The 230,686-nt window shown below is 69.6% G+C and carries 191 protein-coding genes, 18 pseudogenes and 2 riboswitches (2 of these 211 cut by a window edge); of the genes and pseudogenes, 112 read left to right on the forward strand and 97 right to left on the reverse strand.

Annotated elements, in window-relative coordinates; genetic code table 11:
* Positions 1-27: the final stretch of an alpha-L-fucosidase gene (locus tag OG496_RS02115; protein WP_405969295.1), read on the forward strand. 2,316 nt of this gene lie to the left of the window's left edge; only the last 27 of its 2,343 coding nucleotides appear in the window; its start codon lies beyond the left edge, outside the window; it ends in the stop codon at positions 25-27.
* A gap of 22 nt (positions 28-49) precedes the next feature.
* Here OG496_RS02115 and OG496_RS02120 read toward each other — a convergent pair.
* Positions 50-277 (reverse strand): annotated as a pseudogene (locus tag OG496_RS02120) (IS5/IS1182 family transposase); the annotation flags it as partial.
* On the opposite strand from OG496_RS02120, the pseudogene OG496_RS02125 reads away from it, so the two are divergent.
* Positions 265-531 (forward strand): annotated as a pseudogene (locus OG496_RS02125) (IS5/IS1182 family transposase); the annotation flags it as partial. The pseudogenes OG496_RS02120 and OG496_RS02125 overlap by 13 nt on opposite strands.
* A 244-nt stretch (positions 532-775) precedes the next feature.
* On the opposite strand, the gene OG496_RS02130 reads toward OG496_RS02125, so the two are convergent.
* Together OG496_RS02130 and OG496_RS02135 are read right to left on the reverse strand one after the other, a co-directional pair.
* Positions 776-1,081 (reverse strand): helix-turn-helix domain-containing protein, encoded by a 306-nt coding sequence (locus tag OG496_RS02130; RefSeq protein WP_405969296.1) that lies wholly within the window; start codon positions 1,079-1,081, stop codon positions 776-778.
* A 15-nt stretch (positions 1,082-1,096) separates the two neighbouring features.
* Positions 1,097-1,516: an NUDIX domain-containing protein gene (locus tag OG496_RS02135; protein ID WP_405969297.1), complete on the reverse strand. Its 420-nt coding sequence runs from the start codon at positions 1,514-1,516 to the stop codon at positions 1,097-1,099.
* Positions 1,517-1,684: 168 nt separating this feature from the next.
* Here OG496_RS02135 and OG496_RS02140 point away from each other — a divergent pair, with 168 nt between their 5' ends.
* The gene (locus tag OG496_RS02140; RefSeq protein WP_405969298.1) at positions 1,685-1,897 is read left to right on the forward strand and encodes a hypothetical protein; all 213 of its coding nucleotides are present in this window, start codon (positions 1,685-1,687) and stop codon (positions 1,895-1,897) included.
* Between the two features lie 56 nt (positions 1,898-1,953).
* Here OG496_RS02140 and OG496_RS02145 read toward each other — a convergent pair whose 3' ends face one another.
* Positions 1,954-2,886 (reverse strand): alpha/beta hydrolase family protein, encoded by a 933-nt coding sequence (locus OG496_RS02145; RefSeq protein WP_405969299.1) that lies wholly within the window; start codon positions 2,884-2,886, stop codon positions 1,954-1,956.
* A gap of 132 nt (positions 2,887-3,018) precedes the next feature.
* On the opposite strand from OG496_RS02145, the gene OG496_RS02150 reads away from it, so the two are divergent.
* Complete coding sequence (locus tag OG496_RS02150) at positions 3,019-3,630, forward strand: TetR/AcrR family transcriptional regulator (protein WP_405969300.1); 612 nt, start codon at positions 3,019-3,021, stop codon at positions 3,628-3,630.
* Positions 3,631-3,653: 23 nt separating this feature from the next.
* Here OG496_RS02150 and OG496_RS02155 read toward each other — a convergent pair.
* Positions 3,654-3,708: pseudogene (locus OG496_RS02155) on the reverse strand (hypothetical protein); the annotation flags it as partial.
* Positions 3,709-3,732: 24 nt separating this feature from the next.
* A pseudogene (locus OG496_RS02160) lies at positions 3,733-3,909 on the reverse strand (Tn3 family transposase); the annotation flags it as partial.
* Between the two features lie 26 nt (positions 3,910-3,935).
* Between OG496_RS02160 and OG496_RS02165 the strand changes: the two are divergent.
* Positions 3,936-4,052, forward strand: a pseudogene (locus OG496_RS02165) (AAA family ATPase); the annotation flags it as partial.
* Between the two features lie 4 nt (positions 4,053-4,056).
* Here the strand turns inward: OG496_RS02165 and OG496_RS02170 are convergent.
* The 5 genes and pseudogenes from OG496_RS02170 to OG496_RS02190 form a co-directional block, all read right to left on the reverse strand.
* Complete coding sequence (locus OG496_RS02170; RefSeq protein ID WP_405969301.1) at positions 4,057-4,284, reverse strand: hypothetical protein; 228 nt, start codon at positions 4,282-4,284, stop codon at positions 4,057-4,059.
* A 166-nt stretch (positions 4,285-4,450) separates the two neighbouring features.
* Positions 4,451-4,714, reverse strand: coding sequence for a methyltransferase domain-containing protein (locus tag OG496_RS02175; protein WP_405976545.1), 264 nt, complete (start codon positions 4,712-4,714; stop codon positions 4,451-4,453).
* Between the two features lie 355 nt (positions 4,715-5,069).
* Positions 5,070-5,345, reverse strand: a complete 276-nt coding sequence (locus tag OG496_RS02180; RefSeq protein WP_405976546.1) for a hypothetical protein — start codon at positions 5,343-5,345, stop codon at positions 5,070-5,072.
* Positions 5,346-5,347: 2 nt separating this feature from the next.
* Complete coding sequence (locus OG496_RS02185) at positions 5,348-6,160, reverse strand: phytanoyl-CoA dioxygenase family protein (RefSeq protein ID WP_405969302.1); 813 nt, start codon at positions 6,158-6,160, stop codon at positions 5,348-5,350.
* A gap of 235 nt (positions 6,161-6,395) precedes the next feature.
* Positions 6,396-6,956 (reverse strand): annotated as a pseudogene (locus OG496_RS02190) (RNA-guided endonuclease TnpB family protein); the annotation flags it as partial.
* Here OG496_RS02190 and OG496_RS02195 point away from each other — a divergent pair.
* Positions 6,943-7,860 (forward strand): annotated as a pseudogene (locus tag OG496_RS02195) (IS256 family transposase); the annotation flags it as partial. The pseudogenes OG496_RS02190 and OG496_RS02195 overlap by 14 nt on opposite strands.
* A gap of 10 nt (positions 7,861-7,870) precedes the next feature.
* Here the strand turns inward: OG496_RS02195 and OG496_RS02200 are convergent.
* On the reverse strand, positions 7,871-8,491 hold the full coding sequence (locus OG496_RS02200) for a TetR/AcrR family transcriptional regulator (RefSeq protein WP_405969303.1): 621 nt from the start codon (positions 8,489-8,491) through the stop codon (positions 7,871-7,873).
* A 36-nt stretch (positions 8,492-8,527) separates the two neighbouring features.
* Here OG496_RS02200 and OG496_RS02205 point away from each other — a divergent pair, with 36 nt between their 5' ends.
* The 3 genes and pseudogenes from OG496_RS02205 to OG496_RS02215 form a co-directional block, all read left to right on the forward strand.
* Entirely contained in the window at positions 8,528-9,325 is a 798-nt protein-coding gene (locus tag OG496_RS02205; protein WP_405969304.1) for an alpha/beta fold hydrolase, read from the forward strand.
* A 241-nt stretch (positions 9,326-9,566) separates the two neighbouring features.
* Complete coding sequence (locus OG496_RS02210; RefSeq protein ID WP_405969305.1) at positions 9,567-10,427, forward strand: FkbM family methyltransferase; 861 nt, start codon at positions 9,567-9,569, stop codon at positions 10,425-10,427.
* A 75-nt stretch (positions 10,428-10,502) separates the two neighbouring features.
* Positions 10,503-10,936 (forward strand): annotated as a pseudogene (locus tag OG496_RS02215) (transposase); the annotation flags it as partial.
* An 80-nt stretch (positions 10,937-11,016) separates the two neighbouring features.
* Here OG496_RS02215 and OG496_RS02220 read toward each other — a convergent pair.
* Positions 11,017-11,625 (reverse strand): TetR/AcrR family transcriptional regulator, encoded by a 609-nt coding sequence (locus OG496_RS02220; RefSeq protein WP_405969306.1) that lies wholly within the window; start codon positions 11,623-11,625, stop codon positions 11,017-11,019.
* A 57-nt stretch (positions 11,626-11,682) separates the two neighbouring features.
* Here OG496_RS02220 and OG496_RS02225 point away from each other — a divergent pair, with 57 nt between their 5' ends.
* A complete protein-coding gene (locus OG496_RS02225) occupies positions 11,683-12,582 on the forward strand; it encodes an alpha/beta fold hydrolase (RefSeq protein WP_405969307.1) in 900 nt (299 codons plus the stop codon).
* 378 nt (positions 12,583-12,960) lie between these two features.
* On the opposite strand, the gene OG496_RS02230 is transcribed toward OG496_RS02225, so the two are convergent.
* Positions 12,961-13,533, reverse strand: coding sequence for an SRPBCC domain-containing protein (locus tag OG496_RS02230; protein ID WP_405969308.1), 573 nt, complete (start codon positions 13,531-13,533; stop codon positions 12,961-12,963).
* A gap of 77 nt (positions 13,534-13,610) precedes the next feature.
* Entirely contained in the window at positions 13,611-14,294 is a 684-nt protein-coding gene (locus tag OG496_RS02235) for an alpha/beta fold hydrolase (protein WP_405969309.1), read from the reverse strand.
* A 354-nt stretch (positions 14,295-14,648) separates the two neighbouring features.
* On the opposite strand from OG496_RS02235, the gene OG496_RS02240 reads away from it, so the two are divergent.
* The 4 genes and pseudogenes from OG496_RS02240 to OG496_RS02255 all read left to right on the forward strand — a co-directional run.
* The gene (locus tag OG496_RS02240; protein WP_405969310.1) at positions 14,649-15,038 is read left to right on the forward strand and encodes a hypothetical protein; all 390 of its coding nucleotides are present in this window, start codon (positions 14,649-14,651) and stop codon (positions 15,036-15,038) included.
* 215 nt (positions 15,039-15,253) lie between these two features.
* Positions 15,254-16,894 carry an IS1634 family transposase gene (locus OG496_RS02245; protein ID WP_405969311.1) on the forward strand — a complete coding sequence of 547 codons (1,641 nt, stop codon included), beginning with the start codon at positions 15,254-15,256 and terminating at the stop codon, positions 16,892-16,894.
* 31 nt (positions 16,895-16,925) lie between these two features.
* Positions 16,926-18,029 (forward strand): Gfo/Idh/MocA family protein, encoded by a 1,104-nt coding sequence (locus tag OG496_RS02250; RefSeq protein WP_405969312.1) that lies wholly within the window; start codon positions 16,926-16,928, stop codon positions 18,027-18,029.
* A gap of 77 nt (positions 18,030-18,106) precedes the next feature.
* Positions 18,107-18,372, forward strand: a pseudogene (locus OG496_RS02255) (sugar phosphate isomerase/epimerase); the annotation flags it as partial.
* A 403-nt stretch (positions 18,373-18,775) separates the two neighbouring features.
* Here the strand turns inward: OG496_RS02255 and OG496_RS02260 are convergent.
* Positions 18,776-19,600, reverse strand: coding sequence for an SDR family oxidoreductase (locus tag OG496_RS02260; protein WP_318022217.1), 825 nt, complete (start codon positions 19,598-19,600; stop codon positions 18,776-18,778).
* A gap of 441 nt (positions 19,601-20,041) precedes the next feature.
* On the opposite strand from OG496_RS02260, the pseudogene OG496_RS02265 reads away from it, so the two are divergent.
* Positions 20,042-20,599, forward strand: a pseudogene (locus tag OG496_RS02265) (CatB-related O-acetyltransferase); the annotation flags it as partial.
* A gap of 96 nt (positions 20,600-20,695) precedes the next feature.
* Positions 20,696-20,824 (forward strand): annotated as a pseudogene (locus tag OG496_RS02270) (glycosyl transferase); the annotation flags it as partial.
* A 74-nt stretch (positions 20,825-20,898) separates the two neighbouring features.
* On the opposite strand, the gene OG496_RS02275 reads toward OG496_RS02270, so the two are convergent.
* The 4 genes from OG496_RS02275 to OG496_RS02290 form a co-directional block, all read right to left on the reverse strand.
* Entirely contained in the window at positions 20,899-21,693 is a 795-nt protein-coding gene (locus tag OG496_RS02275; RefSeq protein ID WP_405969313.1) for a transglutaminase domain-containing protein, read from the reverse strand.
* A gap of 147 nt (positions 21,694-21,840) precedes the next feature.
* Complete coding sequence (locus tag OG496_RS02280; protein ID WP_405969314.1) at positions 21,841-22,467, reverse strand: phosphatase PAP2 family protein; 627 nt, start codon at positions 22,465-22,467, stop codon at positions 21,841-21,843.
* A complete protein-coding gene (locus OG496_RS02285; protein ID WP_405969315.1) occupies positions 22,460-23,869 on the reverse strand; it encodes a diacylglycerol/lipid kinase family protein in 1,410 nt (469 codons plus the stop codon). The genes OG496_RS02280 and OG496_RS02285 overlap by 8 nt, the downstream gene beginning before the upstream one ends.
* A 1,086-nt stretch (positions 23,870-24,955) precedes the next feature.
* Positions 24,956-25,297 carry a hypothetical protein gene (locus OG496_RS02290; protein WP_405969316.1) on the reverse strand — a complete coding sequence of 114 codons (342 nt, stop codon included), beginning with the start codon at positions 25,295-25,297 and terminating at the stop codon, positions 24,956-24,958.
* 765 nt (positions 25,298-26,062) lie between these two features.
* On the opposite strand from OG496_RS02290, the gene OG496_RS02295 reads away from it, so the two are divergent.
* The 5 genes from OG496_RS02295 (at position 26,063) to OG496_RS02315 (ending at position 30,742) form a co-directional block, all read left to right on the forward strand.
* Positions 26,063-26,884 carry a helix-turn-helix transcriptional regulator gene (locus OG496_RS02295; protein ID WP_405969317.1) on the forward strand — a complete coding sequence of 274 codons (822 nt, stop codon included), beginning with the start codon at positions 26,063-26,065 and terminating at the stop codon, positions 26,882-26,884.
* A gap of 114 nt (positions 26,885-26,998) precedes the next feature.
* Complete coding sequence (locus OG496_RS02300; RefSeq protein ID WP_405969318.1) at positions 26,999-27,940, forward strand: NADP-dependent oxidoreductase; 942 nt, start codon at positions 26,999-27,001, stop codon at positions 27,938-27,940.
* Positions 27,941-28,141: 201 nt separating this feature from the next.
* The gene (locus OG496_RS02305; protein ID WP_405969319.1) at positions 28,142-29,092 is read left to right on the forward strand and encodes an alpha/beta hydrolase; all 951 of its coding nucleotides are present in this window, start codon (positions 28,142-28,144) and stop codon (positions 29,090-29,092) included.
* Positions 29,093-29,140: 48 nt separating this feature from the next.
* Complete coding sequence (locus OG496_RS02310) at positions 29,141-30,208, forward strand: alkene reductase (RefSeq protein WP_405969320.1); 1,068 nt, start codon at positions 29,141-29,143, stop codon at positions 30,206-30,208.
* A 3-nt stretch (positions 30,209-30,211) separates the two neighbouring features.
* Complete coding sequence (locus tag OG496_RS02315; protein WP_405969321.1) at positions 30,212-30,742, forward strand: SRPBCC family protein; 531 nt, start codon at positions 30,212-30,214, stop codon at positions 30,740-30,742.
* 310 nt (positions 30,743-31,052) lie between these two features.
* Here the strand turns inward: OG496_RS02315 and OG496_RS02320 are convergent, their stop codons facing one another.
* The 5 genes and pseudogenes from OG496_RS02320 to OG496_RS02340 form a co-directional block, all read right to left on the reverse strand.
* A complete protein-coding gene (locus OG496_RS02320) occupies positions 31,053-31,226 on the reverse strand; it encodes a hypothetical protein (protein WP_405969322.1) in 174 nt (57 codons plus the stop codon).
* 112 nt (positions 31,227-31,338) lie between these two features.
* A complete protein-coding gene (locus OG496_RS02325) occupies positions 31,339-31,563 on the reverse strand; it encodes a hypothetical protein (RefSeq protein ID WP_405969323.1) in 225 nt (74 codons plus the stop codon).
* Positions 31,564-31,619: 56 nt separating this feature from the next.
* Positions 31,620-32,432: pseudogene (locus OG496_RS02330) on the reverse strand (IS5 family transposase).
* 56 nt (positions 32,433-32,488) lie between these two features.
* Positions 32,489-33,298 (reverse strand): IS5 family transposase, encoded by an 810-nt coding sequence (locus tag OG496_RS02335; protein ID WP_405969324.1) that lies wholly within the window; start codon positions 33,296-33,298, stop codon positions 32,489-32,491.
* Between the two features lie 26 nt (positions 33,299-33,324).
* Complete coding sequence (locus OG496_RS02340; protein ID WP_405969325.1) at positions 33,325-34,446, reverse strand: hypothetical protein; 1,122 nt, start codon at positions 34,444-34,446, stop codon at positions 33,325-33,327.
* A 351-nt stretch (positions 34,447-34,797) separates the two neighbouring features.
* On the opposite strand from OG496_RS02340, the gene OG496_RS02345 reads away from it, so the two are divergent.
* Together OG496_RS02345 and OG496_RS02350 are read left to right on the forward strand one after the other, a co-directional pair.
* Positions 34,798-35,100 (forward strand): hypothetical protein, encoded by a 303-nt coding sequence (locus OG496_RS02345; protein WP_405969326.1) that lies wholly within the window; start codon positions 34,798-34,800, stop codon positions 35,098-35,100.
* Positions 35,101-35,386: 286 nt separating this feature from the next.
* Entirely contained in the window at positions 35,387-36,967 is a 1,581-nt protein-coding gene (locus OG496_RS02350; RefSeq protein WP_405969327.1) for a hypothetical protein, read from the forward strand.
* Positions 36,968-37,088: 121 nt separating this feature from the next.
* Here the strand turns inward: OG496_RS02350 and OG496_RS02355 are convergent, their stop codons facing one another.
* The gene (locus OG496_RS02355) at positions 37,089-37,988 is read right to left on the reverse strand and encodes a virginiamycin B lyase (protein WP_405969328.1); all 900 of its coding nucleotides are present in this window, start codon (positions 37,986-37,988) and stop codon (positions 37,089-37,091) included.
* 679 nt (positions 37,989-38,667) lie between these two features.
* Here OG496_RS02355 and OG496_RS02360 point away from each other — a divergent pair.
* The gene (locus tag OG496_RS02360) at positions 38,668-39,105 is read left to right on the forward strand and encodes a hypothetical protein (protein ID WP_405976547.1); all 438 of its coding nucleotides are present in this window, start codon (positions 38,668-38,670) and stop codon (positions 39,103-39,105) included.
* On the opposite strand, the gene OG496_RS02365 is transcribed toward OG496_RS02360, so the two are convergent.
* The 3 genes from OG496_RS02365 to OG496_RS02375 form a co-directional block, all read right to left on the reverse strand.
* On the reverse strand, positions 39,018-39,386 hold the full coding sequence (locus OG496_RS02365; protein WP_399387722.1) for a hypothetical protein: 369 nt from the start codon (positions 39,384-39,386) through the stop codon (positions 39,018-39,020). The two genes, OG496_RS02360 and OG496_RS02365, sit on opposite strands and share 88 nt — an antisense overlap.
* Positions 39,387-39,526: 140 nt before the next feature.
* Positions 39,527-40,870, reverse strand: coding sequence for an IS630 family transposase (locus OG496_RS02370; RefSeq protein ID WP_405969209.1), 1,344 nt, complete (start codon positions 40,868-40,870; stop codon positions 39,527-39,529).
* 45 nt (positions 40,871-40,915) lie between these two features.
* The gene (locus tag OG496_RS02375) at positions 40,916-42,022 is read right to left on the reverse strand and encodes a hypothetical protein (protein ID WP_405969329.1); all 1,107 of its coding nucleotides are present in this window, start codon (positions 42,020-42,022) and stop codon (positions 40,916-40,918) included.
* Between the two features lie 411 nt (positions 42,023-42,433).
* On the opposite strand from OG496_RS02375, the gene OG496_RS02380 reads away from it, so the two are divergent.
* The 3 genes from OG496_RS02380 (at position 42,434) to OG496_RS02390 (ending at position 57,178) form a co-directional block, all read left to right on the forward strand.
* Positions 42,434-43,351: an NADP-dependent oxidoreductase gene (locus tag OG496_RS02380; protein WP_405976548.1), complete on the forward strand. Its 918-nt coding sequence runs from the start codon at positions 42,434-42,436 to the stop codon at positions 43,349-43,351.
* Positions 43,352-44,431: 1,080 nt separating this feature from the next.
* Positions 44,432-51,757, forward strand: a complete 7,326-nt coding sequence (locus OG496_RS02385) for a SpvB/TcaC N-terminal domain-containing protein (RefSeq protein ID WP_405969330.1) — start codon at positions 44,432-44,434, stop codon at positions 51,755-51,757.
* A gap of 48 nt (positions 51,758-51,805) precedes the next feature.
* On the forward strand, positions 51,806-57,178 hold the full coding sequence (locus OG496_RS02390; protein ID WP_405969331.1) for a neuraminidase-like domain-containing protein: 5,373 nt from the start codon (positions 51,806-51,808) through the stop codon (positions 57,176-57,178).
* 420 nt (positions 57,179-57,598) lie between these two features.
* Here the strand turns inward: OG496_RS02390 and OG496_RS02395 are convergent, their stop codons facing one another.
* Positions 57,599-58,243 carry a TetR/AcrR family transcriptional regulator gene (locus OG496_RS02395; RefSeq protein ID WP_405969332.1) on the reverse strand — a complete coding sequence of 215 codons (645 nt, stop codon included), beginning with the start codon at positions 58,241-58,243 and terminating at the stop codon, positions 57,599-57,601.
* Positions 58,244-58,360: 117 nt separating this feature from the next.
* Here OG496_RS02395 and OG496_RS02400 point away from each other — a divergent pair, with 117 nt between their 5' ends.
* Positions 58,361-59,323, forward strand: coding sequence for a zinc-binding dehydrogenase (locus OG496_RS02400; RefSeq protein ID WP_405969333.1), 963 nt, complete (start codon positions 58,361-58,363; stop codon positions 59,321-59,323).
* A gap of 27 nt (positions 59,324-59,350) precedes the next feature.
* On the opposite strand, the gene OG496_RS02405 is transcribed toward OG496_RS02400, so the two are convergent.
* The gene (locus OG496_RS02405) at positions 59,351-60,586 is read right to left on the reverse strand and encodes an MFS transporter (protein ID WP_405969334.1); all 1,236 of its coding nucleotides are present in this window, start codon (positions 60,584-60,586) and stop codon (positions 59,351-59,353) included.
* Between the two features lie 243 nt (positions 60,587-60,829).
* A complete protein-coding gene (locus OG496_RS02410; RefSeq protein WP_405969335.1) occupies positions 60,830-61,711 on the reverse strand; it encodes a GyrI-like domain-containing protein in 882 nt (293 codons plus the stop codon).
* A gap of 224 nt (positions 61,712-61,935) precedes the next feature.
* On the opposite strand from OG496_RS02410, the gene OG496_RS02415 reads away from it, so the two are divergent.
* Positions 61,936-63,051, forward strand: a complete 1,116-nt coding sequence (locus OG496_RS02415) for a serine hydrolase domain-containing protein (RefSeq protein WP_405969336.1) — start codon at positions 61,936-61,938, stop codon at positions 63,049-63,051.
* A gap of 72 nt (positions 63,052-63,123) precedes the next feature.
* Here the strand turns inward: OG496_RS02415 and OG496_RS02420 are convergent, their stop codons facing one another.
* Complete coding sequence (locus OG496_RS02420; protein ID WP_405969337.1) at positions 63,124-64,011, reverse strand: TetR family transcriptional regulator C-terminal domain-containing protein; 888 nt, start codon at positions 64,009-64,011, stop codon at positions 63,124-63,126.
* A 29-nt stretch (positions 64,012-64,040) separates the two neighbouring features.
* Entirely contained in the window at positions 64,041-65,465 is a 1,425-nt protein-coding gene (locus OG496_RS02425) for a flavin monoamine oxidase family protein (protein WP_405969338.1), read from the reverse strand.
* A 128-nt stretch (positions 65,466-65,593) separates the two neighbouring features.
* Here OG496_RS02425 and OG496_RS02430 point away from each other — a divergent pair, with 128 nt between their 5' ends.
* The 4 genes from OG496_RS02430 to OG496_RS02445 all read left to right on the forward strand — a co-directional run bounded on the left by OG496_RS02430 (position 65,594) and on the right by OG496_RS02445 (position 71,536).
* Complete coding sequence (locus OG496_RS02430) at positions 65,594-67,132, forward strand: APC family permease (RefSeq protein WP_405969339.1); 1,539 nt, start codon at positions 65,594-65,596, stop codon at positions 67,130-67,132.
* A gap of 77 nt (positions 67,133-67,209) precedes the next feature.
* Positions 67,210-69,333 carry an acetate--CoA ligase family protein gene (locus OG496_RS02435; protein ID WP_405969340.1) on the forward strand — a complete coding sequence of 708 codons (2,124 nt, stop codon included), beginning with the start codon at positions 67,210-67,212 and terminating at the stop codon, positions 69,331-69,333.
* The gene (locus tag OG496_RS02440) at positions 69,317-70,471 is read left to right on the forward strand and encodes an acyl-CoA dehydrogenase family protein (RefSeq protein ID WP_405969341.1); all 1,155 of its coding nucleotides are present in this window, start codon (positions 69,317-69,319) and stop codon (positions 70,469-70,471) included. Before OG496_RS02435 ends, OG496_RS02440 begins: the two co-directional genes overlap by 17 nt.
* 51 nt (positions 70,472-70,522) lie before the next feature.
* Positions 70,523-71,536, forward strand: a complete 1,014-nt coding sequence (locus OG496_RS02445; RefSeq protein ID WP_405969342.1) for an NAD(P)H-dependent flavin oxidoreductase — start codon at positions 70,523-70,525, stop codon at positions 71,534-71,536.
* Between the two features lie 236 nt (positions 71,537-71,772).
* Here the strand turns inward: OG496_RS02445 and OG496_RS02450 are convergent, their stop codons facing one another.
* Positions 71,773-72,867: a ricin-type beta-trefoil lectin domain protein gene (locus tag OG496_RS02450; RefSeq protein WP_405969343.1), complete on the reverse strand. Its 1,095-nt coding sequence runs from the start codon at positions 72,865-72,867 to the stop codon at positions 71,773-71,775.
* Here OG496_RS02450 and OG496_RS02455 point away from each other — a divergent pair.
* From OG496_RS02455 to OG496_RS02465, 3 genes and pseudogenes are all read left to right on the forward strand, one after another.
* On the forward strand, positions 72,866-73,033 hold the full coding sequence (locus OG496_RS02455; protein ID WP_360078849.1) for a hypothetical protein: 168 nt from the start codon (positions 72,866-72,868) through the stop codon (positions 73,031-73,033). The genes OG496_RS02450 and OG496_RS02455 overlap by 2 nt on opposite strands.
* A 432-nt stretch (positions 73,034-73,465) precedes the next feature.
* On the forward strand, positions 73,466-75,088 hold the full coding sequence (locus tag OG496_RS02460) for a cellulose binding domain-containing protein (protein ID WP_405969344.1): 1,623 nt from the start codon (positions 73,466-73,468) through the stop codon (positions 75,086-75,088).
* Between the two features lie 99 nt (positions 75,089-75,187).
* Positions 75,188-75,435: pseudogene (locus tag OG496_RS02465) on the forward strand (hypothetical protein).
* Positions 75,436-75,493: 58 nt separating this feature from the next.
* On the opposite strand, the gene OG496_RS02470 reads toward OG496_RS02465, so the two are convergent.
* Positions 75,494-76,417 (reverse strand): LysR family transcriptional regulator, encoded by a 924-nt coding sequence (locus OG496_RS02470; protein WP_405969345.1) that lies wholly within the window; start codon positions 76,415-76,417, stop codon positions 75,494-75,496.
* Positions 76,418-76,551: 134 nt separating this feature from the next.
* Here OG496_RS02470 and OG496_RS02475 point away from each other — a divergent pair, with 134 nt between their 5' ends.
* Together OG496_RS02475 and OG496_RS02480 are read left to right on the forward strand one after the other, a co-directional pair.
* Positions 76,552-77,391, forward strand: coding sequence for an inositol monophosphatase family protein (locus OG496_RS02475; protein WP_405969346.1), 840 nt, complete (start codon positions 76,552-76,554; stop codon positions 77,389-77,391).
* A 76-nt stretch (positions 77,392-77,467) separates the two neighbouring features.
* Positions 77,468-78,064, forward strand: a complete 597-nt coding sequence (locus OG496_RS02480; protein WP_405969347.1) for an NADPH-dependent F420 reductase — start codon at positions 77,468-77,470, stop codon at positions 78,062-78,064.
* Positions 78,065-78,090: 26 nt separating this feature from the next.
* On the opposite strand, the gene OG496_RS02485 is transcribed toward OG496_RS02480, so the two are convergent.
* Positions 78,091-78,324 (reverse strand): hypothetical protein, encoded by a 234-nt coding sequence (locus OG496_RS02485; RefSeq protein ID WP_405969348.1) that lies wholly within the window; start codon positions 78,322-78,324, stop codon positions 78,091-78,093.
* A gap of 151 nt (positions 78,325-78,475) precedes the next feature.
* Between OG496_RS02485 and OG496_RS02490 the strand changes: the two genes are divergently transcribed.
* From OG496_RS02490 to OG496_RS02555, 14 genes and pseudogenes are all read left to right on the forward strand, one after another.
* Entirely contained in the window at positions 78,476-80,281 is a 1,806-nt protein-coding gene (locus tag OG496_RS02490; protein ID WP_405969349.1) for a RecQ family ATP-dependent DNA helicase, read from the forward strand.
* A gap of 69 nt (positions 80,282-80,350) precedes the next feature.
* The gene (locus tag OG496_RS02495) at positions 80,351-81,106 is read left to right on the forward strand and encodes a sugar phosphate isomerase/epimerase family protein (protein ID WP_405969350.1); all 756 of its coding nucleotides are present in this window, start codon (positions 80,351-80,353) and stop codon (positions 81,104-81,106) included.
* Positions 81,103-82,740 carry a ribulokinase gene (gene araB, locus OG496_RS02500; RefSeq protein ID WP_405969351.1) on the forward strand — a complete coding sequence of 546 codons (1,638 nt, stop codon included), beginning with the start codon at positions 81,103-81,105 and terminating at the stop codon, positions 82,738-82,740. Before OG496_RS02495 ends, araB begins: the two co-directional genes overlap by 4 nt.
* A pseudogene (locus OG496_RS02505) lies at positions 82,740-83,402 on the forward strand (L-ribulose-5-phosphate 4-epimerase). Before araB ends, OG496_RS02505 begins: the two are co-directional and overlap by 1 nt.
* Before the next feature lie 274 nt (positions 83,403-83,676).
* Positions 83,677-84,702: a LacI family DNA-binding transcriptional regulator gene (locus tag OG496_RS02510; RefSeq protein WP_405969352.1), complete on the forward strand. Its 1,026-nt coding sequence runs from the start codon at positions 83,677-83,679 to the stop codon at positions 84,700-84,702.
* A 106-nt stretch (positions 84,703-84,808) separates the two neighbouring features.
* Positions 84,809-86,038 carry an extracellular solute-binding protein gene (locus OG496_RS02515; RefSeq protein ID WP_405969353.1) on the forward strand — a complete coding sequence of 410 codons (1,230 nt, stop codon included), beginning with the start codon at positions 84,809-84,811 and terminating at the stop codon, positions 86,036-86,038.
* On the forward strand, positions 86,031-87,002 hold the full coding sequence (locus tag OG496_RS02520) for a carbohydrate ABC transporter permease (protein ID WP_405969354.1): 972 nt from the start codon (positions 86,031-86,033) through the stop codon (positions 87,000-87,002). The genes OG496_RS02515 and OG496_RS02520 overlap by 8 nt, the downstream gene beginning before the upstream one ends.
* Positions 87,003-87,009: 7 nt before the next feature.
* Positions 87,010-87,879 (forward strand): carbohydrate ABC transporter permease, encoded by an 870-nt coding sequence (locus OG496_RS02525; protein WP_405969355.1) that lies wholly within the window; start codon positions 87,010-87,012, stop codon positions 87,877-87,879.
* Positions 87,876-88,709: a ThuA domain-containing protein gene (locus tag OG496_RS02530; RefSeq protein ID WP_405969356.1), complete on the forward strand. Its 834-nt coding sequence runs from the start codon at positions 87,876-87,878 to the stop codon at positions 88,707-88,709. Before OG496_RS02525 ends, OG496_RS02530 begins: the two co-directional genes overlap by 4 nt.
* On the forward strand, positions 88,706-89,848 hold the full coding sequence (locus OG496_RS02535; RefSeq protein WP_405969357.1) for a Gfo/Idh/MocA family protein: 1,143 nt from the start codon (positions 88,706-88,708) through the stop codon (positions 89,846-89,848). Before OG496_RS02530 ends, OG496_RS02535 begins: the two co-directional genes overlap by 4 nt.
* A 257-nt stretch (positions 89,849-90,105) precedes the next feature.
* Positions 90,106-91,296, forward strand: coding sequence for an RNA-guided endonuclease InsQ/TnpB family protein (locus OG496_RS02540; protein ID WP_405969358.1), 1,191 nt, complete (start codon positions 90,106-90,108; stop codon positions 91,294-91,296).
* Positions 91,280-91,591, forward strand: a pseudogene (locus OG496_RS02545) (gfo/Idh/MocA family oxidoreductase); the annotation flags it as partial. The gene OG496_RS02540 and the pseudogene OG496_RS02545, both read left to right, overlap by 17 nt.
* 371 nt (positions 91,592-91,962) lie before the next feature.
* Positions 91,963-92,397, forward strand: a complete 435-nt coding sequence (locus tag OG496_RS02550; RefSeq protein ID WP_366492909.1) for a DUF485 domain-containing protein — start codon at positions 91,963-91,965, stop codon at positions 92,395-92,397.
* A complete protein-coding gene (locus tag OG496_RS02555; protein WP_366492907.1) occupies positions 92,394-94,001 on the forward strand; it encodes a cation acetate symporter in 1,608 nt (535 codons plus the stop codon). Before OG496_RS02550 ends, OG496_RS02555 begins: the two co-directional genes overlap by 4 nt.
* A 78-nt stretch (positions 94,002-94,079) precedes the next feature.
* Here OG496_RS02555 and OG496_RS02560 read toward each other — a convergent pair whose 3' ends face one another.
* Positions 94,080-94,547 carry a hypothetical protein gene (locus OG496_RS02560; RefSeq protein WP_405969359.1) on the reverse strand — a complete coding sequence of 156 codons (468 nt, stop codon included), beginning with the start codon at positions 94,545-94,547 and terminating at the stop codon, positions 94,080-94,082.
* 416 nt (positions 94,548-94,963) lie between these two features.
* On the opposite strand from OG496_RS02560, the gene OG496_RS02565 reads away from it, so the two are divergent.
* From OG496_RS02565 to OG496_RS02585, 5 genes are all read left to right on the forward strand, one after another.
* Complete coding sequence (locus tag OG496_RS02565) at positions 94,964-95,422, forward strand: cupin domain-containing protein (RefSeq protein WP_405969360.1); 459 nt, start codon at positions 94,964-94,966, stop codon at positions 95,420-95,422.
* A gap of 67 nt (positions 95,423-95,489) precedes the next feature.
* Entirely contained in the window at positions 95,490-96,308 is an 819-nt protein-coding gene (locus OG496_RS02570; RefSeq protein WP_405969361.1) for an alpha/beta fold hydrolase, read from the forward strand.
* A 90-nt stretch (positions 96,309-96,398) separates the two neighbouring features.
* Positions 96,399-96,686, forward strand: coding sequence for a putative quinol monooxygenase (locus OG496_RS02575; RefSeq protein ID WP_405969362.1), 288 nt, complete (start codon positions 96,399-96,401; stop codon positions 96,684-96,686).
* A 293-nt stretch (positions 96,687-96,979) separates the two neighbouring features.
* A complete protein-coding gene (locus OG496_RS02580; protein ID WP_405969363.1) occupies positions 96,980-98,467 on the forward strand; it encodes an MFS transporter in 1,488 nt (495 codons plus the stop codon).
* 375 nt (positions 98,468-98,842) lie between these two features.
* Positions 98,843-102,052 carry a TIM-barrel domain-containing protein gene (locus OG496_RS02585; protein ID WP_405976549.1) on the forward strand — a complete coding sequence of 1,070 codons (3,210 nt, stop codon included), beginning with the start codon at positions 98,843-98,845 and terminating at the stop codon, positions 102,050-102,052.
* A 6-nt stretch (positions 102,053-102,058) separates the two neighbouring features.
* On the opposite strand, the gene OG496_RS02590 is transcribed toward OG496_RS02585, so the two are convergent.
* From OG496_RS02590 to OG496_RS02600, 3 genes are all read right to left on the reverse strand, one after another.
* Positions 102,059-103,654 carry a flavin-containing monooxygenase gene (locus OG496_RS02590; protein WP_405969364.1) on the reverse strand — a complete coding sequence of 532 codons (1,596 nt, stop codon included), beginning with the start codon at positions 103,652-103,654 and terminating at the stop codon, positions 102,059-102,061.
* A 2-nt stretch (positions 103,655-103,656) separates the two neighbouring features.
* A complete protein-coding gene (locus OG496_RS02595) occupies positions 103,657-104,121 on the reverse strand; it encodes a cupin domain-containing protein (RefSeq protein ID WP_327406873.1) in 465 nt (154 codons plus the stop codon).
* A 116-nt stretch (positions 104,122-104,237) separates the two neighbouring features.
* Positions 104,238-105,002: an IclR family transcriptional regulator gene (locus OG496_RS02600; protein ID WP_405969365.1), complete on the reverse strand. Its 765-nt coding sequence runs from the start codon at positions 105,000-105,002 to the stop codon at positions 104,238-104,240.
* 119 nt (positions 105,003-105,121) lie between these two features.
* On the opposite strand from OG496_RS02600, the gene OG496_RS02605 reads away from it, so the two are divergent.
* Genes OG496_RS02605 through OG496_RS02620 form a run of 4 tightly spaced genes read left to right on the forward strand, consistent with a single transcriptional unit; the run spans position 105,122 to position 108,214 of the window.
* The gene (locus OG496_RS02605) at positions 105,122-105,904 is read left to right on the forward strand and encodes an SDR family oxidoreductase (protein WP_405969366.1); all 783 of its coding nucleotides are present in this window, start codon (positions 105,122-105,124) and stop codon (positions 105,902-105,904) included.
* Positions 105,904-106,407, forward strand: a complete 504-nt coding sequence (locus tag OG496_RS02610; protein ID WP_405969367.1) for a cupin domain-containing protein — start codon at positions 105,904-105,906, stop codon at positions 106,405-106,407. Before OG496_RS02605 ends, OG496_RS02610 begins: the two co-directional genes overlap by 1 nt.
* Positions 106,404-107,282, forward strand: a complete 879-nt coding sequence (locus OG496_RS02615; protein ID WP_405969368.1) for an alpha/beta fold hydrolase — start codon at positions 106,404-106,406, stop codon at positions 107,280-107,282. Before OG496_RS02610 ends, OG496_RS02615 begins: the two co-directional genes overlap by 4 nt.
* Complete coding sequence (locus OG496_RS02620) at positions 107,279-108,214, forward strand: 2,3-dihydroxyphenylpropionate 1,2-dioxygenase (RefSeq protein ID WP_405969369.1); 936 nt, start codon at positions 107,279-107,281, stop codon at positions 108,212-108,214. Before OG496_RS02615 ends, OG496_RS02620 begins: the two co-directional genes overlap by 4 nt.
* Before the next feature lie 153 nt (positions 108,215-108,367).
* Here the strand turns inward: OG496_RS02620 and OG496_RS02625 are convergent.
* The 3 genes and pseudogenes from OG496_RS02625 to OG496_RS02635 all read right to left on the reverse strand — a co-directional run bounded on the left by OG496_RS02625 (position 108,368) and on the right by OG496_RS02635 (position 110,275).
* Positions 108,368-109,303: pseudogene (locus OG496_RS02625) on the reverse strand (transposase family protein).
* A 79-nt stretch (positions 109,304-109,382) separates the two neighbouring features.
* Positions 109,383-109,844, reverse strand: a complete 462-nt coding sequence (locus OG496_RS02630) for a hypothetical protein (protein ID WP_405969370.1) — start codon at positions 109,842-109,844, stop codon at positions 109,383-109,385.
* Complete coding sequence (locus OG496_RS02635) at positions 109,841-110,275, reverse strand: MarR family winged helix-turn-helix transcriptional regulator (protein WP_405969371.1); 435 nt, start codon at positions 110,273-110,275, stop codon at positions 109,841-109,843. Before OG496_RS02635 ends, OG496_RS02630 begins: the two co-directional genes overlap by 4 nt.
* 408 nt (positions 110,276-110,683) lie before the next feature.
* On the opposite strand from OG496_RS02635, the gene OG496_RS02640 reads away from it, so the two are divergent.
* Entirely contained in the window at positions 110,684-112,711 is a 2,028-nt protein-coding gene (locus tag OG496_RS02640; RefSeq protein ID WP_405969372.1) for an ATP-binding protein, read from the forward strand.
* 20 nt (positions 112,712-112,731) lie between these two features.
* Here OG496_RS02640 and OG496_RS02645 read toward each other — a convergent pair whose 3' ends face one another.
* Together OG496_RS02645 and OG496_RS02650 are read right to left on the reverse strand one after the other, a co-directional pair.
* On the reverse strand, positions 112,732-113,049 hold the full coding sequence (locus OG496_RS02645; protein ID WP_405969373.1) for a hypothetical protein: 318 nt from the start codon (positions 113,047-113,049) through the stop codon (positions 112,732-112,734).
* A gap of 231 nt (positions 113,050-113,280) precedes the next feature.
* The gene (locus tag OG496_RS02650; protein ID WP_405969374.1) at positions 113,281-114,600 is read right to left on the reverse strand and encodes an RNA-guided endonuclease InsQ/TnpB family protein; all 1,320 of its coding nucleotides are present in this window, start codon (positions 114,598-114,600) and stop codon (positions 113,281-113,283) included.
* A gap of 26 nt (positions 114,601-114,626) precedes the next feature.
* Between OG496_RS02650 and tnpA (OG496_RS02655) the strand changes: the two genes are divergently transcribed.
* Positions 114,627-115,058 carry an IS200/IS605 family transposase gene (gene tnpA, locus OG496_RS02655; RefSeq protein ID WP_405969375.1) on the forward strand — a complete coding sequence of 144 codons (432 nt, stop codon included), beginning with the start codon at positions 114,627-114,629 and terminating at the stop codon, positions 115,056-115,058.
* 93 nt (positions 115,059-115,151) lie between these two features.
* Here the strand turns inward: tnpA (OG496_RS02655) and OG496_RS02660 are convergent, their stop codons facing one another.
* From OG496_RS02660 to OG496_RS02695, 8 genes are all read right to left on the reverse strand, one after another.
* Positions 115,152-115,424, reverse strand: a complete 273-nt coding sequence (locus OG496_RS02660) for a hypothetical protein (RefSeq protein ID WP_405969376.1) — start codon at positions 115,422-115,424, stop codon at positions 115,152-115,154.
* 36 nt (positions 115,425-115,460) lie between these two features.
* Positions 115,461-115,583, reverse strand: a complete 123-nt coding sequence (locus OG496_RS02665; protein ID WP_327406864.1) for a hypothetical protein — start codon at positions 115,581-115,583, stop codon at positions 115,461-115,463.
* The gene (locus OG496_RS02670) at positions 115,580-116,212 is read right to left on the reverse strand and encodes a LysE family translocator (RefSeq protein ID WP_405969377.1); all 633 of its coding nucleotides are present in this window, start codon (positions 116,210-116,212) and stop codon (positions 115,580-115,582) included. The genes OG496_RS02665 and OG496_RS02670 overlap by 4 nt, the downstream gene beginning before the upstream one ends.
* The gene (locus OG496_RS02675) at positions 116,209-117,966 is read right to left on the reverse strand and encodes an FAD-binding protein (protein WP_405969378.1); all 1,758 of its coding nucleotides are present in this window, start codon (positions 117,964-117,966) and stop codon (positions 116,209-116,211) included. Before OG496_RS02675 ends, OG496_RS02670 begins: the two co-directional genes overlap by 4 nt.
* Positions 117,967-118,015: 49 nt before the next feature.
* Positions 118,016-119,692, reverse strand: coding sequence for a B12-binding domain-containing radical SAM protein (locus OG496_RS02680; protein WP_405969379.1), 1,677 nt, complete (start codon positions 119,690-119,692; stop codon positions 118,016-118,018).
* 247 nt (positions 119,693-119,939) lie between these two features.
* Positions 119,940-120,470, reverse strand: coding sequence for a hypothetical protein (locus OG496_RS02685; RefSeq protein WP_405969380.1), 531 nt, complete (start codon positions 120,468-120,470; stop codon positions 119,940-119,942).
* 26 nt (positions 120,471-120,496) lie between these two features.
* Positions 120,497-121,177: a response regulator gene (locus OG496_RS02690; RefSeq protein ID WP_405969381.1), complete on the reverse strand. Its 681-nt coding sequence runs from the start codon at positions 121,175-121,177 to the stop codon at positions 120,497-120,499.
* On the reverse strand, positions 121,174-122,364 hold the full coding sequence (locus OG496_RS02695; RefSeq protein ID WP_405969382.1) for a sensor histidine kinase: 1,191 nt from the start codon (positions 122,362-122,364) through the stop codon (positions 121,174-121,176). Before OG496_RS02695 ends, OG496_RS02690 begins: the two co-directional genes overlap by 4 nt.
* 147 nt (positions 122,365-122,511) lie before the next feature.
* Between OG496_RS02695 and OG496_RS02700 the strand changes: the two genes are divergently transcribed.
* The 3 genes from OG496_RS02700 to OG496_RS02710 are packed head-to-tail and all read left to right on the forward strand — an operon-like array spanning position 122,512 to position 126,345.
* Complete coding sequence (locus OG496_RS02700) at positions 122,512-124,116, forward strand: multicopper oxidase family protein (RefSeq protein WP_405969383.1); 1,605 nt, start codon at positions 122,512-122,514, stop codon at positions 124,114-124,116.
* 46 nt (positions 124,117-124,162) lie between these two features.
* Positions 124,163-125,392, forward strand: a complete 1,230-nt coding sequence (locus OG496_RS02705; RefSeq protein ID WP_405969384.1) for an MMPL family transporter — start codon at positions 124,163-124,165, stop codon at positions 125,390-125,392.
* A complete protein-coding gene (locus OG496_RS02710) occupies positions 125,320-126,345 on the forward strand; it encodes an MMPL family transporter (RefSeq protein WP_405969385.1) in 1,026 nt (341 codons plus the stop codon). The genes OG496_RS02705 and OG496_RS02710 overlap by 73 nt, the downstream gene beginning before the upstream one ends.
* Positions 126,346-126,381: 36 nt before the next feature.
* Here the strand turns inward: OG496_RS02710 and OG496_RS02715 are convergent, their stop codons facing one another.
* The 3 genes from OG496_RS02715 to rutA are packed head-to-tail and all read right to left on the reverse strand — an operon-like array spanning position 126,382 to position 129,630.
* Positions 126,382-127,017 carry an isochorismatase family protein gene (locus OG496_RS02715; protein WP_405969386.1) on the reverse strand — a complete coding sequence of 212 codons (636 nt, stop codon included), beginning with the start codon at positions 127,015-127,017 and terminating at the stop codon, positions 126,382-126,384.
* Positions 127,014-128,525 carry an MFS transporter gene (locus OG496_RS02720; protein ID WP_405969387.1) on the reverse strand — a complete coding sequence of 504 codons (1,512 nt, stop codon included), beginning with the start codon at positions 128,523-128,525 and terminating at the stop codon, positions 127,014-127,016. Before OG496_RS02720 ends, OG496_RS02715 begins: the two co-directional genes overlap by 4 nt.
* A 31-nt stretch (positions 128,526-128,556) precedes the next feature.
* On the reverse strand, positions 128,557-129,630 hold the full coding sequence (rutA, locus tag OG496_RS02725) for a pyrimidine utilization protein A (RefSeq protein ID WP_405969388.1): 1,074 nt from the start codon (positions 129,628-129,630) through the stop codon (positions 128,557-128,559).
* Between the two features lie 262 nt (positions 129,631-129,892).
* Here rutA and OG496_RS02730 point away from each other — a divergent pair, with 262 nt between their 5' ends.
* Entirely contained in the window at positions 129,893-132,829 is a 2,937-nt protein-coding gene (locus OG496_RS02730; protein ID WP_405969389.1) for a SpoIIE family protein phosphatase, read from the forward strand.
* Positions 132,830-133,357: 528 nt separating this feature from the next.
* Here the strand turns inward: OG496_RS02730 and OG496_RS02735 are convergent.
* On the reverse strand, positions 133,358-134,548 hold the full coding sequence (locus tag OG496_RS02735; RefSeq protein ID WP_405969390.1) for an RNA-guided endonuclease InsQ/TnpB family protein: 1,191 nt from the start codon (positions 134,546-134,548) through the stop codon (positions 133,358-133,360).
* 161 nt (positions 134,549-134,709) lie between these two features.
* On the opposite strand from OG496_RS02735, the gene OG496_RS02740 reads away from it, so the two are divergent.
* The 3 genes from OG496_RS02740 (at position 134,710) to OG496_RS02750 (ending at position 139,542) form a co-directional block, all read left to right on the forward strand.
* The gene (locus tag OG496_RS02740; RefSeq protein ID WP_405969391.1) at positions 134,710-135,657 is read left to right on the forward strand and encodes an expansin EXLX1 family cellulose-binding protein; all 948 of its coding nucleotides are present in this window, start codon (positions 134,710-134,712) and stop codon (positions 135,655-135,657) included.
* 535 nt (positions 135,658-136,192) lie between these two features.
* Entirely contained in the window at positions 136,193-137,707 is a 1,515-nt protein-coding gene (locus tag OG496_RS02745) for a glycoside hydrolase family 43 protein (protein ID WP_405969392.1), read from the forward strand.
* A gap of 74 nt (positions 137,708-137,781) precedes the next feature.
* Positions 137,782-139,542 carry a cellulase family glycosylhydrolase gene (locus OG496_RS02750; protein ID WP_405969393.1) on the forward strand — a complete coding sequence of 587 codons (1,761 nt, stop codon included), beginning with the start codon at positions 137,782-137,784 and terminating at the stop codon, positions 139,540-139,542.
* 68 nt (positions 139,543-139,610) lie between these two features.
* On the opposite strand, the pseudogene OG496_RS02755 reads toward OG496_RS02750, so the two are convergent.
* The 6 genes and pseudogenes from OG496_RS02755 to OG496_RS02780 all read right to left on the reverse strand — a co-directional run bounded on the left by OG496_RS02755 (position 139,611) and on the right by OG496_RS02780 (position 157,091).
* Positions 139,611-140,610, reverse strand: a pseudogene (locus tag OG496_RS02755) (LacI family DNA-binding transcriptional regulator).
* Between the two features lie 51 nt (positions 140,611-140,661).
* Positions 140,662-141,540, reverse strand: a complete 879-nt coding sequence (locus OG496_RS02760) for a TauD/TfdA dioxygenase family protein (protein WP_405976550.1) — start codon at positions 141,538-141,540, stop codon at positions 140,662-140,664.
* 199 nt (positions 141,541-141,739) lie between these two features.
* Entirely contained in the window at positions 141,740-150,796 is a 9,057-nt protein-coding gene (locus tag OG496_RS02765; RefSeq protein ID WP_405969394.1) for an amino acid adenylation domain-containing protein, read from the reverse strand.
* Positions 150,796-154,773 (reverse strand): non-ribosomal peptide synthetase, encoded by a 3,978-nt coding sequence (locus OG496_RS02770; RefSeq protein ID WP_405969395.1) that lies wholly within the window; start codon positions 154,771-154,773, stop codon positions 150,796-150,798. The genes OG496_RS02765 and OG496_RS02770 overlap by 1 nt, the downstream gene beginning before the upstream one ends.
* A 604-nt stretch (positions 154,774-155,377) precedes the next feature.
* On the reverse strand, positions 155,378-155,764 hold the full coding sequence (locus OG496_RS02775; protein WP_365304532.1) for a signal peptidase I: 387 nt from the start codon (positions 155,762-155,764) through the stop codon (positions 155,378-155,380).
* 121 nt (positions 155,765-155,885) lie between these two features.
* Entirely contained in the window at positions 155,886-157,091 is a 1,206-nt protein-coding gene (locus OG496_RS02780; protein ID WP_405969396.1) for a glycosyltransferase, read from the reverse strand.
* A gap of 605 nt (positions 157,092-157,696) precedes the next feature.
* Here OG496_RS02780 and OG496_RS02785 point away from each other — a divergent pair.
* Entirely contained in the window at positions 157,697-158,386 is a 690-nt protein-coding gene (locus tag OG496_RS02785) for a hypothetical protein (protein ID WP_405969397.1), read from the forward strand.
* A 903-nt stretch (positions 158,387-159,289) separates the two neighbouring features.
* Here the strand turns inward: OG496_RS02785 and OG496_RS02790 are convergent.
* Positions 159,290-159,715 (reverse strand): RidA family protein, encoded by a 426-nt coding sequence (locus tag OG496_RS02790; RefSeq protein WP_405969398.1) that lies wholly within the window; start codon positions 159,713-159,715, stop codon positions 159,290-159,292.
* Positions 159,716-159,891: 176 nt separating this feature from the next.
* Here OG496_RS02790 and OG496_RS02795 point away from each other — a divergent pair, with 176 nt between their 5' ends.
* From OG496_RS02795 to OG496_RS02810, 4 genes are all read left to right on the forward strand, one after another.
* Positions 159,892-160,731 carry a fumarylacetoacetate hydrolase family protein gene (locus OG496_RS02795; RefSeq protein WP_405969399.1) on the forward strand — a complete coding sequence of 280 codons (840 nt, stop codon included), beginning with the start codon at positions 159,892-159,894 and terminating at the stop codon, positions 160,729-160,731.
* Between the two features lie 2 nt (positions 160,732-160,733).
* Positions 160,734-161,219 (forward strand): cupin domain-containing protein, encoded by a 486-nt coding sequence (locus OG496_RS02800; protein WP_366492849.1) that lies wholly within the window; start codon positions 160,734-160,736, stop codon positions 161,217-161,219.
* Positions 161,216-162,181 (forward strand): acyl-CoA thioesterase, encoded by a 966-nt coding sequence (locus tag OG496_RS02805; protein WP_405969400.1) that lies wholly within the window; start codon positions 161,216-161,218, stop codon positions 162,179-162,181. The genes OG496_RS02800 and OG496_RS02805 overlap by 4 nt, the downstream gene beginning before the upstream one ends.
* Positions 162,182-162,242: 61 nt before the next feature.
* Entirely contained in the window at positions 162,243-163,901 is a 1,659-nt protein-coding gene (locus OG496_RS02810; protein ID WP_405969401.1) for an AMP-binding protein, read from the forward strand.
* 31 nt (positions 163,902-163,932) lie between these two features.
* Here the strand turns inward: OG496_RS02810 and OG496_RS02815 are convergent, their stop codons facing one another.
* Complete coding sequence (locus OG496_RS02815; RefSeq protein WP_405969402.1) at positions 163,933-165,123, reverse strand: RNA-guided endonuclease InsQ/TnpB family protein; 1,191 nt, start codon at positions 165,121-165,123, stop codon at positions 163,933-163,935.
* A gap of 161 nt (positions 165,124-165,284) precedes the next feature.
* On the opposite strand from OG496_RS02815, the gene OG496_RS02820 reads away from it, so the two are divergent.
* The 3 genes from OG496_RS02820 to OG496_RS02830 are packed head-to-tail and all read left to right on the forward strand — an operon-like array spanning position 165,285 to position 168,955.
* Positions 165,285-167,654 carry a bifunctional salicylyl-CoA 5-hydroxylase/oxidoreductase gene (locus OG496_RS02820; protein WP_405969403.1) on the forward strand — a complete coding sequence of 790 codons (2,370 nt, stop codon included), beginning with the start codon at positions 165,285-165,287 and terminating at the stop codon, positions 167,652-167,654.
* 29 nt (positions 167,655-167,683) lie between these two features.
* The gene (locus OG496_RS02825) at positions 167,684-168,088 is read left to right on the forward strand and encodes an acyl-CoA thioesterase (protein ID WP_405969404.1); all 405 of its coding nucleotides are present in this window, start codon (positions 167,684-167,686) and stop codon (positions 168,086-168,088) included.
* A gap of 12 nt (positions 168,089-168,100) precedes the next feature.
* Positions 168,101-168,955, forward strand: a complete 855-nt coding sequence (locus tag OG496_RS02830; RefSeq protein ID WP_366492844.1) for a PaaX family transcriptional regulator C-terminal domain-containing protein — start codon at positions 168,101-168,103, stop codon at positions 168,953-168,955.
* A gap of 10 nt (positions 168,956-168,965) precedes the next feature.
* Here the strand turns inward: OG496_RS02830 and OG496_RS02835 are convergent, their stop codons facing one another.
* Complete coding sequence (locus OG496_RS02835; protein ID WP_405969405.1) at positions 168,966-169,586, reverse strand: hypothetical protein; 621 nt, start codon at positions 169,584-169,586, stop codon at positions 168,966-168,968.
* Positions 169,583-170,152 (reverse strand): RNA polymerase sigma factor, encoded by a 570-nt coding sequence (locus tag OG496_RS02840; protein WP_405969406.1) that lies wholly within the window; start codon positions 170,150-170,152, stop codon positions 169,583-169,585. The genes OG496_RS02835 and OG496_RS02840 overlap by 4 nt, the downstream gene beginning before the upstream one ends.
* Before the next feature lie 110 nt (positions 170,153-170,262).
* On the opposite strand from OG496_RS02840, the gene OG496_RS02845 reads away from it, so the two are divergent.
* From OG496_RS02845 to OG496_RS02910, 14 genes are all read left to right on the forward strand, one after another.
* A complete protein-coding gene (locus OG496_RS02845; RefSeq protein WP_366492841.1) occupies positions 170,263-170,721 on the forward strand; it encodes a MarR family transcriptional regulator in 459 nt (152 codons plus the stop codon).
* A gap of 44 nt (positions 170,722-170,765) precedes the next feature.
* Positions 170,766-172,487 carry an MFS transporter gene (locus OG496_RS02850; protein ID WP_405969407.1) on the forward strand — a complete coding sequence of 574 codons (1,722 nt, stop codon included), beginning with the start codon at positions 170,766-170,768 and terminating at the stop codon, positions 172,485-172,487.
* 445 nt (positions 172,488-172,932) lie between these two features.
* Positions 172,933-173,964 (forward strand): hypothetical protein, encoded by a 1,032-nt coding sequence (locus tag OG496_RS02855; protein WP_405969408.1) that lies wholly within the window; start codon positions 172,933-172,935, stop codon positions 173,962-173,964.
* 55 nt (positions 173,965-174,019) lie between these two features.
* Positions 174,020-175,288, forward strand: coding sequence for an FAD-dependent oxidoreductase (locus tag OG496_RS02860; RefSeq protein WP_405969409.1), 1,269 nt, complete (start codon positions 174,020-174,022; stop codon positions 175,286-175,288).
* 134 nt (positions 175,289-175,422) lie between these two features.
* The gene (locus OG496_RS02865; protein WP_405969410.1) at positions 175,423-176,820 is read left to right on the forward strand and encodes an MFS transporter; all 1,398 of its coding nucleotides are present in this window, start codon (positions 175,423-175,425) and stop codon (positions 176,818-176,820) included.
* A gap of 41 nt (positions 176,821-176,861) precedes the next feature.
* Complete coding sequence (locus OG496_RS02870; RefSeq protein WP_405969411.1) at positions 176,862-177,710, forward strand: FAD binding domain-containing protein; 849 nt, start codon at positions 176,862-176,864, stop codon at positions 177,708-177,710.
* Positions 177,707-180,085, forward strand: coding sequence for a xanthine dehydrogenase family protein molybdopterin-binding subunit (locus tag OG496_RS02875; RefSeq protein ID WP_405969412.1), 2,379 nt, complete (start codon positions 177,707-177,709; stop codon positions 180,083-180,085). Before OG496_RS02870 ends, OG496_RS02875 begins: the two co-directional genes overlap by 4 nt.
* Positions 180,082-180,630, forward strand: a complete 549-nt coding sequence (locus OG496_RS02880) for a (2Fe-2S)-binding protein (RefSeq protein WP_405969413.1) — start codon at positions 180,082-180,084, stop codon at positions 180,628-180,630. The genes OG496_RS02875 and OG496_RS02880 overlap by 4 nt, the downstream gene beginning before the upstream one ends.
* A gap of 3 nt (positions 180,631-180,633) precedes the next feature.
* Positions 180,634-181,326, forward strand: coding sequence for an SRPBCC family protein (locus OG496_RS02885; RefSeq protein ID WP_405969414.1), 693 nt, complete (start codon positions 180,634-180,636; stop codon positions 181,324-181,326).
* Positions 181,323-181,985 carry an isochorismatase family protein gene (locus OG496_RS02890; RefSeq protein ID WP_405969415.1) on the forward strand — a complete coding sequence of 221 codons (663 nt, stop codon included), beginning with the start codon at positions 181,323-181,325 and terminating at the stop codon, positions 181,983-181,985. The genes OG496_RS02885 and OG496_RS02890 overlap by 4 nt, the downstream gene beginning before the upstream one ends.
* A gap of 34 nt (positions 181,986-182,019) precedes the next feature.
* On the forward strand, positions 182,020-182,868 hold the full coding sequence (locus OG496_RS02895) for an alpha/beta fold hydrolase (RefSeq protein ID WP_405969416.1): 849 nt from the start codon (positions 182,020-182,022) through the stop codon (positions 182,866-182,868).
* Positions 182,869-182,942: 74 nt separating this feature from the next.
* On the forward strand, positions 182,943-183,425 hold the full coding sequence (locus OG496_RS02900; RefSeq protein WP_405969417.1) for a MarR family winged helix-turn-helix transcriptional regulator: 483 nt from the start codon (positions 182,943-182,945) through the stop codon (positions 183,423-183,425).
* Positions 183,426-183,503: 78 nt separating this feature from the next.
* Positions 183,504-184,262 (forward strand): aspartate/glutamate racemase family protein, encoded by a 759-nt coding sequence (locus OG496_RS02905; protein WP_405969418.1) that lies wholly within the window; start codon positions 183,504-183,506, stop codon positions 184,260-184,262.
* A gap of 684 nt (positions 184,263-184,946) precedes the next feature.
* Positions 184,947-185,888: a hypothetical protein gene (locus tag OG496_RS02910; RefSeq protein WP_405969419.1), complete on the forward strand. Its 942-nt coding sequence runs from the start codon at positions 184,947-184,949 to the stop codon at positions 185,886-185,888.
* An 843-nt stretch (positions 185,889-186,731) separates the two neighbouring features.
* Here OG496_RS02910 and OG496_RS02915 read toward each other — a convergent pair.
* The 3 genes and pseudogenes from OG496_RS02915 to OG496_RS02925 all read right to left on the reverse strand — a co-directional run.
* Positions 186,732-187,097, reverse strand: a pseudogene (locus OG496_RS02915) (transposase); the annotation flags it as partial.
* A 124-nt stretch (positions 187,098-187,221) separates the two neighbouring features.
* Positions 187,222-187,779, reverse strand: coding sequence for a hypothetical protein (locus tag OG496_RS02920; protein ID WP_405969420.1), 558 nt, complete (start codon positions 187,777-187,779; stop codon positions 187,222-187,224).
* Between the two features lie 203 nt (positions 187,780-187,982).
* Entirely contained in the window at positions 187,983-188,543 is a 561-nt protein-coding gene (locus OG496_RS02925) for a hypothetical protein (protein ID WP_405969421.1), read from the reverse strand.
* Between the two features lie 148 nt (positions 188,544-188,691).
* Here OG496_RS02925 and OG496_RS02930 point away from each other — a divergent pair, with 148 nt between their 5' ends.
* The gene (locus OG496_RS02930; protein WP_405969422.1) at positions 188,692-189,945 is read left to right on the forward strand and encodes an acyltransferase family protein; all 1,254 of its coding nucleotides are present in this window, start codon (positions 188,692-188,694) and stop codon (positions 189,943-189,945) included.
* A gap of 46 nt (positions 189,946-189,991) precedes the next feature.
* Here OG496_RS02930 and OG496_RS02935 read toward each other — a convergent pair whose 3' ends face one another.
* Both OG496_RS02935 and OG496_RS02940 read right to left on the reverse strand, forming a co-directional pair.
* On the reverse strand, positions 189,992-190,852 hold the full coding sequence (locus tag OG496_RS02935; protein WP_405976551.1) for an MFS transporter: 861 nt from the start codon (positions 190,850-190,852) through the stop codon (positions 189,992-189,994).
* A 43-nt stretch (positions 190,853-190,895) separates the two neighbouring features.
* Positions 190,896-192,110, reverse strand: coding sequence for an RNA-guided endonuclease InsQ/TnpB family protein (locus OG496_RS02940; protein ID WP_405976552.1), 1,215 nt, complete (start codon positions 192,108-192,110; stop codon positions 190,896-190,898).
* A 50-nt stretch (positions 192,111-192,160) separates the two neighbouring features.
* Between OG496_RS02940 and tnpA (OG496_RS02945) the strand changes: the two genes are divergently transcribed.
* The gene (gene tnpA, locus OG496_RS02945; RefSeq protein WP_405969423.1) at positions 192,161-192,577 is read left to right on the forward strand and encodes an IS200/IS605 family transposase; all 417 of its coding nucleotides are present in this window, start codon (positions 192,161-192,163) and stop codon (positions 192,575-192,577) included.
* On the opposite strand, the gene OG496_RS02950 is transcribed toward tnpA (OG496_RS02945), so the two are convergent.
* Both OG496_RS02950 and OG496_RS02955 read right to left on the reverse strand, forming a co-directional pair.
* Entirely contained in the window at positions 192,552-192,809 is a 258-nt protein-coding gene (locus OG496_RS02950; RefSeq protein WP_405969424.1) for a hypothetical protein, read from the reverse strand. The genes tnpA (OG496_RS02945) and OG496_RS02950 overlap by 26 nt on opposite strands.
* Positions 192,810-193,015: 206 nt before the next feature.
* On the reverse strand, positions 193,016-195,652 hold the full coding sequence (locus OG496_RS02955; protein WP_405969425.1) for an alpha-L-rhamnosidase C-terminal domain-containing protein: 2,637 nt from the start codon (positions 195,650-195,652) through the stop codon (positions 193,016-193,018).
* 212 nt (positions 195,653-195,864) lie between these two features.
* On the opposite strand from OG496_RS02955, the gene OG496_RS02960 reads away from it, so the two are divergent.
* From OG496_RS02960 to OG496_RS02970, 3 genes are all read left to right on the forward strand, one after another.
* Positions 195,865-196,410, forward strand: coding sequence for a hypothetical protein (locus OG496_RS02960; protein WP_405969426.1), 546 nt, complete (start codon positions 195,865-195,867; stop codon positions 196,408-196,410).
* A gap of 128 nt (positions 196,411-196,538) precedes the next feature.
* Positions 196,539-198,284, forward strand: a complete 1,746-nt coding sequence (locus OG496_RS02965) for a sensor histidine kinase (RefSeq protein WP_405976553.1) — start codon at positions 196,539-196,541, stop codon at positions 198,282-198,284.
* A 45-nt stretch (positions 198,285-198,329) separates the two neighbouring features.
* Positions 198,330-198,986, forward strand: coding sequence for a response regulator (locus OG496_RS02970; protein WP_405969427.1), 657 nt, complete (start codon positions 198,330-198,332; stop codon positions 198,984-198,986).
* Positions 198,987-199,136: 150 nt separating this feature from the next.
* Here the strand turns inward: OG496_RS02970 and OG496_RS02975 are convergent, their stop codons facing one another.
* The 3 genes from OG496_RS02975 to OG496_RS02985 are packed head-to-tail and all read right to left on the reverse strand — an operon-like array spanning position 199,137 to position 200,669.
* The gene (locus OG496_RS02975) at positions 199,137-199,802 is read right to left on the reverse strand and encodes a dihydrofolate reductase family protein (protein ID WP_405969428.1); all 666 of its coding nucleotides are present in this window, start codon (positions 199,800-199,802) and stop codon (positions 199,137-199,139) included.
* Positions 199,802-200,323: an SRPBCC family protein gene (locus tag OG496_RS02980; protein WP_366492960.1), complete on the reverse strand. Its 522-nt coding sequence runs from the start codon at positions 200,321-200,323 to the stop codon at positions 199,802-199,804. Before OG496_RS02980 ends, OG496_RS02975 begins: the two co-directional genes overlap by 1 nt.
* A complete protein-coding gene (locus tag OG496_RS02985; protein ID WP_405969429.1) occupies positions 200,307-200,669 on the reverse strand; it encodes an ArsR/SmtB family transcription factor in 363 nt (120 codons plus the stop codon). The genes OG496_RS02980 and OG496_RS02985 overlap by 17 nt, the downstream gene beginning before the upstream one ends.
* 11 nt (positions 200,670-200,680) lie before the next feature.
* On the opposite strand from OG496_RS02985, the gene OG496_RS02990 reads away from it, so the two are divergent.
* From OG496_RS02990 to OG496_RS03005, 4 genes are all read left to right on the forward strand, one after another.
* Entirely contained in the window at positions 200,681-201,286 is a 606-nt protein-coding gene (locus tag OG496_RS02990; protein ID WP_405969430.1) for a TetR/AcrR family transcriptional regulator, read from the forward strand.
* A complete protein-coding gene (locus OG496_RS02995) occupies positions 201,283-202,905 on the forward strand; it encodes a CocE/NonD family hydrolase (RefSeq protein WP_405969431.1) in 1,623 nt (540 codons plus the stop codon). Before OG496_RS02990 ends, OG496_RS02995 begins: the two co-directional genes overlap by 4 nt.
* A 123-nt stretch (positions 202,906-203,028) precedes the next feature.
* On the forward strand, positions 203,029-203,292 hold the full coding sequence (locus tag OG496_RS03000) for a hypothetical protein (protein WP_405969432.1): 264 nt from the start codon (positions 203,029-203,031) through the stop codon (positions 203,290-203,292).
* Between the two features lie 25 nt (positions 203,293-203,317).
* Positions 203,318-203,809 (forward strand): GNAT family N-acetyltransferase, encoded by a 492-nt coding sequence (locus OG496_RS03005; protein ID WP_405969433.1) that lies wholly within the window; start codon positions 203,318-203,320, stop codon positions 203,807-203,809.
* Positions 203,810-203,832: 23 nt separating this feature from the next.
* Here the strand turns inward: OG496_RS03005 and OG496_RS03010 are convergent, their stop codons facing one another.
* The 6 genes from OG496_RS03010 to OG496_RS03035 all read right to left on the reverse strand — a co-directional run bounded on the left by OG496_RS03010 (position 203,833) and on the right by OG496_RS03035 (position 208,228).
* A complete protein-coding gene (locus tag OG496_RS03010; protein WP_405969434.1) occupies positions 203,833-204,894 on the reverse strand; it encodes a P1 family peptidase in 1,062 nt (353 codons plus the stop codon).
* A gap of 62 nt (positions 204,895-204,956) precedes the next feature.
* The gene (gap, locus tag OG496_RS03015; RefSeq protein ID WP_327406799.1) at positions 204,957-205,955 is read right to left on the reverse strand and encodes a type I glyceraldehyde-3-phosphate dehydrogenase; all 999 of its coding nucleotides are present in this window, start codon (positions 205,953-205,955) and stop codon (positions 204,957-204,959) included.
* A gap of 109 nt (positions 205,956-206,064) precedes the next feature.
* Complete coding sequence (locus OG496_RS03020) at positions 206,065-207,021, reverse strand: helix-turn-helix domain-containing protein (RefSeq protein WP_366492811.1); 957 nt, start codon at positions 207,019-207,021, stop codon at positions 206,065-206,067.
* Positions 207,022-207,082: 61 nt separating this feature from the next.
* On the reverse strand, positions 207,083-207,460 hold the full coding sequence (locus OG496_RS03025; protein WP_366492810.1) for a toxin Doc: 378 nt from the start codon (positions 207,458-207,460) through the stop codon (positions 207,083-207,085).
* On the reverse strand, positions 207,460-207,696 hold the full coding sequence (locus tag OG496_RS03030) for a hypothetical protein (protein ID WP_366492809.1): 237 nt from the start codon (positions 207,694-207,696) through the stop codon (positions 207,460-207,462). Before OG496_RS03030 ends, OG496_RS03025 begins: the two co-directional genes overlap by 1 nt.
* A gap of 13 nt (positions 207,697-207,709) precedes the next feature.
* The gene (locus OG496_RS03035) at positions 207,710-208,228 is read right to left on the reverse strand and encodes a winged helix-turn-helix transcriptional regulator (protein WP_405969435.1); all 519 of its coding nucleotides are present in this window, start codon (positions 208,226-208,228) and stop codon (positions 207,710-207,712) included.
* A gap of 101 nt (positions 208,229-208,329) precedes the next feature.
* Between OG496_RS03035 and OG496_RS03040 the strand changes: the two genes are divergently transcribed.
* Entirely contained in the window at positions 208,330-208,689 is a 360-nt protein-coding gene (locus OG496_RS03040; protein ID WP_405969436.1) for a nuclear transport factor 2 family protein, read from the forward strand.
* Positions 208,690-208,744: 55 nt separating this feature from the next.
* On the forward strand, positions 208,745-209,524 hold the full coding sequence (locus OG496_RS03045) for an SDR family NAD(P)-dependent oxidoreductase (protein ID WP_405969437.1): 780 nt from the start codon (positions 208,745-208,747) through the stop codon (positions 209,522-209,524).
* 44 nt (positions 209,525-209,568) lie between these two features.
* On the opposite strand, the gene OG496_RS03050 is transcribed toward OG496_RS03045, so the two are convergent.
* The 3 genes from OG496_RS03050 to OG496_RS03060 are packed head-to-tail and all read right to left on the reverse strand — an operon-like array spanning position 209,569 to position 212,431.
* Positions 209,569-210,363, reverse strand: a complete 795-nt coding sequence (locus tag OG496_RS03050) for an ABC transporter ATP-binding protein (protein WP_405969438.1) — start codon at positions 210,361-210,363, stop codon at positions 209,569-209,571.
* Positions 210,360-211,373, reverse strand: a complete 1,014-nt coding sequence (locus tag OG496_RS03055) for a FecCD family ABC transporter permease (protein WP_405969439.1) — start codon at positions 211,371-211,373, stop codon at positions 210,360-210,362. Before OG496_RS03055 ends, OG496_RS03050 begins: the two co-directional genes overlap by 4 nt.
* The gene (locus tag OG496_RS03060) at positions 211,370-212,431 is read right to left on the reverse strand and encodes an ABC transporter substrate-binding protein (RefSeq protein ID WP_405969440.1); all 1,062 of its coding nucleotides are present in this window, start codon (positions 212,429-212,431) and stop codon (positions 211,370-211,372) included. Before OG496_RS03060 ends, OG496_RS03055 begins: the two co-directional genes overlap by 4 nt.
* A 53-nt stretch (positions 212,432-212,484) precedes the next feature.
* Positions 212,485-212,698, reverse strand: a riboswitch (cobalamin riboswitch).
* Between the two features lie 163 nt (positions 212,699-212,861).
* Between OG496_RS03060 and OG496_RS03065 the strand changes: the two genes are divergently transcribed.
* Positions 212,862-213,710, forward strand: a complete 849-nt coding sequence (locus tag OG496_RS03065; RefSeq protein WP_405969441.1) for a universal stress protein — start codon at positions 212,862-212,864, stop codon at positions 213,708-213,710.
* Between the two features lie 141 nt (positions 213,711-213,851).
* On the opposite strand, the gene OG496_RS03070 is transcribed toward OG496_RS03065, so the two are convergent.
* From OG496_RS03070 to OG496_RS03080, 3 genes are all read right to left on the reverse strand, one after another.
* The gene (locus tag OG496_RS03070) at positions 213,852-214,718 is read right to left on the reverse strand and encodes a CbtA family protein (RefSeq protein ID WP_405969442.1); all 867 of its coding nucleotides are present in this window, start codon (positions 214,716-214,718) and stop codon (positions 213,852-213,854) included.
* 36 nt (positions 214,719-214,754) lie between these two features.
* Positions 214,755-214,973, reverse strand: a complete 219-nt coding sequence (locus OG496_RS03075) for a CbtB domain-containing protein (RefSeq protein WP_234444438.1) — start codon at positions 214,971-214,973, stop codon at positions 214,755-214,757.
* 57 nt (positions 214,974-215,030) lie between these two features.
* Positions 215,031-215,104, reverse strand: a riboswitch (cobalamin riboswitch).
* Between the two features lie 124 nt (positions 215,105-215,228).
* Positions 215,229-215,573, reverse strand: a complete 345-nt coding sequence (locus tag OG496_RS03080) for a hypothetical protein (protein WP_366492800.1) — start codon at positions 215,571-215,573, stop codon at positions 215,229-215,231.
* Positions 215,574-216,012: 439 nt separating this feature from the next.
* Between OG496_RS03080 and OG496_RS03085 the strand changes: the two genes are divergently transcribed.
* The gene (locus OG496_RS03085; protein ID WP_405969443.1) at positions 216,013-217,173 is read left to right on the forward strand and encodes a hypothetical protein; all 1,161 of its coding nucleotides are present in this window, start codon (positions 216,013-216,015) and stop codon (positions 217,171-217,173) included.
* Between the two features lie 12 nt (positions 217,174-217,185).
* Here the strand turns inward: OG496_RS03085 and OG496_RS03090 are convergent, their stop codons facing one another.
* Both OG496_RS03090 and OG496_RS03095 read right to left on the reverse strand, forming a co-directional pair.
* Positions 217,186-218,013 carry a hypothetical protein gene (locus tag OG496_RS03090; RefSeq protein WP_405969444.1) on the reverse strand — a complete coding sequence of 276 codons (828 nt, stop codon included), beginning with the start codon at positions 218,011-218,013 and terminating at the stop codon, positions 217,186-217,188.
* Between the two features lie 135 nt (positions 218,014-218,148).
* Positions 218,149-218,973, reverse strand: a complete 825-nt coding sequence (locus tag OG496_RS03095; protein WP_405969445.1) for a DUF427 domain-containing protein — start codon at positions 218,971-218,973, stop codon at positions 218,149-218,151.
* A gap of 241 nt (positions 218,974-219,214) precedes the next feature.
* Here OG496_RS03095 and OG496_RS03100 point away from each other — a divergent pair, with 241 nt between their 5' ends.
* The 3 genes from OG496_RS03100 to OG496_RS03110 all read left to right on the forward strand — a co-directional run bounded on the left by OG496_RS03100 (position 219,215) and on the right by OG496_RS03110 (position 221,551).
* Positions 219,215-219,703 (forward strand): beta-class carbonic anhydrase, encoded by a 489-nt coding sequence (locus OG496_RS03100; protein WP_405969446.1) that lies wholly within the window; start codon positions 219,215-219,217, stop codon positions 219,701-219,703.
* A gap of 416 nt (positions 219,704-220,119) precedes the next feature.
* Positions 220,120-220,557, forward strand: coding sequence for a hypothetical protein (locus OG496_RS03105; protein WP_405969447.1), 438 nt, complete (start codon positions 220,120-220,122; stop codon positions 220,555-220,557).
* 154 nt (positions 220,558-220,711) lie between these two features.
* Complete coding sequence (locus OG496_RS03110; protein WP_405969448.1) at positions 220,712-221,551, forward strand: SAM-dependent methyltransferase; 840 nt, start codon at positions 220,712-220,714, stop codon at positions 221,549-221,551.
* A 69-nt stretch (positions 221,552-221,620) separates the two neighbouring features.
* Here OG496_RS03110 and OG496_RS03115 read toward each other — a convergent pair whose 3' ends face one another.
* Complete coding sequence (locus tag OG496_RS03115; RefSeq protein WP_405969449.1) at positions 221,621-222,592, reverse strand: helix-turn-helix domain-containing protein; 972 nt, start codon at positions 222,590-222,592, stop codon at positions 221,621-221,623.
* A gap of 94 nt (positions 222,593-222,686) precedes the next feature.
* Here OG496_RS03115 and OG496_RS03120 point away from each other — a divergent pair, with 94 nt between their 5' ends.
* Complete coding sequence (locus OG496_RS03120; RefSeq protein WP_405969450.1) at positions 222,687-223,829, forward strand: IS630 family transposase; 1,143 nt, start codon at positions 222,687-222,689, stop codon at positions 223,827-223,829.
* 21 nt (positions 223,830-223,850) lie between these two features.
* On the opposite strand, the gene OG496_RS03125 is transcribed toward OG496_RS03120, so the two are convergent.
* Positions 223,851-224,198 carry a DUF397 domain-containing protein gene (locus OG496_RS03125; RefSeq protein ID WP_405969451.1) on the reverse strand — a complete coding sequence of 116 codons (348 nt, stop codon included), beginning with the start codon at positions 224,196-224,198 and terminating at the stop codon, positions 223,851-223,853.
* A 237-nt stretch (positions 224,199-224,435) separates the two neighbouring features.
* On the opposite strand from OG496_RS03125, the gene OG496_RS03130 reads away from it, so the two are divergent.
* Together OG496_RS03130 and OG496_RS03135 are read left to right on the forward strand one after the other, a co-directional pair.
* Positions 224,436-225,263: a DUF1684 domain-containing protein gene (locus OG496_RS03130; RefSeq protein WP_405969452.1), complete on the forward strand. Its 828-nt coding sequence runs from the start codon at positions 224,436-224,438 to the stop codon at positions 225,261-225,263.
* Between the two features lie 206 nt (positions 225,264-225,469).
* Positions 225,470-226,450: an ArsR/SmtB family transcription factor gene (locus tag OG496_RS03135; protein WP_405969453.1), complete on the forward strand. Its 981-nt coding sequence runs from the start codon at positions 225,470-225,472 to the stop codon at positions 226,448-226,450.
* A gap of 183 nt (positions 226,451-226,633) precedes the next feature.
* On the opposite strand, the gene OG496_RS03140 is transcribed toward OG496_RS03135, so the two are convergent.
* Both OG496_RS03140 and OG496_RS03145 read right to left on the reverse strand, forming a co-directional pair.
* Positions 226,634-228,019 (reverse strand): NtaA/DmoA family FMN-dependent monooxygenase, encoded by a 1,386-nt coding sequence (locus OG496_RS03140; protein ID WP_405969454.1) that lies wholly within the window; start codon positions 228,017-228,019, stop codon positions 226,634-226,636.
* On the reverse strand, positions 228,016-229,116 hold the full coding sequence (locus tag OG496_RS03145) for an LLM class flavin-dependent oxidoreductase (protein ID WP_405969455.1): 1,101 nt from the start codon (positions 229,114-229,116) through the stop codon (positions 228,016-228,018). The genes OG496_RS03140 and OG496_RS03145 overlap by 4 nt, the downstream gene beginning before the upstream one ends.
* Positions 229,117-229,573: 457 nt before the next feature.
* On the opposite strand from OG496_RS03145, the gene OG496_RS03150 reads away from it, so the two are divergent.
* Positions 229,574-230,353, forward strand: coding sequence for an alpha/beta hydrolase (locus OG496_RS03150; RefSeq protein WP_405969456.1), 780 nt, complete (start codon positions 229,574-229,576; stop codon positions 230,351-230,353).
* Between the two features lie 4 nt (positions 230,354-230,357).
* Here OG496_RS03150 and OG496_RS03155 read toward each other — a convergent pair whose 3' ends face one another.
* Positions 230,358-230,686: the 3' portion of a 4-hydroxybenzoate 3-monooxygenase gene (locus OG496_RS03155; RefSeq protein WP_405969457.1), read on the reverse strand. Its footprint extends 907 nt past the window's final position; the window shows 329 of its 1,236 coding nt (coding positions 908-1,236); its start codon lies off the right edge, out of view; it ends in the stop codon at positions 230,358-230,360.

Genomic DNA, 230,686 nt, shown 5'->3' on the forward strand with positions numbered 1-230,686 from the left:
GTGTTCAAAGTGCATTGGCGTGCCTGAGAGGTCGTTTTCTCCTTTTGTTTCATCCGCATATGCGGCTTTGGTGTGCTGGCGCCGGGTCTCGCCAGGAGATGGTGTTCTCTCCGGTGAGGCCGCGGGCCTTCAGGTCGGTCATGGCCCGTTGGATCATGGCTTCGGAGCGGTCCGGGTGGGTTTCGTAGTCGCGGGCCAGGCGGCATTGCGGCATCAGCCAGCCGTAGGTCCGCTCCACCGCCCACCGTTTCGGGGTCGGGGTGAATCCCCTGGATCCAGAGGGAGTATCTGCCGCCGGAGTTGGTCTTCGGCTCGGGTACGGCGTGCTGGCGCCGGTTGCGAAACGGGAACGAGGTCCGCGTGTGGCAGTGGTTGCACGAGATCCTGCTGGCCGAGCTGAACGCGGCCTCGCGCCCGGACTGGTCGCGGTGCGTGGTCGGCTCTTCCCACGTTCAGGCGTTAAAAAGGGAGCAGCACACGGGGCCGTCGCCGGTCGACCGGCGACGGCCCGGCTCGCAACACCATCTACTGGTGACTCACGGGGTCGGTGAAGCCTGAAGCACCACCGGGTCTGGAACCCTCTGATCAGACGGGTTCACCAGCCCCGCCCTTGCGGTGATGACGCCAGTGATCACGCGATCCAGCCGATGATGTTCGTGGTCCCAGCCCCTCGCGGAAAACACCTCTCAGCTCACCGTGAGCTTCCGAGCCCTTGTAAAGACCGAGGACCTTACGGGCAGCTGGGGTCACGAACGGCTGATCGGATGATGGGCCATCAGAGCCCTTGCGCGGTGTCGGTGTCGGCTGGATCGGTGACGCCGACGACGTGCGGGGGCAGACACAGTGTCTCCGCGACGTGTCGGCGGGAGCCGATGTCTTCAAGGCTCCGTCTGCCGAGTTCGAGGAGCGAGACGTACGTCTTGTCGTAGCCGAGGAGCCGCCCGAGTTCGGTCTGGTTCATGCCGTGCACGGCACGGTGAAAGCGCAGGATCGCCCCGATACCGCGGGAGGCGAGAACTGCCTCGGCCTGCGGGGTTGCCCAGTGCCACAAGGTGTGTTGAGGGCGTCGTGCCGTCATCATGCCGTCCACCGCCGGTCACATCCGTGCGTACCAGGCGGCGATGGACTGCTTGTATCCGTCCGGCATGGTCAGGCTGGGCACTTCGTCAGCGGTGAACATGCCGAGCTGCTTGTGCTCGTGACTCATCACGGGGGTCTTGTCCGGGGCGAGGACCGTGCAGCCGTAGGTGACGATCACGACTCGTCGGTCCGGCATGGCCACGGGCAGAGGCTGATAGATCCACACGTCCAGCAGAGGACCGGCCTTGACCGCCCAGCCGGTCTCCTCCTGGATCTCCCTCTCCACTGCCAACTCAGGCGTGCCATCGGAGGGTTCGAGTCGCCCGCCGGGCAGCTCCCACTCCTCGCGTTCGTTCTTCAGCAGCAGTACGCGTCGGTGGCTATCAACAGCGACGCCCTTGACGGAGACGGGCCAGGTGGGGGGCGTGTACGCCATCGCTCTCCTCAGATTGCGCGTACGGCCGGGGGTGGTCGGAACGTAGCACGCAGCGCGTGGCCCGAGTTGGGCGTGGGCGAATTGCCCGAATCGACAATCTGTCGCTTTACCCCCGGTCCAGCGGCGCCGAACAGTAGGACCAATCCACCGCAGCCAAGGAGATCCGTGATGCGCCGAGTTCAGCAGCTGTACACCGATGCCTTCGTGCGCAACCGTGTCGACCTGGCTGTGCCGGGAGCCGGGGAGAAGATCGCGGGACGGCTGCGGGACACGGGCCTGGTCACGGTCGACGGTCTTGTTTCGCGTACTGCCGTGCTCGCATGCGCGACTCAAGAACGGAACGGCATCCTCGTCGAACGCCCCGAGGCTCACGCAGCCTGAACAACCTCAACCGACCCACAGGTATTGACAGTTACCCGGCCGGTGCGAGAGGGGGGTCACTTCGAGTCGATCCTTCCCAGCGGGTCGCTGGTCACGGTCATGGTTCGACGGGCGGCAGGCCACGCGTCGTTGTCGAGGCCCAGCGCGGTACGCAGATACGCGAGGGTGGCGTGCTGGATGACCGCGACGCGCTCGGGGCTTTCGTCGGTGGTGCGCGTGTCGTTGGAGCCCTGAATGCCTCCGAGTCCGTGTTCCGAGCCGAACAGGGTCAGCAGATCGGTGGCACCGGAGCTGAGGTGATAGCCGTCGGTGAACCAGTCCGGACCGCGCACCGTCAGCGGGGACCGGTCGTGGTCGCCGGCGACTATGAGGCTCGGCGTCTTCAGTTCGTTGAAATCAGGGCTCATGAACGGGAAGTACTGGGCGGCAAGCGGGCTGAGGTCGGCGCCGCCGGTTCCGGGCAGGCAGAGCAGTACCGCCGCCGTCACGCGCGAGTCGCTCATGCTCTCACCGGGAGTGCCGTCGGCGTCGACGACCCGTGCGCCTGCGAGGGTGCTGGCGGTCTGTGCGCCCCACGAGTGTCCGGCGACCGCGATGCGGTCGTGGTCGATGCGGCCGGCCAGCCCGGGCACGCCGGCTTCGATGGTGTCGAGCTGGTCGAGGACCCTGGTCAGGTCGCCAGTGCGGATGCGCCAGATGAGCGGGGTGCGCGGGTCGTCAGGGAGGAGGCCCAGCGAGTCGAGATGAGTGGGCTGGATGACAACGAAGCCGCGGGCTGCCCAGAAGTCGACCAGCGGTGCGTAGTCGTCCATGGTCAGGGTCATGCCGTGCGAGAAGACAACGACGGGCAGGTTGTGGCCGGTCGTCGGCGCTGTGACCCGTACCTGCAGGTCCTGGCCGCGGTCCGGGGCGGCCAGTGCGACCGGCCTGACAGAGATGACCGGGGTGATGGAGTCGTTGCCGCCGTCGACGGACGTGGTGTCGCTCATGAGGTGAACGCCTTTCCCGGAGGGGCCCGCTGGCCCGTGCTGCGCGGCGTCTGACATCATTGGAATATGGAGCACCGCTCCGCATTACGATACGGAGCACTGCTCCGCTTTGCAAGATGGGAGGTGCTCACGATGTCCACGCCCAACACGCCGCCACCCCCTGCCAGCCGCAAGCGATCCGACGTCCGCCGAAACGAGCAGAGACTGCTGGACGCCGCGGCGGCCGTGTTCGTCCGTGCGGGAGTCGACGCTCCCGTGCGGGAGATCGCCGCCGAATCGGGCCTCGGCATGGGCACCATCTACCGCCACTTCCCCACCCGGGCGGAACTGGTGGTCGCCGTCTTCAGACACCAGGTCGACGCGCTCTCCGCTACCGCGCACACGGCTCCCGCCGCCGATACGCCGTACGACGCCTTGCGGCTGTGGGTTCACCAATTCGCCGATTTCCTGGTCACCAAGCACGGCCTCGCCGAGGCACTGCACTCGGACCAAGCCGGATTCGAGAGCCTGCACAACGAGTTCGTCGAACGCCTGCTGCCTGTGCTCGACCAGCTGCTGAAGGCGTCCGCCGCCGCCGGCTCCACACACCCGGACATCCGCGCCTACGACTTCATGCTCGCCATCGGCAACCTGTGCATCGGAGTCGAAACCTTCCCCGACTACCAGGCCCGCCGCATGATCGACCTGCTCCTCGCCGGCCTGGCACAGACCGCTCCCGCACCCGCAGACAGCGAACCGAAATAGCACCAGCGCTCTCGCCGACGCAGTGGCGCGTCGGAGAGGTAACGCAGCAGCTGCACGGTACGGATCACGCAGCCGACCTCGCGGAAGGCGGCGTGCGTGCGCGTTGACCAGGTCGCAGATCGCCTTGTTCAGCAGCACGATCGAGAAGTGCCGGTTCGCGACGTACGACAGCTCGTGCCCGCTCACGCCGGGAATGTGCCGGGTACCTTCGTAGGGGCCCATGTTGGTGCCCTTGACGAACATGACGATCACGTACCGGCCAAGGGGTCGGTGAGCTTGGGCTCGTTTCCGGAGGGCGGGCCGGCCCCCGGCTCTGCGCGGCCATCGCGGACCGTCTCACCTTCGGCAGCAACATCATCGAAACCGGAACCGATCCCTACCGCCTCGCCCAGACCCGCGTGCAGCAGGGCGCGACCAGCTGACAGCTCAACTCCGCAGACCGCTGATGAGCAGGAACGGCGGCAGCCCGGCCCGCAGCGACTGCTCGGCGATCACCCGCGCGTCGGGAGCCGGCTCCGCGAGCCTGTCGATGACGAACCCGTGCTCAACCAGGCTGGTCACATAGGTGGAGACCATGCGGTGCTGGTTGCCTGCCCGACGGGCGCCGTCGGGGTTGGCCGAGCGCCAGAAGCCCTCCGCAAGGTAGTTCCCCACCACACGGCCGGCGGCTCGTCTGCGCCACCGTTCCACCGCGCATGCAGCGCTTCGAAGCACGGGTGCGGAACGGTGGAGACCAGATGCCCTCCGGGCACCAGGACCCGCCGCACGGCACTGACCGCAGCAGTCAGGTCAGGCACGTTGTTCAAGGACAGCCCAGCGGTCACCCACTCCACACTGCCCGTCGCGACAGTGGCCAGCGAGCCCCGACGTCCACGGAATAGCGAGCGCCACTCGGGGTGGCCTCCTCGGCGGCACGGGCATGGCCGATCATGTGAGGGGACGGGTCGATGCCGACAACGGACCCGCCTCGTATGGCCAGGGCGCGTGTGATGAGCCCTTCCCCACACCCGAGATCCAGGATGCGTTGACCACGAAGGTCAGCAGGAAGCCCGTCGAGGAGAGTGTCGCGGGCGAATTCGTGCATCGCCGGGCCGGTCCGCACCCGCTCGGCATGCCACTCAGCGATCGTGTCCCAGGTCTCCGTCGTCAAGACCTTCACGCTGCTGACCAATCACCCCACGAACCACCGGATTGAAGAAGAGCCACCGAACTGCTCCGGGCGGGGCCGATCCACTCGGTCAGATCATGGTCTGGTGATCGCCGAATGGGGTCACCCCACTCGGTCAACTGAGGCCGCTGCACTCAGGCGAAGCCACTCGGGGCAAGGCACCGACAGCGACCCCTGCGTGACGACCGGTTCCCGTGCTCTTGGCCGGGCCGACAGCTACGGCCAGAGGCCGCCCCATCGGCAACCGGCCGGCCGGGACAGATCCTGGACGTCAGGAGACGCCTGTGTCCGCCAGTTTTTCGAAGAAGAACTCATGCTTGAGGAACGACACGTCGTACTCGTGCCCCGGATACGGAGGAATCAGCTGAGCTGCCTGGAACAGTCGCCAGCCGTCCTCCAAGGCATGGACGCCCGAGGTGTACGGGGGCTTGTCACTGTCACCCGCCGTCGGTGTCGTGAGGCCCGTGCCGTCGTAAAGAGACCAGCCCACCACATCCGCGTCCAGTGCGGAGGTGGCCAGGTAGAGCACCAGGACCTGCTGACGCATGCTCATACAGCCTGCCTCTCGGGACGGTTGGAGACACGGGACACCCAGTGGTCCAGGTCGAAGGAGTCGTCACCCGTGAGCGACCGCCACAGCAGGACGCGGTTGTAGATCTCCAGACGTCCGGTGGCCTGCTCGTACCACGGGAACGTCGTCGACAGCTCCGCGGCGACGCGAGGATCTCCCAGGTCCGACGTGTCCCACAACCGGAGTTGACGCACAGTGGGATTGAAGCGGATCTTGAACATGTACCGGACGGCATCGCTGTCGTTGCGCCGACCTCCGTGCCACAGACCATGGTGCAGAAACACCACGGTGCCTGCGGGACAGACAAGCCGACTCTGCCCTCTCAGGTTCTGGTAGCGACCGGTGTCCGACTCGTTCGTACGCCGCAGATGGCTGCCCGGCACGCTGAGGGTGCCGCCCATGTCGAGCGTCACATCCTGCGGGTAATACATCAGCTGTACATCGAACGCGTCGGTGCGCACGTCGATGATCGCGTCCCCGTGCAGCGGCTGCGCCTGCCCCTCACGGGGCTCCCGGATGTGGACGGCATGGTGGTCGACGCTGGGTTCGGGCCCGACGAGGCTGCGCAACGCCCCTGCCACTTCAGGGATTTCGAGCAGGAGACGGGAGAAGGACCCCTCAGGGTAGGCGTCCGGCACACTGCTGCCGTAGGGAACGCCCGGGACTCCCTCGCGCAGTGTCTCGATCCCCACGACGTTCAGCTCGGGCGGCACCACGGCGTCCAGCCGCAGTGAGCCGCGTGACACGAAGTGCGCCATCTGCACCGAACTCAGGAGCTTGGTGTTGGTCATGCGCTCCAACGTAGGACCAGCGTCGCAGCCGGGGCGTTGGCTCCGCTCACCACTGCTGGTCATTTTTCACCGTGCGTGAAACACAGATCCACCTCGGCGAACCACCCGTCGTGGTGAACATCGGAGTCGGTGTGCACGAAGTCGCCAACCGGACAGATGCCTTCAGGCTCCCTGAGTTGTGGCAACTTCACCTCTACAGATTTGACTTCCTCCCCCTTCTGAAGGAGGGGGATTCCTACGGCTCGCGCCGTAGGGGTTCCTGTTTCAACGCCGACTGCCCGCCGGGAGTGCTCCCTTGAGGTCTGACACCAGCTCCACAGGCCGAGACGGCCAGCCCGGCCGCCTTGATGTTGCGGGCCGCGTTGATGTCGCGGTCATGTACGGCGCCGCAGTCGCACGTCCACTCCCGGACGTTCAGCGGCATCCTCGCCGCGACCGTGCCGCAGGCCCCGCACAGCTTGCTGCTGGGGAACCAGCGGTCGATCACGACGAGTTCCCGCCCGTACCAGGCGCACTTGTACTCCAGCATCGAGCGCAGTTCCGCCCACGACGCGTCCGAGATGGCGCGCGCCAACGTGCCGTTCTTCAGCAGGTTACGGACGGTGAGGTCCTCGATCACGACCGTTTGGTTCTCACGGACGAGACGAGTCGACAGCTTGTGCAGGAAGTCGCGGCGCCGGTCGGCGATCCGCGCATGCACGCGGGCGACCCTGCGGCGGGCCTTCTCCCGGTTCGCGGAGCCCTTGGCCTTGCGGGACAGTTCCCGCTGCGCCTTCGCGAGACGAGTGCTGCCTCTGCTCTATCTGCACGGCCTGTCGTCGGGCGATTTCGTGCCCGCGCTCGAGCAGTTCCTCGGCTCCTCGGCCGGTCTGTCCCCGGCGACGGTGACCCGGCTGACTACCCAATGGCAGGCCGACCACAAGGCGTTCTGCGAACGCGCCCTGTCGGCCACGGACTACGTCTATGTCTGGGCCGACGGCATCCACCTGCGCATACGTCTGGAGGAGGCGAAAGTCGCGGTCCTGGTCGTTATGGGGGTGCGCGCGGACGGCACCAAGGAGCTGATCGCGATGGCGGACGGCTACCGTGAATCGTCCCAGTCCTGGGCGAGCCTGCTGCGGGACTGCCAGCGGCGCGGCATGCACGCTCCCGTCCTCGCTGTTGGCGAAGGCGCACTCGGCTTCTGGAACGCGATCAACGAGGTCTTCCCCGAGACCCGTCATCAAAGGTGCTGGGTTCACAAAACGGCCAACTGCCTCGACAGCCTCCCGAAGTCGGCCCAGCCCGCGGCGAAGAGTGCCATCCAGGACATCTACAACACCGAGGACCGCGAGCACGCGGCCAAGGCCGTCGCCGCGTTCGCCAAGCAGTACAGCGCGAAGTTCCCCAAAGCGGTCAAGAAGATCGTCGATGACGAGGCCGAGCTGCTGGCGTTTTACGACTTCCCGGCCGAACACTGGATCCATCTGCGGACCACGAACCCGATTGAGTCGACCTTCGCGACCGTGCGGCTGCGGACGAAGGTGACCACGGGAGCGGGCAGCCGGGCCGCCGCTCTCGCAATGGTCTTCAAGCTCGTGGAGTCCGCCCAGGCTCGCTGGCGGGCCGTGAACGCGCCCCATCTCGTCGCCCTCGTCCGTGCCGGAGCCCGCTTCGAACGCGGCGAGCTCGTCGAACGTCCCGAAGCCCACGCCGCCTAGCTGTTGCGGGTCAGGACGTTGGTGACGTGGTTTGTCGGCAGATGAGTTGGTGAGCAAGTTGTGCCGTCGCGAGCAGGTCCTCGCGAGCCGTGTCGACGTTGGACCGCACTGACAACCCGTGCCAGACGGATTGGATGAGCCCGGTCAGGACCGCTGCGTTGGTGCCCGCAGCTAGTTCCTCGTCCTGGATCGCTCGTTCGATGCGCACGAGCAGTGCCTGCTCGTTCGAGCTGTGCAGTTCGGCGACATAGGCGCTGGTATCGAGCGTGCTCGTGCTGTCGGTCATCACGGCGCTGCTGATGAGGCATCCGGGATGCGTGTCGCTTGGCTGGGTGAACTCGTGGACCGAGTCAGTGAGGATGCGCTCGATGACCGTCTGGATGTTCTTCTCGGCGACACCCTGCTGGTAGATCTCGCGGTAACGCTCGGCGTAGGTCCGCACCGCTTCCTCGAAGAGTCCGGCCTTGCTGCCGAAGGCGGCGTAGAGGCTGGAGGTGGAGAGCCCGAGGACCGCGGTCAGGGTGCGGGTCGAGGTGCCGGAGTAGCCGCGTCGCCAGAAGAGGCGAGCGGCTTCGAGGACCGCACGGTCGCGGTCGAAGGCTCGGGGGCGTCCACGGTTGTGTTCGGTCACGCTTGCATTGTAGATCGTTCGCTCCATAATAGATTTATGGAGCGAACGATTCAGAAGAAGCTTGCAGTCGACGGGGACAGCTGGGTCACGGTCGATGTGTACGGGGAGCCGGACGCTCCGGGCCTCGTCGTCGTCCCGGGCGTGATGAGCGATGCGCATACGTGGCGCCGTGTTGCGGGCGCCATCGATGCCTGGCCCTCAGTGGTAGTCGTAAACCGTCGGGGACGTGCTTCCTCGGGGCCGTTGACCAACTCTTACTCACTACGGACAGAGGTTGAGGACCTCGGTGTGGTCCTTGACGAGTTCGACAGCACGAGGGCCGTCTTCGGCTGGAGCTACGGCGGCTTGATCACCTTGCTGGCCGCCAACGAACACCCGATTCCCCAGGTGATCGCCTACGAGCCGGTGATACAGCCGTTCGGACACCATGCACTGCCGGACCTGAAGAGCGCCACGGAGTCAGCGGACTGGGATCGCTGCGTCGAGATCGTCAATCGGCAGATCTCCGGCTTCTCCGCTGCGCACGTCGAGGATCTTCGGGCCGATCATTCCGCTTGGGCAATCTTGCGCCGCTTGAGCGGACCGCTATACGCCGAACTCGGCGCGCTCAACGCAGCGCCGCCTCCGGATGTGAGGGCGCGACAGGCAGGTCATGTCGACCTGATCATCGGCCAGTGCAACCGCGGAACAGCCCCCTACGGAACGTCGTTCGAAAACGTGCGGCAGCACATCGCTCACGCCGGAGTCCACGAACTCGCCGGGCAGGGCCATCTGGCCCACATTCAGGCGCCGGCAGAGCTTGGCCACCTGCTCAACAACCTCGCCGCCATCTGATGGGCACCCACGCCAACGCACCGCTCTCCATTGAGGGCCGCAGGCGACTCGCCGAGCGATCCACAGGTCTTGACAATGACTCCATCCACACGTCGCCATCCGTGATCCACGGCCGAGTCCTCACACTCTCCCGATCGGCCGAATCGTCACATCGGTCACCCCCCGGCCAGAACACCTCAGCAAGATCGCGTCACAAGCTCTTGTGAGAATGGGCCCCTGTCGCACCGTATGGATCTGGGACGTGACCGAAGCGGAGGGTGCGGGCTGGATTGTTGGCTCCAACCCTGCTAATCACCTTGTCATGACCATGAGTGCGATGGAACTGCACAGCATCAATCGTTGGGAGGCGTCCTTCCTCCGCGAGGAGGTGGGCGGCTACTTCGCCCACGGCATCGAGTGCACGCCGGGCGCGACGGTACTCGACGTGGGCGCCAACATCGGTGTGTTCTCGGCCGCCGTCTATGAACGGCTGGACGGAGACGTGCGGATCTACGCCTTCGAGCCGATGCCGCCACTCCACGCGACACTCGAACGCAATGCTCGCGAGTTCTTCAACGGACGCCTGACCGCGCTCCCCTACGGCTTGGCGTCCCGCGACGACGAGCTCGACTTCAGCTACATTCCGGCCGCCACGATCTTCTCGTCCTCCTCGCGAAATCAGGGGAACATCGAGGATGAGCGGCGCCGGGTCACCGCCAGCGTTGTCGAAATGATCCGCCAGGGCGGCCTCGGACCGGTCCTGCGCCGCATACCCACCCCCATCCTCACTCTTCTCATCAGCCGCAAGCTGCGAGTGCTGCGGCAGCTTGAGACACACCGAGTGAAGGTCAGGCCCCTGTCATCGGTGCTCGACGAGCAAGGCATCGACCACATCGACCTGCTCAAGGTCGATGTGGAAGGCGCCGAACTTGAGGTACTCAGAGGCATCGAGGAACGGCATTGGCCGCTGGTCCGCCAGGCCGTCGTCGAGGTGGAGCGCTGGCAGCACAACCGCGACACGGTCTGCGAGGTCCTCCTCACACACGGCTTCACAGTCAGCACCGAGCAGGACTCGGTGCAGCGGGCCGGCGACATCGGCATGGTGTTCGCGGTCAGGCCCTGACCACGCGCAGCACCCGGCGCTCAGGGCGGCATCAACGGCTGACACAAAGAGGGTGATCGGTCCTGATGCCCCTGTCTGGGGCGGGAGTTGGACGTTCGGCCCGATGCGGGAACGTCGCCGTGGATCGTGTCGGATGAGCTGTGGGACCGTCTGGAGCCGTTGCTGCCGCGGCGTGATTGCAGGTTTCGGTATCCGGGTCGCAAGGCGTTGCCGGACCGCGGGGTTCTGTGCGGGATCCTGTACGTGCTGCACACCGGGATCCAGCGGGAGTACCCGCCGCAGGAGTTGGGCTTCGGCACGGGTACGACGTGCTGGCGCCGGTTGCGGGACGGGAACGAGGCCGGTGACTGGCAGCGGCTGCACGAGTTCCTGCTGCCGAGTTGAGCGCGGCCTCACGCCTGAACTGGTCTCGCTGCGCGGTCGGCTCTTCCCACGCTCGGGCGTTAAAGAGGGGGCGGCACACGGGACCGTCGCCGGTCGGCCGGGGCCGGCCCAGCTCGAAACATCACTGAACCCGGAGCCCTTTGATCAGACGGGTTCACCAGCGTCGTGTCGCGGCGGCGGCACGGACGCGAACGAGCCTTCCCGCCTACCGCGACTCCGACGGTTCGGCCGGTCGATTCGGCAGAGCCTTGGCATTCTTGGCGGCGACTGCCGCGACGGTTGCCAGGTCTTCGCCCGAGAAGCCGGCGCGGCTCAGCACTGCCAGAGACTTGTTCGTCGCCAGCGTGCACAACGCCAGCTCTGCTGCCTCCTGATCATCGACACCCGCCGCCAGCAAGGCTTGCTCCAGCCTCGCCCGCAAACCGTCGATCATGGCGCGGACCATCGCCTGGCCTTCCGCGTCAAGCGTCGGGAACTGCGTTGCCGACACCGTGAGCAGGCAACCATCCGGGACCGTCGGGTCGGCGATGCGGTTCAGGGCGACCTGCAGGTAGGCGGCCACAACGGCGCTCGGGCTCGGGTGGGGGCCGGACAGTGCCTGCTCGTACAGCGGGTGGTAGGTCTGCGCGTACCGTTGGAGGCTTTTGCGGAAGAGTGCGCTCTTGTCGCCGAAGGTGCCGTAGAGCGAGCCCCGGCCCAGCCCCGTGCCCTCGGTCAGGCGGTCGATCGAGGCCTCCGAATAACCCCAGCGCCAGAAGACGTGCATCGCACGTCGTAGCGCCTCGTCCACGTCGAATTGCTTGCGGCCTGCCATGGTTCGCCAGTCTACACATCTTGTAACGATCGTTCAAAGATGGGTATGGTCGTCGTCATGACAAGCCTGCGTTCGCTGCGACTGCCCGACGGATTCCTCGACGTCTTCACCAGCCGGCTCGTGGAGGTGAACGGACTGCGGCTGCACGCGGTCACCGGCGGGGACGGCCCGGCACTGCTGCTGATCGGTGGATGGCCCCAGACCTGGTACGCCTGGCGGGAGGTGATGCCCGCGCTCGCCCGCCGGCACACCGTCGTCGCCGTCGACTCGCGCGGTGCGGGGCTCTCCGACAAGCCCGACGACGGGTACGACGCCGGCACGCTGGCCGCCGATCTGGTCGCGTTGATGACCGCGCTCGGGCACGACCGGTTCGACGTGGTCGGCCATGACATCGGTACGTGGACCGCGTACGCCCTCGCCGCCGATCACCCCGAGCGGGTGGGCCGGCTCGCCATCCTCGAAGCAGTGATCCCCGGCCTCACGCCGTCCCCGCCGTTCTTCGGCCCGGCCGCGGCCAACCTGAAGCTCTGGCAGTTCGGCTTCAACCGGCTCACCGACCTCAACGAGGACCTGGTCCGGGGACGGGAACGGCTCTTCTTCGGCTGGCAGTTCGCCACCAAGGCCGCCACGCCGACCGCGATCCCCGCGTACGCCGTCGACGTCTACGTCGACGCGATCGCCGCGGATCCTCGCGCACTGCGGGCGAGCTTCGCCTACTACCGGGCGCTGGACGAGACGATCGCCCAGAACGAGCAGCGCAGCAAGACCCGGTTGACGCTGCCGGTGCTCGCCCTCGGCGGCGCGCTGTGGAGCGGCGCGAGTGCCGCCCAGACGATGCAACTGGCGGCCGACGACGTCACGGGGGTCGTCCTCGACGACTGCGGCCATTACCCGGCCGAGGAGCAGCCGGCGCGGTTCGTCGAGATCCTGGAGGACTTCCTCGGGGCCAAACGGTAGCCGGCACGCCACACGGCTGAACTTCGCGAACGACAGGCGGAGCTTCACACACTCCGCTACACCGTCGAGCAGGCCCCCGCCCTCCCCCACCAGCTCAAACGCCTCCCCGTCCGATGGAAACGACGTCTGGCTCCTCCGGTTGAACTGCGCGTTCACCAGGGAGATTTACGTGATGGCCTGCCGGGACTCTGCCCAGCTACACCACTCCGCGGGACGTGATCTCCTCCTGCCGACCACGGTTCGCACTTCACTTCGGCGGCCCAAGGTCTCGTCCCGGCCGTGCCCTTCACGGCACCACTGCCAGAACGCGGAGACCGACGAGTCGGCCGAGACCGCTTAACGGCTTCGCCCCCGGGATGGGCTGATGCGCCCGCCCGGTCAGTTCTCGGGGTCGCGGAGGCCGGCAGGGGCCCACTGGCGTGTTTCCTCGGCCGCCCGCCTCAGGCCGTTGAGGAGCAGTCGGGTGCCGCCTCGGAGGTGGGCGAAGTCCTGCTCGCCGTCCGGGCCGGTCAACACGAGGTAGGTGTACTGCTCGATCCAGTCCAGACGGGTTCCGCCGTCCTGCGCGGCCAGCCGAACGGTCACCAGGGACACCCAGCGGCGCACGTCGTTCACGAATGCCTCGTAGACGTACACGAGGTGCTCCGCCGGCTCCAGGTCGACGAACCGCGAGCGGTATTCGATGCGCTCGTCCATGTCCTCGGACTGGACGCGGTTGCGCGCCCGTTCGCCGCCGCCGACACGGAAGTCCAGCTCGTGTTCGGCGGTACGGGACGGGCCGGGCAGTTTGAACCAGCGAGCGCGCAGCTCGGGCTCGGCGAAGGCCGCGAACACCCGCTCCGGCGGGGCTTCGATGTGCACCCGCAGCTCGAACGAACCGTGCCTGACCGGTGTGTTCTCGTCGGCCGGGGAGGTGTCCGCTGTGCCGTGATCGATGTTGCCCGCACTCATGTCGGCGACCTTAACACGCCCTCCGTGCGGTGCCCGGCAGCCGAACACCGCACGCATGAAAGGAAGTTGACGGAGTGTCAGATCCAACCGTCGAGTGACGCGAGGAAGCCCTCCAGGTCGTCGCGGTGGATGCAGTGGCCGGTGTCCGCCACGTAGCGGACCTCGAAGCCGACCGCCCGCAGCTGCCCGGCGAGGTCGTCCGGTACGAGGTGGTGGTCGCCGGCGCCCTGCACCAGTGAGGGGACGAGGGGCCGCTCGGGCACGTACTGGACGGCGCTGTCCAGCCAGTCCATGGCGCGGATGTCCCAGCGCGCGTACCCGGCGAGTTCTGCCTCGACGTCCTCGGGCAGCCAGCGTGGGAACATCTGCTGGATCATCTCGGCCGTGGTCGCCTTGGTGAACTGCGCGAACTCCTTGATCTCGGCCACCGATTTGTCGGTGAACCGCCACGCCGGGTCGCTGTAGACCACCCGGGAGGGGCCCAGGTCAGCCACCGCCAGGGAGAGTACCGACGCGCCGAAGGAGTGGCCGATCGCGAGATCGGCGCCGGCCGGCAGCGACTGCACCAGGTCGGCGGCGAAGAGCTCGGGCGTGTACTGCTCGGCGTGCGGACTGTCGCCATGACCGCGCAGGTCCGGCATGATCACCCGGTAGCCGCGCTCGGCGAGCCGTGGCGCCACCCGGCTCCAGGTGTCCGCCAGGCCATCGCGACCGGCCTCGACGCCGACGACACCGCGAAACTGCTGTACCGGGGCTGGCACCGCATCGAGCACACGGCCGGCAACCGTCAGGGATTGCACACAGCCACGGCCAGCGGGGAACCGCCCACCAGGCACACCGGGACGGAATGAAAGCATCAACTAGATGATCTCGTCGAGGGGTTCAGTGAACCGTAGGCGGTCAGTGAACACAGGACGGGCTGTCGGTTGTGGTCGTTGTACCGGATCGCGGAGGTCAGCGTGAGGATGCGTTGCATGACGCGGGCGATGACACCTTCGGGTGTGTGCCCTCGGTGCCGTTCGAGGTCAAGCTGCCCTTGAGGGGCTCGTTGATCTCGGACATCCTCGTTCTCGTCTCCGCAGGCTCCCCTTGGACCACACCACCAGGAGGAGCCAGTGTCATCCCCGCAACTGCTCGCCCCCGAGGAGAAGCTCGCCGCCGCGAAGAAGCTGTTGGGCCTCCCGCGAATCGTCGTGATCTGCGGCTCCACCCGCTTCATGACCAAGATGAAAGAGGCCGATCTGCGGGAGACCAAAGCCGGAAGGATTGTCGTCAAACCGGGCTGTGACATGAAGTCGCCGCACGAACTGTGGTCCGATCCTGTCGAGGCCGAGGCGCTGAAGGTTCGACTCGACGATCTGCACCGGGCGAAGATCCGGCTCACTGATGAGGTGCTCGTAGTCGGCGACTACATCGGAGACAGCACCCGAGCCGAAATCGCCTACGCCCGGTCGCTGGGCAGGCCCGTGCGGTTCACACACCCCGAAGTCGACCCCGACGCCTGACCGCCCGCCGCCTGACCGTCTCGCGGTGTCTTCGGCCGCCGCCCACCCCACCACCTCCGCAGGCACCCCTTGGAATTGACCATCTAGACCCGGATTTCGCACGTGCCTCGTTCGGTTGGAACGGGGCGTGTGCGGTGTCGGGTGGGTGGTGTGGTCGTTGATGTGATGTGTCGATGATTTCGCGTGCCAAGCGGCCACGGGTGCAGCGTCCACGGATGAACGTGGAGATCGCGCCTGTGGTGGAGAGGCGTCTGGGTGCTCTGCCCGCCTCTGCCGAGTTTCTGCGCCGGCTGGACGTGGCCGGGATCATCGACGGGCTGTGTCCGGTCCGGGAGGTCGCGCATCTCACTCATGGGCAGGTCATCGAGGTACTGGTCGCCAACCGGCTTTCCGCGCCCGCGCCGCTGGTGCGGGTCGGTGACTGGGCCCGCGAGTGGGCTGTTGAGGAAGTCTTCGGGATCGAGGCGGACCTGCTCAACGACGACCGTATCGGCCGTGCCCTGGACGCCATCGCGCCCGAGCTGGAGGCCATCGTCGGCAGTGTCGGGGCGAGCGCGATCGCCGGGTTCGGGATCGATGTCTCGCGCCTGCACTGGGACATGACCAGCATGTCCCTGCATGGCGCCCACGAGAGGCCGGAAGAGGGGTTCCCGCAGGTCAAGTACGGTCATCCCAAGGACCGCCGGGCGGATTTGAAGCAGATCCAGGCCGGGATCGCGATCTCCGCGGACGGCGGCATCCCCGTTTTCCATCGTGCTTACGACGGCGGGGCCGGCGAGGTCTCCCAGGTCGTCGGGGCGATGACGGCCCTGCGTGAACTGGCCGCGCCCCGCGACTTCCTGATGGTCGGCGACTCGAAGCTGATCTCCTACGGCAACCTGCTGGCCCTTCAGGAAGCCCAGGTGAAGTTCATCGCCCCGGCGCCCGCGGCCAAGATTCCCGATGGCCTGTTCGCCGGCCTCGACGCGGGCCGGGCCCGCCTGGTCGACTACACCGCCGGGCGGGACGCGGGCAAGCCACCCGCGCAGCGTGGCCGCTACCGCGTGCTGGAAGACACCCAGACGCTGGCCGGTCCACGCAAGCGGGACCCGCAGGTCACCGTGCGCCGGATCCTGGTCCACTCCAGCGCCAACGCCGCTGCCCAGCAGGCAGCCCGCACCCGGCGCCTGGACAAGGCCCGTGAGGAACTGGACAAACTCCAGTCCGCCTGCGGCGGCCGGCACTACGCCACCGCCCAGAAGGTCACCGCACGGATCGGTGTGATCACCAGCAAACGCCGTATCGGCTCCTGCCTGGTCACTTCCATCAGCACCGACGAGACCGGCCGACCCGCCCTGACCTGGCACTACGACCAGGAAGTCCTGGCCGCCCAAGCCGCCACGGACGGCTGGTACGCGCTGCTGACCACCCTCGATCCCGCAGTGGCCGACGCCGCCGAGGTCCTCATCCGCTACAAGGGCCAGCCGATGGTCGAGCGCCGCTACAGCGACTTCAAGGGCCCGCTCGCCGTGGCCCCGGTCTTCTTGCACCACAACCGGCGCATCGCCGCCCTGATCACCGTGATCTGCCTGGCCCTGCTCGTGTTCTGCCTCATCGAACGCCAGGTCCGCCAGGCCCTGGGCGACGACCAGAGCATGCGCGGCCTCTACCCCGACAACCGTGCCCTCCGGCCGACCGGACGCATGATCCTCTACCACCTCGCCGACCTCCGGATCCGTGTCGGAACAGCCACCGACCCACCAACCATTCTGATCACCCGCGCCGTTCAAGCCCACCTCCTCGAACTCCTCGGCATCGACGAAACCCGCCCCCGCTGGCTGGAGACCTCAAACCCCACGTGCGAAATCCGGGTCTAGACTTGCCGCCCTGATGCGGGAGGAGCGGGCAGTGAGCGCAGCACCCATACTGTTCGGCATCGTGGGAAGCGGCTGGCGGGCCGAGTTCTTCGTACGGCTGGCACGAGCGCTGCCCGAGCGACTCGCGGTCGCCGGCGTGGTGACCCGTTCCGCCGACCGAGCCGCCCGCGTGGCGGCGGAATGGGGCGTGCCGGCCTTCCGTACGGTCGACGAACTATGCGGCGCCGCACCGGAGTTCGTGATCCCCTCGGTGCCGTGGGAGGTCACGCCGCACATCGTGCAGGAACTCGTCGAGCACGGGACACCGGTGCTCGCCGAGACCCCGCCCGCACCCGACATACGGGGACTCGGCCGGCTGTGGGACGCCGTGGGCGCCGCGAAGCGCCCAGGGGGCGGCGCCCTCGTCCAGGTCGCGGAGCAGTACACCCTCATGCCGGGCCACGCCGCCCGGCTCGCCCTCGTACGGCGAGGAGTGATCGGCGAGGTCAGCTCCGTACAGGTGTCCTCGACGCACATGTACCACGCGATGTCGCTGATCCGGCACACGCTGGGCGTCGGTTTCGGACCCGCCACCGTCACCGCGCGGGCCTTCACCGCCCCTCTGGCCGACCCGCTGACGCCGGCCGGCTGGACGGACGACCTGACTCCGAAGGACGCCGTCACCACCCTCGCCCTGCTGGACTTCGGCGCGGCCCGTACGGCGCTCTACGACTTTACGGACAACCAGTGGTGGAACCCGCTGCGGGCCCGCCGGATCGTGGTGCGGGGGTCGCTCGGCGAGATCGTCGACGACGCGGTGGTGCGGATGGCCGACCCGCGTACTCCAGTGGAGTCCGCGCTGACGCGCCGCCGTACCGGCACCGACCTCAACCTGGAGGGGTCCGAGGTCCACCACATCTCCTTCGACGGCGACGTGGTGTGGCGCAACGAGTACGTGGGCGCGAGCCTGTCCGAGGACGACCTCGCCGTCGTGGATCTGCTGTGCCGGACGGGCGCGTGGGTACGGGACGCCGGGCCGGAACCGTACCCGCTGGCCGACGGCTGCCAGGATCACCTGCTGGCGCTGGCCTGCGAGGAATCGGCCCGCACCGGGACGCCCGTGACGACCACGGTGCAGCCGTGGGCGGGCAGTTGACCCCTGGAACGCAGGCCGGACTCTGCCGCCCGTCCGGCCGGGCCCGTTCCACCAGCATCGCGACCATCACCATCCGCCCGAACGAGACAGAGCGACAGTCGGCGGTCCGCTACGGGAAGCGGATGATCGAGAACACCACCGACCTCGAATGCCCCCTGATGAACTCGGAGTTCAACGGCCGCCCCGAGCGCGCCGCCGAGAGCGAGGCGGCGTTCTGGCGATCCTTGGAGGAACTCCGAGGAGAACACTCCCGCCGTCGACCTCCTCCGGGCTGCGCTACATCCTCAACCCGCCCGGCACCCCCGCCCGTATCCACCAGCACCTCGACATAGGGCAGGGCGAGCATGCTCGACCGGATCACCAAGGAACTGGCCAGGTGACCGAGTCGGTGACACCGGCCGACATTTCCGGTGCGTCGAAGCAGATCGGGAAGTACGCACAGTGGCTTACCTCAGCGCCTGACACGGCATGCCCTTGAACGACGTGGGAAGGGTCATCCGCGCAGGTCAGCATCCCCAGGTAGACAACTTCAAGAAGATCCCCTCGGCGACTGACGTACAGCACCGCGAGGTCGCCGACCTGTCACGAGCAGGTGTGCGACCGCGACCAGAGGCACCTCTCCTGATCACACAGTGCCATCCCGGAAGGGGGGTCGACCGGATTCACTCCAGTCGACCCCTTCATCGCGCGCTCACTCGCCTACGCGCACGGCTGTCCCTTCCGTTCGCCGGGTCGCCCTGGCCGGCTCAGCCCTGCGCCAGTTCTGCCACGGGCTGCCACTTCTCCCACACCGCGAGACGCTGCTCGTAGTCGGCCTTGGCGATGCCCAGCGGAGCCGAGCCGAAGAAGCAGCGCAGCGGCGGCTCGTCGGCGTCCACGATCTCCAGCACGGCAGCGGCGGACGCGGTCGGATCGCCCGGCGTGCCGACGCGCTTGCGGCGCTGCTCCTGCACTTCCTTGTGGAAGTCGGCGTACGCGGGCAACGGCTCGGAGGTGCTCGACGAGGAGCCCGCCCAGTCGGTGGCGAACCCACCGGGCTCGATCAGTGTGACCTTGATGCCGAACGGCGCCACTTCCTGGGCCAACGCCTGGCTCATGCCTTCGAGCGCCCACTTCGACGCGTGGTAGATCCCGACCAGCGGGAAGGCGCTGATGCCTCCGATGGATGAGACCTGGAGGATGTGTCCGCTGCCCTGCTCGCGCAGGAACGGCAGCGCCGCCTGCGTGATCCACAGGGCACCGAACAGGTTGGTCTCCAGTTGCGCACGCGCTTCGGACTCGGTGAGTTCCTCGACCATGCCGAAGTGGCCGTAACCAGCATTGTTGACCACCACATCGAGGCGCCCGAACCGCTCGTGCGCCTGCCGTACGGCGGCGAAGTCGGCGTCACGGTCCGTCACGTCGAGGCGCAAGGGCAGCAGCCGTTCTCCGTGCTCCGCGCGAAGGTCCTCCAGGGTGGAAAGGTCGCGCGCGGTCGCGGCAACCGAATCGCCGCGTTCGAGGGCGGCGACGGCCCACTCCCTGCCGAAGCCGCGTGAGGCACCGGTGATGAACCAGATCTTCTGCGTCATGGTGTGCTCCTCAAGGAAACTCGTCAGCCGTACCGTCAGTACATCGCGGTGTTCCATCCACCAGACAACACTCAGCCCGCAACGCACGCCACACCAACCGGGGGCGAATCAACTACGCCGCTCCCGGCAACCTCCAGAGTCAGCGGGCATCCGGCGCTACCACGCGGACTGCGCCGCAGCTCGCGGTGTTCGCGGGCCTTCTCGAAAGCATGAGACAACTCCAGCTCACGCCGCTTGAGACGCTCGGCGCCCATCTGGGTCAGCAGCGCGGCACGCAGGACACGGGCGCTGGTGGGCAGCCTCCGTTCAACGGCGGTTGGCCACCCTTCTCAAGGAAAGGTGGCCACAGCCGTTCCGGCGCCGAACGTCCTATCGTGTTCCACCGCCGCGATCACCTTGTTGGGAGTTACCGCCCTGAGAAGGTCGATCGGACCCAGCGCACGGGAGTTGGCGAAGTCGCCGCTGATCGAGATCGGCGACCTCTCCTCCTACGACGATCCGCACGACCCGACCGCGTTCGAGACGCGCAACGTTCTCTACGACTACGACTACGACTACGACCACGGCCCCGAGCGCCTCGTCAGCGCCAAGTACTGCGCGCTGGGGACGGGCACCCGGTTCCTCACGAACGGCGCCAACCACCGCATGGACGGCCCTTCCACCCTCCCCACCATGGGCGGCTCCTGGGCGGAGCACTTCGCCCTGATCACCGACCTGTCCGGCCGGGGCGACACAGTCGTCGGCAACGACGGGTGGCTCGGCCACAGCGTCACGGTCATGCCCGGAGTACGCATCGGCCGCGGCGCGATCATCGCCGTAGGCGCCGTGGTCACCGGAGATGTCCCCGACCACGGACTCGTCGGCGGCGCCCCCGCCCGGCTCATCCGCACCCGCTACGACGCGGCCGACATCGCCCGCCTCCTCGCCGTGGCGTGGTGAGACTGGCCGGTGCAGCACATCACCGAGCACGTACGGACGATCATGTCGGGGACCGTCGCGACCTGGAAGAGGCCACCGCACAGCTCGACCAGCCCTGACGGCGCCTCCTCGCCACACCCCCGCACGCGTCCCGCGCAAGACAACGAGAGATCGCCCATGTCCCGTCGCCGCGCCCGCATCGCGATGGTCGGCGTCCCCATCGTCAGCCATGTCCTGCCCAGCCTCGCGCTCATCCGTGAACTGGTGGCCCGCGGGCGCCGGGTCACCTACGCCAACGCCCCGAGCAGGATCACGCCGCCCACCTCGACCAGTACGGCCTCCTGGCGGCGAGCACCGCCGTGTTGATTCGCCGCGAGCCCTCAGGCGCCTGCCGAACGGCGGCTCATGATGGGTTCGGCCAGCAGTCTCGCCGTTCCGCAGAGGCTCTGGCCGTGCTGGGCGAAGAGTGCGTCACGTGAGTCGAAATGGCCCAGGTCTGTCAGGACGTGGGCCGAGAGGTCGCACGAGGGACCGGTGGCCGGGCAGACCGTCGTGCCGTCCCAGTCGATCGCCGTCCGGGACAGTGCCTCGAAGAGTGTCTCCGGGCCGGTGTTGGTGAAGCCGCCGCCGCTGGATTCGTTCAACTCGTCGAGGTCTCCGAAGAGTTCCGAGACCGTCAGCCACGGTGCGGTGGGACGGCCGTTCTGCGGCGGACCTTCGATGCGGAACTCCGGCCATGCGAGCACGACTTGGTGCGGGACCAGCCGATGGACCCGGGGGAAGCGCGGGTACCAGAAGCTGCCGTCGACCAACAGGCCGCGCACGCGCGTGGCCACTCCGGTTGCCCGCGCGACCGCCTCCAGCACCGCCAGCCGCTGACTGCACGAGCCTCGTCCGCGGCGCAGCACCTCCGAGGCGGGTCGCTCGTCCTGCACCGAGTACACCGGCCGCACGGCCGTGGCGATCCATCGGTGGGCCTGCCGCAGGGCCGCCGTTCGGCAGGCGTCCGAGGCGTCTTCCGTGTCCGTCGGCAGGTCGAGACGGCGCACCAGGGACGAGACGTTCGGATGCCGCCAGTCGAGAATCCGCGTCGGAGCCGCGCTGCCCGCCGCTCCTCCCATGTCGGCGCCACGTGTGCGGACACGGCCTCGCGGCATGAGAAGTGAGCTCGTCATGACGGTGATCCTCTCCCCCAGCATCCTCTGCGGATGGCGAGACCCATCATGGCAGTATTTTTGAACGCGTTCAACTAAGGGGTGAGGTGATCCGGGTATCGGGAGCTGCCTGCCGTCCGGATACCCGAGCGCCCGGACAACGGGCGATCACCGGGCAGAAGACCCACAGGTGAGGCGCACAGCTCTGCCGCCGACCGAGCCGTCCCGGTGTGCGGCCACCGCCAGGACGGCCGCGGCCGCGCCCGTTCCGAGGACGGCGCCGGCGACCACGTCGCCCGGGTAGTGCACCCCGGTGTGGACGCGCGAGTAGCCCACGGCACAGGCCAGCAGTCCGAGGGGGACCGTGACGGCCGGGAACGCGGGCCCGACCGCCGCGGCGAAGGCGACGGCGGACGCCGTGTGACCGGAGGGGAACGACGCGGACGCCGGCATGGGGACGTGCCGACCCGGGAACGGCGAGTCCTCGGCACGGTGCGGGCGTGGCCGCCGTACAAGACGCTTGCCCAGGAGGTTGGCCGTGGTGGACGCGACGCCGATCGCTGCCACGCCGAGCACCGCGGCGCGGCGGGAGCGGCCGGGGCGCAGGGCCAGGGTGGCGGCGATCAGAAGGGAGATCTTGGAGTGATCAGCCGCCGCGGACAGTCGGCGCAGTGCCGAGTCCAGTGCGGGTGTGCTGGTGACCGTCACGGCCTCGTAGAGGGCCTGGTCGAGGCTGGCGAGGTCGCGCAGCAAACCCTGGGGTACTCGTTGGTGGCGAGTCCGACGGTCAATCATCGCTCTGCTCCTGGTTCTTGTCGCGTGAGGGGGCTGCTCGGTCGTGGCTCTCGCGTGCGTGGGGCGACAGGTCGAAGGCGAGGCGTATCACGCGGTACCAGTCGACGGTCGGTGCGACGTACGGTGCCCCGGGACGTTCCCGTGGCACGCGGACCCGCAGCACGCCGGGCCGTATGGAGCACACGACGGGCGGAGGCAGGACGAGTGCCTCGCCGTCCACGGCCACCGGGATCGCCTCCTCGTCGGACTCCACGACGACGCTGCGGGACGTCAGAACCGTGATGCCGCTGGCCCGCTCCCCCAACAGCGCCAGTTCGGCGGCCTGTACGGCGCCCCCGACCTGGACCGCGATCACGCCGAGCTCGCCCGTGTCGAGCCGTTCCCGGCGGCCACCGGTCAGGGGGTCGGCCCGTGCGTAGGGGTTGTTGCTGACCAACACCGCCTGCGGGGCCTCCAACCGCTCCTCGTCGGTCCGGGCACTGAGTGCGGCGCCCGCCTCGCCCGCCAGCAGGTCCGGCAACTGGTCGAGCGCGGTGACCGCTTTGGCGTCGCGGTAGTCGGGGTTCTGCACGATGTGCGCGTACGTACCGAACGAGGCGGTGTTGACGAAAGGCCGGCCGGCGATGTCTCCGAGGTCGACGCGGAGTTCCGCACCGTCCGAGAGCGCGTCCAGGCTGCTCACCGGATCGTCCCGGTCCAGGCCGAGGTCCATGGCGAAGTGGTTGCGGGTGCCGGCCGTCACGACCATGAACGGCAGACCGTGTTCGGCGGCGACTCCCGCCACCAGGGCCTGGGTGCCGTCGCCGCCGGCCACACCGAGCAGGTCGGCTCCTTCGGCTACGGCCTGCCGGGCCAGTGCCACCGGATCCGGATCCGTGTCGAGGTCGAGAAGGATCACTCGCGCGCCCAGTGCCTCGGCCCGCTCCACGAGTCCGTACTGCACGACCTTCCCGCCGCCCGACTTCGGATTCATGATCAGCACGGCCCGGCGGGGCGGGCGCACCGTGCGGGTGTGCATGCCGTGCGGCTTACGCAGCCGGCGCAGGGCACTCCGCGCGCAGCCGAGCGCGGCCGTCCACGCCGCGAGGGCGACCACCGCGACCACCCACAGGCCCGACACGGCGTACACCACCAGGACGCCGACGGGTGCGGTGATCGCCAAAAGGGCACCGAGGAGCCGGGCGAATCCACGGTGCGCCAACGCCCACCACAAGCCCGCGCCGGTCAATCCGAGACCCGCCAGGCCCAGCAGCAGGATGAACCAATGGTTCGTGCCGGCCACCACTGCGGCCACTGCGCCCGCGATGCACAGCAGGGCGAGACGGGCCAGGGCTCGCGCCGAGCCGAGACCCTTGTCGGGTCCGTGGCGTTCCGTCGCACGCGTCGTTCTGGTCTCGTTCAATGTCGATTCCCCGTCATGGATGAGGCGGACGGCCGCGATCGCGCGGCGGGTGCTTCGTCTGTCCGTCACGCCGGCGATTCATGTCGGTGTCCATGAAACCTACGCGGTGTGCCCCGCCTCGTCCTCGACCGGACGCGATCGGCGGCTCGTGCGCAAACCGCTAAGCGGATCGCGGGGGCGTGCTGGCCCGCGACGGTCGGGCTGCCGATGTCCACGACGCGGCTCCCGCGCGACGCATCCGGAGTGCGGTCCTCGCCCTCTCAACGACGAGCCCTTCGAACTGCGGCCTCGTGTCCCTCGATACCGCGAGTCCGGCGTCTCCCGACCTCGTTGTCCCTGTCCGCCACCCCGTCTCCTCCCGCCCGTCGGTGATCAACCGAGCCTCGACGACATCCCAGGCAAAGTGGATCAAGAATACAGGCCAGGTCGCGCCGACCGTGTCAGACACCGGATCCGCCGACCCGCCCTGCCGCATGGAGCGGATTCGAGTTCTCCGTGCCCGACGACGCCATGAAGCCCGGGTTCAGCAACCCCACCGTCGTCTCCGGCTCCTGCACGTGCCGAACCCTGATCCGGCGGTTTCTGCTCTCGCCAAACGGTCCGGGTGTGGTCAGGCGAGGGAGAGAAGGATCTTGCCTCGGCCCGTGCCGGTCTCCAGCGGGTGGTGTGCCTTAGACGTCATCTCATGTGGCGAGTCTGCGGTAGCAAATGAGGGTGCAGGCGATGCTGGTGAAGGCCAGGAAGTGCACCGGCTGGCCCGCTGAGCCTCCTGTTCCCGCCTCATCGGCCGGGCCACGGGACGTTTGCGACACCAGATGGGATTCCAGCGACATGCTCATCGGCGTGGAGGACGATGAGCCGCAGACCGTGTGTCCCTGGACCGAGCGACAAGGTGGGCACATTCACCGCCGACGCCGACACCACCGGAACCGGCCGCAGAACGTGGGAGCCGCTAACCGACACCTGGAACGACCGCGTGGGAGACCTGTACTGCCAGAATTCACCGCTTCTACGGTCGACGGCTTCCAGGGAACCATGCGCTCGGTAAACCTGCAGGACACGGTCGTCAACGAACTCTGGGGCTCCTCATCCGTAAGCACCCAGGCGGTCGGTACGCACGAGCACGACCACATCAGGCTGTACATCGGGCTGTACGTCGGGCTGTACGTCGGGCTGTACGTCGGGCTGTACGTCGGGCTGCGAGGTGCGATGCCCATGCGGGACCCGCACGACCAGGGCGGTGACGCCCACATCTCGGCCGGCACCTACTTCATGCACCACGTCGTGATGGAGAACCACCTCCACACCGCCCCCGAGATCGGCAACCGCCTCTTCATCTTCCCCGGCGACGCCCTGCGGTCCCTGGTCGCCGGGAAACCACGCGCCGGTCGGGCCACCTCGCCCGCGGCGCAGGTCCTCCTGGCACACACCACCATGGTCCAGCGGACCGTGAGCGACCTCGGCCCAGGGGGCCGCCTACGCGTTCCGCAACGCCCTGCTCGAACCGGCCAAGGGACTGCTTCTCGACCACGTCGACGACCGCGAACCCACCTTCACCCCGGCGCTGGCCCAAGCGGCCAAGAACCTGGCCGACACCCGCCTCGCCGACGTCGACCTGTCGCCCGCCACCATCGCCGCGCACCTGTACGTCCGCAGCGGGCCTTCGCGAGTCTGGGCGAGTCGTTCAGCAACTACAGACGCCGGCGACAGCTGGAGGAAGCCGCCACGGCACTCACTGCCTCGAATCACGTCTCACCGTGTCCGAGGTTGCCGTGTGCCGGCACTTCACCGACAGCAGCCACTTCATCCGCGCCTTCAAGAAGCAACACCGAGCAATTCGCACGCCGGCCGACCTGACGACTCAGCCTGCTGTCCTCGTTACGGTGCACCGGCGACTGTCGCCGCCGGCCCGGCTTACCGCGTCCTGCTCCACCGTTGGAAAGGCACTGCGTCCGCAGACGACGCTTGTGCCCTTCTTGGTCGGTCAACCTGCGCACGCGGAGCAGTCTCAGCCACCACACCCCCAGCGGTCGGATCGGACTTCACCGGACGTGCAACCGCCGTGGCCGCCGCCTCGGCGAACCTATGTGGTGACAGCACTAGCCAGGGACAACTTGTCCGCGGTTAAAGCCGCCCTTCATCCGCTTCCGGGTTCGCGTCAAGATTGTCCTGTCGAACAGAGGAGGTCGGACGATGGACCGGGCGTTGCTGGCGGATTTTCTCCGAGCGCGTCGTGAGGCGTTGCAGCCGGAGGATGTCGGGCTTCCCCGCGGGCAGCGGCGCCGCACCGGCGGGCTGCGGCGCGAGGAGGTGGCGGCGCTGGCCGGGATGTCGGCCGACTACTACAGCCGAATCGAGCAGCAGCGAGGTCCGGCGCCGTCGGAGCGGATGCTCGTCGCGCTCGCCCGGGCGCTGCGTCTCAACGAGAGCGAGCGTGACCACGTCTTCATCCTGGGTGGGATCCCGGCGCCGCAGCGGGTTCTTCGGGACGATTACATCGGTCCCACGATGCTGCGGATCGTCGCCGGTCTCTCGGACGTGCCCGCGATCGTGCTGTCACGGCTCGGCGAGGCATTGCTGCAGACGCGCCCGGCGGTCGCTCTGCTCGGTGACTACACCCAGTACTCGGGCTTGTCCCGTTATCTGGTCTACCGCTGGTTCACCGGTGATCGGCGGGTCCGTGGCCTGTACCCCGTCGAGGACCATCCGATACGGGGCAGGGTCTTCGCCGCGGAGATCCGGGACGCGTACACGGCGGATCCCACCGGGAGGGCCGGCGAGATCGTCGCGGCGCTGCTGGAGGCCAGCTCCGAGTTCGCGAACATCTGGCGGTTGCACGAGGTGGGAGTGACTCATCATCACGACCTCAAGCGCTACCTGCACCCCGAGTTGGGGGAGCTGGAGCTGTACGCCGAGATGCTGTTGGATCCGGAGCAGCATCAGACGCTCCTGGTGTTCACCGCCGTGCCCGGTTCTCCGAGCCACGGCAAGCTTCAGCTCCTGAGAGCCGCATAGCGGCTGTCTTCCCTCACCCACCTGAAGGCACTGTCTCGATAGCCCAGGCGTGCCCAGGTTTCACAATGCTTCAAATTCGAAGCACACTCTCTGTCACGAAAGGTGGCATTTGTCATGAAAGCAGTGCGTTTCTATGAGTACGGTTCTCCGGACGTCTTGCGTTACGAGGACGTGGAAGAGCCGGTCCCCGCAGCCGGGGAGGTCCGGATCCGGGTGGCCGCGACATCGTTCAACCCGGTCGACGGCAACATCCGCGCGGGCTTCATGCGGGGCCCCATCCCGGTGGCCCTGCCGCACACCCCCGGCATCGACGTCGCGGGCACGGTCGACGCGCTGGGCGAGGGCGCGGACAGGGTCAGGGTGGGTGACCAGGTTGTCGGCTTCCTGCCGATGACCGGTGCCGGCGCTGCGGCGGAGTACGTGCTCGCCCCGGCCGGCCTGCTGACGGCGGCGCCCGCGAGCATCCCGCTGGCCGATGCGGGCGGACTGCCACTGGTCGGGCTCACCGCCTGGCAGGCCCTCTTCGACCACGCCAAGCTGACTGCCGGCCAGCGGGTGCTGATCAACGGTGCGGGCGGCGCGGTCGGCGGCTACGCCGTCCAGCTGGCCAAGCACGCCGGCGCACACGTGATCGCCACGGCCGGGCCGCGCAGCAGTGATCGCGTCAGGACGGCGGGTGCCGATGAGGTGTTCGGCCACGGGGTCCCCGAGCTGTCCGCGCTTGTCGACGTCGTGCTCAACCTCGCGCCGGTCGATCCGATGCAATTGGCCGCGCTGACCTCCGTGGTCCGCGACAGCGGCATCGTGGTCAACACGACGGTGTGGATGCCCGCGCCTTCCGACGAGGAACGCGGCGTGCGCGGCGTCAACCTCTTCGTCAACAGCGACGCCGCGCAGCTGGCGAGGCTGGTGACGCTGGTCGACTCCGGAGCGCTGCACGTCGACATCGCTCGACGGGTGCCGCTGGCCGAGCTGCCGGCGCTGCACGCGGAGGCCGCAGAAGGCGCGCTCTCCGGCAAGGTCCTCGTCGTTCCCTCCGCCGCCTCTCTCACCTAGGCGACCTTCTCCGGCACGGCGATCGCGTCGCGTCTCCCTACAAGCCGTCGAGCCATCGCCGAGGACTGCGCTCTGCCAGACCTGGCAGAGCGCAGCTCCAGCACATTCATGCCGGCCGCAGCCGAATCCTGGCCTGGGACTCCACCGCTCCTCCACATCACACCAGCTCAGACCCATGAGCCAACAAAAGATAGGACAGCCATGTCACTCGGTTTCGACCCCGAGTTCGCCCAGGTTTACGCCCCCATGGCCGAGGCCATGGCGCACGCCACACCCCCGGCGGTAGGCGACGTGCCCGCACGCCGCGCCATATGGGAGCCGATCATCGGTGCCGCCTCGGCGGCCCAGCCGATCCCGACCGACGTCACGACCGCCGAGCACCACGCAACCGCCGACGACGGCACACAGATCACCATGCGCTGGTACGCCAAGACCGGCGCCGCAGCGGGCCCGGCGGTGCTGTTCTTCCACGGCGGCGGCTACATCTTCGGCCACATCGACCTGTTCGACGGACCGGTCTCGCGCTACGTCTCCGCCAGCGGGGTGCCGATGCTGTCGGTCGAATACCGCCGGGCCCCCGAGCATCCGTTCCCCACGCCGGTCGAGGACGCCTACGCCGCCCTGCGCTGGCTGCACGAACACGCCGACGAACTAGGCGTCGACCGGGGCCGGATCGCAGTGATGGGCGACAGCGCCGGGGGCGGACTGGCCGCGGCTCTGTCGATCCTCACCCGGGAGCGCGGCGGTCCGGCAATCGCCCGGCAGATCCTGCTCATGCCGATGCTCGACGACCGCACCACCACGCCCGACCCGTACATCGAGCCGTACCTGCTGTGGTCCTACAACGACAGCCGCACCGCGTGGCCGGCGCTGCTCGGCGAGGCGGCGGGCAGGCCGGACGTGCCCGCCACGGCAGCTCCCGCCCGGCTCGAGGACGCGACCGGCCTGCCCCCGGCCTACATCGAGGTCGGCCAGCTCGATGCCTTCCGCGACGAGGACCTCTCCTACGCGACCAAGCTCAGCCGGGCCGGCGTCCCTGTGGAGTTCCACCTGCACCCCGGTGTCCCGCACGAATTCGACTCCATCGCCTTCACCACCGACGTTGCTCGCCGCGCCATCGCCGACCGCGTCCGCGTCCTCGCCTCCCTCTGACCCCTTACCGCTCCTCTGACAGCTCTGAACAGCAGAAAGCGACATCCCGTGACGCTTTGGACCCCCTTCACCATCGGGGCCATGGAACTGCCGCACCGGCTGGCCATGGCACCCATGACCCGCGACCGCTCCCTGACGGACGGTGCACCCAGCGAGCTCAACGTCGAGTACTACCGGCAGCGGGCCTCGATGGCCCTGATCATCACCGAAGGCACCCAGCCCTCCGACGACGGCCAGGGCTACCTGCTGACCCCGGGCATCTACACCGACGCACACATCGCCGGCTGGCGCAAGGTCACCGACGCCGTGCACGCCGAAGGCGGCCGCATCGTGGTCCAGCTCATGCACACCGGCCGTATCTCCCACCCGGACAACACTCCGCACCAGCGCACGCCCGTCGCCCCTTCGGCCATACAGCCCAAGGGCGTCATGTTCACCACCGGCGGCCCCCAGGAGATGCCCGTCCCGCGGGCCCTCACCGCCGACGAGATCACCGGTGTCGTCGACGAGTTCCGCTACGCGGCGGCGGCGGCCGTCGCCGCCGGGTTCGACGGCGTCGAGATCCACGGCGCCAACGGCTACCTCCTCCACCAGTTCCTCTCAGCCAATGCCAACCACCGCACCGACCAGTTCGGCGGCTCCGTCACCAACCGCATCCGCTTCACCGCCGAGGTGACATCTGCGGTCGCCTCCGAGATCGGCGCCAACCGGACCGGCCTGCGCATCTCCCCCGGCAACCCCTACAACGACATCACCGAGCACGACACCCACGACGTCTACCCGGCACTGCTCGACACCGTCGACCCGCTCGGCCTCGCCTACCTGCACGTCATCCAAGGGCCTGACGAAGAACTCCTCCAGCGGATGCGCCAGCAGTGGTCCACCGCACTGATCGTCAACCGCGCCGGCACCCCGCTCGACACTCGCTTCGCCGATCTCGACTCCGGTCTGGCCGACGTCGTCACGGTCGGCGCCACAGCACTGGCCAACCCCGACCTGCCCCACCGCATCCGCACGGGTGCGCCCCTCAACGAGCCCGACCCGGTCACCTTCTACGGCGGCGACCACCGCGGCTACACCGACTACCCGGCCCTCACCACCACCGCTGCGAGCTGAACCATGACCACTCTCCTCATCAAGCCCGACGACAAGACCGTCACCATCACCGTCCAGCAGCGAACTCTCACGGCGCCCCAGGACGCCTTCCGCATCCTGACCCCCATCGACCTTCCCGCCGTCTTCCGCCCGGTCTTCCCGTTTCCCGGGATCAGCGGTGTGAAGAACCAGACCGAGGCCTGGGACCACGCGGGCGCCCGAAGGAATCCGCAGTTCGACGACGGCTCCCAGGCCCATGAAGAACTCACCGAGTACACGCCCGGATCCAGCTTCGCCTACCAGCTGACCAACTTCACCAACATCCTCTCCCGCCTCGCGGCCGGAGCCCGGGGCGAGTTCAACGTCAACCCCGACGGCGACGGCACACTCATCCGCTGGACCTACGAGTTCAAGCCGCTGCCCGGCCGACGCTGGATCCTCGCCGGCCCCTTCACCCCGCTCTGGCGCCGCTACATGGCCGCCGCCCTCAACCGGTGCGTCCACGTCATCGAAACGGAGAAGAACAGCGAGCCGGTGCCGCCCCGGGCCGGCTGACGGCCCCGAAGCAGCACGACATCAGCATCCCGACCGGGTCGTGCGAACCGAGCTGAGCCCGTGCTGCAACCCGTAGGAGGCAGGTGTCCGGAAGCGGGTGGTGGAGGCCTTGACCTGGCGCCCGTGGGCTTGCTTGGAGTGGCTGAACTTCTCGGCCTGCTCGGCTGATAGTCATGGCGGTGACGCCGAAGAACTGGCCCAAGAAGGCCAGGATGGCGAGTTTGTGCAGGTGAGGCACGGTACCAGGATCCTTTCCGCCAGGGTGAGCTTGGACTTGACGCCGGTGCCGGCGCCCCCCGGGCGCTCGCGCTCACCAGCCTCTGCCGCCGACCGCTTGCCATAGGAATATCGATGATGCCGTGGCGCGAGCGGCGGCGGCTTTGTCGAGTCCTGCCTGTACTTGGGCGCTGTCCACGGTCAGGAGGTCTTCGGCCGGGTCGTCCGGGTCGGCGACCGCACGCAGGTCGAGTCCGACGTTGAGCACGTAAGCGTGTTCAGTAGTAATTCCTTGTCCGAGTTGGGTGGCATCAGCCCGGGATTACACCAGGCGACGTGGTGCTCATGCGGCGCGGTCTGGCCGGCGTCCGGTACCCAAGTCAGTCCCGGGGTTGGAGGCATTCCGCGGGCGGGTTGCGGGTGTTGGCGATCACGGTGTCGAGCCGGTCGCGCGCCGCTTGCAAGTCGGTGATGCGCTCGCTGATCCGCGCGCGCTCGGCCTCCGGGTGGTTCAAGAGCCCGGGCGCCACCGTGCCGGAGTACACACACGGCAGCACCTCGCGCACGGACCTGCTCGGCAGGCCCGCGGCGAAGAGCTGCTGCAACGCTTTTCCGCTGCGCTGTTTGCGGCGTCCACCTCGCCTACGCCGACGCCTCGTAGCTAGGAGGCGCCTGCTTGGGCAAGCCGGCGGTAGCAGATGAGGGTGCAGGCGATGCTGGTGAAGGCCAGGAAGTGGCTGGCCTTGCGTTCGTAGCGACGGTGGAGGCGTCGGCATCCGGCGAGCCAGGCCATGGTGCGTTCGACGGTCCAGCGGTGTCGGCCCAGCCGTTCGCTGGAGTCTTTTCCCTTGCGTGCGATCCGGGGTGTGATTCCGCGGCTGCGTAACCATCGCCGCAGGTGGTTGTAGTCGTAGCCCTTGTCGCCATGGAGCTTGCCGGGCCAGCGTCGCCGTCGGCCGCACCGGGACCTGATCGGCGGTATTCCCTGGACCAGCGGGATGAGGGCTTGGCTGTCGTGCGTGTTCGCGCCGGAGATGCCGACGGACAGGGGCAGACCGGTCCGCTCGGTGATCAAGTGGATCTTTGAGCCGTACTTGCCTCGGTCCACAGGATTCGGGCCTGTCAGGTCCCCCCTTTTCAGGGCTCGCATGTTCACGGAGTCGATTGCGCAGCGGGACCAGTCGAGCTCGCCGCAGGAGCCGAGCTCGTCGAGGACCAGGCGGTGGAGCTTCGCCCATACCCTGGCCCCCGACCACTCCGTGAAGCACCGGTGAGCCGTGGCTCCCGACGGCCCGAACGAGGCGGACGGCAACTGCTTCTAGGTGCAGCCTGACGTGGCTACGAACACGATCGCAGCCAGCACCTCCCGGTCACCATGCCGACGGCGACCTCCGCCCTGCGGTCGGGTCGGCGCCTCCGACACCACCCGCTGGAACAACTCCCCCAGCGCATCCGGCACCAGCCGCTCAATGATCCCCACCGCAGCAACCTAACGGGCATGCCAAATGAGACTGCCTGTTACTGATCGTTTCAGAATGCCTTCCGGAGTCGGCGAAGGCAGATGATTCCGCAGGCCAGCTCTAGCAGCCCCTGGTGGAGATCGGCACGGCGCTCGTAGCGGATCCGCAGCCGTTTGAACTGATGGAGCCAGGCGAATGTGCGCTCGACTACCCACCTGGTGCGCCCAAGGCCCGAGCCGTGTGCGACCCCGCGTCTGGCGATGACGGGCTTGATCCCGCGCGCCCACAACAGGCGGCGGTACTTGTCGAAGTCGTAGCCGCGGTCGGCGTACAGCCGTTTGGGCCGATTGCGGGGGCGACCGCGCAATCCCCGGATACGTGGGATCGCTTCCAGTAACGGGATCAGCTGCGTGACGTCGTACCGATTTCCCCCGGTCACGGAGACGGCCAGTGGAGTGCCGTGCTGGTCGACGATCACATGGTGCTTGGAGCCAGGACGCGCACGATCGACAGGTGAGGGACCGACATGGTCTCCCTCCTTCAGAGCGCGGACGTGAGAGCCGTCAATCGCGGTGTCGTCCATCGCGAGCAGTCCCCATGCTCTCAATTCACCGAGGAGAGCGTTGTGGAGGCGGGGCCAGACACCGGCCTCGGTCCAGTCCCGAAGCCGACGCCAACTTGTCACCCCTGAGCAGCCGACGACCTGAGCAGGAACATCCCGCCACGCGACGCCCTTCCGCAGCACGTAGACGATGCCGGCCAGAGCAACTCGGTCCGGTACCGGCAACCGCCCAGGATTGCGGTACCGCCGAGAACGCCGCGGCGGGAGCAACGGAACTATCCGCTCCCACAGGTCATCAGGAACAAGATCGGCAGACATTCGGCAGATCCTGCCCCGACGTACCTTCAGCCGGAAGTCGTCACATCGGCCGGTGCCTGAAACGACCGACTCTCCCCTCGGTTCCCGAAAGCCGGATACCCCGGCAGCGGGGCCACCTCCCAGCCTCCGGCGACCTCACGCAACAACAACCGCATCGTCTCCGCGAACGCCGGGAACTCCTCCAGCGTGCTCGCCACCTCCCAGCGATGCCTCAGCACCTGACGCCTCGTCGGGACCGGACGCCGAGTCCGGTGCAGCGGCTCGTCCTCCACGGCGCGAGGAAGCATCCTCACCGTCGCGTCCATCGTCCAGACCGCTATGGCCTGCCGCATGCCGGCCTGCCACACCTCGTCCTCGGCCAGCGCCGGGTACACACCGACGACCTCCGCGCGATACGCCTGCTCGATCTCCGCGGCGATCCCGGCCGGCAGGGTGAAGACGCACCAGCAGCTGGAGAACGGCATCCGGCAGTACGCGGCCGTCAGGAACACCGACTGGTAGCAGGCCGCCTCGAAGTCGATCAGCCGCAGCCCCTGTGAGGTGAGCAGGTTGTTGTCGGGACACGTGTCACCCGGGGTGAAGGCCGGATACTCCTCCCCACCCGCTGTCCCGATCCGGGCCAACTCCCCGGCAAGGCCCGGAGGAACTGCGATTCCGGCGCCGTCGAGCAGCGCGAGCAGATCGGTGGCCCTCTGCGCGATCCACGGCTCGTCCCCCCAGGACCGCATGCCCTTGTCGTACCGGGACCACAGCCGCGCGAGATCGGCACGCCGGTGCACCGACGCGGCGGCCAGTTGCCCAAGCCCGCGGGCCCAGGCCAGCAACCCGCTCTCCGCGACCGTCGGATCGCTCCCGAGCAGAACGTCCGCCAGGGTAGGCGCGTTCCCGAGATCCGCCATGACCAGCAGGGGAACCTCGGGGTCCACACCCAGCACCTCGGGACCGGCGATCCCGAGAGACAGCCCAGCGGCCTCAGCCGTGAAGCCACGCAGGGACTCCGGCTCGTTGCCGAACGCCTTGACGATCACACTGCCGCCACCGGCCGTTTCACAACGCAACACGGTGCTACGCGAGCTGCCACCCAGGTCGACCGGGCCGGACAACTCGACATCCAACAGTTCGCCGGCGGCGCGCAAGATCGACTCCACCCCGGCATTCTGCCACCACCACCTCGGACGCCGTAGGCCGCTATGTGAACACCAACCATTTTGAAACGATCAGTTAGACGCCTCGGCCAGCGGGAGGGTCTGTGTCACACCGGGCTGGATCCGCCCCGCCGCGAGCATCCGCAGAGCTTCGGCGAGATACTCACCAATCCACTCGGGAGCCCGCCGAGACCGGACCATGACGGTTCGCCCAGGCCAGCGATCGAACAAGCCCTAAATGCCCGTAGCTTCCCGAGCTGCTGGCCTAAAGATGTGAGTAAAGACCGCGTTGCCCACGGTCCCGCCTCGCTCACATCATTGACCGGTCGATCGCTCTGCCTCACGATGATCGGCGTGCTGTCCATCGCGGATCTTGCCGGCTCGGCTCCGGCAAGCGCTTCTCCCAGCACGGCCGGCGCCGTCTTCTTCAACTTGGTGGGGGTCGGCCTGCTGTGCGCAGGGACTGTCATCGCCACCGACTACAAAAGGGCGGCGTCCCGCTTCTACGCGAAGGCGATGAGTACGCAGCGGAACAGGTCACCCCATATCTACGGCAGTCCTCCGGCGGGGCCGCTGCTCCTCAGAGTGACAGGGCTCTTCCAGTTCCTCGGCGGCACTGGCGTGGCCGCCGTCGGCGTCTACTTCCTCAGCCGATAGTCCCTACGTGTCGCCCGTATGGCTTTTCGGCTTGGCCATCCCTGAACCCTCAGAAACCGCTCGGCAGGGGCCACGTCGGCGTGGGGCTACCGACGGAATTCGGTGACTTGCGGAAACGCGACCTCTGGCCCGTTGGGATCCCACGCTGGTCTGTGCAGACCCGGTGAACTTCTGGCCGTCGGCTGCCGCTGGTCCGGGTGCTCTGGAGGTTCCCAGGGCAGAACCCCTCCGTCAGCTGACGGACACCCGGGCGCAACCTTCCGGTGTTCTGGCGTGTCCACGTTGTGTGCTGACGATACGTAGAACATGGCGGACAGCGGCGGCCGCCGCTTTCGCGACCGCCGTTGTGGCGGTCGCGACCCCGGCCGCGCACGCCGCCCCAACGACGCTCGTCCTGGACGCCCAGGAGAACTACTACCTCCCCGCCGAGGGCGAGGGCCCGAACCTGAACCTCGGCATCACCGCCTCAGGCGGCGACGCCCATGACGTCTCGGTCGCGATCGACGCGTCGTCCCTCGCCGGGAAGGCGACGATGGTGGTCACGGGCGACTGCGTGAGCACCGGCACCCTGAAGGTGAGGTGCGACGTGGGCCCGCTGTCGGGCAAGGAGTCGATCGACCCGTTCTTCCTGAAGCCCACCACGGCCGCCAAGGCGGGGGACACCGGTGCCATCACCTACACCGCCACCGCCTCCGACGCGGCCACCGTGACAGGGAAGACGGACGTCCTGGTCGGCGGGCCCAAGCTCGTCCCCCGGCCCTACCCGGCGCTGAAGGGCATCGCGCCCGGCGCCGTCTTCGAGCGCACCCCGGCCTTCGCCGACACCGGCACAGCCCCCGCCGACAAGGGCGTCATGCTGCTGGTGCAGGACTCAGACGGCGTCTCTCTCGCCCGTGACCACTCCAACTGCCACTACTCGGATCAGTCCGACGTCGGCGCCTGGTGCCGGTTCGACACCCCGGTCGCACCCGGCGCGGCCTACGAGACGGACGCGCCGCTGCGCTACACCGCCGCCAAGGACACGATGTACGGCTACGACACCTACGTCGTGTGGCCGGTCGGCGGCACCGCGCCCGACTCCTTCGACCCGTCCGACTTCCCCGAGACCGGCACCGGCGCGCCGCTCGGCCTGAAGTCCGTCGCCTCCGGCTCCGGATTCACCGGCTCCGGGTACGGCACCTTCGCCACCACCCAGCACGCCGACTACCAGGCACTCGGTGACACGGTCGAGGGCAAGGTCGGCAAGACGGTCAGCATCACCGTGGGCGTGCAGAACAACGGCCCGGGCCGGATGGACTTCCGGTGGATGGACGCCGACAACTCCGGCACGTTCGTGGTGACCCCGCCCGCCGGCACCACCATCACCGGCGCCCCCGGCCCCGGCGAGCAGGGCGACCCCGGGCCGCTGTGGAACTGCACACCGGGCAAGGCCGGCGCGAAGAGCTACACCTGCGACATCGCCAGCACGGACTTCCGGCCGGGCGACTCCGTGACCCAGGAGTTCACGGTGCGGATCGACAAGGTCGTCCCGGGCGCGCAGGGCAGCGTACGGGCGGTGGAGAACCCCAAGTACCCCAATCGTGACGACGACGCGGCGAACGACACCGCGGCGATCGCGGTGAAGGCCACCGGCTCGGCGACATCCAGCCCCTCGCCCAGCGCCTCCGCGTCCCCCTCGGCCACGGCCACCGCGAGCCCGTCCGGCTCCGGGGCGGGAACCAGCAGCGGGACGACGACCGGCGGCGGGCTCGCCGCCACGGGCACGGACGGAGTCCTGCTGCGGGCGGGCACCGCCGTCCTGCTGGTGGCTGGCGGCGCGCTGGTGTTCCTGGCGGCGCGGAGGTCGCGGCTGTCCCGCGGCCGATGACTGTCCTTTGCCACTCAAGTTGGTCCGGAAGAAAGGTTCCGAGGTGGGCGGACTGGGTTGGGTGGCAAGGCGGCCGTCCTGATGGAGGTGTGGAGGTCGCTCCGGCCCGGGAGGTTGGGACTCAGCGTGGTGTGAGCCGGGCGACCGTTCCGATCTCCAGGGCCGTCCAGATGGTGCCGGCCGGTCCCAATGTGATGCCGTGTGGTTCGGAGGATGGGCTGGGGAGATCGTGTTCGTCGATTCGGCCGTCAGCCGTGATCCGGCCGATGCGGTTGGCTCCCCATTCGGTGAACCAGCAGTTTCCGTCGGCGTCGGCTGTGATGGCGTGCGGGCGTGACGCGGGGTCGGGCAGTGCGAATTCGTCGATCTTTCCGTCCGGCGCGATCCGTCCGATCTGACCGGCGCCGATCTCGACGAACCACATGGCGCCGTCGGGGCCGGCGGTGATGCCGACCGGGGCGCTGTCCGGTACGGAAAGCGGGTAGACGGTGACGTGACCGTCGAGTCCGATGGCACCGATCGCGTTCGCCTGGTTCATCGTGAACCACAGTCGGCCGTCCGGGCCGGTGGCGATGCCCGACGGGAAGGCTCCCGAGAGCGGGAGAGGGAACTCGGTGACGTCACCGTCGGGTGTGATGCGGCCGATGCGGTCGGCGCTTGCTTCGGTGAACCACAGTGCCTCGTCGGGGCCGGCAGTGATGCCGAACGGCCCGGCATCCGGCGTCGGCAGCGGGAACGAGGTGATGTCTCCGGTCGTAGTGACGCGTCCGATCCGGTGACTGCGGAATTCGGTGAACCACAGTGCGTCGTCGGGTCCTGTGGTGATGGTCGACGGTCCGCTGGAGGCGGGTTCGAGTTGGTAGGAGGTGACGTCGCCGTCGGTGGTGATCCGGCCGATCCGTCCGTGGTGGACCATGGTGAACCACAGTGCGCTGTCGGGGCCGCAGGTGATTCCGTAGGGGCCGGCGTCGCTGCCGGACACGGGGAATTCTGCGATCGGAGCGGTCGGAGGGCGCAGCATGGGGCGGGTTCCTTCGTCGGTGGGTGGTGGAGTTCAGCGACTGCGGATGCTATCCAGAGGGCTCCGTGACCGCCTCTGGTTAATGCTGCTGGGCGATGCGGTCTCGCCTCAGACAACAGGGGCCTCGGCCTGCGCTCGACCTGGGTGGACTTGATGGATAATCAGCTGGTTCTCTCAGGAACTGTCGGTCCTTGCCATGCTGGCGATCTTCGTAGGGCGCTCAGCGCCAATAGGCCGAACACCAGTGAGGAGGGCGTCCTCGGCAGGTGGGGATCAATCGTGTCCCGCAGCGTTCGCATCGCCAGCGGCGGTTCCGCGCGCCGCGTCTACAGGCAGCTGAACACCAGCGGATGGGGCGGTCGCACGTGACGCTATCGCCGTATTCCTCGCAGGCTCACCTACGCGGCCCCCGCCGTGCCACGCCCGGCGCACACCACCGCGTTGCGCCGACGCCGACGCCTGCAGACCCTGTCCGGCCGGCTGCAGTTTCCCCCGGTACTGATCCGGCCCGGGCCGGACGCCGGCGGCCCGCGTCGAGCTGCGCCGCCAGGCCCGCCCCCTGGGGCGGCGGTCGTGAACCCGCGCCCGGAGCACCTCACGGAGCGGGAGAAGCAGGTCCTGCGGTCGGTGCATACGGCGGTGGATCGCCGAGCATGGGAAGGGCCTGTCGGTCAGGCAGATCGCCGACGCCATCGGGCTCAGCAGCACATCGTCGGTCGCCCACCACCTCGGCAACCTCGAAACGCAGCGCGGCGCCCTGGTCCGCGACGGGCCACGGCTGGCGCACCTGTCGCCTGGTGCGGTGACGCCTGGGGTGCCCCTGCGAGGACATGCCCCCCTACAGGCGAGCAGACCAACATACGAAGCCCAGAACACCCACAGGCAGAGAGAGTTGCAGCACACGCAGGGCGTGAAAGAAGCACGGCCGAACGCAAGGAACGCACCCGCATCCGCATCCGCAGCGAGAAGGGCATCCGCTGGGGCGGACGGCCCGCAGCCACGGCCGCATGAGGATCTGGTCGCCGCGGCTCAGCCCTGGCTGCAGTGGGCAATGAGCTGTGCACCCTCCGCGGTGAGCAACTGTGGCATGAGCCGGCGCAGCGCAGCGGCATGCTGATGGACTCGCTTAAGCATGGCTCGCCGGGTCGGGGCCGAGCCGGGAACGTCTTGAGCGGGACCGCGTCTGCTCAGGACATACAACTCGTCCAGCCATACGCCCCTGGCCCTCACGCCGTCCGATGTGACCGGGGCGACGAGCGTCGTCACAACGGGCTCGTGCATGTTCAGGAACCAGACCTCCACGTCCAGGCCGGAGCTGTGGAAGAGAAGTCCGTTGTCGGTTTGCTCCGGGCCCGAAAAGCCGACGTCCTCGACCAGGAACGCGAACTCAACGCCCACCTCCGTCCGGAATGCCTCGGCCAGATCCCCCCGACTCCCCATTCTTCGATACTCCGAGATCGTCAGCGCCGGCGGAAGACCCAGACCCGGTGGACCTTGGCGGTCAGAGCACTAGTGTGCTGCGCCAGAAATCCTGATGGTTAGTTCTGCTCGATTTTCTGGCTGACGGTTCCGACCTTGGTGAGGTAGTCGGCGAGGGAGTTGAGGATCTCGTCGGCGGTCTTGGTCCAGGTGAAGGGCCGTGGGTTCTCGTTCCAGGTGTCGATCCATGCGGTGATGTCGTTCTCCAGGGCCTTCACGGAGGTGTGGACGCCGCGGCGGATGAGCTTGTCGGTCAGCAGGCCGAACCACCGCTCGACCTGGTTCATCCAGGAGGAGCCGGTGGGGGTGAAGTGGATGTGGAAGCGCGGGTGTCTGCTCAGCCACGTCTTGATCTCGGCAGTGTTGTGGGTGGCGTAGTTGTCGCAGACGATGTGGACGTCGAGTCCGGTGGGCACCGCCTTGTCGATCCGGACCAGGAACTTCTTGAACTCAATCGCACGATGACCTCGGTGGAGTTGGGATATGACGGTGCCGTCAGTGATGTTGAAGGCGGCGAACAGGCTGGTGATGCCGTGCCGCAGATAGTCGTGGGTCCGGCGTTCGGGCATGCCCGGCATCATCGGCAGGACCGGCTGCGAGCGGTCCAGTGCCTGGATCTGGGACTTCTCGTCCACACAGAGCACCACCGCCTTCTCTGGCGGGTGGTGGTACAGGCCCACGACGTCGACGACCTTGGCGACGAACCGCGGATCGGTGGACAGCTTGAAGGAGTCCTGCAGGTGGGGCTTGAGGTCGAACCGCTTCCAGATCCGGCCGATGGTCGACTTCGACAGGCCGGTGCGCTGCGCCATCGAGGCCCGTGACCAGTGCGTGTCCCTGCCCGGAGTGGACTCCAGGGTGGCCACGATGACTTCCTCGACCCGGTCGAGGAGGACCGAGGGCGGCCGGCCCGAGCGGGGCTCGTCGTGCAGACCGTCGAGGCGTTCGGCAACGAACCGGGCCCGCCAGCGGTCCACGGTCGACCTGTCGATGCCGAGGTCGGCCGCGGCCTGCTGGTTCGTCCCGCCCTCCGCGCAGCGCAGCACGATCTTGGCCCGCAGCGCGAGGAACTGGGCGGTCTTCGCCTGCCGCGCCCACTGCGTCAGCTGCCTGCGCTCAGCCTCGTCCAGGACCAGGTCGGCCTTCGGCCGGCCGATCCAGCCGGCGTCCTCAAGCCCGGCCATCCGCTCCGCGGCGAAAGCCCGCCGCCACTTGCCCACCGTCTTGGCCTGGACACCGACGACCCGCGCCACCCCCGCGTTTGACATGCCGTCAGCGCACGCCAGGATGATGCGGGCCTTCTCGGCCGAGCGCCGGTGCGGCAATTCCGTCCGGCGCACCAACTCGGCACGCTCGGCCTCGGACAGCGTGATCTCCACAGCAGAAGGCCCGGGATGCGACATGCCAACAGGGTAGTAACTAACCATCAGGATTTCTGGCGCAGCACACTAGAAGAGGTGCGCCGAGGTGCCCTGAATGAGGTTCTCGAGAATCGTGCGCAGCCACGGGCTGCGCACGGCCGGTAGCCGGACCAAGGTGTGCTGGAACGTTCCCCCGTCGGCCCGGAACAGGCAGTTGGGGAGCAGCGGGAGCGGGTCGTCGCGGAGGACGTCTTGGGGTATACGGCCCGAGGCGGGAACCGGCAAGTAGGGCTGGGGAGAGACCAGCCACAGCCACACTCCCAGCGGTAGGGGTACCAGGTATGCCGGCGCAGTCGGGTTGGCTGGGGTCCAGGCCTGCCCCGTCTGGGGATGGACCGGTACGAGGAGGATGTCGGCGCCCTCGTCCGGGGAGGGCTGTCCCGGTCCAGCCAGGACGGCGCGCCGCTTCGGGAGGCCTGGGGGCAACAGGGCGTCGAGCGCGCGTTGGAAGACGCCCGCGCTCAGACCGCCAGGGACCTTCACCGGCTGTCCTTGGGAGGCGACCAACAGGTGGGCGAGCGCTTGGCCGGCTGCCGCCTCCCACTGCGGACTCCACGACCAGTAATGGTTCCGCCCCAGCCGTCCTCCCCACGTGGCGATCGGCTCGAACGGGGGCGTCGTCTCCCCCTTCTCTGCCAACTCCGCCCAAGAGAGGGGCGCAGCGTGGATACCGTCAACAGGGACGCGGTGCACGGCGTCCGAGCTGAGCCGCACTGCCTGCCAGAGCGAGCAGTCGTCGACTCTGGTCGCCACCGGGAGGCCACATGCTGCGCAGGCCATGTTGGGCCCGTCGGCTCCGTCGAGACCGCAGCAGGCACCGCCGCGCTTCTCAGGAATCAGCCGGGTTCCACGGATATCACCGGGCGCAATGACACTCGCCCCGGTCATGCTGTCGGACAGGGCGTGGACCGGCGCGTAGATGCCGCGCGCCTCCGCCTCACCCGGATCGATCTCGTCCCACATCCGCCACGGCCCTCCCCAAGGGTCCGGGTCCACGGCAAACGTCCCTGACTGCATGAGCACCGGAAGCTGAGCACCGTTCCCGTACTTCTGACGGGCGTGGACCGGCAGCGAGACCTCGGACAGCGGGGTGGTCAACTCGGCACCGCATCCCGCACACACGAAAACGAACAAATATCCTCCGCCTGAGAAACAGACGCATCTTCGCAGCCCGCCGGCACCCGGCCAACATGTTTTCTCATCCGCTGCGGGAACGGCACCTGCCACCGGGCTCTACGAAAAAAGGTAATGCCGAAGCGACCTTCGGGTTCCAGTGGCGCAACGCCGACGACGATCCCCCAGTGAGTGCAGGGAACGAAGGGCTGAACTCCAGAGTGGCCCAAGGATCTGCCTTGGAAATGGACCACACTTCTGGGCTACTTCGCTCCTAGGGTCGGAGACATGACGACGAGCGCATAGCAGTCCGGCCGACACCGTCCAGATCGCCGGCCGCTTCCTGTCGGCCTCGCCGAGGTGATGTCGGACGGGCTTTCCATCCCTGCAGGATTTCCACCGAAGAGACAGATGATCGAGGAAGTGATTCCCATGAAAGCGATCGTGGTGACGGACCAGGCCGCGGGAACGGCCGGGATGACTCTGGTGGAGCGACCCGAGCCGCAGTCAGCGATCAACGATGTCGTCGTTCAGATTCACGCGTCGGGATTCGTCCCGACCGAGATGGAGTGGCCATCGACCTGGACCGATCGCGCCGGCCGTGACAGGACACCGTCGATCCCCGGCCACGAGCTGGCCGGAGTGGTCACCGCCCTCGGCTACGGCACGACGGGACTGTCGGTCGGGCAGCGGGTGTTCGGCCTCGCCGACTGGCACCGTGACGGCACCCTGGCGGAGTATGTGGCCATCGAAGCACGCAACCTCGCACCACTTCCCGGCGACGTCGACTTCACGGTAGGCGCGTCCCTGCCGATCTCAGGCCTGACCGCGTGGCAGGGGCTGTTCCAGCACGGCCGCCTTCAGGCCGGCCAGACCGTCCTCGCCCATGGCGCGGCCGGGGCAGTCGGGACGATGGTGACCCAGCTCGCACGTGAGGCCGGCGCCCATGTCATCGGCACCGGACGCGCCGCGGACCGTGAGAAGGCACTCGGCTTCGGCGCGCATGAGTTCGTCGACCTCGATCACGACGCGCTGGAAGACGTCGGCGGCGTCGATCTGGTCTTCGACGTCATCGGCGGCGACGTTCAGAAGCGGTCCGCCGACCTGATCAAGGCTGGAGGAACGCTGGTGTCGATCGTCGGCCCGGTCGAGGCGCGGCCCACTGCCGGCCTGGCGGTGGACTTCGTCGTCGAGGCCGATCGTGCCGAACTGGGTGAGATCGTGCAGCGGGTGCGGGACGGACGACTACGGACGAACATCGACAACGTCTCCACCCTCGACGATGCCGTCAGCGCCCTCAATCCGACCGAGCGACGCAAGGGAAAGACGATCATCCGCGTTCGACCGTGAGGGACGGCGAAGGGCCGACGGCCGACGACTGCCTCGAAGAACACGCATCCAAGTGAGTACAGGCCGAAGCAGTGGCCGACGGTGCCGGACAGCCCATTCGACGGGCGACTGATAAGTTCCGTCACTGAACCGACGCAGACAAGAACGGCTGCAACACCCGCATGGAGGTCCTCAAAGCCGAGCCGGCCACCGCCCCGACCCAGGGCCCCAACTGCGTCCTGAACAGCGGCAGTTGATACTCGCCGTACGACGACCAATACCTCGACAGCGCGACGAAGACGGAGTTCGGCGGACCGGGCCGCGTGGAAAACCCAGCAGTCGCCGTTCGTGATCGGTGCGCGGAGTTGGAGGACGACTTCGGCACCGTCAAGGCCCCAGCGGGCGCCGGTGATAGCGAGGCGGTCGGTGATCAGGTGTCGGCAGGCGCCTGCGACCGCAGGTGTGATGTCGGGCCGTTCCGAACGGGGTGGCGTGGGGCGTGCGAGGCGGCGGAGGCGGAGCCTTCGGTCGCCGCCTCCGATGTCGCGCCGGTGGGGGCGTTGTCTGCCGAAATGACGCTCGTGGCTCACTTCCTGATGAGTCGTCAGATGTGTCCTGGGGTCGGTTGTGCCGGCGAGGACTCTCCCCGGGGACGGCCTTCCCCGAGTTCAGGGAGAGGCTTTGCCTACGGTTGATCCTGGTGCGGGCGCTGCTGACGATCGGCGTGGGGCCGATGGGGAGGCAGGCCCTCCGGTCCGCTGAGTGGCACAGGGCGTGACAGGCGCCTCCTGGGAGCACCACGGTGGCCGCGGACAGCCCGACAGGACAGTCCCGACGCCAGGCGGGGGGCGGAGGGGAAGCGTGCCAGCCAACTGATGCTCACGGCCAAGCCCCGGCACGAGGAGCCGGAGCACGTCCGGAGGTACATCACGGCATGGACAGCAGACGTAGCGGTACCGGCTTCCTTCCGGCTGAGGCGATGTCCGCCACGGCCCCTGCCGCGGCCGGACTTCCCGCTCATGCGGCAGGAAGTCACGACTGGACGCATCACGGGGCTGATCGCTCGTGGGGTTCGGCCCTGATGGAGCGGGGGGTCGGCGGATGAGTGGGGGAACGGAGTCCGCTGCGGAGGGCGCGGTGATCTCGCTGCCGAAGGGTGGCGGCGCGGTCAGCGGCGTGGGAGAGAAGTTCGCTGCCGACCTTTTCACCGGTACGGGTAATTTCACGGTGCCGATCGCGGTTCCGGCCGGTCGGTCGGGGCTGGCACCCCAGTTGGCGTTGGGCTACAGCACCGGCAACGGGAACGGGCCGTTCGGGCTGGGCTGGCAGCTGAGTCTCCCGGGGGTGTCCCGCCGCACGTCCCGGGGGATTCCGCGGTATGCCGATGCCGTCGGGCCGGGGGCCGACCGGGCCGATGTGTTCGTCCTGTCAGGGGCGGAGGACCTGGTGCCGGTCCAGGGCGGTTACCCCGGGCGCGTGCGCTACCGGCCCCGTACCGAGGGCCTGTTCGCCCGGATCGAGCATGTCAAGGACGGCTCCGGGAACTACTGGGAGGTCCGCGGCAAGGACGGTCTGCTCACCCGTTACGGCACGCCCCGCCCGGCCGGTGCGGACGCCGGCTGGCGCGATCCGGCGGTGACGGCCGATCCGGCCGACCCGGGCCGGGTGTTCGGCTGGCGGGTCACCCTGACCCAGGACGCCCTGGGCAACCTGATCCGGTACGAGTACCTGCCCGACCGGGGCCAGGAGCTCGGCCACCGGTGGGACCATCCGCTGATCGCCCGGATCTCCTACGGCGACTACGGCGACCGCGCCGACCCTTCCTTCCTGATCGAGGTGGACTTCGGCTACGAGCCGAGGCCCGACCCCTTCTCCGACCACCGGGCCGGGTTCGAGCTGCGGACGTCGCTGCGCTGCCGGACCGTACGGGTCACCACGCACGCCGCCGACGGTATCGCCCGGGTGGCGAGGGAACAGCAATTCACGTACCGGCAGGCCGAGTTCAACGGGGTCTCACTGCTGACCCAGGTGGACGTGACCGGGGTCGACGACCAGGATCCGGCGTCCGGACAGGCCCCAGCGACGGAGGCTCTGCCACCGCTGACCTTCGGGTACTCGGGCTTCGACCCGGCCGGCCGCCGGTTCCGGGAGGTGACCGGGCCCGGTCTGCCGGCGGTCGCGCTCAGCGACCCGACGCTGGCCCTGGTCGACCTGCACGGCACCGGACTGCCCGATGTGGTCGAACTCGGCACCGCACGGCGGGTCTGGCGCAACATGGGCGAGGGCCGGTTCGAGCTTCCCCGCCGGATGACCGAGGCACCGCCGCTGTCCCTCGCCGACCCCGGTGTGCGGTTCATGGACGCCGACGGCGACGGCCGCCCCGACCTCGTCGTCTCCGCCACGGTCCCCGGCTCGAAGGCCTCGGGCGCGGTGACCGGCTACTACCCGATGACCTTCGCGTCGGGCTGGAGCCACCGCTCGTTCCAGGCCTACCGGCAGTCACCGGCGGTCGCTCTGGCCGATCCGAGCGTCAAGCTGGTCGACCTGGACGGTGACGGTCTCACCGACGTACTCCGTTCCGGCACCCGCCTGGAGTGCTGGTTCAACGATCCTGACCCGCGCAAGGCCTGGCAGCGCACCGCGGTCGTCGACGGCACCGGACCGCAGGTCGATCTGGCCGACCCGCGGGTACGGCTGGCGGACATGACCGGCGACGGCCTCCAGGACATCGTGCTGCTCCGCAACGGCAACATCGCCTACTGGCCGAACCTGGGCCACGGCCGATGGGGCGCCCGCGTCACCATGAGCCATGCGCCCCGGCTGCCCGACGGGTACGACCCGCGCCGGGTGCTGCTCGGTGACGTCGACGGCGACGGTGCGGCCGACCTGCTCTACGTCGACCGCGGTCGGGTACAGCTCTGGGGAAACCGGTCCGGCAACGCCTGGACCGAGCAGCCGGTCACCATCACCGGTACCCCGGCCGTGACCGACCGGGACTCCGTACAGCTCTCCGACCTGTACGGCACCGGAATGGCCGGGCTGCTGTTCAGCAGGGCCGCGGACGCGTCCGGGAGACCGCGGCTGCGGTTCCTCGACCTCACCGGCGGCGTCAAGCCGCACCTCCTCCACGAGATGGACAACCACCTCGGCGCCGTCACCCGGGTCACCTACACGACGTCCACCCAGGAGTACCTGCGCGACCAGCGCGATCCGGCGACCCGCTGGCGAACCACCCTGCCGTTCCCGGTCCAGGTCGTCTCGCACGTCGAGGTGACCGACGCGATCTCGGGCGGGCGGCTCAGCACCGGGCACCGCTACCACCACGGCTACTGGGACGGTGTGGAACGGGAGTTCCGCGGCTTCGCGATGGTCGAGACGCTCGACACCGAGACCTTCCAGGCGACCCCCACCACGGGGCCCGGCGCCGTCCCCGACGGGCACTACTCACCCCCGACGCTGACGAAGAGCTGGTTCCATCCGGGGCCGGTCGCCGCCGACGAGCCAGGCGACTGGACCGAACTCGACCTGCGGCACGAGTACTCCCCCGCCGACACCCCGATGCTGCCCCGCCCACCGGCCCAGAACATCTTCCTGGCGGCCCTGCCCGCCGGCGCCCGCCGGGCCGCCCTGCGGACCCTGCGCGGACAACTGCTCCGCACCGAGCTGTACGCCCTGGACGGCGCCGCCCGCGAGTACCTCCCCTACACGGTCACCGAGTCCGTGTCCGGAGTCCGCGAGGAGTCACCCCCTGCCACAGACCGGCCGGTGGACACCCGGGAACGGATCTTCTTCCCGTTCTCCCTCGGCAGCCGCACCACCCAGTACGAACGCGGCAACCAGCCGATGACCCAGTTCGCCTTCCCCGCCGGCTACGACGCGTACGGCCTGCCCACCGGACACCTGGCCGTCGCCGTCCCGCGAGGCCGCGACCCGATGACCACCACCGCCACCGCGCCGCCCCAGCCGTATCTGGCCACCTACGCCACCACCGAATACGCCGTCCGCGACGACCTCGACCGCTATCTGGCCGGCCGGGTCGTCCGGGCCACCAGCTACGAGGTGGTCAACGACGGCCGCCCGTCCGTGGCGGACCTCTGCGACGGACTCCTCGCGGGCCTGCCTGCCGCGGGCGTGTCGCTGCGCGTGATCGGGCACGTCCGCACCCACTACGACGGGGACGCCTTCGCCGGGCTGCCGCTCGGCACCCTCGGCGACCACGGGCTGCCGGTACGCACGGAGTCCCTGGCCTTCACCGACGGCTTCCTCGACGAACTCCACCCCGCCGGTGACCCCCTCGCGGTCGGCCCACGGCCCGTGTACCTCGCCCCCGGCGGGGTCACGGCCTGGCCCGCCGAGTATCCGCCCGAGTTCCGCGCCGCCCTCCCGGCCCTGGGCGGATACCTGCATTACACGGACACCGACGTGCCCGGATCGCCCGGCGGGTACTACGTGGCCACCGCGCGCCGACGCTACGACGTGCACGATCCCGCCCGGGTGGGGCGCGGGCTGCAGATCGCGTCGCTCGACCCGCTGGGCGCGGAGAGCCGTATCGACTACGACCGGCACGACCTGCTGCCGGTGCTGTCGGTCGATCCCGCCGGGCTGGAGACCGCCGCGGTGCACGACTACCGCGTGCTGCAGCCCCGCGAGACGACCGACGCCAACGGCAACACCAACCGCGTGACGTTCTCCCCGACCGGGCTCGTCACCGCCCACTACGTGAGCGGCAAGAACGGTGAGGGCGACCACGACGCGCCGAGTACGCGCCTGACCTACGACCTGCTGGCATTCGCTGAACGCGGCCGGCCCGCGTCCGTACGCACCGTCCGGCGGAAGCACCATGACACGGACACGGACGTCCCGGCCGCCCAGCGGGACGACGTGATCGTGTCGGTGCAGTATTCCGACGGGTTCGGCCGACTGCTGCAGACCCGATCGCAGGCGGAGGACACCCTGTTCGGCGATCCGACGTTCGGCGGTGGCGTCATCCCGGCCGAGGACCTCGCCCCGGTCGGTGACACCACCGGGCGCACCCGTGCCCCGTCGGACCCGGACAACGTGATCGTCTCCGGCTGGCAGATCTACGACAACAAGGGGCGGGTGGTGGAGAAGTACGAGCCGTTCTTCTCCACCGGATTCGACTACGCGCAGCCTCTCGACGCCCAGTCGGGACAGAGGACGACGATGTTCTACGACCCCCGGGGGCAGACGGTACGGACCCTGAACGCCGACGGCGGCGAACACCGCGTCGTCTTCGGAATCCCGGCGGACCTGAGCGTGCCCGAGGTGTTCACGCCGACACCGTGGGAGTCGTACGCGTACGACTCGAACGACAACGCGGGCCGCACCCACGGTGACGCGGCGGCACGGTACCGCAGCCACTGGAACACCCCGGCCAGCGTGGAGATCGACGCGCTGGGCCGCACGGTGCGGGCGGTCGCCCGCAACGGCGCGACGAGCGCCGACTGGTTCACCACGAGATCCGTCTACGACATCCAGGGGAACCTCGTCTCGATCACAGATCCGCTGGCCCGGGTGGCGTTCACCCACCGCTACGACCTGGGCAAGCGGCGCTGGCGGCTGGACAGCATCGACGCCGGGCGGCACGACATGGTGCCGGACGCTCTCGGCAACCCGATCGAGAGCCGTGACAGCAAGGGCGCCCTCAGGCTCGGGGCGTTCGACGTGCTGCACAGACCGATGAAGGTGTGGGCCCGGGACGACGTCAGTGGCACCGTGACGCTGCATCAGGTCGACGAGTACGGCGATGGCGGCACCGCCGGCCAGCCCGCGGCGGACCGGGCAGCCGCCCGTGCGCTGAACCTGCTCGGCATGCCGGTACGCAGACGCGACGAGGCCGGGCTGGTGACGGTCGCCGCGGTCGACTTCAAGGGAGGCGTCCTGGAGTCCACTCGCCGGGTGATCGCCGACGCCCCTGTCCTCGCCACCTACGCGGCGGCGAGGGCCAAGGGCTGGCAGGTGGTGCCGTTCCAGGTCGAGTGGACACCCGGAGCCGGACAGACCCAGGCGGCACGCGACGCGACACTGCTCGAACCCGCCGGCTATGTCACGACGACGAGCTACGACGCGCTCAACCGCATCGTCCGGCACCTCTTGCCGACCGACGTGACAGGTCATCGCGGCGAGCTGCGCCCGGTGTACAACAGGGCGGGCGCCCTTGAGGCGGTTGCGCTCGACGGCACGGTCCATGTGCGGCGGATCGCGTACGACGCCAAGGGCCAGCGGGTGCTCATCGCCTACGGCAACGGCGTGATGACCAGGTACGCGTACGACGTGCACACGTTCCGGCTCGCCAGGCTGCGGACCGAGCACTACACGTCGGCGGACGGTCCGGCCTACCGGCCGACCGGAGGCGCCCCGGTGCAGGATCTCGGCTACGACTACGACCTGGTCGGGAACGTCCTCGCCATCCGCGACCGCACGCCGGGCAGCGGCATCCTCAACAACCCCGACGCGCTGGCCGCCACGGACCCGCTGCTGCGCAAACTCCTCGGCAGCGGTGACGCCCTCGACCGGCGATTCGTCCACGACCCGTCCTACCGGCTGCTGTCCGCGACCGGACGGGAGTACCAGTCACCGCCCATCGGTGACCCGTGGATCGACCTGCCACGCGGCACCGACGCGACGAAGGCTCAGCCGTATGCCGAGTCGTACGCCTATGACGCGGTGGGGAACATGTTGGGCCTCCTCCACCGCGGCACCGGCGGATTCACCCGCGCGTTCACCGTCACGGCGGGCAGCAACCGACCGCAGCGCATGGACATCGGGAAGACGCCTTATTCCTATGCGTTCGACCCCAACGGCAACTTGGTCTCCGAGACGACGTCCCGGCATTACTCGTGGAATCACGCCGACCGGCTGAAGGCGTTCGCCACGCAGGTCACGGGCGCCGAGCCCTCGGTGCACGCCCAGTACCTGTACGACGCGGCCGGACGGCGCGTCAAGAAACTGGTCCGCCGCCAGGGCGGAGCCGTCGAGGTGACCCACTACCTCGACGAGATCTTCGAACACCACCGCTGGGCCGCCGCGGCGACCACCGAGGGGTCGGCCGCCGCGGCCGTCCCGGCGACGGAGAACAACCACATCCACGTGATGGACGACCGGCGCCGTGTGGCCCTGGTCCGCTCCGGCCCCGCCCACCCCGAAGACCGCGGCCCCGCCGTCGCCTTCCCGCTCACCGACCACCTCGGAAGCAGCACCGCCGTGCTGGACGGCGCCGGAACCCTCACGAACAGCGAGGAGTACACCCCCTACGGAGAGACCAGCTTCGGGAGCTACACCCGCAAGCGCTACCGCTTCACCGGGAAGGAACGTGACGAGGAGAGCGGGCTGACCTACCACGTCGCCCGGTACTGCTGCCCCTGGCTGGCCCGATGGATCAGCTGTGACCCGCTCGGCTCGGAGGCGGGACTCAATCTGTACCAGTACGTCCGCAGCTCCCCGCTGGGCGCCGTCGACCCCTCCGGTGAGCAGCCTCAGCAGCCCTCCAACCCCGACAACCTCGGCAACATAGCGCCCTACGACAAACAGCCGAAAGCCGGCCGGGACGCCTCGGGTGCCAGAACGACCGAAAGCGAGCACGTGGTCCACAGGGCCGGTTCGAAGGCGGTCACTCACGATGCGAATACCGGTACTTCGGACTACACGGACAGTCATTACCGCAAGGACACCACGGTGAGAATCGGCCGGGACACCGCGCTGGACAAGACCCACGCGAGTCGTGGCGGGGCCAATGCGGACAATGCCCGGGCCGCCGGCCTCAAAGCGAAAATCCAAGCGGGGCAACCGATCAACTACCGCGAGGATGTCTTCCTGCCGTCAGTCGACAACGCGCACAGGGCTGCGGCCGCCACGAATTCACCCGTGCCGGCTCATAAGATCAACGAGGCCGCTCTCGCCCAGGACGGAAACCTGTTCGCGATCCACACCGCGGAACAAGCGGGGCGCACCGTCGCGAGCCGTGGCTACGGAATCGCCGATCATCCCGACACGCTGGAGTTCGATCTCAACTCCGGGCCGTCGACTCCGGCACGACCGACCGCGGTTCCTCCGGCCGGGCCCGAGCTCACGGCCTTCCGGAAGTTCGTCTCACCCGAGAGCCTGGCCAAGGGGCTGGAGATCGGCGGCTACGCCGCGTTCTCCTACGAACTGGCCACCGCGAAGACGCCGACCCAGGTCATGAAAGCCACCACGAACTTCATGGGCGCGACGGTGGGCGGTTCTGTCGGCGCAGGCGTCGCGGGAGGCGTGGGCCTGGCCCTGTGCGGGCCGTGCGAGCCGGTGTTCCAGGCGGGAGGAGCGGCAGTCGGTACATATGTCGGCGGACACGCGACCGAAATCGCCGATGAAATCGACTGGAAAGAGACCGCATTCGTCGGCCTCATGGTACTTGCCTGTTTTCTGTGAGCCGTTTGCTGCGCAGATTCATTTCTTCAACTCGGGATGGGATTTCTCGTGACGACCAGAAAATCGCCGGCGCTCAACAACGGGCCGATCATGTCGATCTTCCAGCCGCCGGACGGCCCGCCACCGGAGGACCAACAGCCGTGGGTGAGCATCAGCGCGCCCACCGGACGGGTGGTGGCGGGCGTCGCCGCCTCGATGTCGATCAATGCCTTTCCCGGCGCGCGCTACAGCTGGGACGCGATCCACGGCTTCTACGCCTCGACGCCTCTCGTCACGTTCTCCCAGACTGCGGCCGGCGTCGACGGCGTGGAGAAGATCAGGGCGAACCAGAGTGGCGGACCACTGTCCCTGACGTTCCCGACCCCCGGTGCCCACACCTTCTACGCCGAGGCGAAGACCACCACCGGGCTGGTCTACCGGTCCGGCAACGTCGGGCTCGCGGTGGCGGCGGCCGTCCCGCCCGCCTTCACGGTGACGGCACCGGCCGAGAACGCGCAGGTCGACCTGGGTGTCAGCGGGGCGTCGGTCAACGTACAGGTCAACATCCCGGCCGACCAGTACTTCCCGGTCAAGATCACGCTGGCCTGGGACGGTCAGAGCGTCTCCACCGACAACGTCTCCAGCACCACCTTCCAGCAGCTCATCACCCTCGGATCCATGCCGCTGGGGTCGAGGCCGATCTCCGTAACCGTCGCCGACCGCGACCACTTCGCATCGACGAAGATCCGTACGGTCGTCGGCCGGGACGTCGGACTGCCGATCCTGACGGTCGATCAGCCGACCAACGCCATCGGCGACTCGGCCGGACGGGCGACGGCCCAAGTGACCGGAACCGTGCAGGACGCCCAGAGCGGAATGGTCGGCGGGAGCGCCGGCGTGGCCTGGGCCCTGAGCAAGGACGGGGTCAGGACACCGGCACAGCCGCTGTCGGGCAACGACTTCGGCAGCTGGCACGCCGGCGTGCCGCTGACCGGGTTCGGCGCCCACACGATCTACGTATGGGCGACGGACAAGGCGGGCAACACGACTCCGGACCCGCAGCAACGCGCGGTCACCGTCGTCAGCGACTACGTACCGAAGACGCTGGAGGAACGGCTCGACGAACGTGAGTACCTGACCGCACTGCTCTCCTTCGCCCAGGAACAGATAACGGTTCCCCTGCCGGGCGGAATGGAGACTCCACCGGACACCGACAGTGTGGCCGCGGTTCCCGCAGTGGTGCCGGGCACCCCGCTGGACACGGCCACCCTGGTCGGTGTTCTGGGCCAGCCCGTCGACCGGCTGAGCCAGGCGCAGTCTGCGGAGGCCAACCGCGGGACCGTCGAGATCAACCAGCTGCGGGTGCCCATCGAACTGCTCCGGGCACGCATCGCGGCCCGGCACGCACCGACCGGCCCCGGCGCGGCGGCGGAAGCCGTCTATCGCACAGCGGCGTACAACTCGCTCCTCGCGGCCGTGGGCACCTCCTACGCGGAGCTTCGGCTGGCCCGGGGCGCGGACCCCGAGGCCCGCCGGGCGCTGGCGGCCCGGCTCGGCATCCGGCTGTCGTCGACCGCTCCCGACGAGCTGGACCAGCTCACTCTCGACGACACACGGCTCAGCGAGACGGCGCTGGAGACGGTCTTCGGTCTCACCTCCACCACCGCCACCGACCCCTTGCGGACGCTGACCACCCCTCTCCTGCTCACCTGGCAACTGGCCGGTCTGGCGCTGTCCTGGGCCGACCAGGACCAGCACCCGATCACACCGAGGACATACGGAGCGCTCGCCGACCCGGACGTGATCGGCGCCGGCGACGTCATCGGCGGACCGAACGGCGACCCCATCCGCCTGCTGATCACCCAGCGGGCCAAAACGCTCGCCGACTACGGCCAACTCCTCAACGGCCTTCGTCCCCCCGCCGGCGGCACCGCCGCCCAGTGGCTCGCCGCCATGCTGGCCCAGGCACTGCCCGGCGCCGACCTCGCCGACTGGGAGAACCAGGAGAGCCACGGCACCGACATCGGCGGACTGCTCACCGCCGCCGGACTGACCCGGCCCGGATTCCTCGCCCTGCGCAACCTCAGCCGGCTCGCCGCCGCCGGAGCTCTCACGACGGCCGAGTGGAACGACGCCATCGCGGTTCTCACCGGCGCCCACAAACGATCGTCGCTGCTCCCGGCCTGGAAGGCCCAGGAGACCACCTTCGTCCTCTCTCCCGACTACTTCGTGCTGTCCGCCGACGGCCCGCAGGTCAACCCCTACCGGGTCGACGACGGCGCCCGTGACGACTGGCAGTCGGTGCTGCGCAGCCGGACCACCCAGCGCCAGGACCTGGTCGACGGAAACGCGCAGGCCGTCGCCACGGCCGAGCAGACCGCCCTGCCGATCCTGCGCGACGCTCTGCTCACCGACCTGGCACCCACACCCACCACCGACATCAGCGTCGTCGGCGAGGAGATGACGGCGCTGTTCTTCGTCGACGTCCTCGCCGGCGGAACCCTGCGCACCACCCGCATCAGGCAGGCGATCGAGAGCATCCAGACGCTCATGTCAGCCAAGCGGTCCGGCGAGATGCCGTCGACCCATCCCGCCGCAGGCTGGCAGCTCAACAGCCCCGACGCCTTCACCCGGGCATGGGTCTGGATGGGCGAGCTGGGCAGCTGGCAGGCAGCGACCACGGCCTTCCTGTTCCCCGAACGCAACCTCGACCCGACCCTGCTGGTGGCGGGCGGTTCGGCTCAACTGAGTGCCTTCTTCGACGCCATCCGCGGTTCGGGCACCTTCGGCGCGGACCGGGCCGAGACGGAAGCGGCCGCATACGTGAAATCGATTGGGAGAGGCTTCACCTATCTCGACCCCGCCAGGTCGGCGGCCCACCAGACCGAACTCGCGGCACTGCAGCAGGACAAGCCGCTGGATCCGTCGTACCGGGAGACCTTCTGGGCCGTGCCACTGCTGCTCGCCCAGCGCCTGCAGAGTGCGGGCGACTACCGCGCCGCACTGGACTGGTACTGGCTCGTGTACCCGTACGACGTCGCTCACCCCGTCTCCGCCTACAGCCGGATCACCGCCGAGATCGGCGGGACACCGGCACAGCCCGACCTCACTTTCCCGCCGCGGTGGACCGAGAAGCTGGATCCCTTCGGACTCGTGGAGACCGGACGGCCGACTCCCTTCACCCGCTACACGCTGCTGTCGGTGATCCGCTGTCACCTCGACTACGCGGACGCCGAATTCAGCCGCGAGACCGACGAGTCGGTCGCGAACGCCCGGAGCCTCTACCTGACCGCACGCCGGCTGCTCGGCACCGCCGCACTCAGCCCGATCGCACCGAAGAACCACGACGAACCCACGCTGCCGATCCCGGACCTGGAATCCCTCGCGGCCCGGGCGAACGTACAGCTCGACAAGCTCAGGCAGGGCCGGAACATCGCCGGAATGGCCCGTACCCAGAATGCCTTCGGCGCGATCACGGTCAGCCAGCCCACGCCTTTCCGCTTCAAGACGCTGCTGGAACGGGCCCGTCAACTCGTCGCCCAGGCCGTCCAGATGGAGGCGGGCTACCTCGCCGCGCTGGAGAAGTACGACCAGCGCAACCTCCAGGTCTTCGATGCCCTCAAGGGCATCGAACTGAGCAACGCCCAGATCACCCTCGCCGCGGACCGGGTGACGGAGGCGAACGACGCGGTCAAGGCCGCCGTGGCACAGCGCACCAAGGCCGACAACATGACCAGGACCTACGACCGGCAGATCAACCAGCAGCCGAACCAGTACGAGCGGGACCTCCTCGACCAGTACGGCGAGATGAGAAACGTCAGAAATGAGATCAACGCCGTGGACACGGCGGTGGGCATCCTGCAGCAGGCCTACAACGCGGCCGACCTCACCAGCGCGGTCTTCTCCGGAGGCGCCAGGCAGGGCATAGCGATGTCCATCATGGCTGGAATAGCCGGAAGAGGGATCCTCCAGGCGAACGAGAACACCCTCCAGGCACGGATGGACGCCAACCAGCTCAAGGCCGGTATCGAACAGCGCAAGGACGAGTGGCGGCTGGCGAAGGCCGCCTCCGAGCAGGACTCGCTGGTCGCCGCCGCCGAGGTGGTCACCGCCAACGACCAGGTGTCCATCGCGGGCCAGGAGGAGGCCATCGCCACCCTCCAGCGCGACCAGGCGACGGCGACGCTGAAGTTCCTCAACGACCAGTTCACCAACGCCGACCTGTATCTATGGATGAGCAACACGCTCGGCGGCGTCTACCGGTACTTCCTGCAGCAGGCGACCGCCACCGCACGGCTGGCGCAGGCGCAACTGGCCTTCGAACGGGCGGAGTCGGCGCAGACCCTGATCGCCGGCGACTACTGGCAGACGCCCGCCGAGCTGACCGCGGGCGCCGCCCAGGCCAACCGCCGGGGGCTGACCGGTGCGGAGCAGCTCAGCCAGGACCTGAGCGGGCTTGAGGAGTACGCCCTCCGGTCGGAGCGCAGGCGTCTCAACCTGTCCCAGACGTTCTCCCTCGCCCAGCTCATGCCGGTGGAGTTCCTGGAGTTCCGCCGCACCGGAAACCTGGCCTTCGCCACACCAATGGCCCTCTTCGACGTCGACTTCCCCGGCCACTACCTCCGCATGATCCGTCAGGTGCGCACCAGCATCGTCGCTCTCGTGCCTCCGGACCGGGGGATCCGCGCCACGCTGTCCTCCAACGGCATCTCCCGGGTGACCACCCGGCAGGACGCGGGCTTCAAGGACATCGTGGTACGTCACGACCCCGGCATGGTCGCGCTGACCTCACCGGTCAACGCCAGCGGCGTCTTCGAACTCGACGCCCAGTCGGACATGCTGCTGCCGTTCGAATCCAGCGGTGTGGACACCACTTGGGAACTCCGGCTGCCGCCCGCGGCGAATCCGCTGGACTTCTCCGCCATCGCCGATGTACTGCTCACGGTCGACTACACGGCCCTGCAGGACGACACCTACCGCAGCCAGCTGACGACCGTCCTCAACAGCAACCGGGAGCGCGGCTCCGACCGCGTCTTCAGCCTCGCGGCCGACTTTCCCGACCAGTGGTACGACCTCAACAACCCCGCCGACCCCACGGCCCGTTCGATCACCCTCAACCTGCGCGACGCCGACTTCCCGGTCGGCGTCACCGATCTCGTCACCTCCGCGCTCGCCGTCCGGCTCGACAGCGGTGAACCCGTGCCCAACACCGTGGTGTCGCTGACGCGCGGAACGGCCGGCGGCGAGGCCACCGCCACCGGCGGCACGGCCAGCACCCGGCGGGGCAACGCCGCGAGCTGGACCTCGCTGTACGGCACGAGCCCCGGCGGGGACTGGCAACTCGGCTTCGGCGAGGACGCGGCCGATCTGTTCGAGTCCGGCCGGTTGGACGACATCCAGCTCATCGTCAGCTGGACCGGAAAGGCCCCCCTGTGGACGTAAGTCGGATCCGCGGCTCTCGCAACGACCGACCGCGGCCATGACGATCACGAAAGCCCACACCAGACACGTCAAGTGATCGAAGAACAGGTCGAGTTGAGGTGAGGACCGCGGTCGGATCCTGAACGAAACACTGAGGCGGTGCTCGGCATCACCCTGGCCATCGGCCTCCCACTGCCCCGACGTCGACGAACTGCCGGACACTCGGCTTCAGTTGTTGACGTCGGGCAGGGGCAGGGCCGCAACCCAGACTTCCGCCGCGTATCCGGCACACTCGGCAGACCTTCGCCCAGTGTCGTAGCTCCCGCACGGCTCTCGGTCTGGTCGTCTTACTGACAGTCGGGTTCTTCGCCGCCCTGAGCCCCTCGCCCACCCGCGCCGACGACCCAACCCGCGGAACCTGCCGCTGGCAGGGTGCCGGATTCAGGGCACGTCGGGCGTGTGCGCGAGCTGGAGGCGTGGTGCCGGTGGCAGTGGCGTGAGCGCTCCCCTGTCCGGCGTAGCACGGAACGCCTCCATCACGTAGGCGGCATAGCGGCGGGAGGCTGCCAGCCGGGCGGCACGGGGTACGTGCTGGATCCCCTGGTGGGCCATGAGCATGAGGACCAGGTCGTCGACGACGAAGTCGGAGCGGAGCCGGCCGCTCTCCTGCGTGCGGCGGGCCAATTCGGCAACCGCGCGCAAGGTCCGCTCTCGGTCGGCGGCGAAGTCCATGGCCTCGGGAAAGGCCGCCATGAAGGCGTCCGCGAATCCCCGGCTGTGCGCGTGGAGTTCACAGATGCGCTCGACCAGGCCACGAAATCCGTGCCACGGATCCGGGTCCGCGAGGGCGTCGCGGACGGCGGCCCGGCAGCCCCGCCGCTGTTCGGCGAAGGTCTCCACGATCAGTGCGCGCTTGGTCGGGAAGTGGCGGTACAACGTCGCGGGGCCGACATCCGCCTGCCGGGCGACTTCACGCATGGGCGCGCTCAGGCCCTCCTCTGCGAACACGGCGCGGGCGGCGTCCAGGATGCGGGCCCGGTTGTCGCGGGCGTCGGAGCGCACAGGGTGAGGCAAACGGTCCGTCATGGTCTCTCACTTTAGCCAAGCGGACGGGGGCGTCCGTTACGTTCCCGATGTCGGTGGCACCGGCCCCGTCCCGGCACCGGCTACGACCCCCATGTCGACCGAACTTGAGGAGCACAGATGAAAGCCGTTGTGGTCAGGCAGTTCGGAAACCCTGACGGTCTGGAGGTCGTCGACCTGCCCGTGCCCGTACCCGGCCCAGGACAGGTACGGATCACCACGGAGGCGATCGGGGTCGGCGGGGTGGACGCCGTCGTCCGCAGGGGAACGCTCGCCGCGTACGGCTTCCGGGAAGGCCATCTCCTGGGCAGTGAGGTGGCGGGCAGCGTCAACGCGGTGGGAGAGGGCGTGGACGCCTCGTGGACGGGGCGCCGGGTGTGGGCGTTCACCGGTCTGGCCGGCGGGTACGCCGAGCAGGCCGTCGCCTCGGTCGACGACGTCCTTCCGCTGCCGGAGGGTCTGACCGGCGCGGACGCGGTGACGGTCGGCGGCTCCGGTGTGGTCGCCCACTTCGCCTTGGAACGCGCCCGTTTCGCGCCCGGCGAGACGGTGCTCGTACGCGGGGCGGCGGGCAGTATCGGGATCACGGCGGTCCAGCTCGCGGCCAGGAACGGTGCGGGCGCGGTGGCGGTCACCACCTCGTCCGCGCAACGTGGCGCGCGCCTACGGGACCTGGGCGCGACCCATGTCCTGGACCGCTCCGGAGTGGCCGACGCGGATGTGCCATCCGGCTTCGACGTGGTGATCGATGTCGTGGGCGGTTCCCAAGTCCCCGTCTTTCTCGACAGGTTGAACGACAACGGGCGGTACGTAGTTGTCGGCGTGGTCGGTGGACAGCCACCGGCGGACTTCGGCATGCGGCTGATGGGCGCCTTCCGCAGGTCTCTGTCGTTCGCCACCTTCAGCTCAGACACCGTGCCCGGCGCCGAGCGGCGGGCCGTGCGATCGTCCCAGTTCGACGACGCCGCGAAGGGAGAACTCCGCACGGTCGTTCACGAGGTGCTGCCGTTGCGTCAGGCGGCCCTGGCCCACCACGCGATGGACGCGGGCACGGTGTTCGGCAGGATCGTCCTGACACCATGAACCGGCAGGAACGGTGTTCGAGGCCCTTTACGCGTCGCTACCGGTCCGCGCTTGAGATGTCGTCGACAAAGGTTCCGACGAGGTCTGGGCCGGTGAGGAAGTGATCAGTGCGGAGCTGCCGGTATCGCGGTCCGTGAAGCCTGCGAGGAGGGCCAGGCCGAGGCCGGCTGCGGCGAGCGTCGCGCCGACCAGGGCCGGTGAGGCCCAGCCCCAGCCGGCGGAGATGGCCAGGCCGCCGAGCCAGGCGCCGCCGGCGTTGGCCAGGTTGAAGGCGGAGTGGTTGGAGGCCGCGGCCATCGTCGGGGCGTTCTTCGCCTTGGCCATGAGCAGCATCTGCACGGGGGTGGTGACCAGGGCGCCCATCGCGCCCATGAAGGCGAGGGTCACCAGGGCGGGGACGGTGCTGTGGACGGTGAAGTAGAACGCCACGAGCGTCGCGCCGAGCAGGAAGAGGCCGCCGTACAGCGTCGGGCGCAGGGCCCGGTCGGTGAGCGGGCCCGCGATCAGTGTGCCCAGGGTCATTCCGATGCCGTAGAGCGCGAGGACCCAGGTCGTGGAGGAGTCGGAGAGGCCGGTCAGGTGGGTCAGGATCGGCACCAGGTAGCTGTAGACGGCGAAGAAGCCGCCGAATCCCACGACGGCGGTGGCCAGGCCCAGGGCGACCTGCCGGTTGGCCATCGCCCGTAGTTCGTGCCGGATGCCGGCCTGGTCGCTGCGGGGCTGGTGGGGGACGAAGGCGGCCAGCGCGGCCAGCGCGACGAGGCCGATGACGGCGACGGCGCAGTAGGCGTACCGCCAGCCGAGATGCTGCCCGAGGGCGGTGCCGGCCGGGACGCCGACGATGTTGGCGACGGTGAGTCCGAGGAACATCCTCGACACGGCGCGCCCGGCTCGTTCGGGGGCGACCAGCCGGGAGGCCACTACGGCGCCCACGCCGAACAGTGCTCCGTGGGGCAGGCCCGCCAGGAACCGTGCGGCGAACAGCAGGCCGAAGTTCGGGGCGAGAGCGGAGGCGACGTTGCCGACCACGAACAGTGCGGACAGCAGGAGCAGGAGCCGTTTGTGGGCGATGCGCGCGCCGATGCCGGTCAGGACGGGCGCTCCGACGACGACACCGAGCGCGTAGGCGGAGACGAGGTTGCCGGCGTGCGGCACGGACACGCCGACGCCGTGGGCTATCTGGGGCAGCAGTCCCATGGTGGCGAACTCGGTCGTACCGATTCCGAACGCGACGAGGGCAAGGGCCAGCAGGGCCAGTGGCATGGAGCGCAAGTACCTTTCACGGGCGGCGGTTTGGGTGCGGATGCGGGGGAAGGGGGCAGGACCGTGATGCGTCCCGTTCGCCCTGTTTCTGTAGCCTGTCGCGCCGACCACCGTTGCCCGATGCGCCCCTCAGGGCAGAGAAAGTCTACGAGCGCTTCAGCCGCGGCACGCCCTCACGCATTCCACGATCGGACGACGAGAATCATGGCCTGCGTCACAGTCGGCCGGTCGGCGGACCGGTGTTCACGCGGCGGCGTTCCCGCTGTTCCGCTCGATCGGGATCCACAGCTGGGAGTGGGTCTCCTCGCCGGTCTCCACCAGGTGCGTCCGCAGGAGTTCCGGACCTGGCCGGCTCGTGTACGGGTTCGAGGGGAACCACTGGGTGAACACGTCCCGCCACAGTTCCTGGAGCGCGCTCGGATAGGGCCCGTCGTTGTCGAAGACCGCCCAGGTCCCGGCCGGCACGTCGAGGGCGTCGAGTTCCTCGACGGTCGTCTCCGGGCCGGTGGCCACACCGATCCAGTAGTCCGCCTCGGCGCCCTCCTCGCGGCTGTCGGTCAGGTACACCGCTGCCGACAGGATCCCCTCCGGTTCCCGGCCGGCCAGCTCCTTCATCCGTACGATCGCCCGCTCGTCCAGGTTTTCCACGTGCGCCGCGGCGGCCGCGTTGACCCCCTCGTGCACCAGCGGGACCCGGGCCTTCCTGCCGACGATCCTGAACGCCTCCTTATCCACGATCCGGTACCGCATCGTCGTACTGCCTTCGACGACGACGCGGAAGGACATGCGGGGCTGTGCCGTGAGCAGCGCACCCGTGCGCCGGGCCTCGCCCGGGCCGATGCCGTGCACCGACCGGAACGCCCTGGCGAAGGCCTCGCCCGAGCCGTAGCCGTAGCGCACCGCGACATCGAGCAGTGTGCGTTCACCGGCCAGCACCTCGGCCGCGGCGAGCGTCATCCTCCGGCGCCGCACGTAGACCGGGAGCGGCATCCCGGCGAGGGCGGAGAACAGCCGCCGGAAGTGGTACTCCGACACCGCGGCGATCCGGGCCGCCCCGGCCACGTCGACTTCCCGGTCGAGGCAGCCCTCCAGGTGGTCCAGCGCCTGGTTCAGCCGGTCCAGCACGTGTGTCCGTCCCTCTTCCTTGAGTCTCCCCCGCAGGAATGCGCACCCGGATGCGGCAGCTCCTGCGGCCGGGGGCCGTGTCGTGACAAACATGCCGGTCGAGTCGGCGGGCCGTCTTCAGGTGGGGAGGTGATTGTCGAGGTGATTCCTTCGCGCCCTGCCCGACAGAAGCCGTGCGGGAATTGTCGGGCGGGTGGCCTCGGCGTTGCCTGAGGCTTGCGCACATGACTGATATTAAGGGGCTGTGCGAGCCGCGGTTCGCCGCCGTCGAGGAGGCCCTCGCGGCTTCGCTCGGCAAGGACGACGTGGGTGCCTCGGTCGCCGTCCACCTCGACGGCGAGCCGGTGGTCGACATCTGGGGCGGGTACGCCGACGCGGACCGCACGGTCGACTGGGAGCGCGACACCCTCACGGGCGTGAACTCGACGACCAAGAACATGACCGCCCTGTGCGCGCTCGTCCTGGCCGACCGGGGCCTGCTCGATCTGTCCGCGCCGGTCGCCGCCTACTGGCCCGAGTTCGCCGCGGCGGGCAAGGAGCGTCTGCTGGTACGCCATGTGCTGTCCCATACCGCGGGGCTGCCGGACCTGTCCGGGCCGACGGCGGTCGAGGACCTCTACGGCTGGCAGAGCGTGACGGCGGGGCTGGCCGCGCAGGCCCCCGAATGGGAACCGGGCACGGCCGCCGGGTACCACGCGCTCACCTTCGGGTTCCTGATCGGTGAGATCGTCCGCCGCATCACCGGCTGCGGCCTCGGCGATTTCTTCGCCGAGGAAGTGGCCAAGCCACTGGGCGCGGACTTCCACATCGGGCTCTCCCCCGACGACGACCACCGCGTCGCACCGCTCATCCCGCCGCCGTCACTGACCGACGAGTTCGCCGCCGGCGCACCGCTCGGACCGGACGGCACACGTCGGGAGCACACCGGTGTCGCGGTCCGGGTCAGGGATGCCAACTCCGTGGCCTGGCGCCGTGCGCAGATCCCCGCGGTGAACGGCTTCGGCAACGCCCGGTCCGTCGCCCTCGTCCAGTCGGTCCTGGCGAACCGGGGTTCGGCCGGTGGCGTGCGGCTGCTGTCTCCCCAGGGCTGCGAGCCCGCGTGGCAGGAGGTGTTCCGCGGCGAGGACCGGGTGCTGCGGACGCCGATGTCCTGGACCGTGGGCTTCGGGAAGTTCGGCAACACCTTCGGTTGGGGCGGATGGGGCGGCTCGCTGGTCGTGAGCGACCCTGACGCACGGATGACGGTGGCCTACGTGATGAACCAGATGATCGACCGGGAGCGGCAGGAGGACAACCGCGGCATGGAGATCGTCATGGCCGCCTACAGCGGACTGCGGTGACAACCCGTGGGAGGGGTACGTCCGTGTGCGCTCACGCTCACGGAGCGACGGCCGCGAGCCCCCTCCCGCCCTTCAGCCGGGCGCGCCCGGGTGGTCGGTCAGGTCGAGGTGGGGTTCGAAGGCCCGCAGCAGGAGCGAACGCATGCGGTCCGGCCGCATGTCGGTCGAGCTGGCGAGGATCTGGATCGCCAGGCCGTCGACCATCGCGGTGAACCGGTCGGCGAGGGCTTCGATGTCCGCCTCCGGTGCGAGGCCCTCGGACCGGCACTCGTGCAGCACGTCCACCACGACCCGGTACCAGCCCGAGTAGATCCGCCGCTGCGCGGGCCGCAGGCGGGGTTCGAGCATCGCCTGGTTCCAGAACTGGATCCACACCGACCATTCGTCGATGTCCTCGGCGGTGAGCGGGAGTTGCACCTCGATGAGGCGGCGCAGTTTGTCACGGGCGGAGGTCGCCCGGCCGAACTCCTCGTCGAGCCGGGTGCGGAACCGCTGGGCGTAGTACTCAAGAGCGGCGTGCAGAGTGGCTTCCTTGCTGGGGAAGTGGTAGTGCACCGTCGCCGTGCTGGTCCCGCAGTAGCGGGCGATGTCCGAGACACGCACGTTGTGGTAGCCGCGGCGGGCGATGAGGACGGTCGCGGCCTCCAGGATCTGGTCCCGGCGTTCCTGTGCCGTCACCGGCTGCGCCCGGTCCCGTCCGGTCTCGGGCGGGAGCACAGGCTCGGGACCCGTTCCCTCGACCAGATAGGCCGTGGACACCCCGCAGGCCTTCGCGAGGGCGGCGATCTCCTCGTCGCGCAGCCGCCGGGTCCCGCGCAGTGCCTTGGACAGAGCGGTCGGGTCCATCCCGATCCGGTGGGCGACCTCGCGTTGGGAGACGGCGGCCGCCCGGATCGCCGTCCGGACGCGTTCCGGCAGAGTGTCGGCGGTCTCGGCCGGCCGCTCTTCGATGCTGGTCATAACCCGGTCAGTATGTCAGGCAAGGCGGTTCACCCCAGGTGCCCGACGGCCGCCAGGGCGCTGATCACCTCGGCCGCGGCACGCTCGCCCGACGAGATCGCCCCGTCGATGTAGCCGTTCCACACCGAGGCGGTCTCGGTCCCCGCCCAGTGGACGAGCCCGGACGGCTCGCGCCAGCCGTCCCTGCCGTGCCGGGTCCAGCCGCCCGGCGTCACGAAGCACTCGTAGCCTCCGACGGTCCAGCCGGTCCGCGGCCAGATCTTCTCGACGTAGTCGATGGGCTGTCCGGCCCGGGGTCCGGCGACCGCGGTCAGTGCGGCCAGCAGTCCGTGGCGGCGCTCGGTGTCGGTGCCGGCGGACCAGCGGTCGAGCCGGTCGCCGTAGACGAAGGCGACGAGTACGCCGTGCGAGGCGTCCTCGGGTGAGTTGTCGAAGACGACGCCGGCCAGGCTGTCGCCGTAGAGCGTGGCGATCCCGGAGCGTCCCGCCGCGCGCCAGAAGGGTTCCTCGTACACGGCGTGCACCTTGGCGACGCGTCCCATCGGGGAGCGGCGCACCCAGCCGCGCCGCGCGACGGGCAGCGCCGGTTCGAACGCGATGCGTTCGATCACCGCCGGGGGTACGGCGACCACGGCCCGCCGGGCGCGGACGACGGTGCGGCCGGTGTGCGCCTCCACCCCGTGTGCGGTCTGCCGCAGGGAGTGCACCGGCTCGCCCAGCCGGACCTTGTCGCCCAGCGACCTGGCGAGCGCGTGGGCCACCGCGTCGGCCCCGTCGGCGAACCGGGCGTCCTGGGCGCAGCCGCGGGTTTCCATCAGTTGCTCATAGCCGCCGGCCGAGGCCAGGTAGAACAGCACGTGGAAGAAGGAGATCTCGCGCGGTTCGGCGCACCAGACGCCCTGGATGGCGAGCGCCAGCCGTGCCAGAGCGTCCTCGTCGTCGGTCTGCGCGCGGAAGAAGTCCTCGGCCGACAGGGCGTCGAACTCGGCGAACCGCGGGGTGGACCACGGCTGTTCGAGGTCGACGCCGCGGGCGAGATCGTCCAGCAGGGCGGTGACGCGTTCGTACTCCTCAATGCCCGGTCCGGCGTCCGGTGCGCCGCCCGCGTAGTCCACGCGGGTGCCGTCGGCGCGGATCTCGATGTGCCGCCCGGTCTCCCAGGTCGGGAACGTCCGGCAGCCGAACCGGGCCGCCAGCGCGTGGAACCGTCGCTGGCTCGGCCCGATCCACTGTCCTCCGTGGTCGACGCGCACCCCGGACGGGATCACCTGGCTGAACACACGGCCGCCCACGCGGTCGGCGGCCTCCAGCACGACAACGGCGACGCCGGCGTCGGCCAGCCGCCACGCGGTGGTCAGTCCCGCGTATCCGGCGCCCACGACCACGACGTCGGTGTCCACGGCAGAAGTTTCGAGTGGTGTCACGCCGGTTACCGTGCCGCAACATTGACTCACCAGTCAAGAAGCTCTACAAAATTGCGATCGAAGTCTTGACAGCACCTCCAGCCCCAGCCAGTCTGACTCGCCAATCAGTCATTGCGTTTGCTTGTCGGTACCCGTAGACCACTAGATCGGGAGTGGCAATGACCTCAGATTCGCAACTCCAAGTGCGCGAGGCCCAGGCGGACAAGGGCCTGCGCTCCGGCGCGCTCTCCATGGCCACCAGCCTGATCCTCGCCGTGGCGTCCGCGGCGCCCGCCTACAGCCTCACCGCGACACTGGCCTTCGTCGTCGGATACGTCGGCTTCCAGGCCCCGGCCGTGGTGGTACTCGCCTTCGTCCCGATCCTGTTCGTCTCCTTCGGCTACGCCGCTCTCAACAAGCGTGATCCGGACTGCGGCACGATCTTCACCTGGGCCACCCGCGCACTGAACCCGAACCTCGGCTTCCTCGGCGGCTGGGCGATCATCGCCTCGTTCGTCCTCGTGATCGGCAGCCTCGCGCAGGTCGCCGGGCAGTACGTGTTCCTGCTGGCGGGCGCGGAGAACATCGGTTCCGATCCGGCCAACTGGCGGGTGCTCCTCGCCGGCCTCGGCTGGCTCGCGCTGATGACCCTCGTCTGCTACCGCGGTATCGAGATCGCGGCCGCGGTCCAACGCGCCCTGCTCTTCCTGGAGTTCGGCATGCTCGTGGCCCTGTCCGTCGTCGCACTCGTCAAGGCCTACGGCGACTCCGCGCCGACCGGGGCCCGGCGGCCGAGCCTGTCCTGGCTCAACCCGTTCGAGGGCGCGTCCCTGAGCGCGTTCGTCAGCGCGCTGGTGCTGATGCTGTTCATCTACTGGGGATGGGAGACGGCGCTCACCGTCAACGAGGAGACCACCGACCGGCACCGCGTCCCCGGCCGGGCCGCGACCTGGTCCACGGTGCTGCTGGTGGCGCTGTACCTCCTCGCCACGTTCGCCGCGATCTCCTTCGCCGGCATCGGCGACACGGGGATCGGCCTGAACAACCCGGACAACTCCGGGGACGTCCTGTACGGCTTCGGCACCGCGGTGTTCGGGTCGGGCGGTTTCGGTTCGGTGCTGTGGCACCTGCTGATCCTCATGGTCCTCACCTCGGCCGCCGCCTCGACGGAGACGACCGTGCTGACCCTGAGCCGCACGATGCTGTCGATGGGCGACCAGGGCGCGCTCCCCCGCGCACTGGCCCGGGTGCACCCGCGCTTCCGCATCCCGCACGTGGGCACGATCGCGGTCGGCGTCGTCGGCGCGGTGGTGTACGTCGCGCTGAACTTCCTCGGCCACGGTCTCGTCCTCGGCGACGCGGTGTCCGCCTGCGGGGTGCTGATCGCGTTCTACTACGGGCTCACCGGACTCACCTCCGCCTGGGTGCACCGCACCGGGCCGCGCGCCAGGGCGGCGGACCTCTGGCTGACCGTGGTCCTGCCCGCGATCGGCGGGGTCGTCCTGCTCGGCGCGGGCGGCTGGAGCCTGGTACAGGCGTGGGATCCCGTCAACAGCGGTACGAGCTGGACCCTCCCGTTCTCCTCGGGATCCCGCGTCGGCGGCACGTTCGTGATCGGCACCGGGACGGTCCTGCTCGGGCTGCTCGCCCTCCTGGTCTGCCGGCGCCTGTACCCCGCGTTCTTCGCCCGTCGACCGACCGTCGCGGCCCGCACCTGAGTCCGGGCCCGCTGCCCGAACTTCCGCCGTCCGCCCGGGATTTCCTCACCCGCGCCCCCGCATCCGGGAAATCGTCCGTGTCCTTTCCCCAGGCCTTCGTCGACCCCTCGTCCGTCGCCGTCGTCGGTGCCACCGAGGACCGCACCAAATGGGGCTACTGGCTCGCCACCGGCGCCCTCGCGGGTGCCGGCCGGCGACAGGTGTGGCTGGTCAACCACCGTGCCGCACAGGTCCTCGGCCAGTCCTGCCGTCCGACGGTGGACGACCTGCCGGAGCCCCCAGCACTCGTAGCCCTGTGCGTGCCGCCGCACCACGTCCTGCCCATCGTCCGGGACGCGCTCGCCAAGGGGTGCCGCGCATTCCTCTCGATCACCGCGGGACTCGGCGCCGACGAGGCCGAACTCGCCGCGCTGCTGCGCGAGTCGGGCGCGCGGTTGATTGGGCCGAACAGCCTCGGGTTGTTCAACGCCGCCGCGGAACTCCGGCTCGCCTGGGGGAACTTCACTCCCGGCAGGCTGGCGATCGTCTCGCAGAGCGGTCAGCTCGGTTCCGAGATCGCCGCTCTAGGCGCGCGGGCCGGGCTGGGTGTGTCGCGCTTCTACTCGGTCGGCAACCAGCTCGACGTGGGAGCCGTCGACGTACTCGAATCGCTCGTCTCCGACGAACACACCAGCACCGTGGCGCTCTATCTGGAGAGCTTCGCCGACGGAGCACGGATCGTCACCGCCCTCGAAGCCCTCCACCGCGCCGGCAAACACGCGCTGGTGCTCACCACCGGCGCCAGCGAGGGCAGCCGTCTCCTCGCACGGTCCCACACGGGTTCGATGACCTCGGCTCTCGACGTCGTCGACGCCGCGTGCCGCGCAGCCGGAGCCCTCCGGGTGGCGACGCCGCGCGAACTCGTCGACGCCGCACGGGTGTTGGACGCGACCGCTCCCCCGGGCGGACGCCGGGTCGCCATCATCAGCGACAGCGGCGGACAGGGCGGGATCGCCGCCGACCTCGCCGCCGACCGAGGTCTGCGCGCGCCGGTGTTCACCGACCGACTGCAGGCCGGCCTGCGTGATCTGCTCCCGGGCGCCGCGGCGGTGTCCAATCCGGTGGACCTCGCGGGCGCGGGAGAGGCGGACCTGCAGGTGTACGCGCGGGTCACCGAACTGGTGGCCGCCTCCGGCGAGGTCGACTCGATCGTGCTGTCGGGATATCTCGGCTGCTACGGCGAGGACTCGCCGAGCCTCGTGGACGCCGAGTCCGCGGTGATCGACCGCCTCGGCCGGTATCGGCGGACGGACGCGGCGCGCGTGCCCCTGATCGTGCACAGCATGAGCGCCGCCTCGCCCGCCGTCGCCCGGCTGCGGGAGCACCGCGTCCCGGTCTTCGACACCATCGACGCGGCCCTGGGCGCGCTCGGCCACGTGACCCGGCCTGGCGGGCGGCCCCGGCCCGCTCCGGCGGCCGAGCGGATCGAGGCGGCCGTTCCGGCGCCCGGCTACTGGGCGGCCCGGACGTTCCTCACGAACCTCGGCATCGCGATGCCCGAGGCGAGGCGGGTCACCGACGCGGCCGGGTTCGCGGAGGCCTGCGCGTCCCTGCGACCGCCGCTGGTCCTCAAGGCCGGCTGGATCGAGCACAAGAGCGAACACCGGGCCGTCAGCACCGGCCTGGGCCCGGACACCGCCGGCACGGTGTTCCACGAGATGTACGAACGGCTCGGCCCCGGCGAGTACGTCGTCGAGGAGCAGGACACCCGGCCGGGCGTCGTCGAGCTGCTGATCGGCGCCCGCCGGGACCGCGACTTCGGTCCGACCGTGACCGTGGGGCACGGCGGAGTCCTCACCGAACTCTGGCACGACGTGTCCGTGGAACTGGCACCGGTCGACCGGCGCACGGCGGCCGCGATGCTCGACCGCCTGCGCTCGCGCCGGCTGCTGGACGGCTGGCGGGGACAGCCCGCGGTCGACCGCGACGCGCTGATCGACGCCGTCGTCACCGTGTCCGAGGCGATCGCGGCCACCACCGGCGTGGCGGAGATCGAGGTCAACCCGATCCGGGTCGGGCCCGAGGGCGCCCTGGCCGTGGACGCGCTCGTCGTCCCGGGTGCCGAGGACGTCGTAGCGAAAGCCGCATGTGAAGCAACCGGGGTGCACCGCCACCGGGAAACCACCGAGGAGCAGGAGACATCACGTGAGCACGTCCACTGAACCCTGGCCGCTGACCGATGAGCAGCGGGCGATCGTCGAACTGTGCCGGGAGTTCGCCGCGAACGAGATCCGGCCGCGCGGGCGCGAGGTCGACGAGCGTGACATCGAGTCGCCGCTGGACATCTTCCGGGCGGCGGCCAAGGTCGGCATCACCGACTTCATGCTGCCCGAGGAGTACGGCGGGGGCGGGTTCACCGATGTCGTAACCCAGTGCCTGGTCCAGGAGCAGATGTGCTGGGGCGACCCGGGTATCGGCAACTTCGTCTGCTCCAACGGGTTCTTCGCCGACCCGCTGCTCGCGCTCGGCACCGCCGAGCAGAAGGCCGAGTGGCTGCGTCCGCTCGCCGGTCCGAACCCCCTCTACACCGCGCTGGCGACGACCGAACCGGAGGCGGGTTCCGACGCCGCGTCCATCGCCACCACCGCCGTCCGGGTCGAGGGCGGCTACGCGATCAGCGGGCAGAAGGTGTGGATCTCCAACGCGGGCCTCGCCGACCAGTACGTGGTCTTCGCCAAGACCGACCCCACCCGGGGTTCCTCGGGAGTCACGGCGTTCCTGCTGCGCAAGGGTGCCGAGGGGATGACGTTCGGCGAGCCCATGCGGAAGATGGGCCAGCGCGCGATCGTCTGCCGCGAGATCTTCTTCGACGAGGTCTTCGTGCCCGGGTCCAACCGTCTCGGGGACGAGGGGCAGGGCTTCCGCGGGCTGATGAGGACCTTCGACATCTCCCGGATCGTGCTGGCCGCCGCAGCGACCGGAGCGGCCCGCGCGGCCTACGAGTACGCGCTCACGTACGCCCGCGAGCGCAAGCAGTTCGGCAAGCCGATCGTCGAGCACCAGGCCGTCGCGTTCCGGCTGGCCGACATGGCGACCCGGATCGAGTCCGCGTGGCTGCTCACCCTGCACGCGGCACGCCGGATGGACGCCGGAGCGGATGCCACCAAGCTCGCCGCCATGGCCAAGCTCCAGGCCTCGGAGACCGCGATGGCGGTGACCTGGGGCGCCGTTCAGACGCTCGGCGGTTGGGGTTATTCGCGCGAGTTCCCGGTCGAGCAGTGGATGCGCGACGCCAAGCTGGAGGAGATCGAGGAGGGCACCTCGGACATCATGCGGCTGATCATCTCGCGGCGCCTGTGACGGCTCCGCTCCCCGTGACGTCTTCGACCGTGGCCCGGCAACAGGAGTGACATGACCTTTCGGAACGAGTTCACGGAGATGTTCGGGGTGGAACATCCCATCGTGTGCGGCGGAATGCTCGCGGTGGGTACCGCCGAGCTGATCTCGGCCGTCGCGAACGCCGGCGCGCTGGGGTTCCTCAGCGCGCTGACCCAGCCCACCCCGGAGGCGCTCGCACGGGAGATAGCGCGCTGCCGCGAACTGACCGACAGGCCGTTCGGCGTCAACCTCACCATCCTGCCCACCATCGAGCCGGTGCCGTACGACGACTATCGCGCCGTCATCATCGACTCGGGTGTGAAGGTCGTGGAGACGGCGGGCAGCAACCCCGCGCCGCACCTGCCGGCGTTCAAGGAGGCCGGGGTGAAGGTCGTGCACAAGGCCGTCGCCGTCCGGCACGCGCTCAAGGCGGAGGCGCTGGGCGTCGACGCCGTCAGCATCGATGGCTTCGAGTGTGCCGGGCACCCCGGTCAGGACGACGTCCCCGGCCTCGTCCTGATCCCGGCCGCCGCCCGCAGGCTGCGTATCCCGATCATCGCGTCCGGAGGCTTCGCCACCGGTGCCGGACTCGTCGCGGCCCTGGCGCTCGGGGCGTGCGCGATCAACATGGGGACCCGGTTCGAGGCGACCGAGGAAGCACCGATCCACCCGAACGTGAAAGCCCGGATCGTCGCGAACGACGAGCGCGACACCCAGATCGTCTTCCGGGAGTTCGGCAACACCGCCCGGGTGGCGCGCAATTCGGTCTCGCAGGACATCGCCCGCATCGGCGCGCGCCCCGGGGCCACCTTCTCCGACGTCGCCGAACTCGCCTCCGGGAAACGCGGCAGACAGCGGGTGCTGGGTGAGGGCGACGTCGAGGGCGGCATGTGGTGGGCCGGTCAGGCGCAGGGCCTCATCCACAGCGTGGAGAGCTGCGAGACGGTGGTCAGCACCATCGTGGCGGACGCCGAGAACATCATCCGCGACCGCTTCCGGCGGCAGCTCGTACCGTCGGCCGACATGACTCCGACGGTGGCGGGCTGACCGGTTCATACGGCACTGACACCGTCCGGTGCCGTCGCGGGTGGGCAACCCAGCGCACCTTCGGTGCACTGCCGGGAACGACCTGCCTCCTGGAGCTGATCCGAAGGGCCATCAGACAGGACCCGGGCCTGATCGAAGACCAGGTCGATGCCACCGCGACGGCTCCGCAGCCGGCCCCGTGTCGTCAAGCGCAAGATGTCCGGCCACCTGCTCAAATGCCCTCGGTCAGCGTTCCGTCAGCCGGTGCTCCATTTCTGGTTGTCCCCTCCGGTACAGCTCCACAGTTGCAGCTCCGCGCCGTTGCCGGTCCCCGCATCGGTGACGTCCACGCATTTGTCGGCCTGGACGTTGACCAGATCGTGCGCGGCATTGAGCCGGAACCGCTGGGCCCCGGTGCCGTTGCAGGCGACAAGCTTGATCCACGCGCCGTCCGTCCGCGAACCGCCGTCGACGTCCATGCATTTACCCAGGGCTCGCACTGTTCCGTCCGACGCGAACTGCCATTTCTGCCGGGCGGCGCTCGTGCAGTCCCAGATCCGCAGGCGGGTGTTGTCCGCCGAGCTGCCCCCGGTGACGTCGACACAGCGGCCGGAGCCATGACCCCGGATCAGTACGCCCTTGGCGGTGTCGTTGGAACCGGCGGCCGACGAGGAACTCCCGGACGGCGCCCCGCTGTTCTTCGCACCGCCCTTCGCGGTAGTTGTGGCCCCACCAGATGTCGGTAAACCGGCCTTCGGGGTCGGCTGCCTGCTGGGCTGCCGGGTGGAGTCGGCTTCGAGTGCGGAGGATTCACCCGACGGCGAGGCGGAATCGGACGAGTCGGTCACGTCCCCGGTCCGTCCGCTGCCCCGGACGGTGTCCGATCCGGCACCGGACGCCGAACGTCCCCTGCCGTCGTCGCCGTCCATGAGGAACAGGGAGCCGGTCAGCAGAACGCCGGCGGTAGCGGCGGCGGCGATCAGTATCCTGCGGCGCCGTGCGGGTCGGGGCGCGGACCGGCTCGGAACGGCCGTGATGTCGGCGCGATGGTCGGTCACGTCCCCAGCGCGGGCATCGGTACGCCCGCCCGATGTCCCGGTGTCCGGCGCACGCTCGGTGAGTGCCGCGAACTCGGCCGCCACCGCGGACATGGGCGGCGGGAGCACGGGCCCGGGGTCGGGTACAGCTTCGGACTCGGAGGCGGCAGCGGGCCCCAGCGCGGCGGCGGCCTCGGCGATCGACGAGGGCCCTTTCGGCCGGCGTGGCAGGGGCAGGGGCAGCGACGCGGCGGCGGGCTGGTCGGTCCGGGCCGTGGCGGCCTCCGTCGTCGGATCCTCGGAGGAGGCCGTCATGTCGTCCTTCCGGTACTGGGGTGGTGGATTCCTGCGCGGCCGGTACGGCGTCGAAGTGCCGAAGACATCGTGGTGGCCTGCGGTGGTCCGCGATGGCGTTGAGCGGGCGCCGACGATCACCGTCCTCGTGCCCGAGGGCGATTCTGTCGTGCCCACGACCACCTAGGCAAAGGGCGACACGCGGTGGCCGTCCAGCGCCGGGAGCACACGGCGTCGGCGTGACGCGAAGGGCATCAACGAACGTTTGGGCCACGGCTGTTCCGACCGCCGACACCTCCGGCTACATCGTCCGCGACCGCCTCCGGCGCCAACTCGCGCCCACGGAACCGAAATTGGTCTAGACGAATCTTTCCCGGATCCCTTGACGCCGGCCGACGCGGCCAGCCACGCTTCGCTACGCAGGCAGATGTAAGGAAAGTTTCCGATTAACTTCACGACTCGCCGTTCGACGGTTTCCCCCTGCCTCACCCCGCCCTGATCACGTCGCACGGCTCCTCCCCACCCGCACCTCTCCACCGTGCGACGGGCGTGCAGGGCACCGCAATCCGCGTACCGGCGCGACGCCGTGCGCGGCCTCGCCCCACGGAGGAGCATCCGCATGAGACATGCGTCGCTGCGCGCCGCACTGACCGCCGCACTGATGGTCGGCGGCATGGCCACGACCGCCGCCCCGGCCGCCCACGCGGCCGACAACACCGGTCTGATCGCCTCCTTCGGCATCACCTCCACCTGGGGTGCCGGCTTCGAGGGCGGCTACACGGTCACCAACAAGTCCACCCACACGGTCACTTCATGGACCATCACCTTCACCCTGCCCGCCACCGAGGCCGTCACCAGTTCGTGGAACGGCACGCTCACCCACAGCGGGACGCAGTACACCATCACCTCCCCCACCTGGGAGGCCCCGCTCGCCCCCGGTGACTCCGCGCCCGTCGTCGGCATGGACTTCAGCTACACCGGCTCGGTCGTCGCGCCGAGCGCCTGTCTGATCAACAACGGCCCCTGCGCCGGCGTCCCCGCCGACACCGTCGCGCCCTCGACCCCCTCCGGCCTCGCCGTCCGGGCCACCGGCCCCGGCAGCGCCACGCTGGGCTGGAACGCCTCGACCGACAACGTCGGCGTGGTCGGCTACCGGGTCTACGAGGGCAGCAACGTCGTCGCCACCACCTCCGGCACCGGCACCACCTTCACGGTGAGCGGCCTGCTCGCCGGCAGCAGTCACAGCTTCTCGGTGACCGCGCTCGACGACTCCAACAACGAGTCGGCGCACTCCGCGACGCTCACCGCGACCGCGGGCAGCGGCACAACTCCCGGCGTGGCGGCCCCCTTTGTCGACCTCGGTGCCTATCCGACGCCGAACCTCACGCAGATCGCCACGAACACGGGGTTGCGGCAGTTCTCGCTCGGCTTCATCACCGCCGGGTCGACCGGCTGCAGCGCGAGCTGGTTCAACTCCTTCGACCCGGGCGCGGCCTGGGACCGGGCGGACTTCGACTCGCTGCGCGCGATGGGCGGTGACGTCCGGCCGTCCTTCGGTGGCGCGTCGGGCACCGAACTGGCCCTCGCCTGCACCAGCACGACCGCACTCCAGGCTCAGTACCAGAAGGTCGTGGACGCCTACGCCCTGGACCGCGTGGACTTCGACATCGAGGGCGCCGCGGCGGTCGACCACGCCTCGATCGACCGGCGCTCGACGGCCGTCGCCGCCGTCCAGGCCGCGCAGCGCGCCAAGGGCCGCGACCTCAAGGTCACACTCACCCTCCCGGTCCTGCCCAGCGGCCTCACCGCGGACGGCGTCTACATCCTCAACTCCGCCAAGTCGCACAACCTGAACGTCGACACCGTCAACCTGATGGCCATGGACTACGGCGACGGCGCCGCGCCCAACCCGTCCGGAAAGATGGGCAGTTACGCCATCCAGGCCGCGACCTCGACCCGCGCCCAGATCGCCTCGGTGTGGCCGAACCTCACCACCGCCCAGACCTGGGCCATGGTCGGCCTCACCCCGATGCTCGGCCAGAACGACACCGCCAGCGAGGTGTTCACCGCCGCCGACGCACAGCAGGTGCTCACCTTCGCCCAGCAGAACCACCTGGGCGAACTGGGCTTCTGGGACGTCACCCGCGACGGGAACGCCTGCACCGGCGCCCTGAGCAAGTGCACGAACATCCCGCAGACCCCGTACCAGTTCTCCAAACTGTTCGCGACCTACACGGGCTGAGCCCACGAGGCCACCTGCGCCCCCGCAGAGCAGTTTGTGCGGGCCGAGACCCACCTCGGCCCGCACAAACTGGGGACACGTTCAGGGTGGATGGGAATCATGCGCATCGCGTACTGGATCGTCGCCGGACTGCGCGCCCTCTTCTGCCTCTACGCAGATGCGATGAAGGTCTTCCGCAGTCGCGATCGACTCCGCCCGATGATGGCCTGGGTCGATCGCATTCCCTTGCCCGCCGTCAGGGCGACATACTCGGCGCGGCCAGGCTGGTTCCGCCGCCCATGGCCGGCGAGGACCGGCGGATCGCACTCGACGTCGGGCTCATCTCGACTACGGCCGTAAGCATCTGAACGGCCACCATCCGGCTGTGGTCGAGGGCAGTTCCCGATCGGTGAAGATGCAGGGGTGTCACCGTGCCGCCTGCCCCTCTCCGCTCATCGCACCGGTCAGCGCGGTCCGTGCCAGATCTCGTAGCCAGATGTGCGCGGGGTCGGTGTCGTAGCGCTGATGCCACGACAGGTACACCGGGGCCGGTGGAAGGTCGAGCGGGAGCGGGAGCAGGACCATGCCGAGATCCGCGGCAGCCGAACGCGCTGTGGACTCGGGGGCGGTGACGACGAGGTCGGAGCTCCGCGCGAACTCGAACGCGGCGCTTTCCGTGGGCGCGGTGGCCACCACAGGTCGCGTGAGATCGAGGCGCGCCAGAGCGTCGTCGAGGATGTTTCCGAGCCTGCCGCGCCGCGAGACACTGATGTGCTCCGCCGCGGCGTACCGCGCGGCGGTGACGGTCCTGACGCGGGTGAGAGGGTGCCCCCGCCGTACGACGACGACCTGCTGGGTCTCGGCCACCCGGTCGGCGTGGATCTCGGGTGCGGTCGGGCGGTCGGCGTTCGCGGCGAGGTCGACCTCGCCGCGCCGCAACTCCGGTGTGTCGATGCTCGATTCCGCGATGAAGCGCAGCCGCACGCCGGGTGCCTGCTCGCGCACGGCGGCCAGCAGCGCGGGCCCGCTGAGGGCGACAAGCGCGTCGTGCCAGCGGAGCGTGAAGGTGCGTTCGAGTGTCGCGAGGTCGAGTTCACGGCTCGGCGCCAGCACACCCCGGACCTGCTGGAGCAGGTCGTGCACCTGTTCCCGCACGGCGATCGCGTACGGCGTCGGGGTCATCGTGCGTCCGGTGCGCACCAGGATCTGATCCCCCGTCGTACGCCGGATCCGGCCGAGGCTGCGGCTCATCGCGGGGGCAGTGACGTGCAGGCGGTCGGCGGCACCGGCGACGCTGCCTTCCTCCAGGAGAGCGTCGAGCGCGGCGAGCAGATTCAGATCCAGTTGCATGGGAGTCATGCTAGCCGTGCTTTACATGCACTTGATGTTAACGATGGCCTCTCCTACCTTCGAACTGAGGGCGCGAACGAACCAGGTTCCCGCCCGCTCGACCTCAATCCCCCTGCTCGGATGGGAGTACCGCCATGCCCGAATCGATGCGGAACACCAGTGCCTCCACAGCCGCCGGCCCCGCCGTCATCTCCGACGCCGACCTGCTCGCGCAGACCGAGATCGCCGTACACACGGCGGGTGCGGCTCTGCGGGACCGTTTCGGGGACGTGGTCCCCTACCGGACCTTCGAAGAGCTGATGCGCGCGCTCGCCGCCAACGACGACACGGTCCTCGACATCCTGCGCCCCCGCCTCACCGCCCTGCGCCCGGACGCCCGCTGGGTGGAGGAGGAGTTGGCGGGCGGCGCCCTCCCGGCCGGCGAATGGTGGGTGGTGGACCCGGCCGAAGGCAACGTCAACCACCTGCACGGCCTGCCGGAGTGGGCGGTGACCGCGACCCTCGTACGCGACAACCAGCCGGTGCTCACCGTGGTCCACCTGCCGATGACCGGCGAGACATACACCGCGCTCGTGGGCGCCGGCGCTCACCTCGACGGCCGGGCACTGCACGTGTCCCGGACCCCCGACCTCGGTCTGAGCATCGTGGCCACGAGCCAGGCCAGGCCGGACGAGGACGAAAAGGTCGTGCGGCGCGTCGGGGCCTCGATCACCGAGATGCTCGTCGACGCCCTCGTAGTGCGGACATCCGTGCCCGCCACCCTGCACCTGGTGAACGTGGCCGCCGGCCGGATCGAGGCCTTCTGGCAGTTCGCCGGAGCCCGCGCGGACCTGCTTCCCGGGGCCCTGCTCGTCACCGAGGCCGGCGGACGGATCTCCGACGTCGAGGGCCGCCCCTGGACTCCGGAGAGCGAGAGTTTCCTGGCCGCCGCACCCGACGTGCACGCCGACGCGGTCGCCACGCTCTCCCGCTGACCACTTGGCGCTGAGCACTTAGCCCTGAGCACTGAACGCTTTCGAGAAACAGCATGACCAGGAGGACCAGTTCAGCATGAGTGACATCACCGTTCTTGGCGGCGGCCGCGTCGGCGGCAGCCTGGCCACCGCCCTCACCCGGGCCGGACACCAGGTGACCGTGGCGACCCGCTCGCCGGACGCCACCGCGGACGCCGTACGAACAGCGCGCATCGTCATCAACGCCACACCGGGCGCCGGCTCGCTGGAGAGACTCACCGCACTACGCGCCGAGCTCCGGGGCAAGATCCTCGTGGACGTCTCCAACGCCACCGTCGACGGACCGGACGGACTGCCCGCCGACCTGCTGTACCCCGGATCGAGTCTCGCGGAGCAGCTCCAGGAGGCGCTGCCCGGGACGCTCGTCGTCAAGACGCTCAACACGATGCTCCACTCGGTGATGACCGCGCCCACCACGCTCGCTCAGACGCCCACCGCTTTTCTCTCCGGCACGGACCCGGAGGCCAAGCAGATCGTGCGCGGGCTTCTCCTGGACCTCGGCTGGCAGCAGGAGTGGATCACGGACCTCGGCGGGATCGAGACCGCCCGGGCTGTCGAGGCCGCGATCCTCTTCGTACCGCACGTGATCCGGTCCAGCGGATTCGCGCCCTTCGCGATCTCGATCGCCCGCTGATCCGCGCGGGGTGCCGCCCGCGATGTTCAGGCGTGCTCGCACTCGGCCCGCTGATCGGGCGTCATCTCGTAGGAGCCGTTCATCCGCAGGTACTTCTCCGGGACGCCGTCCACGGCATCCGGCTCCGCCCGACCGCCGATCAGCAGGATCCTGGGCGCATGCACCTCGGTGTCGATCGTCAGCGGGACCGTCGGGTTCTCCCGCAGAACCGGAAGCTTCGGGGCGTTCTTCGTCGTACACATGACGGAGTCGGGAGACACGGCCCCAGCGCAGAAACGGTCGGATACCGGGCGCTGCGAGCGTGCCGTGGGGATCTCGACAGGGGCGGCCGAATCGTGCGAGGCGATATCCCGGCGAACCGGGGTAGCCGCCAGACACACGGCGGTTGGACGCCCCCTTTCAAGGAGCAGCATGTTCGCACTCACGTCCCGACGTCTGCGCGGCACCGCCCGTCGGGTCTTCGGCTGGCAGCAGTTGCGTCCGGCCCAACTGAGCGCGATGAAGGCCGTGATGAAGGGGCGTGACGTACTCGCCGTCATGCCCACCGGCGCGGGCAAGTCCGCCGTGTACCAGGTGCCCGCGGTCCTGCTCGGCGGTCCGGTCGTGGTGGTCTCGCCGCTGATCGCGCTTCAGCGGGACCAGATGCAGAGTCTGCTCGGATCCGGCGCGCTGCGCACCGCCGCCATCAACTCCGCGCAGCGCCGAAGCGACAACGAGACGGCATGGGCCCGCATCAGCGCCTCCTCGGTCGACGTGGTCTTCCTCGCTCCTGAGCAGCTCGCCAAGCCGGACGTCACGGACCGGCTCGCCGCCGTCCGTCCCCGGCTGCTGGTGGTGGACGAGGCGCACTGCGTGTCGTCCTGGGGGCACGACTTCCGGCCGGACTATCTACGGCTGCGCCACGCGCGCGAACGGCTCGGCAACCCGCCGGTGCTCGCCCTGACCGCGAACGCGGCGGCCCCGGTACGGAGGGACATCGCCGAACGTCTCGGCATGAACGATCCGGTGGAGATAGTGGCCGGCTTCGACCGTCCCAACATCCACCTGGACGTGCCGGCCTTCCAGGACGCGGCCGCCAAAGAGCGGTTCGTCCTGGAGCGGACGGCCGTCGAGGAGAAGCCGGGAATCCTGTACGCGGGGACACGGAAGGCAGCGGACAGCTACGCCGAGCAGTTGAGCGACCTCGGACTGGCCGCCGCGAGCTACCACGCGGGCCTCTCCGCCGCCGAACGCCGCCAGGCCCAGGACCGGTTCAGCTCCGGTGAACTCGACGTGGTCGTGGCCACCTCGGCGTTCGGGATGGGCATCGACAAGGCCAACGTACGGTTCGTGCTGCACGCGTCCGTCCCCGGCTCGCTCGACGCCTACTACCAGGAGATCGGCCGGGCCGGCCGCGACGGCGCACCGGCCAGAGCGATCCTCGCCTACCGCCCGCAGGATCTGGGCCTGCAACGCTTCTTCGCCACCGGCGCTCCCGACGCCGACGCACTGCGCCGCGTCGCCGAACTCCTGCGCGGCGAGGCGTCCGCCGTGAGCGCGACCCGGCTCCGGGCCGAGTGCGAACTCGGCGCGACTGCACTGTCCGCCGTGCTGAACCTGCTGGAGGAGACCCGGGCCGTCCGTACCGGACGGGACGGCAGCCGTTTCGTCGGCGCGGTCGGCGCCGACGGCACCTCCGCGGACGACGAAGTCGACGCCGTGGTGCGGAGCGCCCTCGCCGTCCACGCCACACACCTCAAGCTCGAACAGTCCCGGGTCGACATGATGCGCGGGTACGCCGAGACGACCGACTGCCGGCGGCGCTTCCTCCTCGGATACTTCGGCGACTCCGTCCCCGTCCCGTGCGGGGCGTGCGACAACTGCACGGGTCCGGTGACCAAGCCAGAGAGCGGGCTGAGGCGCGAGCGGTCCGGGGACGCGGGACGGCCCGACAAGGCAACCGCACGGCAACGTTGGTGGACGCGGGCCGGTGCCCGCTCGGACACCACAGCGGGTGCCGTCCGGGCGGCGGAGACCGTTGCACGCCCCGCGACGGACGACCACGCCTACCTGCCGGGCGTCCGCGTCAGCCACGACCAGTGGGGCCGGGGCGAGGTCATGAGCGAGGGCGACGGCAAGATCACCATCCTGTTCGAGTCGGTCGGCTACCGCACCCTGTCCCTGGCCGTCGTGACGGACAAGCAGTTGCTCGTCGCCTTGCCCGATACACCGCGCTGACGCTGGATCCGCAAGTCCCGGGCGCTGGCCACCACCCTGCCCAGGATCGCCGGCTGGGGCTTCGACGCCGTGGAGCTGCCGCTGGAGAACGCCGGCGACTGGGACCCCTCCCGGACATCGGCGCTGCTGTCGGAACTGGGGCTGCGCTGTGTGGTTGGCGCGGTGTTCGGGCCCGGCCGCGAACTGGCGGCGGCCGACCCGGCGACGGTCGAGGCCACCAGGCGCTATGTCCGCGCCGCGGTGGACGCGGCGGCGGGGGTCGGCGCGGCGATGGTCATCGGTCCGATGTACACGTCGGTGGGCCGCACGTGGCGCATGTCCCCGCAGGAGCGTGCGGCGACCCTGGGGGAACTGCGCGACAGCCTCAGCGAATGCGCCGAGTACGCGGGGCGGCACGGCATCGCGCTGGCCGTGGAACCGCTCAACCGCTACGAGACGAGCCTGCTCAACACGGCCGCGCAGGTACGTGAGTTGATCGAGGACCTGCCCGGCAACGTCGGGCTCAACCTGGACACTTACCACATGAACATCGAGGAACGGGACCTGCGCGCGGCGTTCCGCGCGGCCGGCGACCAGTTGCTGCACCTACAGGTGTGCGGGAACGACCGGGGTGCGCCGGGCCATGATCTGCAGGACTGGCCGCTGATCCGGGACTGCCTCACCGAGATCGGCTACCGGGGCATGCTCGGCATCGAGTCGTTCACCGCGGACAACGCGTCGATCGCCACCGCCGCCTCGATCTGGCGCCCGCTGGCGGAATCCCAGGACGCGCTCGCCGTGGAGGGCCTGCGGTTCCTGCGCGAGTGGCGGGAGGGCCGGCCATGACCGCACATGTCCTGGGGATCGACTTCGGCACCCTGTCCGCCCGGGTGCTTGTGGTGCGCGCGGCCGACGGCGCCGAACTGGCCTGTGCGGAGCATCCGTACCGGCACGGGGTGATCGACCGCGCCCTGCCCGGCACGCGGTCCGAGCTGCCACCGCTGTGGGCGTTGCAGGATCCGCGCGACTGGCTGTCGGTCCTGCGCGAGGCCGTGCCTGCGGCGGTCGCGCGGGCCGGGATCGATCCGGCGAGCGTGGCCGGGGTGGGTACCGACTTCACCGCCAGCACACCGCTGCCCGTGCTCGCCGACGGAACACCTCTGTGCGTCCTGGACGGGTTCGCCGAACGCCCGCACGCCTGGCCGAAGTTGTGGAAGCACCACGCGGCCCAGGCACAGGCCGAGCGGATCACCGGCCTCGCGCACGCGTCGGGACAGCCGTGGCTCGCCCGGTACGGCGGCAGGATCTCCGCCGAGTGGCAGCTCGCGAAGGCGCTGCAGATCCTCGAAGAGGATCCCGAGGTGTGGGCGGCCACCGCGCGGTGGATCGAGGCGGCGGACTGGATCGTATGGCAGCTGACCGGCCGGGAGACCCGGAATCCGTGCACCGCCGGATACAAGGGCCTGTACCAGGACGGGAGTTACCCCGACGAGGACTACCTCGCCGCGCTGCACCCGCGGTTCGCCGACGTGTACCGCACGCGTGTCGCCCATCCGCTCACCGCGCTCGGCAGCAGCGCGGGCGGACTGAGTGCGAGGGCCGCCGCGTGGACCGGGCTGCCCGAGGGCACGCCGGTCGCGGTGGGCAACGTGGACGCACACGTCACCGCGGCGGCGGCCCAGACCTACGGGAACGGACAGCTGCTGGCCATCATGGGCACGTCCACCTGCCACATGATGAACGCCGACGTGCTGCGCGAGGTCCCCGGCGCCTGCGGGGTGGTCGACGGCGGCATCGTCGCCGGATCCTTCGGCTACGAGGCCGGGCGGAGCGGGGTCGGCGACATCTTCGCGTGGTGGGTCGACAACGCGGTCCCCGAGCGCTACCGCGAACCCGGCCGTGGCGTGCACGAGGTGCTGAGCGACCTCGCCGCGCGACAGCGGGTGGGCGAGCACGGGCTGCTCGCCCTGGACTGGATGGGCGGCAACCGGTCGGTGCTGGTCGACCACGAACTGTCCGGAGCACTGCTCGGCATGACGTTGTCGACCACGGCGGTGGACGTCTACCGGGCACTGCTGGAGTCCACCGCGTTCGGCACCCGCGTGATCGTGGACGCCTTTGGCGCCGCGGGCCTGCCCGTGACGGAGTTCGTCGCCGCCGGAGGCCTGGTCAAGAACCCGCTGCTGATGCAGATCTACGCGGACGTGACCGGGCTGCCGATCAGTGTGGTGGACTCCGCACAGGCGCCCGCGCTCGGTTCGGCCATCCACGCCGCGGTCGCCGCCGGGATCCATCCCGAGGTGCGGACCGCGTCCGCCGCCATGGGCCGCCGTAGCCGTGCCGCCTACCTGCCGATCCCGGAGCATCAGCAGGTCTATCAGCAGCTGTACCAGGAGTATGTACGGCTGCACGACCACTTCGGCCGCGGGGGCAACGACGTCCTGCACCGCCTGCACGCACTCAAGACGAGGACACGCTGATGCCCGACGCCATCGCCGAAGCGCGCGAGGAACTGCACGCCCTGCATCGGTCCCTTGTCGACAACGGGCTGGTCGCCTGGACATCCGGCAACATCTCGGCCCGGATCGCGCCGGACCTGATGCTCATCAAGCCGAGCGGCGTCCCCTACGACGAGTTTCGACCGGAGGACCTGGTGCTGTGCGACCTGTCCGGCGTCGCCGTGACGGGCACGCTACGTCCTTCCAGCGACGCCGCCTCGCACGGCTACGTCTACCGCGCCCTGCCCGAGGTCCGCGGAGTCGTCCACACCCACTCCACCTACGCGACCGCGTAGGCGGCCCGCGGTGAACCCGTCCCCTGCGTGCTCACCGCCATGGCCGACGAGTTCGGCGGCGAGATCCCCGTCGGCCCGCTGGCCCCGATCGGCGACGACGCCATCGGCCGCGGCATCGTGGAAACCCTGCGCGGTCACCGATCGCCCGCCGTCCTGATGCGCAGTCACGGGGTCTTCACCATCGGCGACAGCCCGCGTGCCGCGGTGAAGGCCGCCGTCATGTGCGAGGACGTGGCACGCACCGTCCATCTGGCCCGCCAACTCGGGGAGTCCGCGACCCTGATGGCACAGACGGTGGATGCCTTGCACGCCCGCTACCAGAACCAGTACGGCCAGGAGGACGCCTGACCGCCAGGTCGAGGCCCTGATCCTCTTGTCGCCGGCACGGGTGTCCGAGGCCGTCGACGGTGGTCTGAATTCCTCTGTGCCCAGAGGTACCGGACGGGTGAGGCGTGTACAAGCCCCCGGGCGGGCCTCGTCGCGTTCGGGTCCTGGCCTCTCGGAACTTTTTCCTGCACGACCCTTGCCGCCCTTCGAGGACCCTCCCTACAGTCTCGTCCCAGTCAGTCGATACGTATCGACACCGCGTATCGACAGCAAGGGAACCGAGGGAGGTGCTCGCATGGTGACAAGCCGGGACGTGGCCCGGTTGGCGGGCGTCTCCCAGAGCACCGTCTCCTATGTCATGAGCGGGCGCCGCTCGATATCCCCCGAGACCCGGCGTCGGGTCGAGGAGGCGATCGAGACGTTGGGGTTCCAACCCAACGCCGGCGCGCGGGCGTTGGCGAGTCAGCGCAGCCAAGTCATCGGCCTGGTCGTGCCGTTCGCGCCGGGGGCCGACATGACGGGGGTGCTGCCCTTCATCGAGACGATCACCAAGTGCGCCCGGGAAGAGGACCACAACGTCATCCTGGCCACCGAGGACGAGGGCGCCGAGGGCCTCACCCGGCTCAGCGACCAGTCCCTGTGCGACGCGATCGTGCTGATGGAGGTCGGGTCCAAGGACCCGCGCATCCCCGTGGCGGCCGGGCTCAGCGTGCCCGTCATCCTGATCGGCGTGCCGGACGACCCCGAGGGCCTGTACTGCGTCGACCTGGACTACACCCTGGCCGGGCGGATGGCGGTGGACGAGTTGGCCGCCTCCGCGCACGACCGCGTCGTCCTGCTCGGCTACCCCCGTGACGTGATGGCCCGCGACGTCAACTTCGTCCGACGCTTCCTGCGAGGAGCCGAGGACGCTGCCGCCGCGCACGGCATCGCCTACGCCGAGGTGAGCCCGCCGGACACCAGCCGAGCCGGGGCCGAGGCCGCCCTGGACGAGGCGCTTGCCGAACGAGGGCCCGGCGGCGGCAGGTTGGGGCTCGTCGTCCCCGATCCCCAGTTGATCCAGCCGACGTTGCAGAGCCTGCTGGACCGCGGGCTGGTTCCGGGCCGCGACCTGTCCGTCATCGGACTGTGCACGGACCGCACCGCCGAGACCTCCACGCCCCCCGTCAGCAACCTCTCGCTGGAACCCAGGGACGTCTCGCGCCGCGCGATGAGAATCCTGTTCCGGCTGCTCAACCGCGAGAGCGTGCCCACCACTTCGACCGTCGAACTGGTCACCCCACGTCTGACTCTGCGTCAGACCAGCCTGCCCGCCCGCTGATCCCCACTGTTCGCGCCAAGGAGGGGATGACGCGTCATTGCTGTCGATACGCATCGACACCCCGCGCGGTCCACCCGAGACGGCGCCGATCGAGGAGAGAACGAACATGGCTCAACGACGAGCGATCCTCAGCAGAACGACACCGACAGTGGCCCTCGCGCTCCTGGCAGCGATCTCCCTGAGCGCCTGTGGCTCGAACAGCGGATCGTCCGGCGGCGCCGACACCCTGCGCGTGATGGACTACTACGCCGATCAGCCCGACAAGGGGATCTACGCGAAGGTCCTGGACGCGTGCGGGCAGCAGAACGGCGTGAAGATCAAGCGGGAGGCCGTGGCCGGACCGTCCCTGATACCCAAGGTGCTGCAACAGGCCTCGTCGCGGACCCTGCCCGACGTCCTGATGCTCGACAACCCCGACCTGCAACAGATCGCCGCCAGCGGCGCCCTCGCCCCGCTCAGCGACTTCGGCCTGAAGGCGGACGGATACGCCAAGGGTGTAGTGGACGCCTCGACCTACCAGGGCAAGCTCTACGGCCTGCAACCGGTGACCAACACGCTCGGCCTGTTCTACAACAAGGACATGCTCGACAAGGCGGGGGTCAAGCCGCCCACCACCTGGGCCGAGCTCAAGTCGGCCGCCAAGAAGCTCACTTCGGGCAAGCGGTACGGCATCGCGTTCGCCGCACCGGCCACCTACGAGGGGACCTGGCAGTTCCTGCCCTTCATGTGGTCCAACGGCGGCGACGAGAAGGACATAGCAACTCCCCAGACCGCCCAGGCACTTCAGCTCTGGGTGGACCTGGTCAAGGACGGCTCGGCCTCGAAGTCCGTGGTCAGCTGGGCTCAGGCCGACGCCAACGACCAGTTCGCGGCGGGCAACGCGGCCATGATGATCAACGGCCCCTGGCAGTTCCCGATCCTCGACAAGAAGACGAGCCTGCACTACGACGTCGTACAGATCCCCGTGCCCAAGGCCGGCGGAACTCCCGTCGTCCCGCTGGGTGGTGAGACCTGGACCGTCCCGCAGACCGGCAACGCGCAGCGCCAGGCCAAGGCCGCCAAGGTCGTCGCGTGCCTCAACTCCGACAAGAACCAACTGTCGTTGGCCCAGCAGCGCCAGACCGTGCCGACGAAGACCGCGCTGATGGACAGGTTCGCCGCGCAGCAGCCCAGGATGAAGGCGTTCACCGACCAGGTGCGCAACGCCCGCGCCCGCACAGGTGAGTTGGGCAAGGACTGGCCGAAGGCGGCCACCAAGATCTACACCGCGATGCAGACCGCACTCACCCAGGGGACGACTCCGGCGAAGGCACTGAAGCAGGCCCAGGATGGCTGACGTACTGCGCCGCGCGGTGCGGGCCAAAGGGCGTGCGGTGCGGGCCACGGACAGCGCCCCGGCGGGCCGGAGGCTCGGGAAGCCCAGCCGGCGACGCCAGTCCCACGTGCTGTTCCTGCTGCCCGCCCTGGCCTACATGGTCGCCTTCTTCGGCTACCCGGTCGTGAAGAACGTCGTCATGGGGTTCCAGCACTACACGACGACCACCTTCTACACCGGCCAGGCGCCCTGGGTCGGCTTCGCCAACTACCGGGCCGTCATCTCGTCCTCCGTCTTCGACAAGGCACTCCTCAACACGGTGCTGTTCACGGTGGGTTCGATCGCGGGGCAGTTCCTCACCGGTCTGGCGATCGCCCTGTTCTTCCGTCGCCGGTTCCCGCTGAACGGCGTCATGCGCTCGCTGCTGCTGTTGCCGTGGCTGGTGCCGCTGATCGTCTCCAGCGCGGTGTGGCGCTGGATCCTCGACCAGGACAACGGCGTGCTCAACCGGTTCCTCGGCGCCCTGCACCTCGTACAGGACCGTCCCGGCTGGCTGACCAGCACCTCGCTGGCGCTGTTCGCGGTGATCGTGGTCAACATCTGGATCGGGATCCCATTCAACGTCGCGATCCTCTACGGCGGACTCCAGGACATCCCCGAGGAGTTGTACGAGGCTGCGGCCCTGGACGGTGCGACGGGCTGGCGGGCGTTCCGGCACGTGACCTGGCCCCTGCTGCGGCCCGTGGTCAGCGTGGTGCTCGTCCTCGGCGTCGTCTACACGGTGAAAGTGCTGGACGTCATCCTCGGGCTCACCAACGGCGGCCCGGCGAACGCGACACAGACCATCGCCAGTCAGTCCTACCAACTCTCCTTCCAGCAGTTCGACTTCGGACAGGGTGCCGCGCTCGGCAACATCCTCATCGTCATCTCGCTGGTCTTCGCCGTCCTCTACCTGCGCGCGAACCGCCGCGCCGTCGAGCAGTGAGGCCGTCATGGCAACCGTCACGCACACATCCGTCCAACCGGCCACGCACACACCCGTCCACCGCCGGCGCTCCCGGCGGCGGCCCTGGGGATACACCGCCATCGGCGCACTGATCCTGGCCGTGATGCTGTTCCCGGTCTACTGGATGGTCAACGTCTCCCTCCAGCCGGCCAACACCGCTGTCAGCACGCCCTGGTTCCCGACCCACCTGAACTTCGACGGCTACGCCACCGCGCTGAACCAGCAGGGGCCAAATCTCCTGACCAGCCTGATCGTTGCCGTGGGGAGCGTGGTGTTCAGCCTGATCATCGCGAGCCCGGCCGCGTACGCGCTCGCTCACGCCAACGCGCGCTGGGTCGGCCCGGTGCTGTTCGGGATCCTGATCAGCCAGATGGTCCCGGGCATCGTCGTGGCCAACGCCCTCTACAGCGCGTACAACGACGTCGGGCTGCTCAACTCGATCCCCGGCCTGATCCTGGCCGACTCCACCGCCGGCATCCCGTTCGCGATCCTGATCCTGCGGGCCTTCATGGGCAACATCCCGTCCTCGGTAATCGAGGCGGCCCGGGTGGACGGGGCGGGCAGGGTGCGGGCGTTCGTCTCGATCGTCCTGCCGATGAGCAGGAACGCCCTTATTACGGCAGGGCTGTTCACGTTCCTGTTCACCTGGAGCGACTTCCTCTTCGCGCTGACCCTGACGACGACCGAGGACGTCCGCCCCGTCACCCTCGGCCTCTACCAGTATCTCGGCGCCCACGTCAGCGACTGGAACGCGGTGATGGCCACCGCGACCCTCGCCTCGGTACCGGCTCTCGTACTGCTCCTGGTGGCACAGCGCTACATCGCCACCGGCGTGACCGGCGGAGCCGTCAAATGACCCGCCCCCAGAGCGACTTCGAAGAAAGGCAGAACACCCCTGTGACCACGTCTTCCGCACCGCCCCCGGCCCCGATCCACGTGACCGTGTGGGGCGAGAACCGCCACGAGAAGATCGAGGAGCACGTGGCCAAGATCTACCCGCAGGGCATGCACACCACGATCGCCGAGGGCATCAAGGAGAACCTCGGCGACAGCTGCACCGTACGCACCGCCACGCTGGACGACCCCGAACACGGCCTGACCGAGGAGGTGTTGGCCTCAACCGACGTCCTCACCTGGTGGGGCCACGCCGCCCACGCCGAGGTGTCCGACGAGGTCGTCGAACGCGTGCACCGGCACGTGCTGTCCGGCATGGGCCTCGTGGTCCTGCACTCCGGCCACTGGTCGAAGATCTTCGTCAAGCTCATGGGCACCAGCTGCACCCTGCGCTGGCGCAACGAACACGACCGCGAACTCGTGTGGACGGTCAACCCAACACACCCCATCGCCAAGGGAGTTCCGCATCCGCTCGTCGTCGAGGAGGACGAGATGTACGGGGAGTTCTTCGACATCCCCGTCCCGGACGAGCTGGTCTTCGTCAGCTCGTTCACGGGCGGCGAGGTGATCCGCAGCGGCTGCACGTTCCGCCGCGGCCACGGCCGGATCTTCTACTTCAGCCCCGGCGACCAAGACTACCCCGTCTACCACAACAAGGACATCCGCCGAGTGATCGCCAACGGCGTCCAATGGGCGCGCACGGACCGGCCCGAGCGCAGCCACCCGGTGCTGCTGCGCTACGACACCGACGACTTCTTCAACGGCGTCGACTACTCGGGGCCGCTCCGATGACCCACCGGACCATCCCCTGCGGGCCCGACAACCCCCTGCGCGTGATCGTGGTCGGCGCCGGCTCCATGGGACAGCAGTGGCTGACCACCGTAACCGCCGCACCCGAGACAGAACTTGCCGGCATCGTCGACCTCGACCTGGACACGGCCCGGCGGTCCGCGGCAGACCTGGGCCGACCGAACCTCCCGGTCGGCCCCGACGCGGTCGCCCTCGCGGCCGACACCGGCGCCCAAGCGATCATCAACGTGACGGTTCCGGTGGCCCACCACCCCGTCACCACCGCCGCGTTGTTCGCCGGGCTGCCCGTCCTCGGCGAGAAGCCGATCGCCGACACCCTGGCCCACGCCCTGTCCCTCGCCGCCGCGTCCGAGGTCAGCGGCGAGCTGTTCATGGTGAGCCAGTCACGGCGCTGGAACCCCCAACTCTTCGCCCTACGTGGGATGTTGGCGGAACTCGGCGCGATCGGCACACTGACGACCGAGTTCTTCAAGGCTCCGCACATGGGCGGTTTCCGCGAGGAGATGGCGTACCCGCTGCTGATCGACATGGCGATCCACGCCTTCGACTCGGCCCGCTTCCTGCTCGGCGCGGACCCGGTCTCCGCCTACTGCCAGGCGTACAACCCGCCGTGGAGCTGGTACGACGGCGACGCCGCCGCGAGCGCCGTCTTCGAGATGGAAAGCGGTGCGCGCTACGCGTACAACGGCAGTTGGTGCAGTCCGGGCGCCGAGACGTCCTGGAACGGAACATGGCGGGCGAGCGGCGAGAAGGGCTCGGCGCAGTGGGACGGCGACACCGAGCCCGTGCTCGTCGCCGACGTACAACCCGCCGAGCGGCCCCGCTCGCCGTACTCCGACATCGCCGGAGCGCTGCGGGTCTTCGTCGAGTCGCTGCGGACCGGCAGCACGCCCATGGGCGAGGTGCACGAGAACACCCTGAGCCTGGCGATGGTCGAGGCCGCGGTGGAGTCGGCCCGGACCGGACAGCGCGTACTCGTCGACGACGTCCTCGACCAGGCGTACGCGGCGGCCCTGCGCGACGAGAAACGCCCCGACGTACGTGCCGCCCTCGCCGGCTGGCCGTCGGTCCGCGGCGCCCTCGCCCCGCACCGGACACCGCCCGCCGCCGCTTCCGCCTGACGCCCGACCCATACGGAGACCCCGTGCCTCGCCCTTCGCCCGACCCCGTCTCCGGCCGCCCCCGCCTCGGGGGGCGATGATCGGCTACTCGTTCATCGGGGTTCTCCTTCGTGGATACTCCCGGCTTCAGCCGGGGGAGGAAACGAAGCTCCTGCGGAGCAGGGCGGGGAAAGCCGGTTCGCCGTCAGGGCGGACCGGTCTGCGCCCTCCACCGACCGATACCCGCCGCTCACACGGGGGTTGATACGGTGTGAGGTATGGCGCGGCAGGTCAAGCGGGCGTTCAAGTACCGCTTTTACCCCACGGGCGAGCAGGCGGCCGAGTTGTCGCGTACGTTCGGCTGTGTCCGTCTCGTCTACAACAAGGCGCTGGAGGAGCGCACCCGGGCCTGGTACGGAGAGCAGCGCCGCGTCTCCTACGTCCAGTCGTCGGCCGCGCTGACGGAGTGGAAGAAGACCGAGGAACTCGCCTTCCTGGCGGAGGTGTCCTCGGTCCCGCTCCAGCAGGCGTTGCGGCATCTTCAGACGGCGTTCGGGAACTTCTTCGCCCAGCGGGCGAAGTACCCGCGTTTCAAGTCCCGGAAGAAGTCGCGGGCGTCGGCCGAGTACACGCGGAGCGCCTTCACGTGGCGCGGGGGCCGTCTGACTCTGGCGAAGGTGGCCGGTTTTCTGGATATCCGCTGGTCGCGTCCGCTCCCGGAGGGCAGCGAGCCGACGACGGTGACTGTGTCCCGTGACAGTGCGGGCCGCTGGTTCGTGTCGCTGCTGTGCGACGACCGCATTACCCCGGCTCCCGCCACGACGAATGCGGTCGGCATCGATGCGGGCATCACGTCGCTCGTGACCCTGTCCACCGGGGAGAAGGTCACCAATCCCCGGCACGAGCGCCGTGACCGCGCCCGTCTTGCGAAGGCGCAGCGGGAACTGTCCCGCAAGGCCAAGGGCTCCGCGAACCGGGAGAAGGCCCGCCGCAGGGTCGCCCGCGTGCATGCGCGGATCGCCGACCGGCGCCGCGACTTCCTGCACAAGCTGTCGACTCGTCTCGTCCGTGAGAACCAAACGGTCGTGATCGAGGACCTCACCGTCCGCAACCTGCTGAAGAACCACACGCTCGCACGCGCCATCAGTGACGCGTCGTGGACGCAACTCCGGTCGATGCTGGAGTACAAGTGCGCCTGGTACGGGCGCGAACTCGTCGTGATCGACCGCTGGTTCCCCAGCAGCAAGCTGTGCGGAACCTGCGGCACGGTCGCGGCGAAGATGCCGCTCAACGTCCGCGCGTGGACGTGCGACTGCGGCGCCGTACATGACCGCGACATCAACGCGGCCCGCAACATCAAGGCGGCCGGGCTGGCCGTCTCGGCCTGTGGAGCTGGTGTCAGACCTCAAGGGAGTCCTCCTGGCGGGCAGTCGGCGTTGAAACAGGAACCCCTACAGCGCGAGCCGTAGGAATCCCCCTCCTTCAGAAGGGGGAGGAAGTCAAGGGAGCCGTGCACTCCCCCCGGAGACCGAGGCGGGATTCCGTCGGATCCTGGTCACCGAGCCCGGACACCCCTACCTGGGCGTCTGGTGGCCGCCCGGTCACGGTCTGGGCTACGAGCACGCGTTCGTCCACCAGGTCCACGACTTCCTGACCGCGGTGGCGGAGGACGGGAGCGACCCGCGGCCGTCGTTCGCCGATGGCCTCCAGGTCCAGCACGTCCTGCGGGCCGTCGAACGTAGCGCCGCGGACTCCTCTCGCTGAACGAGCATCGGCTGACCCCACGTCACCTCTCGGCGCCTTCACGGGCCTTGTCCGTATCCGCCGTTGAGGCAGCCGGAGCAGCCGCCGGGGACCGTTGACCTCATCGTCACCGGCGAGGCAACCATCACCACCACGCGCCCGCCCGCCGATTCGACGCGTCCAGGGCCCACAGGGCACTCCTATGGTGCTCCGTCACACGCTTCACACTCACAACATCCGAGGTCAGAGCGTCGTAGTGCTCCTCACCAGGGAGTTCGCCGGAAGTGCTGCGCGCGGTCCGCCACCCGCATAGCGTGCGATGACCCGGACCATTCCCCGCCTTCTCGCGGTCCGCACCTCTTGGGGCCCACGACCCACTAGGAGATCTTGGAATGTCTTCCGACAGCTCCGAGTTACGCCCGCTCCAGTACCGGCCCGGACGGCACGCCTCCTCCACCACGCCCACGTGGGCCTCGGCCCCGCAGGACGGCCGCCGGCCGACGGCCCTGCCCCGTTCGGCGACCGGACCGCACCGCGATCTGCGTCTCCTGCGCCGGGCCTGCCGCTGGCAGCGGCGTGTCGCCGCGTTAGCGGCGCTCGGCTACTTCGCCGTCTTCCTCACTCTCACCGTCGAATTCCCCTCGGTGATGGCCCGCCCCGCCCCGGGCGGCTTGCCCACCGGACTGTTCCTGGCCCTGGTGCAACTCCCTGTCACCTGGCTGGCCGTGCTCTTCTACGAGGGAATCGCGCGTCGGTACGTCGACCCCCTCGCCCGCCGGGTGCGCCGTCAGACCCGTCACGCCCGCGACGGGGAGGTACGGCCGTGACGGACTTCAAGGGCGCCGCGCAGTCCTGGTCGCTCGTGGCGTTCTTCAGTGTCGTGACCCTCACGCTGCTGCTGTGCGTGGTCACCGGTCCCGACCGTGACGACCTGGACGAGTTCTACACCGGCTACCGGTTGCTGTCGCCCCTGCGCAACGGCCTGGCCATCGCCGGTGACTACATCTCCGCGGCCACCGTCCTCACGGTCGGCGGCATCATCGCGTTATGCGGCTACGACGGTGTCGTGCTGGCCCTGAGCACCCTGCTCTCGCTGCTGCTCCTGATGTTCGTACTGGCGGAACCGCTCCACCACACCGGCCGCTTCACCATGGGCGACGTGCTGGCCCGTCGCATGCCCGGCCGTGCGGTTCGTATCACCGCGTGCGCGGTCACCCTCGCGGCGCTGGTCCCCATGATGGTCGTGCAACTCGCCGGTGTGGGGCAGTTGCTGGCATTCGTCCTCGGCTTCTCCGACAGCACGATGCGCACCGGCTGCGTCGTCGGGGCCGGAGCGCTGATGATCACGTACGCCGCCATCGGGGGCATGCGCGGCACCGCCCTGATCCAGATCCTCAAGACGGTGATCCTCCTCGGCTCCGGGCTCGTCGTCGCCGCGCTCATCCTGCACACCTTCGGCTGGAGCCCGCAGACCCTGTTCCAGTCCGCCGCACAGAACAGCGGCGCCGGTCCGAACTACCTGCGCTACGGCCTGCAGTTCGCGGGCGGAAAACACCCCGCCCTGGACATGGTGAGCACCCAGTGCGCCATCGTGCTGGGCGGCGCCTGCCTGCCGCACGTCACCATGCGCATGTACACCGCCGGCAGTACCCGTCAGGTGCGACGCGCGATGTCCTGGGCGGTCTCGGCGGTCGCCCTGTTCATCGCGGTGATCACCGTCGTCGCCGTCGGCGCAACCGCCCTCATCGGCGGCAAGACGATCGCCGCCGCGGACCCACACGGCAGCACCGCCTATCTGCTCGGCGCGCGCGCCGCGTTCGGACCGAACCTCTCCCGCGCGGAGAGCCTGCTGTTCACCACCGTCACCACGGCCATCTTCCTGACCCTGCTTGCTTCCGTGGCCAGCATGACGCTGGCCTGCGCCAACTCCCTGGCCCACGACGTCCTCGCCCGCACGAACACACCACCCCTGCGCGAGATGGCACTGGCCCGCTTTGCCGCCCTGGCCGTGGGCATCCCGGTGATCGCACTGGCCGTACTCGCCCAGCACCGCAGCCTCCAACCGCTGGCCATCGTCTCCTTCTGCCTGGGCGCCTCGGCCATCGCCCCCGCGCTCGTCCTCGGCCTCTTCTGGCGGCGCTACACCCGTGCCGGCCTCCTGTGCACCCTCATCGGCGGCACCCTAAGCGTCCTCGTCCTTATGACCGGCACCAACCTCGTCTCCGGCTCCCCTCAATCGGCCTTCCCCGAGGCCGACTTCAACTGGTTCCCCTTCACGACCACTGCTCTGGTCTCGGTCCCGGCGGGTTTCCTGTGCGGCCTGCTCGGCACTGTCCTGTCGGGCCGAAGGGCCACCGCACGCGAACGCCACCGCTACGAGGGAATCGAACCCGTGCTGCTGGCCGGGCCGTCGCATCCCAGAAGCGGATGACCGTGCGCCGCCGACCGGGCCTGGGCCCGCAGACCACACCGGAGGTTGCCGCTGACCTTGCCGGAATCGCGAGCGGTGTCAGCCGGCCTCGTAGCCCTCGGGAGCGAAGTGGCCGAGAAGCGCTGACGGCAGGCGCGCTGTGCGTGTCAGTTCCGCGCCGCAGTGGTCGAGCGGGCGTAGTCGGTCGGCGTCCGGCCGTGCGGCGAACCCCAGTTGCAGGCTGCGTAGGAAGACATTGAGTTCGCGGGCCAGCATCGTGCCGGAGAGTTCGGGGTCGGTCAGGTGGTTGTCCGCGAGGTCCTTCGCGGCCTGGGCCAGCGCCAGGGCCAGTTGGGGTTCCGCGTTGTCGACGCGGCGCCTGGCGACGGCCTTGGCCAGGTCGATGAGTGTGCTGTGCGCGGCCTGCACTTCGGCCGGCCCTAGGTTGGCGGCCGTTTCGTAGATCATGTCCGAGTGGGCCACCAGTAGGCGCACCTCGACGGAGTCCACCGGCCCGCTGACGCTCTGCCGCTCGCCGAGCAGTGGCCTGAGCGTGGCGGCGGACATCGTCTCGAAGTGCAGTGCAGGGGCCGTCCCATGCGGCGGATGAGCAACTGCCCTGCCGGCACGGTCCGTTCCGATGGCCGAATCGCCGTGGAGATCGGTGACAGCCACACGCCTGATCCGGCCTGACCGACCACCCAAGCCACGCCAACCGCGAGATCGCCAACTCGCCCTCCCCATAGCCGTCTTGTCGAACCTGCGACAGGGCCCGGCCGCAGGCAGCGGTCCAGCACCGCCGCGCTCCGCTCCGCATGGCGGCAAAGCCGAAGGCAACGACTCTCCCCTCACGCCGGGGCAGTACCCGAACCCAAACTCTCGTTATGAGAGTTAACTTGCACGAACGGATCGACTCGCCTACATTGGTGAGAGTAAACCCCAACGAACACAGTTCACTCTCTTATTCATCCTTGGAGGCTCAGATGTCAGACGTCTCAGTGGTCGGTCCGGACAACGGTGAGTCGATCCAGCTCGGCCCCACCCGGATGCGGATCCTGGAGGACGGCACCACGACCGATCACCGCCTCGGCATCGGGGAGATCACGCTCGCGCCGCACACCGACGGTCCGCCGCAGCACCGGCACGCCCGGCACGACGAGGGCTTCTACGTCGTGTCCGGCGCGGCCCGGTTCACCGTCGGCGAGACCGTGCACGACGCGCCCGCCGGAACGCTGGTCATGATCCCGCCCGGCGCCCCGCACACCTTCGCCAACCCGACCGACGGCACAACGGTCCTGCTCAACACGTTCACCCCGGACCTGTACGTCGACTACTTCCGGGAACTGCGCGACATGATCGCCGCCGGCCGGCCCCTGACACCCGAGGCGACGATCGATGCGATGAGCCGCTACGCCACCGAGCCGTCCACCGACTTCGCCTGAGCACCCGCACCCATAACCCGTTGGCCCGTCACCCCACCCAGCACCCGAACCAATCAAGGAGAAGTCCATGGGAACGACCACTCAATACACCGTCAGCCTCGACGGAGTCGGCCCGGTCGAGGTGTCCGTGGCCGGATACGGGGACGGTGACGGTGACGGACAGCCGTTCCTGCTACTGCACGGCGGAGCCGGCCCGCAGTCGGTGACGGGATTCGCCGAGAAGTTCGCCGCCGCTCACGACGTGCGCGTGCTGGTCCCGACCCACCCGGGCTTCGGCGGCACGGATCGCCCCGAGGCACTGACCACCGTCTCCGGCCTGGCCACGCTCTACAGCGCGCTCCTGGCCCAGCTGGCGCTCACCGACGTCACCGTCATCGGCAACTCGATCGGTGGCTGGATCACCGCCGAGATCGCGCTGCTGAAGTCGCCGCGCGTCAGCGGCATCATCCTGATCGACGCGGTCGGCATCGAGGTGCCCGGCCATCCGGTGGCCGACTTCTTCTCCCTGACCATGGATCAGGTCTTCGGGCTCACCTTCCACAACCCTGAGCCGTTCCGCATCGACCCCACGACCCTGCCCCCGGCGGCACAGGCGATCGCCGCGGGCAACCGGACCGCGATCGCCGTCTACGCGGGCTCCGCCATGGCCGACCCCACCCTCGTCGGGCGTCTCGGGTCCCTGGAGATCCCCACCCTCGTGCTCTGGGGCGAGAGCGACGGGATCGTCGACGTCGACTACGGACGCGCCTACGCCGCCGCGATCCCCCTGGCCCAGTTCCAACTGCTCCCCGAGACCGGCCACTCCCCCCAGCTGGAGACCCCCGACCAGGTCGTCCACGCGATATGGGACAGCGCCGACACGGACTTCACCGCCTTCGCCCACTGAACCCCGGCCACCCGCCCCACGCTCACCACTCCACGGAGCCCCGGCCATGCCCAAGACCGCGGTCACCCGCACGACCCGGACCCGCGCCCCATGATCGCCGTCCTGGACGCCAGGCCCGGCCAGGAAGACGCCTTCCGCGCGAGGATCATCGAACTCGTCCGCGAGGTACGCCGCGAGCCCGGCTGCGTCACCTTCACCGCCTACGAGGCGCGCGACGTTCCCGGCCGCTTCTACCTCTACGAGGTCTACACCGACGCCGCCGCGTTCGCCGCCCACCTCCGTACCGAGCACGTCCACCGCTTCATCTCCGCCATCCCCACGCTCAGTACCGGCGGCTCGAGCAGCCTCGTCCAGCTCGACGAACTCCCCATCGCTTAGCCGCAGTTGATCGACACGCTTCCAGACATTGCACCGCCACATCAGAAACCGGCAAAGACACACAGGCTCCGGCTCAGGCAACCCGCCCACCGCCACAGCGTCACCCCGCCGAAGTACGAGCGAGCGCCGGCCGGCCCGTTTCCCCGTGCCGCCTTCCGGCACCTTCCGCAGCCCGGTGACCACCACGAAGCCCCAACTCCCGTGCCACACCGCGCCGTTCGGGACTCCGGACCGCCGGACACGTCGTACGCCAGGACCGCGGAACGCACCACCCCTGACCGAGGAGAACGAACATGCCGTCGCCCACACCCCTCCCGAACGACGCCCGTCGGCGGGCAGGGCTCGTCCTCGCGGTGTGCTGCCTCAGCCTGCTGATCACCGCCCTGGACACCACCGCCGTGAACGTCGCCCTGCCCGCCGTAGGAGACGATCTGCACGCACCGGTGAGCGGGCTGCAGTGGACCGTCGACGGTTACACGCTCGCCGTCGCCGCCTTCATGATGCTCGCCGGATCCACCGCGGACCGGATCGGACGACGCCGGGTGTTCCAGGCCGGGCTGCTCCTCTTCACCGCCGGCTCGCTGGCCTGCTCCCTGGCTCCGAGCCTCGGCTGGTTGATCGCCTTCCGGGTGGCCCAGGGCCTGGGCGCCAGCATGCTCAACCCGGTCGCCCTGTCGATCATCACGCACGCCTTCCCAGACCCTCGCGAGCGCGCCCGCGCGATCGGGCTGTGGGGCACCACGGTCGGTCTGTCCCTAGCCGCCGGACCGGTGGTGGGCGGTCTGCTGGTCGCCTCGGCCGGCTGGCGCTCTATCTTCTGGATCAACATCCCGATCGGGGTGGCCGCCCTGGTGCTCGCCGCGGTGTTCGTCCCCGAATCCAGGGCTACTGCGCCGCGACGCCCGGACCCGGTCGGTCAGGTCCTCGTCGTCACGATCCTGACCTCGCTGATCTTCGCGATCATCGAGGGCTCCCACCAGGGTTACGGCAGCAGCCTCATCATCGCCCTGTTCACCCTGGCCGCGGCAGCTGCCGTAGCGCTGCCCGCCTACGAACGGCGTCGCCAACAGCCGCTGGTGGAGCCGGTGTTCTTCCGTTCGGTCCCGTTCACCGGCTCCTTCGTCGCCGCCGTCACGGCGTTCCTCGTGCTGTCCGGCTTCCTGTTCCTCAACACCCTCTACCTGCAGGACGTACGCGGCTGCAGCGCACTGCAGGCCGGCCTGCTGACCGTGCCGATGGCCGCCGGCACCGCGCTGGCCTCGCCGCTGTCCGGACGCCTCACCGCCGCGCGTGGCCCCCGCCCGCCACTGGTCGCCGCGGGCCTGCTGATCGCCGTCGCCGCACTGACGCTGACCGCACTCACCCCGACCACGCCGTGGGCGACCCTGCTCACCGCCTACGTACTCCTCGGCATCGGATTCGGCCTGGTCAACGCCCCGATCACCAGCACCGCCGTAGCCGGCATGCCGCGCGCCCAGGCCGGGGTGTCCGCCGCGATCACCACCACCGGCCGCCAGATCGGCAACAACCTCGGTGTCGCGGTCCTCGGCTCGATCGTCACCGCCCGCACGCGCGCCCCGGGCGGCCCCGGACTCGCCGCCGCCAGCCACCCGGGCTGGTGGATCCTCGCCACCGGCGGCCTGGTCATCGCCGTGATAGGCCTGGCGACCACCACAGCCCGCGCCACCGCCACCGCGACCCGGGTCGCCGCGCGTTTCCCGGCCGATCCGGTGGCAGCTCCGAGCACCGCGCCCGCAGTACACGGAGGCGCCCACACCTGATGCCACATCAGCGCTGCGCCACGGCGTCCAGGGCGCCGCGCGTCTGCCGGTCACGCCACCGCCGCAAGAGGCCCGAACACGCCTACCGCAGCGAGGAGTTCGGCACCAGGAAGTCCCCGCCGTCCCCCTTCCCGCCCACAACCCCGCCCGGCTGAACGGATGCGCACAGGAACCCTCAGCCGCAAGGGTTGACAACGATGTCGGCCAGGAGCAGATTCCACCGGGCGCGAACGGGAACCGGCACACCTCCACCACGGGCCCACGTGGCCCCAGTCCAGGACGGAGCTGCCCGTGAGAAGACGATCGGCGTCACGCACCACACGCACCCCGCGAAGACACGTCACGGTCCTCGCCCTCATCAGCACCCTCGCCGCCATGCTCGTGACCGGCACCGGAGCGGCCTCGGCGCACGTGGCGGCCAACCACCGTGCCACGTCGGTGACTTCGGGCAACGCACGCTTCCAGGTCCTGTCCCCGACCCTGATCCGCACGGAGTACGCGCAGGACGGGAAGTTCACCGACAGCGCGACGTTCAACGCGATCGGCCGCACCGCGTTCACGCCGCCCCCGTACGCATCGAGCACCTCCAACGGCTGGCTGACCATCACCACGAGCGCGCTCACTCTCAAGTACCAGGTGGATTCAGGGCCGTTCGACGCGCAGAACCTCTCCGTGCACCTGTCGGCCGGCGGGTCGGCGGTCGACGCCAGTCCGTGGCACCGGCTCATCTGCGGCCTGGGTGCCCTGTGCGAGGCCGAGCAACTTCCCCACAGCGGGGCCGGTGTCGCCTCGGACCACACCGGCTTCACCGGCTCCGGGTTCCTCGCCGGTTTCGAGGGGACGGGCGACTCCGTGTCGGCCGACGTCAATGTCGGCGCGGCGGGGACGTACGCGTTCGACGCGCGCTACGCCAACTCCGTCGGTGGGGACGGCCAGAACACCACCCGCACCCTGACGCTGTCGGTGGACGGTGGCGCGAGTCGCACGATGAGTCTGCCGACCACCGGCAACTGGGACACCTGGGGTCTCGCGAGCAGCGCGGTCCAACTCGGCGCCGGGCAGCACACGTTGACGCTGTCGAGGACCGCTACCGACTCCGGGGACGTCAACCTCGACAGCGTCGCCCTGGTGAACCAGGGCAGCAGCTTCCCGTCCACCTCCACGACCGCGATCACAAGTTGCGGATACGGCGTGACCTGCGAGGCAGAGGCCGACCGCGTCTCGGGTACGGCGATCACGGCCACCGATCACGCCGGTTACTCCGGCAGCGGTTTCCTCGCCGAACTGAACCAGGGCGCAAGCGCGTTGACCCACGTGGTCGGCGTACCGGCCGACGGCACCTACGCGTTGCAGGTGCGCTACGCCAACGCCACCGGCAGCGACGGGCTCTACCAGACCCGTACGGCGACGGTGTCGTCCGGCGGCACCACGCGGACCCTGTCGCTGCCCGTCACCGGCAACTGGGACACCTGGAGCACCACCTCCGTCCCCGTCACCCTCAAGGCCGGGGCGAACGACATCACCGTCGGCTGCCCGGATGCCGCGAGCTGCCATGTCAACCTCGACACGGTCTCCGTCACGGCGGCCAACTCACCTGCCCCGCAACCTCACTTGGCGCTCGGTGGCTACCGCCGCAGCCTCGACGGCGTCGACGGCAACAACGGGGCACCGGCCACCACACCCGGCCTGCTGTACAAGGACGGCTGGTACCTCCTCGACGACACCGCCTCGGCCCTGTACGACACCGGCACCCACCAGGTCACCCAGCGCCCCTCCCAGGGCGGGGCGCCGTACCAGGACGGTTATGTCTTCGGCTACGGACACGACTACCAGCGGGCGCTGACCGACCTGGCCACCCTGACCGGTCCGCCCGAACTGCTTCCCCAATGGGCGTACGGCGTCTGGTACTCGGAGTACATCGACCGCACCGCCGCCGACTACGAGAACAGGATCCTGCCCGCCTTCCGCGCCGAGGGCGTGCCGCTCGATGTCCTGGTTACCGACACGGACTTCAAGTCGCCCAACACGTGGAGCGGTTGGGAGATCGACCAGTCCAAGTTCCCTGATCCGAAGGGGTTCTTCGACTGGGCCGCGTCCCAGGGGCTGCACGACACGCTCAACATCCACCCGAGCATCCTGAGCAGCGACCCGCAGTTCGCGCAGGCCCAGGCGACCGCCAAGGGCAAGCTGCACAAGGGTGGTTGTGCGTCCGCCGCGAGCAGCGGTGCCGGTGACTGCTACACCTTCGACTGGGGCGACCCGGACCAGCTCAAGGCGTACATGGACCTGCATCAGACGATGGACCAGCAGGGCAATGACTTCTGGTGGTTGGACTGGTGCTGCGACGCCTCCCAGTCCTCGCTGCCGGGTATCACTCCCGACGCGTGGATCAACCAGCAGTACGCCACAGATGCCGACAAGACCATCGGCCGGGGCTTCGCCGTCTCCCGTGCCTACGGCTCGCTCCAGGCGGGCGGTTACAGCGGCCAGCAGGGGCTGCCCACCGGGCCGTGGGCCGACAAGCGCACCACCGTCCACTTCACCGGCGACACCTCCTCCACCTGGGGCACGCTGAAGGCCGAGGTCGGTTACACGCCCGGCGAGGCCGCCGCCACCGGCATGTCCGCGATCAGCCATGACATCGGTGGCCACAACGACACGACGAACCTGACCGGTTCGGAGACCTACACCGCCGACGGCACGACCCACACCACGCACAAACTCCCCGACGACATGTACGCCCGCTGGGTCCAGCTCGGCACCTTCCAGCCCATCGACCGTCTGCACAGCAATCACAGCGACCGGCTGCCCTGGCAGTACGGCACGGCGGCCCGCGCCTCGGCCGACAAGTTCCTCAACCTCCGCGAGAACCTGGTGCCTTACACCTACTCCCTCGCGCAGCAGGCGAACACGACCGGCGTCCCGGTCACCCGCCCGATGTACCTGCAGTACCCCAACGAGCCGCAGGCGTACGCCACTTCGGGCAGCGAGTACTTCTACGGCCCCGACATGCTCGTCGCCCCGGTCACTACGCCCGGCACGACCGCGACGACCTCCGTGTGGTTCCCGCCCGGCAGCCAGTGGACCGACTACTTCACCGGCCAGACCTACGCCGGCGGCACCACCCAGAACATCACCTCCGGCCTCGACACCATGCCGGTGTTCGTCCGGGCGGGCGCTGTCATCCCGACCCGCACGAACGACGTCACCAGCAACGACAAGGCCCCGCTGACCAAGGTCACGCTCACCGTCGCGGCGGGCGCCTCCGGAACCTCCACCCTCTACGAGGACGACGGGACCACCCACACCGGGCGCGGCCACAGTGCCGTCACGAAGATCCGGTACCGGGAGCACGGCACCCGGCACACGGTGACGATCGATCCTCCGGCCGGAAGCTTCCACGGCCAGATCAGAAACAGGCAGTGGACCGTCTCGCTCCTCGGTGTCACGGCTCCGGGCACGGTCCGAGTGGGAGGGGCCCAACTCCCCGCCCACGCCTACCACTTCGACAGCACGACCGGCACCCTGACCGTCACGCTCCCGGCGCGGAGCGTACGCACGCCGATCACCGTGACGTACGGCTGACCGGCCTCACCCCTGCGACGGAGATTTCGTCAGGCTCTCTCGCGCCGTACTCCCCGGCCCCGAATCCGAGGCCGGGGAGCCTGGGACGGGCAGCGGGCGGGGCAGGTCCCGGTCTCCGGTTCCGGCCGACGCGAGGCGCTTGAGCAGCGTCGGGGTCAGTCGTCGGTACGCGGCCGGGTCGACCGGTCCGAGCCAATGGGCGGCGCGGACAAGCCGGTTGACGTTGAGGTCCAGGTCGCTGAGCACCTCGTCGGCGTTGTGCATGGAGAACGGGATGATCTTGGTGCCGCGGCAGTGGTGGGTGTCGGTGGCGATGTCCATGAAGGCCAGTTGCTCGACGACCGCGTGCCGCATGGTCTCGGTGTCGGGTGTCGCCAGCGCGCCGGCGAGGTCGGCGGCGATCCACAGGGCGGCGATCTCGGCGTTGAGCGGGCTGAAGAAGGAGGAGTTGTAGCCGTTGAAGTACAGGCCGGGGATCCCGAGGGGCAGGATCTGGCGGTAGAGCATGAAGTTGCCGCGCTCGTCGAGGAGTTGCTCGCGCACCTCCTTGGTCAGGAACGGGACGCCCTGGGTGAAGCCGGTGGCGCAGACCACCAGGTCCGCGGGCAGCACGGTGCCGTCGGACAGGCGGGCGGAGGGCTTGCCGTCCACGACGAGGAGCTGCTCGATGGTGCGGTCGCGGCGGACGGTGATGTCGCCCGCGGTGACGGCTTCGAAGAAGCCCTCGGTCGCGAGGCCGATGGCGCCGCGCACGATGTCCTCCATCGTTCCCCGGGGCACCAGATCGAGCCGCTTGAGGCCGAGTTGGCGTATCGACACCGTACCGATGGAGTTGATCATCCGGCGGCGCAGGCCGTTGCCGGGGCCGTGCAGGAAGCGTTCGAAGCCTCGCGGGCGGATGTAGCGGAACAGTGCCTCGCCGAGGCGGGTGAGGAGCAGCATCTTGAAGTTCAGCCGGCCGCCGATCTTGCGCGGGACCTTCCACAGCAGTTGGCGCGCGATCACGTCGGTGCGGGCGGCGACGGCGCTGATCGGCACGGCCACGTCGCAGGCCGACTTGCCATAGCCGACGACGAGGACGTTGCGGCCGCGCGCCTGTTCGGCGTCGTGGAACTCGGTGCCCGCGCACACCTGGCCACCTGCCGCGGTGAACTCCGCCAGGCCGTCGAACTTCGGGACCGCCGGTTCGCAGAACACCCCATTGGCGACGACGAGTCGGTCGTAGGTCTCCGTGCTGTGTGTACCCGCGGAGTCGCGGTACTCGACGCTCCACGCGCCGTCGGCGGTCGGCCTCGCCGAGAGCACCTCGGTGCTCAGACGGAGGACGGGTTCGAGTCCGAAGTGGGCCGTGTAGTCGGCGAGGTAGGACTGGATCTGGGCGCCGTCAGGCCACTCGGGGAAGTCCGCGGGCATGGGGAAGTCGGAGAAGGAGTACTGCGCCTTCGGGCTCTGCGTGGTGACTCCCGGGTAGCGGCGCGCGCGGCTCCACACACCGCCGACGTCGGGGGTCTTCTCGAACACGTCCGTCCGGTGACCGGCCTGGGTGAGCACTTTCGCGGTGACCAGGCCCGCGACACCGGCACCGATGATGGCGATCCTCATGATCAGGCGACCTCGGGCGGCAGTTGGAGCTCGATGCCGAAGTCGGCCATGATCTTCTTCATCAGCCCGATGTCCTTCGGGCCGGGCGGCATGTCCGCGAGCGTCTGGTAGTACGCCTCCAGACCGGCCGGCGAGACGACGGAGATGACGCGCGACTCCTCCTGGTAGGGGTTGCGGAAGGCGTGGATCACGTCGCGCGGCAGGTAGAGGTAGTCGCCGTGTTCGAGGACGAAGTCCTTGCCGCCGAGGTGCACGTCGAGCCGTCCGGCCAGACAGATGAAGGACTCGTCCTCACGGGTGTGCAGGTGCGGCGGCGGTCCGTCGGTCTCCGGCGGGACCGTGTACTCGAACAGCGAGTACGCGTCGTGTGTCGCGGCACCGTCCGCCTTGAGGGTGATGCCCAGCCCGATCGCCGCGATCTTGTGTCCGTCGCGGGAGGGCAGCATGTAGCCACCGCCTAGAGTCACCGTCGTCTCCTTCCGGTCGCCACCGTGGCCGACCGGCCACGGCGCTGGTCTGCTGCGCCCAGCGTGGGTTCGGCGCGGTCGGTGCGCAATCAAACGTCCCACGGGCTGGGACGATTTCAGCGACGGGTGCTGTAGGCCCGGGAGGCGGCCGCGGCGGCGAGCCGTACAGCGGGCCCGGCCCGGTCGGCGCGGACCAGGGCGGTGGGCCCGGTGACGGACAGGGCCGCGGCGACGTCGCCGGACGGGCCGAAGATCGGGGCGGCGACGCAGCTCACCCCGATGTTGCCCTCCTCCCGCTCCACCGCCCAGCCCCTGGCCGGAACGGCGGTCAGCTCGCGGATCACGGCTTCCTTGCTGGTCAGCGTCCGCGGGTTGCGCGGCGGCGTGCCGGCGTCGAGTACGGCGTCGATGGTCTCGGTCTCGCTGTAGGCGAGGATGGCCCGGCCCAGCGCCGAGCAGTACGCCGGGATGATCCCGCCGACCTGGGAGAGCATCGGCATGGGGCGGTGGCCGGTGATCTTCTCCACTACCAGGATCTGCGCGCCCTCCAAGACGCCGAGCTGCACGGTGGTCCTGGTCGCGCTGTGCAGGTCCTGCAGGTAGGGCAGCACGGCCTCGCGCAGTTCGAGCCGGATCGGCGCCAAGCAAGCGATCTCGAAGAGCCGGTTGCCGATCCGGTAGTGGCCCTGCGGCTTGTCCAGCCAGCCGAGCCGGATCATCCGGTCCGCGGTGCGGTGAGTGGTCGACCGGGGCAGCCCGCACCGGGCCACGAGCGCGGAGAGCGTCAGCTCGCGGTGGGCCGCGTCGAAGGCGCCGAGGATCGCCGCCGCGCGCTCCAGGCCCGAAGCCTCGGCCTTGCCGTCCCGCGCAGTGGGACTCATCCCTTGTTCCCCGGGGGTCATGCCGGTCACGCTAAGGCTGTCCCCGCCTGGCGGACAAGGGGAAGGCTCGGCTGTCCCTGCCGACGGGCGTGGGGAGGACTCGGGAGGATGCCAACATCATGCGGACAGCATTGGTCGGCGGCGGTGCGAGCGGTATCGGGCACGCGGTCGCGGAGCGCCTGGCGGGTTCGGGCGACCGGGTGGTGATCACCGGCCGACGCGCCGAGACCCTCGAAGCCGCGGCCGCGCGGCTCAGCGGCACCGTGGGCGGCGGCGCGCCGCGCGAGGTGCACGCCCTGGTGAGCGACATGGCCGATCCCACCTCGGCCGTAGCGGTGATGGAAGAGGTCGACGACCGGTACGGCGGCCTCGACGTGCTCGTGCTCAACGCCGGTGGTCCGCCGCCCGGCGGGATCCTCGACCTCGACGACGCGCGGTGGCGAGAGGCGTCCGAGCTGTTGCTGCTCGGCCCGCTGCGGCTGGCACGCCTCGCGATGCCGGGCATGGCGAAGCGGGGCTTCGGACGGGTGGTGTTCGTGACGTCCACGGCGGTACGGCAGCCCCAGCCCGACCTCGCCGCGTCCGTCGTGCTGCGCTCGGCGGTCACGGCCGCGGCCAAGCTGCTCTCCCGCGAGTTCGCGGCCGAGGGCGTGACCGTCAACTGCGTTGCCCCCGGCGCCACTTCGACCGAACGGCGGACGCAGATCCTCACCAACCGGGCCCGCACCGCGCACCAGGGATTCGACGAGCTCGACGCGCAGGACCTCGCGCACATTCCGGCCGGGCGGGCCGCGCGACCGGCGGAGATCGCGGCCGCCGTGGCGTTCCTGGCCTCCGACGAGGCGGCGTACATCAACGGGACCGTGCTCACGGTCGACGGCGGAAGGACGGAGACGATCTGATGGCGGAATCAGGATCCGGCTTCACCATGGGTGATTTCCTCGGCTCGATCCAGGACACCGTACGGCCCGGAGCGGCGCGGCCGGCCGTCGTGCACGCCGACGAACTCGCGCCCCTGCCGGCCGACCAGGTGCACAATCCGACCGTGCTGGCGATCGCCGGGCTGCTGCCGACGGCCAGCTTCGAACTCTTCCGGCAGACCATCCCGGCGGGTCTCAGCTCGGACATGCAGCGCCACCATCACGAGACGGTGCACTTCGTCATCAGCGGGCACGGCCACAGCGAGATCGAGGACGACACCGCACCCTGGGCCACCGGCGACTTCATCTACACCCCGCCCTGGACCTGGCACCGCCACTACAACGACTCCCAGACCGAGCCCGTCGAGTTCCTCACCATCGAGAACTCCCGTCTGCTGAACCTGCTGGGCGTCGGCCGTCGGCAGAGCGCGGGCCTGGTCACGGTCGCCGAAGCCCGCGCACGATTCAAGGAGGAGCAGGCATGAGCCCGTTGCCCGCCCACATCGGCATCTGGGGCGAACTGTCCGACGTGGAGCACGAGTTGCGCTTCGTCGACGTCGCCGGCGTCCGTACCCGGGTCCTGCGTGCGGGGTCCGGCCCCGAGCTGGTCCTGCTGCACGGCACCGGCGGACACCTGGAGGCCTACGCCCGGGACATCGCCGGGCTCGCCGCCGACTTCCGTGTCACCGCCTACGACATGGTCGGCCACGGCTGGTCCGACCTCCCGGACCGGCCGTACACGATCGACGTGCTCTCCGATCATCTCCTCGGCCTAATGGACAAGTTGGGGATCGTCTCGGCGCACCTGTCCGGCGAGTCACTCGGCGGCTGGGTGACCGCGTGGACCGCGGCCTACCACCCCGACCGCGTCGAACGGCTCGTGCTCAACACCCCCGGGAACATCGCCAACAAGCCCGAGGTCATGGTCCGGATGCGCGAGAGCACCCTGGCCGCCGTCCGGGACCCGAGCGACGAAACCGTGCGCCGCCGGGTCGAGTTCCTCTTCCACGACACCTCGATGGTCACCGACGAGTTGGTCAACCTGCGCCGCGCGGTCTACGGCCGCCCCGGCTTCCTGCGCGCGATCGAGAACACCCTGGTGCTCCAAGACCCCGAGGTACGCAAGGAGTTCGCCTGGGACCCGGCCTGGGTCGGCCACATCACCGCGCCCACCCTGCTGTTGTGGACCGACCACGACCCGACCGGCGGACTCGACGAGGCGGCGATGCTCCAGAGCTGGCTGCCCGACGCCCGCCTGCACGTCATCGAGGACGCGGGCCACTGGCCCCAGTGGGAGAAGCCCGCCGAATTCCTGCGCGCCCACCGCGACTTCCTGCTGCTCGGCAAGGACCCGGCATGAGCGAGATCCTCGGCCTGGTCGCCATGTCCCACTCCCCGTTCGCCACCCTGCTGCCGCCCGACGGCCCCGAGCAGCCCGGCGGCCGGTTCCTCGCCGAGGCGGCCCGGCTCTCCCGGACGGTCTCCCGGCTCGCGCCCGACGCGGTCGTGGTCATCGGCCCCGACCACTTCCACGCGAACTTCTACGACGCGATGCCGCCGTTCCTCATCGGCGTCGAACACGCCCTCGGATTCGGCGACTTCGGCAGCCGGCCCGGCCCCCTGCCCGTCGCCGGCGAACTGGCCTGGTCCGTGCACGACGGCCTCACCCGCGCCGGCTTCGACCTGTCGCTCTCCTACTCACTCACCATCGACCACGGACTCGTGCAGAGCTACGAGATGGTGTGCGGCGGCACCGACATCCCGATGGTGCCGCTCGTCGTCAACACCGCCGCTCCCCCGCTGCCGACCATGGAACGCTGCATCGACTTCGGCCGGGCGCTCGGCAACACCCTGCGCGGCGACGGTGCCGCCGGCCGGGTCCTGCTCATCGCGAGCGGCGGACTCTCCCACTGGCTGCCCAGCAACGACCCGCGCGATCCGGCGATGGCCGAGGACCGCCGCCACTCGGTGATCCACGGCCGCGAGGACGCCCAGGCCTTCGCGGCCGCACGTGAACCCCGGGTCCGGGCCATGGGCGGCGACCCGCACGCGCACGTCAACAGCGCGTGGGACCGCTGGTTCCTCAAGCAGTTGGGGACGGGAGAGTCCGAGCCGATCGCGGCCCTCGGGGACGCGGGTCTTGAGGAGCAGGCGGGCAGCGGCGGGCACGAGATCCGTACGTGGCTGATCGGGCAGGCCGCGGTACGGGCGCCGTTGGTGTGGAGCGCGTACGAGCCGGTTCCGGAGTGGATCACCGGGATGGGTATCGGGGCAACCTTCGAGGTGCGCTGACATGCCCGAGGCGGTGACGGGCGTAGGGCAGGCCGAATTGAGCCTCCCCACCCACCCGGCACGAAGCTTCGTAGGAGCAGGGCCTCGTCCGTAACGACGTGGGGAGCGATTGAGGTCGGGGCGTGTCGGCCTGGCGGTCCGGCTGGTGGGTGATCAGCAGGAGGTGCGCCGGGCGAGCACCAGTTCAGTGCTCGGCTTGTGACGACTTGCCCTCCGGGCGGAGCGGTCGGAGACCAGTCCCGCAATCGCGAGGTGGGTCTCGGCGTAGGCCTCGCAGCGGCCTGTGAACCGCTGCAGCGGCCGCCACTGCTTGTACTCGGCGTTGGTGTGCTCCACGCAGATCCGCGCGGAGGACTGGCAGCGGCGCCGTTAGCGCCAGGCATTGTGCTCGCCGAGCGGCGCGTCGTCCATCGGCTTCTTCGGCGGCGCGCTGACCTGGCCGGGGAACTCGTTGGCCAGTCCCCGGTAGCCCTCGTCGACCTCAGCCTCCACCGTAGGGTGCTGATGGAACTGCTCGGCGATGCCCTCGGTGCGTACTGCGGTCTGGTCGTGCATCCGGCCCGGCCGCACGACTCCGCTGAACAGGGTGCGACCCTGGCCGTCGCTGAAGGTGGTGGTCTTGATGGTGTTCTGCTTCTTCTTGCCAGAGACGAACGCCTTGCGGCCGGGGCGCCCCGCGCGGGGGCGGCGGACCTGCACCTCGGTGCCGTCGATCCGCAGCTTGACACCCTCAGCGTCAGCGTAGGCGAACAGGTCCTCCAGCGAGCGCAACCGAACTCCGGGACGGTCCGGGACGGCGAAGCCGCGGGCCGCCAGCAGCGGGCGGACCTGGCGGATCGCCCCGGAGACAGTGGAGCGGTCCACCGAGTACAGCTCCGCCAGCGCCGCGTGCGGCAGCCCCAGCCGGAGGTGAACCAGGGTGACCAGCAGCCGGTCGGTGAACACCATGCGCTGCTTGGGACCCGCACCAGCGGCCCGGCGCCGGGCCCCGCCGCGTCGTTCGCGCAGCGCCGACTCCCGGCCGGCCTGCCACTTGGCGGCGAGTTCTTCGATCAACTCGCCGAGATGTGCGCGGGAGAGGCCCGTCAGGACAGGATGGGAACAGGCCGCACGGGCCCAGCCAGTCCTCTCAACCGGCTGAACCCGTGCGGCCGTTGCCCGGTTACGGTCACCGTTCCTCTTCCTCCCGGGGCTGCCCCCGGCCGGCGTCCTGCCACGGGAAGGGAGCGAGGTCGGGCTCGATCCAGCCTGTCTTCGCCTGCAAGGAGGCCAGCGTCGACGGACGGTAGAAACGGGCTGTCAGGAGTCGCTTGTCGAGCAGGGCGGAGTGGTGGTCGGCGAACGCGGTGAAGTCGTCTTCGCCGTGTTCGGCCGCGTGGTGACCGACCAACTCCACCCAGGCCCGGCTGACGGTCGCGTGGTACTTCTGGGGCGCCCCCGCATAGCGGGCGGTGCGCTGGATGCCGTCGCTGACCAGGCCGACCGCCGCGCGCACACCGACCCGCCGCACGGCCAGCCACGTCAGATGAACATGTTCCCGGTGGCCGAACCGCTCGGTGGTCGCCGTCACTTCGGCCATCAAAGCTTCGAAGTCGGGCGCGTTGGCAGCGTGCGGGGGATGAGCGGTCATGAGGGCACCTTCGTCATGGCTTGCAGGGCAGCGCGCAGGCCTGCAATCGCGTCCGTCGGCAGGCCGTCGAGCGCGCGATGCTCCAGGCCGGTGATGGCCTGTCGGATCGTGGTGGCGGTCAGTTGTCCGGAGGAGGTGAGTTGGATGAGCACCGCGCGGCGGTCTCCCGGGCTGGCGCCACGGGTGATGTGGCCGCGTCGTTCCAGGCGGTCCAGGACGCTGGTCAGCGTGGTGGGGCGGGTGCCCACGGCCGCGCCGAGTTCGGACACAGTCCGGCCTCGGCCGTCGGCCAGGTTGGCCAGTGCGTTGATCTCGGAAGCGGTCAGGTCCAGGTCGACGAGCTCTGCGGCGAGCACTTGCAGGGTGGCGTGGGTGGCCCGCTGCAGAGCAAGCAGGGCCGACCACTCAGATGGAACGGATTCGGACTTCACGATTTCGGACTATACGATTTCGTATTACCTGCCGCAAGCGGGACCGGAGCCGTGTCCGGCCTCAATCGCTCCCCACGTCGTAAGAACTGGACCAGCCTCTTCGTCCTCGTACCGGAACTGCCCGCCGGTCAGCGGAAGATGGAGGAATCACGCTCCGAAAATCCGTGCCCGCATCCGTACCTCTCAGCGACTGCCGAGCCGTTCCGCCACGCGCAACCGCCCGTTGCCCAAGGTCGCCGAGACCCCGCCGAATCGATACACCCGCCACAGCACTTCACTCCGTCGGCCACGGCACCCGTCCGATCGAATAGTTGCCAACTCCGATCACTTGTGACCGTTTTCAATGAGAGGGTTTAGCCCCTCGTCCGGGCCGTGCAGGATGGGACCGTGTTAGGCAACCTCCCAGTGATGACGACCAGCTTTGTCGGCCGCGACAGCGAACTCGACACAGTCAAAACGGCGTTGGCGCAGCGGCGATGCGTCACGCTCACCGGTGGTGGCGGTGTCGGGAAGAGCCGACTGGCGCTGCGCGTCGCGGAGCAGGTCCGGGGGCAGTACGCCGACGGGGTCTGGTGGATCGACCTGTCCAACCTCTACGACGACCGGTTGTTCACCGCGACGGTCTGCGACGCGGTCGATCTCCTGGACCACAATCCGCGCGCCCCGGTCGAGGCGCTGTGCGAGTGGCTGACCGGTCGGCAGATCCTGCTCGTCTTCGACTGCTGCGAACGCGTGTTGGCCTCCTGTCTGCTTCTGATGAGCGAACTCCTCGCCGCAGCACCGCAGTTGACCATCCTCGCCACCAGCAGACAGGCCATCGGGGTCCGGATCGAGCACCGCATCGAGGTGGCTCCGCTCTCCATGGACGACGGTGATGACGGCGGAAACGGCGACGCCGTACGGCTGTTCCGCGAGCGCTGTGCCACGGCCTCGCCCGCGCTGTCCCTGGACTCCCCCGGCTCGGCCGAAGCCGTCTCCGCCATCTGCCACCGCCTGGAGGGAATCCCGCTCGCGGTCGAACTCGCCTGCGCGCGCCTGCGGGAGAGCAGCCTCACGGAGATCGCCGAGCGTCTCGGCTCACGGCTCGACACGCTCGTGGACGAGACGGTGTGGCCCAGGCGGCACCGAGCGCTTCGTACGGCGATCGGCTGGAGCCATGAACTGTGCTCGCCGCTGGAGCGGTTGCTGTGGGCCAGGCTGTCCGTCTTCCGCGGTCCCCTGGACCTGACCAACGCGCAGTCCGTCTGCGCGGGTGGCCCGCTCAACGCCGACGACATCCCGTGGCTGATGGAACGCCTGGTCGACCAGTCGGTGCTCCAACAGGTGGGCGAGCGTTACCGGATGCTGGACACACTCCGCGAGTACGGCGCCATGTGGCTCGCGGAACTCGGTGAGGAGGACGCCCTCGCCCGGCTCCATGCCGCGCACTTCGCCGCCATGTTGGCCGAGGCCGAGGCCGGCTGGCTCAGTGACCAGCAGGTCGCCTGGTACGCGCGGATCTCGGCGACCCACGCCGACGTACGCGCCGCGCTCGACCACCTCATCGAGGCGGATCCCGACGCCGCCGTCGAAATGGCCGGCCGCACGGGCCTGTTCTGGCCCTGTTGCGGGCACCTCCACGAATCCCGCGACTATCTCGAACGCGTCCTGGCCCTCGACACCCCCAAGGGCCCGTCCCGCACCCGCGCGCTCTGGGCCCTGGGGATCACGCTCACCCTCCAGGGCGACCACCCGACCGCCCTGCGCATCGGGGAGGAGTGCACCGAGGCGGCGTGCGAGGACGGCACCCCGCAGTCCGAGCTCTTCGCCGCCCACACCCTCGGCCTCACCCACCTCATGGCCGGCCGTCCCGAAGCCGCGTACGACGTGTGCGACCAGGCGCTGATCAGCCACGGCACGTCACCGCCGTCGGGCGCGCCGCAGCTGTGCTGCATGGTGATCCGGACCTTCGCCCACTCCGCACTGGGCCGACTGGCCGAGGCCTACGAGGCGGCCATCGCCCTGCGCCGGCTCAGCGTCCGCTACGGCGAGCACTGGGCCCGGTCGTACGCGTTCCACCAACTCGCCTTCATAGACCTCCTCCAAGGCCGCGCGCACGACGCCGAACTCCATGCCCGGGCCATGCTCACCAGCAAGCACAACCTCAACGACAACCTCGGCATCGCCCTCGCGCTCGACCTCCTCACCGGGGCGAACGCGGTCCAGGGCAACGGCATCGCCGCCGCGCGCACCTCCGGTACCGGGAACACGTTCTGGCGCATGCTCGGCCACCCGAACCACGGCACCCCCGAACTGTCCGAGGTCCGCGACCAGTGGGAGTTGCAAGCCCGCAAGTCGGTCGGCGACGACGCCTACGACAAGGCCTTCACCAACGCCCTGAACGACGACGCGGAAGAGGGCCTCGCCCTGGTGATGCAGGGCCCGCTGCCCTCCTGACCGTTGTCCTGTGACAGTGGTCAGGGGGAGTTCTCAAGGGACCCGTCTGCCTGGCCCCCGGGCGGCACGGAGGAGGACCTGAAGGCCTCGGCGATCGCCGCATACTGGGCTGCGAGGTTGAGTTCGGACCCGCCAAGGGTGTCCGCTGCCTTGACCTGCGCCTCGTAGAGGAAGAACCTGGCTCGCTCCAGGCAGAAGGCGCGGACCTGCGCGTCACTCATGTTGAGGACGTCCGCGCCCTTGTAGCGGAACACACCGATGACGTCCTCGGTCTGGGGCAGATCAGCGGCCTCTTTCGGCTGTCGCGATCGCTCCCAAGGCCGTTTGTCCTGTGCCATGCGGACCCCCTTCCGCAGAACATGATGGCAGGGCTGAAACGGCCTCGGGAATTGCGGCCCCTGAATACGCGTCAGGCGTAGCAGCGCGAGCCGGTGTCGATGCGGATGCCGGTCACGTTGCCGTAGCCCCGGTGGTACAGGGAGGCCTGGCGTCCCGGTTCGGCGCAGCTGGTGTAGCCGCTGCTTTGAAGTGCTCTCCTCCCTTCGCAAGCTCAGGAAGGAGATTCCTGCCTACCTTGCGGTGGCGGGCTTGACGCCACGGGTGCGTCTGACGACTGCCCTCCCGGCAGCCGGGATCGCCACGAGGCCGATCCGGTACAGGTGCAAGATGTTCCGGGCCGCGTTCCAGTCGGCGTTGCCGGACCAGCCGCAGTCGGGGCTCTTGCATACGAACGTGGCCTGGTCTTCCCGGCTGCCGGGCGTGATGAAACCGCACGCGGAACAGCGCAGGGAGGTGTTCGGGGCGAGGACCTTGACCAGGGTTCCGCCGTGGCGGGCGGTCTTGTACGTCAGCATGGTCACGGTCCGGCCCCACGCCTCCTGGCTGATGGAACGGTTCAGGCCGGACTTCTGCGCGACGTTCTTCCCCGGGTTCTCGATGGTCCCCCTGGCGGACTTGACCATGCTCGTGATCTGCAACTGCTCCACCACGACCGTGCCGTACTCCTTGGCGATGGCGGTGGTGGTCTTGTGCTGCCAGTCAGTCGCTCGTCGCGTGGCTCTTGCGCGGAGCTGCTTGATCTGGTCGTAGGTGCGGTGCAGCCGGTTCGAGCCGCGCTCCTTCGGCTTGCGGAAGGACTTGCGGTGCGCGGCTTGCCGCTCCAGGCGGAGCAGCTTGGCCTTCTCATCCGGATTCAACCACTTGTCCCGGTCGGCGGTGCCGTCCGGGAGTCGGGGCGGCCGGCCGTGGTCCTGGTGATTGCCGTCGGACAGGGCAAGAGGAAGACTGACCCCGGCGTCGATGCCGGCCTCCGGCCCGGTGTGCGGCCCAGGCCTCGGCTCCAGAGTCTGGACGCGGAAGGCGATATGCCATCCGAGCCCGTCCTTGACCAGCCGTGCCCCGGTGATCCGGTTCTCCTTGCCGGCGAGCTTGCCGACCGGGAGATCCTTGGTCCACCGGAAGCCGACACGCCCTACCCTGGGAACGTTGACCATGCCCCACCGTCGGTGCACCCGCTTGATCTGCAAGTCCCGGCCCTGCGGGATGTCCACGGACATGACGGTGCGGAAACGGGCCTTGAAGCTCGGCTCGTCCGCCCGCCCGGCCCAGCAGTTCCGCCACGCCTGGAAGTACGTTTTCAGCACTGCCTGCGCGGCCTGCGCAGGCAGCTCCGCGTACCAGTCGATCTCTTTGCGGGCCTGCCGCAACGTCTGATCCATGCGCGTCAGAGAGCGCTGACACTTCGGCGTCATCTGCCACAGGTCGTGGAGCTGATTCCACATCGCCCGTGCGGCATGGGCCTGCCCATCCATGAGCCGCGCCTGTGCAGGCGTCAGCGCCAGCCGGGCACGATGCCCGAACTGCCGCTTCTCCCACACAAGTTCGCTCATGACGATCACTCTACTGAAGTTGGCTTATGTCACCACCGTGGAACCCTCATCCCGATGTGCGCACAGGACGTCACGTCGTCTACAACCTGCATGTCGACTTGGTTTTTGTCACCAAGTACCGGCGCAAGGCATTCACCGGTGCCATGCTGACGCGCACCGAGGAGATCATGCGCGAGGTCTGCATGGACTTCGAGGCCGACCTCAAGCAGTTCAACGGCGAGCAGGACCATGTACACCTCCTCGTGCACTACCCACCCAAGGTCCAGCTCTCCAAGCTGGTCAACTCCCTCAAGGGCGTCTCCTCCCGCAGGCTCCGCCAGGAATACAACAGCCACGTACGCCGGTACCTGTGGGGCGGGCACTTCTGGTCCGGCTCCTACTTCGCCGGATCCTGCGGCGGGGCACCGCTGACCGTCGTCAAGCAGTACATCGAGAACCAGCAGCGCCCCGTGGGCTGAGGACAACACCGCGGACCCGTGCGAACGATGCGAGTCAGAGCAGTTCTGAGATGGCCTCCACCCCCGCCGTAAACGGCGGAGCACAGCCCAAGATCAGAGGTAGAGGAAGTACGCGGCGCCATAGTGCCGGGCGTTGTAGACGTAGGTGACGTCGGAGCGACGGAAGGTCTGCCAGTAAGGCGTGACGTCTTTGTAGGCGCCCACCCTGACCTGGTGGGGCTCGTACACGCAGACGTACGGATTCCTGCATCCGCCGAGCGATGACGGCGAGGCGTGAGCTGCCGTACCGGCGGCCAGGGTCGACCCGATGAGCAGAGTGGCCGACGCGCACAGCACGGCGAGCCGTTGCACAAGACGATGACGCATGTTCTTCTCCCCCTTGTTGGACGAACGACGAGCACATCAGTGGCCGGTCGCCAACAGGAGGGCGTGCGGGGGTGGTTCGGAGGTGTGCGTGCGGGGTGCGGCCGCCCCTGCGCCTTTCTGCACGCCCGTGCCGTGCGGAAGGTGTTGACGGTTCGTCATGCGTGCGACTGGTCCGTCGCCAGCAGCAGGGCGAGAGCGCCGAGGGCGGATCCCGTGACGTACCGCTGTATCCGCAGCCAGGCGGGCCGCGCGGCGAGGAACTCCGACAGGGTGCCCGCGGCCATGACGATGACCAGGTTCGCGCACACGCTCACGGCGACCTGGATGCCTCCGAAGGCGAAGCCCTGGAGGAGGACGTGGCCCGCCCGGGTGTCCACGAACTGCGGGATCAGTGAGAGGTACAGCAGGGCGATCTTGGGGTTGAGGAGGTTCGTGACCAGCCCCATGGTGAAGAGGCGGCGGGTGGAGGTGTCCGCCACCTCGCGCGGGGCGAAGACGGACGCGCCGTCGGATCTGAAGGCCTGCCAGGCAAGCCAGCCCAGATAGGCTGCGCCCGCGATCTTGAAGGACGTGTACAGCGCGGGGACGGTTCTCAGCACGGCCATCAGGCCGAGGTTCGTCACCACCACGAAGACCAGGGCGCCGACCGCGACCCCGCCCAGCGACACCACCCCGGCGCGGCGGCCCTGGGCGATGCTCCGCGAGACCATGTACATCATGTTCGGCCCGGGAGTGACCACGACGCCGAGGGATATCGCGGCCACGCTGATCCCGTTGTTCAGGTTCACCGTCGGTGCTCCGCGCGGGCGTCGGAAGGCCGGGTTCCACCCCGGCGAACGGGCTTCCAGACGAGTTTCCCGGAGTCCTGCACCACCGCGTTGCCGGTGATGTGAGCGGCCGTCGAGGGAAAGTCCTCGCGGTGGTGCGCCCCGCGCGACTCCTCGCGGAGCAGCGCGGACTCGACGATCAGCCGGGAGGCCAGAAGGAGGTTCTCCAGGTCCAGACACGTCTGTACCTGGCCCGCGGCCCGAGGTCCGGAGGTGATGTCCAGCTTCTCCCGGCGCTCGTCCAGCGCCGCGATCGTCTCGGTCATGGCCAGGAGGTCGCGGGCCGTACGGATCGGGCCGGCCTTCAAGTACATCTCCCGCCGCAGGAGTTGGAGCAGGGCCTCGGGGCAGGCGCCGTCCGGGGAGACGTCCATGCGGTAGGGCCCGGTGACCCGGATGCGCTCTTCCTTCAGCCCCGTACCGGCGCCGAGGGCCGCCGCGTGCCGACCCGCGATGCGGCCGAAGACGAGGGCCTCCGACAGGCCGTTCCCGCCGAGGCGGTTGGCGCCGTGGGCGCCGCCCGCGGTCTCGCCGGCGGCGTACAGGCCGGGAATCGTGGTGCGGGCCGTGCTGTCGATCCGGAGTCCGCCCATCAGGAAATGAGCGGTGGGGCGCACGGCGAGTACCGACGCGTCCGCCGAACCGAATCCCGGCCTGATCAGACAGAGACGTTCGTACAGGGCCGGATAGCGCTCCGGTATCAGATGCGCGCAGGCACCGAGATCGAGCTGGACCGTGCCGTCCGGGAAACCGCGCCCCTCCATGATCTCGCGGTACGCACCGCGCGACACCTTGTCCCGGGTGGCCTGTTCGCCCAGCGGGTCGTACCTCAGCATGAACCGCTCGCCGTCACGGTTGAGCAGGGTCGCACCGTCGAACCGCACGGCTTCCTCGACCGGCATTCCGTCGTACGTCGGTACGTCCGACGCGAGCCCTGTGGGGTGGAACTGGACGTACTCCATGTCGATGGCCTCGGCACCGGCCCGCAGGCCGAGGGCGAGACCGTCGCAGGTCTTGTCCGTGGAGGCGGCGGACGGTGCGTACATCGAGGTGCCGCCGCCGTCCGCGAGGATCACGGAGTCCGCGGCGATCTCCAGGATTTCCAGGCTCTCGACGGACAGCACCTGGAGTCCTCGTGCGGTTCCGTCGGCGTCGAACAGGACATCCGTGGCCCGCAGTCCGGAATGGACCTCGACGTGGCCTTCCTGGACGAGTCGTGCCAGTCGTTCGCCGAGCACACGTTGAATGTGGAAGCCGAGCCGGTCTTCCAGGTGGACGGCACGGGGCGCGCCGTTTCCGCCGAACGGGCGGGTGGCGAATCGGCCGTCACCGCTCTTCTCGAATCGCAGCCCGAGGCCTTCCAGCCATTCCACCAGGCCCAACGCGCCCTCGCACAGCGTCCGTACGATGTCCTCGTCGCCGGCGTACGCGCCGCCCGCCAGGGTGTCCTCGATGTGGGCCGCGACGCTGTCGTCCGGCGCGACGGCCGCGTTGAAGGCGTGGGTCTTCCAGGTGCAGCCGCCGGCCGAGGCCCAGCGGTGCCGGGCGTGCTCGTAGAGGGCCTTCGTGACGAGGACGACGTGTGCGCCCTCGGCGGCGGCCTCGATGGCGGCGGCCAGGCCCGCGCCACCGGCGCCGACGACGATCACACGCGGGGTCCACGCTTCGGATACGGACGTCGTCCGAACCGTATTCACGGTCGTGTTCGCGGTCATGTTCCCTGCCTTCACCGGTGTCGTCGCCCTCTTGAGCCCGTCGCTCGTGTCAGAGCTGGGCGCAGATCTCGTCGAGCAGTCGTCGCTCGGCCGCCTCGTCGTCGTCGACTCCGCCGAGCATGTAGCCGCCGAACTTCATGTGTCCGCGCTCCCGGCCGAGGGCGATCACGCCCCGGCCGACGTCGGCGATCGCGGCTTCTACGTCCGCGAGTTCGACCTCGGTGTTCTCGTGGACGTACAGCTCGGTGAGGCGCCGGGCCGGAATGATCTCGCCGTGTGCGGCGCGTACTTCGGGGTGGGAGCGGAAGCTCTCCCAGTACATGCGTGAGCCCGGGATCACACCGGGGGCCGCGACCGACACGGTGGTGATGGTGTCGCGATAGGTCTCCGCGAGGGAGAGCCAGGAGTCGACCTCTTCGTGGAGTTGCTTCCGGGTGGTACCGGGCAGGCCGAGGATTCCCGAGGCGTAGATCTTGTAGTCCAGTTCCTGGGCCAGTTCGAGTGCCTCATAGACCCGGTCGGGTCCTTTGTTGATGCCCTTGGAGTCGCCCTTGAGGAGTTTGGGGTCGAAGGCTTCCAGGCCGACGTTCCACGTACGGACGAAGCCCTGGCACAGCTTGGCCGACTGGAGGAACTCGAAGACCAGGCCGTAGGCGAGGAGGAACCGGTGGTCCCGGAGCACCGGTGAGGCGGCGCAGCGTTCGGCGAGTTCGTCGAGGTAGCCGATGTCGCCGGACCACTGTGCGCGGGAGAACCCGAGGGTGGAGTCGCCGGCGGCGTAGACATTGGCGCCGAGGCCGCCGACCGCCTTTTCGAGTGCGGGAACGATCGTGTCCATCCGGGCGAATTTCGGAGTGAGCCCCTGGATCGAGCAGTGTTTGCACCGGCGTCCCGGGCGCGTTCCCCAGGTGCAGCCCGCGTCCAGGGGGAGGGTGACCATGCGTTTCAGGTCGTAGTGATGGGCGTACCAGACGTCGAACGCCTTGTCGTAGTACCGCTCCAGTTGGTCTTCGATGAGTGCGTAGTCGGGGAGCATGCGGCGGTCGAGTGGGTAGGTGGGAGCGGGCTGGTTCACGACCCCGAGGTGTTGGCGGTAGGCGAGGGAAGGGACGCGTTTCAGGTCGAGTTGCCCTCGTAACGCGTACAGGAGGCCGAGCATGGTGAAGGGTCCGTTGTTGCCGGTGCTGACGAAATCGACGAGCCGGTGGCCGTAGTGGCCGGTGAGTATTTCGCGATGGAGGATTCCCGCGTGGTCGTTGCCGAACACGACGACCGCTTCGGGGTTCACGCGCTTGATCTCCGCGGCGACGATGAAAGCCCACAGTGCGGTGGCGGTGTAGACGGTGAACGCCGCCACGTCCGGGGGGTCCGCGGCGATGGCGGCGCGTACGTCGTCCCACGGGACATGACTCAAGTCGAGGTATTTCCAGGAGAGTTCGGGGAGGTACCGCTCCTGGTAGGTGATCATCTCGACCAGGCCGGAGTGGGGGTAGACCGTCCCCTCGTTCCGGTACCGCTCCTGGCCGTCGACGCCGTCCACGAGGGCACCGCCGCCGGAGTGGCCGCCGCGGTGGGCTGAGGTGAGCGGCAGGGCGAAGTACCAGACGGACAGGGGCGCGGAGGCGGAACCCGGACCGGGGTCGGGGCCGGTACCGCCCGGCGGAGGGAACTCCCACTGGAACCGACCATCGATGCCGACGACTTCCTCCACCGGCTCCAAGCTCATCTCCACGACGTCTCCCACCAGTCGGCACCAGGAGCGCCCCAGCGTCATCGCCCCCTGGCGGCCCTGTCACCCGCGGTTCCGCTGAGCGGACCGGCCTTCGGGGGGGGGTTGCCCCGCCCGCGCATCGGGCCCGCCACCGGTACTTTCGACAGTGGGGAACGGCACCGTTCGTGAAAGCCCGAGGTCCACAACTCCCGCCGCAGAGCGTGCCCTTGTGGGTGGCCGGCCGGTGCGAGGTGTCGTGACGTCAGTTGTTCTCGCAGGCCTTGGCTTCGAACTCCGCTACGGGGACGGTGACAGCGGATTCGTCGCCGCTGTCCGAGACGTCGTCGTAGCGGACCGTTCCCGGCGTGAGCTGGTCCCGGTCGGTCAGAGTGAAGGAGACGCTGCTCGATGACCAGGAGCTGTCCTCGGTCCAGCCGTAGAGGACATAGGTGGTCTTGGCGGTGAGCGGTTCGAATGGTCTGGTCGCGGTCCAGCCGACGGAAGGGGAGTCGAGGGTCCAGGTGGCGAGACCGGCCGTGAGGGAGCGGTCGGCGGTCCATTTACCGACCGTCACCTCGCTGTCGACGTCGGCGCTGTCCACGTAGAGGGTCGCGCCGTCGATCCGATGGCCGCAGACCATCATGATGCCGAGCAGATGGCCGTCGCCGGTCACGGAGATACCGGCGACGGCATCGACGGGCACCGTGCATCCGGAGGTCGCGGCCAGGGCCACTCCGATCGCGAAGGCGCTGCCGAAGCGCCGGAACACCGGCCACGAAACGGTGCACCGCACAAGGCCCCCTCGGGTCTCCCCCACCGTCACAGCACAGGAAGGTCGCCAGGGCTGACCAGGCCGCTCCGGTAGGCGAGGACGACGAGTTGGGCGCGGTCGCGGGCGCCCAGCTTCATCATCGCCCGGTTGATGTGGGTCTTGGCGGTCAGCGGAGAGACGTACAACCGCTCCCCTATCTCGTCGTTGGAGAGCCCGGCGGCGACCAGGGCCATGATCTCGCGCTCCCGCTCGGTGAGTGCGTCGAGCTGGACCGGGCTGGGCAGCGGGCCCGGGTTCGGCTGGGAGAGGAAGCGGGCGATGAGGCCGCGGGTGGCCTTGGGCGACAGCAGGGCCTCCCCGCGGGCGACTACGCGCACGGCTTCCTGGAGGTCGGCCGGTTCGACGCTCTTGCTGAGGAATCCGCTGGCGCCGGCGTGCAGCGCGCGCAGGACGTTCTCGTCGAGTTCGAAGGTGGTGAGGATCAACACCCGTACCCCGGCGAGGTCTTCGTCGGCGGTGATCAGCCGGGTCGCCTCGATGCCGTCGAGGTCCGGCATCCGGATGTCCATGAGGATCACGTCGGCGCGGGTACTGCCGGCGAGTTCGACCGCCTCGCGGCCGGTCGTCGCCTCGCCGACCACCTCCAGGTCGGGGGCGCCGTCGACGAGGACCCGGAAGCCGGCCCGGATGAGTGTCTGGTCGTCGGCGAGCAGCACTCTGATCGTCACGTAGGGGTGTCCTGTCGGTCGAGTGCCGCGGGAAGGAAGGCGTCGACGGTGAACCGGCCGTCGTCGCGCCCGGTGCGTACGCGCCCGCCGACCGAACTGACCCGCTCGCGCAGGCCGATGAGGCCGTGGCCGCAGCCGTCGGCGTCCGGGACCGGGCGGCCGGCGGCGTTCTCGACCGTGATGCCGAGGCCGGCCGGGGTGTAGTCGAGCCGCAGCCGGGCCGCCGGTTCGCTGCCGTGCTTGTGGGCGTTGGTCAGGGATTCCTGGACGATGCGGTACGCGGCGAGGTCGACCGCGGAGGGCAGGGGGCGGGCCTCGCCCTCCTGCCGGTGCTCCACCCGCAGCCCCACCGCGGCCAGCGAGTCCAGCATCGCCGCGAGCCGGCTCAGCCCCGGCGGGGGCTCGGTCGTGGAGGCCGCGTTCTCGGCGTCGTGCTCCTCGGAGCGCAACACGTCCAGCACGGTGGAGAGTTCGGCGAGTACGGTGCGCGCGGCCTGCCGGACGTGGGCCAGCGCCTCCTCGGCGGCGTCGGGCTGCTCGCGCAGCAGATGGGCGGCGACGCCGACCTGCACGTTGATGACGGCGATGTGGTGGGCGACGACGTCGTGCAGGTCACGGGCGATGCGCAGCCGCTCCTCCACGACCCGGCGGCGGGCCTCCTCGTCGCGGCTGTGCTCGGCCTGCCGGGCCCGTACCTCGACGGCGTCCAGGTTGGCCAGGCGGATGCGGGTGGCGTCGCCGACGACGACGGCCAGGACGCCCCACACCACGATCGCGGCGTTCTGCGGATCGGTCCAGGTCCGGCCGGCGCCGATGACGACCGCGACGTACACGGTCACGATGGTGACGGCGCCCGTCACCGCGGCGGTCCTCCGGTCGGTCCGGGCGGCGACCGTGTACGTGCAGATCACGTTCGCGGCGAGCAACGGGCCGACGAGCGCGGCGTGCAGATTGAACGCCGCGCTCGCCGCGGTGACCGCCCCGAAGACCGGCAGCGGCCACCTGCGCCGGGCGGCGATCAGCGCGAACGCCAGCGCACCCGCCATCAGATCCTCCGCGCGCAGCAGGCGCCCGGCGCGGACCGCGAGCAGGATCACGGTGACGACCAGGAGGCCGAAGGCGACATCCACGGCCTGCGGGTGGGACGTGACGCGGCCCCGGATGCGGGACAACCGGTAGTCAGCCATGGGCCGCACGGTATCGGAGGGCCGGCCACGGCCACGTCGTCCAGACACGGTACAGGCCCCGGTGCCCGCATACCGCGTCCGCGGTACGGCGGATCCACCGCGTCCGGACGACGTGGACGACGGACCGTGTCACCCATCGTCTGCGCCATGACCGAACCACCTGGACCCGAGCGCCGACGCTTTCTCCGCACCATGGCCGCGCTCACCGGCGCCGTGGCACTGGGAACGACAGCAGGGTGCAAGTCGCCGGGATCGGACGCGGCCGCCGCCGACGCGACGGGCGCCGAATTCGGCGGCCGTACGCTCACCTCCGCCGCCGCGTTACCAAAACCGTTCACCGCGCCGCTGCCGGTCCCCCCGGTGAAACGGCCGTCGCGGAGCACCGCGGACACGGACTTCTACGACATCACCGCGCGAGAGGCGAACGTGGAGATCCTGCCCGGTCCGCGCACGACGATCATGGGCTACGACGGGATCTTCCCGGGGCCGACGATCGCGGCGCGCCGCGGCCGCAGGACCGTGCTGCGCTACCGCAACCAGCTCGCCGTACCGACCGTCGTCCACCTGCACGGCGGGCACACCCCGCCGGAGAGCGACGGTTTCCCGACCGATCTCGTGCTGCCCGCCACCGGCGGTGCGGCCTTCGCGGCGCAGGCCGTCGGCGGTACGGCCAGTACCGGTACCCGCGACTACACCTATCCGCTGGACCAGCGGGCCGCGACGCTCTGGTACCACGACCACCGGATGGGCTTCACCGGTCCCCAAGTCTGGCGCGGGCTGGCCGGGTTCGTGCTGCTGAGCGACGACGAGGAGGCAGCCCTGCCGCTGCCGCGCGGCGACCGTGACATCCCGTTGATGATCGCGGACCGCGCCTTCGACGCGGACGGCGCGTTCCTCTACCCCGCCATGGATCCGGACCTGAAGAGCATGCCCGGCGTCGACGCCGACCACATGGCGGGCGCGGCCGGTGACGTCATCCTCGTGAACGGGGCGCCCTGGCCGGAGTTGGAGGTCGACGCGGTCCGCTACCGCTTCCGCCTCCTCAACGCCTCCAATGCCCGCCGCTACGAACTCGCCCTCGACCCGGTACCCCCGGGCGGCGCATCCTTCACTCAAATAGGTTCGGACCAGGGGCTGTTGGCGGCACCGCTCCGGCACACCACCCTCCCGATCGCACCGGCCGAACGGTTCGACGTGATCGTCGACTTCTCGCGCTACCCCGTCGGCACCCGGGTGACGCTCACCAACAGGGCGGGCAGCGGCGGCACTTCACGGGTCATGCGGTTCGTGGTTGCGCGCAAGGCGACCGACGACAGCCGGATCCCGACGCAACTCTCCACCGTCGAGGCCCTGTCGACGACGTCCGCGACGACCCGGCCATGGATGTTCCGCAAGGGCAAGGTCACCAATATGGGCACGGACGCGGCGGGTTGGGTCGTCAACGGCCGCGCGTTCGACCCGCGCCGCATCGACGCGTCCCCCCGCCTCGGTGAGGTGGAGATCTGGCGCCTGGCAACCGACGCCTACCACCCCGTGCACATCCACCTCTCGCCCTTCCAGGTGCTCACCCGCAACGGCGGACCGCTCGGTCCCGGCGACCACGGATGGAAGGACACCATCGATCTCCGGCCCAAGCAGTACGCCGACGTCGCGATCCGCTTCGACGACCACGCCGGCCGCTACCTCCTGCACTGCCACAACCTCGAACACGAGGACATGGCGATGATGGCCACTTTCCAGACCACCCGCTGAACCCCCCACCGAGCGATCCGCCGACAGGAAACAAGAGGAGCAACTCGTGTCCACATGCGCGCACTTCGTCCTGCGCCACCGCTGGTGGGTGATCGCGTTCTGGCTGGTCGTCCTGTTGGCCGGCGGCACCGCGGCCGGCCATCTGCCGTCCCGGCTCTCGTCGGACTTCTCCCTGCCCGGCCAGGAGGGCTCCGAGACCCAGGCCCAACTCGCCCGCTCCTACGGCGTGTCCGCCGACCTGGGCTACCTGCCGGTGCTCACCGCACCCGCCGGACGCTCCATCGACCGCGCGGACGTCACCGCCGTGGCGAACCGCCTCCGGACGATCCCCGGCGTCCGCGTCCTCGACTACGGCACCACCGGCGACCCGGGCTTCCTCACCGAGGGCGGCCACAGCACCTTCCTGCTGGCCTACGGCCCTCAACCGGCCGGTTTCGCCGACCCGTTGGCAGCGACGGTGGACCGTACGGTCAAGGCGGCCGCACGACAGCAGGGCCTCACCGCCGAGATCACCGGCTACAACCAGCTCTCGGCCGGCAGTGACGCCGGGGACGACGGCGGGCTCAGTGTGCTGGGCGAGACGCTGATCGGCGCGCTGGGTGCGCTGCTCGTCCTCGCCTTCGTGTTCGCGTCGTTCCTCGCCCTGATGCCGCTGCTGATCGCGGGGGTCTCGATCCTGGCGACCTTCCTGGTCGTCCTCGGTCTGACCACGTTCACCGACGTCTCGTTCGTCGTGCAGTTCCTGATCGCGCTGGTCGGACTGGGCGTGGCGATCGACTACTCGCTGCTGGTGGTCTCCCGCTGGCGCGAGGAGCGGGCCCGCGGCCAGTCCAACGACGAAGCCGTGATCACCGCGGTGACGACCGCCGGCCACGCGGTGCTCGCCTCCGGGATCACCGTCGCGATCAGCCTGGTCGCGCTCGTCGTGGTCGACGTGCCGCTCATCCGCAGCATGGGATTCGGCGGCATGGTGATCCCGGTGATCAGCACTCTGGTCGTCCTCACCCTGCTTCCGGCCCTGTTGAGCCTGGTCGGTCCGCGGGTCGACCGGCCGAGGATCCACAAGGAGGCACACGTGTCCCGGGCCTGGTCGGCCTGGGCGCGCGGTGTCGTCCGCCACCGCTGGGCCGCCGCCGCTGCGGCCACGCGCTGGCCATCGTCCCGGTCTTCGGCCTGCAGATCGGCCAGGCCGGCTCCGACTCCGTGGCCCGCAGCGGCGTCGCCCACGACACGCTGGCCGCGCTCGGCGCCGGCGGGGTGGGCAGCGGGGTGCTGACTCCGATGCCGTTGCTGGTCCGGTCGGGTGCGGAGGCGGACATCGTGGCCGCTACGGAGCGGCGGGTACCGGGCATCCGGATGGCGGTCGTGGCCCCGTCCGGGCGGGACGGCGTCACGGAGGTCGTCGTCGTACCCACCCAGGAGACGGTGGACAACACCAGCGTGGCGGTGGTGAGTTCGGTCCGGGACGCGACGAAGGACCTGCCTGGATACGTCGGCGTGACCGGCCGGGGTGCCATCGTCCTCGACTACCAGCGGGCGGTCTTCGACGACTTCCTGCACGTCCTGGGTCTGATCGCGCTGGTCACCTTCGTGCTGCTGGTCCGCACGTTCCGCTCTCTGCTGCTGCCGCTCAAGGCGGTGCTGCTGAATCTGGTCAGCGTGGCCGCGGTGTTCGGGATGATCACCTGGTTCTGGCAGGACGGACACGGCTCGAACGCGGTGTTCGGGATCGCGGCGACCGGTGCGCTGACGTTCTGGCTGCCGGTCCTGATCTTCGCGTTTCTGTTCGGACTGTCCATGGACTACGAGGTGTTCATCCTGGCCCGGATGCGCGAGGAGTACGACCGCACCGGTTCCACCGCGTATGCCGTGGAGCACGGCCTGGGCCGCACCGGGCGGCTGGTCACGTCGGCCGCGCTGTTCCTGTTCTTCGCCTTCGCCGCGCTGGCGTCCGCCCCGGGCACCGACATCAAGGTCCTCGCCACCGCGCTCGGCGCCGGCATCCTGCTGGACGCCACCGTCGTACGGGCACTGCTGGTGCCGGCGATGGTCTCGCTGTTCGGCAAGTACAACTGGTGGCTGCCCGCCGGGATCGCCCGACTGCTGCGCGTCGAACCGTCGCCGCTGATCCCCGACGCCGTCCTTCCCGCCGGATACACGGCCGACCCGCACCCGCCGACCCAGCCCGCAGCCGACCGCGAACCTCTCCTCCCCGAGGTGCGTCCGTGACCCGAGCGCGGTGGTGCACACAACGCGCACGACCGGTCAGCCAAGAGACGCAAGGTACTCCTGAGCCCGCCCGAGCGGCCACACCTCGCCGATCTTGTGCTTGATGTCGAAGAGGTTCGCCGCGTGGATGTCCGGGTCCCGGTCGCCCACGGCGTCCTCGACCACGATCGGTACGAATCCGTACTGCATGGCGTCCATGGCGGTGGCTCGAACGCAGCCGCTGGTCGACAGTCCGCCGATGAGCAGGGTGTCGATGCCGCTGTCCGTGAGGTGGGCGGCCAGTTCGGTGCCGAAGAAGGCGCTCGGGCACTGCTTCGTCACGGTCAGCTCGTGCGGTGCCGGGGCCAGGCCGTCGATGAACTCGCCGAAGGGGTTGCCCTCTGCGAACACCCCCAGGACCGGCACCTTGCGTAGGAAGAGGCCGCCGTCGCTGCCGTCCGCCCGCAGCAGCACCCGCGTGACGATCACCGGGATACCGGCCCGGCGTGCGTCGGCCAGGAGGAGCCTCATCGCGTCGACCGCCGGTTCGACACCGGCGTAGAGCGGGCAGTCCGGGTCGACGTAGGCGCGGGCGGGGTCCACCAGGATCAGGGCCGGGGACGTGCCGGGGGTGAGTTGTCCGTCGAACCCGGCGCGTTCATAGTCCTCCTGTGCGGAAGCAGAACCGGTCATGGCGTTGTCCTTCGTGAAGTGGCGGACTCCGGCGGGGTGTTGACGGTAGCGGCGTCTGCGGTACGGGGTGCCCGCAGCGACGTAGGAAACGCCAGGCAGATCACTCCCCCGACCACGACGATGCCCGTGAGGGCGAACCCCGTGGCGCGGATGTTGGCGACGAACCGGTTCAACTCGCCCGACGCGAGCGCGTTCAGGGTGTTCAGTGTCCCGTCGTACGCGGCCTGGCGGGCCGGTTCGCTCAGCCCGGTCGTCGTGAACGCGAGCGCGAGGGCCGTACTGAGGAGGTAGCCCACGTTCTGTGTGGTCGACCGCAGGCCGTTGGCCATGCCGCGCCGGTCGGCCGGTACGGACAGCATCAGGGCACTTGTGCTCGGCGTCATGAACAGCCCGGTGCCGGCCCCGACGAGGAAGAGGAACGGGGCCACGGCCAGGAACGGCACGGCCGTCGTCGAGAGTGTCAGCGAGAAGCCCAGCAGCCCGCACGCCGTCACCACCATGCCGGTCGTGGTCAGCGTGCGCGGAGTGAAGCGGTCGAACAACGAACCCGCGGCGGCCGAGGTGATGAGCGTGCCGGCCGCGACCGGTGTCACCAGCACCCCCGCCTCCAGGGACGTGGCACCTCCGACCGCCTGCTCGTGCAGGGACGCGAGGAGGACGACGGCGTAGCTGCCGACCGCGTTGGCGAGCACGGCCGCGAGCACGAGGGCGATCGCGCGGGTGCGCAGCAGCGCCACGTCGACCAGGGGGTGCGACCGCCGCGTCTGGACGACGCCGAAGGCCGCGAACAGTACGAGGGTCGCGGCGCCGCAGGCCCACGGCAGCCAGTCGGCGACGATGGACGTGACGCCGGGTGTGAGGGTGAGGACCAGGGCGGTCAGCATCGCCGTGGACAGCAGCGCGCCCGGCAGGTCGAACGGTTCGCGGACCCGGCCGACCCGCTCTCCCGTCGCCGGGACGGCCAGGACCGACGTACCGATCGCGACCAGCCCGATCGGTACGCAGACGACGAACAGCCCACGCCAGCCGAGGAGTTGGGTCGCCGCGCCGCCGACGACCGGCCCGGCGACCTGGGCCGTGGCGGCCACGGTGACGTTCCAGCCGAGGGCCCGGCCCAATGTCCGTGCGGGGAACACATCGGTCAGCAAGGCGGTGTTGTTGGTGATCACGGCTGCGGCGCCGACACCCTGCACGAGCCGGGCCGCGATCAGGAACCCCGCCGACGGGGAGAGCGCCGCGAGCCCGGTCCCGGCGGTGAAGACGACGAGCCCGGCGAGATACAGGCTGCGGCGGCCGACGATGTCGGCGAGCCGGCCGAAGACGAGGATCAGGGCGGTGGTGACCAGCATGTAGCCGAGCAGGATCCAGTCGGCCTGCCCCGGGTCGGCCCTCAGCTCCCGGGTGATGGTGGGCAGCGCGACGGCGAGACCGCTCATGTTGAGGAACACGGCCACCACCCCGACGGCGGTGGCCGCGAACACCCGCCACGGACCTCGGGCGACGGTCACGACCGCATGCCCGGACCGTCCGGAGCGACGGTCACCCGGCCTGCGACCGTGACTTCATCAGCGGCTGGATGCGGGTGCCGAAGTTCTCCAGGCCCACGAGGAAGTCGTCGAAGACGAGCATGATCCCCTTGGTGCCCTCGACCTCGGCGACCTCGTCGAGCATCTTCGCGACGGTCTCGTACGACCCGACCAGCGTGCCCATGTTGAAGTTGACCGCGCCCTCGGGCAGCACGATGGTGCGGGCGGTGGAGGTGTCGTCGGCGGTGGTGTCCGTGGCCGATTCGCCTGCCATGTACGCCAGCGCGGCATGGTCGGCGTTGTCGTGGTAGTCCTGCCACGTCGCCCGGGCGGCCTCGTCGGTCTCGTCGGCGATGATCATGAAGAGGGAGAGCGCGCCGACGTCACGGCCGGTCCCCGCGGCCGCGTCCACGAGCGAGGCCGTGGTGTCCGACAGGCCGAGCGGGGTGTTGACCCCGCTGCCCAGGATGAAGTTGTACTCGGCGTGTTCGGCGGCGAACCGGATGCCCGTGGGGCTCTGCCCGGCCGCGACGATGTCGATGTGCCCGTCCGCCGGGCGCGGCGACAGCACGCAGTCGTCCATCTCGTAGAACTCGCCCTTGAAGTTGCTGACGCCCTCGCTCCACAGCTCCTTCATCACGGTGACGTACTCGGCGGCGCGGGCGTAGCGGTTGCCGAAGTGTTCGTCGCCGGGCCACAGGTCCATCTGGGAGTACTCGCCGGGTGCCCAGCCGGTGACGATGTTGATGCCGAAGCGGCCGGGGGCGATGGAGTCGATCGTCGTGGCCATGCGGGCGACGATCGCCGGGGGCAGGACGAGGATCGGGGTGGAGGCGTACAGCTTGATGCGGTCCGTCACGGCGGCCAGGCCCGCCATCAGCGTGAACGACTCCAGGTTGTGGTCCCAGAACTCGGTCTCGCCGCCGAATCCCTTGAGTTTGATCATCGACAGCGCGAAGTCGAGCCCGTGCTCCTCGGCCTTCTGCACGATGGCTTTGTTCAGCTCGAAGCTCGGCAGGTACTGGGGTGAACTCTTCGATATGAGCCAGCCGTTGTTGCCGATGGGGATGAATACGCCGATGTCCATGCCGCTCCTGTGTGACGGGTGGGCGGGGGTGAGCCTGACGGGGTGACAACGTCCGGACATGATCAAGGGGTTCCATACCCCGTTCACGACACCCCGTTCCCCCGGATGCCGAGTATTGTCACCCGAGCGAACACGGGTGGACCACCGGGGCAACTCGGTCTGGACCGCTGCCTGTTGAGAGCCGTGTGCGAGAGCGGGAGTCAAAGGTGGGAGTCCTGCGCAGCACCGCGTTATGTGAGGCGGGAACGGTAAAATTTACGGTATGAACGCACGTCTGGCTCTGCTCGGCACCGTGGACCCCGGCGTCACCGAGAGCGAGGTCTTCCGGCTGGCACTGCAGCACGCGGTGGGCGAGCTGGGCGCGCTCGGTGGGGCGATTCATCTGCGCGGGCCGATGTCCGCGCTGCGGCTGGTGTCGTCGACCGGTCTGCCGCCCGCCCTCACCCGCCCGTGGGAGATCATCGACCAGGAGGGCCCGACGGCCCCGGCCAAGGCCGTGCGCCAGGGCCGTGGTGTGTGGGTGCCCGTGTCGGCCACGCTCACGGGCCAGGAGCTCGCCTGGCCCGGCACCGGGCTGGCCGCCGTACCGGTGTCCGGCGGCGACCGCAGCATCGGCGCACTCACGGTCCTGATGGGCGAGCAGGGCGAGCCCACCCCCCGGCAGTGGGACTTCCTCCGGGATCTGGTCGCCTGGACCGAGGAGCGGATGAGGCAGGCGCCACCGCCCTCCAGGCCTTCCCAGAGCGAGCCGAGCGGCCACCGCGAGCGGCTCCGGCAGGCTCTGAAGGAGGTCAGCGTCGGCTCGTGGGACTGGGACATCCAGGGCGGCGAGCTGCTCTGGGACGAGGCGGCCCTGGAGCTCTACGGCACCAGACCCGAGGACTACACCGCCAGGGTCGAGAACTGGATGGCGTGCGTCCACCCCGACGACCTGGCGCCGACGCTGGACGCGGTGGACCGGGCGATCCGCGAGCACGGCGTGTTCGAGGCCGAGTACCGGGTACGGCGCCTGGACGGCACGTACGGCTGGACGCAGGCCCGCGGCCGGGCGACCTACGACGAGCAGGGCGAACCCCTCCGGATGATCGGCGTGGGCTGGGAGAGCAACGAGTCGCGGTCGGCCCGGGACGCGCTGAGCCGGGCCCTGCGCCACATGAGCGACGGGTTCCTCGCGGTGGACGAGGAGTGGCGGATCACCTTCGCCAACCTGGAGGCGGAGCGCACGCTGGGTCTGTCCGAGGAGGAGCTGTTCGGGCGCCTGCTGTGGGAGCTGCCCACGGTACGGAACGTCCCCGGCCTGGAGGACCGCTGCCGGAAGGCCGCGGCCGAGGAGACGCCGGTCGGCTTCGACGCCCAGCTGGAGGGCACCGGCCGCCGCCACCACCTGCGGCTGGTCCCGGGTCCCGACGGGGTCACCCTCTACCTCACCGACGTGACGGAGAAGCGGCAGCACGAGGAGGAGCGCCGGGCGTCCGAGCTGGCGGTGGCCCGACGCGCGGTCCGGATGGGCGAGCTGACGGCCGCTCTCGCCAAGGCGACGACCTCGCAGGACGTGGTGGCCGCGGTCGCCCGCCGGGTGCTGCCGCCGTTCGCCGCCGCCGGGCTCCTGGTGCAGGCCGTCGAGGGCGACCGGCTGCACACCGTGGGCGCGGACGGTTACCCGGACGACTTCCTGGCCACCGTCGACGGCCGCGTCCGGACGCCCGGTGAGCCGGGCTGGGACGTGATCGCGTCCGGTCTGCCGCTGTTCCTCTCCTCGACCGAGGAGTACGCGGCCCACTACCCCGAGCTGGCCGCCAGACCGGAACGGGCGGGGAAAGAGGCGTGGGCTTTCCTCCCGCTGACCGCGTCCGGCAACACCTTCGGCGTCTGCGTCGTCGCCTTCGACCGCGCCCGCCGCCTCACCGACGAGGAACGCACCCTGCTGACCACGATCAGCGCCCTCGTCGCCCAGGCCCTGGAACGAGCCCGGCTCTACGACGCCGAGCACACCCGGTCCCGCGAACTCCAGCGCAGTCTGCTCCCCCGGGCCCTGCCCGAGCTGCCGGCGTGCACCGCGGCCGCCCGCTACCTTCCCGCAGGCCAGGGCATGGACGTGGGCGGCGACTGGTACGACATCATCCCGCTCTCCGGCGGCCAGGTGGCCCTCGTGGTGGGCGACGTCATGGGCCACGGCCTCCCGGAGGCGGCCACGATGGGCCGCCTGCGCACCGCGCTGCACACCCTCGCCGACCTTGAGCTGCCGCCCGACGAGATCATGAGCCACCTCAACGAACTCGTCGCCGGGATGGGCGAGGAGTCGTACGTGACGTGTCTGTACGCGCTCTACGACTCGACGACCCAGATCTGTTCCATCGCCGGGGCCGGCCATCCGCCACCGGCCGTGGTCCACCCGGACGGCACCGTGCACTTCCCGGAGCTGGCGGCCGATCCGCCCCTCGGCGCGGCGGAACCGCCGTTCGAGACGGTCGAGTTGAAGGTGCCGGAGGGCAGCCTCCTCGTGCTCTACACCGACGGCCTGGTCGAGTCGTCGAAGCGCGAGATGGACGAGGGCATGGCGGACCTGGCCCGCATCCTGAGCACGGCGCACCGGACCGAGTCCGGCGCGGAGGCAGACCTGGAGGACCTCTGCGACACCCTCACCGCGGGCCTGCTCCCCGCCGAACACTCGACGACCGACGACGCCGCCCTCCTCATCGCCCGCCTCCACGCCCTGACCAACGACAAGATCGCCTCCTGGCCGCTCCCCCAGGACCCACGCGCGGCCGGCCAGGCCCGCCGTCACGTCCGTGAGCAGCTGCGCACCTGGGGCCTGGAGGACCTGACCCCGACCACGGAACTCCTGGCCAGCGAGCTGGTCGGCAACGTCGTACGCCACGCCAAGGGCCCGGTCAGCCTGCGCCTCCTGCACGGCGCCGAGCTGATCTGCGAGGTCTTCGACGGCAGCCTGACGATGCCCCGGATCCGCCGCGCCACGGACACGGACGAAGGCGGGCGCGGTCTGCAACTGATCACCGCCCTCTCCCAGCGCTGGGGCACCCGCTACACGCCGACGGGCAAGTGCATCTGGACCGAGCAGACCCTGGGCGCACCCGGCGCCCGGGAGGAACTGCCGGACGACGCCTTGGAGTTGATGTTCCCGACGGCGGTGGACTTCACCGGGGACCTCGACGCGCTGCCCTTCGGGGACGAGGACTGAGCGACCGCCTCAGGGCGTTCCGGCCTACTGGTCGGTGCTGTTCGGTACGGAGGGTGTTCGCCGACCGGGTGACGCCCTGGACGGCGAGTCCGGCGAGGTTCGAGCGGGTGACGACGGCGGTGGTCCCACCGTGCCGTCGGACGCTGGGCAGGTCACGCCGGACCTGGCGCGAGACGTGGCACACCTACGTGCCGGACGCCCCTTACCGGCGGGTGTGCCGAGCCTCTTGAGACAAAGGGTCACAGCGGACGCGGTCCGCGGTGACGTCCAGGCTGTCGGTGAGCTCGTCGTCGTGCTCCGGGCCGGGGAGCCGTAGGCCAGGCACGCAGTGACGAACCGGCCGGACCTCGCGTACACGCGCACAACGTTCCTGACCGTCAGCCGGCCTCCGGCGGAGAACGACGGAAACGCCTGTGTCTTTCCTGTGCATCACGGCAACCTCCTGCCCGTCGGCGACCACTCAGGGACTGCACCGGTTCGATCTTCCAGAACGGTTGACTTCCTCCCCCTCCCGAAGGAGGGGGATTCCTACGGCTCGCGCCGTGGGGGTTCCTGCTTCAACGCCGACTGCCCGCCAGGAGAACTCCCTTGAGGTCTTACACCAGCTCCACAGGCCGAGACGGCCAGCCCGGCCGCCAGGATGTTGCAGGCCGCGTTCACGTCGCGGTCGTGCACAGCGCCGCAGTCGCACGTCCACTCGCGGACGTTCAGCGGCATCTTCTCGGCGATCGTTCCGCAGGTCCCGCACAGCTTGCTGGACGGGAACCAGCGGTCAATCACGACGAGCTCGCGCCCATACCAGGCGCACTTGTACTCCAGCATCATCCGCAGGTCACGCCAGGCCGCGTCCGAGATGGCTCGGGCGAGACCGTGGTTCCTGACCATGTTGCGGACGGCGAGGTCCTCGATCACGACCGTTTGGTTCTCACGGACGAGACGAGTAGTGAGCTTGTGCAGGAAGTCGCGGCGTCGGTCGGCGATCCGCGCGTGGACCTTGGCGACACGCTTGCGGGCCTTCTCCCGGTTCGCGGAGCCCTTCGCCTTGCAGGACAACTCCCGCTGCGCCTTCGCCAGTCGGGCACGGTCGCGCCGCTCGTGACGCGGGTTGGTGACCTTCTCCCCGGTGGACAAAGTCACCAGCGAGGTGATGCCCGCGTCGATACCGGCCGCGTTTGCCGTGGCGGGCGCGGGGGCGATGCGGTCGTTGCACAACATCGACACGAACCAACGTCCAGCACTGTCGTGGGACACAGTCACCGTCGTCGGCTCCGCTCCCTGCGGGAAGGGGCGCGACCAGCGGATGTCCAGCGGCTCGGTCATCTTCGCCAGCGTCAGCTTCCCATCACGCCACGCGAAGGCGGAACGCGTGTACTCGGCCGATGCGCGGGACTTCTTCCGAGACTTGAAGCGCGGGTACTTGGCGCGCTGGGCGAAGAAGTTCCCGAACGCCGTCTGAAGATGCCGCAGCGACTGCTGAAGCGGAACGGAGGACACCTCCGTCAAAAAGGCGAGTTCCCCGGTCTTCTTCCACTCCGTCAGCGCGGCCGACGACTGGACGTAGGAGATGCGGCGCTGTTCTCCGTTCCAGGCCCGGGTGCGCTCCTCCAGCGCCTTGTTGTAGACGAGACGGACGCAGCCGAACGTGCGCGACAGCTCGGCCGCCTGCTCGCCGGTGGGGTAAAAGCGGTACTTGAACGCCCGCTTGACCTGCCGCGCCATGCCACACACCGTATCAACTTCCGTGTGAGTGGCGGGTGTCGGCCGGTAGACGGTGGACGCCGGTCCGCCCTGACAGCGAACCGGCATTCCCTGCCCTCCTTCGCAGGAGCTTCGATTCCTCCCCCGGCTGAAGCCGGGAGTATCCACGAAGGAGAATCCCGATGAAGACAGCACGACAGATCGCGCGGCAGCGAAGGCGCAGACACAGGCTGATGGTGGGCACTACGGTGTCGCTCGCCGTCGCAGGGGTCGTCATCGCCCTGTTCCTGGTACTGCTCCCCGACCGCGAGACCGACGGGACGTCGGTCTCGCTCGCGTCCGCCGCCGGTACCCCGGCAAGGGTCACGCTCCCGACGGACATCCCGAGTCGCCCGGGCACTCCGAGCGCGACGGGCTCCCGGACGCCGAAGGCGTCCGCGCACGCCCCCTCGAAACGGCCGTCGGCCACGACCACGCCGAAGGCCGCGCGGGCAGCGTCGACCACGGAACCGTCGGCGGGACGGATACGGCCCGGGACCACCTACAAGGGCGTCGCCACCGCCTACGAGGCCGGAGACGGAGACGGCGCCTGCCTGTTCGGCCCGAGCGACGACATGATGATCGCGGCGATGAACACCACCGACTACGAGACGTCCAGAGCATGCGGTGCGTACGTCCGCGTCCACGCGGCGAACGGCGCCTCCATCACGGTACGGATCACCAACGAGTGCCCTCTGCCCTGCGCACCCGGGCAACTCGACCTCAGCCGGCAGGCCTTCGCCGAACTCGCCGACCTCAAGGTCGGCCGGATCCCCATCAGCTGGAACCTGGTCAGCCCCAGCACGTCCCGGACGGTGTCCATCAGGTACAAGACCGGGTCCAACCCCTACTGGTGCGCCATCCAGGTGATCGGCCATCGCAATCCGGTGGCGCGACTGGACGTCCGCACCAGCGGCGGCTGGCGGCAGTTGCCCCGCACCGCTTACGACTACTTCGTATCCGCCGACGGCAGTGGGTGCGGCAGCACGATCAGAATCACCGACGTCTACGGAGAACAGCTCACTGTCAGTGGGATCGCCCTCCGGGCAAACGTCGTCCAACCGACCCGGGTCCAGTTCGCCCGGCACTGATCGCGCCCCTGCGGCGCATTCCGCCTGCGCCGCAGGTGCACATTGTCGAAGCGCATCGACGCTGCCGTCACTCCGAAAAGTGTGTCAATGGCCAGATCGAGAGAACGTTTCCTGGCGTAGAGCCCCTTGTTTCGTACGAAACTTCTCCGTTACCTTCCCAGTCAGGTGAAGCGCTTCGACAGTGCGGGAGGACGGGCGCCGTGCACGTACGAGGTCCCGCGCGGGGGCTCCGTGGTTCTGCTCGGACACTGACCGGAAAGGACCACCATGGCCACGGAACAGAGCACCTTGCGCTGGGGACAGCGGTGGCGACGTACAAGGCCATCCGTGCCGTCCTGGCCGCTCGGTCTGCCCTCCTGGGACGACCCCTGGATCGCCCTGGCCCTGCGCACTCCCGCCACCACCTGCGGGTCACCACTGCCCGAGTCGACCTGCTCCATCCGTCGGCCGTTCTGCCGCGCGTCACCCCCGCGGCTCCCGTCGCTTACTGAATCGCGCCGGCCGAGCGCCACGATTCGACGAAAGGACCCCGTCGGTGCCCCACCAGCAGCGGGCGGACGGCACGTTCGCCAACCCCGTTGTCCCCGGCTTCCACCCCGATCCCAGCATCTGCCGGGTCGGCGCGGACTACTACCTCGCCTGCTCCAGCTTCGAGTACTTCCCCGGCGTACCCCTCTTCCACAGCCGTGACCTGGTGCACTGGCGGCAGATAGGCAACGTCCTGGACCGGCCCGAGCAGGTGCGCCTGCCTGCCTCCATGCCGTCCTCGGGTGGCATCTACGCCCCCACCCTGCGCCATCACGACGGACGGTTCTGGCTGATCGTCACCAACTGCAGTGAGGGCGGCGGCAACCTGATCGTGACGGCGACCGACCCGGCCGGACCGTGGTCGGATCCGGTCCCGGCACCAGGCGTGCCCGGTATCGATCCCGACCTGGCCTGGGACGAGGACGGTACCTGCTGGTGCACCGTCGCCGGGGTGTCGCAGGTCCGTATCGACCCGTCCACCGGGCGGACGTACGGCACCCCGCACGCGCTCTGGTCCGGCGGGCCCGGCGCGAAGGCTCCGGAGGCACCGCACCTGTACCGGATCGGCGAGTACTGGTATCTGCTCATCGCCGAGGGTGGCACCGAGCGCGGCCACGGTGTGTCGATCGCCCGCGGCCCCTCCCCCCGCGGCCCCTTCGAGCCCTGCCCCGCGAACCCGATCCTCACCCACCGGGGCACCGATCACCCCGTCCAGAACACCGGTCACGCCGACCTCGTCCAAGCGCCCGACGACACCTGGTGGATGGTGTTCCTCGGGGTCCGGCCGGGCGGCGGCACCCCCGGCTGGCACGTCCTCGGCCGGGAGACCTTCCTCGCTCCCGTCACATGGAAGGACGGCTGGCCCGTCGTCGGTGAGGTAGCGCTGGAGGCATCCGCTCCCGGCTGGCCTCTGCACCCCGGTCCCGACGAGGAGTCACGCGACGATTTCGACCGCACCGGCCTACGGCCTGCCTGGATCTCCGTCCGCGACCGTCCCGCCGAGCACTACAGCACCGAAAAGCGCCCCGGCTGGCTCACACTCCGGGCCCGCGGTGGCTCACTGGACGAACCGGACGTCGTGTTCGCCGGTCGGCGCCAACAGGACCTGAGGTGCCGGGCGCGCACCCTCATCGACGCATCCCAGGGGCGCGGAGGCCTCGCCGTCCGTCTCGACGAGCGGCACCACTACGAGATCGAGGCCTCCGCCACCGACGTCCGGGTGATCGCCCGGGTCGGCTCCCTGAACACGGTCGTGGCTTCCCGGCCTCTGCCCGAAGGACCTGCCGTCCTACGCGTCGACATCACCGAACCACCAGCTCCGCACGACGCGCGTACGGGGCCCGACGCTCTCACTTTCGGCATCGAGGAGCCGGACGGCGCGTTCACCGCCCTCACCACGCTCGACGGCCGTTACCTGTCCACCGAAGTGGCCGGCGGGTTCACCGGCCGCGTCATCGGCCTGTTCGCAGCCGAAGGCACCGTCCACTTCGACTGGTTCGACCACGAACCGCTCACCTCCTGAACCGGATTCCGCTCCCTCCGGACGACCCACCGAAAGGCGCGACCGACACACACGGCCGAACGCGAGGACAGAACATGATCGGCACCCGGCACACCGCGCACCACCGCAGCCGCGGCCCCGGCCGCCCGACCGCTCTGCTGATGGCCCTCCTCGTCGTCCTGGGACTGTCCGCCGGCACCGGATTCGCCTCGCCGGAGGGCATGGCGAGGCAGGCACCGTCGAAGGTCGGCGTTCCGGCCCGGGCCATGGACGCCGTCGCCGCGATGCAGCCGAGCTGGAACTTGGGCAACACCCTGGACGCGGTCCCGGACGAGACGTCCTGGGGCAATCCCGCGGTCACCAAATCGCTGTTCGACACCCTTCGTGCGCAGGGCTTCCGCAGCGTCCGCATCCCGGTGACCTGGGCCGACCACCAGTCCGCCACCGCGCCCTACACCATCGACCCCACCTTCATGAGCCGTGTCGAGCAGGTGGTCGACTGGGCGCTGGCCGACGGTCTGTACGTCGTGCTCAACGTCCACCACGACTCGTGGGAGTGGATCTCGAAGATGCCCACCGACCACGACAACGTGCTCGCCCGTTTCAATGCCACCTGGACCCAGATCTCCTCGGCGTTCCGCGCCGAGCCTCGCACCCTGCTCTTCGAGAGCGTCAACGAACCGTCCTTCGACAATGCCACGGACGCGCAGAAGGCCGAGTTCCTGAACGAGCTGAACACCTCCTTCCACACGGTCGTCCGCTCCTCGGGCGGCGAGAACGCGAGCCGTCTGCTCGTGCTGCCCACGGTGGGCTGCACACCCTCCCAGGACTTCATGGACGCCCTGTCCACCACGATCGGCGCGCTGCACGACAGCAATCTCGTGGCCACCGTGCACTACTACAGCTGGTATCCGTTCAGCGTGAACATCGCGGGAGGCACCCTGTACGACGCGGCCGCCCAGAAGGACCTCAACGATGCCTTCGCCCGTATGCACGACACGTTCGTCGCCAAGAACATCCCGGTCTACCTCGGTGAGTACGGCCTGCTCAGCTATCCGGACCACAACCACCCCGACCGCGTGGAACGGGGTGAGGCGCTGAAGTACTTCGAGCACGTCGGCTACGCGGCGCGCGCCGCCGGTGTCACCACCGCCCTGTGGGACCCCGGAACCTTCGCCTACCTGAACCGCGAGACGCTGGCGTGGACCGACCCCGCCCTGTTCGCCTGGATCAAGTCGAGCTGGACCACTCGTTCGGGAACCGCGTCCTTCGACAAGGTCTTCGTGCCGAAGTCCGGCCCGATCACGGCCAGGACGCTCACTCTGAATCCCAACGGCACCCAGTTCCGCGGTCTGTGGCAGGGCAGCACCCAGCTCGCCCCGGGACAGGACTACACCGTCACCGACAACCAACTCACCCTCACGGCGCGCGCACTGACCCGGCTGGCCGGAGATCGTCGGTACGGGGTCAACGCGACGCTCCAGGCCCGGTTCTCCCGCGGGCTGCCGTGGACGATCGACGTGACCACGTCCGACACTCCGGTGCTGTCGAACGCCACGGGTACGACCGGCTCGTTCGCCCTGCCGACCCAGTACCGGGGTGACGTACTGGCGGCCATGGAAGCCAAGTACGCCGACGGCACCAACGCCGGCCAGGCCGACTGGACTTCGTACCAGGAGTTCAACCGGGCCTTCTCACCGGACTATCCGGGCGGCACGATCATCCTGACCCCGGACTTCCTGAACGCCCTGCGCGACAGTCAGCCGGTGACGCTGACCTTCCACTTCTACAGCGGCGCCACCGTCACCTACCACGTCACCAGGTCCGGAGGCTCGGTGACCGGCACGACATCCTGAACCACCGGCCCCTTCGCCCTGGTTGGCCCTTCCGGCAACCAGGGCACCGGCCTCTGCGGGCGGGTGCCTCACTCCTCCTTGGGCGGAGCCGTGCTCTCTCGGACGGTGAGGGTGGTCGCGATCTCCAGTCCCCGCTGCGGCACTTCCTCACCTCGGCCGAGCGCCAGAGCGAGCTCGGTGGCGGCCATCGCCATCTCGGCCAACGGCTGATGAACCGTGGTCAGAGGCGGATCCATCCAGGACACGGCCGGTACGTCGTCGAAACCCACCACGCTGAGATCATGCGGGATGCGCAGCCCCTGCTCGCGCGCGGCCTGGTAGACGCCGAGTGCCTGCATGTCGTTGGCGGTGAACACGGCGGTGGGGCGATCGGGGCGGGACAGCAGCTCCCGCGCGGCGGCGTACCTGTGCTCCCGTGTGAGCTGGGTCTTCACGACCAGGTCGGGTTCCATCGACAGGCCGGCCTCTGCGAGAGCCGACGAGTAACCGGACAGCCGGGCCTGGCAGAAGGGGTGATCCGGTCCGCTGATCATGGCGATGCGCCGGTGCTCCAGCCCGATCCAGATGCCGGGTCGCCGCCTGCCCGCCCCTCCAGTTCGTGGCACCCACGAACGGTACGTCGTCGGGCAGTTCGTCGATCGGGTCGACGACGACGAACGGGATGCCCTTCGCCGTCAGCTGTTCGCGTTCCGCTTCGGAGAGCTGCGCCACCGACAGGACGCACCGGGGCCGCCGACCGACGGTGTCGTCGATGGTCATGCCCGAGGCGTCATGGAGTCCGAACTCCGACACCAGCACACCGATCCGGTTCTTGCGGGCCACGCCTTCGACGCCGCGGATGATCTCCACGGCCCACATGCTTTCCAGTTCACGGAACACGAGCTCCACGAGATTGCTGCGGTTCTTAGGCGGCCTGCGGTAACCGTGCCGGTGGATCAGCTGCTCGACGCGGGCCCGGGTCTCGTCCGACACCCCGGACCAGCCGTTGAGCACCTTCGACACGGTGGGCACGGAGACACCCGCGGTGTTGAAGCCGCGGACGTCGTCGCCGTCGCCGTCGCGCAGGATGACTCCGCCGCACAGGGGCACCTTCGCTCGCGTCGGGGAACCTGGACCCGTTCAGGCCCGCAGCGGGGAGCCGTTGACGGCGACCCGGCGGCCCTCCCTGGTGTGCGGGAAGTAGTCCCAGACGGCGTGGTGCTGGACGCTGCGGTTGTCCCAGAGCACGAGGGTGCGCTCCTGCCAGCGGACCCGGCAGTGCAGCACCTGGGTGCGGGCGATGTGCGCGTACAGCATGTCGAGCAGCGCGTCGCTCTCGGTGCGGGACAGTTCGGTGATGTGCGAGGTGTAGGGGGCGTTGACGAACAGCAGTTTGCGGTCGTTCTCGGGGTGGCGGACGACGACCGGGTGTTCGGTGCGCGGCACCTCGTACTCGGGCGGCGGGGTCTGTCCGGCGGCGGTCCAGGGCAGGGATCCGTCGTGGAGCGCGGTGAGGCTTTCGAGGAAGGTGCGCATCGCCGGAGAGAGAAGTTCGTAGGCGAGGTGCATGTTGGCGAAGACGGTGTCGCCGCCGCTGCCGCCCTCGGGGACGGTGGTGATGTACAGCAGTGAGCCGAGGGAGGGTTCGGCGTCGGCGGTGCCGTCGGCGTGCCAGCCGTTGCCGGCCACGGCCTTGGATTCCTTGGTCGCCTTGATGTCCAGGATGTACGGGTCGGATCCCTCGGGCGCGAGGGCGACGGGGTGCAGTTCGCCGAAGACGCCCGCGAACCGCTTGTGTTCCTCGGGGGTGATGTCCTGGTCGCGGAAGACGAGGACGTGGTGGGTGTGGAAGGCGTGCTTGAGCTCCTTCTCCTGCTGGGGTGTCAGCTCCCGGGACAGGTCGAGGCCGGTGACCTCCGCGCCCAGCAGCGGGGTGATCGGGGCGACGGACAGGGTGTCGTAGGGCTCGGCGGGGCGGGTGGTGAGCCGCTCGACGGCCTTGAGTGCGTACTCCTCCATGGGGGACCTCCGTGGGATCGGTGGGGTGGGTGAGGGTGACCGGCCTACAAGGGCCTCGGTCGACGACGGGGCGTTCTGGCCGCTCGTGAACTTCTGCGTGCGCAGGTCGGTGCTGTCGAACGCGTCGGGTCCGGCAACGGCCGGACGCCAGAAGTACCGCTCGGCCTGGCCGGCGCAGGGATGCTGCACGCCGGCCTCCTCAGGACCGTCCGGCGGAGCGGGACAGGGCGGCACGCGTCTCGGGCGGGTCGGCTGCGAGTGCTGCGGCGATCGCCGATACGTGGGGTTCTGCCACGAGTTCGTAGTGGGTGGCGTCGACGTGGTGGAGGCGGTAGGGGCGGGGCAGATGGGCGTCCCACGCGTCCGACTCGGTCGGTTCGGGGGTCAACATCCCTTCCTCTACCGGGCGTTGGGCCAGCCACACCTCGGCGGGCGTCCGGTGCAGTCGGGGCAGTCGGTGCTCGGCCATGGCCGCGAGGTTGGTGCGGCAGCAGTGCGCGAGACGCTCGGCGTAGGCGCGGCCGGACTCCGGCAGCCGACCGCCGCCGTTGCCGCTCAACTCCCGGGCGAACACGGCGTCCACCTGCTCCTCGTCGTAGGCGGCGAGCCGCTGTCCGGCGCCGGGTGGCGGCGGATCGAGGAGGTGGACGGCGTCGACCGGTCGGCCGTCCGCCTCGGCAAGTGCCGCCATGGACAAGGCGGTCCAGGCACCGAACGACCAACCTGCCAGGCGCAGGCGGTAGTTGGGGTCCGGGAACGCGGCCCGCACGGCATCGAGGTAGTGTGCGGCGCGGTCGGCGATCGACCGGGCGGGTTGCGCCGGGTCGCGTAGTTTCGGGTCGGCGATGAGGCAGACGGTCAACTCGTCGGGCAGGGCCGCCACAAGAGGCCTGTAGGCCTGGATGTCGCCGCCCACCGGATGCACCAGGCACAGCACGTCGGGGCCCGGTCCGCGCTGCCACACCTCGACGTCTACTCCGGCGGCGGACGCGCGCGTGCCGGTGTCGAGGTGGCCGAGGATCTCGGTGAGGCTCACCCGGTGGCTGAGCCGGGACAGGTCGATGTCGGTGCCGTAGCGGCGTTTCACCTCGTCGATGAGTTCGAGCAGGGTGAGCGAGTCGGCGCCCAGGTCGTACAGCGGCGCCTGCGGGTCGATGGTGTCCATGCCAAGGAGGTCGAGCAGGATCTCGGTGAGGTCGGCCGTGGGGTCGGCGGGTGCGGGTCGCGCGGAGGGCACCGGCCTGGGGTCGGTGAGCGGCTCGTGTTCGTAGAAGTAGGGGGCCTCCGTCAAGGGGGTGGTGTTGACCAACAGGTGCGGCAACTGCAGGTGCAGGGCCCGCTCGAAGACCGCGGCGCCGTCCTCGGGGGTGAGTGCCGCCTTCAGGTGTTCCTGGTGTCGGACGTCGGTGGCCAGGGCGTCCTGTGCCATGCCGACGTCCCGCCAGGCGTCCCAGCCGATGCTCATACGGACGGTGGCGTCGTCACCGCCGGGAGGCGTGTGGTGGGCGTAGGCGTCCAGGCAGGCGTTGGCCGCCGCGTAGTCGAACTGCCCGACTCCTCCGAACCTGGCGGCCATTGACGAGCAGTAGGCCGCGTAGTCGGGGTCGTGCTCGGCGATGATCCGTTCGACGAGCAGGGCGCCGCGCAGTTTGGCGGCCGTGGCACGGCGGGCGGTGGCGGGGCCACGACGGGCGAGGAGCCCGCCGGCGGCCGTGCCCGCCGCGTGGACGATGCCGGCGAGCCCGTCGAGGTGCGGGGCCAGGCGGTCCACGATCGCGCTCAGGTCGTCCGTGGCGAGGTCGGCCCGGACCAGTGTGACGCGGTCCCGGTGTGCGAGCAGGGCGGCCGGGGTTTCCGTTCCCCGGGCGACGAGGACCACGCGGTTGCCGGGCTGCTCCAGGAGGCGTGCGGCCAGGGTGGCGCCGATGCCTCCCGTGCCGCCGAGCACCAAGTGGGTTCCAGGAGCGGCCGGTTGGTCCGCGGGCGCCGGGGTGTGCGGGACCGGAACCGGCTGGAGGGTGCGTTGCCACCAGAAGCCGTCGCGCAGGGCGGTCGCCGGTTCGGTGACGGTGTCGTCGAGGAGCAGGTCGGGCAGGTGTGCCGCCCAGTCGGCGGGCCGGGGTCCGGGCAGGTCGGTCCAGCGCAGGGTCACGCCCAGTTCCTGCCTCGGGACTTCGAGGGCGGCGGCGAGGAGGCCCGCCTCGGGAGTGCGGACGGGGCCGGTGACCGGCTGTGCCCCGTGGGACAGCAGCCGGACGCGGGGCCGTTCGGCGTCGGGGACGTCGGCCAGGGCGCGGGCGAGTGCCGCGACGGTGTCGAGGCAGGCCCACTGCGCCGCCTCCAGCGCGTGGTCGTCGAGGCTGCCGTCGAGGGCCAGTGGCAGCGCGTGCAGCCAGTCGACTCCGGGACCGAACTCCGCCAGCAGGGAGGCGAGTTGCCCGGAGTCGGCGGGGTCGGCGTCGTAGCGGTTCTCGTCGAGACGGGCGAAGCTCTCCCCGGCGCGGACGGTCACCACCCGGGCGTAGTGCCGTTCCAGGAACCGCCACGATCCGCCGCCCGCGTCCGGTGCGGTGACCACGACGGCGGTGCGTCGCGGTTCGTGGGCGCCGGTGCGGGCGCGGCGCAGACGTGTCCACACCGGCTGGTGCAGCCACTGGTCGGCGGGCAGTCGCCTCGGTCCGGTCGGCGGCGAGGGTGTGCGCGAGAAGTCGTACTCCGCCGTCTCGAAGGCGGGCGGTGGGAAGTCCCAGGGGGCGGACGCGGGACCTTCCGGCCATATGAGGGTGTGTCCGGCGGTCCAGGCCTCGGCGAGGGCGTACCCGTCCTGGTCCCGGGCCGACAGCCCGGCTCGCGGGTGCGGCGCGGTGACCTCCCCCATCGCGTCGAGCCATGCGGCGGCGGAGCCGGCGTCCGGGCAGACGGCCGCCGCCCGGTGGCCGAGCGTGGGCCGGCCGGCCTGGAGGTGGCGCAGGACCTGCGGATAGGTGTCGGGGCGCGCCCTCAGGTAGGCGGCGATACGACGGCCGTCCGCGCGGACGGCGGAGGCGGAGCCGCCCGACAGCACCAGGCATGGCATCGTCTCGGACGGAGCGGGTCCGTCCTCCCCCGACTGCGGTCGTTCCAGGAGCACATGGGCGTTGGTCCCGCCGATGCCGAAGCTGCTGACCGCGGCGACGCGCGGTACGTTCTGCGGCCAGGGTTCGGCCGTGACCGGTATACGGAACGGTCCGTCGTCGATCTCGGGGTTGAGCCGGTCGAAGTCCGCCGTGGGCGGGACGATCCCGTGGTGCACGGCGAGGACGGCCCGCACCAGGCCGACGACGCCCGCGGCGGCGCCCAGGTGCCCGATCTGGCTCTTCACGGAGGACAGCGCGACCCGTGCGTCGTCCGCCAGGCCGTACGCCTGGCGCAGGGCGGCCGCCTCCACCGGGTCGCCGAGGCGGGTGCCGGTGCCGTGGGCCTCCACATAGCCGAGGTCGGCGCCGCTGCGGCCGCTGCGGTGCAGGGCGGTGCGGATCGCGGCGCGTTGTCCGGCCAGGGCGGGGGCGCTGTAACTGAGCTTGTCCGAGCCGTCGTTGTTGATGCCGGAGCCGGTGATGACGGCGTAGACGGTGTCCCCGTCGCGGCGGGCGGCGGTGAGCGGCTTGAGGACGACCACGCCGGTGCCGCTGGCCCCGACGGTGCCGGCGGCGTCCGCGCTGAAGGGCCGGCAGTGGCCGTCCGGCGAGAAGATGTGCTGCGGCCGGTAGGTGTAGCCGTCGGTGAGGTCGGTGTCGACGAGGACACCGCCGACGAGCATCACGTCCGCGTCGCCCTGCCGGAGCAGCCCGGCGGCGACGTGTACGCCGACGAGCGAGCTGGAGCACGCCGACTGCACGGTGAAGGCGGGGCCGGTCAGGCCGAGGTGGTAGGCGGCCTTGGTGGCCAGGAAGTCCTTCTCGTGGTGCAGCGCGAGCCGGAAGGTGTCGGGCAGTTCGGCCGGGTCCGCCTCGCGCAGCATGCGTTGGAAGTAGGTGTTCTCCCCGCAGGCGGCGAGGAGTCCGACCCGGTGTGCGGCCGGGTCTCCGATGCCGGCGTGGGCGAGTGCCTCGACGCAGTTCATCAGGAGCTGCCGCTGCTGGGGGTCCATCAGCCGGGCCTCGTGCGGGCTGATCGCGAAGCGGCCCGGGTCGAAGGCGAGCATCCCCGCCAACTGGCTGCGGGCGCCCACCCGTTCGTCATCCGCCGGGAAGTGCTCGATGCCCCGGCGGCCGGAGACCACCAGGTCCCAGAAGGCTGCCAGGTCGGGGGCGCCGGGCAGTCGTACGGCCATCCCGATGACGGCGATGGGTTCGTCGGCCCGCTCCGCCGCCGGTCGCGGCGCGTCGAGGGCGAGCGGGGCGGTGGCCTCCGATGCCCGTTCCTCGATGAGGCGGGCCAGCGCGCGGAGGCTGACGTGCTCGAACAACTCCGGTACGGCGAAGGGGAGATCGCCCTCTCCCGCGCAGCGGAGCTGGAAGCGCATCAGGTCCAGGCTGGTGGCGCCGGCGTCGAAGAACCGCTGTTCCACGTCGATCGTCCTGCCGGTGACCGTCTCGAAGAGCGCGGCCAGCCGTCCTTCGAGAGGTGACCGGGTCGGGGTGGTCGCGCCCGCCGGGCGCAGTTCGCGGCCCTGGGCGGTGAGCGCCGCCGTACGGTCCGCCTTGCCGCTCGGTGTGCGCGGCAGTTCCGTCAGGCGGCGGAAGCGGCCGACGCGGACGTAGGCCGGCAGCAACCCGGCGAGATGGTCCGCGAGGTCCGCGGGGTCGGGATCGCCGCCCCGGCATTGGAGGCAGGCCACGAGCCGTCCGTCCGCCACCGTGGCGACCGCGTTGGTCACCCCGGGGTACTGGAGCAGCGCGGCCTCGACCTGACCCAACTCCAGCCGGTGGCCGCCGAGTTTGACCTGGCTGTCGGCGCGGCCCGAGTAGTGCAGGAGGCCCTTCGCGTCGAAGCGGGCGAGGTCGCCGGTGCGGTAGAAGGTCCCGAGGTCGGGGTCGTCGGTGAAGCGGTCGCGGTGCGGCGTGTCGTCGCCGAGGTAGCAGCGACCCGCCATGAGGCCGCCGATCAGCAACTCGCCGGTGCTGCCCGGGGGGACGGGGTGGCCGCCGCCGTCGACGACCCGCAGGACGGCGTTCGCCACCGGACGTCCGATCGCCGGGCGCAGCGGCCAGCCGGTGGGGTCGCCGTCGAGGCACAGGCCGCTGACGACGTGGGTCTCGGTGGGCCCGTAGTGATTGAACAGCCGGGCGTCCGGCAGACCGGTGAACCAGCGGCGGATCGCGTCGGTGCACACCAACTGCTCGCCAGCGGTGACGATTTCGCGCAGCCGGGACGGGAACTGCCGGGTCCGCACGCCGTGTTCGGCGAGCAGTTGCAGAGCGACGTACGGCAGGAAGATCCGCTCCGCTTCCCCGGTCTCCAACTCCCGCAGGAGGGAGGGGACATCGTGCCGCCAGGCGGGCTCCACCAGGCGCAGCCGTCCGCCGGAGCACAGGGTGGTGAAGATCTCCTGGAAGGAGACGTCGAAGGACAGCATGGAGAACTGCTGGGTGGTGGCGGGCCCGCGCAGACCGCCGTCGACGCGCTGCCAGGTCAGCAGGTTGCACAGCGTCCGGTCGGGGACCTGGACGCCTTTGGGGGTGCCGGTGGAGCCGGACGTGAACAGGGTGTAGAGCGGGCGCAGCCCCTGGTGCGTCTGCGGTCGGGGCCTTGTGGTGGGGGCCTCGGCGAGGGTGAGGAGGTGCCGGGGCAGGGACGGTGGCGCGATCGCGGCGAGGATGTCCTCGTCCTCGGGCGCCACGAGCACGCACAGGGGGTCGGCCTGGTCGAGCACGTGCCGCAGGAGGGGCGGCGGGTAGGCGGGATCGAGGGGTACGACGGTGAGGTTGAGCCGTGCCGACGCGAGCACCGCCACGATGTGTTCGGCGGAGGGCTGGAGGTAGAGCGCCACGGCGGCCGGGGCGGCGGGATCGGCCGGGAGACGGGTGCTCAGCACCGCCGCCAACTCCGCTGCCTGGGCGTCCAGTTCGGCATACGTGAGGGTCAGCTCGCCGGTGGTGACGGCCGGGGCGTGCGGGGTGCGGGCCACCTGTCGGGCGAAGCCTTCGGCGACGGTGGTGAAGTCCGGTGTCCGCGTGGGGCCTCGGCCGTGCTCGGGCAGGGAACGGCGGTGGGTGGCGACCAGTTCGTGCAGGGTGACGTCGGTGTCGTCGGTCAGATGGTCGAGGGCCTGGCGGAAGAGGAGGGCCGCGGCTTCGGCGCGTTCGGCGCCGATGTCGTCGCGGTACTCCCAGAGGCAGTCGAACCCGCCCTCGTGCTCCACCACCGACAGGGTGAGGGCGCACTTGGCACCCAGCGGCTCGGGCCACAGGGGGCGCACCTCGCAGCCGTCCAGGCGCAGCGCCGAGAAGTCGGTGTTCTCCAGGACGAAGAGATAGTCGAACAACGGGGTTCGCTCGCGGAAGGCGCGGTCCGCGAGGATGTCGGCGAGGGCGACCTCCTGGTCCTGTAACACGGTGTGAACGGCGTCGGAGTGGGCCGAGAGGTGGGCGTCCAGTGAGTGGTGCGGCTCCATCGGCAGGTCGAGGAGCACGGTGTTGGCGAACATGCCGACCGTGTCCGCGAATTCGGGCCGGGGCCGGTTCGCCACCGGCGTGGCGATCAGCGGACGGTCCTGCCCGGTCACGCCGTACAGGCTCGCGGCGAACGCGGACACCAGCAACTGGAAGCGGGTCAGGCCGAGTTGGGCGGCACGTCGGTCCAGTGCGCCGCGGCGGACGAGGTCGAGCGAGGTGCGCAGCAGGCGGGCACCCGGCGCGTCGGGGGCCGGCAGCGCGGGTGACGGTTCGCCGTCGCGGCCGTAGTGCGAGCGCAGTCGCGCGCGACGCGCCTCGTAGGCGGGGCTCGTGTGCCAGGCGCGCTGCCAGTGGGCGAAGTCCAGGGGTGTGTGGGCCGGGCCGTCGGCGGTGTGAGCGGCGGTGAGGTCGCGGAGCAGGAGGTTGAGCGACCAGCCGTCCACGGCGACGTGGTGCAGGTGCAGCAGGAGTAGTCCGCCGTCCGCCCGGGTCACCCAGGCCGCCCGCAGCATCCGGGCGTCGGCGAGGTCGAAGCGGTGGTCGAAGAACCGGTCGGCGGTGTCCTGCCACTCCTCGCCGGGGCCGGCTTCGAGGTGGTGCCAGGGGTCGTAGGGATCGCCGGTCTGCTGGAGGAGTCCGTCGGGGGTGGGGACCAGCCGGGTGCGCAGGGCCGCGTGCCGTTCGACCAGCGTACGCACCGCGCTGTGCAGGGCCGCCGTGTCGACGCGGCCCTGGACGCGGAAGGCCAACGGCACGTCGTAGGAGCGGTTTTCGGGCTCCCGCTGGTGCAGGAGCCAGAGGCGTTCCTGCTCGCTGGTGGCCGGCGCGGCCGCCTCGCCGGAGGGGGCGGGCACGGCGGGGTGTTCACCGGCGGCTCTCTCCGGAGCGTGGACGGCGTCCGCGAGGGCGGCGAAGTCCGCCCGCAGGACGAGGTCGTGCGGCAGGTCGACGGCGAAGCGGTCGAGGATCTCGAAGCGGAAGCGCAGCGCCTTCAGCGAGTCGCCGCCGCTGGCCGCCCAACGGTCGCCGGGACGCAGGCCGTTGACGGCGAGGATGTCCTCGGCGATCTCCAGCACCCGGCGTTGCTCGGCGCTGACGGGGGTGTCGCCTTCCGGCGTACCGCGCCACGGGCTGGGAGCGTCGCGCAGCAGGGCGGCGCGGTCGACCTTGCCGTTGGCGTTTCGCGGCAACTCGGTGACGAGGTAGGTGTGGTGGGGACGCATGTAGGAGGGCAGGGCGCCGGCGAGGTGACGGTCGTAGGCGTCGTAGGAGAGGTCGTCGCCCACGACGAGGAAGGCGAGCAGTTCGCTGCGGTCCGCGTCGTCGCGGCGGGTGCACACGTAGGCCTGCCGGACGGCGGGCTGGGCCAGGATCTGGCGCTCCGCCTCGCCCGGTTCGATCCGGAAGCCGCGCACCTTGACCTGACGGTCGGCCCGGCCGACGTAGGTGATCCGGCCCTCGGTGTCCTGGCTCACGAGGTCACCGGTGCGGTACCAGCGCCGGTCGCCGCCATGCGGCACTCGTACGAAGCTGCGGTCGGTCTGCTCCGGGAGGTTGCGGTAGCCGCGGGCCAACGCCGGTCCGGACAGCAGCAGTTCGGCCACCTCACCCGGTGCGGCGGTGCGGTCGTCCTCGGTGCGCAGCAGCACGCCGGTACCGGGCAGCGGGGTGCCGATGGGGATCGTGTCGCCGGCGAAGTCCCGTGGGATGGGGTGGCACAGGGCGAAGGTCGTCGCTTCCGTCGGCCCGTAGATGTTGTGCAGGACGGTGCGGGCGGCGGAGTTGGTCCGGTACCAGCGGCGGATGATCCGTGCGTTGAGCTGTTCGCCGCCGACGAGGATCTGTCCGATGGTGGCGAAGGAGTCGGGCACCTGCTCGACGACCGCGTTGAACAGCGCCGTGGTGATGAAGAGGATGTCCACGCGGCGCTCGCGGAGTACGGCGGCCAACCGCTCGGGTCGGTGCACCTGCGTGTCGTCGAGGACGACGCACACGCCACCGGTCAGGAGCGGGACCCACACCTCGAAACTGAGCGCGTCGAAGGCGGGGTTGGCCAGGCAGGCGAAGCGGGCGCCGGGCCGGAGGTCGAGGTAGCCGGGCCGGGCCAGTCGCAGAACTCCTTCGTCGGTGACCTCCACGCCCTTGGGGTGTCCCGTGCTGCCCGAGGTGTAGAAGACGAAGCCCGTGGCGGTGTCGGTGGGGTGTGCCGCGGAGACGGTGGGCAGGCCGGAACCGTCACCGCCCAGGAGCGAGTGGACGTCCAACACGGGGAGTTGTACGGGCAGTTGGCTCCCGCCGTTGTGCACTACGGCGACGGCGTCCGAGTCGTCGAGGATGTGCCGTTGTCTGTCGGGCGGGCTGAGGCGGTCGAGGGGGACGACGGTGGCGCCGGCGCGGCGGATGCCGAGCATGACGCAGACCAGTTGCCAGGAGCGGGGCAGGCTCACGGCGACCGCGTGTCCGGGGCGTACTCCGGCCGCGTGCAGGCGCGTTGCCACTCGGCCGCTGGCTCGTTCGAGTTCCGCGTAGTCGAGGACCCGGTTGCCGTCCTCGACGGCGATGGCGGTGGGGATGCGGCGAGCCCGGCCCAGCACGGCCTCCGCGAGGGAGACGGACCTCGTAGGGACCGGGGAGACTCTGTGGGCATGGCGGAGGTCCATCACGCCTCCCGTATCGGCAGAGTCAACTGGGCGCCGTGATGGGCCAGTTCGGTGGCGAGCAGGGTGCCGACCTGGGCGGCTCCGACGCCCTCCAGGATCTCCCAGTGGTCGCACTCCATCGTCTCGACGCGGTAGTCGCCCTCGGCGCGGCGGCGCCAGAAGTCGCGGACCTCGGCGTGGAAGGGGGTGTCGTCGCCGTCCGGTACGGCCTGGGCGAGGACGATGCGCGCCGGGGAGGTCGCCGGGAGGTGTTCGCGGGCGGTGAGCCGGTTGTGGTTGTAGAGGTGGAAGTAGCGGTCGACCTGGGCGTCGTCGATGCCGGGATACATCCCGTTGAACCTCACGAGTTTGTCGCGGAACTCGGCCGCGTCGACGGCGCCGATCTCCGCACGGGCGGACGCGTCGTCGGTGGCCTGGGTGTCGAGGAGGACGACACTGACCGCGCGGTGTCCGGCGCGGGCCAGGAGGCGTCCCATCTCGTGCGCGACGAGGCCGCCGTAGGACAGGCCGGTCAGGACCAGGGGTGCGTCGTCGAGCGGTTCCAGCAGGCGCAGGTATGTCTCGGCCATGGCCTCGACGCTCGGCAGGAGGGTCTCGTCCGGGTTCACTCCCGGCGACTGGATGCCGTAGAGCCCGACGGTCTCGGGCAGGAGGGCGGCCAGGGGCAGGTAGCAGAAGGCGGTGCCGCCGGCGGGGTGGACGCAGACCACGCGCGGGCCGGAGCCGGGGCGGAACTCGATGAGGCTGCCGGGCGCGCGGGCGGTGCCGTCCTCGCGCAGCAGCGCGGCCAGCGACTCGATGGTGGGGCGGGTCATCACCTCGCCGACCGGTAGCCGGCGGCCGAAGGTCTCGGTGACGGCGTGGGCCATCTTGATGGCCGAGAGCGAAGTGCCGCCGATCTCGAAGAAGTTGTCGCTGACGCCGATGTCGGGGTGGAGCAGGATCCGCTGCCATATGCGGTACAGGCCGTGTTCGATGTGGTCGCGCGGGCTGGCCGTGTTGACCTGGTCGGAGGTCGACTCCTGGGCCAGGCGCAGCAGTTGGGGCCGGTCGAGTTTGCCGCTGCGGTTGAGCGGCAGGGTGTCGAGGTCGAGGAAGACGGCGGGGATCATGTAGTCGGGCAGGCGGCGGCCGAGGGCCGTGCGCCAGTCGTGGGTGCTGCGGGCCGGTGCGGTGCCCCGGCCGATGCCGGCGAGCAGGCGGGGCTGGCCGGCCTGGTCGTGGTCGACGAGGACGGCGGCTTCGCGGACTCCGGGCAGGGCCATGAGCGCCGCTTCGACCTCCGCGGGTTCGATCCGGAATCCGCGGAGTTTGACCTGGTCGTCGGCGCGGCCCATGTAGTGCGCCTGGCCGTCGGGCAGGCGTCGGGCGAGGTCTCCGGTGCGGTAGATCCGTTCGCCGGGCACGAACGGGTCGGGCAGGAAGCGTTCCTTGGTGAGGTCGGGGCGGCCGAGATAGCCGCGGGCCAGCGACGCTCCGCCGAGGTACACCTCGCCCACCACACCGGGCGGGACGGGTTCCATGCGGCCGTCGAGGACGTACATACGGGTGCCGGGCAGCGGGCGGCCGATGGGGCACGGCCGTTCCAGCGGGCGGGGGTCGTAGTACGCGGTGCTGTAGAGGGTCGCTTCGGTGGGGCCGTAGCCGAAGCAGATCCGCAGGCCGGGGAGGTGCCGTGTCATGCGGTGCAGGGCGGCTTCGGTGAGCGACTCGACTCCCGTGAGCAGCGTGCGCAGTTGGAGCCCGCGCAGTCGTACGGCGGGGTCCTCGTCGATCCACTTGACGTAGGCGGGCGGCAGGAACGTCTGGGTCACCGCGTGTTCGCGCATCCATGCCAGCAGGGCCTCGGGGTCGCCGCGCAACTCCTCGGGGACGATGTGCAGTTCGCCGCCGGTGGTCAGGGGCAGCAGCAGTTCGTGGATGGAGGCGTCGAAGCCGATGCTGGACCAGGCCGAGCCGACCTCGCCGGGGGCGGTGCCCATGCGGGTGTGCCAGGTGGCGAACAGGTTGAGGATGCTGCTGTGTTCGACGGCGACGCCCTTGGGCCGTCCCGTGGACCCGGAGGTGAAGATCACGTAGGCCAGTCGGTCGGGTGTGTGGCCGATGTCCGCGAGCGGTCCCTGCCGGGTCGCGCCCTCGGCCTCAACCGCGCTCAAGTCGAGCCATTCGGGGGCGCGTTCGGCGCTGTCGTGGTCGCTCAGGACGACGGGGCAGGCCGCGTCCTCGACCATGTTCGCGAGGCGTTCGGCGGGCTGGCCCGGGTCGAGCGGGAGATAGGCGGCTCCTGCCTTGAGGATGCCCAGGATGCCCACGGCCAGGTCGCAGGACCGTTTCGCGTGGAGGCCCACGACGTCGCCGGGTCGGACGGACCGGGCGGCAAGGGCGTGCGCGAGGTGGTTGGCGCGGCGGTCGAGGGCCGCGTAGTCCAGCGAGTTGTCGCGGTCGACGACGGCGGTGCGCGTCGGGCGTTCGCGGACGTGGGTCTCGAAGAGTTCGACGAGTCCGGAGGCCGCGTGCGGAACGGACCCGGAGGTCTCCGACCACGCGGCGTCACCGTCGAGCAGCTCGCGTCGGCGTTCCTGAGGGTCCATCAACTCCAGCGCGTGGACGTCCCGTTCAGGGTGGCGGGTCATGTCGGTGAGCAGGCGCCGCAGATGGCCTGCCCAGCGCTCGGCGGTGGTGTGGTCGAGGAGGGCCGTCGCGTAGTCCAGGTACCCGGTGATCCGGCCGTCGGACTCGGTCGCCGAGACGGCCAGGTCGAACTTGGCCGGGGCGTGGGCGATCGGCAGCGGCTGGGCGTCGACCGCGGGCAGATGCAGCAGGTCCCGCCGTTCGGGCACCCAGGCCAGCATGGTCTGGAACAGCGGGGTGCGGGAGGCGCTGCGCGGCGGGTTGACCAGCTCGACGATCCGCTCGAACGGCAGGTCCTGGTGCGCGAGTGCCTCGCGTACGACGGCGCGGGTGCGGGCGAGGGCCTCGGACACGGTGAGGGAGCCGGACAGATCGATGCGCAACGGGAGGGAGTTGACGAGGAAGCCGATGAGACCGGCCGCGCCCGGGCCGCGCCGGTTGGCGAAGGGGCTGCCGACAACGATGTCCTCCTGCCCGGAAAGGCGCGACAGGAGAATCGCCCAGCCGGCCAGCACGGCCACGAAGGGGGTGGCACCGTGCTGTCTCGCGAGGCTGCGGAGCCCGGCGGTGACCTCGGCGTCGAGGCTGAACTCGGCCCGGCCGCCCTCGTATTGCTGTTCCGTCGGCCGTGGACGGTCGGTGGGCAGGTCCAGGACGGGCGGCGCGTCGTGCAGCGCGCGGCGCCAGTAGTCCTCCTGGGCGGCGAGCCCGCCGTCGAGGAGGGTTTGTTCCCGGGTGTGCGCGTGGTCGGCGAACTGCACCGCGAGCGGGGGCAGCGGGTTCGGGGCGCCTGCCGCGAACGCCTCGTAGAGTTGCCCGAGTTCGTTCATCATGACGTTCATCGAGACGCCGTCGTAGATGCTGTGATGGAACGTCAGCAGGAGTACGTGGCGGTCTGGTCCCAGGGCAAGTAGGCGTCCGCGCCCGAGGGGGCCGGTGTCGAGATCGAACGGCCGTTGCTCCTCGTCGAGTTGGCGGGCCGCGACGCGTGCCTCGGAGTCATCGGCCGCGGTGAGGTCCTCGAAGGTCAGGGCGAATCCCCCACCGGGCGGGTCGATGTGCTGGTACACGTCCCCTTGGGTGGCCACCAGCCTTGTCCGCAGCGTCTCATGACGGTCGGTCAGCTCGTCGAAGGATCGGGACAGCAGGTCGACGTCGAGCGGTCCGGTCAAGGAGAAGGCGATCGTCTCGTTGTACGCGGCGTTCGCGCCCGGCAGTTGGGCCAGGAACCACAGTCGCCGCTGGGCGAAGGAGGCGGGCCGGATGCGGGGCGCCGACTCGGCGTCGTCCGTGGCCGTTTCGGCTGACGCGTATGGAGTGGGGACAGGGTGGGGGGTGGTGTGCACCGGCGGTACCTGGCCTTCCCATCGGTGTGGGGCGGGATGACATCGGGCGCGACGCGCCGGGGTCACCGGACTGCCGTCGGTCCTGACTCGGCGTGCTCGCCGTCGAGCGGGCGTCGTGGTGGGGGCGGCGCCGACGGCCGGGATGCGCGGGGCGCCGTCACCGCGGAACCGTCACCGTGGGACGGGGCGGCAGTCGGGTGGTTGATAGGGGGCGAGTCCACGCGGCGAAGCGGCCCATAGCGGCCGGGCGATTCGATAATTCGATTCCCGAAATTACTGGCCAATTACCTGGTCACATCATTTTCTTGCACGCCCGGATTCCTTTCCGGAACTCCGTGACACAGCCGTAATCATCAATCACAGGCTCAGGACATGTCAATACTCGACATTCCGCAACACCTCACAGAACACCCACACCGAAAAAGAGTCCCATGAAACTCGCATATCGGAAGAAAGGTTCCACAACGTCACACATTTTCCGCCGGAGTGCGGTGAAACGCCGTTACGGGCAAAGAGGGTCTCATATTCCGGCGGACCTGACCGGGTCAAGAGGCGCCGGCCGGGAGCGGGAAAGGCGCGCTGCCGGCCAGGTCGGCCCTCGGCCTTACGAACTCGTCCGCTCTTCCTCCTGCGGTACGGCGTATCCGGGCACAGAAGGCCAGCGCAGAGTCAGTACCACGGACTCGTCCTCCGCGGTCCAGGAGTGATCCACTCCCTGGCCCCAGACGACATAGTCGCCTTGTTCTTCCAACAGCACGCTTCGACCGGGGAACTCCATACGGAAGCGACCTGAGATCAGGACCAGGAGAGCCGCGCGCACTTCGCCCTTCACCCACTGCGCCCGCTGTTCGCCACGCGGGTGGACGCCCCATTTGACCTCCACAGCGTCGCTGTGGCGAGGACTGCCTTCCTCCTTGAAGTGGCCGAGCAGCCACCCCCGGTCCAGTGCCGCGTCTTTGCCCGCATTACCCACGTACACGCCGTCTTCCATGCGCCGGAACGCTAGCAGCCGAGCACCGCGGCAGTAACAGGGTGCCGAGCACCTGCGCGCGCCTGCCGGAGTTCCAGCGGGATTCCCGCCGATCGGAACTCCTCGGCCGGGCCTGCCCCGCTCACCGGATGGCGTCGACCAGCAGGTTCGCGGCCACCGCCGCTCCATCGGTGCGGATCCTGCTGCCCAGAGCCTTGGCCCGAGCCCGTGTCTCAGGTGCCAGGGCCGTCTTGAACGCGACGCTCAGGGACTCGGTCGTCGGCGTCGGACTGTCAAGTGCCGCACCGAGGTCCAGGTCTGCCACCTGACCGGCCCAGTAGGGGTTGTCCGCCAACTGGAGAGGTACCACCACCTGCGGGGCACCCGCCCGGGCGGCCGTCAGCGTCGTGCCCGCACCGCCGTGGTGGACCACCGCGGCCACCCTCCCGAACAGACACTGATGGCTGACCTCGCCGATGGCGAGGCAGTCGTCCCGGTCGTCGCCCAGGTCCAGGTCCGCCCAGCCGCGGGAGACGAGTACGCGGTGATCCTGTGCGCGGATCACCTCGACGGCCCTGCGGGCGATGTCCGGGGACGGGCGCATGCTGCCGAAACCCACGTAGACCGGCGGCGCGCCCGCGTCCAGGAACGCCAACAGGTCGTCCGGGAGCGGGCGTTCGTCGGGCAGGGTCCACGCACCCGTCTGTGTCACGTCGAGGCCCGAGGTCTCCCGCCACGGTCCCAGGACCGGGTCCGCCGCCAGCCACGGCCGGTCGGTGAAGACGTGATCACGGACGTTGTCCACCGGCGGCAGACCGAGAACTGCCCGGTGGCCGTTGAGCTGCTCGGCGAACTGCGCGTTCACGCTGCGGGCGTCCAGCTCCCACAGTGTCAGATTGTCGTTCGCCTCCGGCTCCGGCCAGCCAGGCCGCGGTGGCGGCGCATGGTGGGGCGACGGCAGGTTGACCGCCGAATAGCTCGTGTACACGTAGCGGACGCCCGCGGCCTCGGCCACGGACCGCGCGGCGATCTGCGCCAGGCCCGCCGCCACCAGCGCGTCACATCCGTCGAGCGCCGCAGGGAAGATGTCGAACTGTGCGTCGAGCATCTCGGTCCGGTACCGGGACAGATCCGCCGCCGACGGCAGCGTCGCCCCGCTCATCAACGCCCGCACCGGTGGCCCGACCGGCACCAGTCGCACCCCGAGACCTGCCAGCCGCTGCGCGAACTCCTCGTCGGGCGGGGCACACATCCGCACCTCCACGCCGAGCTCCCGCAGCCGCACCGCGAGTGCCACCAGCGGTTCGACATCGCCCCGCGTCCCGTACGTGGACAACAGCACCCGCATTCGGCGTCCTCTTTCGTTCGGTCTTCCCGTACGTTTCGGCCCGTGCCCGCCCTGGCTCCGAACGGTCCTCGTCGACGGTGAGGGGTCGGCGGCAGCGGGTGCGCGGCAGCAGTGTACGTCGCGTGATCCTCAACGCGGCAGTAGTCCTCGAACACCGGGATGCTGTTGTCCGCGCGCGCCTCGCCCTCGCCCGGGTGCCCACACAAGTCAACGCTGTCGTACCGGACTTGGAAGCGTCCGACACCGACCAAGTGCCGGTTCGGGAACGCCGTACGGTGGTCGGTCCACTCCCTGGTGGCCGGGTTCGGAGACCGACGGCCGGCCTCGTCCCTCTCATGGGCCAACTCGGCTGTTTCGACGCCGACTTCTTCCTAAGTCGGTAGCGGCGAATACCCAGCGGACACCTTGGGGACAATCACGTCGATCAACGTTCGCTCCCTCTCACACGGAGCCGTCCTCGGTGACTACGGTGAGCGCCGGCGTTCCTTCCAGGCCGACGGTGTGCGTGGCGTCGATCTTGGGCCGTCCCTACCCGTACCCGGCGAAGTGCGCAAGGTTCCCGATCGTCCACACAATCTGAGAGCCACTCGATGCATAGTTCGTCCGTGCCCGTTCCTGACGTTTCGATCATCTTGCCCTGCGCCGGGTTCGCGACGCGCTTCGGGGCGCCCTACTCGAAGGAGCTGCACTGTCTGGCTCCCGGGGTCACTGTGCTGGACCGCAGCCTGGAGGCCGTTGTCGAGCTGGCCAAGAGCGGACTCAACGTGCGCCTGGTCGTCGTGTTCGGGGCACACAAGCTGGACACAGTGAGCTATCTCGCGCGGTACGCCGGGACCTTTCAAATGGTCTTCGTCTACCAGGACCATTCGCTCGAACCAGATCTTGACGGCGCGATCCGGTCCGCCCTGCCGATGACGCAGGGGCCGGTGGCCCTTGTCCTGCCCGACATCGTTGTCTCCGGCGCGGGTAGTGCCGGCAGTCTCCTCGCCGCATTGCGACAGACAGAGGTCGCGGGTTGGAGCGTCGTGGCCGCCGAGGAGCGGGACCCCGACACCCTCCGGCAGATGGGCGCGCTGGCCGTGGTCGAGGGGGACGGCATCACGACGGTCCGGGCGGCCACCGACAAGCCATCGGATCCGTCGGGCTTCAACGCGTTCTGGGGGATGGTGGCAGTCGCCGAGGAGGAGGCACACCGGTTGCCAGAGGTGGCGAGCAAAGGGGCGGACAGCCCACTGGCCGGTGCCGTCGCCCTCATCGTGGAGCGAATCGTCAACTACAACACCACCACGGGCTGATTCCCGGGCTACCGACGAACTCGTGCGCGGGCGGCGCTGCGCACGCTCGCCGGGATGATCGACCGTCTCGGTGTGGCAGGAGCCGAGCACTGGATTCGCCGGCCGATCGGTCCGACCCGGTCGCAACGGCGGCGACCCACTCTCTGGCGCGGGAGGGCCTGCCGTTCTCACCGGAGGTGACCGACGACGGGGCACTGTGAGACCTGGAGGCCCGAAGCATCGCCGCGCCGTTCGCCGTGGCGGGGGTTCCTGAACGCCGGCACATGACCGGTGCCCGTCGACTTCGGCACCATGCGCGCGCCGAAGGACGTCGCACGCGTGGCCGTAGAAATGATCCATGCTCAGGACCGCCGCGACTGGTTCTGCCAGAGGTGGACCGACTTGGGCTCGATCGGCGAGGGGGATGACCGTTTCATCGTGGGCGAGGTGAACCAGGAAGCACCGTTCGGTCGGGTGGCCGCTGTCGTGCGTCACGGCGGCGCGGGCGCTGCGACAACCGCCGTTGGCCGACCCGCACCAGATGGCGGACCAGCCGTACGGGGCCGGCCGGGCGGTCGAGTCGGGCACCGGTGGTGCAGACGAGTGCCCGCCTCCGACCTTCGCGTCCTTGTCGGCCTCGCACCCAACGGCCCCGAGACCCGCGCACCAGCCAGGTCGACGGCCGCCACAATCAGCACCGGGGGACGCCGATGCCGCTCGACCCGACTGGCCGGAGGAACCCGCCGTCCTCGGTGTGAATGACGCGGGTTCGTCCAGTCAGGCAGCGGGTCGTACCGCCACCCCGGTGCCTCAGCGCCGATAGGCCCGCGCGGAGCAATCGGACCCCCGGCCAGACCAGCCTGACCAAGCCCACCACCGCGCTCGGCGATCACCAGAGTTCTGTGCCACGGCCACAGCGATCCGTCACGCCCTGAGGTCGTCCCGGACGACCCGCTCGTCCGGAATCACCGCAACCCCCAGGATCTCGATCATCGCCTCCGCCTGCCACAGCGCGGTCGTGCCGATCCCCGCCATCGCGGGATAGACCGGCCCCGCGAGCTCGCGCCAGACCTTCCCGATCTCCTTGCCGTGCGCCTGGTAGTCGGGAATGTCGGTGAGGTAGATGGTCAGGCTCACCAGGTCCTCGGGGACACCGCCCGCCGCCTGCAACGTGGTGAGCACGTTGCCGAAGGCCTGTCGGAACTGCTCGACGATGCCGCCGGGGACGATCCGCATGTCCGCGTCCAGGGCCGTCTGTCCGCCCAGGTAGAGCGTGTTGCCGCTCAGGGTGCCGTGCGAGTAGCCGCTCGGGGTGGGGAGCGAGGGCGGGTTCACCGGGATCGGAGTCATTGCTGGTTGCTCCTCGGATGAGTCGGACGGACCGGACGAGCCGGATGGACCGGACGGGCTGACACAGGCAGCCTAACTCATCTATTGACTGTTTTCGACGGTCGTGAAAATCTCGCTATAACGCAGCCCGGCCACCCCGGTAGCTCCGGCCGCCACCACCCCAAGGGAGTACGCCCATGAAGCTCGCCACCGTGGCCCACGGAGGCCGCACCACGGCCGCCGTGCTCGACGGCGACCGCTGGCGGGCGCTGCCGGCCGACGACCTCTCCGTGCTCCTGGCGACCACGGCAACCGACCGCATCGCGAGTCTCGCCGGGGCCGAACTGCCCGGCGCCACCCCCGTGTTGCCGCTGCCGTCGCCGCGCAAGGTCGTCTGCTGCGGTCTCAATTACGCCGACCACATCACCGAGATGGGCCGCGACCTGCCCGCCCACCCCACGCTCTTCGCCAAGTACGCCGACACGCTGATCGGCCCCGAGGACGACCTGGTCCTGCCGCCCGGGCTCGACGTGGACTGGGAGGCGGAGCTCGCCGTCGTCGTGGGAGCGGAGCTCAACCGCGCGGACCGGGACACGGCCGGACGCGCGATCGCCGGATACACGGTCGCCAACGACATCAGCGTGCGGGACTGGCAGAAGCGCACGCTCCAGTGGTTCCAGGGCAAGGCATGGGACCGCACCACCCCGCTGGGACCAGTGGTCGTCACGCCCGACGAGCTCGACCCGGTCGCGGGCGTCGAGGTGATCTGCCGGGTCAACGGCGTCGAGCGGCAGCGCGGAAACACGAGCACGCTGGTGTTCGACGCCGCCGAATTGCTCGCCTACATCTCCACCTTCACGGTCCTGCGCCCCGGCGACATCGTGCTCACCGGTACCCCCGGTGGCGTGGGCTCGGGCATGAACCCGCCGGTCTTCCTCGCCGACAGCGACCTCGTCGAGACCGAGATCCCCGGTATCGGCACCCTGCGCAACCGCTTCCGCCTCACCGACTCCCGCCTCACCGACTCCAGGAGCTGATCATGGAACCCGATTTCTCCAAGTACGTCCTAGAGGGCGACAACTCGTTGTACGCCAACGAGTCCGGCCTGGTCGTACCGGTCGTGACGCGCGGTGGTCTGGAGGTCGGCGCGACCGGCCAGTCCGACGGCGCGACCCGGATCTCCGGTGTCTCCGTGCAGCACACGCCGGCCACCAAGCTGTGGTTCGGGAAGGTGAGCAACGAGTCGGGCTATCGCTCGGTGCCCCACCACCACGGCGAGGCCGAGACCGGCGGCTACGTCCTCTCCGGTCGGGCCCGGATCTACTTCGGGGAACGCTTCGAGGACTACATCGACCTCGGGGAGGGCGACTGGGTCTTCGTCCCGCCGTTCATGCCGCACGTCGAGTGCAACCTCGACCGCAACAACCCGCTCACCTGGATGACGACCCGCACCCCGGAGAACATCGTGGTCAACCTGGAACAGGTGGCCGACGCCGACCTGCGCGACTGGATGGACCGGCCGTGAACGACATCCAGAGCACCAGCGCCGACTCCCGGACCACCGACACCGACGTCCGCGCGGACGTCCGCTCCGTCCCGACCTCGGCGGCCTTCACCGCCGCGATCGCCCTCACTCCCGTCGAGCCCGAGCACTTCGACCTCGCCTTCACCGCGACCACCCAGCCCTGCCCGTGGCCGAAGGCGTACGGCGGTGACATGGTCGCCCAGGCCACGGCCGCCGCGATGCGCTCGGTCGAGGGCAAGACGCTGCACTCGATGCACTCCTACTTCCTGCGGCCGGTCGACATCGGCGCCGAAGTCCGTTACGAGGTCGAGCTGTTGCGCGACGGCCGCGGCTACGCCACCCGCCAGGTCCGCGGCTTCCAGAACGGCAAGCCCGTCTACACCTGCCTCGCCAACTTCGCCGCGGGCGAGCCGGGCGCCACCTTCGCCGCCGAACCCCCTGCCGGCATACCGGACCCCACCGAACTCCCCAGCTCCGCCTCGTACTTGAGCGACACCGCCGCGCCCCGGGGCACGATGACCGACACCTCCGAGGAGTACTGGAGCGGCGGCCGCAGCTTCGACATGCGGCACGTGCCCGGACCCGTCTACCTCACGGTCGAGGGCGAGCGGGTACCCCAACAGGCCGTGTGGGTAAGGCCGTTCGACACGCTGCGTCCCGTCGACGGCCTCACCGACGAGCAGCGCGACCTCGCCGCGCTCGCCTACGTCTGCGACTACACGATCCTCGAACCCGTCCTGCGCGTACTGGACCTGCCGTGGGCCCTGCCGGGACTCATCACCGCGAGCCTCGACCACGCGATGTGGTTCCACCGGCCCGGCCCCATGGACGGCTGGCTCCTCTACGCCCAGGAAGCCGTCGCCGCCGACGCCGGTCGCGGCCTCGCCGTCGGCCGCTTCTTCACCCCCTCCGGTACCCACCTGGCCACCGTCGTCCAGGAAGGCCTGATCCGCAGCTCTTGATTCCCACACAGCTCCTGATCCCTGCACGGCCCGCCCCCGGCCTGCGGAAAGGACCCTCCCGATGGACCAGTTGGACCAGATGGGCCTCTCGCCCTCCGCCTATCCGGACACGTTCGCCCGCGACCATCTCCCGCCGCGCGCCCAGTGGCCGGTCCTGGAGTTCACCACCGACGAACTCCAGTACCCGCAGCGCCTCAACGCGGGAACCGAACTCATCGACGTACCCACCGCCCGCTTCGGCCCCGACCGCCCAGCCCTGCGCAGACCCGAGGGCGAGGTGTGGACCTACGGCGAACTGCTGCTCCGCGCCAACCAGATCGCCCACGTCCTCACCGACGACCTCGGCTTGGTCCCCGGCAACCGGGTACTCCTGCGCTCCCCCAACAACCCCTGGACCGTGGCCTGTTGGCTCGGCACCCTCAAGGCCGGCGGCATCGTCGTCACCACCATGGCCGCCCTGCGGGCCCGCGAACTCACCCCGGTCGTCGAGAAGACCCGCCCGGCCGTCGCCCTGGTCGACCACCGCTTCACCGCGGACGTCGAGGCCGTACGCGACACCGTCCTGCCGGACCTCACGATCGTGGCCTACGGCGGCGACGCGGCCGACGACCTGACGCGCCAAGTGGCGTCGAAACCGGCGGAGTTCACCGCGGTCGACACGGCCGCCGACGACGTCGCCCTCTTCGGACCCACCTCGGGCAGCACCGGCGTACCGAAGATCACCACCCACTTCCACCGCGACATCCTCTCGATCGACAACACCTTCGGCCGCCACACACTGCGGCTACGGCCCGACGATCTCGTGTCGTGCACCGCCCCGCTCGCGTTCACCTTCGGGCTCGGCATCCTGGTCGTCTGTGCTCTGCGGGCCGGCGCGTGCGCGCTGCTGACGGAGGCCGTCGCGCCGGAGCCGCTGGCCGAGCTGGTCGCCGAGGCGGGGGTCACTGTGCTGGCGACCGCGCCCACGGCGTACCGGCAGATCCTGAAGGCCGGGAAGGCGGACCGGCTGCACGGTCTGCGCGGTGCGGTCAGCGCCGGGGAGCACATACCGGAAGAGGTGTGGCAGCAGCTGCACGAGGAGACCGGGATCAAGGTCATCGACGGTATCGGTGCCACGGAGATGATCCACATCTTCATCTCCGCCGCCGGTGACGACATCCGGCCCGGCTCGACGGGACGGCCGGTCCCCGGTTACCGCGCCACGGTCCTCGACCTGGCCGGCGAGGAAGTCGGCCCCGGTGTCGAGGGGCGGCTGGCCGTGATCGGTCCGGTCGGCTGCCGTTACCTCGACGACCGGCGCCAGGAGAACTACGTCGTGAACGGCTGGAACGTCACGGGCGACACCTTCGTGCGCGACGAGGACGGCTATTTCTACTACCGCACCCGCACGGACAACATGATCGTCTCCTCCGGCTACAACATCGGCGGTCCCGAGGTGGAGTCGGCGATCAACACCCACCCGGACGTCCTCGAGTCCGCGGTGGTCGCCAAGCCCGACCCCGAACGAGGCTCCGTGGTCTGCGCGTTCGTCGTCCTGGTCGAGGGGGTCGTCGGCGACGAGGCCAAGGTCAAGGACATCCAGGATCACGTCAAGACGCACCTGGCGCCGTACAAGTACCCCCGGGCGGTGCGCTTCTGCGACGCGCTGCCCCGCAACACCAGCGGAAAGCTTCAGCACTTCCTGCTGCGCCGGATCGTCGAGAAGGAGAACCAGGCTTGACTTCCTCCCCCCTCCTGAAGGAGGGGAATTCCTACGGCTCGCGCCGTAGGGGTTCCTGCTTCAACGCCGACTGCCCGCCAGGAGAACTCCCTTGAGGTCTTACACCAGCTCCACAGGCCGAGACGGCCAGCCCGGCCGCCTTGATGTTGCGGGCCGCGTTGATGTCGCGGTCATGCACGGCGCCGCAGTCGCACGTCCACGCGCGGACGTTCAGCGGCATCTTCGCCGCGACCGTGCCGCAGGCCCCGCACAGCTTCGAGCTGGGGAACCAGCGGTCGATCACAACGAGTTCGCGCCCGTACCAGGCGCACTTGTACTCCAGCATGGACCGGAGTTGCGTCCACGACGCGTCCGAGATGGCGCGCGCCAACGTGCCATTCTTCAGCAGGTTGCGGACGGTGAGGTCCTCGATCACGACCGTTTGGTTCTCACGGACGAGACGAGTCGACAGCTTGTGCAGGAAGTCGCGGCGCCGGTCGGCGATCCGCGCATGCACGCGGGCGACCTTGCGGCGGGCTTTCTCGCGGTTCGCCGAACCCTTGGCCTTGCGGGACAGTTCCCGCTGCGCCCTGGCGAGACGGGCGCGGTCACGGCGCTCGTGCCGGGGGTTGGTGACCTTCTCGCCGGTGGACAGGGTCACCAGGGAAGTGACGCCGGCGTCGATACCGACCGCATTCGTCGTGGCGGGAGCCGGGATAATGCGGTCGTCGCACAGCAGCGACACGAACCAGCGGCCCGCACTGTCACGGGACACGGTCACCGTCGTCGGTACCGAACCCTCCGGGAGGGGACGCGACCAGCAGATGTCCAGCGGACCGGCCATCTTGGCCAGCGTCAGCTGTCCCTCGCGCCATGTGAAGGCGGAGCGGGTGTACTCGGCCGACGAACGGGATTTCTTCCGGGACTTGAAGCGCGGGTACTTCGCGCGCTTGGCGAAGAAGTTCCCGAACGCCGTCTGAAGATGGCGCAGCGCCTGCTGGAGCGGGACCGAGGACACCTCCGCCAGGAAGGCCAGCTCCTCGGTCTTCTTCCACTCCGTCAGCGCGGCCGACGACTGGACGTAGGAGATGCGGCGCTGCTCTCCGTACCAGGCCCGGGTGCGCTCCTCCAGCGCCTTGTTGTAGACGAGACGGACGCAGCCGAACGTGCGCGACAGCTCGGCCGCCTGCACACCCGTGGGGTAAAAGCGGTACTTGAACGCCCGCTTGACCTGCCGCGCCATACCTCACACCGTATCAACCCCTGTGTGAGCGGCGGGTGTCGGCCGCTAGACGGCGCACACCGGTCCGCCCTGACGGCGGACCGACTTTCCCTGCCCTGCTGCGCAGGAGCTTCGTTTCCTCCCCCGGCTGAAGCCGGGCGCATCCACGAAGGAGAGCCCCGATGAGGATCGCGATCGTGGGCGGCGGGCCTGGTGGGCTGTACCTCGCCGCGCTGATGAAGCAGCTCGACCCCGGTCATGAGATCACCGTGTGGGAGCGCAACGCCCCCGACGACACCTTCGGCTTCGGCGTGGTCTTCTCCGACGAGACCCTCGGCGGCATCGAGAACGCGGACACCGTCGTCCACGACGCGATGGAGAGCCGGTTCGCCCGCTGGACCGACATCGACATCGAGTTCGACGGCCACCCCTTCACGGTCGGCGGCCAGGGCTTCGCGGCGATGGCCCGCAAGGACCTGCTGCACATCCTCCAGGAGCGGGCCGCCGAACTCGGCGTCACCGTCCACTACCGCACCCTCGCGCCGGAAGTGGACGAACTGCGCGGCTCCTACGACCTGGTGGTCGCGGCGGACGGCATCAACTCGGCCGTGCGCACCAAGTACGCCGACGCCTTCGTCCCCTCGCTGGACCAGCGGGCGAACAAGTACATGTGGCTGGGCACCGACCGGGTCTTCGAGGCGTTCCAATTCCTCGTCAAGCAGACCGAGTTCGGGACCATGCAGATCCACGGCTATCCCTTCTCCGACTCCGGCTCGACGTTCATCGTCGAGATGGCGGAGGACGTGTGGCGCAAGGCCGGCCTCGACGCGACGGAGGGCACGCAGTTCCCGCCCGGGGTGAGCGACGAGCGGTCGGTCGCCAGGATCCGCGAGATCTTCGCCGGGGAACTCGCCGGGCACAACCTCCTTACCAACAACTCCCGTTGGCTCAACTTCACGACGGTCCGCAACGAGCGCTGGCACCACCACAACGTGGTCCTGCTCGGCGACGCCGCCCACACCGCGCACTTCTCGATCGGTTCCGGCACCAAGCTGGCCATGGAGGACGCCCTCGCGCTCGCCGCGTGTCTGCACGAACACCCCACCGTGGACGAGGCGTTGAAGGCGTACGAGACCGAGCGCCGCCCGGTGGTGGAGTCCACCCAGCGCGCCGCCCAGGCCTCGCTTGAGTGGTTCGAGAACATCGGCCGGTACGCCGACCAGGACCCCGCGCAGTTCTGCTTCAACCTGCTCACGCGTTCCCGCCGGATCACCTTCGACAACCTCAAGGACCGCGACCCCGGCTTCGCCGACCTCATCGAGCGCGGCTTCGCGGAAGCGCAGGTCCGCACCGAGTCGGTCCCGGCGATGTTCCAGCCGTTCACCATCGGCGGCCTGGAGCTGAAGAACCGGATCATCGTCTCGCCGATGGACATGTACTCCGCCGTCGACGGCGTGCCGGACGACTTCCACGTCGTCCACCTGGGATCCAAGGCGCTCGGCGGCGCCGGCCTGGTGATGACCGAGATGGTCTGCGTCTCCCCCGAGGCCCGCATCACCCCGGGCTGCACGGGCCTGTGGAACGACACGCAGCGCGATGCGTGGACCCGGGTCACCGACTTCGTGCACGGCCGCAGCACCGCGAAGATCGGTCTCCAGCTGGGCCATTCGGGCCGCAAGGGCTCAACTCGCCTCATGTGGGAGGGCATTGACGAGCCCCTCACCGAGGGCAACTGGGAGGTCATGGGCCCGTCCCCGCTGCCCTACGGCACGGGCTGCCACACACCGCGCGAGATGACGCGATCCGACATGGACGCGGTCGTCGCCGACTTCGTGGCCGCCGCCCGCCGGGGCGCCGGGGCGGGCTTCGACCTGCTCGAAGTGCACGCCGCCCACGGCTACTTGCTCTCCTCCTTCCTCTCCCCCATCGCCAACCACCGCACCGACGAGTACGGCGGCGACCTCACGAACCGGCTGCGCTTCCCCCTGGAGGTGTTCGACGCCGTACGGTCCGCGTTCCCCGCCGACCGCCCGGTGACGGTCCGGATCTCCGCCACCGACTGGACCCCCGACGGCAACACCGAGCACGACGCGGTGGAGATCGCGAGGGCGTTCGTCGCGCACGGCGCGGCGGCCGTCGACGTGTCGTCCGGCCAGGTCACCAAGGACGAGAAGCCGGCGTACGGCCGCTCGTACCAGACCCCGTTCGCCGACCGCATCCGGCACGAGGTCGCCGCTCCGGCGGGCGCGGCCGTGATCGCCGTAGGAGCGATCTCGTCGTACGACGACGTCAACTCGATCCTGCTCGCCGGGCGTGCCGACCTGTGTGCGCTCGGTCGTACCCATCTCTACAACCCTCAGTGGACCCTGCAGGCGGCTGCCGAGCAGGAGTACCGCGGCGCGGGTGCCGACTGGCCGGCGCAGTTCGCGGCCGGCCGCCGCAAGCCGCCCACCTCGCGCACCGACGCGGTCCGCCCGCGTCTCGCGCTGCTCCGCGAGACCCCGCGGGACGCGGTGCACCTGCGGTGGACCCCGGGCAGGGCGGCGGAATGAGCGGCCCCTACGGCGTTCATCGTGCCCGGGTGGAGTGGATCGACACCGACGCGGCCGGGATCTACCACAACACCACCGTCGTCCGGTTCGCCGAGGCGGCGGAGGCCGAGCTGATGCGTACGTACGACATCCCGGGCTACTTCCCGGTGGCCCCGAGGGTGCGCTACGAGGTGGAGTTCGAGGCGTCGATCCGGTTCGGCGAGGAGGTCGAGACGCGGGTCGAGCTGATCCGCCTCGGCCGGTCCTCGATGACCTTCGGCTTCGAGGTGTGGCGGACCACCGAGGACGGCAGGCCGAACTGCCGCGCCGCCCGGGGCAGTTACGTCACCGTGCACGTCCCCGACAAGGCGACCGGCGGCAGCGCGCCCTGGCCGGCCGCCTGGCGTGCCGCGCTGGGCGGCCGGGCGGAATCCGACGCCGTACGGGCGCACTGAAATACTACGATCGTGACGGCAAGCGATCTCGAAGACGACAGCCCGGGCCAGCCCGCACCGCCGCGATCCCTGATCGTGACGGTGTACGGCCTCTACGCGCGCGAGGTCGGCGGCTGGATCGGCGTGAGCACCCTGATCCGCCTGCTCGCCGAACTCGACGTCGACGCCCAGGCGGTCCGCTCGTCGATCTCCCGGCTCAAGCGCCGCGAGATCCTGGTGGCCGAGCGACGGGACGGCCGTGCGGGCTACGCGCTCTCGCCGTACGCCCGTTCCGTCCTGGAGACCGGTGACCGCCGTATCTTCGAACGGCACGCCGTCACCGACGACGGCTGGGTCATCGCCGTCTTCTCGGTGCCGGAGAGCGAGCGCCAGCACCGGCACCAACTCCGGTCACGGCTGGCCTGGTTGGGCTTCGGCACGGTCTCGTCCGGGATCTGGATCGCCCCGGCCCACGCGCTCGACGACACCCGCGACCACCTGCTCCGCCACGGCCTCGACCAGTACGTCGACCTCTTCCGCGGCGACTACGTGGCCTTCGGTGATCCCGCCGAACAGGTGGGCCGCTGGTGGGACTTGGAGGCGCTCCAGAAGCTCTACGACGATTTCGTCGCCGAGTTCACGCCGATGGCCGGGCGTTGGGCCGGGCCCGGCAGGGACGGGCTGTCGGACCAGGACGCGTTCATCGACTATGTCCATGTCCTCACGGCCTGGCGCCGGTTGCCCTATCTCGACCCGGGCCTGCCCAGCACCCTCCTCCCCGCCACGTGGTCCGGCGCGACGGCGGCGGACCTCTTCGCCGCGCTCCGGCACACGTTGGCGGACCCGGCGCACGAGTTCGCCCGGAGCCTGCTGGACGACCCCTCGTGAGCGGGCGGGGTCACTTCCCGAACGCCTGGCGGAACTCGGCGATGTCCTTGGGCGAGGCCTCGATCGCGGCGCACATCGGGACGAAGCCGTCCTTGGCGCCCACGATGTAGTGCCCGCCTTCCGTATACGTCAGCGTCTCCGGGATCCTGGTGTCGCTGGTGAGGACGACCGTCTCCGCGTCGCCGCCCTTGAACCACTGGTCCACACGGAAAGTGGCCGTCGAGCCCTCGACGGAAATGGCCGTTCCCAGGAAGAGGGTCGGGTACTTGCCCAGGGTGTCGACGCCGGGCGGCATGCACTTGCCGGAGCCGCCCTCGGCGGTGAGCCGCAGCGCGCCGGTCGGGGCCGCGCTCTTGGCCGTAGCCGAGTGACCGTTGCCGTTACCGCTGTTGGCCATGATTCCTCCGGCGACGCCGCCGCCCACTACCAGTAGTCCGGCCGCCGCGAGTCCGAAGAGACGACGGCGTCCCCACCCCGCGGTCGCGATGCCGGCGGCGGTGGTCGCGGACTGGAGCGCGGTGTCGGTGTTCAAGGTGTCCTCCACAAGGCGGTCGATGTCGGGTGGCGGAGCAATTCCGGTCAGTGCCGGGTCCGCGGACTTCAGCCGGGCCAGCAACTCGTCGTCGTTCACTGACTGCTCCTTCCTTCATCCCTCTTGTGTCCGGGCCGTCCGGCATCCTTTCGCCCCAGCCGGTCGGCGAGTCTCGCCTTCGCCCGGTGGAGCCGAATGCTCACCGCGTTGGACGTCAGCCCGGTCGCCTCCGCGATCTGCCGCGGCGCCAGCCCCTCCCACGCCCACAGCCGTACCACCTCGCGGTCCAACACCCCGAGGTCATCGAGCGCGGCATGCAGCTCGCTGTGATCGGCGGCCCCCGCCGGAGTCTCCTCCTGCGTCCGGATCAACCGCTCCACGAGCCGGAGCCTGCGCCCGTCGGCCCGGCGGGCGTTCGCCAGGCACCCCCGGGCCACCCCGTAGCACCACGGCAGCACGTCACCCGGATCGGGCTCGGCCCCCTCCCCCAGCCCGGGGACGTCGTCGAGCCGGCGCCACAGCACGAGCATCGTCTCCGACAGGACGTCCTCGACCATGTCGGCGCTCGTCCTTCGCAGCAGATACCGGTGCAGCGGTTCCACCACCAGATGCGCCAGTCCTTCGAAGCGCGCCCGCCGCATCCGGCGCGCCTCCTGTTCCGTCATGGATTCCACAACCCGTACTGTCCGGCAGCCGCCGGTTCCTTTCACCACGCACCACCACGCATCACCCCGCGCATCTTGTTTCAAGCTACACGTAAGTGCATAATGTCGTTATGCATAAGCGGGTTATGGATCCAGCGGTCCCCGAGGCCTCACCCGAGGACCTGATCGTCGCCGTCGAGCGGATGGTCCGCTACGTCCGTCAGAGCGCCGTCACCGGCGGTCTGAGCATGGCCGCCTCCGCCGTACTCGGACGCCTGGGCCGCGAGGGCCCGTGCCGGCTGACCGATCTGGCCCGGGCCGAGGGCGCCTCCCAGCCGAACATGACGCAGCTCGTCACCCGGCTGGAGCGCGCGGACCTGGTACGGCGCACCGCGGACCGCAGCGACGGCCGGGGCGTACTGGTGGAGGTGACCGACACGGGTCTGGAGGTCTCCCGACAGCGGCGCGCCGAACGCGCCCACGCCCTCGACCTGCTCATCGCGGAGTTGAGCGGTCCGGAACAGCAGGCGGTGCGGGTCGCCCTCCCGGCCCTGGCCCGCGCGATCCAGGACCGCCAGTCCCCCTCCTGACAGAGCCCTCTCGCACCCTTCAACTCCCTGGAGGTCAAGGACACATGAGCGCACCACACGGAAATGCCGCCAGCCCGTTCCGGCAGCCCAGGGCCGTCTGGGCCGTCGCGTTCGCCTGCGTCATCTCCTTCATGGGCATCGGCCTCGTCGACCCGATCCTGCCCGCGCTGGCCGACAGCCTGCATGCCACGCCGAGCCAGGTCTCCCTGCTGTTCAGCAGCTACCTGATCGTGACGGCGGTGGCGATGCTGTTCGTGGGCTGGTTCTCCAGCCGCTTCGGCGCCAAGCGCACCCTCGTCATAGGCCTGGCGGTCATCGTGGTCTTCGCCGCGCTGGCCGGCACCTCCGGTTCCATCAACGGCATCGTCGGTTTCCGCGCGGGCTGGGGGCTGGGCAACGCCCTGTTCATCGCCACGTCCCTGGCCGTCATCGTGGCCTCGGCCAGCGGCGGGTTCGGCGGCGCGATCATCCTGTACGAGACGGCACTGGGCCTCGGTATCGCCGTAGGGCCGCTGCTCGGGGGCGAGTTGGGCGGCATCAGCTGGCGCGGCCCGTTCTTCGGCGTGGCCGTCCTGATGGCCGTCGCACTTGTCGCCACGGCCGTGTTCGTACCGGACCTGCCCAAGCCGGAGCGGGTCACCTCGCCCCTCGCGCCGTTGAGGGCGCTGCGTCACCGCGGTCTGCTGACGATGGGCATCATGGCGCTGCTCTACAACTGGGGCTTCTTCACCATGCTGGGCTACGCGCCCTATCCCATGGAACTCAGCGCCCACCAGCTCGGTCTCGTGTTCACCGCCTGGGGCCTGCTCGTGGCCGCGTTCAGCGTCTTCTTCGCCCCACGCCTGCAGGCGCGCTACGGCACAGCGCCCGTCCTGTACGTCAATCTGGCCGGGCTCTCCGTGGTGATGGCCGTGATCGCCGCAGGGGTCGCCACGCCGACCGTGGTCATCGTGGCGGTCATCGTCAGCGGCGCCTTCATCGGCATCAACAACACCCTGACCACCCAGGCCGTCATGCTGGTCTCGCCGGTGGAACGGCCCGTCGCCTCGTCCGCGTACGGCTTCCTGCGCTTCATCGGCGGCGGATTGGCCCCGTACGTGGCGGGCAAGCTCGCCGACGCCACCGATCTGAGCGTCCCGTTCTATCTGGGCGCCGCGACCTTCCTGCTGGCGATTCCGGTTCTGGCCAGCGGCCACAACCTGCTCCGAGAGGCCGAACAGCACGCCGACGAGGGCGAGTCGGTCGCCCCGGCCCTCACCCCTGTCGGCAAGCCCGCGAGCGGGAGCGCGCCTCGGATCGTCGTCGCTGTCGCCGCCCATGACCAGGCCCCCGCCATCGTCGACGCGGCGGCCCGGCTCGCCCGCGACACGCACAGCCCGTTGGAGGTCGTACACGTCCAACTGACCGCCTTGGTCGAGGAATTGGCCGCCGACACGGAGACACCGGAGCAGGCCCGCGCCGCCGTGACCGCCCACCTCGACCGCCTCGCCGAGCAGGGCGTCCCGGCGACCGGCCAGATCCTCACCTCCGTCGGCGACCACTCCGCGGCCGGCCGTGTACTGGCCCGGCACGCCGCCGACACGGGCGCCCGTGCCATCGCCGTCGGCCGCTCGCCGCACGGCCCTCTCACCCAGTTCGCGGAAGGCAGTTTCACGACCGCCCTCACCCACGCGGCCACCTGCACCGTCGTCCTCGTCGAACCCGACAACGCGCCACGGCAACTGACCTCGGCCACCCTGCCGGCCCTGCGCGACGGGGCCGCCTGACCGCCACCGCACACCGACAACCACAACGACACGTGGCGGGCCCGATGACCGACGGGCCCGCCACAGACGTATGCGGATCCTCGTGACAGGCGCCCGAGAGCGATCGGTACGCGAAGCCGAGGTCAGGTCGCCAGTGCGCGGTTTCCCTGACGGTTCGTCATGAAATAACCGTGTTAACTCGGCGCGCGAACCCTTGCCAAGCAGAGATAGTACGTGCTCGGATTATCTCTGTCGGGCGGTACCCCACCATCCCGAATCCGCTGCTCAACCATGCACCGCGGGGCCTGTTCGCCCTGCCTGCGCGCCCCGTCTCCCCCCCCTCGTCCCCTCCCCTCTCCCTCTCTTCGCTCCCCCTTCCGTCACCGCGCCCGGAGCGTGTCCGCGGCATGCCCGCAGCCCGCCGAAGAACGCGACCGGTACCCCTCGGCGATACCTGGAGAAGCCCGTGTTCGATCTTTCGTCCGTCGACCTGCTCGACGCCTTCACCCGCGAGCTGAAGCTCTGCAAGCTGCGCAGCGACGAGCACGTCGTGGTGCTGTCCGAGCCCGGCAGCCGAGGTGACTACGTCGCCGCCGCCTTCGGCGCTGCCAAAGCGTGCGGAGCGCACGTCATCTCCGCGACCGTGCCGGGCGGCAGCCCCGCGCCGATGCCGAGCACCCACACCGGTGCGGGTCCCGGCCTGGTCTCCGTCCTCAACGACAGCACCGCGCAAGACCTGTTGAAGTCCGCCGACCTCGTCGTCGACCTGACCCGCGAGGGATTCATCCACGCGCCGGTCCAGCAGGAGATCCTGCGCGCCGGCACCCGCATCATCTTCGTCTGCGACGCCCCCGACGTGCTGATCCGCAACCTCCCCAACGAGGGCGACAAAGCAGAGGTGTTGGAGGGCGTCGGCCTGCTGAAGCGGTCGTCCGTCATGCACGTCACCTCGGACGCGGGAACCGACCTCACCGTCCAACTCGCCGGTTCCAAGCCGGAGTTCCAGTGCGGCTTCGCCGACGACCCGGGCCGCTGGGACCACTGGCCCAGCACGATGGTGCTGTGCTGGCCGGAGATCTCCGACGGCCAGATCGTGCTCGCCGAGGGCGACATCCTGCTGCCCTTCAAGGAGTACGTCCGCTCCCCCGTCACCCTCCAGATCGCGGGCGGACACATCGAGAAGGTGTCCGGCGGCGCCGAGGCCGAACTGCTGTCGACGTTCTTCGAGGACGCCCGGGACCAGTGGGCGCGCAGCCTCTCCCACATGGGCTGGGGCCTGATGCGCACGGCCGACTGGTTCGCCACGGCGATGTACGGCAAGGACGACCTGATGGGCATGGACGCCCGCGCCTTCGCCGGCAACTTCCTCTGGTCGACCGGCCCGCACCCGGTCCTCGGCCGTGAGTCGTACGCCCATCTCGACATCGCGATGCGCGGCTGCACCGTCACGGTCGACGACGTCGAGGTCGTCACCGCCGGGAAGCTCACCGCCGACTGAGCACGTCGGTCCGCTCCCCCGAACCACCCGTACCCGCACGCGAGTTGGAGGAAGTGTGGCGCCCAGCCAGTCGTACGAAGTCACCGTCGTCGGAGGAGGTCTCGGCGGGCTCACCACCGCGTTGGCACTGCGGCAGCGCGGTCTGCGGGTCACCGTCCTGGAGCAGGCGTCCGAGCTCGGCGAGGCCGGCGCGGGCATCCAGACGGCGCCCAACGCGAGCCGGGTGTTGATGGGGCTCGGGCTGCGGCCGCAGATGGAGGCCATCCACACCGAGCCGCTCGACCAGGTGCGGCGGCGGTGGAAGGACGGCCGGATCGTCGGGCTCACCTCACTGGGGCAGCGCTGCAAGGACCAGTTCAACGCCCCCTACTGGCACTACCACCGGGCCGACCTCCACCGCGTCCTGCTGGACGCGTGCGTCGACCCCGCAGGCCCCGGCCCCGTCGTGGACGTACACACCGCGAGCAAGGTCGTCGAGCTGGACCGCACCGACCCCGAACGTCCCGTGGCGATCACCGAGGACGGGCGCCGTTACGCCGGTGACGTACTCGTCGGCGCCGACGGCATCCGCTCGCGGACCCGCGACCTCATGGGCGCCCCCGACACCATGCTGTTCTCCGGCGAGATGGCCTACCGGGCTCTGATCCCAGGGGAGTTGATCGCCGCCGACCCGGCGACACGCTGGCTCGTGGACCGCTTCCAGAGCACCATCTGGTACGGCCCCGACCGGCACCTCGTGCACTACATGATCCGCGGCGGGGAGTACCTCAACGTCGTGGCCTGCGTGCCCTGCACGGACGAGGTCGCCGAGAAGTGGAGCGTGTCCGCGACCGCGCAGGACCTGGTCGACGCGTTCCCCGGCTGGGACGACCGCGTGCCGGCCATGCTGTCCAAGGCGAAGGAGGACGTCTCCGCCTTCGCGCTCCACCACCGGCGCCGCGACCCGGTGTGGACGGACGGGCGGGTCGCCCTCCTCGGCGACGCCTGCCACGCGATGCTCCCCTACCAGGCACAGGGCGCCTCACAGGCCATGGAGGACGCCGCCGTACTGGCCGAGGAACTCGGCGCGGTCACGGCCGCCGGAGTCGAGGGAGCGCTGCGCCGCTACGTGGACCGGCGCGCCAAGCACGCCGGCATGGTCCAGGACGCGTCCCTGCGCAACAAGACCTTCTACCACCTGCCCGACGGCCCCGAACAACGGGCCAGGGACGAGAAGTTGAGGAACTTCGACGGGGAGTCCGACCTCTCCTACGACTGGCTGTGGTCGGGCACACCGCTCAACGACCCGGATCTCGGCGCGTTCTCATACCAGTTCGCCCGCTGAGCCCCCCTCCTAGAACTGCCACCCAGAACCGCCACCCCCCGCACGCACCATCCGGTCCGCACGCCGGAGCCCCGCGAAAAAGCGCGCCCGCAACCGTGCGGCACGTACCAGACACGCAACACCGTGGAGCGAACGTGAAAACAGGCGATCAGATAGTTCAGGAACTTCCCTGGAAATGGCCCGTCCAGGGAAAGATCTTCATCATCGGCGGCCTCGGCTACCTCTTCGACGCCTACGACATCGCCCTGAACGGCTTCCTCATGCCGCTGGTGGGTGAGCACTTCGACCTCTCGCTGAGCGATCGCGGGTACGTCGCCACCGCCAACCTCGTCGGCATGGCCGTGGGCGCCGTCGTCTGGGGCTCGGTCGCGGACCGCATCGGCCGGAAGAAGGCCTTCAGCGTCACGTTGCTGATCTTCGCCGTGTTCTCCGTCCTCGGCGCGCTCTCCCCCACCTACCCCGTCTTCCTCGCGCTGCGCTTCCTCGCGGGCATCGGCCTCGGCGGCTGCATCCCCGTGGACTACGCACTGGTCAGCGAGTTCTCGCCGCGCAAGTACCGGGGCCGGGTGCTGACCGGGCTCGATGTGTGGTGGCCGGTGGGCGTCACGCTGTGCGGGTTCGTGTCGACGGCGCTGCTGTCCGTCGACGGGAACTGGCGGTGGATGCTGACGACGATGGTCCTGCCCGCGCTGCTGCTGTTCTGGGCCCGCCGCGGCATCCCGGAGTCGCCGATCTACCTGGCGAAGAAGGGCCGCGAGACGGAGGCAAGGCAGGTCATCGACGACCTGGTCGCCCGCACCGGCGCACCCACCGTGCTGTATTCGATCCCGGAACCCGTCGCCGAGACAGGTCCGCGTGGAGTGGCCGCCGCGGCCGAACAGCTGCGCCGCGTATGGCAGTTCAGCCCGCGCATCACCTCCGCCGCCTGGTTGCTGTTCGCCACGATCATGCTGGTCTACTACGCGGCCCTGAGCTGGATGCCGACCATCCTCAAGGACGAGGGCCTCGGTGACACCGCGGCCTTCATGAAGACCACCCTGATGAGCGGGGTCGGCATCATCGGTGTGCTGGTGTCCACGGCCCTCGTCGACATCGTCGGCCGCAAGTGGCTCATCGGGATCTCGGCGCCGGTCGCCTCCGCCGCGCTGGTCGTGTTCGCGCTGGTGATGAAGATGCCGACCGGATCCGTCGTGGCGATCGGCGTCTTCGGCTTCCTGATCCAGCTCACCATCCCCGCCCTGTACGCGTACGCCTCCGAGCTGTACCCCACCGAACTGCGGGCCAGCGGCTTCGGCTGGGCCTCGTCGGTCAGCCGGGCGCTCACCGGTTTCGCCCCGATGCTGTTCGGCTCGCTGATGTGGCCCGCGCTGGGGCTGGCAACGACCTTCGCCGTACTGGGAGTTGCGGTTCTGCTGGCCGTCGTATGGATGGCGTTCGCGGCACCGGAGACGAAGGGCCGGGTCCTGGACGCCGACGAGGAGGGGCCGTCGCCCCTTCCACGACTGAGCGTCGCCGAACAGCCGGCTCTCTGAGGCACAGCCTTCCCAGGCCGCCTGACAACTTACGGAGGACCATGAAGCCCGCCCCCTTCCAGTACCACCGGGCCCGCGACGTCGACGGCGCCACGCTGCTGCTGGCCGAACTCGGCGACGACGCCAAGGTCATCGCCGGCGGCCAGAGCCTCGTCGCGATGATGAACTACCGGCTGGCCCGCCCGCGCCACCTCGTCGACATAGGCGGCCTGCGCGAACTGGACCGGATGCACCGGGACACCGACGGCGGACTGCACATCGGGGCGCTCACCACCCACCACACGGTGGAGACCGACCCGGCCGGGGTGCTGGGGGCGGGCTTCGGGGTCCTGCGGAGGGCCATGACCTGGATCGGACACCTCCCGATCCGCACCCGTGGAACCGTCGGCGGCAGCATGGCGCACGGCGACGCCACCGCCGAGTGGTGCCTGCTCGCGGTGACACTCGGCGCGGAGTTCGTGGCACGCGGACCACAGGGTGAACGGACCATCCCGGCCGGGGACTTCTTCCACGGCTACTACACGACCGCCCTCGACCCGGACGAGATCCTCGTCGAGATCGTCTTCCCGCGTCCCGCACCGCACGCCGCCCTCACCGAATTCGCCGAGCGGCGTGGGGACTTCGCCCTCGTGGCCGCCGCCGTCGATCTGGATGTGGAGGACGGCGAGGTGCGCGGGGGCCGGGTGGCGCTCGGCGGGGTGGCGTCCGCCGCCGTCCGAGTGCCGGAGGCGGAGGCGGTGTTGGCGGGCGGCGGCTCCTTCGGGGCGTGCGCGTCGGCCGCGGCGGAGGCCGTGGAACCGCCCGCCGACGCGTCGGGCAGTACGCACTACCGCAAGGAACTCGTACGGACCCTGGTCCGGCGCGCCTGCGAGGAGGCGGTGTCCCGATGAGCAACGCCTCTTTGAACGCGGGGAAGTTGGTGGGCAAGGCGGTTCGCCGTCGAGAGGATCCGCGTCTGCTCGCCGGGCGCGGCCGCTTCGTCGACGACATCGCGCTCCCCGGCATGCTGCACGCCCAGTTCGTCCGCAGCACGGTCGCCCACGCGGAGCTGGCCTCGGTGGACGTGTCGGCGGTGCGCGAAGTCCCGGGCGTCGTCGCGGTGTTCACGGCCGAGGACCTGGAACTGGGTGACATCGTGGCCCAGCTAGGTCGCCCGCTCTCGGAGTTCGTCCCGACTGCGATGCCGGTCCTGGCTCGTGACAAGGTCCGCTACGTCGGTGAGCCGATCGCGATCGTCGTGGCCCGGGACGCGTACGCGGCGGAGGACGGCCTGGAGGCGGCGAAGGTCTCGTACGCCACGCTGCCCCCGGTGATGTCCGAGGAGGCGGCGTTCGCGGACGGCGCCCCGCTCGTCCACGCCGAGGCCGCGCGCAACACCTTGGTGGACGTCTCGCTGTTCGCGACGGAGGGCATCGACCGCATCTTCGCGTCCGCGCCCTGTGTCGTCGAGGTCGACACGAGGACCGGTCGCCAGAACGCGCTGCCGCTGGAGACGCGGGGCGCCGTGGCGCACTGGGACGACCGCGAGGAACAGCTCGTCGTGCACACGTGCACCCAAATCCCGCACCAGGTAAGGACGGTGGCGTCCCGCTGTCTGCGCCTCGACGAGCGCGCGGTGCGGGTCGTGGTGCCCGACATGGGCGGCGGGTTCGGCCAGAAGTGCGTCGTGGGCCGCGAGGAGATCGCCGCAGCGGCAGCGGCCCTACGGCTACGGCGGCCGGTGAAGTGGATCGAGGACCGCAAGGACGCCCTGTCCGCGTCGTTCCTCGCCCGCGAGCAGCACTACCGGGCGCGCGCGGCCTTCGACTCCGAGGGCAGGATCCTCGCGCTCGACGCGGACGTGGTCTGCGACATGGGCGCCTACTCCTGCTACCCCTTCACGGCCGGCATCGAGCCGCTGATGGCGTCCGCCGAGATGCCCGGCGTCTACAAGGTGCCCGCGTACCGGGTGCGAGGCCGGGCGATCACCACCAACAAGGCGCCCACCGGGCCGTATCGCGGGGTGAGCCGGCCGCAGTACGTCATGGTCATGGAGCGGCTCTTCGAGCGCGCCGCGCGCCAACTCGCCCTGGATCCGGTCGAGATCCGCCGCCGCAACGTCATCACCGAGTTCCCGTACAAGGGCGTCAACAGCATCACCTACGACCCGGGCTCCTACCTGGAGTCGCTCGACCTCTGCGAGCGGCTCGTCCGGGAGGAGGGCTGGCACGAGAAGCAGGAAGCGGCGGCGGCCGAGGGTCGGCGCCTCGGCATCGGCTACTCGTGCTTCAGCGAGCGCACCGGTTACGGCTCGGCGGCCTTCGCGCAGCGCAAGATGCAGGTGGTGCCCGGCTTCGACATCTCCGAGGTACGGATGGACACCAGCGGCGCGGTCACCTTCACCACCGGCACGATGAACCACGGCCAGAGCCACGAGACGACGATGGCGCAGATCGTCGCCGACGAACTCGCCCTGGACATAAGCAAGGTGAGGCTCCATCAGGGCGACACCGACCGCATCACCTACGGCTTCGGCACCTTCGCCAGCCGTTCCATCACCATCGGCGGCAGCGCCGTACGCCTGGCGGCGGCGAAGCTCGGCGACAAGCTGTGTGCAATCGCCGCCTCCCGCTGGGGAGTTGCTCCGGACGAGGTGGAGTTGGCGGACGGCGCCGCCCACCGCCGTAGCACCCAAGACGTCCTCACCTACGAGGAGATCGCCGATATCGCCTATCTCCGGGCCCACTTGCTGCCGAAGGACATCGAGCCGGGACTGTCCGTCACCGCCACGTTCGACGTCTTCAACGACGGCACCTTCTCCAACGCCACCCACGCCTGCGTGGTCGAACTCCACGCCGGTACAGGGCAGGTGGAGATCCTGCGGTACGTGTGCGTCGAGGACTGCGGGGTCGCCATCAACCCGCAGGTCGTGGAGGGGCAGTGCCGGGGCGGTATCGCGCAGGGCATCGCGGGCGCGCTGTTCGAGCAGGTGACGTACGACGCCCAGGGCGAGCCGTCGGCGACCGGCTTCATGGACTACAAGGTGCCGACCGCGCACGAGATCCCGGACGTGCTGATCCACCACCTGGAAACGCCCTGCGCGTTCACCGAGACCGGCGCGAAGGGCGCCGGCGAGGGCGGCACGATCGGGGCGCCCGCCGCCGTGCTCAACGCAGTCAACGACGCCCTGCGCCCGACCGGCGTCGAACTCGACCACACCCCGATCACCCCCGAGACCGTGCACCGCGCGCTGAACGGCGCCCCGAGCCTGGAGTCGTCCTCATGAACACCGACCCCGTGGTGACCCACCCGGACCTCCAGCTCATCACCCTCGACGTCAACGGCGAGCGGCACGACGTGATCACCGAACCCCGCCGCACCCTCGTCGACGTCCTCCGGCACGAACTGCGCCTGACCGGAACGCACGTCGGATGCGAGCACGGCATCTGCGGCGCCTGCACGGTCCTGGTCGACGAACGGCCCGTCCGCGCCTGCCTGATGTTCGCGGCGCAGGCCGAGGGGGCGCGGATCCGCACGGTCGAGTCGCTGGCAGAGCCCGGCGGCGGTGAACTCAACGATCTGCAACGGGCGTTCAGCGAACACCACGCGCTGCAGTGCGGGTTCTGCACGCCCGGGTTCCTGATGCTCGCCGAGGGGTTCCTCGCCGAGCGGCCGGACGCGACGAAGGAGGAGATCCGCGAGGTGGTCGCCTCGAACCTGTGCCGGTGCACCGGCTACCAGACCATCGTCGAGGCGATCGACGCCTGCGCGACGACCCGGCGCGGAGCATGCGCCAACCCCTGCAACAGCCCTGCCGGCAAGGAGCACTGACGCATGCAGCTCACCAACTCCGTGCCGATCAAGGCCTCCCCCGACGACGTCTTCACCTTGATGAACGACGTCGAACGGGTCGCGTCCTGCATGCCGGGCGCCGCGCTCGACGGCCAGGACGGCGACACCTGGCGGGGCCGGGTGAAGATCCGGGTGGGTCCCATCAGCGCCTCCTACGCCGGTACCGTCCGTTTCCTGGAGATCGACGCCGAGAAGCGGCGACTGCGGGTGCACGCGCGCGGTACGGACACCCACGGCAGCGGGGACGCGGAGGCCGAGGTCACTCTCGACATCCTCGCGGCGCCCGAGGGAGCGCTGCTCCAGCTCTCCACGGACCTGGTGATCCGCGGCAAGATCGTCCAGTTCGGCAAGGGCGCGATCGTCACGGTGTCGGACCGGATCATCCAGCAGTTCGCGCGGAACCTGGGGAGCCTGCTGGACCAGGACCGGGCCGTAGAAACCACACCGGCCGCGTCCCCGAACACTCCTACGGCGTCCCCGATCACTCCCGTCGCGACGCGACCGGCCGTCGCACCGGACTCCGATCTCGACGGCCTGGCCCTGCTGTTGGGCCCGCGAGCCGCCAAGTACGGCCTGGTGGCAGGGGCGTTCGCCGTCGGCGTCCTGGAGGGCTGGCTGCTCGGTCGACTCGGCGCCCAGGCACGGGAGTTGCGCACCCTTCGGAGGACGTCATGAGCGACGCTCACTACGGTCAGGAGACGGAACAGACCTACCGGCGGGCCGGGTTCGGCGCACCCGTGCGCCGCGGCAGCCGCCCCGCGATCGTCGTGGTCGACCTCACCCGCGGCTTCACCGAACCAGGCTTCCCCTCAGGGGCCGACCTCACCGAAGTCGTCGCGGCCACCGGCGAGTTGATCGCGGCCGCGCGACCGGCCGCCGTACCGGTGGTGTTCACCGCGATCGCCTACACACCGGCCGAGGCGACGGGCGACGCCGTCACCTGGCTGCAGAAGGCACAGGGCATGCGGAGCCTGGTCGAGGGCAGCGAGGAGGTCGCGCTCGACCCGCGACTGCCTCGCTCGCCGCAGGACCATCTGATCGTCAAGAAAGGTGCGTCCGCGTTCTTCGGGACGTCCCTGGCCGCCCTGTTGACCGGCCTCGGCTGCGACACGGTACTCGTGTGCGGCGCGACGACCAGCGGTTGCGTACGGGCCACCGCCGTGGACGCCGTGCAGTCCGGTTTCCCGGTGCTGGTGCCGAGGGAGTGCGTCGGCGACCGCGCGCCCGGTCCGCACGAGGCGAACCTCTTCGACATCCAGGCCAAGTACGGCGACGTGACCGACCTCAAGGACGCCGTCGGCTATCTCGACGGACTGCCCAGGACAGCGCCGTAACCCCGTCTGCCGCTCTGCGTAATTGGAGAACCCCATGCCCCCACCCACCCGCCTACTGGCCCAGTCCGCGCTCGCCGATCTCGCGGACGTCCCCGCCACCAGCCGCTGGGTCCGCTCCGGCGGCACACGCCTGCACGTCCTGGACTACGGCGGTGACGGCGTCCCGCTGGTCGTGCTGCCCGGCATCACCAGCCCGGCCGTCGCGCTGGACTTCGTGGCCCGTGAACTGACGCCCCTTGTACGGCCGTTGGTGGTCGACGTCCGTGGGCGCGGGCTGTCCGACGGCGGCGGTTCGTACGGGCTGGAGGAGTACGCCGAGGACACCGAGGCGGTCGTCGCGGGACTCGGGCTGCACCGGCCGGTGCTCTTCGGGCACTCCATGGGTGCGCGGATCGCGGCCGCGACCGCTGTCCGGGCCAAGGTGGCACTGCGGGGCACCGTGCTCGGCGATCCGCCGATGAGCGGCCCCGGACGCGGGCCGTACCCCACGCCCCTGGACGTCTTCCTCGACCAGTTGACGCAGGCCCGGCGCGGTACCGACGCGGACGAGGTGGCCCGGTCCTGGCCGCGCTGGCCGCGCCGTGAGCAGGAACTGCGGGCCCGCTGGCTGGCGAGTTGCGACACGGAGGCCGTCACGGCCACACACCACGGCTTCGAGAGCGAGGACTTCTTCGACTGGTGGCGTTCCGTTCCCGGCCCCACGGCACTCCTCTACGGCGCGGACAGTCCGGTCGTCACCGCGGAGGGTGCGGCGGAGGCGGCCCGGCTGCTGCCGTCGGCCGTCATGGCCGAGATCCCGGACGCCGGTCACATGCTGTTCTGGGACAACCCGTCCGCCGCGCTCGCGGCCCTGCGCCAGGTGCTGCGGCCGATGCTGGTGTGACGCCGACGCGTGGGTTCCCGAAGATCGCAGGTCCGGCTGCCGACTCGGTCAAGTGCCGTGCTTAAGTGGGCTCCATGGGTGACGAAACCGCAACCCCGACGTCCGCGCCCGCCGGGCCTCCCCCGGCGCTCACCGCCGCGCCCGGCTACCAGGTCCGCCGCCTTTACCAGGCGTATCTCGCGGCCTGGATCCGTGCCGTCGACCCGACACTCACCGGGCCCCAGTTCGCGGTGCTCCAGGCTGTGGAAGCGGCGCCCGGCAGCGACCAGCGGTCCATGGCGGCCGCGGTCTCCCTGGACACGTCCACGATGGCGGACGTCGCCCGGCGGCTGGAGAACCGGGGTCTGATCGTGCGCAGGACGGCCGCGGACGACGGCCGGCGCAAGCTGCTCCACCTGACGGAGGAGGGCGAGCGGACCCTCCACGAAGCGAACCTCCGCGCCCGCCGGCTCGACGAGCGCCTTCTCGCGCCCTTCGGACCGGAGCGGCGCGAGGACATCATGCATCTCTTCACGTCCCTCGCCGATCACTGGGAGGGACTGGCCGAGGACTCCTGACCGCGAGGCGGCGGTCGGCGGATCCCCGGTCACCGACAACCGTACGTAGCCTCGTAGGCAGGACACCCGGAGGATCCCGTGACCGATCACCACATCGGCATGATCGTGCCCAGCTCGAATCTGACCATGGAGACGGAGCTGCCGCGCATGATGCGGCAGCGCGAGTCCCTGGTTCCGGAGGACCGGTTCGTCTTCCACAGCAGCCGTATGCGCATGCGGCACGTGACACCCGAGCAGCTCCGCGCCATGAACGCGCAGACCGGGCGCGCGGCACTCGAACTCGCCGACGCCCGGCCCGACGTGGTCGTCACCGCCTGCCTCGTGGCGATCATGGCGCAGGGGCCGGGATACCACTGCACCGCCGAGGACGAGATCACCGCCGTGCTGCGCGCCGAGGGCTCCCAGGCCCCCGTGGCATCGAGCGCCGGCGCCCTCCTCGACGGCATCAAGGCCCTGGGTGCCCGGCGGGTCGCGATCGTCACGCCGTACATGAAACCGCTCACGCGGCTGGTGGCGGACTACATCGAGGACGCGGGCGTCGAGGTGGTGGACGCGCTGAGTCTGGAGGTGGCGGACAACCTGGCCGTCGCCCGCCTCGACCCGGCCGACCTGCGCGAGCACTGGCGGCGCCTGGACCTGTCACGGGCCGACGCGCTCGTCCTGTCCGCCTGTGTCCAGATGCCCTCGCTGCCGTCGATCCAGGCGGTGGAGGAGGCAGCGGGGCTGCCCGTGCTCTCGGCGGCAACCGCGACGGCGTACCGCATCCTCGTCGAGCTGGGCCTGCCCACGGTCGTTCCCGACGCGGGCAGCCTGCTCAGCGGCCGGATCGGGGCCTGAGGGCGGAACGGGGAAGATCCGGGGCTGCCGCGAGGGACGACGGGACGTCGGTGAACTGCTCGCACATCTCCCGGACTTCAGCCTCGTTGAGTTGCCTCGGCTGATGGCGCACCACCATCGTGTAGGGCGATCCGGGGTAGATCATGGGGCAGGGACTGGCCCGCCAAAACGATATCCGCAACCACCAGCATTGATGACTATCAGGATGTCAGCGAATCTACGATGGACTTGGCTGTCCGTCGTACCGCGCGGCCTTAATGATCGCACGAACGAGTAGCACAGCAATAACAATCGGAGCGAAGGTCACCGTATAGCTCAGCACGCGTCCAACGTCTCGCGCCCGGATAGCATGATCAATTCGAAAGCTTGGCCTCCCCTACTAGCGCCAGGCCTGCGGCATCGCCCATAGTGGAACGCATGGCGTGGGAGGAAGGAACCGAAAATGAGGTTGACGGCACGAATGAGGTAATTGACGAAGATTTCGACACTCGGCACCGCCTTAGTCTTCCGCACTTTATCGTGCACACCCCGGCAGGTGCGGGCCAGGTGGTAAAGCGTATGACCCGAGCAATCGGCCTGAAACCCTGTGCCGCATGCGAGCAACGTGCAGCCCGATTGGATCACTGGATGCGGATCGAGCCGCGCCACTGAAGGGTCCGATGATTGGTCCGTAAAGGAGGAAGTGTGGTCGATGAAATAGTTCATGACAATGGCGAGAAAAACGATCCGCTGGGCAGTGGTACCGCCGTGGTCGACCGGAGCACCGCGGACCTGTCCGGGTCCGTCGGCTGCCAGACCTGCGGCGGGACGAATCCGGTGCCGAGCACACCGAGTAGCGCCGTGTATGCGGTAGGCGTGCTAAGCCCGCAGATCCCCACCATCGGTGTCGCTGCAGGGTTCGCTCAACTGACGGGACGACCGCACTATGACGATCGAGTTGATGCCGAGTTGCTGCAGAGCGTTCTGCGTAACCCGGACACCGCCTATCTCGGTCGTTATCTGTGCTGGAACTTCTCCACCGGTGGGCTGGAAGCCTTCACCGTGATACCGCAGAACGACGCCGAGGTGGCGCGACTGGCTGAGGTGCTGCCGCCGGCGGTCGGTGATGTGGTGCATGTCGTCGTGGGTAAGACGGTCCCGTTCCCCATCGACGGGCGGCACGTCACTCCTGGGTTGCCCGTCGTGCAGGCTGATCGGGTACTGGCGTTTACACTCGCGGAGCTTGCCGCAGCCATGCCCGAAGGCGAGCCGTCCGTTGATGAGCAACCAGGCACGGACAACGACCGGAGCGATCGGGGCGGTTTCGAATCGGTGGTTCGAGACGTATTCTTGCGGCTGACCCGCCGAGCAGGAAACCGCGGTCTTTCACCCGAGGACATCGCCTGCAACCACATCGCGGTTGAATATCCTGCATTTCACCGTATGGTGTGGCAACAGCGACGTGACGGCAAGCTCCTGATGGCCATCGACGCCCACCACGCCAATTCCACCGATCGAATGGTCGTGGCGGTACGCGCTACTTTCCGCGATCCGCATACACACATCACCGAGCGGCTGCAAGTGTTGGATGACGTCACCGAGCCCTCGTTTCCCTTTCTCCTCGCCGGAATCGAGCGCGTTTACTGACAAGTGGAGCGGTAATGCTAACCGTGCTTCCCGGATGGGCTCAAGCGGGCGCAGCCGTGCAAATGCCACGCTTCTCTTACCCGACGGCGGCGACCGGCCCATGGCCGGCATTGAACGTCGCTGCCAGCCGGGCTACTCAGACCACGTCGCTCGCGGGGCATCCCTGCGGCAGCTGTGGCCCATGTCTGCCGGACGAGACCTCACCGACCGGCTGTTCCAAGACCTGTTGGACACGACGCGGGCCTGAAGGCGATTGCGATCAATATGACATGGAGTGTCGAGGCCCTGGCTGCAACCCCACGTGCGCACCCGGCGAGCGGCTGTGCGGCACGACATGTGTTGACACGAGCAGCGATCCAAACCACTGCGGTGGTTGCGGAACCACTTGTCCACCGGGCAGCGCCTGCTGCAATGGCACCTGTTGCCCACCGGGCAGCACATGCTGCGGTAACGGATGTTGCCCAGCTGGCAGCACCTGTTGCGGCGACAGATGCGGCGGCACAACATGCCCGGACGGCACACACTGCTGTGGTCCGGGCGAAGGATTCTGCAGCGTGGACAACATGTGCTGCTGCCCCTTCCCAGGCATGAGATGCGTATCGATCCGCATCTTCAACATCACCAGGAACATATGTCTACCTACTTGACCGCGCTTCGCGCAGTCCGTTTAGCCTCGATCATTCATGAGTCCCCATCAGCTTGCTGAAGGGGACTTTGTGTCTGTGCGGTGGGGCCTTTTCGGGGCTGGGGCAGGCTGAGGGTCCGGCTCGCGCGTCGGGTGGGCGCCGGGTTCCACTTCGCCGGTGCGGTGGTGGGGGTTGTCGAGATGGCGGAAGTGGCTGGTCAGACGGAGTTCGGAAGGATGTGGAGCCTGGCGATCGCGTGAGTGATGACGTCGGTCCAGGGCCATCGGGCCGTGAAGCGCAGCCAGTGCCGGCGGCCGGTGTGCACCAGCTGAGCGGCTGCGGAGAACAGCCGCAGGCGAAGCCGTTCGGGTTCCCAGCGGCGGGTCTTGCCGGTCAGGGCGAGCATCGGCATCCAGGCGAGGAGGTCGAGTGCAAGCGAGACGATCTCCAGCCAGATCCGGTTCTGGGCCGTGTCGTGCAGGGGCAGATTGCGCAGACCGGTGTAGCGGGCGCCTCGGATGCGGTCCTCGCAGCGGGCCCGTCGGCGGTGATGCATCGACAGGCACGGTCTTCCACACAGGTTACGGGGCGTAGAACTCCATGGTCTTAGAAGCCCGTGCCTGTCACGTTCCCGGAACCCACCGAACTGACACTTCATCGCGAACCGGACGTCGGGCGACTACGCCGAAGCCCTGGGCGGTGGCGCCCTACGTTCTCGGCGGGTTGCGCGGCTTGCGCGGTCTGCCCCAGTTGCCGTGTGGCCTGTTCCGGAGCTGGGCCGACGCCGCCGCGTCGAACTGGGCCTTGTCGGTCACTGCTCGCGGTTCAGGTACGAGCACGGTCGCAGTCGATGCCCATGGCACCGCCGAGGCCCAGCCGACCAGAGGCATGGTCTCGTCGTAGTGCGGAGCGAACTGCGCGACGGTGATGGTGGGCATCCGATAGTCCAGGCCGCGGACGTGCTCGACGAACGCCTCGGGCAGCGAGACGTGGTGTGTCTCCAGGTAGTGCGGGAAGTCCTGGCGCCACAGCCACACCCCGTCGGTCACCAGGGAGGAGCATCCCGGGGAGTTCCGGTGGGCGTCGCCGGTGATGACGTCTGGCGCGGCTTCCATGACGTCGATCAGGACGTGTCCGGCGTCCAGGTAGGCCACCAGATCCGCCTCGTCCGGCTCGCCGACGGGCCGGACGGCATCGTGTATCGATCCGTTCGGACAACCGGAGCGGCCGTCGAACTCGTCGTAGAAGCCCAGCAATCCCAGCACTGCAACCCCTTCGGCGAGTCTTCGCGTCCTGTCGGCACTCGTGGATGCGGCCGCTCTTGATCATCGGTGCACGAGGGCAGGCAATCACGCGATGATCGCAGGTCACAGCGTAGACAGAATCCAGCCCTACAAGGTCCGGTCCAACTCCGGTACGGCGATGGCCAGTTCGAGAAGCCGGACCGGCGGACGTTCGGAGGGCAAGCTCAGAGGGGTGCCATCTCCAGCTCCCCGATGACCCGCAGGCCAACCTGTGCCGCCAGCCAAGGAGCCCGTTCGGCCTCCACCTGCTTCACGTGGACGTACAGCGTGTGGTCCGGTGCCGGCTCCTCAAGGTCGAGGTCGCGGGCGTTCACGCACACCGTCACGTACGCGCCTCTGGAGCCCCCGCAACCGAGGCCCACCTGCGGAGCCTCGGGCCAACCCCTGAAGTCCCAGCGGACCATGGCCGGGACGTTCCCCACCGCGGCCACGAACTCCTGCACCGCCTCCGGGGCCATGCACCATCTGCGCAAGTGGATCGGAAGGCACTCCGCCGGAGCGTCGCCATCCTCTGACGAGGCGTGTCGGTCGGTTCCGTAGGACCACCACTGGGCGTCCGGCATCACGCCGCTCAACCGGTCCAGGTCTCCGGGCGTGGAGACCCGTGCCTCGAAGTCGACTTCGAGTTCCGTGGTGTCGGCGAGATCGAGCAGTCGCCCGGCGACTCGCAGTGCCTCGGCAAGATCCGTCGTTCTCAGTACTGCCTGCGCGTACGAGTTGGCCATGACGAGCAGTCTGCCAAGTCAGGCACCCTGCCTGCCGACCATTAATCGCCGGACACCGACGTCCGAGAGGCAACGCCAGAGCAACGCCAACCTGTGCGCGACATGAGAATTTGTGTGATCCGGGCGGGCGTGGGCAGACGCCGCCGTTATGAGCACCCTCCATCGGAGCACGGTAGACGAGGCCACGGAACAGAGCCCTGATGTGCGGGCGGCGCCGCCGCTCGTGCCCGCCTCGGCGGAACGGGGCAGAGGTGGCGGGCGGAGCTTTTCATCGGCGCTGCGTGGTGGTGGGCGGGTCGCGGGGCTGGACGGACTGCGGACGGTCGCGGTGGTGCTGGTGATCGTCTACCACGTGGAGCCGGACCTGGTGCCGGGCGGCTCGGTGGGTGTGGACGTGTTCTTCACGATCAGCGGTTTCGTCATCACGCGGCTGCTGGTCGGCGAGTACGCCCGTACCGGTGGCATCGGGCTGTGGTCGTTCTACCGGCGCCGGTGGCTGCGCCTGATGCCGGCCCTGCTGGTGATGTGCGCGGTCACCGCCCTGCTGTCCGTGACGTTCGCGCTGCCGCTCTTCCGCGGGGCGTGGGTGGCCGCCGCCCTGGCCGCGGGGTCGGTGGTCAATCTCGTACGGGCCGGGGACTCCGGGACGTACTCGGATCTCACCGCACCCCTCAGCCACACCTGGTCCCTGGGTGTGGAGGAGCAGTTCTATCTCGCCTGGCCGCTGCTCCTGCTCGTCCTGCTGCGGCACGCGACGGCCCGTGCGGTGCTGGCCTGCGTCGCGGTGCTGTGCGTGCTGCCGGTGCTCTGGCGGACGGTTCTCTGGGACCCGACAGCCGCGCACCGTATCTACAACGGCCCCGACACCCGCGCCGACCAGCTCCTCATCGGCGCCCTGCTCGCCCTCGTCCTGGCCCGGCTGCGCGCCGACGACCCGCGCCTGGCGTCGCTGCGCCGCTGGGCCGGCCGGCTCTGTCTGCCCGCACTCGCGGTGCTCGGGCTGATCGTCTGGCAGATCCCGATCACCGAGGTGAGCGGCTGGAATCCCGTCTGGTACACGGCCGGTTTCCTGGCCGCCGCCCTGCTGACGGCCTGCGTGGTCGCCGCGCTGGACCTGTGCCCCCGGTCGTGGCCCACCCGCCTGCTGTCGCTGTCGGCGATGGTCTGGATCGGCCGCAACCTCAGCTACGGGATGTACCTGTGGCACTACCCCGTCATCCGGCTGCTCTCCGACCTCGGCGTGCACGGTGACGCCCTGCTCCCCGCCGGCCTCGCGGCCACGCTCGCCGCGGCCCTCGCGTCGTACGCCCTCGTCGAACGGCCTCTGCTACGACGCGACCGGCCCCGCGCGCGCCGGCTGGAGCCGGTTGTCGCCACGGGACCACGTTCACCAATCCTGTGACCGCCCGGCCGACCCACGCGCCGTAGAAGACGAACCGCCTCCGGAGTTACACCGGGTCCGCCGCAGCAGGACTAGGCGCCTGCGTCCCCGCACCGCCGAACCGGATCCCCTTGGCCTCCTTGCCTACAGCGCTCAGCACAATCACCAGGAACAGGGCGGGAGTTACGGTCCACGCCATCGCCGTCGGATAGCCGTGCCGTTCGGCGATGGCCTCCTGGATCGGCAGGTTGAGGGCGGCGATCAGGTTGCCCAGTTGATAGGTGACGCCGGGGTAGAAGCCCCGGATCGTGTCCGGGCTCATCTCGGTCAGGTGCGCGGGGATGACGCCCCAGGCTCCCTGTACGCACAGTTGCATCAGGAAGGAGGACAGCATCAGCCAGCCCACCGTGCTGGACAGGACGAAGAAGGGCACCACGACCAGGCCCGCGGCCGCCGCGATCATGATCGTGCGACGGCGCCCCAGCCGCTCGGAGTACGCCCCGAGCACCATGCCGCCGATGATGGCGCCGATGTTGTAGACGACGGCGATGGCGATCGAGGTGTCCGGGGACAGGCCCAGGCCCTTCTTGACGAAGGTCGGGTAGATGTCCTGGGTGCCGTGCGACATCCAGTTGAAGGCGGTCATCAGCGCGACCAGGTACACGAACCGCCGTAGCACCGCAGGGTTCTTGAACACCTGGTAGGCGGGGGTGCGGTTGAGTTTGACGCTCTTCTCCCACACCTCGCTCTCCTCCACCCGGGCGCGCACCCACAGCGAGACCAGGGCGGGCACCAGGCTGAAGGCGAACAACCCCCGCCAGCCGAAGGCGGGTTCGATGACGAAGAACGCCACCGCGGCGAGCAGATAGCCGAGCGAGTAGCCGCTCTGCAGCAGGCCCGACCAGAAACCGCGTCGCTCGGCCGGGATCTTCTCCGTGACTCCTCCGCTCCGTAAACGGGGTGGCTTCTCGCTATGCCTGGTTGGCGTGGCGACGGACCAGCCCGGCCCGTAAAACGTTGATTGCTCCGACGACGTCGGCGTGTGCCCTGTGGCCGCACGAGCGGCAGTGGAACTTTTCCTGGGTGGGCCGGTTCTCCTTGGCGGTGTGCCCGCATTCGGGGCACGTGCGGGAGGTGTTGCGGGGGTCCACGGCCAACACTTCCCGCCCGGCGCTTTCAGCCTTTGCGTTCAGGATCGCGAGGAACACCCCCCAACCGGCGTCAGCGATCGAACGGTTCAGCCCGGCCTTGCTCGCGGCGCCGTTCGGCAGGAAGCTGCCCGGCTGCCCGGGGTCGGGCTTCGCCGCGGGAGCCTTGATCATGTTGCGGATCTTGAGGTCTTCGTGCGCGATGAAGTCGTGCTCACGGACCAGGCTGAGCGCGGTCTTGTGCGCGTGGTCGAGCCGCTGGCGGCGTACCTTGCCGTAGAGTTGGGCGACTTTGTCCACAGCGCGCCGGTGGTTGCGGGTGCGGTCCTTGGCCTTGCGGCGCGGGAAGCGGCTCAGTGCCTGCTGCGCGACTTCAAGCGTCGCGGCGGCCTTGCGTGCATGGCGCGGGTTGGCGACGTGTACGCCGTTTGAGTCGGTGAGGAACGAGGCAATACCGAGGTCGATGCCGACTGCTGAGCCGGTCGCGGGCAGCGGCTCGGGCCGAGGCTGCTCGGCGGTCAGCACGATGAACCACTTACGGCCCTCGCGCTTGACCGACACGGTCTTGACCTTGCCGATCACCGCGCGGTGCTGGTTGACCTTGACGTGCCCAACACCCTGGAAGCGGACCCGGGTCACGGGGTCTTGTGGGGTGGAGTCCCACCGGCAGCCGTCCCCGTCCTTGGGGAATTCCACCGTGTCGAACCAGGTCACCCCACGAAAGCGCGGGTAGCCGGGCTTGTCCCCGGCTTTGATCCGCCGGAAGAACGCGGCGAACGCCTTGTCCAGACGGCGCAACGTCGCCTGCTGCGAGGAGAAGGACCAGCGGCCCTGCCGCGCGGGGTCGAAAGCCCGGATGTCCGTGAGCTGTCCGGACTGCTGCCCGTACGTCACGCTCGTCTTCGAGGCGTGCTGGTAGGCGTCGCGACGTTCTTGCAGGGCCCCGTTGTAGAGGGAGCAGTGATCGCGCAGCATCTCGCCCAGCACGGCTTGCTGGCCCATGGTGGGCCGCATGAGGAACTTGTACGCACGGATCACCCAGCCCACCCCCTCCCTGTCGGGCTCCTTGATCCTACGACGCTTGGTTCATGTCACCATGTTGGGAACCAAACACCGATATCCGCCGGGGCCGTCACGTCGTCTACAACCTGCACGCGCACTTGGTGTTAGTAACGAAGTACCGGCGAGGAGTCTCCAACGACGACATGTTGACACGCTGCGAAGAGATAATGCGGAACGTCCGCACCGACTTCGGCGCGGACCTGATCGAGTTCAAGGGCGAAGAGGATCACGTGCACCTGTTGGTGCACTACCCGCCGAAGGCAGCCCTGTCGGCCCTGGTGAACTCGCTCAAGAGCGTGTCCTCCCGCTACCTGCAGCAGGAGTTCACCGGCCGCGTCAACCACTCCATCATGCACGGCCGGTTCTGGTCGGGTTCCTACTTCGCCGGGCCCTGCGGTGGTCGGCCGCTGGCTATCGTCAAGCAATACATCGAGCAGCAATAACGTCCGCTCTAGCCTGCAGGTCAGAGCAGTTCCGAGATCGGATTCCCTCCCCGCCTGAACGCGGGGATTCCCTCCGAAGAGAGGGATGTAAGTCGTCGGCGATCTCGCTGTAGACGAGTACGACGAGGAAGTAGTCGAAGGCGTCCATCGCCCAGCCCAAGTAGGCGGCGACGAAGGCGTTGCGCTGATCCTTGGTGAGTCCCGCTGCCTGTTCCCGGACGGTCTTCAGCATGCTGGCCCTCCCTTGGTCCGCAGGTCAGGCTAGGTGGGCTCAGCGGCCCGGGCAACGCAAGGACCGGCAAAACACCCGCCACAATTAGCCAAAGCGAACGCCCGGTTCACCCGGTTCACAGTGAACCGCCCCGAACCAGACGCAGGTTGGTCTGTCCCGGAGCGGTTCATCGCGACGCCGTACGCCAACGAGGCTCCCCGATAGGGTCAGTTGCCGCGCAGTTCGCTCACGAAACTGTGGTCGCCCGCACCGAGGCCCGCGACCGTGACCGTGCCGTCGGCCACGGTCACGTCACGGCTCGACGCCCGCCGCCCGTCCCACAGCGTCCGCCGACCGACGCTCACCCGCAGACCGCGCGCGTCACCGGGGAGGACGACCGAGCCCTGGGTGTGCCGGGGCACGTGGACGGTGAGACGGAAGACGCGACTGCTGTTCTCCCACTCGACTCCCAACGGGCCGTGCGGTGTGGGCAGTTGACCCGTCGCCCAATCGACGTCGCCGGGTTGCGGGCGTACCTCCCAGGTGGCGTACCCGGGTGAAGTCGGCCGGGCGCCCAGCAAGTTGTGGGTCAGGGCCGGCAGGACACCGGTCGACCATCCGTGGGCCATGCTGGTGTAGGCGTCCTCGTACAGCGAACCGTTCGGGCCGATGCCCTCCCAGTGGGTGATGCCGGGGTCGTTCTTGTCCATCCAGCCGTACATACGGCGGATCTGGTCCAGCGCGGACCCGGCCTGACCGCTGAGGAAGCGGGCCTCGATCTCCGGGTAGGAGGTGAAGGCGTAGACCCGCTGCGACGCCTGGTCGAAGAGCGTGTCGTTGTCCATGAAAGCGTTCCCGTACGGCCGTTGCGTCGTCGCGTCGAGATGCGCGAGGGCCGAGGTGGCGCGGGCCGCGTCGGCGATGCCGGTGACGACCGCGAGGGAGTTGCCGTCCTGAGCGTGCCGTACCGCGCCGGTCGAGGAGTCCAGGTAGGCACCCGCATCGGCGTCCCACAGCAGGGAGTTGACGGCCTGGGCAACGTTGTCGGCCCGCGTGCTCCAGCGCGTTGCGTCGGCCTTCTGGCCGAGCAGGCGGGCCAACTGGGCGGCGTTCTGGAGGGCTTGGACGTAGAGGGCGTTGTAGTAGGTGACGCGGCCCGTGCGGCCCAGGAAGGCGTAGTCGCCGTATCCACCGGTGCCGTTGAGGCCCTTGCTCAGCAGGCCCGCGTCGTCCGTGACGCTCGGGTACCAGGTGTCCAGGACCTTCAGCAGGGTGGGGTAGTAGCGCGTCGCGTACTGGCGGTCGCCGGTGTAGAGGACGTAGTCCCAGCTGCACGTGACCCAGTACAGCGGGTAGTCGAAGAGCGGGAGGGTGTAGTTGCCGATGGAGGCGGGCGGGATCCAGCCGTCGGCGCGCTGGTGGTCGGCGAGGTCGGCCAGGACGTTGCGGGCCGCCGCGGCGGCGTCGTCGTGGGTCAGGTAGAGGGTGCGCGCGGAGACGGCGAGGTCGCCGACGTACGGGTCGCGGTCGCGCTTGGCGCCGTCCTGGAGGACCAACTTCCCTTCCAGCGTGGCGCTCCACGCGTTGCGGGGGTCCACGTCGTCCTGACGGAAGGTGTCGGTGACGAGTTCGTTGGTGTACGCGGCGCCGTACCAGTAACGATTCAACTCGTCGTCGGAGCACAGGAACCAGCCGCGGTAGGTGCTCGGTGTGCCCACGTACGCGGTGAACTGCAGTGCTACGGAGTCGATTTCTACCGTGCCCCAGGGCTGCGCGGCGGGGCTGTCCGTGGCGAGCGCGTCGAGGCTGATCTTGAGGTAGCGGAATCCGTGCAGGCCGTCCGCGAACACCTTGTCGCCGGCCTGGAAGCCTTTGTGGTCAACCCAGTTGGCGCCCTTCGCGGGGACGGCGAACTGGTCCGTGCCCCCTCCGGCGCCGCCCGCCTGGTCGGCGCGGGTGAAGTCCGAGCGGTCGGTGAGGAATTGGCGGGTCTCGGAGAACGCCACCCGTACGCCCGGGGAGTTGGTGGAGGCGGAGGTGAACTTGATCTGCGGATATCCGACCACGACCTTGCCGAAGTCCACGGTGACGGTCGGTATCGGGATCGGCTCGACCGGAGCGGGCCAGACCTCGTTGATCCGGGTGAAGTTGCCGTGCGAGGTGTCCTGGGCGTGGGTCACCGTGATGCGGACGCGGTCGGTGCTGACCTTCTCCGTGAACGGAACGGCCTTCTGCACCGCGTCGTTGCCGGTGACCGTGGCGGCTGTGTGCCAGTCGCCGCCGGTCCACACGTCGACGGTGTAGTCGGTCGGGACGCCGTCGCTGTTGGAGATCACCGTGATGCCCTGCAGGGACGTGACCTGCGGCGCGGTGATGGTGAGGACGTCGGGGAAGACGCCCAGGGTGTCGTCGTTCCAGAACGTGTCCGGGTTTCCGTCGATCGCGTTGGTGGCGTCGTAGGTGCGCGGCTGGCCGTCGTTGCCGTTGTTGCCCGCGTGGGCCGAGGACGCCTCGGCCGTGGTGCCGGTGGACCAGGTGGGAGCCGCCGCGGGCTGCGGGCGCCGCAGGACGGATCTGGCTCCGCCGGGCTTGAGCAGGGCGCCGGGGTTCTGCACGTCTCCGGTCGGCGTGGTGATCCGCACCGGGCGGACCGTGCGCGAGGACGGGCCCTGGACGTAGCGGTGCCAACCACCGGAGCGGCGGGACGGGTTGCCGGTGAGAGAAGCGGAGGCTTCCTCGGCGGGCTGCGCTTCGGCCGTGGGGAGTCCGGTGGAGAGGGACACCGCGGTGAGTCCGGCGGTACCGGCTGCTGCGAGGGCCACGCGACGGGAAATGCCTTTGTCCGGTGTGCTGTTCGACGCCATGCTGTCCCCTTGAGCGCAATGGATTGAATCGTTTCACTCGGCAGCTGCGTGGTGACGCTATCTCGAACAGCGGATGCCCGTACAGCGTTGGGACAGAAGTAATTGGCGATGCGCACCGCCCAGAACGAGGCGCCGTGCAACGGGTGGGCCACCAGACAGGACGCTGATCGGTCGCTGACAGGATCTTCATACGGGGACGGCACGTTGACGGCATGTCCTCCTCCCTCCCTTCCCTCTACCGCGGCGTCACCGCTCCCCTGCTGACCGTCGTCGCCTCGGGTGCGACCCTCGTGCTGCTCGCCGCCTGCGGTGGTGGCGGGGGCGGCACCCGTGACGAAGGTGTGGCCTCCATCGCCACCCCCTCCGCGCATGCCGCGACCACGGCCGACCCGGACTCCGGACACGTACGGATCCGTCTCGACGACAGCCAGGAAGACGTCAACAGGCTCTGGGACGCCTGGAGTCACTGTCTTGAGGAACACGGCGTGCCGTCCGGCAGGAAGGCCCCGGCCAACAGCCCCGCGCTCAAGGCCTGCGACTCGAAATACCCACTCCAGCCGGTCGAGATGGACCCGGCGAAGAACCCCCGCTACAGCGACGGCGTACGCGCCATGGTGCGCTGCATGAACAGCCACGGCATCAAGAGCGTTGTCTCCGACGGGAATTGGGCCATGGTCAGCGGAGACAGCATGAATCTGCCCGACTTCGACAAGTACAGGGTCCAGTGCCAGGTCAAGTCCTTCAAGAACGGCGGCTGACGCGAACAGTGCACGGGCGCGCCCGCGTGAGACGCGGGCCGTACGACTTTGGTCGTTCGTGGATGCGACGAACGGATGCTGTGCGCGCGGGCGTTGCTGCATACCGTTGGCGCGTGAATGCGAAGACGATGGCCCTCGATGTCCGGAGCCGGCTGGGCGCGGCAGGCATGTGGTCCCGGCGGCAGATCGTCGGCGAGACGGTGCTGGCCGTCGTCCTGGCCCTGTGCATGGCCGTGACCCAGACGAGCGACGGCGCTCTGCGGATGGTCGCCGTCGGGGCCGTCGCCGCGGCGATCTCTCTGCTGCGGCGGGCGTTCCCCGTCGGCGCCCTGCTCATCACGGGTGCGGTCGCCGGTGCGCTCGGTGGTTTCGGGTTCGTGCTGATCGTGGTGAGCTGGTCGGCGGGCGCGCGGATCGAGGCACCGCGCCGGGCGCTCGCGTTCTTCACGGCCACCTACGTCCTCTACGTCGGGCTGTCCGTCCCCAGCCCGTCGCAGCCGCTGTCCGCCGTACAGACGCTGGTGTTCACCACGCTCGCGTTCCTGGCGACGGGAGTCGTGCCCGGCCTGGCCAGTCGCAACCGTGCCCAACGCCGCACGCTGATGCGCGCGTTGCACGAGCACAACGCCCAACTCCTGCGCGAGCGCGAGATGATCGCGTCCCACTCACGTCTGCGCGAACGGCAGCGCATAGCGCAGGACATGCACGACAGCCTCGGCCACCAACTGGCCCTGATCGCCGTCCACACGGGCGCGTTGGAGGTCGACCGCGAGCTGACGGGCGGGCAGCGCGAGGTGGTCGGCGTGCTGCGGGAGGCGTCCGTGTCCGCGATGCACGAACTGCGGGAGGCGGTCGGCATCCTGCGTGACGGCACCCCCGATCAACTGCGGGACAACGAGAGCGAGTTGGAGCCCCAGGCCCGGGGCGTGGCGGGGATCGGAGGCCTGGTGGACGCGTCGCGGGGCGCCGGGACGGCCGTAGCGCTACGGCGTACGGGTCAGGCGCGTCCGCTGGCTCCCGCGGCTGACCACGCGGCGTTCCGGATCGTGCAGGAGGCGCTGACCAACGCCCTGAAGCACGCGCAGGGCGCCGCGATCGCCGTCGAACTCCGTTACGAGCCGGACTCCTTGGTCGTCGAGGTGGCCAACGGGCCGGTGCCCGCGCTGACTTCGGCCGTACGACGGACCGTGGTGAGCGGCGGGCAGGGGCTGACGGGGCTGCAGGAACGGGCCCGGCTGGTCGGCGGCATGGTGCACGCGGGGCCCGCAACGGACGGCGGGTTCCGTATCGCGGGCGTGCTGCCCTACGGTCCCGGGTCGCCGCGCGCGTCGGAGAGCGGCCGGTGGCCGGCGGACCCGGGGCCGGACGGAGCGACCTTCGTCGATGCGGCGAACGACTTCCGGGGGCAGAGCGAGGGGGCGGTGCCCGGCGACGGTGGTGCGGACATCGACTGGTCCGGTGCGCCGGACAGGCAGAAGGAGTTCGACATCGCCATGGGACGCAAGAAGAAGGGCGTCGTGATCGGATGCGGCGCCGCAGTGCTGACCTTCCTGGTTCTCGGGGTGGTTGCCGTCGTGCTGATCGTCAACCTGGTGGGGAAGGAGGGCGACAAGCTCATGCTCGATCCGAAGGTCTACGAGTCGGTGAAGGTCGGGGACTCCGAGACGGCCGTACGGGACAGGCTGCCGCACGGAAAGTCGTTCCTGGCCGGGACCTTGGGTGACGAGGCGCCCGCCGAGCCGGCGGGGGCGAGCTGCTCGTCGTATCTCTCCACGAAGAACTGGCCGACCGGGGGAGGGAAGATGCCCGCCTTCCGCTTCTGCTTCAAGGACGGCAAACTGATCGAGAAGCGGGCCTTCGCGACCAAGTCGTAGTCTTGGGCCGCCCGTCGCCCCCGTCGCACGTCCAGCAGGAGAATCGTGATCAGAGTCCTCGTCGCGGATGACGAACCCCTCATCCGGGCGGGCATCAGGATGATCCTCACCTCCGCCGACGACATCGATGTCGTGGCGGAGGCGGCCAACGGCCGTGAGGCGGTCGAGCTGGTCCGCGCCCACGCCGTCGACGTGGCCCTGCTCGACATCCAGATGCCCGTGCTGGACGGCCTGTCCGCACTGGCCGAACTGCGGCGGGTGGCACCGTCCGTACGTCCGCTGATCCTGACGACGTTCGGCGAGCGGGAGAACGTCCTGCGTGCGCTGAGCCAGGGCGGCGCCGGGTTCCTGCTGAAGGACTCGGCGCCGGCCGAACTGATCCAGGCGGTACGGGCGGCCGCGGCCGGGGACGCGTATCTGTCACCGGCCGCGACGCGTCACGTGGTCGACCAGCTCGCCTCGGGCCAGGCGGTGGCGCGTGGCGAGGAGGCGCGTCGGCGTCTGGAGTCGCTCAGTACCCGGGAACTCGAAGTGCTCGCGCTGCTCGGCGAGGGCCTGTCGAACGCCGACGCGGGCGAGCGCATCCATGTGAGCGAGGCGACGGTGAAGACGTACGTCAGCCGGATCCTGACGAAGCTGCGGTGCGAGAACCGGGTCCAGGCGGCCCTGTTGGCGCGGGACGCGGGGCTGGGACCGGGCTGATCCGCGGATCGTCAGCCGCCGGGCCCGGCTCCCAACTGCTCCATGGGGGGAGAGGTCATGGGGCTCTCCTTGTCGTGGGGGGGGGCAGGGAGATGAGGGGCGGTGAGGGGTGGGATTGTGAGCGCCGACCGCACGCTGCCGGAACGCCGACTACCGCTTGCCGACGGTGTACGTCAGGTGGGTCACCCGGGACGACGGTTCCGTGCGGGTCTGGTTCAGCGTGAGGCGGTCGGGGTCCACGTGGTCGAACAGGCGGATGCCGGTGCCGAGCAGCACGGGTGCGAGCGTGATCGAGAACTCGTCGATCAGGCCGCTGTCCAGGTACTGCTGGATCGTGGCGGCGCCGCCGGCGATGCGCACGTCGCGGTCTCCGGCGGCCTCGCGGGCCTGGTCAAGGGCGCTCTCGATGCCGTCGTCGACGAAGTGGAAGGTGGTGCCGCCCGGCCGTTCCCACCGGTCGCGCCGGGTGTGGGTGAGGACGAACACCGGGGTGTGGAACGGCGCTTCCTCCGGCCATGACAGCTCGCCGCCGTCGAACATGCGCCTGCCCATGACGCTCGCGCCGGTGCGCTCGGACGTCTCCCGCGCGATGTCGTTGTCGCGGCCCTCCTCGCCGCCCTCGCCCAGCTTCAGGTTCTCCCGGAAGAACCGCAGCGGGAACACCCACGCCTGCAGCTCCGACCACTTCGCCATCCAGCGGTGGACCCTCGGGTCGTTCCGGCCTTCGGGCGAGAAGACGTACTCGACGGGCACGTCCTCGGGCGCCATGAAGCCGTCGAGCGACATCGTCACGCTGAAGAACACCTTTCCGGCCATCAGCTCTCCGCTCCCTTCAAGTCGGTCTCGTTCCGGGTGAGTTCGGCGACGTAGGCCGCCAGGTTGCCGAGCGTCTGCTCGCCGCCCTCGATCGCGTGGTACTTCTCCACGGCCTCGTCGCGGAGTTCCTTGGTGGGGAAGACCGTGCGCATCACGATCCGGGTCTCGTCGCCGGCCGGTTCGAAGGCCAGGACCGACTCGAAGGCGTTGGGGTCGTCGCGGGACTCGCCGTGCAGCAGCGAGATCCGCTCGGGCGGGACGATCTCCCGCCAGGTGATCCACTCCTGGTAGTCGGTCCCGTCCGGCCCGTGCATCACGAAGTCCCAGGCCCCGCCGACGCGGAACTCGAAGGACCGCGTCGTAGTGGTGAAGCCCTCCGGTCCCCACCACCGCGACAGGTGCCGGACGCGTGTGAACGCCTCGAACACGAGCTCCCGCGGGGCGCCGATCACCCGGGAGATCACGACCTCGCGATCCGCGGTCGCCTGTGCGGCCTCGCCGCCACTACTGGTCGTCGCCACCATCCGGTCCCTCCTGCCTTGTCTGTTTCAGCTCCTGCACGTACTCGTCCAGCCGGTCGAAGCTCTCGCTCCAGAACCGCTCGAAGCCGCCCACCCACTCGTGGACCGGCCGCAGCCCGCGGGCGTCCAGGTCGTACAGCCGCTGCTTGCCCGCCCCGCGGACCCGCACCAGCCCGACCTCCCGGAGCACCCGCAGGTGCTTGGACGCCTGCGGCTGGGTCATCCCCAGGTCCCGCGCCAGGTCGTTCACCGGCCGCTCGCCGCCCCGCAGGAGCAGCAGGATCTCCCGCCGCTGTGGTTCGGCTATCGCGTTGAACGCGTCCGAGGTCGTCGCCGCTCGTGCCATGGCGCCATCATATGCCCATATCGGAATGTGTCAACGCCCCGACGGACGGCCAACCCAACCCCGGCCGCGCGCCCCTGATGGCGGCCGCGGTGCGCCTCGTGTCCGAGCGCGGCACGACGGACCTCCCGGTCACCGATCTCGCCGAGGCGGCGGACGTCAGCCGGCGCCTCGTCTACCTGCAGTTCGGGGACCACGACACCCTCCTGACGGAAGCCGCGATCGACCTGGTGAGACGCGAGCTGCTCCCCCGGGCCGGAGACGGCGGCGACACCTCCGAGGGAGTGGCCGCGCTGGCGCGGCACTTCGCGGAACACCGCTCCTTCTACCGCCCGATGCTGACCGGCTCCTGCGCCTTCGCCATGACCAGCACACTCAACAAACTCCTCGGCTCCCTCAACAGGCCCGCCGTCCACAAGCTGTTCGGCGACCTGGACCAGCAGACGGCGGACGACCTCTCGGAGTTCATCGCGGGCGGAGCCGCCACGCTCGTCAACAACTGGGAGATCGACGGCACGGCCCCCCTCGCCCCCGAGGAACTCACGAACCGTCTGCTCCGCCTCGCGTCCACCCTCACCTTCAGCCGCCAAGTGCCAGCAGCCGGAGGCGACCCCCGATGAACCTCGGCAGCCATCTCGCCCAGCGCCTCCTGCACCTGCCCCCGCCCTCGACCCGAGACCTCACCGTCGAGCACGACCTGCGGGTCCCGATGCGCGACGGAGCCGTCCTCCTGGCCGACCGCTGGACCCCGAGATCCGGCCCCGCCGGCCTCCCGACCGCGCTCATCCGCATCCCGTACGGCAGGACGGGCATGATCGCCGCGCAGCTGGCCAGGCCGCTGGCCGAACGAGGATTCCAGGTGCTGATCCAGAGCATCCGCGGCACCTTCGGCTCCGGCGGCGACTTCGACCCCCTGCGCCGCGAACGCGAGGACGGCCTCGACACGGTGCGGTGGCTCGTCGAGCAACCCTGGTGCGGCGAGGCGGTCGTGCTCTACGGCGGCAGCTACCTGGGGTTCGCCCAGTGGTCGATGGCAGGCCAACTGCCGCCGCAGGTCAAGGCGTTGATCCCCTCGGTCTCCGAATCCGCCTTCACGCTGGAGTTCCTCCGCAAGGAGTCGTTCTCCCTGGAGGCGACCTTCGGCTGGGGCCTCCAGGTCGCGGGCCAGGAACGCCGGGGAGCGATGCTCCGCCAAGCGCTACGGCTCCGGAAGGAACGACGCGCCTGGTACACGTTGCCGCTGAACGAGGCCGACACCGCCGCCGTCGGCCGCCGTTCCGACTACTTCCAGAACACCCTCGACCACGACGCCGACTCAGCGTTCTGGTCCGTGCTCGACCACAGTTCCCGGGTCGCCGACCTCACTGTGCCGGTCAGCACGGTAGGCGGTTGGTACGACATCTTCCTGCCCGGCCAACTCCGCGACTTCCAGGCATTGCAGAGCGCGGGACGGGAGGCCCGGCTCACCGTCGGACCGTGGGCGCACATCTCCATGGGCGTCGGCGTGACGGCGACCTCCGAGGCCCTCGACTTCGGTCTGGCCCACGCCCGCGGCGAGAAGCCGTTCGACCGGGCCCCGGTGCGCCTGTTCGTGATGGGCGTGGACACCTGGCGCGACTTCCCGTCCTGGCCCCCGCCGGGCTACGCCCCGCAGCGCCTCCACCTCCACCCCGCCGGTGCCCTCGCCGCCGACCCACCGGACGAGTCCGCCCCGGACAGCTACCGCTACGACCCGGCCGACCCCACGCCCGCGGTCGGCGGCGTCCGCATGCCCGTCGGGGTCAGGTCGGGCCGCGTCGACAACACCGATCTGGAAGCCCGGCCGGACGTCCTCACCTACACAACTCCCGCCCTGGACAAGGACGTCGAGGTCGTCGGCGAGGTGAGTGCCGAGATCTGGTTCCGCTCCAGCCTGCCGTACGCCGACGTGTTCGTCCGCCTCTGTGACGTGGACGAGAAGGGCCGCTCCACGAACGTCAGCGACGGCCTCATCAGCCTCACCGACGCCGACGAGACGACGTGCGCGACGGTCCGACTCTGGCCGACGGCCTACCGTTTCAAGCACGGCCACCGCATCCGCGCCCAGATCTCCAGCGGCGCATTCCCCCGCTACAACCGCAACCTCGGCTCCGGCGAACCCCGAGCGACCGCCACCACGCTCCGGGCCGCCGACCAACAGGTGCTCCACACCCCGGCCCACCCTTCTGCGGTGATCCTGCCGATCGGGGCACCGAACTGACCAGACCTGGTGGGCCGTTGACGCACTAGCGGACATCCCGTAGAACCATTCCGGGAATTGCGGGCATCCCTTACGACCTCAGGCCGATGTGGCTCAAGGGGCCGGCGGGCTTCAATGGCCCACATGCCCAGCGAAGTCGAATGCCCGCAGTGCCATCACACCTTCGATTCCGGCGAGGTCCGCCCGGTCGATCCCGGCGTGGTGCGCTGGTTGACCGAGGAGTTGACCTGGTCGGGCCAGGAACCCAGCGAGCGCATGTACTCGGACTATCTCTACTCGGCCGGTGACACTCCCGTTTCCCGTCAGCGCTTCGTCCAGGACCTCGCCCACCTGGGCGTGCCGGAGATACGGGACCCGGACGGCACCTGCTTCCTCGTCAGAAAGTGACCAACTCCCCGAACAGGTCAGGCACATGCCCGAACTACAGCCACTCCACACCGACCACGCCCCGGCGGTTCTGGCCTTCGAGCTGGCGAACCGCTCCTACTTCGCCACCTCGATCTCCGACCGCGGCGACGCCTTCTTCGACGAGTTCGCCGCCGGTTTCGACGCCCGGCTGGCCGAACAAGAGGCCGGCATCTGCGCCTTCTACGTGCTCGTAGCCGAGGACGGCTCGGTCCTCGGCAGGTTCAACCTGGTCGACATCACCGAGGAACACACGGCGACACTCGGCTACCGGGTGGCGCAGCACGTCACCGGCCGGGGCGTGGCGACGGCAACTGTCAAGGAACTGTGCCGACTGGCCGCCTCACAACACGCCCTGCGCACGATCAGAGCGGCCACCTCCCACGGGAACATCGCATCCCAAAAGGTACTGACCAAGGCCGGCTTCGTCCCGGTCGGCCCCGCCCACCCGTCCAACCTCGGCGGAAAGCAAGGCACTTGGTACCAGCGCGACGTCTAGGTCCAGCACCCATCCAGAAACACTCACTCCAACAGGGCAAGCAGCTCCGCCGCGGGCAAGGGATACCGCGTATGCCCACCCGGCCCCGTGACCCGAGCAGCGGTCAACAGCGCATTGAGAACCGCCTCCTCCACGGCGTCCAGCACGGCGCCGAACAGAAGATCCAGCCCGGCATCGGGCACCACGGCGGGCCCGGCCGGTGTGCCCAGAGGACGGGTACCCAGGGCAAGGCCGTAGTCGCCACTGCCATTGCTGTAACCGGCGCCGACCCGTGCCAGCGCGTAGACGGAGCGACGGGCGAGCCGCGTCAACTGGCGGGAGTCCAGGGGCGCGTCGGTGGCGGTCACGATCATGCAGGAGCCGGTCTCCGGACCGGGACCGGACTCGTCCGCGGGAACGCCCACGTCGGCGGGAGTGACCGTACGGCCCAACACCCGTAGCGTTCCACCGAAGTTGGCCTGCACCAGTACACCGAGCGTCGCTTCTTGCCCCGCGACCGGCACACGCCGCGACGAGGTGCCGATGCCCGCCTTGAAGCCGAGCGCGGTCATCCCGGTGCCCGCACCCACCGACCCCTCGGCGACCGGACCTGCCGACGCCGACTCAAGTGCGGCGCGGACGTGTTCCTCCCGGACCGGACGCGACCGGATGTCGGAGAGGAGCCCGTCATTGCACTCCCCGACCACCGGATTCAGGCTCCGGGCGTCGGCGCCCTCGGGCCGTTCCAGGATCCACCCCACCAGGGCGTCCGCGACCCGGAAGGCGGACAGGGTCGAGGTGAGCAGCACGGGGGTTTCCAGCGCGCCGAGTTCGGCGATCTGCGTGGTGCCGAGGAACTTGCCGTAGCCGTTGCCCGCGAACACCCCGGCGGGCAAGGGGCTTCCGGGGCCCACACCTTCAGGCACGATCGCGGTCACGCCGCTGTGCACGCGCGGCGGGTGGATCAGTGTCGTGTGCCCGACGCAGATGCCGGGCACGTCCGTGATCGCGTTGTGCGTTCCGGTGGGCAAGTCGCCGATGCCGAGCCCGAGTTGACGGGCTCGGCGGGGCGCACTGGGCACTTGGGGGCTTGGCGGCACAGGCATGGCGAGACACTACGACACCGCCGGTCCCCCGGCCCTGACGATCAACGCAGCTACGCGGACCGTCAGCCCGCGGCGAGGAGTTCGAGCGTGTCGATCACACGGTTGGAGAAACCCCACTCGTTGTCGTACCAGGCGACGACCTTCACATGGCGGCCGTCGACGCGGGTGAGGGCGGAGTCGAAGATCGACGAGGCCGGGTTGCCAGTGATGTCGGAGGAGACGAGCGCGTCGTCGGAGTATTCGAGGACGCCCGCGAGGGGGCCCTCGGCCGCGGTGCGGTAGGCGGCGAGCACGTCCTCGCGGGTCACGTCGCGGGAGACGGTGGTGTTGAGTTCGACGATCGATCCCACCGGTACGGGCACGCGGATCGAGTCGCCCGACAACTTGCCCTCCAGGTTGGGCAGTACATGCCCGATCGCCTTCGCGGCGCCCGTCGTGGTCGGCACGATGTTGACGGCGGCGGCGCGGGCACGGCGGGCATCGCGGTGCGGGCCGTCCTGCAGGTTCTGCTCCTGCGTGTAGGCGTGCACCGTGGTCATGAATCCGTGCTCGATACCGGCGAGTTGGTCGAGCACCGCGGCGAGGGGTGCCAGCGCGTTGGTCGTGCAGGAGGCGTTCGAGACGATCGTGTGCGTGGCCGGGTCGTACGCGTCGTTGTTGACCCCGAACGCGAGCGTGACGTCGGCGCCGTCCGAGGGCGCGCTGACAAGTACCTTCCGCGCGCCCGCGTCGAGGTGGGCACGGGCGGCCTTGGCGGAGGTGAAACGGCCCGTGGCCTCCAGCACGAGGTCCACTTCGAGCTCGGCCCAGGGCAGGTCCGCCGGTTCGCGCTCGGCAAGGACCTTGATGCGCCGGCCGTCGACGACAAGGGTGTCCCCGTCGACGGTCACGGGGCGGCCGAGCCGGCCGGACGTCGTGTCGAAGGCGAGCAGCCGCGCCAGAGTGGCGGGCTCCGTAAGGTCGTTGACGGCGACGACCTCCAGCTCGCTGTCGCGTTCGAGCAGGGCGCGCAGCACATTGCGTCCGATGCGGCCGAATCCGTTGATGGCAATGCGAGTCATGAGTTGTGTCCCTTCGGTTCCCCACCAGGCTCGCGCGCGGCAGCCGACGCGGACAGTGGCGCGATCGCCACGGTTCAAAAGGATCTCGCCACACCGTCGACAGGGCGGGCTACTCCCCCTGCGCGAAGGTCCGCCGGTACTCGCTCGGCGTCGTACCGAGAAGACGGTGGAAGTGCAGCCGGAGGTTCGCGCCGGTGCCGAGACCCACGTCGGCGGCGATCTGCTCGACACTGCGCTCGGAGCGTTCGAGCAGCTCGCGGGCCATGTCGATGCGGGCGCGCATGACCCACTGCATCGGCGTGTAACCGGTCTCGTCGACGAAGCGCCGCGAGAAGGTGCGCGGCGAGACCGCGGCCTGCCGGGCTAGCGTCTCCAGGGTGAGGGGCTCGCCGAGCCGGTGCAGCGCCCACTCACGGGTGGCGGCGAACCGTTCACCGAGCGGCTCGGGCACACTGCGCGGCACGTACTGCGCCTGCCCGCCGCTGCGGTAGGGAGCCGCGACCAGCCGCCGGGCCGCGTGGTTGGACGCGGCCACCCCGAGGTCGCCGCGCAGGATGTGCAGGCACAGGTCGATACCCGAGGCGGCGCCCGCCGAGGTGAGCACGCTGCCCTCGTCGACGAACAGGACGTTCTCGTCGACCTGGACGAGCGGGTACTTCGTCGCGAGCGCCCGCGTGTAGTGCCAGTGCGTCGTGGCGCGCTTGCCGTCGAGCAGCCCCGTGGCGGCGAGCGCGAAGGCCCCGGTCGAGATCGCGGCGAGCCGCGCGCCCCGGTCGTGCGCGGCGATCAGCGCGTCCAGGACACCCTGCGGCGGGTCCTCGCGGTCCGGGAACCGATACCCGGGCAGGAACACGATGTCGGCCCAGGCCAGCGCGTCGAGCCCGTCGGCGACGTGGTACGACAGCCCGTCGCCCCCGGTCACCAGCCCGGGCGCCGCACCGCACAACCGCACCTCGTACGGCATGCTCGCCCGTGTCGTGAACACCTGCGCGGGGATCCCGACGTCGAGCGGCTTGGCGCCTTCGAGGACAAGGACGGCGACTCGACGCAGGCGGGCGGTGGACACGGGAACAGCCTACGCAGGCCTACGGCCGACCGTTCACGGAGCCGTACCGGTCCGCCGCAGGTCAGACCTTCCAGGAGCGCAGCTGGTCGGCGACGGCGAGGACCCCGACACGCGTGTCCCGGATCTTGCGGACGAGGTCGGAGAGGGCGCCGTAGGGCGGGTCGATGCCTTCGCCGGACTGGCCCATGTACTGGGCGGCGACGAACGCGGCGTAGAGGCTGTTGCGGTGCGGCAGCGGCTCCAGGCGCACGATGGTGTGCATGAGCGCGGCCGCCCGCCAGGCGGCGTCCGGGTCGGCAGCGGCGAGGGTCGGCAGCTTGGTCTTGTGCCGGGATACGGCGGCCACGAGCGCGGAGTAGTCGGAGACCGACATGTCCTCGTGGCCGAGGGCGGCTTCCTGGACGTCGAGCAGCCACGAGACGTCGATGTACAGGTGCATCAGGCGGCCGCGGCCCCGTCACGCTCCGAAGGCGGCACCTCGTCGGGGAAGGCGTCGTCGAACTCCCCGCGCAGCCGCTCGGCCCACACGGAAGCACCGGCGACGAACTGACCGCGCTGCATCTCACGCACGCCGAGGTCGTGCAGATACTGCTTGAGGCTCTTCCCCTCGGCCGCGGCGGCCGCGCGCACTCCCTCAAGTTCCTCTTCGGTGAAGGACACATTCAGTGATGGCATGCTGCGATGGTACCTAGTTGGTGCCACCGGTGCGAGGGCCCCGCCCCGCATAGCGGTCGCGCATGGCGTCCCCGGCCGCGGGTCCGGCCGTGAAGACATACGTGTCACTGTCGTCGAGCCGGCGGCCGGTCCCGGCATCGACCACGACGGGCTCGACCTCCTCGCCGCTCCGCGCGTCGACCAGGATCATGCTGCGATCCTCCGGTGCCAGGCGGGAGTTGCCCCACGCGGCGAGGGCGACGATCACCGGCCGGAGGGAGTGTCCGAGCTCGGTCAGCACGTACTCGTGGCGGACGGGGTTGGTCTGGTAGGGCCTGCGTTCCAGCAGCCCGTCCTCGACGAGGGTCCTCAGCCGGGTGGTGAGCATGCTGGAGGAGATGCCCAGGCTCTCCTGGAACTGGTCGAAGCGGCGGTAGCCGTCGAAGGCGTCGTGGAGGATCAGCAGCGTCCACCACTCGCCGACATGCTGCACCGTCGTGGACAGCGGACACTCCCGGTCCTCCAGCCTGATCCGGCTTGCCACGGCGACCATCCCCTCAGTTACTGCTAAAGTCGAAGTCACTAGCTTCTATTTTAGCAGTAACACCTGGGCCGACCCCACCGTCCGAACCCGCCACCACCGTAGGGACCGTCATGCACGACAACCGACTCCAGGACATCGCCCCGAGCGCCCTGCCCCCGGCGATCACCCGCTACCTGAACGCACACCGCGCCCACGACACCGCCTCCGCCGTCACCGCGTTCACCCACGACGCCGTGGTGATCGACGACGGGAACACCTACGAGGGCATCGCCGCGATCGAGCGGTGGCTGGGTCGGGCCGCGTCCGAATTCACGTACACCGTCCGTCTCACCGGCGCCCAGCGGGCCGACGCCACCCACTACGTCGCCACACACCACCTCGAAGGCAACTTCCCCGGTGGCACCGTCGATCTGCGCTACCGGTTCACACTCCGCGACGACCTCGTCGAACGCCTCGTCATCGAACCCTGAGCACGGCCGGAACAACGGGGTCGCCGATCGAGGAGCCGCCTCCTAAGCTGCCGGAATGATCTCTGGCGACTACCTCTCCGAACTCTTCTCGCTGGACGGCCGAGTCGCCGTCGTGACAGGCGGCAGTTCCGGCATCGGCCGGGCCGCCGCCGGAGCGCTCGCGCGAGCGGGGGCCGAGGTGGTCGTGGTGGCGCGCAAGGAACAGGAACTGACCGCCACGGTCGACGAGCTGACGGCGGAGGGATGCCGGGCGGCGTGGGTGAGCGGCGATCTGGGCACTCGGGACGGCGTCCGGGCGGCGGCGGAAGCGGCAGCCGAGGTGTTCGGCGAGCCGGACATCCTCGTGAACAGCGCCGGGATCAACCTGCGCCCGCCGATGGGTGAGTTGAGCGAGGACGTGTGGGACACCACGATGGCCCTGAACCTGGAGGCGCCGCACCTCCTGGGCCGGCGCTTCGGTCCGGGCATGGCCGAACGGGGCTTCGGCCGGATCATCCACATCACCTCCCAGCAGGCGCACCGCGCGTTCGCCCAGAGCGGCGCCTACGGCGTCTCCAAGGGCGCGCTGGAGTCCCTGGCCCGCTCCCAGGCCGAGGCCTGGTCCCCGCACGGCGTCACCTGCAACACCCTGGTCCCCGGTTTCGTGATGACCCCGCTCAACGAACGGCTGTCGTCCGACCCGGAGATGGTGGCGGCCCTGGCCGCGCGCACCCTGATCGGCCGCAACGGCCTCGCGGAGGACTTCGCGGGCGCGGTGGTGTTCCTGGCGAGCCGCGCCTCCGCCTACGTCACCGGGCAGTCGGTCTTCGTGGACGGCGGATTCTCCGTCCACTAGCCCAACACCGGCTGCACCTCAGCCGGTTGGGAAGCCGTCCACCACTACGACGCCCCGCTCCCCCGCCGCAGAAAACGGATCACGGGATGCCCGGGGTCGTGGCCGACCTCGGCGCGGACGCCGTAGACGTCCTTGATGAGGGCCGGGGTGAGGACCTCGGTCGGGGTGCCCTCGGCCACCGTGCGGCCGGTGTCGAGGACGAGCAGGCGGTCGCAGTACATCGCGGCGAGGTTGAGGTCGTGCAGAGCGATCACGGTGGTGACCGGGAGGTCGGCGATCAGGTCGAGGAGGTCCAGCTGGTGCTGGATGTCGAGGTGGTTGGTCGGTTCGTCGAGGAGGAGTTCGCGGGGTTCCTGGGCCAACGCGCGGGCGATCTGGGCGCGTTGGCGTTCGCCGCCGGAGAGGGTGTGCCAGGACTGGGCGGCGCGGTCGGTGAGGCCGGTGCGTTCCAGGGCCTCGGTGACGGCGCGGGCGTCGGCGGCCGACGCCGGTGACCAGGCGCGGCGGTGCGGGATGCGACCCAGGGCGACGACCTCGCAGACGGTCAACTCGGTCTGGGTGTGGGTGTGTTGCTCGACGGTGGCGATACGGCGGGCGGTCGCGCGGCGCCCGACCTCGGGGAGCGGGCGCCCGTCCAGCGTGACGACTCCGGCGGAGGCGGGGAGGACCCCAGCCAGGAGACGCAACAGCGTTGATTTTCCTGACCCGTTGGGGCCGAGCAGGCCGACGGTCTCCCCAGGTCGCAGGGCGAGCGTGACGCCGTCGACGATGAGTTGGCCGTCGGTGCGGCGGGCGACCCGGTCCGCGTGCAGGCCGGTGTCCGGAGCGGGGGTGCTCATGTCTTCCTCCGGCCCCGGTGCAGGACAATCACGAACGCGGGTACGCCGATCAGTGACGTCACCACCCCCACCGGCACCTCCTGGGGATCGACGACGGTACGGGCGAGGGTGTCCACCCACACCAGGAAGACGGCTCCGGTCAGCGCGGTGATCGGCAGCAGTCGTACATGCCCGGAACCGGTCAACGCGCGGGTGACGTGCGGCAGGACCAGGCCGACGAAGCCGATCGCCCCGGCGCAGCTGACCAGGACGGCGGTGAGCAGCGCCGTGGCGCAGAGCAGGATCAGCCGGGCGCGGGCGACGTTCACGCCCAGGCCTGCGGCTGCCTCCTCGCCGAAGGCGAACGCGTCCAGCGTGGTGGCATGGCCCAGGCAGACGACCAGCACGAGCGCCAACGCGCCCGCGCAGAGCAGCACTTGGCCCCAGTCCGCGCCGGAGAGCGAGCCGAGCAGCCAGAAGAGCACGCCCTTGGTGGTCTCGGCGTCCGCCGACGTCAGCACCGTGAACGACGTGAGTGCGGAGAAGAGTTGCATGGCGGCCACGCCGGACAGCACCACCCGGTCCATGCTCGCGCCGAGGCTGTGGCTGAGCAGCATGACCAGCCCGAAGGAGAGCAGCGCACCGACGAACGCGCCCGCCGACAGCGACACGGCCCCGCCGCCCACCCCGAGCACGACCACAGCGACCGCCCCCGTGGACGCCCCGGACGAGACGCCGAGCACGAACGGGTCCGCCAGCGGATTGCGCAGCAGGGACTGCATGACCGCGCCGCACAGCGCGAGCCCTGCGCCGCAGACGGCGGCGAGCAGCGTGCGGGGCATGCGCAGGTCCCAGACGATGCCGTCCCGCAGCGGAGCAAGGGTGCTTTCGCCGCCGCCGAGGTGGGACGCGACCGACGCCCACACGTCGGCCGTGGAGATGTCGGCAGGTCCGATGGTCACCGCGAAGGCCACGGAGACCAGCAGCGCGACCAGCCCGCCACCCGTCAACAGCAGGGTACGGACGGTCACTTGGCGAGTCCGAAGTCGCGCAGGCCGGCGGCGACCTGCTCGATCCCTTCGACGGTGCGGATGGAGGGGTTCATCGCCTGGCCGCTGAGCAGGATGTACCGCTTCTTCTTGACGGCGGTGAGGTTGCGGGTGGCGGCGTTGGTCTCCAGGAAGTGGATCTTCGCCTCGGCGGTCTCGGCGGTCTGCGACTTGCGGGTCAGATCGCCGAGGACGATGACGTCGGGGTCGCGGTCGGCGACGGTCTCCCAGTTGATCTGGGGCCACTCGTCGTGGGTGTCGGAGAAGGCGTTCTTCGCACCGACGGCACGGGTGATGGCGCCGGGAGCGCCGCAGCAGCCGGCCAGGTAGGGCGACTGAGAGTTGGCGAACCAGTACATGAGGGAGGTGTCCGAGGCGTCGAGACCGGTGGTCGCCTTGGTCACCCGCGCCTTCAGCTGGGCCACGAGCTGGTCGCCGCGCGCCTTCACGCCCATCGCACGGGACAGGTCGCGTATCTCGCCGTAGACGCTGTCGAGGGTGAGCTGTGTGCTGCGCGAACCGTCGCCGCCGCTGTCGTTGTCCTTGCCCGCGCAGTCGGACGGCGAGACGTACGTCGGCACGCCCAGCTTCTCGAACTGTTCGCGGGTCGCGACCCCGCCCTTGCCGAGCGTCGAGACGAAGGACGCGGTGACGAAGTCGGGTTCGGCGTCGAGGACCTTCTCGAAGGAGGGCGCGTTGTCGGCGAGGCGCGGCACGGTCGCGTTCGCCTTCGCCAGGCCCTTGAGCACCGGGTCGGTCCAGGTGGCGGTACCGGCGATGCGGTCGGCGAGGCCGAGCGAGAGCAGGATCTCGGTGGTGCCCTGGTTGAGGGAGACGACCCGCTCGGGGGCCGACCTCAACGTGACCTTGTGCCCGCAGTCGGTGAGGGTGAGCGGGAAGCCCGCGGCGGACTTCTCCGTCTCGCCGTCGGCACTGTCGCCGTCGGATCCGCCGCACGCGGTGAGCAACAGGGCGGGCGCGACGAGGAGTGCCGCGGTACGGCGGCGCAGCGGGACGGGGGCGGTACGGAGCACGGGCATGCCTTGCCTGTCGGGGCTCGAACGCGGAGCCTGGCCTACGAACTCCCCCTCGCCGAGGGCGAGAAGGCGCCAGCAGGTCTTCGGACTCGGGTTCGTCCGGACGGGGCGCCTTCCCGGCGCGTCGCACACCGGCTCCTTCGGCCGGCCCGCGTCGCCCCAGTGGCGTCGATTGCCCCGCCCGTCCCCCTCACCGCTGCGCGTCAGTTCCGGATTCCCACCGGATTCCCTGGCCTCGGTTGTGGCACGACTGGCCCGCACAACGTATCAAGATCGCCCGACGACTCCGGCCACGGGGTGCGGTGCCGTGCTGGCCTCATGGCACAGTGCCCGCCCCGCGGACTTTCCTCCGGTTCCGTCCAACCCCTGTGCGGCACGCCCCGCGCGGCGGATCGTGGAGGCCCCGACCCGCTCGCACGGAGGTCCAACGGCCATGCCCCAACTGATCGTTGTCGGTGTCGACGGATCCACGGACAGCCGCATCGCGGCCGACTGGGCAGCAACGGAAGCCGAGTTGCGCGGCCTCCCCCTGCGGGTCGCACACGTCTCGACACTCCCCGACGAGCAACTCCTCACCACCTGGCCCTACTTCCGCGAGCCCTCTCCCGACGCCCTCGTCACGTCACTCGCGAAGGACCACCCCGAACTCCGGGTCGAGGTGGTCGCCCTCACCGGAGAGGCCGTACCGGCGCTGCTCCCCCTGGCCGCCGAGGCCGACTGCACGGTCCTCGGCCTGCGCGGTACGGGCGGTTTCGCGGGCCTGGCCCTCGGTTCCGTGGCTCACGGGGTCGCCGAGCGCTCCGCGGGGCCGGTGGTGCTGGTGCCGAGCGGGTTCGTCCGCAGTCACCGCGGGCGGTCACCGTACGGCGTGACGCTGGGCGTCGACGGCGGCGAACTGCCCGGCGCCGTCGTCGACTTCGCCTTCGACGCCGCCTGCCGTCGCGGCACCGGCCTGCACGTCGTACACGCCTGGCGACTGCCCTCGCCCGCCGAACACTGGATGCCGTACGCACCGCCCGAGAAGGACCGGGGTCGTTGGGAGGACCAGGAGACACAACGCCTCTCGGACACGTTGCGGCCCTGGCGGGAGAAGTATCCGCACGTGGGTGTCTACGAGGATCTCCGCCTCCAGAGCCCGGCGGCCGCCCTGGTCCAGGCGTCGGTCTCCGCCTCGGCCGAACTGCTGGTGATCGGCCGCGCGGGCCGGACCCTCGGCCCCACCCCGCACGCCGTACTGGAACACACCGCCTGCCCGGTGGCCGTAGTCCCGCACCACCCATGAGAACAGCTCTGCCCGCTACGCTTCGATCCGGTGGCCTGGGACCGCGTCGTCGAGGTCTACCGCAAGGGCGGCACACCCCGAGCGCGGTGATCGCATCGATCACCGCGCTCGCCGTAGAAGTGGAAAAGGTGGAAGAAGCCGTTACGCCGGGACGGGGTCCGACTCCTGCGAGGGCGTACTGGCGTCCGGGCGGGCCGGGTTGAGGAGGCGTTCGGCGAGGGGGGCGAAGATCAGGCCGAGGGCCGTCCAGAGGATGAGCTGCGCGGCGACCGAGTAGAAGCGGAAGTTGAAGAGCACGTCGGCGGGGAAGCCCGGGTAGACGATGGTGCCCTTGTCGTCCTTCAGCGGCAGTGGTGTCTCGGTGGCCTGGTTGCCGAAGTTGGCCTTGTTGTACGAGAGATGGCCCAGCTGCGGCAGGAGCAGCATGACGATCCCGATCGCGACGACGAACGCGGCGCCGGCGAGGAGGGTCGCGTTCCAGTTGCCGAAGCGTGCCTGGAGGTGCTTGCCGAGGTAGACGGCTCCCGCGAGGAAGGCGACGGAGCACACGACCATGATCAGGTACAGGGCGCTGCGCTGCTGGATGGTCTCTTCGTGACCGATCGCGGGCGGGTTGGCCGGGTACTTCAGGAACGGCACCAGGTACATGCCGAGGAACCCGCCGCCGGCGACGAGGAGCGCCAGGTTGCGTGCCCGCAGCCCGCCGGTGCGGCCCAGGCAGACGGCGTAGGCGACGGCGAACAGGGCGCCCATCGCCATGCCGAAGAAGATCATGCCGACGCCGATACCGACGTTGGCCTGGATGGTGCGGCTGAACAGGTCGGGGTCGGCGGCCTCGACGGGCAGGCCGGCCGCCTTGTCCAGGGCGTTCTGGGCGGCGTCACGGCCGCTCTCGTAGTCGATGGCCTTGGCGATCTGCGGCTCGGCGAAGATGCGCGCGAACACGAAGGCGAGCAGGCCCGCGACTGCGCCGGCGAGTATGCCGCGCAGTATGAGCTTCTTTTCCATGTCGAGTTGTCCGTACGTCCGGGTGCCGGCGGAGGGTCAGTGGCAGGGGAAGCCGAGGAAGTGGCGGGCGTCGTGGACGAACTCGTGGACGTGCATGTCGTTGCCGAACACCGACACGGCGCCCTGGTCGACACCGACGAAGTAGTAGACGGCCAGCGCGATCAGCGCGGTGCCGACCAGCCAGACGATCGACTTCGAGACCGGCAGGACAACCGGCGTGGACACCGGACGGGTGGTGGAAATGCTGCTGCTCAAGGTGAGCCCTCCTTCGGGATCGTGCGTCCCTTGCGTGTACGGGCGAGTGAAGGTTCAGTGTCTGACTCGCCCTCCACCTTCCGGCGGCGGGCTCACAGTGGCGCGACCGTGCTGGAATTCCACCAGCTTCCTTATGCCATCACTACAGGGGGAGAGTACGGCGCGTCTCTCCAGGGCGTCAATCAGGCCCGTTCCGCGTACGGCTCCTGACAGAACCGTGTGTGCGCTGGGAGTTGTCTGCCGGCGCCCCTCCCGTCACCGCTTCGACGTGAGCCTCAGGTCGACCTCCTGTTCCTGGTCTCCCGAGGCCGTGCCCCGCTCGTCCACCGCGAACGCGACGCTCAGCGCCTCACGCAGCTGGCCGACGGCGACGTAGCCGCCCTGGAGCGTGGCGGAGACCGAGCCCTCCAGGGGGATGGGGTCGGTCGGGATCCATTCCTGCGTCGGCTCGAACTCGGCGGTCCACACGGCGGTGCGGTCACCCGGTTGTTCCTGGGGCACGTCGTCGGCGGGCCGGTCGGTGGGGAACGCCGTCCGCAGGACGCCGAAGACGGTGCTGGCGTCCTCCTTGGACGCTCCGGTGAGGGACACGGTGGCCATCGGGGTCACTCTCCTTGGGGTCATCGAGTGGGGCGACGGTCGGCCGGATTCAGTGGCCGAGGGCCTTCGCCAGTTGCTGCTTGTTCATCGACGAACGGCCGTCGACACCGCGCTCCTTGTTCACGGTGCGCGCTGCGATCTCCTTCGCCCGGCCCGTTTTCCGGCGATTTCCCAGGTACCCGCCGTCCGGCGCTTCTCACGCGGCCCCCGGAACACGCTGATCCCATCTGATGTGCGGCCCGTGCGCGGTGCGAGCAGACGGCCACCGAACGGATGAGCGTGTGGGCCCCCGTGACCGGCCCGGGCGGCGGGCCGGGGTCACACGGGTGGCGTACTCGCGTGGCGTGGTGGCGGGCGGCCGCCTAGTAATGGACTGGATCAGCTTGTTCATCGCGCTTCGGGGGGCGATAGCAGCATCACCCTCTTCATGGAGCCGAGCATGACCATCCGCTCTTTCTCGCCCAGCCCGGACCAACCCGACATACCTCACGGCACTCCGGCCCACGCGTTCGCGCCCTCCGACGGAGGGCCGGCCGACGGAACGCCGCCGACGTCACGTCCGACGCAAGAGGGTTCCGCCCAGCCCGGCCCCGAGGGCGAGAACGTCGATCCGATGCACCGCCTGGTGCACGCCGCCGTCGCAGACCGGCCGCTCGACGAGGTCCTCCAGCTCATCACCTTGCTGGAGCAGTCACCGAAGTACGCGCAGGCCACCGTCGACGCCCTGCGGGCGGTCGGTGTCGACCGGTCCGTAGAGGACGTCACACGACTTGTGGCCCTGCTGACCCAGCCACCGCGCGATCCCGAGTCCGCCGACGAGGCGATCCGCGCCGCCGCCGAGAACCGGCCCGTGGAGGACGTCACCCGGCTGATGGCCCTGCTGCAGCGGGCTCAGGTGGAGCCGCACTGCGGCGAGGAGATGGTACGGGCCGCGGCCGGCCGGCCCGTCGAGGAACTCGTCCAGTTGATCGGCCGCCTGGCCGAGGAACAGGACGCCTCCACCCGGGCCCCGGGATCGGCGACAGAGAGGTCCACGGCTCCGCTGCACGAAGCGCCCGGACGGACCCCCGCGGACACTCACGAGCCGGAACCCGCAGATGACCGCCCGGCCGCTCGTCAGCGCCGCGCACGACGTCCGCGTACGACGACCCGCCGCACCGCTCCCCCGGTCTGGCCGAGGCTGATCGCGTCGGCGGTGCTCATCCTGTGCGGGCTGTCGTACTTCCCGCTGCACCGGGACGGAGCCTCCGCTACCGCCTACGGGTTCGCGCTCGGTGTCTCGATCCTGTGCGTCCTGCTGGCACCGGCGCTGGTCCTCCAGGGCGGCCTGTTCGTGCTGGCCGTGTCCGTGGTGGTGCCGGCCGCGCTGGCCGCCCTCCAGCTGTTCGACGGGCGGTTCCACTCCTCACGCCTCTCCCAGGCGTTGCGGATCACCGCCGCGCCGCCCTGGTTCGCCGGGCTGATCGCCGTACTCGCCGCACTGGCGGCGCTCACGGCGCTGCTCGCGCTGCTGGCCTCGCGGCGGTTCGGCCGGCAGCTGGACCTTCCCGGCCATCCCGATCACCGGGCGCTGGCCGACGCGAACCAGACGCCTCAGTAGGGGCGGTCCCGCTCAACGGGCGGTGGCGCCAGAGCTGTTCACGGCGTCACCGCTCGCTGACGGCACGCTCGACGCCGAGGCCGCGGGGCTGGAGGCGGCGCTGTGGCTCGGTTCGGCACGGGAGCTGGAGCTGTTCTCCGGCTCCGCGCTCGCGGACGGTGAGGCGGTGCCGTCCGAATGCGACCCCGCGCTGCTGGACGTGAGCGGCGTGGGTGTCGGGCTGTGTGCGGGAGCGTTCTTTCCGGCCGAACCGCCGCCCAACGACGTTCCGTTGCCGGATTCGTTCCTGACCGCGGCCGCTATCGGCTTGCCCATGATGAGTTCGCCCGCGGTCAGGGTGACCATCGCCAGGGCGAACACCAGGCCTGTCGCCAGCGCGTACTTCTTCCAGCCGATGGACCTCCAGAAGGACCCGGACGTGCTCCGGTAGGTGGTCACCGACTCGTCGTCGGAGGAGGCGTCGGCGGGATCGTCGGAAGGCGCGTCGGACGGTGGCGCAGCACCGGCCGAGGTGCCGTCCCGTAACGCGAACGCCGCCCGGGCGTCCGCGCGTTGCATGGCCCGCTCCTCACTCGGCGTCAGCGCCATCGCCACCGACGGCACCCTTCTGCGGATGCCCTCGCCCGTCCGTCGGAAGGCGTGCTGGAAGACCGCCGCGCCGGTGGTGGCGCTGGCACTGACCACGGCGGCGCCGATGATCGTCCCGGCCACCCCCAACAGGGACGCCAGCACCGCGCCCACCACGGTGGCAAGCGCACTCGCCACCACCTGCACAGCGGTCAGATCGAGCACCTTGCGCTTCGGCTCCTGCTTCTTCTCATCCTTTTTGTGACTCTCCATCAACGTCCTTCAACATCCCTTTGACAGTTCCCGGAGCACGACAGCCATCGAAGAGGCATGTGCAAGGTGTCGACTGCCCTGTTGGCGGTGTTTCACCTCAACTCGAACCAACAGGGCTGGACTTCACCGGTGCCGTCAGTCCGACGACTGCCCCGTGAGCGCCTCGGTGAACGGCGTGACAGGGCGCTCCACGATCTCGCCGTCCACGAAGATGTCGACCGCCTCGTTGTAGAAAGCGAGCAGATCCTTTACGGCGCCCACCGCGGGCAGCGGTTCCGGATAGCTCCAGACGATGTTCGCCAGGACATCGGAAACGCCGGCCTCGCCGCGCCACGACCAGTACGTGGCGGTGCCTTTGTAGGGGCACCCGGTGCTGAGGCCGGTCGGCTCGAACAGGTCCAGGCGGACGTCTTCGCGCGGGATGTAGTACCGGGTCGGGAGACCGGTCTCGAAGAGCAGGACCGGGCGGTGGGTGTCGGCGACGACCGTGCCGTCGATCTCGACCCGGACCTGGCGGCTGCTGGGGATGGCGTCGACTCGCTTGTGCGGGTCACGGGGGTGGATGAAGATCTCTTCCTCCTCCTCGTACCAGTGGTCCAGGCCCCGCCCGACCCGCCGGAACCACTCGAAGGCGATGTACCCGGCCAGGTCGTCGGCCGGGTAGGTCCAGGCCGCGTTCTCCACCAACTCGCCGCCGATTTCGAGGTCGTAGAAGACGCGTGATCCGGTGTGCGTGCCGGTCGGCGGGTTCTTCGCCGGGCGGAGCAGGTCCTCGCGGACCTCGTCGTGGGGGAAGGCGTAGGTCGGTACCGGTACGGCCGGCTCCCATACGAGGACGGGGTGCCTGCTGTCCACGACGGTGGTGTCGCCCTTGCGGCCGCGTACCCAGCGGGGGCTCGGCTCCCAGAGGAGGCCTTCGGGGGTGGTCCTGACGTCTCGTGCGGTGGGGAAGGTGCTCATGATCATTGCTCCGTGATCCGTAGGTGGTACGGCGGGCCGGGAGGCCGGTGCGGCTGACCGTTGCTTGCCAGTTTGCGGTGGTGGAGGGTTCACTGGTCGGGTGCCGACCTTCGCCACCACGCTGACGGGCTTCTGGCCCTCGCGTCGTGTCCACGTCTTCGACGTGTTCTGTTGCCGTGCGCCGTCCCCGACTCCCGCACAGCACCTCTGAGAACACACGAGACGAGAACCGAGGTCCACCATGTCCGTGACCGATGAACTGCTGGCCAACAACGCCCGTTACGCCGAGACCTTCGACGGCCCGCTCCCCCTTCCGCCCGCCAGGCACCTCGCCGTCGTGGCCTGCATGGACGCCCGGCTCAACGTGTACGCGATCCTCGGCCTGAACGAGGGCGAGGCCCACGTCATCCGCAACGCGGGCGGTGTCATCACGCAGGACGAGATCCGCTCGCTCGCGATCAGCCAACGGCTCCTGGGCACCGAGGAGATCATCCTCATCCACCACACGGACTGCGGCATGCTGACCTTCACCGACGACGGCTTCAAGGCCGCGGTCGAGGAGGACACCGGCATCCGCCCGTCCTGGGCGGCGGAGGCCTTCACCGATCTGGACGCCGACGTACGGCAGTCGATCGCCCGCATCAAGGCCAACCCCTTCGTCGTGCACAAGGACCGGATCAGGGGCTTCGTCTTCGACGTGGCCACCGGGAAGCTCAACGAAGTCGGCTGAGAACCATCCGGCCGGGCTGATCGAAAATGACCGAAGAGGATATAAGACGCCCCTGCGGTCGCCGAATTGGATCGATCCGCGACGGAATTGGACGTCCTCTGACCGCGATGTTTAGTGCGCAAAAATGACTTTGCATGGAGGGCGGGGACAGCTCAACCGCCCCGCCCTGCGCGGTAGTTTCCTTTCGGGTACACGGAGGAGGAAACAACCAAATGGACGAGCCGATTCGTCGAGGGCGCCTGCGGCTGCCCTCCGGGCACATTCACGGGAGCAGCCTCAATGCAGGGTAACCGGGTCGAGAATTCCGGGTCCTATGGCCTCGCGCTCCTGCCCAGCGCGTGGCCCCTTCCCTTGCCGCACCCGAACGCGCGGCATTGTGCACCGGGATCGACTCCCCGTCATCGGCGATTGATCCGGTGATCGCGGACCTCGGTTTCGCGGCCTTCGCCGAACGGAACCGCCCGCGCTACACGCTCTACGCCAGGGCTCGGCTGTCCGCGGTCGCACGTTCCACGGCTGTCGTGGAAGCCACGCTGGTGTCCGCCCACGAGCGGTGGGAGTGGCTGATGAGTCAGCCCTGCCCCGCGGCCGAGGTCTGGGAGGAACTCCGCCGTCAGGTCGAGCGGCGGGGCGAGCGTGCCGCGTCGCAGGACCCGGTCCTGGCCGCGCTGTACCAGCGGCTCCCCAACGCGTGCGCGGACAGCGTGGTGTTGTGCCGGCGGCTGGGGTTTCCCCTCGCCGAGGCGGCCGAGTTGATGGGGGTCGAACCGTCCGCGGTCGAAGCGGGTCTCGCCGCCGCGCGTCGGACCTTCCCTCAACTCATCGGTGTGGAGGCGCCCTTGAGGCACCTCTGACCGCTCCAGCGCCCCTTCTACTTCCTCCCGGCGTACGCGGTCTCCTCGCAAACGCTCCGATCCGCCACCTTTCGCCGACCTGCGCCACGGTTCACCCGAACCAGCGGTGGTGCGGCCCCGTGCCGCCCTCCTAGGATGGGCAACTCCACTTCGGATGGGGCGGATTCGGCGAGGGGACGGGCCGTTGGTGGAGCACAATCATGTCGATCTGTCGTTGCCCAGCGCGGCGCGGATGTACGACTGGCTGCTGGGTGGCAGCAACAACTTCGAAGCAGACCGGAATGCCTGCGAGTTGTTGCTGGAGGTGGCACCCACCTCGCGTGAGATCGCGCTGAACAACCGGTGGTTCCTTCAGCGCGTGGTCAGAGTGCTGGCCGAGGAGCACGGAATTAGGCAGTTCATCGATTTCGGCTCGGGCCTTCCGACACAGCGCAACGTGCACCAGATCGCGCAGGAGGTCGACCCCGAATCCCACGTCGTCTATATCGACAACGATCCCGTCGTCCTGTCGCTGGGCCAGTCCCTTCTCAACGAGAACGACAACACGGCGATCCTGTCGGTCGACATGACGGACACCGCCACCATCTTCGGTCACCCGGCCTTCACCCGGCTCATCGACTTCACCGAGCCTGCGGCCGCCCTGTTCATCTCCGTACTGCACTGCCTGCCGGACAGCGCCGGGCCAAAGGCCTTTGTTCAGCGGGTCGTTGACAAGCTCGTCCCGGGCAGCTTCGTCGTCGTGTGCCAGCTCGTGAGCGACGATCCCAAGGTCCGCGACGACGTCACCGAACTCATGCGGGTCCAGACCGGGGGCAATTGGGGCAGGGTCCGGGAGAAAGCGGACGTGGACGAGATCTTCGACAAGGTCGTTGTGGAGGACCCGGGACTCGTCGACGTGACCGACTGGCGGCCCGACTCCGAGCTCCAGCAGCGCCAACGCAGCATCGAATGGACGGAGTACGGCGGGCTCGGGAGAGTGCCGCCCCGGCAATAGGCCCGGCCCCCGGCCCCGGTTCAGCGACAGCGACAGCGACAGCGACAGCGACAGCGACAGCGACAGCGACTAGGAATACCGCTCGACGGCCTCGTCCAGCATGCGCCGGCTTTCCATGGGTGAGGCACACGCCTCGCCCTGGATGCGCAGCAGGAGCTGGAGGTGCCGCTCGAAGTCGTTCTCCTTCGTCGGCCAGGGCTTCGCCCGCTCCTCGGCGCTCAGGGCGGGCTTGTTGTAGTAGTCGGCCTTGCGGTAGCCCTCGACGTAGACGAGGTCGGGCAGGCCGCCGCGGCCGAACTGGAGGTGGGCCATGCCGCCCGCCATCGACGCCTCGTTGCCCGCGATCATCCGGTCGAGGAGCACGAACCGGATGATGATGTGCGGGAGTCGGGCCATCTCCGCGAGGTGGAGCATCTGGTCGCGCATCACCTGGTCCGAGCCGGCCCGCCGCAGCAGGACGGACTCGTCCATGAGGAACACGCAGCGCGGCGGCTCGGCCTGGCCGAACACCCGCTCCTGCCGCTCCCGGCGCATGGCGACCCGTAGCTCCATCTCGGGGCTGTCCCACTCCGTGAGGTGCAGGCCCGTGCGGAGGATGCAGCTCGCGTACTCGGGAGTCTGCAGCAGACCCGACACCAGACGTACGTCGTACGTGGTGAGCCCGATGGCGACCGATTCCAGGCCGAGGAGCCGTCGCAGGTAGTCGGGGGTGCAGTCGTCGAACCTGTTCTGGAACCATTCCGGTTCCTGGGCGCGGGAGAACAACATCGACAACTTGTTCCGTGCCGGACCGTCGAGTTTCAGATAGGCCATCACCGCTTCGACCGTGCGCCCCTCGGGCGTGGAATCGGCATTCTCCAGGCGGCTGATGGTGGAGTTCGAAACGTGGGTGGCCTTCGCCAGTTCTTTCTGCGTCAGACCGGCCTCGTCACGCAATTCCTTGACGGCGAGACCGAGCATGATGGTGGCCGCGGTCTTTGTCGTGTCCGGCCCGGCGGTATGCCGGGCCAGACGATTGATCGGAATCGGATCCGGGGACACGCCTTCTCCTCACAACGGGCAGTCACCTTCACATGATGACACGCCCGGGCCGGAGGCGTTGCCCGAACTTATGTACTCCGACGCCTAGTGTCTCGTGATCCCGTCAGCGTTACGTGATCTTGCATGTCTCGTTGCTGTTGGTATGGAGCTTTCCGTGGAACAGGCCGCCGAGTTACGGGAGTTGGCGAACAGTCGGGATGTGCCTGCGGATTTGGCGACGCGGGCGCGGATCGTGCTGTGGTCGGGTGAGGGGCGGCGACGCAAGGACATTGCCGAGTTGCTGGGGGTGTCGCTGCCGACTGTGGACCGGTGGAAGACCCGTTATTCCCAGCACGGGGTGGCCGGGCTGGAAGGCGATCGCCCCGGCGGGGCCCGGGACCAGGTACCGGTACGGGTACGGGCGCGGGTGATTGCGCTGACGCGTATGACACCGCCGGCTGGCACCGGGCTTTCGCACTGGTCGACGCGCGAGCTGGCGAAGTACCTGAAGCGGACCGAGAACGTCACCGTGTCCTGGCACTACATCGCGCGGATCTGGCGCGAGGAGCAGCTCAAGCCGCACCGTAACGGCACCTTCAAGATCTCGAAAGACCCGGCGTTCGCGGAGAAGGTCGCCGATGTCGTCGGTTTGTACCTGGCCCCGCCCGGTGGCGCCGTGGTGCTGTCGGTCGACGAGAAGACGCAGGTGCAGGCCCTGGACCGAACCCAGCCGGTACTGCCGGTGGCCTTCGCGGCCGCCGAGAAGCGCACCCACGACTATGTGCGGAACGGCACCACGAACCTGTTCGCCGCGCTGAATGTCACGACCGGTGAGGTATTCGGCGAGTGCAAGGCGAACCGGAACGGCGCGAACTTCCTGGCGTTCCTGAAGAAAGCCGTTAAGCCGCATGCGGGGAAGGAGATCCATATCGTCCTGGACAACCTGTCCACGCACACCACACCGGAGGTCAAGGAGTGGCTGGCGAAGAACCCGCATGTCCACTTCCATTTCACCCCTGTCGGGTCCTCGTGGTTGAACCAGATCGAAATCTGGTTCGGGATCATCACCCGGCAGTCCATCCGCCGCGGCACGTTCGCAAGCGTCAACGTCCTGGTCAAACAGATCCGCGACTACATCAACTCCTGGAACGAGAACCCGACACCCTTCACCTGGACCGCCACCGCCGACGAGATCCTCGCCAAGGTCCGACTCGTCCAGACCAGCGTGAAGAAACTCGTCAATAACAACTCGAAGTAACGCAATCAGGATCACGAGACACTAGTTGGGAGTACCGAGGGCGTCGAACTCCCCCCTTTTCGCACCGTCGAGGAATGCGCCCATCTCCTCGGCGGTAAAGATCAGTGCGGGTCCGCCGGGGTCGGTCGAGTTTCGTACGGCCACACCGCCTCGGGGCAGCGCGGCGAGCTCGACACACATGCCGTTCGCTTCGGACATGCGGCTCTTCACCCACGTTCCCGGGATGAGACCGGCAGCCATTCCGTTCGTGAAGTCCTGCATCAGAGGCGAACCCTCTCCGTTCGACAAACCCACTTTTCCGACCCTTTTCGTCGCGGCCTCGAAACCGCACAGGTGGAAGCCCCATGAAATCCCGTCATGCAATTTCATGGCTCGACGTGATGGAAATGCTAGCGGCTCGAAATCGAACAATGCCGTCCCACGTACGGGTGGATGGTGTCCTGCCGGGTGGTGCGGGTAGCGCGGGAGCGCGCAATGGTCCGCTCCTGGTCCGGCCTGACATGAAGCTGTCACACACGGACCGGAATCCCCCGCCGGGCCGCCGGGGTTGGCACTGGTACGACCCCGCTTCGAGGCCGGACCTCGCACGACGAAGGAGCGACCACCATGACCGTTGACCTGACCACGACCGACCTCCAGGCCTTCACCCAGGACTGGCTGGAGTGGTATCGCGGGCAGGAGGAACGCCTCGCCGCTCCGCACGGGTTCCTGGCGATCACCGGGCTGCACTGGCTCGACGACCGCCCTCAGCGCTTCCCGGACGCGCCGGGTGCCTGGTGGACCGACGCCGACGGGGTCGCCGTAACCCTCGACGAAGGGGAGGAACTCGTCGTGGAGGGGACGCCGGTGCGGGGTGAGCACCGCTTCGGTGTGCTGCCCGAGCGGGGCGGGGTGAACGCGGTCTGGGGTGATGCCGTGATCGAGGTGGCGAAGCGCGGCGGGAACGACATCGTGCGGCCCCGGCACCCGGACGCGCCGCTGCGCACCGACTTCGCCGGTACGCCCGCCTATGCGCCGGATCCCCGCTGGGTGGTCCGGGGTCGGTACACGGCCTTCGAGACACCGCGTCCTACGACCGTGGGCGCGGCGGTCGAGGGGCTGGAGCATGTCTACGACGCGCCGGGCCGGGTCGAGTTCGAGCTGGACGGGCAGTCGCTGGCCCTGACCGCGTTCCCCGGACGGGGGCCGGGCGGACTGCTGCTGCTCTTCACCGACGCCACCTCCGGGGTGACCACGTACGCCGCGAACCGGGCTCTCGCGCTCGCCCCGCCGGACGCCGACGGCACGGTCGTCCTGGACTTCAACCGTGCGACGAACCTGCCGTGCGCCTACACCGACCTGGCCACGTGCCCGTTGCCGCCGGCGGAGAACCGGCTGCACGTATCCATCGAGGCCGGGCAGAAGACACCCCGTGAGCGGGGAGGACAGGTCTGATCGTCGCCCCGGCCGCGGCCACGGCACCCCGGGCCGCGGCCGGGCTCGTCGAACCCGGTCAATCGCCGAGACGCGGTATGGCCATCCGTTTCTCCCTTCGACAACCATGCGCACCCCTCAGTCGTCCCCATTGATGACGCGCTGGTTCTCGCGCGGCCGTACCCCCACCGACACTGCGCACGGACGACGCGCAGGAAAGAGGCCGTATGCTCCGTATCCACTTCACCTCGCAGGACCTGCAGAGCATCCGGGTGGCCCGTCAGCCCCACGCTCTCTGGGAACTCGTGTGCGGTGTCTGCCGGTTGGACGCGCGGCAAGGGGCGCTGGAGTTCGGGCACTGGCGCCGGTCGGTGCGCGAGGGGCTGGCGAAGGATCCGCGGGCCCGGCGGGCTCTGTCGCCCTTGCAGACGCTGATTCCTCCGGTGGGTTACATCCCCGACTTCCTCACGCCGTCGGTCACGGGTGGCGGTCTGGCCGTCGGGCTCGACCAGGTGCGGAGCACCTCCCGCGCCCGGCTGACCCGTGAGCTGTCCCGGCTCGCCGAGGCGCGGTCGCTGCCGTCCTGGGTGTCCACCCTCAACAGACCGGGCGCCAAAGCCCTGGGGACGTTGACGCGAGCCCTGGAACTGTCCTGCAAGACGCTGCTCGAACCGTACTGGCCCCGCATCCAGACGGCCGTCGGCAACGACGTCGAACTGCGGTCACGCGCGCTTCTCGACGGCGGCACTTCCGCGCTCCTCAACGCGCTGCGCCCGCACGCTCGTTGGCACGCTCCGGTCCTTGAGGTGGACTATCCCGTCGACCGCGAGCTGCACCTGGAAGGGCGCGGCCTGCTGCTCGTCCCGTCGTACTTCTGCTGGCGCAGGCCCACCGCCCTCGCGGACCCCACGCTCGGGCCGGTGCTCGTCTACCCGGTCGCCAAACAGCCCCTGGAGATCGTCCGGGCGAGCAGGGACGGGCTGGAGCGGCTGCTGGGCCGTACCCGGACGGTCGTCCTGGCGGATCTTGCCAGCCATGGGGCGCGTACGACGTCCGAGGTGGCCACGGCAGCCAACATCGCGCTGCCCAGCGCCAGTTACCAGCTCGGCGTGCTGCGCGACGGAGGCCTGATCGCCAGCCACCGGGAGGGCCAGTTCGTGCGGCACTCGGCAACTCCCTTGGGCCTGCGCCTCCTTCACGAGCGGTGACCGGGCAAACCTCGCCGGTGCCGATTAGAAGGGTTTCGAATTCATTGCCGCCATGTGCCCTGTACCGCCATCGTTTGTGACGGTCGCCGTGTGCGTCACGGCGGCGCCGGGCCGGGGCGACCCGGGCGCGGTGGCCACCGGACACAGGGGGACGGTGGGCACCGCGTCCGCGGAGTCGGGGAGTCAGCCCGTGGAGGTGCGGTGGGTGAGGGGTTCGCGCAGGTTCAGGTGGTCGCGGAGGGTCGTACCGGTGTAGGCGGTGCGGTAGACGCCACGTTCCTGGAGTGCGGGGACGAGGTGGTCGACGATGTCGTCGAGGCCGTCGGGGATCAGGTACGGCGTGATGTTGAAGCCGTCGACGGCGCCGTGCCGGACGAAGTGGGCGAACTTGTCGGCCAGGCCCTCCGGTGTGCCGACGTGACCGCGCTGAGGGCCGAGCGCGATGACGGTCTCGCGCAGCGACCAGCGGTTGGCGTCGGCCTTCTCCCGCCATTCGGCGACCACTTGGCGGGGATCGGCGATGCGCCGTGCGCCGAAGGAACCGTCGTTCTCGGCGACGACCGGGTCCTCCTTGGGCAACGGCCCGTCGGCGTCGCGGCCTGAGAGGTCGATGCCCCACAGGAGTCCGGCGATGCCCAACGCGGTTGCGGGGGTGACCTGTTGGAGGCGGATCCAGCGCTTCTTCTCCAGGGCCTCCTCCTCCGTGGCGCCAATGATGATCTCGGTGCCCGGGAGGATGCGCAGGTCGTCCTCGGGGCGGCCGACGGCCCGCAGCCGGCGCCGTAGGTCGTCGGCGAAGGCGAGCGCGTCGTCGAAGTCGTTGCCGTGCGCGGAGAAGATGACGTCGGCGTTGCGGGCGGCGAAGTCCCGGCCCTCGCCGGAGTCCCCGGCCTGGAAGATCACCGGGTGTCCCTGCGTGCTGCGCGGCAGGGTGGGTGCGAGGTCGACGTCGAACTGCGGTCCCTGGTGGCGGACTTGGCGTACGGCGCCGGGTGCCGCCCAGGCCGGGGCAGCCGCCGAGCCGGACACGGCCGCGTCCTCCCAGCCGTCCCAGATCGCGCGGGCGACGGTGAGGAACTCCTCGGCGCGGCGGTAGCGGTCGGCGTGGTCTAGGTAACCGCCGCGGCGGAAGTTGGCGCCGGTCCAGGCGTTGTCGGTGGTCACCACGTTCCAGCCGGCCCGGCCCTCGGAGAGCAGGTCGAGGCCGGACAGGCGGCGGGCGAGGTCTGCGGCTTCGTTGAAGGTGGTGTTGGACGTGCTGACCAGACCGATCCGGTCCGTCACGGCTGCCAGCGCGGCGAGTTGGGTGATGGCGTCGGGCCGTCCGGCGACGTCGAGGTCGTGGATCTGGCCGTCGACCTCCCGCAGCCGCAGCCCCTCCCCCAGGAAGAACGCGTCGAACAGGCCCCGTTCGGCGGTCTGGGCGACGCGCCGGAAGTTGGCGGGGTCGATCTGCGAACCGCTGGCCGGATCCGACCAGACCGTCCAGTGGTTGACGCCCTGGAAGAAGACACCGAAGTGGAGTTGGGCGTCGGGGCGGGGGACGTCGAGGGGGTCGGTGCGGGTCATCGGGCATCCTCCTGGGCGGCCGCGGCGGCGTAGCGGTTGGCGGGCCGGTCGAGGCCCAGGTGGGTGCGCAGGGACGCGCCGGGCAACGGGCGTACGGCGTAACGGCGTTCGAAGAGAGGGGGCAGGACGAGCCGGGACAGTTCCGGGAGATCCTCGTCCAACACCAGTGGGTGCAGGCGCACTCCGTCCACTACGCCTCTCAACTCCCCGAGCAGCGCGGCGAGTCCGGCGGCGGAACCGATGTGGCGCAGGCGTCCCCGGTCGCTCCAGGGCGCGTGCCGTTCGAGGTCGGCGACGCGTTCCTCGGCCGTGGCGTCGGCGGTGTCGAGGGCGACTTCGACCTCGGCGAAAGTACGCGGTGTTCCGGCGGCGGACGCGTTCGCGGTGACGGCGGCGAGGTCGATGCCCGCGACGAGGGCGACGTCGAGTTGATCGCCAGGCACTCGGTCGGGGCTGCCGAGCACGACGAGTTGGCCCTGCGGCGGACGCGGCACGATCGCCGGGCCCTTCACCGTGTAGGTGTCGCCGGTGAAGTCGACGTAGTGCAGCCGGTCGCGATCGAGGTAGCGGCTGGTGGCCACGGAGCGGATGACCGCGTCGTCCTCCCAGGAGTCCCATAGATCACGGACGACCTCGACACCGTCACGCGACTCGCGGGCGCGGGCCGCGGCCCCGTCGACGAGCGGGCGCCCCCAGACGGAGGCCGCCTCGGGCCGTGCCTCCTCGCTCACCACCCACCCGGCGCGACCGACCGAGATGTGGTCCAGGGACGCCAACTGGCTTGATACGTGGAAGGGTTCGGCGTAGGTGAGCGGCACGACCGGCGCGATGCCGACGACACTCGTCGACGCGGCGATGAACGCGGCCCGCTCCACCGCGCCGATCCGGCCGACCAGGTCGGGGCCGGCGCCGGGCAGCAGGACGCCGTCGTCCAGGGTGAGCAGGGTGAACCCGGCGTTCTCCGCGGCGGCGGCGACGCTGGCCACCCGGCGCGGGCTCAGCAACTGGTCAGGAGAGTGGGCGGCGCGGCGCCAGGCCGCGGGATGGGCGCCGTCGCCGTCGATTTCGAGGGCGAGCCGCAGGGCGGGGCCGGACATGGGGTTCCTTCCGAGAACACGTCGAGACGGCCGGCCCGAGCGGGCCGACACGGGTCAGGGGCGTGCGGAAGGACAGACGGCGGAGGCGGTGCGGCAGTAGTCGACATGCCGCCGGATGATCAGCCGCGCGCCCGGGACGGCACCATGGGGTGCGGCGTCGCGTACGCGCATCGGGGCCTCCACCCGTCCGGGAACGATCGCCTCAACCTTGGTCGTCGGCCCGGGAAGATGTCAAGAACATTAGATGTACGCGCATGCAGCGGTGCCGAGGCGGAAAAGGGTTGGCCGCGACGACGACCGGGCTGGTAACTTGCCGTTGGCCGTGACACCGCATGAGGAGGTGAGACCCATGAACGCAGTATCCAGGTGGGTGCTCCCCCTCTTTTCCACGGTTGGGCCAGCGGCATAGGTGTCGCCGGGAGCGCCTCACACCAAGGCGATCCCGAAAGGCAACACCATGGAACTCTCCCGACATTCACTGCACTTCACCGCTGAGACATCGTCGAACGGTGTCCTCGTCCGCGACTTCGCTGTAGGCGAGGTCACTGGCGCGCTCTGGTCCCCCGCAGCCGCCGCCTCCGAACGCGCCCCCCTGGTCCTGATGGGCCACGGCGGCGGCAACCACAGCAAGGCACCGGCCATGGCGGGCCGTGCGGAGCGCCTCGTGAACGGCGCCGGTTTCCACGTCGCCACCATCGACGCACCCGGCCACGGCGACCGACCGCGCACACCGCACGACGAACGCGAAATCGCCCTGATGCAACGGAAGATGGCGGCGGGCGAACCGGTCGGCGAGATCGTCGTCCGCTACAACGCCCACCTCGCCGAGCGTGCCGTACCGGAGTGGCTGGCGACCCTGGACGCCCTCCAGGAACTCCCGGAGATCGGTGCCGAAGGCCCCGTCGGCTACTACGGCCTCAACATGGGCACCGCGATCGGCGTACCGCTGACAGCGGCCGAACCCCGCATCACCGCCGCGGTGTTGGGCCTCTTCTGGTACGACGACTCGCTCGCCGAGACGGCACGGCGGATCACCGTTCCGATCGAGTTCGCGCTCCAGTGGGACGACGAGCACATCCCGCGCCCGTCCGGTCTCGCGCTGTTCGACGCCTTCGCCTCGAAGGAGAAGTCACTGCACATCAACTCGGGCAGCCACAAGGAACTGCCCAGGTTCGAGGCGGACAGCGCGGTCCGCTTCTTCGCCCGGCACCTGACCGTCAACGGACTTACGGCGTAACACCTCAACGCGGCTGCCGCCCGGCGCCTTCTCCGAAATCCATGCCCGTCATGAGTTCGGAGAAGGCGCCGGCCGCGGCAGCGGACGTGAAGAGCCGGTCGAGCCGGGCGCGGGCCAAACTGCGGTGAAATGGACCGGAGTTGGTGGCGTCACCGGCGTCGTGGAGCATGCGGGTCATCCAGTGCGAGAACTCCTGGTCGCTCCAGACGCGGCGCAGACACCGCTCCGAGTAGGTGCGCAGGGCCGTGTCGTCGTGGTCGTGGACGGCGTCCTGTACGGCTCGGGCGAAGAGATCGGCGTCGTAGAGAGCGAGGTTCATCCCCTTGCCGCCCA

Origin of the sequence: Streptomyces sp. NBC_00988, from assembly GCF_045162645.1 — a bacterium.
Lineage (GTDB): Bacteria > Actinomycetota > Actinomycetes > Streptomycetales > Streptomycetaceae > Streptomyces.

What these genes read in the sequence shown, in the direction of transcription:
- OG496_RS02130 (WP_405969296.1), bottom strand. Translation starts at nt 1,081, where the DNA reads ATGATGACGGCACGACGCCCTCAACACACCTTGTGGCACTGGGCAACC.
- OG496_RS02135 (WP_405969297.1), bottom strand. Translation starts at nt 1,516, where the DNA reads ATGGCGTACACGCCCCCCACCTGGCCCGTCTCCGTCAAGGGCGTCGCT.
- OG496_RS02140 (WP_405969298.1), top strand. Translation starts at nt 1,685, where the DNA reads ATGCGCCGAGTTCAGCAGCTGTACACCGATGCCTTCGTGCGCAACCGT.
- OG496_RS02145 (WP_405969299.1), bottom strand. Translation starts at nt 2,886, where the DNA reads ATGAGCGACACCACGTCCGTCGACGGCGGCAACGACTCCATCACCCCG.
- OG496_RS02150 (WP_405969300.1), top strand. Translation starts at nt 3,019, where the DNA reads ATGTCCACGCCCAACACGCCGCCACCCCCTGCCAGCCGCAAGCGATCC.
- OG496_RS02175 (WP_405976545.1), bottom strand. Translation starts at nt 4,714, where the DNA reads ATGCACGAATTCGCCCGCGACACTCTCCTCGACGGGCTTCCTGCTGAC.
- OG496_RS02180 (WP_405976546.1), bottom strand. Translation starts at nt 5,345, where the DNA reads ATGCGTCAGCAGGTCCTGGTGCTCTACCTGGCCACCTCCGCACTGGAC.
- OG496_RS02185 (WP_405969302.1), bottom strand. Translation starts at nt 6,160, where the DNA reads ATGACCAACACCAAGCTCCTGAGTTCGGTGCAGATGGCGCACTTCGTG.
- OG496_RS02205 (WP_405969304.1), top strand. Translation starts at nt 8,528, where the DNA reads ATGGAGCGAACGATTCAGAAGAAGCTTGCAGTCGACGGGGACAGCTGG.
- OG496_RS02220 (WP_405969306.1), bottom strand. Translation starts at nt 11,625, where the DNA reads ATGGCAGGCCGCAAGCAATTCGACGTGGACGAGGCGCTACGACGTGCG.
- OG496_RS02225 (WP_405969307.1), top strand. Translation starts at nt 11,683, where the DNA reads ATGACAAGCCTGCGTTCGCTGCGACTGCCCGACGGATTCCTCGACGTC.
- OG496_RS02230 (WP_405969308.1), bottom strand. Translation starts at nt 13,533, where the DNA reads ATGAGTGCGGGCAACATCGATCACGGCACAGCGGACACCTCCCCGGCC.
- OG496_RS02245 (WP_405969311.1), top strand. Translation starts at nt 15,254, where the DNA reads ATGAACGTGGAGATCGCGCCTGTGGTGGAGAGGCGTCTGGGTGCTCTG.
- OG496_RS02260 (WP_318022217.1), bottom strand. Translation starts at nt 19,600, where the DNA reads ATGACGCAGAAGATCTGGTTCATCACCGGTGCCTCACGCGGCTTCGGC.
- OG496_RS02275 (WP_405969313.1), bottom strand. Translation starts at nt 21,693, where the DNA reads ATGACGAGCTCACTTCTCATGCCGCGAGGCCGTGTCCGCACACGTGGC.
- OG496_RS02280 (WP_405969314.1), bottom strand. Translation starts at nt 22,467, where the DNA reads ATGATTGACCGTCGGACTCGCCACCAACGAGTACCCCAGGGTTTGCTG.
- OG496_RS02295 (WP_405969317.1), top strand. Translation starts at nt 26,063, where the DNA reads ATGGACCGGGCGTTGCTGGCGGATTTTCTCCGAGCGCGTCGTGAGGCG.
- OG496_RS02300 (WP_405969318.1), top strand. Translation starts at nt 26,999, where the DNA reads ATGAAAGCAGTGCGTTTCTATGAGTACGGTTCTCCGGACGTCTTGCGT.
- OG496_RS02305 (WP_405969319.1), top strand. Translation starts at nt 28,142, where the DNA reads ATGTCACTCGGTTTCGACCCCGAGTTCGCCCAGGTTTACGCCCCCATG.
- OG496_RS02315 (WP_405969321.1), top strand. Translation starts at nt 30,212, where the DNA reads ATGACCACTCTCCTCATCAAGCCCGACGACAAGACCGTCACCATCACC.
- OG496_RS02335 (WP_405969324.1), bottom strand. Translation starts at nt 33,298, where the DNA reads ATGTCTGCCGATCTTGTTCCTGATGACCTGTGGGAGCGGATAGTTCCG.
- OG496_RS02355 (WP_405969328.1), bottom strand. Translation starts at nt 37,988, where the DNA reads ATGCTGCGCCCTCCGACCGCTCCGATCGCAGAATTCCCCGTGTCCGGC.
- OG496_RS02370 (WP_405969209.1), bottom strand. Translation starts at nt 40,870, where the DNA reads ATGTCGCATCCCGGGCCTTCTGCTGTGGAGATCACGCTGTCCGAGGCC.
- OG496_RS02380 (WP_405976548.1), top strand. Translation starts at nt 42,434, where the DNA reads ATGAAAGCGATCGTGGTGACGGACCAGGCCGCGGGAACGGCCGGGATG.
- OG496_RS02385 (WP_405969330.1), top strand. Translation starts at nt 44,432, where the DNA reads ATGAGTGGGGGAACGGAGTCCGCTGCGGAGGGCGCGGTGATCTCGCTG.
- OG496_RS02395 (WP_405969332.1), bottom strand. Translation starts at nt 58,243, where the DNA reads ATGACGGACCGTTTGCCTCACCCTGTGCGCTCCGACGCCCGCGACAAC.
- OG496_RS02400 (WP_405969333.1), top strand. Translation starts at nt 58,361, where the DNA reads ATGAAAGCCGTTGTGGTCAGGCAGTTCGGAAACCCTGACGGTCTGGAG.
- OG496_RS02405 (WP_405969334.1), bottom strand. Translation starts at nt 60,586, where the DNA reads ATGCCACTGGCCCTGCTGGCCCTTGCCCTCGTCGCGTTCGGAATCGGT.
- OG496_RS02415 (WP_405969336.1), top strand. Translation starts at nt 61,936, where the DNA reads ATGACTGATATTAAGGGGCTGTGCGAGCCGCGGTTCGCCGCCGTCGAG.
- OG496_RS02420 (WP_405969337.1), bottom strand. Translation starts at nt 64,011, where the DNA reads ATGACCAGCATCGAAGAGCGGCCGGCCGAGACCGCCGACACTCTGCCG.
- OG496_RS02430 (WP_405969339.1), top strand. Translation starts at nt 65,594, where the DNA reads ATGACCTCAGATTCGCAACTCCAAGTGCGCGAGGCCCAGGCGGACAAG.
- OG496_RS02445 (WP_405969342.1), top strand. Translation starts at nt 70,523, where the DNA reads ATGACCTTTCGGAACGAGTTCACGGAGATGTTCGGGGTGGAACATCCC.
- OG496_RS02455 (WP_360078849.1), top strand. Translation starts at nt 72,866, where the DNA reads ATGTCGTCCTTCCGGTACTGGGGTGGTGGATTCCTGCGCGGCCGGTAC.
- OG496_RS02450 (WP_405969343.1), bottom strand. Translation starts at nt 72,867, where the DNA reads ATGACGGCCTCCTCCGAGGATCCGACGACGGAGGCCGCCACGGCCCGG.
- OG496_RS02460 (WP_405969344.1), top strand. Translation starts at nt 73,466, where the DNA reads ATGAGACATGCGTCGCTGCGCGCCGCACTGACCGCCGCACTGATGGTC.
- OG496_RS02470 (WP_405969345.1), bottom strand. Translation starts at nt 76,417, where the DNA reads ATGCAACTGGATCTGAATCTGCTCGCCGCGCTCGACGCTCTCCTGGAG.
- OG496_RS02475 (WP_405969346.1), top strand. Translation starts at nt 76,552, where the DNA reads ATGCCCGAATCGATGCGGAACACCAGTGCCTCCACAGCCGCCGGCCCC.
- OG496_RS02480 (WP_405969347.1), top strand. Translation starts at nt 77,468, where the DNA reads ATGAGTGACATCACCGTTCTTGGCGGCGGCCGCGTCGGCGGCAGCCTG.
- OG496_RS02490 (WP_405969349.1), top strand. Translation starts at nt 78,476, where the DNA reads ATGTTCGCACTCACGTCCCGACGTCTGCGCGGCACCGCCCGTCGGGTC.
- araB (WP_405969351.1), top strand. Translation starts at nt 81,103, where the DNA reads ATGACCGCACATGTCCTGGGGATCGACTTCGGCACCCTGTCCGCCCGG.
- OG496_RS02510 (WP_405969352.1), top strand. Translation starts at nt 83,677, where the DNA reads ATGGTGACAAGCCGGGACGTGGCCCGGTTGGCGGGCGTCTCCCAGAGC.
- OG496_RS02515 (WP_405969353.1), top strand. Translation starts at nt 84,809, where the DNA reads ATGGCTCAACGACGAGCGATCCTCAGCAGAACGACACCGACAGTGGCC.
- OG496_RS02520 (WP_405969354.1), top strand. Translation starts at nt 86,031, where the DNA reads ATGGCTGACGTACTGCGCCGCGCGGTGCGGGCCAAAGGGCGTGCGGTG.
- OG496_RS02525 (WP_405969355.1), top strand. Translation starts at nt 87,010, where the DNA reads ATGGCAACCGTCACGCACACATCCGTCCAACCGGCCACGCACACACCC.
- OG496_RS02530 (WP_405969356.1), top strand. Translation starts at nt 87,876, where the DNA reads ATGACCCGCCCCCAGAGCGACTTCGAAGAAAGGCAGAACACCCCTGTG.
- OG496_RS02535 (WP_405969357.1), top strand. Translation starts at nt 88,706, where the DNA reads ATGACCCACCGGACCATCCCCTGCGGGCCCGACAACCCCCTGCGCGTG.
- OG496_RS02540 (WP_405969358.1), top strand. Translation starts at nt 90,106, where the DNA reads ATGGCGCGGCAGGTCAAGCGGGCGTTCAAGTACCGCTTTTACCCCACG.
- OG496_RS02550 (WP_366492909.1), top strand. Translation starts at nt 91,963, where the DNA reads ATGTCTTCCGACAGCTCCGAGTTACGCCCGCTCCAGTACCGGCCCGGA.
- OG496_RS02560 (WP_405969359.1), bottom strand. Translation starts at nt 94,547, where the DNA reads ATGTCCGCCGCCACGCTCAGGCCACTGCTCGGCGAGCGGCAGAGCGTC.
- OG496_RS02565 (WP_405969360.1), top strand. Translation starts at nt 94,964, where the DNA reads ATGTCAGACGTCTCAGTGGTCGGTCCGGACAACGGTGAGTCGATCCAG.
- OG496_RS02570 (WP_405969361.1), top strand. Translation starts at nt 95,490, where the DNA reads ATGGGAACGACCACTCAATACACCGTCAGCCTCGACGGAGTCGGCCCG.
- OG496_RS02575 (WP_405969362.1), top strand. Translation starts at nt 96,399, where the DNA reads ATGATCGCCGTCCTGGACGCCAGGCCCGGCCAGGAAGACGCCTTCCGC.
- OG496_RS02580 (WP_405969363.1), top strand. Translation starts at nt 96,980, where the DNA reads ATGCCGTCGCCCACACCCCTCCCGAACGACGCCCGTCGGCGGGCAGGG.
- OG496_RS02585 (WP_405976549.1), top strand. Translation starts at nt 98,843, where the DNA reads ATGCTCGTGACCGGCACCGGAGCGGCCTCGGCGCACGTGGCGGCCAAC.
- OG496_RS02590 (WP_405969364.1), bottom strand. Translation starts at nt 103,654, where the DNA reads ATGAGGATCGCCATCATCGGTGCCGGTGTCGCGGGCCTGGTCACCGCG.
- OG496_RS02600 (WP_405969365.1), bottom strand. Translation starts at nt 105,002, where the DNA reads ATGAGTCCCACTGCGCGGGACGGCAAGGCCGAGGCTTCGGGCCTGGAG.
- OG496_RS02605 (WP_405969366.1), top strand. Translation starts at nt 105,122, where the DNA reads ATGCGGACAGCATTGGTCGGCGGCGGTGCGAGCGGTATCGGGCACGCG.
- OG496_RS02610 (WP_405969367.1), top strand. Translation starts at nt 105,904, where the DNA reads ATGGCGGAATCAGGATCCGGCTTCACCATGGGTGATTTCCTCGGCTCG.
- OG496_RS02615 (WP_405969368.1), top strand. Translation starts at nt 106,404, where the DNA reads ATGAGCCCGTTGCCCGCCCACATCGGCATCTGGGGCGAACTGTCCGAC.
- OG496_RS02620 (WP_405969369.1), top strand. Translation starts at nt 107,279, where the DNA reads ATGAGCGAGATCCTCGGCCTGGTCGCCATGTCCCACTCCCCGTTCGCC.
- OG496_RS02630 (WP_405969370.1), bottom strand. Translation starts at nt 109,844, where the DNA reads ATGACCGCTCATCCCCCGCACGCTGCCAACGCGCCCGACTTCGAAGCT.
- OG496_RS02640 (WP_405969372.1), top strand. Translation starts at nt 110,684, where the DNA reads ATGACGACCAGCTTTGTCGGCCGCGACAGCGAACTCGACACAGTCAAA.
- OG496_RS02645 (WP_405969373.1), bottom strand. Translation starts at nt 113,049, where the DNA reads ATGGCACAGGACAAACGGCCTTGGGAGCGATCGCGACAGCCGAAAGAG.
- OG496_RS02650 (WP_405969374.1), bottom strand. Translation starts at nt 114,600, where the DNA reads ATGAGCGAACTTGTGTGGGAGAAGCGGCAGTTCGGGCATCGTGCCCGG.
- tnpA (WP_405969375.1), top strand. Translation starts at nt 114,627, where the DNA reads ATGTCACCACCGTGGAACCCTCATCCCGATGTGCGCACAGGACGTCAC.
- OG496_RS02660 (WP_405969376.1), bottom strand. Translation starts at nt 115,424, where the DNA reads ATGCGTCATCGTCTTGTGCAACGGCTCGCCGTGCTGTGCGCGTCGGCC.
- OG496_RS02665 (WP_327406864.1), bottom strand. Translation starts at nt 115,583, where the DNA reads ATGACGAACCGTCAACACCTTCCGCACGGCACGGGCGTGCAGAAAGGC.
- OG496_RS02675 (WP_405969378.1), bottom strand. Translation starts at nt 117,966, where the DNA reads ATGACCGCGAACACGACCGTGAATACGGTTCGGACGACGTCCGTATCC.
- OG496_RS02680 (WP_405969379.1), bottom strand. Translation starts at nt 119,692, where the DNA reads ATGAGCTTGGAGCCGGTGGAGGAAGTCGTCGGCATCGATGGTCGGTTC.
- OG496_RS02695 (WP_405969382.1), bottom strand. Translation starts at nt 122,364, where the DNA reads ATGGCTGACTACCGGTTGTCCCGCATCCGGGGCCGCGTCACGTCCCAC.
- OG496_RS02700 (WP_405969383.1), top strand. Translation starts at nt 122,512, where the DNA reads ATGACCGAACCACCTGGACCCGAGCGCCGACGCTTTCTCCGCACCATG.
- OG496_RS02715 (WP_405969386.1), bottom strand. Translation starts at nt 127,017, where the DNA reads ATGACCGGTTCTGCTTCCGCACAGGAGGACTATGAACGCGCCGGGTTC.
- rutA (WP_405969388.1), bottom strand. Translation starts at nt 129,630, where the DNA reads ATGGACATCGGCGTATTCATCCCCATCGGCAACAACGGCTGGCTCATA.
- OG496_RS02730 (WP_405969389.1), top strand. Translation starts at nt 129,893, where the DNA reads ATGAACGCACGTCTGGCTCTGCTCGGCACCGTGGACCCCGGCGTCACC.
- OG496_RS02735 (WP_405969390.1), bottom strand. Translation starts at nt 134,548, where the DNA reads ATGGCGCGGCAGGTCAAGCGGGCGTTCAAGTACCGCTTTTACCCCACC.
- OG496_RS02740 (WP_405969391.1), top strand. Translation starts at nt 134,710, where the DNA reads ATGAAGACAGCACGACAGATCGCGCGGCAGCGAAGGCGCAGACACAGG.
- OG496_RS02750 (WP_405969393.1), top strand. Translation starts at nt 137,782, where the DNA reads ATGATCGGCACCCGGCACACCGCGCACCACCGCAGCCGCGGCCCCGGC.
- OG496_RS02760 (WP_405976550.1), bottom strand. Translation starts at nt 141,540, where the DNA reads ATGGAGGAGTACGCACTCAAGGCCGTCGAGCGGCTCACCACCCGCCCC.
- OG496_RS02765 (WP_405969394.1), bottom strand. Translation starts at nt 150,796, where the DNA reads ATGGACCTCCGCCATGCCCACAGAGTCTCCCCGGTCCCTACGAGGTCC.
- OG496_RS02775 (WP_365304532.1), bottom strand. Translation starts at nt 155,764, where the DNA reads ATGGAAGACGGCGTGTACGTGGGTAATGCGGGCAAAGACGCGGCACTG.
- OG496_RS02780 (WP_405969396.1), bottom strand. Translation starts at nt 157,091, where the DNA reads ATGCGGGTGCTGTTGTCCACGTACGGGACGCGGGGCGATGTCGAACCG.
- OG496_RS02790 (WP_405969398.1), bottom strand. Translation starts at nt 159,715, where the DNA reads ATGACTCCGATCCCGGTGAACCCGCCCTCGCTCCCCACCCCGAGCGGC.
- OG496_RS02795 (WP_405969399.1), top strand. Translation starts at nt 159,892, where the DNA reads ATGAAGCTCGCCACCGTGGCCCACGGAGGCCGCACCACGGCCGCCGTG.
- OG496_RS02800 (WP_366492849.1), top strand. Translation starts at nt 160,734, where the DNA reads ATGGAACCCGATTTCTCCAAGTACGTCCTAGAGGGCGACAACTCGTTG.
- OG496_RS02810 (WP_405969401.1), top strand. Translation starts at nt 162,243, where the DNA reads ATGGACCAGTTGGACCAGATGGGCCTCTCGCCCTCCGCCTATCCGGAC.
- OG496_RS02815 (WP_405969402.1), bottom strand. Translation starts at nt 165,123, where the DNA reads ATGGCGCGGCAGGTCAAGCGGGCGTTCAAGTACCGCTTTTACCCCACG.
- OG496_RS02820 (WP_405969403.1), top strand. Translation starts at nt 165,285, where the DNA reads ATGAGGATCGCGATCGTGGGCGGCGGGCCTGGTGGGCTGTACCTCGCC.
- OG496_RS02840 (WP_405969406.1), bottom strand. Translation starts at nt 170,152, where the DNA reads ATGACGGAACAGGAGGCGCGCCGGATGCGGCGGGCGCGCTTCGAAGGA.
- OG496_RS02845 (WP_366492841.1), top strand. Translation starts at nt 170,263, where the DNA reads ATGCATAAGCGGGTTATGGATCCAGCGGTCCCCGAGGCCTCACCCGAG.
- OG496_RS02850 (WP_405969407.1), top strand. Translation starts at nt 170,766, where the DNA reads ATGAGCGCACCACACGGAAATGCCGCCAGCCCGTTCCGGCAGCCCAGG.
- OG496_RS02870 (WP_405969411.1), top strand. Translation starts at nt 176,862, where the DNA reads ATGAAGCCCGCCCCCTTCCAGTACCACCGGGCCCGCGACGTCGACGGC.
- OG496_RS02875 (WP_405969412.1), top strand. Translation starts at nt 177,707, where the DNA reads ATGAGCAACGCCTCTTTGAACGCGGGGAAGTTGGTGGGCAAGGCGGTT.
- OG496_RS02880 (WP_405969413.1), top strand. Translation starts at nt 180,082, where the DNA reads ATGAACACCGACCCCGTGGTGACCCACCCGGACCTCCAGCTCATCACC.
- OG496_RS02885 (WP_405969414.1), top strand. Translation starts at nt 180,634, where the DNA reads ATGCAGCTCACCAACTCCGTGCCGATCAAGGCCTCCCCCGACGACGTC.
- OG496_RS02890 (WP_405969415.1), top strand. Translation starts at nt 181,323, where the DNA reads ATGAGCGACGCTCACTACGGTCAGGAGACGGAACAGACCTACCGGCGG.
- OG496_RS02895 (WP_405969416.1), top strand. Translation starts at nt 182,020, where the DNA reads ATGCCCCCACCCACCCGCCTACTGGCCCAGTCCGCGCTCGCCGATCTC.
- OG496_RS02900 (WP_405969417.1), top strand. Translation starts at nt 182,943, where the DNA reads ATGGGTGACGAAACCGCAACCCCGACGTCCGCGCCCGCCGGGCCTCCC.
- OG496_RS02925 (WP_405969421.1), bottom strand. Translation starts at nt 188,543, where the DNA reads ATGGCCAACTCGTACGCGCAGGCAGTACTGAGAACGACGGATCTTGCC.
- OG496_RS02930 (WP_405969422.1), top strand. Translation starts at nt 188,692, where the DNA reads ATGAGCACCCTCCATCGGAGCACGGTAGACGAGGCCACGGAACAGAGC.
- tnpA (WP_405969423.1), top strand. Translation starts at nt 192,161, where the DNA reads ATGTCACCATGTTGGGAACCAAACACCGATATCCGCCGGGGCCGTCAC.
- OG496_RS02950 (WP_405969424.1), bottom strand. Translation starts at nt 192,809, where the DNA reads ATGCTGAAGACCGTCCGGGAACAGGCAGCGGGACTCACCAAGGATCAG.
- OG496_RS02955 (WP_405969425.1), bottom strand. Translation starts at nt 195,652, where the DNA reads ATGGCGTCGAACAGCACACCGGACAAAGGCATTTCCCGTCGCGTGGCC.
- OG496_RS02960 (WP_405969426.1), top strand. Translation starts at nt 195,865, where the DNA reads ATGTCCTCCTCCCTCCCTTCCCTCTACCGCGGCGTCACCGCTCCCCTG.
- OG496_RS02965 (WP_405976553.1), top strand. Translation starts at nt 196,539, where the DNA reads ATGGCCCTCGATGTCCGGAGCCGGCTGGGCGCGGCAGGCATGTGGTCC.
- OG496_RS02975 (WP_405969428.1), bottom strand. Translation starts at nt 199,802, where the DNA reads ATGGCCGGAAAGGTGTTCTTCAGCGTGACGATGTCGCTCGACGGCTTC.
- OG496_RS02985 (WP_405969429.1), bottom strand. Translation starts at nt 200,669, where the DNA reads ATGGCACGAGCGGCGACGACCTCGGACGCGTTCAACGCGATAGCCGAA.
- OG496_RS02990 (WP_405969430.1), top strand. Translation starts at nt 200,681, where the DNA reads ATGCCCATATCGGAATGTGTCAACGCCCCGACGGACGGCCAACCCAAC.
- OG496_RS02995 (WP_405969431.1), top strand. Translation starts at nt 201,283, where the DNA reads ATGAACCTCGGCAGCCATCTCGCCCAGCGCCTCCTGCACCTGCCCCCG.
- OG496_RS03000 (WP_405969432.1), top strand. Translation starts at nt 203,029, where the DNA reads ATGCCCAGCGAAGTCGAATGCCCGCAGTGCCATCACACCTTCGATTCC.
- OG496_RS03005 (WP_405969433.1), top strand. Translation starts at nt 203,318, where the DNA reads ATGCCCGAACTACAGCCACTCCACACCGACCACGCCCCGGCGGTTCTG.
- OG496_RS03010 (WP_405969434.1), bottom strand. Translation starts at nt 204,894, where the DNA reads ATGCCTGTGCCGCCAAGCCCCCAAGTGCCCAGTGCGCCCCGCCGAGCC.
- gap (WP_327406799.1), bottom strand. Translation starts at nt 205,955, where the DNA reads ATGACTCGCATTGCCATCAACGGATTCGGCCGCATCGGACGCAATGTG.
- OG496_RS03025 (WP_366492810.1), bottom strand. Translation starts at nt 207,460, where the DNA reads ATGCACCTGTACATCGACGTCTCGTGGCTGCTCGACGTCCAGGAAGCC.
- OG496_RS03030 (WP_366492809.1), bottom strand. Translation starts at nt 207,696, where the DNA reads ATGCCATCACTGAATGTGTCCTTCACCGAAGAGGAACTTGAGGGAGTG.
- OG496_RS03035 (WP_405969435.1), bottom strand. Translation starts at nt 208,228, where the DNA reads ATGGTCGCCGTGGCAAGCCGGATCAGGCTGGAGGACCGGGAGTGTCCG.
- OG496_RS03040 (WP_405969436.1), top strand. Translation starts at nt 208,330, where the DNA reads ATGCACGACAACCGACTCCAGGACATCGCCCCGAGCGCCCTGCCCCCG.
- OG496_RS03045 (WP_405969437.1), top strand. Translation starts at nt 208,745, where the DNA reads ATGATCTCTGGCGACTACCTCTCCGAACTCTTCTCGCTGGACGGCCGA.
- OG496_RS03050 (WP_405969438.1), bottom strand. Translation starts at nt 210,363, where the DNA reads ATGAGCACCCCCGCTCCGGACACCGGCCTGCACGCGGACCGGGTCGCC.
- OG496_RS03060 (WP_405969440.1), bottom strand. Translation starts at nt 212,431, where the DNA reads ATGCCCGTGCTCCGTACCGCCCCCGTCCCGCTGCGCCGCCGTACCGCG.
- OG496_RS03065 (WP_405969441.1), top strand. Translation starts at nt 212,862, where the DNA reads ATGCCCCAACTGATCGTTGTCGGTGTCGACGGATCCACGGACAGCCGC.
- OG496_RS03070 (WP_405969442.1), bottom strand. Translation starts at nt 214,718, where the DNA reads ATGGAAAAGAAGCTCATACTGCGCGGCATACTCGCCGGCGCAGTCGCG.
- OG496_RS03080 (WP_366492800.1), bottom strand. Translation starts at nt 215,573, where the DNA reads ATGGCCACCGTGTCCCTCACCGGAGCGTCCAAGGAGGACGCCAGCACC.
- OG496_RS03085 (WP_405969443.1), top strand. Translation starts at nt 216,013, where the DNA reads ATGACCATCCGCTCTTTCTCGCCCAGCCCGGACCAACCCGACATACCT.
- OG496_RS03090 (WP_405969444.1), bottom strand. Translation starts at nt 218,013, where the DNA reads ATGGAGAGTCACAAAAAGGATGAGAAGAAGCAGGAGCCGAAGCGCAAG.
- OG496_RS03095 (WP_405969445.1), bottom strand. Translation starts at nt 218,973, where the DNA reads ATGAGCACCTTCCCCACCGCACGAGACGTCAGGACCACCCCCGAAGGC.
- OG496_RS03100 (WP_405969446.1), top strand. Translation starts at nt 219,215, where the DNA reads ATGTCCGTGACCGATGAACTGCTGGCCAACAACGCCCGTTACGCCGAG.
- OG496_RS03110 (WP_405969448.1), top strand. Translation starts at nt 220,712, where the DNA reads ATGGGGCGGATTCGGCGAGGGGACGGGCCGTTGGTGGAGCACAATCAT.
- OG496_RS03125 (WP_405969451.1), bottom strand. Translation starts at nt 224,198, where the DNA reads ATGAAATTGCATGACGGGATTTCATGGGGCTTCCACCTGTGCGGTTTC.
- OG496_RS03130 (WP_405969452.1), top strand. Translation starts at nt 224,436, where the DNA reads ATGACCGTTGACCTGACCACGACCGACCTCCAGGCCTTCACCCAGGAC.
- OG496_RS03135 (WP_405969453.1), top strand. Translation starts at nt 225,470, where the DNA reads ATGCTCCGTATCCACTTCACCTCGCAGGACCTGCAGAGCATCCGGGTG.
- OG496_RS03140 (WP_405969454.1), bottom strand. Translation starts at nt 228,019, where the DNA reads ATGACCCGCACCGACCCCCTCGACGTCCCCCGCCCCGACGCCCAACTC.
- OG496_RS03145 (WP_405969455.1), bottom strand. Translation starts at nt 229,116, where the DNA reads ATGTCCGGCCCCGCCCTGCGGCTCGCCCTCGAAATCGACGGCGACGGC.
- OG496_RS03150 (WP_405969456.1), top strand. Translation starts at nt 229,574, where the DNA reads ATGGAACTCTCCCGACATTCACTGCACTTCACCGCTGAGACATCGTCG.